Here is a 230,686-nt window from a genome sequence, read left to right on the forward strand (position 1 = left end):
GAAATTCCGTGGTGAGTTCGAAGAGCGTCTGCAAGCTGTATTAAATGAAATTAAAAAGAGTGAAGGACGCATTTTATTATTCATTGATGAACTTCATACAATAGTTGGAGCTGGTAAAACAGAAGGAGCCATGGATGCAGGAAATATGTTAAAACCGATGCTTGCGCGTGGTGAACTGCATTGTATCGGGGCGACGACGCTCGATGAATATCGCAAATATATTGAGAAAGATCCAGCGCTAGAAAGACGTTTCCAACAAGTATTAGCAGAAGAACCAACTGTTGAAGATACAATTTCAATTTTACGTGGATTAAAAGAACGCTTTGAAATTTATCACGGTGTAAATATTCATGACCGTGCGATTGTAGCAGCGTCAGTTTTATCAGATCGATATATTTCAGATCGATTCTTACCTGATAAAGCAATTGACCTTGTTGATGAAGCGTGTGCAACAATTCGTACAGAAATCGATTCTATGCCAACAGAATTAGATGAAGTAACGCGCCGCATTATGCAGCTGGAAATTGAAGAAGCGGCTCTTGGAAAAGAAACGGATCGTGGTAGCCAAGAGCGTCTAAAAACATTGCAACGTGAATTATCGGATTTAAAAGAAGTTGCAAGTGGTATGAGAGCAAAGTGGGAGAAAGAAAAAGAAGACATTCACAAAGTTCGTGACTTACGTGAACATTTAGAACGTCTGCGTCGTGAATTAGAAGAAGCAGAAGGTAATTACGATTTAAATAAAGCAGCCGAACTTCGTCACGGGAAAATTCCAGCAATTGAAAAAGAGTTAAAAGAAGCGGAAGAAATGGGCGCGCATAATAAACAAGAAAATCGTTTATTACGTGAGGAAGTAAGTGAAGAAGAAATTGCAGATATTGTTTCACGCTGGACGGGTATTCCTGTTGCGAAACTCGTGGAAGGTGAACGCGAGAAATTATTACGCTTAGAGCAAATCTTATCAGAGCGTGTCATCGGACAAGAGGAAGCAGTAAGCTTAGTGTCAGACGCAGTTCTTCGTGCTCGCGCTGGTATTAAAGATCCGAACCGCCCGATTGGTTCTTTCATCTTCTTAGGACCAACAGGTGTTGGTAAAACAGAACTTGCAAAAACGTTAGCGCAGTCTTTATTCGATAGTGAAGAGCAAATGATTCGCATTGACATGTCTGAGTATATGGAGAAACACGCAGTGTCACGCTTAATTGGTGCACCTCCTGGATATGTAGGATATGAGGAAGGTGGTCAATTAACAGAAGCGGTAAGACGTAAACCATATTCCGTTGTTTTATTAGATGAAATTGAAAAAGCACATCCAGAAGTATTCAACATTTTATTACAAATGTTAGATGATGGGCGCATTACAGATTCGCAAGGTCGTACAGTGGACTTTAAAAATACAGTTATTATTATGACTTCAAATATTGGATCTGCTCATTTACTAGATGGATTAGAAGAAGATGGTTCGATTAAAGAGGAATCAAGAGATCTTGTAATGGGACAATTAAGAGGACATTTCCGCCCTGAATTTTTAAACCGTGTTGATGAAATTATTTTATTCAAACCTCTTACAACGAATGAAATTAAAGGCATTGTTGATAAAATTGTAAAAGAACTACAAGGTCGTCTAGCTGACCGTCACATTACAGTAGAATTAACAGATGCAGCAAAAGAATTTGTTGTAGAAGCTGGTTTCGACCCAATGTACGGAGCTCGTCCATTAAAACGATACGTACAGCGTCAAGTGGAAACGAAATTAGCACGAGAATTAATTGCAGGAACAATTACTGACAATAGTCACGTAGTTGTTGATGTAGAAAATAACGAATTAGTCGTTCATGTGAAATAAAAATAAAAAAGAGTTCGGATAAAATCCGGACTCTTTTTTTAGTGTTGTTCTACTGGCTCGTTTGGAATTGCAGCTGAAATTGCTAGTACTAACACAGCAAGAACAACTGAGAAAATAGACGCTTGGTTAAAGTCGTATGTACCGCCAGTCATAGAGCCGATTACATAGCTCATCATATGTACAAGTAAGAACGACCAAATTAATGCCCAAATGAAACGCATATTTTACACCTCTATTCGTTCAATCTGTCCTTATTGTAACACAATTGAAAAAAGAATATAGAAAAATATTTGTAGATTTTTCAACGCAAATTTGCATTCCGTTCATACATTATAAAAGAGTACTTTTATATGTTTAGAAAATAAGGCGGGGGAAAAATGAGTATTACGGAACGTTTTTTTTACTTAGAAAAAGAACCATGTGTCATTTATTTACCGGAGAAGCCAAATGGATTTTCTGTTATGCTCCTCGGTGATTATAACTACTTTATTGAGAATGGTACAAGTTTATGGACACAACATGCGGGTAAATCTTATTTTTTACATGGTCTTATTGAACAAGGCTACACGGTCTTTTCCTCTAATTTATACGGAAGACATTGGGGAAACGATCAATCTGTTCGTCTGGCAAAACGTTTATATGATGTTGTTTTGAGAAAAGAGACGTTAAATGCGAAAATGCACATTATGGCAGATGGTATGGGAGCGCTTGTAGCACTTGAAATGATGAACAAATATCCTGAATGTATTCGTTCTGTTGTTATGCTAAATCCGTGTTTGGATTTACCAGAATATGTAAGTTTTGAGAAAGAGCATAAATTTTTTTACAAGAGACTCGTGAAGGAATTAAGTTTGGCGTATGATGCCAAAGAAGAAGAATTAGAATCAAAAATAAATAAGAAATCATTTACGCTTCTTCCATCTTGTGTACCTGTTAAAATTTTCGTATCAACACAAGAAAAAAGAGGAAGAAAACAGCAGTTGCGTAGATATGAGAAAATGAGGCAACTAAATCAATGTGATACTTCTGTCTTGTTCCATCTGCAAGATGTGAAATATAAAATGGTTAGGCAAACGACTGATTTCTTTAAAAAATATGAAGAAGAATTATGAAGCTCCCATATACATAAATGAGGAGCTATTTGTTTCAGAGGGAAAGGGTTGGTGGTATGGAACGCGTGCTGATAATAGGTGCACTTACGTTTGTAGGTTATCACCTTGTAAATAAAATGATTGCAGAAGAAGTGGAAGTCTATGGTCTTGATTTTGATGAATTCGATAGTATGACCAAAATTAATGAAGAGAAGTTATTATTAATTGGGCGAAATGCGTTATTTACGTATTATTCGATAAGAGATGAAGATGGATGGAGATCGGTTGAGGAAGAGAGATTCGATACTGTTTATTTTTGCTTATATGAGCCAAATCAGCAAAGTGGATTTCGGAATGAAAGAGTCATATTACAATATTTAAAGCGAATTATAAGAATGTGTGAAGAACAAAAAGTGAAGTTAAATTTAATTTCTTCTATTGAAGTAGGCAGTACAGATGAATCCGAAAATAAGCGCCTATTTTTGAAAGTAGAAGAAGGATTGAAAAAAGGGAATTTACAATATAGTGTATTTCGAGTTCCAACATTATATGGACCGTGGCAACCGTCCTTTATGATGTTTCATCAGCTTATTTTATCAGAATTAGTTGAAAAAGAGTGGCGTTGTACGATTGAGGAAAAGGGGAATGATTTACTTTACGTTGAAGATGTATGTGAATACTTATGGGAACATGGAACGAACGGGGCGCATCTTGGTATATACAATTTACTTAGTGGTAAACAGTCATTATGGGAAAAAGGTATGAATCTTTTACGCGCGGATGATAAAGTAAATAAAAATAATAGCGAAGTAAGAGATGAGGCTATCGAAGTAATTTCGATAAAAAGAAATACTCCGTTAGAATACGGTTTAAATAAGCAACTGGCACACATGAAAAAATATAAAGAGTTATACGAAGGGTAGTACGCGTGTTACACTATTGTATGTGAAAGTTTTAATGGAGAGGAAGAGTATAATATGAACGAAAAAAGCATGCAGTTTTTACAAATTGCAATGAAGCATTTACCGGAAGCAAAGGCAATTTTAGATGATAATGGAATTGCACTTGATATGGAGAAGGCACAGCCGGTGTTAGAGTTGTTAATGAAAGTTATGAACGAAGCTTACGAGCTTGGGAAAGCAGATAAAGAATAAAAAGCATCTTTTTAAGATGGAAGAGAGGCCCGAACCGTGGATAGAAGCGGTCAGGGCCTTTTTTATTCTCGCCTGGGGGAAAACCACATGCCCATCAACTTAAGAAAAGTAAATACCCCAAAAAGAAAAAATGAGTTGAATTCTCAAAATAACTAATTGTGGAGAAAGAGAATTTTCATTTAGTGTGTACTTCAAAACCTTAGCTTGATGGTGATGTGGTGCTACCCCTATTTGAGAAAGTTGGATTTTTTGGATATTAGGTCATAATAAGTTATTATTTGTACTGTTGATATATCCGCTTATTTTTCCAGTTTCGAAATTATATTCTAACGTTTTAGTTTCATATTCAAATTTCATTAATATTGAAGCTTTAGTGTTATCTTTCCATGAAATTTTATAAAGATCTGGATTATTAGCTATATTAAAATTAACTACCCTTACTTTTGTTTTCTCTACAAGTTTTTCTTTTTCTTTAAAGTAAATTTTTATGTATTTATCATCTGAGATATGTCCATATGCAATCCCTGTAATTTTTATTTGATTTACTTGGTTTGGTGACGTATCTTTTAAAAGAGGTCTTTCGATTTCTTGAAAAAAAATCCAATAAATAGGATATATAATAAATATAAAAATAAGACTCATACCTAACAAAAACTTTAATATGCAACCGCCAAAATAGTGATCTGCTCTTTTATTATTACTTAGCCATTGATTCATATTAGTTTCACCACTAAACTTTAGTATAATTAGATGGAAAATTTCAAAACGTTTTAAAGTCCCACCTCTTTTCAATTTTTTAATATGAACAGAATGTTAATTATATCTATAAAGTATTATATCAATTAGAGATTCATTTGGAAAATTTTGATTTGTATTTTTTGTATTACGTGGGGTAGCGTCACATCGCTATCAAGCTAAAATAATTTCATATCCATATAACGAAAAAAGCGTTATTCTTTTTGTGAAAATGTACAGAAAGGATGACATTTTTTATGAATCTTTCGATTCAAAACGAACTACAATTATTTGCTGAAGAATTATATGAACATCTTACTCCTTCATTTTTAGAAAATCTTGCTAGAGAACTAGGTTTTGTACAACGAAAACGTAAGTTTTCAGGTCATGATTTAGCTGCTATCTGTGTCTGGATTAGTCAACGGGTAGCGAGTGATTCTTTAGTGCGACTGTGTAGTCAACTTCATGCTGTTACAGGAACAATTATGAGTCCAGAAGGACTCAATAAGCGTTTCAATAAAAAAGCTGTTTGCTTTTTAAAATATATTTTCTCTTCGTTATTAAAAACTAAAATTTGTGAAACATCAGTGATTCCTAGTTCTTCAATCTCCTATTTTCAACGAATTCGTATTTTAGATGCAACGATTTTTCAGGTGCCAAAGCATTTAGCTAGTGTGTATCCTGGATTGGGAGGTTGTGCTCAAACAGCGGGTATAAAAATCCAGTTAGAATATGATTTACATAGTGGTCAATTTTTAAATTTCCAAGTGGAACCAGGGAAAAATAATGATAAAACCTTTGGAACAGAGTGTTTATCGACATTACACCCTGGTGACCTATGTATTCGGGATTTAGGCTATTATTCACTGGATGATTTAGATCAAATGGATCAACGTGGCGTGTATTATATATCGCGACTCAAATTAAACAATAGGGTATATGTCAAAAATGAATTTCCTGAATACTTTCGAAATGGGACAATAAAAAACAATCTCAATACATCAAAGTTGATTTAGAGCACATGATACCTTAAAACCAGGACAGTCCTATGAAATAAAAGAAGCTTATATTGGAAAGGATAAAAAACTATTCACTCGGGTAATTATGTATTGATTAACAGAAAAACAAATTCGTGAGCGTATGAAAAAACAAGTGTATACGGAAAGTAAAAAGGGTATTACGTATTCGGAAAAAAGCAAACGATTAACTGGCATGAACTTATATGTTACCAATACACCTTGGGAGATTATTCCGATGAAACAAATCCATGATTTTTACTCTCTCCGTTGGCAAATAGAGATTGTGTTTAAAACATGGAAATCCCTATTTCAAATTCATCATTGGCAAAATATTAAACAAGAGCGATTAGAATGTCATGTTTATGGAAAACTCATTGCCATTTTTTTATGTTCTTCTACTATGTTTAAAATGCGCCAATTAATTTTACAAAAGAAGAAACAAGAATTAAGTGAATATAAAGCCATTGGAATGATTCAAGATCATTTACACATTTTATATCAAGCCATACGGCAAAACACCCAAGAAATAACAAAGATCTTAGTCCGCCTGTTCAACCTCCTACAAAAAAATGGACGGAAATCTCACAGATATGAGAAAAAGACAGTCTTTGATATTTTAGGTGTTGTCTATGAGTATAATGGGTTAAAAAAACAAAAGAAAGCTGCATAATTTTTAAAAGTGATACCTATCTGAGTTTATTTGGTATGCACATTTTTAGGGATACAAAACATTTTAAGGGCATTTTTGTTTATATGAACGAAAGTTCATTGTATTTCCATACTTTAAGTTGATGGGCATGGGGGAAAACCAGAGATATGAAGAGGATAAAGGAAAGGTAGTGAGGAGAACTCTCTAGTTTAGAAGAAAAGCAGATAAAGAATAAAAAGCATCTTTTTAGATGGAAGAGAGGCTCGAACCGTGAACAGAAGCGGTTTGAGTCTTTTTATATTTGAGAGGTATGTTTCTGTTTCTTTTAATGAAAAATAAAGTGGATAATGCGTTAGCTTTCTGTTTTATGCGAAATATATTCTAGACAAAAATACATTTATGTTTTAAAATTAGTACCAAGTCATAATAATTGATATAAAACGGAGGGCTGCGATGTGAACGTGGGCATTTTAGGGATCGGAAGATATGTGCCAGAAAAAGTAGTCACAAATCACGATTTAGAAAAAATAATGGATACATCCGATGAATGGATTCGTACGAGAACGGGAATTGCAGAAAGACGCATTGCCGATGATACAATAGATACTTCATATATGGCCGTAGAGGCTGCAAAAAAAGCACTTGAAGATGCAGGGGTTAGCGGAGAAGATATCGATCTTATTTTAGTGGCGACAGTAACACCAGATCGTGCGTTTCCAGCAGTAGCTTGTGTCATTCAAGAAACGATTGGAGCGAAACATGCAGCTGCAATGGATGTAGGTGCAGCATGCGCTGGTTTTATGTACGGAATGATTACAGCGCAGCAATTTATTCAAACGGGGACTTATAAAAACGTATTAGTAGTTGGTAGTGATAAGCTATCTAAAATTGTAGACTGGAATGATCGAAATACAGCGGTATTATTTGGAGACGGAGCCGGTGCTATCGTAATGGGAGCAGTTTCAGAAGGAAGAGGCGTTCTATCTTTCGAATTAGGAGCAGACGGAAGCGGCGGTAAGCATCTATATCAAGACGAGTATGTTATGATGAATGGCAGAGAAGTCTTTAAATTTGCCGTTCGTCAACTTGGTGAATCTTGTCTTCGCGTGCTGGATAAGGCTGGTCTTACAAAAGAGGATGTGGATTTCTTAGTACCGCATCAAGCGAATATTCGTATTATGGAATCTGCAAGAGAGAGATTAAATTTACCACAAGAAAAAATGAGTATGACAATTGAAAAGTTTGGTAATACATCAGCTTCTTCAATTCCAATTGCAATGGTAGAGGAATTGCAAAATGGACGTATTCAAGATGGTGATTTAATTATACTTGTTGGTTTTGGTGGCGGATTAACATGGGGAGCAGTCGCTCTTCGTTGGGGTAAATAAGGACTGAGAGAAAAAAAGGAGTGTATTTTGTATGGAAAAAAAGAGGGTCGTAATTACAGGACTAGGAGCTGTTACACCGGTCGGAACAGATGTTGAAACAGCATGGGAAAACATTAAAAAGGGTGTATCTGGAATCGGACGACTTACAAGAATTGATCCGGAACTATTTCCAGCAAAAGTAGCAGCAGAAATTAACGACTTTGAAGTCGAGAAATATATTGATAAAAAAGAAGCGCGCCGTATGGACCGCTTTACACAATATGCAGTAGCAGCAGCGAAAATGGCAGTTGCAGATGCAAAGCTTGAAATTACAGAAGAAAACGGACCTCGAATTGGTGTATGGATTGGATCAGGTATTGGCGGTATGGAAACATACGAAGAACAATTTAAGATTTTTACTGAGAAAGGCCCACGCCGCGTGAGCCCATTCTTCGTACCGATGATGATTCCGGATATGGCAGCAGGTCAAGTATCAATCGCAACAGGAGCAAAAGGAATTAACACTTGTTCTGTAACGGCTTGTGCATCTGGTGCAAACTCAATTGGTGATGCATTTAAAGCAATTCAGCGTGGTGATGCTGATGCAATGATTACAGGCGGAGCAGAAGCACCGCTAACAAGTATGGCATTCGCAGGATTTAGCTCAGCGAAAGCATTAACATTTAATGAAGACCCAGCAACGGCTTGCCGTCCATTTGATAAAAACCGTAGCGGTTTTGTAATGGGTGAAGGCTCAGGTATTCTAATTCTTGAAGAATTAGAGCACGCATTAGCGCGTGGTGCTCACATTTACGCGGAAATTGCTGGTTATGGTGCAACTGGAGATGCGTTCCATATTACAATGCCTGCTCCTGGTGGTGAAGGCGGAGTGCGTGCAATGCGTCAAGCTTTAGCTGATGCAGGCCTACAGCCAGAAGATATTGATTACATTAATGCGCATGGTACAAGTACGGATGCGAATGAAAAATATGAAACGATGGCAATTAAAGAAACTTTCGGTGAGCACGCGTATAAAGTAGCGATTAGCTCAACGAAATCAATGACAGGTCACTTATTAGGAGCAGCTGGTGCTGTTGAAGCGATTTTCTCTATTAAATCAATTACAGACGGAGTAATTCCGCCAACAATTAACTATGAGACACCAGATCCAGAATGTGACTTAGATTACGTACCGAATCAAGCGAGACACCAAGAAGTAAATGCAGTATTAAGTAACTCATTAGGATTCGGTGGTCATAACGCAGTGTTAGTATTTAAATCGTATAAATAATAGATGAAATAAGGAGTTTTTTCGCAATATATTGCGAAAAAACTCCTTATTTATTTTTACGCCTTTTTCTCCTGTAGCATATACATAAGAAAAAGGAGGGATAAAGATGGGGATTGTTGAAACAGCTGAATGGCTACATTTATATTATGGGCGGCCAGAAAAACTTTGTGAGAAATTTACGAAGTATATTCCGTTGCCAAAAGAAAGGTTGTATCGCTTTTTAATTTCAAAAGGGATGTATCGCCCGATCATGCGCGGAGAAAAGGAAATTAAAGAATTAGAGGAAAAGGAAATTTGGAAAGAATTGAGCCTGGAGTATGATAAACTGAAAAACTGGTTAAAAGGTCCAGATGTCCCTGTCTTTATTTTATTATCAGATTCCTATAATCGAACTGTACAAGAAGAGTATAACGGTAGGGCTGGATTATCTATGCGTCATGTTATTTTCTTATTCGTATGTGGACGGAATTCGGTAGAAGAATTAAAAGTGTTATTAGCGCATGAATATCATCACATATGCAGGTTACATCAAATTGAGACGAAAGAAACAGAATATACATTACTTGATACGATGATTATGGAAGGGCTAGCTGAACAAGCAGTAACAGAAAGGTATACAGAAAAAAACAATGCACCGTGGACGGCGTATTTTTCAAAGGAAGAGGCTATTTATTATTGGAAAAATATTGTACATGAAAGAATAAGTATAAAACGAGGAACAAGGGAACATGACATCTTATTAAATGGCTTTCACTCTTATCCGAAGATGCTTGGCTATGCGCTTGGATTTCATATTGTCAAAGATTGTGTAACTTTGGAAGGAGAAGATACACTTTCTTTATTATCTATAGATGCAAAAGAAATATTGAATAAAGCAAGTACATTTCATATATAAAAAAACAGGAGTTCTATTTCCTGTTTTTTTAGTATTAATAGAAGAAAAAATAATAATTAGAATATATTTCCTCAAGTGGAATAAAGTTAAGCAAAAATGAACATAATGATTGGTACAAACAGTAGTGAAGTGAGGGGTAGTGAATGTTATATCTACATGATGTATGGGTAAATTGGTTTGAAGGTGAAGAAAATGGGTATAACGTTTGTCATTTTTACGAATGGCGGAAAGATGATACGATTGAGCTATTAGATCAAGTGCCATTATTAAAAGTAGATGCCACATTATATCATTACATCGAGAACGAATTGTTAGAGCTTCCGCAAAAAATGCTGGAAGACGTACATCATAAGGCTTATATTCGTAAAAATCATGAACGTTTGCAGCAAGAGTATTGCTTTGTTGTTACAGATGGAAAAGGAATTATTGCGATTGACACAATTGGTTACAATGTACCAATTCGCAAAAGCAGACTTATACCACGTCAAGAGCAGATGGTATATGAGATGGTAGAAAATGTACAAGCAGAAAAGTATGAGTTCCAAGTAGAAGAAACAGAAAAAGAACATCACATTTTATCACCATCGCCTTTCATTATGAATGGCTTGACTCGTAAAGAAAGACAGCTAAAACAATTATTATTTATGGCGTTAGATCAATTACATACAACGAAAAATACAGCAGAAATTCGCTATTGGTTCACAGAGTGGGATCCATCAGCATATGGAATGGTTCAACATATGGAATTTGAAGATATTTGGGTTAAGCTGTATGATGAAGCGAAAACAGGCTGGTCTGATAAGCATGAACAATTATGCGAGCGTCTCGTAAAAGGACAGCCATTTTTTGAAAAGTTATGGGAAATGGAAAATGAGCAAAAGGTAAATTAAAAAACCGCCAATTGGCGGTTTTTTAATTTTGTAGTAATCCAGCTCCAGCGGCAAGAATGTTCGGTGGCTTCGCGCCTTCCTGCGAGGCAAAAAGCGCCTCTACGTCAGGAGCTCCATCCCCCTCACATTCTGAACGAGCCGCTTCCGCTTTATATGTAATCCAGCTCCAGCGGCAAGAATGTTCGGTGGCTTCGCGCCTTCCTGCGAGGCAAAAAGCGCCTCGCAGGAAGGAGCTCCATCCCCCTCACATTCTGAACGAGCCGCTTCCGCTTTATATGTAATCCAGCTCCAGCGGCAAGAATGTTCGGTGGCTTCGCGCCTTCCTGCGAGGCAAAAAGCGCCTCTACGTCAGGAGCTCCATTCCCCTCACATTCTGAACGAGCCGCTTCCACTTTATATGTTACCTACGTTTTCTGCTTAGTCCCATTGCGTTTTCTACTTTGCGTAGTTGTTTGAATGCAACGCGGTTTGCTTTTTCTGCACCTTTGTCTAGAATTTCGTCTAGTTCTGGTGAGTTGATTAGTTCGTTATATTTGTCTTGGATTGGACGAATTGCTTCTACGACTACTTGCGCTAGGTCGCCTTTGAAGTCGCCGTATCCTTTTCCTTCGTACATTGCTTCAATTTCTTCAACTGTTTTTCCAGAGAATGAAGAGTAGATTGTTAATAAGTTAGAGATACCAGGTTTGTTTTCTTTATCAAATTTCACAATACCTTCAGAGTCAGTAACAGCACTCTTAATTTTCTTTTCAATTGTTTTTGGTTCATCAAGCATACTGATCATTGATTTTGGATTCGGATCAGATTTACTCATTTTCTTCGTAGGTTCTGTTAATGACATAACGCGAGCGCCTACTTTTGGAATACGAATTTCAGGAATTGTGAACACTTCACGGAAGCGTTTGTTGAAACGCTCTGCTAGGTCGCGTGTTAATTCCATATGTTGCTTTTGGTCATCACCAACAGGCACGATTTCAGTGTTGTAAAGTAAAATATCAGCAGCCATTAATGGTGGGTACGTTAGTAATCCAGCTGGAACTGAATCTCTACCTGATGCTTTATCTTTATATTGCGTCATACGTTCTAATTCTCCAACGTAAGCAACAGATTGCATGATCCATCCTAATTGAGCGTGTGCTGGTACTTCTGATTGTACAAATAAAGTAGCTTTTTCAGGATCGATGCCGCATGCTACATAAAGTGCAGCAAGACTGCGGATGTTTTTACGAAGTCCGACGGGATCTTGAGGTACTGTAATCGCATGTTGGTTTACAATACAGAAATAACAGTCGTGTTCATTTTGAAGCTCTGTAAACTGCTTCATTGCGCCTAAATAGTTTCCAAGTGTAATCGTTCCACTTGGCTGAATACCAGAAAAGATAACTGACATAAGTAATTCCTCCTAAAATTGAATGCGTGATGGGGGGAGAGAAGGCAAACAAAAAAGCCCATTCATCCCAAAAACTATAGGGACGAATGGACCGCGGTACCACCCTAATTATTTCACTACTGTGAAATCTCTCTAATCCATAATAACGTTAGGATATAACGCCAAAGCCTACTACTTTCGGTTCGGTTTGGTGCTCAAAAGCCCATTCCATACTGTACAATTACTTGTTCACACCAACCACAAGCTCTCTGAAATTGCCTCAATATGTACTCTTCTTTATCATCGCATACATATAAATTTATTTATTGTTACTTGAGCTCTTTTAATATGAAAGAACTAAAGTTTTATAACAAAATGTTTTGCTGATTATTATATCATATGGGATAGTGTTTGCAAACTACATCAAAATAGTAAAGCTAATGAGGGTCGAGAACAACCCAAGGAAGATACCTGTAATACAAATTGGATATGTCCATTTGAATGAATATGTTTTATAAATACGTTCTTTCTTATCTGTAGGTTCCTCGACTTCTTCAATTAAAGAGTCAATCTTTTTGTTCGTACCAAATACTCTTTGGAATGCGTAAATGGTTACATTGAAAAAACCATTTTGAAATATGTATAAAAAACCGCCGATAAGAATAAAAAACAGTGCAATATAAAACAAAATGTTGACAAAGTTCAACAAAAATTGAGATGAAATGAGGAATGCACCAATACTAGAAGCAATCATCGCTATAAAAATTAGTATACAAGTATGAAAAAAAACTTTATTCAAAATATTCCCCTCCGTCAAAATATTACTAGAATTATTATACTATAAAAGCTATAATAAGTACTAGGATTAATTTTTTGAAAATTATACGCAATTAAAGGTCTGATTTTAAGATGATGGTAGCAATGTTAATGTATCCCTTTACGAAAAATTAAAAATATAAATATTTTATTAAAAATTTTAACAAAAAAACAAAAAACTATATTCACAATTGTTATATTATATGTATAATGAAAATTGTAGAAACTTGGAGATTATTCTTTCAATTCTACTTTTTAACAAGTGAGGGTACAGGAAGTGCAATTAGGGGAGGCAACACAACATGAAGAAAAAGATACCGTTATTACTTGCATCAACTTTAACTGCAAGTATGTTGCTTAGCGCGTGTAGCTACCAAAAAGATGACGCAAAAGCAAAAGGGAAAGAGAACGCTACGAGTAGTAGTAACGGAAAACAGATTCTTAATTTAACAGAGTTATCTGAAATTCCGTCAATGGATGCATCATTAGCATCTGATTCTTCATCTTCTACAGCATTAAATAATACGATGGAAGGTTTATATCGTATTGGCAAAGATCAAAAGAGAATGCCTGGAGTTGCAGAAGATGTCGAAAAGCTAGATGATGGGAAGAAATACATATTTAAATTAAGAAGAGATGCGAAATGGTCGAATGGGGAACCTGTAACAGCTAAAGACTTTGTGTATTCATGGAAAAGAGCAGTAAATCCAGATACAAAAGCAACGTATTCATACATTATGTTCGATATTAAAAATGCAGAGAAAATTCATAAAAAAGAATTACCTGCTGACCAATTAGGTGTAAAAGCGATTGATGATTATACATTAGAAGTAGAATTAGACAATCCCGTTCCTTACTTTATCGATTTAACAGTTTATCCAGTATTTTACCCACTAAATGAAAACTTTGTAAAAGCACAAGGTGATAAATTTGGTTTAGAGGCAAATACAACATTATATAACGGTCCATTCGTTATGAGTGATTGGAAACATGAACAAAGTTTCCAATTCAAGAAGAATCCTTCATATTGGGATAATAAAACGGTTAAAATCGAAGAAATCAACTTTAATATTGTAAAAAATACAGCAACTGATGTAAATTTATATGAGACAAACGCGATTGATCGGGCGGCTTTAACGTCTGAATTTGTTGATAAGTTTAGAAAAAGCCCAGAGTTCCAAACAAGAAAAGAGGCAGGGGTTGCTTACTTAAGATTTAATCAAAGTAATCAGTACTTAAGTAATAAAAACTTAAGAAAAGCAATTTCAATGTCCTTTGACCGTGATAACATTGCAAAAGTTATTTTAAATAACGGCGCAATTGGAGCTTACGGATTTGTTGGAAAAGATTTCGCTGAAGGTCCAAATAAAAAAGATTTCCGAGCTGAAAATGGAAAGCTAGTTGAAACAAATCCAAAAGAAGCAAAAAAGCTTTGGGAAACAGCGAAGAAAGAGCTTGGAACTGATAAAATCGAACTAGAATTCTTAAACTTTGATAATGAAGATGCTAAAAAAGTTGGGGAATTCTTAAAAGGTGAGATGGAAAAGAACTTACCAGGTTTATCAATTAAAATTAAACAGCAACCATTCGCACAAAAAAATAAATTAGAAGATTCTCAGCAATATGATATTGCATTTGGTATTTGGGGACCAGATTTCCCAGATCCAATCTCATATTTAGATATGTTTGTTACGAATGGTTCTCAAAATAAAACAGGGTATTCTAATCAGAAATATGATGAGTTAATCCTAAAAGCTAAAACAGATACAAAAGATTTACAAGCTCGCTGGGACAACCTTCTAGAAGTAGAGAAGATGTTAATTAAAGAGGATGCAGTTATCACTCCAATCTTCCAAAAAGGTTCAGCGTATGTAGTAAAAGGTGCCGTAAAAGATATTATCCCAATTAACTATGGTGGTAAATTAACTTACAAATGGGCATCTGTTGAACAAAAATAATCTTTTTTTTCCATCGTTTACAAGGGTATATGCCTATGATGGGCATATGCTCTTATTTTAAAAAAATAAAAGTAAGAATATTTTAAACTATCTTATTGCTTTTGAGAAAAACGGGGAGGTGCTTGACTATGGGACGTTATGTATTAAAACGTTTCGTGTACATGGCTTTGACATTATTTTTAATTACTACAATGACTTTCTTTTTGATGAAATTACTTCCGGGTTCTCCGCTTAAAAACCAGGAGAAGCTATCACCGGCACAAAAAGAAATCATTCTTGAAAAATACGGATTGAATGATCCGGTACCAGTTCAATATGCACGTTACTTAGGTAACTTAGCAAAAGGTGATTTAGGGGTATCATTCCAATATGATAACCGCCCAGTAACAGACATGATTGTGGATCGTATTGGACCATCAGCCCAATTAGGTTTACAAGCGATTATATTAGGAACATTTATCGGTTTAATTTTAGGTATTGTTGCCGCACTTCGTAATAATACGTGGGTAGATTATAGTGCAACAGTTATTTCGGTACTCGGAATGTCGGTACCATCATTCGTATTCGCCGCATTACTGCAATATTTCGTAGGGGTAAAACTAGGCTGGTTCCCAGTAGCATTCTGGAAAGGACCAGAGTTTACTGTAATGCCTACAATTGCATTATCGATGGGAGTTATCGCGACAATCGCACGTTTCTCTCGTGCAGAATTAATTGAAGTTATGCAAGCCGATTACATTTTAACGGCGAAAGCGAAAGGAATTAGCCAAGGCGTTATCATTGTCAAACATGCACTTCGTAACGCGTTAATTCCAGTTGTAACAATTTTAGGACCAATGGTTGCGGCATTAATTACAGGAACACTTGTTATCGAGCAAATTTATGCTGTACCAGGACTTGGGGAACAATTCGTTAAATCGATTACTTTAAATGACTATACAGTTATTATGGGAACTACGATTTTCTATAGTGCGATCTTCATTTTAGTTATTTTCATTGTCGATATTTTATACGGAATTATTGATCCTCGTATTCGTTTAGCGGGAGGGAAAAAATGATGAAAGATGTACAAAAATTATCTCCAGATTTATTTCAACAAGCCAATCAAAATAATGTTGATAATGAAGTCATTGCCCGTCCAAGCTTAACGTTTTGGCAAGATGTAAGAAGACGTTTATTCCAACATAAAGGTGCGATGCTTGGCCTTGTATTGTTAGTTATCATTGCGCTATTAGCGATTTTTGGACCGATGGTAAGTAAACACTCGTATAAAGAGCAAGATTTAGGTCGTGCGAAATTACCACCAAAAATTCCAGTTATTGAAAATGTTCATTGGTTACCATTTGACGGTACAGATCAATATGGTGTTGACCAATATGAAAAACGTGATATTAAAGAGTACTTCTGGTTTGGTACAGATGACCTTGGCCGTGACTTATGGACAAGAACATGGGAAGGTACACGCGTATCATTATATATCGCTCTTTTAGCGGCAGCAATTGACTTAGTAATTGGGGTTGCATACGGAGGTATTTCAGCATTCTACGGCGGTAGAGTAGATAACATTATGCAACGTATTATGGAGATTATTAACGGTATTCCATACTTAATCATCGTTATTTTAATGGTAATCATTATGGGATCTGGTATTTGGTCAATTACACTTGCGATGGCGATTACAGGTTGGATAGGGATGTCGCGTATTGTTCGTGGACAAATCTTAAAGTTAAAAAACCAAGAATATGTATTAGCATCTCGTACATTAGGTGCAACAAATACACAATTAATTGTGAAACATTTAATTCCAAACGTAATGGGACCTATTATCGTAATGACGATGTTTACAATTCCATCAGCGGTGTTTGGTGAAGCGTTCTTAAGTTTCATCGGTTTAGGAATTCAGCCACCATTTGCGTCACTAGGTTCTCTTGTAAATGATGGTTATAAATCTATTCAAACGTATCCGCATATGATGTTCATCCCTGCGGTTGTCATCAGTATATTAATTTTAGCGTTTAACTTAATGGCAGACGGATTACGCGACGCGTTAGATCCAAAAATGCGTAAGTAAAAGAGGGGAGAGGCAAAGATGAAAACATTGTTAGAGGTAAAAGATTTACAAGTCTCCTTTGATACACATGCAGGTGAAGTACAAGCTGTACGCGGCGTTACTTTTGATTTGAAAAAAGGAGAAACATTGGCGATTGTAGGAGAATCTGGTTCAGGGAAATCAGTTACTTCTAAAGCGTTAATGGGATTAATTCCGAATCCTCCTGGACGCATTAAAAATGGTGAAATCGTATTTGAAGGTCGTGACTTAACAAAATTAACAGAAAAAGAAATGCAGCAAGTACGCGGTAAAGATATTGCGATGATTTTCCAAGATCCAATGACATCATTAAACCCAACGATGACAATTGGAAATCAAATTATGGAAGGTCTAATTAAACACCAAGGGATGAGTAAAGCAGATGCACGTAAAGTTGCTTTAGAGTTAATTGACCTTGTAGGTATTCCAAATCCAGAAGCTCGTTTAAAACAATATCCTCACCAATTCTCAGGTGGTATGAGACAGCGTGTAGTTATTGCGATGGCGTTAGCTTGTAACCCGAAATTATTAATTGCCGATGAGCCGACAACAGCGCTAGACGTTACGATTCAGGCGCAAATTTTAGAACTTATGAAAGACATTCAGCAAAAAACAGAAGCAGCAATCATTTTCATTACGCATGACTTAGGTGTAGTAGCAAACGTTGCGGACCGAGTGGCAGTTATGTACGCTGGTAAAGTTGTTGAAATTGGAACTGTAGATGAAATTTTCTACAATCCGAAACATCCATATACTTGGGGTTTAATCGCATCTATGCCAAGTTTAGATGGTTCAGAAGAAGAGTTATATGCAATCCCTGGAACGCCTCCAGATTTATTGAAGCCGCCAAAGGGAGATGCTTTTGCACCACGTAACCCACAGGCACTGAAAATTGATTTTGAAATGGACCCACCTTTATTTAAAGTAAGTGATACGCACTATGCGGCAACTTGGTTACTTCACGAGCAAGCTCCAGAAGTAAAACCGCCGGCAGTCGTTGAAAAACGCATTCTTCAAATGAAAGCAGGTGAACAACATGACTAAACAACGTGAGAAATTAATTGAAGTAAAAAATGTAAAGCAACACTTCGACGTGAGTGGTGGTGTTGTCAAAGCGGTTAATGATATTTCATTTGATATTTACCGCGGAGAAACATTTGGTCTTGTAGGAGAATCAGGTTGTGGTAAATCGACAACTGGAAGAACGATTATTCGTTTATATGATGCAACTGCTGGTGAAGTGTTATTCGATGGTGAAAATGTACATGGTAAAAAATCACGCGCAGAGCTGAAGAAATTCAACCGTAAAATGCAAATGATTTTCCAAGATCCATATGCATCATTAAACCCTCGTATGACAGTAGGGGATATTATTGCAGAAGGTATCGATATTCACGGACTAGCGAAAAGTAAAAAAGAGCGCATGGACCGTGTTCATGAACTATTAAACACAGTTGGTTTAAATAAAGAGCACGCAAACCGTTTCCCACACGAATTCTCAGGTGGACAACGTCAGCGTATCGGTATCGCTCGAGCGCTTGCTGTAGATCCAGAATTTATCATTGCCGATGAGCCGATCTCAGCACTTGACGTATCGATTCAGGCGCAAGTTGTAAACTTACTGAAAAAGCTACAAAAAGAAAAAGGTTTAACATACTTATTCATCGCCCATGATTTATCAATGGTAAAATACATTAGTGACCGTATTGGTGTAATGTACCGTGGCCAAATCGTTGAGTTAACAACAAGTGATGAATTATATGCGAATCCAATTCATCCATATACGAAATCACTATTATCAGCGATTCCACTTCCAGATCCAGATTATGAGCGCAATCGTAAACGTATCGTATATGATCCATCACAGCATAATTATGGTAGTGAAGCACCAACAATGCGTGAAATTCGCCCAGGACATTTCGTACTATGTTCGGAAGCGGAGTACAAGAAATATAAAGAGATTTATCAATAAGAAAAAGAGCCATTCTTCTGTTATGGAAGGATGGCTCTTTTTCTTATTGATAAAAGAATTGTATACATTTGTCGGTCAGTCGATATATTTAAAGAATCGCCGATATAAATCTCATGTATCATTAGTGATATCCATATGCAAAATTACTGAACTTGAACAGAAACATTCTCCTCTTGTTCTTCAGGTTTAACAAGTGCATAACGCTCCCATGCTCTACTTTTCCAGCGGAAGAACATAATAATGGCACGTGTCCATTCGTCGATGGCGATTGCTAGCCAAATACCAACGAGCCCCATATCTAAATGAAAGGCGAAAAAGTAACCTAGTGGTAAACTCATTAACACCATAGAGAATGCACCGATTAAAACAGGATATTTTGCATCACCAGCTGCACGAAGCGAATTAATGATGACGATGTTCATCGTACGTCCCGTTTCAAGTAGTACACTTAGTAAAAGAACACTTGCGCCTAACCCGATAATGTACGGATTATCTGTAAACAGTCCCATTAATTGTGTACGGAATGTAATAACGAGAGCGACCATACATAAAGTTACACCAATCGCCCATTTTACACTTTTCCACAAGCGTTCGTATGCTTCATCTTTTTCGCCACCACCAACGAGGCGGCCAATAATAATGGCTGTTCCCATACCAATTGCAATTGCAAATAAATAAGTGAACATGGAAATGTTAGTAGCGTATTGTCTAGCAGCTAATGATTCCGTTCCTAAGTACGTTGCGTAATAAAGGAAGACGATTTGACAAGCTTGATACATCACTTGTTCAAATGCAGATGGAATGCCAATTTTTAAAATTTTCCCAATGTATTCTTTGGATAAAGTGAAGTAATATTGTAATTTCACACGATATTCCATAACGCGGTATAGTAACCAGAAGAAAACAATAAGTGCGATCAATCGACTGATAGCGGAAGAAATTGCAGCCCCTTGTACACCGAGCTCAGGGAAACCAAATTTCCCGAAAATGAGTACGTAGTTTCCAGCGATATGAATCATATTCATTCCGAGTGAAATAAACATCGCTTGCTTTGTAAAACCGTGTACACGGATAATTGCGGCTAATGAGTTAATAATAGCTTGTAGGAAGATGGCTCCTCCGACGATAGATAAGTAGTTTTGCGCATACGTTAGTACATCGCCTTGTAAGTTCATTGCGAGCATCATATGTTTCGAAAATAAAAGAAAACCAGCGCTTATAACGAGCCCAACTATTAAATTTAATGTGACGGCTAATGCTGATATTTTAGATGCTTCCATAAAGCGTTTGGAACCGAGGTATTGAGATACAACGATAGCAGCGCCGTTCCCGATGACTTCTAATACCAAAATCGCAATATGAAGATATTGATTCGCTGCACCAACCCCAGATACAGCATCGTCTGATAATGCACTTAACATGAAAGTATCAGCGATCCCCATTAACATAAAAAGAAAAACTTCTAGAAAAATAGGCCATGTTAATAAGAATAAACTTAATTTCTCAGTAGGCCCGTTTTTTGCCTGAATTGCTGCCATGTCCGTCCCCTCTTTACCGATATCTATTTTTAGCAAAATGTATCGTAACATACTTTCTTAACCTTTGCACTCATTTTAGCCTACATATTTTTATTATGAAGAGAGTGCTATTTTATGATAAAAACAAAAGGATAATTATACATAAAATATTATGAGATATAAAATTCATTTTTCTCTGATAATTTAGAAAAGTATAAAAAATATTATTTTTAACACTTTAGTATGAATAATCAGCAATATGAAACGTTTACAAAGGTATATTTTTTAACGAAAAATTTTAATGAAATAGAAATATAAATATACAAAAAATATATTTGTGTGTATAATATGAATTATTAGAACATATATATATTTCTTTTTGTTTGAAAATGAAAGGGTTAACATTTTTTTTGGAGGGTGGAAGTATGAAAAAAAAGATACCAGTTTTTGTAGCATCAACAGTAGCGATGAGCATGATGTTAGGGGCATGTAGCTATCAAAAAGATGAATCGCAAGCAAACGCTAAAGGGGATAGCGGAAAAAGCGGCGCGAAGCAAGTTATTAACTTAATTGAAACACAAGAAATTCCAACGATGGATCCAGCGTTATCAGCTGATGCAGTTTCTTCAAGAGTAATGACTAATACGATGGAAGGCTTATACAGTTTAGGAAAAGATGATAAGCTAGTTCCTGGTGTAGCGAAGGAATTCAAAAAATCAGAAGATGGTAAAAAATATACATTTAAATTACGTGAAGACGCAAAATGGTCAAATGGTGAGCCTGTGACGGCAAAAGATTTCGTATATGCATGGCAAAGAGCGATTAACCCAGATACAGCTGCGAAATCAGCGTACATTATGTATGATATAAAAAATGCAGAGAAAATTAATAAAAAAGAGATGAGTCCGGATCAATTAGGGGTAAAGGCGATTGATGATTATACATTAGAAGTGGAATTAGATAATTCAATTCCATACCTTGTAGATTTAATGGTATATCCAATCTTCTATCCTGTGAATGAAAAGTTTGTGAAAGAGCAAGGTACGAAGTTTGGTTTGGAAGCGAATACAACGCTTTATAACGGGCCATTTACATTAAGTGATTGGCAACATGAACGTAGCTTTAAAATGACAAAGAGCGCGTCATATTGGGACAATAAAGAAGTGAAGATTGAAGAAGTAAACTTTAATATTGTAAAAGATACATCTACGCCAATTAACTTATATGAAACAAATGCAATTGATCGAGCGTCGTTATTAGCGGAGTTTATTGATAAATATAAAGGAAAACCAGATTTCCAAACAGTAGAAGATACATCTGTATTCTTCCTTCGTTTAAATCAAAAAGATCCAGCTTTAGCAAATAAAAATATTCGTAAAGCAATTTCACTTGCTTTTGACCGTAAGCCATTCGTGGATACATTATTAAATAACGGTTCTAAGCCAGCGACAGGATTAATTCCTGATAACTTCATTAAAGGACCAGATAAAAAAGATTTCCGTGCTGTAAACGGGGATATTGTAAAACCAAACGTGAAAGAAGCGAAGAAATATTGGGAAGCTGGTAAAAAAGAACTTGGTAAAAATGAAATCGAATTAGAATTATTAAATGAAGATGTAGAGTTATCAAAGAAAACTGGTGAATATTTAAAAGGTGAATTAGAAAAGAATTTACCAGGTTTAACAGTAAAAATTAAACAACAACCATTCGCACAAAAACTAAAATTAGAAGATGCGGGCGATTATGTCATGTCATTCTCTGGATGGAGTGCGGACTTCCCAGATCCAATTACATATCTTGATATGTTTGTAACAGATGGGTCACAAAATAAGATGAAGTACTCTAATCCAAAATACGATGAAATCATTATGAAGGCGAAAAAAGATGGAAGCGATGTAAATGCTCGTTGGAAGAACTTATTAGAAGCAGAAAAAATGTTACTTGATGATGCTGCGATCGTTCCAGTATATCAACGTGGTAGAGCATATTTACAAAGAGATTCAATTAAAAATATGTATAACCATAAATATGGCGGCGATTTAAGCTTTAAATGGGCGTCAGTAGAGAAATAAGAAAAAAAGCAGGTGATCACCTGCTTTTTTTAATACGTTCGTTTCTTATAAATGCCGTTTCCGCCAACTTGGTTCCAGCCAGATTGTACATCCAAACTTTTGTTAACAAACTTCATTTTTTCTTTTCCACCAAAGAGCTTTTCGCCGATGCTATTTGTAATGACACCAATCAATGCTGTTATTCCGATGATGAGGGCAGCAACCGTAATAAAATCAATAAAAAAAGCAATCATTTGAAAACTCCCCCTTTGCCTGTCTGTATGTTTATTGTATGAGATAAAAAATGAAAAAGAAAGAAATGTCAGAAAAATATTTAATTTACTTTAGAAATCATGTAGACAGGAGGGAGGATATTTGTTAAAATAAGAACAAATGTTCCTTTTTATTCTCATTTGTATAGTCTTACATTTCTTAATTGATTTATCAAGAAAAAGTAAGAAAACGTTCTCTTTTTCATAGGGAAGATTATAGATAAATAACTATATATTATATGAAAAATCTATGGGAAGTGAGTAGTAAAAGGGTTGAAAGTTATTGTTAAAGTACAGCTGAAATGAGCGTAATCATGTTACATAGCAGTGAAATACACGGGAGAGTTTTCTCAACTAGCAGGAAATTTACTGTATATTTCTTGCAAAATCTATTGTATAATGATTATAGAAGTTACTTATTAAAAGTAATTGTTGTTTATTATAAGTTGTTGCTTACATGAAATGTGATTTTTGTACTTTTCAATAAGACAAGTTATCACGAAAAATTGCTGAAGTTAGAAATTAAAACTGTATTTAGTACAGAATTTGTACTCTTTAAGGAGAGTGAGCTTTGTATGGTAACATTATATAGTTCTCCAAGCTGTACGTCTTGTAGAAAGGCGAAATTATGGCTAGAGGAAAATCATATTCCCTATACAGAACGTAATATTTTCTCAGATCCATTAACGATTGAGGAAATTAAAGAGATTTTACGTATGACAGAAAGCGGAACGGATGAGATTATTTCTACTCGTTCGAAAGTTTTCCAAGAATTGAATGTAAACTTAGAGTCTTTACCACTTCAAGATTTATATAAGATGATTCGTGACTATCCAGGGATTTTACGTCGTCCAATTATGATTGACGAGAAACGCCTTCAAGTTGGTTACAACGAAGACGAAATTCGTCGTTTCTTACCACGTACAGTAAGAACGTTCCAATTACGTGAAGCACAACGTCTTGTAAATTAATTATAATAATATGAAAACCTTCTACCTATTATATAGTAGAAGGTTTTTTTTAATGTTTCACATTGCGTAATCGAACTTGTTGTACAATAAAGCCGATGCATAAAATAGTGAAAATGAACAAATAAGGAATGCTTGCAGTGAAACTTGGATTGTTATGAAAAAAGGTTGCAAGTCTGTCTTCATGTGTAACCATTTTTCCTGCAGTATAGGCAAGAATCGCTGCACCGCAATAAATGAGGAATGGAAATCGTTCCATAAGTATTAAAATAAGTTTGCTGCCCCAAATAATAATCGGGATAGAAATGAGTAAGCCGATTATGACGAGTAAAAATCTCCCGTGAGCTGCACCTGCAATGGCAATAACATTATCAAACCCCATAACGAGATCCGCGAAAACAATTGTCCGCACAGCTTGAAATAAAGTTGTTTTTCCTTGAATAGAAGAAAGATCGTTGCTATTATCGGTTAATAAATTGACTGCAATTAATGTAAGTAAAACCCCGCCAATCAATTGTAGAAATGGAATGTCGAGTAAATAGACAGCTAGTATAGTAAGGACAATTCTTAGTACAATCGCTAAAAGAGTACCGATCAAAATAGCCTTATTTCGTTTCGATTCAGGTAAATTTCGGCTAGCTAGTGCGATGACGATTGCATTGTCACCACCTAATACAACATCGATACCGACAATCATTAGTACGGATGTTAAAAACTCTAAGTCCATTCGTCTGCCTCCATTTATGATGTTTTAATAAGCGAACTATATGTATGTGATGAAGAAAGTTGTTGTTAAATAATCTCTTCTAATAGAAGTTTCACTTTATTACAGTGTACGGGGGAATGTGGAAATGTATGTCCAAATTTTTTGTAAGTAAGAAATCGCTATAATAATATATTTATGTAGTTTATCGAGTAAAGATAGGCATATAACTATTTTTGTAAAATAAATCGATTTTATTTCCATTCTGGAGAATCTTATCATAAAATGAGAGTACAAGAATCTATTGATTTGTCATATGAGTGGGGAATCCCTTCATAACAATTCTAAGCAGGAAGGGAGAGTTGTATTTTGGATATTGAAAGAATTAATGATCATACGATGAAATTTTTTATTACGTACATTGATATAGAGGATAGAGGATTTAATCGTGAAGAGATTTGGTATGATCGCGAACGAAGTGAAGAGCTCTTTTGGGAGATGATGGACGAAGCTCGTGATCATGACGATTTCTTTATTGATGGGCCGTTATGGATTCAAGTGCAAGCAGTCGATAAAGGGATTGAAGTACTTGTCACGAAAGCAGAGCTTTCAAAGGACGGGCAAAAGCTGGAACTACCGATAGGGGTAGACAAAATTATAGATATTCCTCTAGATGAAGGCATCGAATCATTATTCCAGCAAGAATTAGTCGAAGAGGTAGAAGAACAAACAGGAACAAACTTTAATGAAGATGGTACGTTTGGCTTTTTAATTAAGTTTAATGATTTTGAAGATGTCATTTCATTAAGTCATCGTCTTATCTTTGAAGATATAAAAGATGAGCTGTATTCATTTGAGAACCGCTATTATGTATATGTGGAATTCGATGAAGTGCTACATGATGAAGAAGAAATCGATCGTATTTTAAGTATTATTTTAGAATATGGAGAAGAATCAACTTTAACAATTCATCGTGTAAGTGAGTATGGAAAACAAATTGTGAAAGAGCATGCGCTTGAAACGATTCGCAATAATTTTCCTGCTAAAACGTAGGCCGATTTCTGTAGTATGAAATCGGCTTTTTATATGAAGAATAGGAAAGCTTTCTTAGTTAGGAGGTAAGAGATGAAAAATACGTTAAAGCTGATTTTCTTTATACTGCTATTGTTCGCATTATTTGTTTCGTTACGCATGTTTATTGATGTAGCATTTTATTCAGATGTGATTGGGATAAAAGATGTTTCGGTTTTAGGTATTATTAGTATTTTATTTACAGTATCTGCGTTTTTAATTGGTTGCGTTATTTTCTTAGAGAACCGTCATCCGTCAAAAACACTTACATGGCTCATTGTGTTAGGTATTTTTCCGGTATTTGGATTCTTCGCTTATTTATTATTCGGACAGAACTTTCGGAGGAAGAGAATGTTCCAAAAGAAGGCGTTGCTCGATGAACAAGCGTTTTTACAATATAAGGGGCATGAAGATTACGAAGAACGGATTTTACGCAATCATAAGCATCAAGAGCTGTTATTTCGTTTAGCGGATCGCTTAGGCGCTTTAAATATTTCATTTCAAACTGAAACGAGAACATTAACAAATGGAGATGAAACGTTTCAGGCCATTTTAGATGGATTAAAACGAGCGAAACATCACATTCATATGGAATATTACATTGTGCGTGATGATAAGCTTGGAACGGAAATTAAAGATATTTTAATACAAAAATCAAAAGAGGGCGTAGTCGTTCGTTTTTTGTATGATGCGGTTGGAAGTTTTAAATTATCAAAATCGTATATTGAAGAATTAAACGATGCAGGAGTCGAAATGATTCCGTTCTTCCCTGTACGCTTTCCGATTTTAAACGATAAAATTAATTATCGAAATCATCGAAAAATCGTTATTATTGATGGAAATGAAGGCTTTGTAGGTGGATTAAATATTGGTGATGAATATTTAGGGAAGGATAAGTACTTCGGCTTTTGGCGAGACACACATTTATATTTGCGTGGTGAAGCTGTACAAAGTTTGCAGCTTATTTTCCTTCAAGATTGGTTTTATATGACTGGTGAGGCTGTGCTAGCCCCTGAATATTTACAAGCGAAAGCAGTTGAGGGGGAGCATTGGGGAGGCGTGCAGCTTGTTGCAGGTGGGCCTGATAATAAATGGGAAACGATTAAGCATTTATATTTTGCCATGATTGCTTCTGCTCGGAAATCCATTTGGATTGCAACGCCGTATTTTATTCCGGATGATGATATTTTATCCGCATTAAAGGTTGCTGCACTTGCTGGTATTGATGTTCGTTTATTAATGCCGAGTAAACCGGATAAGCGTACTGTCTTTTACGCATCGAGATCTTACTTCCCAGAGCTTTTAGATGCAGGTGTAAAGATATATGAATATGAAAAAGGTTTTCTTCATAGTAAAGTTGTCATCGTCGATTCTGATTTAGCTTCAATTGGGACAGCTAATATGGATATGAGAAGTTTTCATTTGAATTTTGAAGTAAATGCCTTTTTATATGATACAGATAGCATTCGAAAACTTGTTCAAGACTTTAAAGATGATTTAGAAGAATCAAGTGAAATTCATGTTGATCATTTTCATAAAAGACGTCTTCATAGACGAATTGTTGAATCAACATACCGCTTATTATCACCTTTATTATAAAAAGAGATGTCCGAAATTGGGACATCTCTTTTTTAAAAGGAATTTGTAACAAATTGTAGAATATAAGGAGCTGAAAGGGTGTGATTACGATATTTATCGCTAAAAGAGAAAACGGAGAGAAAATTCATTTACTCTATAATTGTAATGAAAAGCTTTTGCGCCGTATGCGTCAACAAGAACGATTCTTTTGTGTAGCTTGTGGAAAGGAAGTGCAAATGAAATTAGGGAAACAAAAAAGTTGGCATTTTGCTCATAAAAAAGTGAATTCATGTCTTGCCTTTTATGAAGCGGAATCAACGTATCATATGCACGGTAAAGAATTGTTATATAGATGGTTCAAGCGTCAAAACTTTCAGGTGGATATAGAGTACTACCTTCCAGAAATTAAGCAACGACCAGATGTTTTTGTAGAGAGGGCGGGCAGAAAAATTGCAATTGAATACCAATGTGCAAACCTCGCTATAGAGCAGCTGTACAAAAGAACATATTCGTATTGGCAAGCTGGTATACAGGTCATTTGGATCGTTGGTGGAAATCAATTGAAAAAGCAATCTGCATATTGGATGAAATTTTCCTCACTTATGGCTTTCTCCTTACAATCTTATCCTCAGCCACTTCTTATTTTCTTCTGTCCGAAACAAAAATCATTTATGAAATGTGCATTTGTCACTCCCTTTTCTACAAATGTCTTTTTCTCACATACTATATATTTACCAACTGATACGACTACTTTTGAAATGCTTTTTTCTCCCGTTCCTTTCGGGAAAGAAAGATTGGGTGAAGAGTGGAAGAAGAGAAAGAACTACTTCCGCAAAAATGCCCTGCCGATTTGGAATTATAATTATAAGTCATTATTACGCCTCTTATATCAATTTAAATGTACCCCAGCAAGCTTTCCTTCTGAAATTGGTGTTCCACTCCCTTCTGCATTTGCTTTACAAACAAACCCATTTATATGGCAAGCTTTCCTCTATATGAAGTGTATAGGGGAGCTTGCAGTGGGAGAGTGTATTTCTCTTCAATACGTGTGTAGTTATGTAAAAAGGTATACGAAAAGGCGGATACTTCCGTACTTTTCAAAGCACATATGGAAAGTGGCAGTTACTGAATATATGACATTCTTATGCTATATAGGTGTTTTGTGTAAAGTGGGAACTTATACGTACCGGAAAATAAGGGATGTCGTGATGTTAAAAACAGAGGAGGAAATTATGAAACATGATGAGATTTGCTTAATACATGCGCTATCTTTATTTGAGGCAAATTTTAACATGAGAGGAGGAAAAGGGGATATAATAAAGAATGATTGTGAAGGAATTACATAAGAAAAAACGAATTGTACTTAAGTAGAGATATTTAAAGGAGGGCTTAAAGAATGTCTGAACAAAACAAAGTGAAAGCATTACCAGATCGCAACGAGATTGAAGAAGCAAGTACGTGGCGATTAGAAGATATTTTCCAAACGGATGCAGAATGGGAAAAAGAATTCCAAGCTATTAAAGAGCTATTGCCGAAGTTAACTGAATTTAAAGGGAAACTTAGTGACTCTGCGGACAATTTACTTGAGGCATTGCAATATGAAGATGAAATTTCAATGCGATTAGGTAAGTTATATACATATGCTCATATGCGTTACGATCAAGATACAACAAACTCTGTATATCAAGCATTAAATGATCGCGCAACAAATTTATATTCACAAGTATCTAGTAGCACAGCGTATATTGTTCCTGAAATTTTATCGATTTCAGAAGATACACTGCAAACATTCTTGAAGGAAAATAGAGATTTAAGTGTATATGAACATGCATTAGAAGAAATTACACGTCAACGCCCGCACGTATTATCAGAAGCTGAGGAAGCTTTATTAGCGGAAGCATCTGAAGTAATGAGTTCATCAAGCAATACATTCGGTATGTTGAATAACGCGGATTTAAAATTCCCATCTATTAAAGGGGAAGACGGAGAAGAAATAGAAATTACACATGGCCGTTACATTCAGTTTTTAGAAAGTGATGATCCTCGTGTTCGCAAAGATGCATTTAAAGCTGTATATGAAACGTACGGAAAATTTAAAAACACATTCGCAAGTACGTTAAGTGGAGCAGTAAAACGTAATAATTTCAATGCGCGTGTTCGTAAATATGATTCTGCTCGCCAAGCTGCATTGAGCAATAATAATATTCCGGAAGCAGTATACGATCAACTCGTTGAAACAGTAAATGACAACTTACATTTATTACACCGTTACATCGATATTCGTAAGCGTGCACTAGGACTTGATGAGCTTCATATGTATGATTTATATACACCACTTGTACCAGAAGTGAAAATGAATGTGAAATACGAAGAAGCGCAAGACCTTTTATTAAAATCTTTAAACGTACTTGGTGATGAATATGTTGATATTTTGAAAGAGGCATATGAAAATCGCTGGGTAGATGTGTATGAGAATAAAGGAAAACGAAGCGGGGCATATTCATCTGGTGCATATGGAACAAATCCGTATATTTTAATGAACTGGCATGATAATGTAAATAATTTATTTACACTTGCTCATGAGTTTGGTCATTCGGTGCATAGTTACTATACAAGAAAAACACAACCGCACGTATATGGTGATTATTCCATCTTCGTAGCAGAAGTGGCATCTACTTGTAATGAAGCGCTTCTAAATGATTATTTATTAAAAACGACAGAAGATAAGAAAGAGCGTCTATATTTATTAAATCATTATTTAGAAGGGTTCCGTGGTACTGTATTCCGTCAAACGATGTTTGCAGAGTTTGAACATATTATTCATAAGAAAGTACAAGAAGGACATGCTGTCACGCCAGACATGCTAACGGAAATTTACTACGATTTAAATAAGAAATATTTCGGTGACGCTTTAGTAATCGACGAAGAGATTGGTTTAGAATGGTCTCGTATTCCACACTTCTACTACAACTATTACGTATATCAATACGCAACAGGATTTAGTGCAGCGACAGCTCTATCTAAACAGATTTTAGAAGAAGGACAACCAGCAGTAGAACGTTATATTAACGAGTTCTTAAAAGCAGGAAGCTCTGATTATCCAATTGAAGTGCTGAAAAAAGCAGGAGTAGATATGGCATCTCCTGAACCAGTAAAAGAGGCGCTACAAGTATTTGAAGAGAAATTAAATGAATTAGAAGCATTATTATTTGAAGAAAAGTAATGAAAAAAGACGAGGGATTGTATCCTCGTCTTTTTTGTTGAATAGATTTAATGTCGATATTTGTTGAAGAGAAAGGTGGATTTTTTTGTTTTTTCTAACTGAAAGGATAGCTTGACGGCTGATTTTTGAAATTAAAACCCTTTGAATCGTTTTTTATAATTGAAATAAGAGAGTGTGATAACGATGATTCCGAATAAAAGAGGTAAGGCAATAATTTTAGGAAAAGCTTGTAGTAGAGAGAGGATGTACAAGAAAAAAGAAACGATGACAGCTAGAAAGAGAAGAGCAATATAAGATTTTTTCATAAATAAACCCCCTAAATGACCTTTTTTATAGCTTATTCAAAAATGAAAACGTTTAGAATGTGACAAAAGTGTGAAATTCGACAAAAGGGGTTGTCATTTGACGTCGAATCTTGTAATATAATAAGCGTGAACGAATTCACATACAAACATATACCCCTTTGTTTGAACGTGAAAATTTCTCCCATCCCCTTTAATATTTTTATAAGCCGTAAAGAAGAAGACCTGGTGTTTACACCAGGTCTTTTTCTTTTGCTATCCATTTCCAATAACGTTCGCATTTTACTTCTATCATTTGTACTTTTCGTTTCAGTTGTAATTTTTTTAGTTCGCGTTCAATTTCTTGTTGCGGACAGTCATAAATAAATGCTACTTCTTTTGAAGATATAAATTGTGTTGCTTCTAGTAGCACTTCTAAAGGTGGTAATGGTTCTGGCTCAATTTCACATTTTACAAGTTCTTTCAATAATTGTACGTATACATCGTAGGAATAATTTCCAGCGATTTTAATACCTTCTTCATCTGAGTTTGCATGAAAAAAGACGAGGGAAGGTATTTCTGTAATATGCATTTCATTCGTGAATTTCAAGTCACATTGGAAAGCTTTTTTTGCACTAGCAGAATGTAGATCTTTTTTAAATTCTTCTACATCAATATTGCTATCTCTCGCACATGCAAGTAATAGTTCGCAATCAGGGTTTGATACATTTTCAAGGAAAATGTATTCTTGGAGTTTTCGCAAAAACTTCGAACCTGCTTTTCGGCCTTGCAACTCCGCTGCCTTAATTGCCATCGAAACTAAATATGGTGTTGACGATGCTTCTTGCATATGTACCTTTCCATCACATGAAAAACCTTGTAAACTGGTTGTCTTTTCCCACACAAATCGAATATTAGCAGGTTTATTCCATTTGTGTGAGGAAGCGTTCGTTCCATCCACTTTTCCTGTTACGATATGACGAATAGAGAAGTATTTCCCGTATTCAAGCCATAGTTTAATAATAAAAGGCTCAATTTCCCAGCAATCTTTACAAAGTGGATCAATAAATAAATATGCTTCTACAGACTTATGCTCGCATGCGGAAGGAGATGGCATATTTATATGCTTTGCTTCCTGCTTATCCATTACACTTCACCTGTTTCGTTTGGAGTATTAACCATGTGTTGAGCGGTTAATGCTAAACGTTCAAAAACAAACTCTCTTATATGACCATGCACTCCAGTATCATCCATTGCTTGCTCCATACATGATAGCCAAGCCTCTGCTCGTTTTGGGGTAATCTCAAACGGGAGATGGCGTGCTCTTAACATAGGATGACCATGTTCTTCAGTGTACAAATTAGGACCACCTAAATATTGTGTTAAAAATTGCTTCTGCTTCCTAGCGGTTTCTGTTAAATCTTCCGGGAAGATGGGAGATAAGTCAGGGTGTTTACTGACATAGGAATAAAATGTATCTACTAATATTGCAATGCATTGTTCACCGCCAATTGCTTCAAATGGTGTCATCGGTTGCTTGCTCATCCTTTATAAACTCCTTTTTCCATGAAATGTATATCTATTGTAGCAATGGAATGTTCGAGAGGGCAAATAAACAGCCTTCTCAAAGATTCTTTGCTTATTCTACGGGTGTAACCTTTTTTAGTGAGATGTATCCACTAGTGAAACATATTCACTAGTGGAATTTTCACTTTAGCGTGCTTTGTTTTGTTTGGCAAGGAAAAAGCGTTTTACTTTGTTATTTGTATGGCGAACAGGTATGTTATGTTGCGTTAATAAATCAATAAATGCAGCTTTTCCTGTTTCTTCATCTTGCACTTCAAATTCAATTTCATAATCATCGTGATTGTAATAGAAACTATGATCAAAGACAAGCGTTCCGCCTTTAAATAATGTTTCTGCTCTTTCTGTTGTTAAACTACCCATATATGTTAAAGCAGAAACAGGAATTTGTAATTTGTGTAATTGATCTACTACTGCTCCTTGAATGATTGTGTTTGTTTCCATCATCATTTTTGCTTCGTCTTCTGTTACGACTTGATGCGTTTCTAATAAACCGATTTCTGCAGGTTGTTTCAACGTTAACGTATAAGTTTCTCCTTTATGACGAATACGAAGTGCAGAGCCAGCTTCTTTTAACGAGAAGTCAGGTGTTTCAAAGTAGTGATTCACTTGTTTTGTAAATGCTTCAATAGAAAACGATTTACATAATGTATCGAATTCTTCTTTTGTAACGATATTTTTGAATTCAATTTCAATTTCTTGTGTCATTGTATAATCTCCTTTTGAAAAATAATTCTTTACACATTATCGCTTTTTCATAAATTTGGTTCAATGTTTTATTTGTTTGCGTCCATGTTATGATACAATAATACTGTTAAGTAAGACAGGAAGTTGAGATGGAGGAGTTAGAGCATGCAAAATAAAATCCAAGTTAAGAGCGTAGAAAAGAGAGAGAATGCTCTTATTTTTTGTGCGGAAAATAGTGAAATAGAGGTAAAGGAGTTAAGTGCGCGTAATCACGTACTTGTAGACTCAGACAATTTATCATTTTTATATATCTTAGAAAATGAATCATCTTTCATTTATGTAAGTATTCCGCACACATGCTGGGAAGCAATGCATGAAGCGATGAATAACGATGTGGTTATGTTCGTTCGCGTGAATGACATTGAAATGGAATTAGAAGGATTAAAAGAAGAAGTAGAATATTTAGTTGAAAATATTGAAGGTAATGCAAATTACGGAGAAGAACTAGTAACTGCTGTAGAAAAAGTATTTCTATAAGCAAATGGATTGATTTTGGTGGTGGTTGAAATGAATCGAAATTGGGAAGAATTTTTAGCACCTTACCACCAAGCGGTGGCAGAGCTGAAAGTGAAACTAAAAGGAATGCGTACTCAATTTGCAATGTTAACAGAGCATTCTCCAATTGAGTTTGTAACAGGAAGGGTAAAGTCGGTTGCAAGTATTATTGATAAAGCGGAGAAGAGAAATGTACCGCTAGACCGATTGAGAGAAGATATGCAGGATATTGCTGGGCTTAGAATGATGTGTCAATTTGTTGATGAGATTAAGCCTGTTGTAGAATATCTTCGAAAACGAAATGACTTTGAAATCGTGGAAGAACGTGATTATGTTACGCAAAAGAAAGATAGCGGTTATCGTTCTTATCATGTTGTCATTAGTTATCCTGTTCAAACGATTCAGGGTGAACAAAAAGTATTGGTAGAAATCCAAATACGCACGCTAGCAATGAACTTTTGGGCAACAATTGAGCATTCTTTAAATTATAAATATAGTGGACGTTTTCCTGAAGATATTAAAATAAGGTTGCAACGTGCAGCTGAAGCGGCGTTTTTATTAGATGAAGAAATGTCTTCTATTCGTCTTGAAATTCAAGAAGCGCAAAAGGCTTTTTCAAGAAAGCAAGAAACGAAAGATTCTGAATCATAAACTAAAGGGTGTTGGGCGATGAAATTTACAATTATGTCAAAGGGAGATCAATCATCAGATACACTGGCAAGCACGATGAAAGAGTACTTGCTAGATTTTGGATTTATAATGGATGAAAAGGAACCCGATATTGTAATTTCTGTTGGGGGAGATGGAACGCTTTTATATGCGTTTCATCGTTATTATAATCGATTGGATGAAACAGCATTTGTTGGTGTACATACAGGACATCTAGGTTTCTATGCAGATTGGTTACCGACAGAAGTAGAGAAATTAGTAATTGCAATTGCGAAAACACCATTCCAAGTGGTGGAATATCCGCTTTTAGAAGTTATTATTCGCTATGTGAATGGAAGTAAAGAGTCACAGTATTTAGCGATGAATGAGGCGACTGTAAAAAGTGCAGAAGGTACATTAGTAACAGAAGTAGAAATACGCGGAGAATATTTTGAAACATTCCGCGGAGACGGCCTTTGTATCTCTACTCCTTCAGGAAGTACCGCGTATAATAAAGCGCTTGGCGGAGCGATTATTCACCCATCTATTGAAGCGATACAAATTGCAGAAATGGCGTCCATTAACAATCGTGTATTTCGTACTGTAGGATCGCCGCTCGTATTGCCGAAGCATCATACATGTGTGTTAAAGCCAGCTGCAGGAATGAACTTACAAATTACAGTGGATCATTTAACGATGGTTCATCAAGATGTGAAATCAATCCAGTATCGCGTCGCAAACGAGAAAGTACGATTTGTTCGTTTCCGTCCATTCCCGTTCTGGAAACGAGTTCGTGACTCGTTTGTTGCAGATAAATAGAAAGGGTTATATATTTGAACAGATTTACATTGAAATGGGATATAGGTCCGGCTGAAGAGGGAACTTTAGTTAGGGAATTTTTGAAAACGAAATGTATTTCTAAAGCCGCTTTAACGGATATAAAGTTTCACGGCGGGGCAATTGAAGTAAATGGTCAACATGCGAGTGTTCGTCATCAGTTGCGTGCTGGTGAAGAATTACGTGTCTTTTTTCCAGTTGAGGAAAGAAGTGAAGGGATGATGGCAGAAGATATCCCTTTAAGCATTGTATATGAAGATGACGCGGTTCTTATCATTAATAAAGAGGCGAACATGTCAACGATTCCGTCTAGAGAACATCCGACAAGGAGTGTTGCCAATGCGCTTTTATCTCATTATGATAAGCAGCACCTTGCAAGTACAGTGCACATCGTAACACGTTTAGATCGTGATACTTCGGGGCTTATGCTTATTGCAAAAAATCGTTTCGTGCATCATCTTTTATCGAAGCAGCATCAACAAAAAGCTGTGAAACGAACGTATGAAGCAATTGTTCACGGAAAGATTGTAGAACGAGAAGGAATGATTGATGCACCAATTGGTCGAAAATCTGATAGCATTATTGAGCGAACGGTTTGTGAGGATGGACAAAGGGCAGTTACTCATTTTAAGGTAATTGATAGTACATATCATAAGACACATGTAGCGCTTGAGCTTGAGACAGGAAGAACGCATCAAATTCGTGTGCATATGGCTCATATAGGACATCCGTTACTTGGTGATAGCTTATATGGAGGGAGAAGGGATGAAATGAAACGGCAAGCACTTCATAGTAAATCTTTGAAGTTTTATCATCCTATTTTAGAGAAAGAGATGTCTTTCACTATAAAGCTTCCAAGCGATATGCAAGAAGTGTTGCGGCATACTTAAAAAGGGACCAAAATTCTTATATTATAAAGAATTTTGGTCCCTTTTTTCTTAGCGGAATAATATTAAAATTTGGTTTTCACCCGTACGCTTTATAACGAAAAATCCACTTTCGGCTTTTGTAGCAATGCCATTGTCATTTGGACGACAATATCCATGTGCTTCGCAAGTGCCGTCATCACGTACTAACATTTGTCCAATTAATCCGACAGGAAGCCACTCGGCGCGATCTTTTCTTGCTACATATTTGCAAGTTGGATCCCATTCTGTATTTAAAAGAGGTTGTATTTCTTCGGCTTCCGTCCATACATATTGGCGTTTTCCAAAGTTATCTGTTTTATAACGTTTTTGCCAACTTAAAGCCCCGCTATTTCCTATAAGGGCAGGGGTTGCACTAGATATTCCTAAAATGAACGAATCGCGTGAAGTAGCTATCCGAATTTTTTCTTCGTTACTAAATGTAACGAAATAACCGACATCAATAGGTTTATAACCTTCGGTTTCAAACATTTGTGCAAAATCCGTTCCGCTTGCATTGTAAGACGCGCCCTCAATGTACATTTCTCCATTATGGGCAAGCCATTTAGCCCCGATATTATGGTCGGTGTCGCTTACACCATTTGCAATAAACCAAGAATAAGCTTCTTCTGCAGTGCCGAAGCGCCCCATAATATGGCTACCTGCAAAATGAGCTGTTGATGTATGATGACCTTCCGCATGAGAAGAGGATCCGTTAGCGATAGTTGCGTTTCCTTCTGCGTGTGCTGCTTCGCCTAAAGCAATTGTCTGTTTACCCTCCGCATGAGAATAAGCCCCGCCTGCTGTCGTTTCACTTCCCTCACTATGCGAACTATGTCCAGTTGCTTTTGAGTTTGATCCTTCTGCATGAGAGAAAGAACCTTTTGCGTGTGTTAATAAGCCTTCCGCATGTGCTGCCATGCCCTCCGCATGAGAGTGAAGCCCTTCTGCATATGCATATCGGCCGCCCCTTTTAACTTTTGTATTTTCAGGTGTAGGTGTCTCAATTATGAGGGGTTTTTCAGTTTGTATATCATTCGATGAAGCCAATGCCTCTTTTATTTTTTTTACTTTGTTTATAATAGCAGCTGGAATTTCTGGTTCCACTTTTTTATTTATTGCTACAGAAATATTTTCTTCCGTCTTTTCTTCTGCTTGATTAGAATGTATTACCTGTTCATCTTGATTTGAGAGCTGTTTATTTTTTTGTTGCATCTTTATTTTTCTGCGATCGATTATGCGGCTCATCACAGCATTTTCTAAAGAGACATATGTTGGTTTTACTTTGCTTTTTTTTGATGACTCTTGTTCTTCCAGTTCTTCTATCGCTGCAGCCCGAATACTACACCAGTTGTTAATTCCGTACATGGGCAGATATAAAGGGGGAAATTTTCTTTTTTGTTTAGAAGATTTTTTCTTCATTCTGTCACCTCCTGCGACATTATATGTAGTGTAATTAAAAAAAGATGCACTTTATTGCATCTTTTTTTAATTACTTTACCTAGTTTTATATGAGATCTGCCTAAATAATGCTAAGTAAGGTAGTTATGAAATTGGACGGAATTTCTCAGCGACAAAAGGTAAAGAAGAAGGGACAGAGATAGTCTCCATTTCAGGATAACGTAATCCGGTTAATTTGCCACCAAATACAGCACCAGTATCAATATTGACTGTCTGATTGACGAATCGAGGTTCTGCTACTGGTGTATGTCCATATACAATCCAAGCTTGCCCCTTGTATTCTTGCGCCCAATCGCGACGGACAGGTGAGCCATCGGCATGCTTTTCTCCTGTAATATCGCCATATAATACAAAGGTTTGCACTTTTTTATCTCGTCTTCCTATGTAATCTTGCCGAATCCCAGCGTGACATACGATTACTCTTTTTTCATCTAGTATGTGGTAGAGCGGTGATTGTTCATAAAGAGTGATAAACTTTTCTTTTATAATGTTTTGCTTATTAGGAGGAAGTGCCTCATATTCAGCAACAGTTGTTTCAAGTCCGTGAGCGACTGTTACATTATGCCCAAGGAAAAATCGATATAGTTTATTACAGTGATTTCCAGGAGCGTAATAAGCTTCTTTTTTATGTATGACAAGTTCCCATACAATTTCAATCATACGTAATGAATGAGGACCACGGTCTGTAATATCGCCAACGAATGCAAGTTTACGTTGGTCAGGGTGAACCGGTAGACCGCTACTCCAGTTATATCCTAGCTTCTCTGTTAAATTTTGAAACTCTTGGAAGCATCCATGAATATCTCCTATAATGTCATATTTCATATTTAAACCTCCATCGTATTTTTCATTAGTATATCTAAAAAAGGATAGAGATAAAAATATAGCGTTTTTGTGTTGTTCATTTAAACATAAAGATTTTCGTTCTTGAGCGAACATTTAAAATGAATCCAATCGCAATCATGTATGTAAGCAGTGAACTTCCTCCGTAGCTCATAAGAGGTAATGTTATCCCTGTAATGGGAAGTAATCCGATTGTCATCCCGATATTTTGGAATACTTGGAAAGTAAACATTCCGATTGTACCAGCGCAAATGTAACTACCGAAAGGATCATTACTTTCTAAAGCAATATGAATCATTCGAAAAATGAGTAAGAAAAAAAGAGAAATAATGACACTTGCGCCTAGAAATCCAAATTGTTCAGCGACATTAGTGAAAATAAAATCTGTATGTGGTTCTGGAAAATATACTTGTCCATTTTCCCACCCTTTTCCTTGCATTTCTCCGGATCCAGTCGCTAAGAATGCTTGTCTTAATTGATAGCCTTGTGCATCATATTTGTAAGGTGCTAACCATCCGTAGAAGCGATTTAATTGATATTCTTTTAAAATGTGTGCTTTAAAGAAATCTGTGTGAGTAAAAAAAATATATATTAATGTAGTTCCAGCAACGAAAGTAGCTGAAACTAATCCGAAAATAAAACGCCATCGTATGCCAGAAACTAGTATCATTGCTGCAAGCATCGCTGAAATGACCATTGTATTTCCTAAATCTGGTTCCTTTGCGATGAGTAGTAGTGGTGGCAAACTTGTTGCAAATATTTTTCCAAGTAGTAAAAAATCGTCATGTATTGTTTGGGAAAAATATTTCTCATTATGGTTTGCTATAATTCGTCCAATGACGATAATTAAAAATAATTTCATAATTTCAGAAGGCTGAAAATTTCCGATGCCTGGGAGCCTGTACCAAGCGGTAGCGCCTTTAATTGTAACGGCACCTGGTACTTGAAGTTCTAGTCCAATAAGTAGTACCATTGCAAAGCTGTACAAATACCAAGCAATTTTTTGATAACGATCGAAGTCGATAATCATAATAACACCAATGGCTATAAATCCAATGAAATACCATTGGATTTGCTTTAGTACAAAATTGACGTTTTGTAAAAATGGCGGTAAAGAGGCTTGCGCACTTGCAATAGCACAACAACTAACAATCCCAATGGCAAATAAAATAAATAGTAATACGTAGTCTATTTGATATTGAGAATTTGGATCTTTCAATGTAGGTATTCCTTTCTACTGCTCTTTATAGTAATGGATTTTATCCCGCATTAATGGGCAGTAAGACCCCTACCTCAAAATTCAGCGAAAGCGAAGAAGTTAGGTGGGGGATCAACTGCCCGTAAAAGCCCGATTGGTGAGAGCTGATTAAAGTTTCACTTTATAGTATGAGAAAGAATGTATGAACTATACGAATGATTCACATATAGTCCATACACTTTTAATTTTGCAGAGTAGTTTAATTGTTTAACTCTTTAATAATTATATCCAAACAATGGGAAAGACGTACATGTGCGTCAGGAAAAATATCTAGTTGATGAAGATAGTATTTTAAGGAACTTTTACACCATTGGTAAGCACTAAGTAGAGCTGCTCTATAGTCTGTAGTATTTTGTAAAAAGCCATATTCTTTTGCTGTTATAACGAGGTGTGTGAAATCTTCACAACCTTGAAGGAGCTTATTGTGTATTTGTTGTCCAGCATGGTAGCGAAATTGACTTAAAGGCTCAGAAATGTATATTGCATTTCCTTTAGAAAGTAAAGAAATCCATGAGGCCATATCAACACTACAAGAATATTGTCGCTCTTTAAGGGTGCCAAAAGGTTCAGTGAGCAATTCCTTTCGGAACAAAGTAGTTGTAGGCTCACCGATAATGTTGTGTCCACCCTTTAACATCCAATTACCTAAAAATATCCCGTTTAATGGGGTGTCTTCACTATATAACCTTTGTGTTGGATGGGAATCACCTATTAGATTTCCATGATCATCAATGCGTACTCGATAAGAAGTAACAAGAGCAAGATTTTTATTGGGATCTTGCTCAAAATAGGTCATCATTTTTTGTATTTTATGCTTATAAAACACGTCATCGTCCATTAAAAAATTTATATACTCACCATTTGATTTTTCTATGAGCATAAGGTCATTGTGAAATTGTCCTAGAGTAGGGATATTTCGAATGTATGTTATATTTTTATAATTTGGTAAGTATTGTTCGCGTATTAAAGTTGCTGTTTCATCATTTGTACTATCATCTCCGATGATGATTTCAATATTAGAATAAGTTTGTGCCAATGCACTTTCTAGAGCAATTTTGAAATAATGAGGCCGATTATAAGTGGGAATAAGGATGGAAACGAGAGGTGGATTTTTTTCATTCATCATACATAACTTCCTTTCAGAAGCTTTTTTTTGTAAGAACAATATCTTGGTAACTTGTATATTCATGTCTGCCGCACCATAAACCGTAATGCGGATTATTGATTATTTCTAGGCCGTACTTATTCAATAGATTGCAAATATCTGTCTCAGGATAAGCAACTGCGAAATTCGGAATATCTTTATTTACAACGTAGCAATTTTCGATTCGATGATAAAAACCTAATGTACTTTGTCCTGCATTTAAATAATAGGACGATTCAGGATTTATAAGAAAGAATGTAATGAAACATCTCCCGTCTTTTTTTAATACACGTACAATTTCAGATACGTAATGTTCTAATTCTTTTGGGAGAAGATGCGTAAATACAGAAGTTAAAAAGATAAAATCGAATGTCCCGTCTTCATAGGGGAAACGATATTGAGAGGCATCTTCTTTTCCTTCTGGATTATAGAATTGATTGTATATGTCAACATGTTCAAAGTGAAAATTATTACGCATAGTTGAAATGTTATTTTGGCACCAAGTAATTCCATCTTTAAACAAATCAAATCCATAATACGCTCCATCATCATTTAAGTAATTCAATAATGGTACAGCCATTCGACCGACGCCGCAGCCTACATCTAATACTTTTTCATTTGGTTTTAAAGCGCCAATTTGAATAAAATGCTTTAGGAACTCTTTTCCAACTTTTTTGAAGTCGCCACCTACATATTGGACGAGTTCAGGAGGGGGGAGTAAAGTCATTTCTTTGTTAAGTTCACTCATGAGTATACCCCTTTCTTGTATGAGAAGATGCAGTAAATCTATTAATAAAATTTTCAATTTGTATTGAGAGAACACAGGAAAACAATTGTTATATGTAAGGAGATTCCGAAAAAGAATACTTAATTGGATTAGAAGTGAGAGAAGGATGAGTGAAAATGAAATCTCCTATAGATTAAATCTTTTTTATTCTTTTCTCCAATAAACGCCAAATACATCAATTTTAGTAATAGGGGCTTTTAAATTTCGTTGGTTTCTAAAGTCTGTCACAGCCTCAGCGCATGGCGGTAGCCCGTAGTCATCGATAATTATATAGCCACCTTTAGAAACTTTATCATATAAGTTCACGAGACCATCCATTGTGGATTCGTACATATCACCATCAAGCCGTGCAATTGCTATTTTTTCAATTGGTGCTGTTGGTAAAGTATCTTTAAACCAGCCTTTTAAAAATTTCACTTGATCATTTAGTAAATCATATTTTTTGAAATTCTCTTGTACTTGTTCTAAAGAGACGCGTAAATAATCGAATGTGTGCAAATAATCACCGTAATCTTTTGGATATTGTTCTAGATTCGGTGCTGGCAAACCTTCAAATGAATCAGCGACCCACACATTACGATTCGTAATGTTGTTTGCTTGTAAAAAACCATTCATAAAAATGCACGATCCTCCGCGCCATACACCTGTTTCAATAAAATCTCCCTCTATATTTTCACGAACAACGGTTTCCATTGCCTCTTGTAATTGGTTCATACGTTCTCGACCGATCATGCTATGTGCTGCTCTTGGCCAATCCATTCCATCATGGCGTTCACTTTTTGAAACATTTGGTTTTACAATTTTTAAGTTATGGTTTTCAGCATATTGCTTAATGAATAAAGGGAGGGGGACTGTAACTGGCTCGAATTCTAGTTCTTTTGAAATATGTAGAGATGCGGGTAAGTATGCCTCATATTCTAACCATATTTCAAATAAAATGGTCTTCTTTAGCAATTCGAGATAAAGCTGAACAGCAGATTTACTTTCCATATTTGTGCCTCCTGCAAAATGTCATACAACAATATGATTATGTAGATAGCGAATGTTTCATGATTGAATTTGAAATTGAAAAAGCAGTAAAACTGATATCAGTTTTACTGCTAAGTAAAAATTTAAGCGATTTTTTCAATAATAATAGATGCATTTGTACCAACAGCTAATGATAGCCCAAGCCCTGTAACGATTACTTCAATTAATGATGGAGTTGTCGTAATTTGCGTAATTGCTTGAACAACGATAGGTGCTCCAACTGAGATTAAAGTGGCCCCAGTACCTGGAACAGATACCCCATTTACTTGGATTGTAAGTCCTCCTAATAGACTTACTGCTGCAGTGTATACGATAACGGTAATTTTATAGAATCCAGTTTGACTAATTACGAAAGTATCAGGATCTAATTGAGAAATTGCTGTACCAAACTGAGATCCAACAGTATTAAATGGTACTGGAGCATTAAGTCCAATATCCAAAGAAATCCCAGCGGAGTTAAATGCATACAATCCTGCTGGAAGCCCTAGTCCAGATGGTCCAGTAGCTCCAGTCGGCCCCGTAGGTCCAGTAGCCCCAGTGTCACCAGTCGGCCCTGTAGGTCCAGTAGCCCCAGTGTCACCAGTCGGCCCCGTAGGTCCAGTAGTCCCAGTGCCACCAGTCGGCCCCGTAGGTCCAGTAGCCCCAGTGTCACCAGTCGGCCCCGTAGGTCCAGTAGTCCCAGTGCCACCAGTCGGCCCCGTAGGTCCAGTAGTCCCAGTGCCACCAGTCGGTCCAGTCGGTCCAGTCGGTCCAGTCGGTCCCGTAGGTCCAGTTGGCCCAGTCGGTCCAGTTGGCCCGGTAGGTACAGTCGGCCCCGTAGGTCCCGTAGGTCCAGTCGGCCCGGTCGGCCCAGTCGGAAGGGTAAACGGTGGTATCGGTGGTAATGTAGGTCCTACAAGATTAGGGTCAAATGCACTAGCTGATAAAGATTCATCGGGATTTAATCCATTTGAATAATTATTATTTGACATAAATTCACCTCCATAAAGCGTTCATTATATAGTAGATGCAAAACCGAAAGAAAATGACACGGACATTTGAATTATTGAAAAGAAATCTTAAACTACTTGAACAATTTAAAAAAATGGAAAGTTTAGTATATGTATAACATATGATTGATTTGGAAGAGGGTGATTATGTTGAACAAGCAAGGAATTACAATTAGTTTATGTATGATTGTTCGAGATGAGGAGGAGACAATAGCCCGTTGTTTAGAAACAGTTGAAAAAATTGTGGATGAAATTATAGTAGTTGATACAGGTTCCGTCGATCGAACGAAAGAAATCGTAGAGAAATACACTTCTAACATATATGATTTCCAGTGGATTGATGATTTTGCAGCAGCAAGAAATTTTTCTTTTTCAAAAGCGACGCAAGAGTATATATTGTGGCTAGATGCAGATGATGTCTTATTAGAAGATGCTCAAGAAGCATTGAAACTTTTAAAAAGAGAATTAGATCCTAAAATTGATGCTGTTTCGATGCCTTATCATCTTGCAATGGATTCTAACGGGAAACCTTTATATTGTACAAAAAGAAATCGACTTGTAAAGCGTGAAAAACAATTTCAATGGTTTGGAAAGGTTCATGAGTATTTAGCTATTTCTGGTGAGGTTTTTAGTAGTAATGTTGCTATTACACATAAAAAAGAAAAAAAAGTAACAAATCGTAATTTGAAAATTTTTCAAAATACTGTAGCGGCAGGTGAAGAATTAAGTCCGAGAGATTTATTTTATTACGCAAATGAATCTACGGATAACCAAAAATATGATGATGCAGTTCTTCTATATGAAACATTTCTTAATCAAGACGAAGGATGGTATGAAGAGAAAATTTATGCATGTGGTAAGTTAGGAGATTGCTATGCAAAGCTAGGAATGTGGGAGAAGGCAATCGAATCTTGTGTGAAGTCGTTTCGGTATGACGTCCCTAGAGGAGAGAATTGTACAAGAATAGGATATATATATATGGAACAAGAAAAATATAATGAAGCGATATTTTGGTTTAAACTTGCCACGGAAGTACCAATGGCAACGGAAAGTCCTTTCCATAGTCCAGCTAGCTACACATGGCTACCCTATTTACAAATGTGTATTTGTTATAGCAGGTTAGGGGAGCAGGATAAAGCGTATTATTACAATGAATTAGCAGCTTCTTATGTTCCGAATAATGCTGCAATTGAATATAACCGTAAATATTTTCGGGGAGTTTTTGATAAACCATATAAAGTGTAATAGGTTTCGTTTTTTAGAAATGATTTATCGCTATTCTAACTCTAATAGATTGGTTATATATTAGAGTATCAGTAACGTAACCAATATAAATAAAAGATTTTATACTGCTATTTGCGGGCTAATAATCATTGGGGGATGAACAAAATCTGCACTTTATAGAATTCATATGAGATTTATATTTCTAATTCAATTTGCATAAGGAGTGTGTGAAATGAATCGCGAAAAAAGTTCTTTATATGAAGAAAAATCCGAGCATTATTATAATGCAGCGAATCCGAATTTATTAAAGCATATAAAAAAGGAATGGAAAGAAGTTCTTGATATTGGTTGCTCGAGCGGTGCATTGGGAGCAGCTATTAAAGAAAACGGTACACGTGTATCAGGAATAGAGGCATTTCCAGAGGCGGCAGAAAAAGCGAAGGAAAGACTAGATCATGTTATTTTAGGGGATATAGAAAAAATAGATCTTCCTTATGAGGAGGGGCAATTTGATTGCGTCCTATTTGGGGATGTATTAGAGCATTTATTTGATCCGTGGGCTGTGATTGAAAAGGTTAAGCCATATATAAAGCAAAATGGTGTGATTTTAGCAAGTATACCAAACGTTGCTCATATTTCAGTATTAGCTCCCTTACTTGCTGGAAATTGGACGTATACAGAATATGGTTTATTAGATAAAACACATATTCGTTTCTTTACATTCAATGAAATGCTAAGAATGTTTTTAAAAGCAGGATATTCAATTAGTAAAGTAGATCGTGTATATGTTGATCATAAAATGTATGAGCCGCTTATTGAGGAGTTATATGGAATTTGTAAAAAATATCGTCTTGGAAGTGGCTTCATGGCTGAGACAGTTGTATTTCAGTATATTATTGAAGCTGAAAAATCACAATTATGAGTGCTGCAGACAAAACAATATTATTTGTTACATGCATAAATGATCGGAAATTGTATGCAAACTGCGTGCGACATATATTGCAATTGTTAGTACCGCCAGGGTATATTGTCCAATTTATGCCGATTCGAAATGCGAAAAGTATGACGAGTGGATACAATCAAGCCATTTCGCATCCAGCGAAGTATAAAGTGTATTTACATCAAGATGTTTTTATTATAAATAGGGCTTTTTTATACGGATTACTTCAATTATTTGAGGAACATGAAAACCTTGGGATGATTGGGATGGTTGGAGCGCAATATGTTCCTCCGACTGGCGTATGGAACGAAGGGCGTGGAATTGTAGGAAAAGTCATTGGTTATATGAATGATTTGTTTTATATGGCAAGTTTAGAACAACCGTATCATGAATCAAAAACATTTATTCCTGTAGAATGTATTGATGGTTTATTAATGGCGACACAATATGATGTTCCGTGGCGAGAAGACTTATTTGACGGATTTGATTTTTATGATGTATCTCAATCATTTGAATTTAAAAAAGCAGGATATACAGTCGGTGTACCTGTACAGCGCGATGCTTGGTGTATCCATTATCATTTTGATGTGAATATGACGAACTATGAAAAGTATCGGAAAATATTTGTGGAACACTATATGTCAGATGTAAATAAGGAAGAATAAAAGGGGGGACAAAAATGAAAGATCATACAATATTAGTCGTTGTTTGTGTAAATAATGAGGAGCTTTTCAAACAATGTGAGAGCCAAATAAGAAACATTTTTGTTCCCTCTGGTTATGTCGTGCAAATTTTTCCGATACGAGATGCGCAAAGTATGGCAAGTGCATACAACCGAGCCCTTTCATATCCAGCGAAATACAAAGTGTATATACATCAAGATACATATCTTATTAATCGAGACATGTTTTCTACACTTATATCTCTTTTTAAAGAAAATGAAAAGCTTGGTTTAATAGGAGTCGCTGGGGCTCAGTTTTTACCGAATAACGGGATATGGTGGGAAGGAAAAAATTTAGTAGGGAAAGTGATTGAGTATAGAAGACGGAATTATCAATTATTAAATTTAGATCAGGTTTTTTATGGTAATCAACCATTTTTGTCAGTTCAGGCAATTGATGGTTTATTCATGGCAACGCAGTATGATATTCCGTGGCGAGAAGATTTGTTTCAAGGGTTTCACTTTTATGATGTGTCACAGTCTTTAGAGTTTCAAAGGGCTGGTTATTTAATTGGTATCCCAAATCAAGCAAATTTATGGTGTATTCATTACAACGGGGATGAGTTTGATGCGGATACATATGAGAAGTACCGGAAAGTGTTTGTAGAACATTACAAAGATATATTATCTCCATCATAAAGGAGAGATGAAAAGTGAAAGGAATTATTTTAGCAGGTGGTACTGGATCGAGATTATATCCAATAACGAAAGTAACGAATAAACATTTACTTCCTGTTGGTCGGTATCCGATGATTTATCATGCGGTATATAAGCTAAAACAATGCGATATTACAGATATTATGATTATTACGGGTAAAGAGCATATGGGGGATGTTGTTAGCTTTTTAGGGAGTGGTCATGAATTTGGAGTGTCCTTTACGTATCGTGTGCAAGATAAAGCGGGCGGGATCGCACAGGCGTTAGGGCTTTGTGAAGATTTCGTCGGGAATGATCGTATGGTAGTTATATTAGGGGATAATATTTTTTCAGATGATATTCTTCCGTATGTTGAAGAGTTTGCAAATCAAAAAGAAGGTGCGAAAGTGCTATTGCAATCTGTAGAAGATCCCGAAAGATTTGGCGTAGCACATATTCAAAACCGAAAAATAGTTGAAATTGAAGAAAAGCCGAAAGAGCCGAAAAGTTCTTATGCGGTTACGGGAATTTATTTGTATGATTCGAAAGTCTTTTCTTATATTAAAGAATTAAAACCTTCTGCACGGGGAGAACTTGAAATTACAGATATAAATAATTGGTATTTAAAACGAGGGGTACTTACTTATAATGAAATGAGCGGCTGGTGGACTGATGCGGGAACTCATGCTTCGCTTCAAAAGGCGAATACGTTAGCGCGTGATATTAATTTTGGGAAACAGTTTAACGGAGAATAGGTGAGAATATGAAAGTTGTAGAAACAAATTTTACCGATGTAAAATTGTTAGAACCGAGGTTGTTTGGAGACGAGCGTGGCTTTTTTTCAGAGAGTTATAATAAGCAGGTGCTAGAAACATTAGGGATAACGTATTCATTTGTACAGGATAACGTATCTTATTCGGCTAAGGCAGGAACGATTCGGGGACTACACTTTCAAAAAAAACCGAAAGCACAAACGAAACTCATTCAAGTTATGCAAGGGGCAATTTATGATGTTATCGTTGATTTACGAAAAAAATCACCAACATTTAAACAATGGAAAGGATATATTTTAAGTGCAGATAACCATCGGCAATTACTAGTGCCAAAAGGGTTTGCGCATGGATTTTGCACGCTTGTTCCGCATACTATCGTTATGTATAAAGTAGATGAATATTATAGCGCAGAGCATGACTCAGGATTACTTTGGGAAGATAAAGATTTAGCAATTCCTTGGCCAGTAACCGATCCTATATTGTCCGATAAGGATCAGATATTACCATTATTAGAGGAATATGAAGATAGTTTTTAAGTAGGAGCGTTGTTTATGAATATATTAGTAACAGGTGGGGCTGGATTTATTGGAAGTAATTTCGTTCATTACATGCTACAAAGTTATGAAACATATAAAATTATTAATTACGATGCCTTAACATATAGCGGGAATTTAAATAACGTAAAATCTCTTCTGGATCACCCGAATTACTCTTTTGTAAAGGGAGAAATTCAAAATGGAGAGCTATTAGAATACGTTATAAAAGAGCGAAACGTACAAGTGATTGTAAATTTTGCAGCCGAATCACATGTGGACCGTAGTATTGAAAATCCGATTCCTTTTTATGATACAAATGTAATTGGGACGGTCACTTTATTAGAACTAGTTAAAAGATATTCGCATATAAAACTTGTGCAAGTATCAACGGATGAAGTGTATGGCTCTTTAGGAAAAACAGGGAAGTTCACAGAGAAAACGCCGTTAGCTCCAAATAGTCCATATTCTTCAAGTAAGGCGAGCGCGGACATGATAGCTCTATCTTACTATAAAACATATCAATTACCGGTTATAGTAACGCGTTGTTCTAACAATTATGGACCGTACCAGTATCCTGAAAAATTAATTCCATTAATGGTTACGAATGCACTAGAAGGAAAAAAACTACCGTTATATGGTGATGGTTTAAATGTAAGAGATTGGTTACATGTAACGGATCATTGCAGTGCGATTGATGTTGTTCTGCATAAGGGACGTGTAGGAGAAGTATATAATATAGGTGGAAATAATGAAAAAACAAATGTAGAAGTTGTGGAACAAATTATTACTCTTTTAGGAAAAACAAAAAAAGACATTGAATATGTTACAGATCGTTTAGGGCACGATCGTCGTTATGCGATTGATGCAGAGAAAATGAAGAATGAATTTGATTGGGAACCGAAATACACGTTTGAACAAGGATTACAAGAGACGGTGAAATGGTATGAAAAGAATAAGGAATGGTGGAAACCACTAAAAGATTAGTAAGGGGCATGTTAAATGAAAGAGAGGGTTATCATAACAGGAGCAAACGGTCAATTAGGAAAGCAACTATTTGAAGAGTTAGACTCTGAAGAATATGATATATATCCATTTGATAAAAAGTTATTAGATGTGACAAATATATCCCGAATACAACAAATGGTACAAGAAATAAAACCACATATAATTATTCATTGTGCTGCCTATACGAAAGTAGATCATGCGGAGAAAGAACAGGATTTTGCGTATAGAATAAATGCAATCGGAGCTCGAAATGTAGCGGTTGCTTCACAATTAGTAGGGGCGAAGCTAGTTTATATTAGTACTGATTATGTATTTCAAGGTGCCAGACCAGATGGATACGACGAATTTCATAGTCCAGCGCCGATAAATATATATGGGGCCTCTAAGTATGCGGGGGAGCAGTTCGTCAAAGAGTTACATAATAAATATTTTATCGTTCGCACATCGTGGCTATATGGTAAATATGGAAATAATTTCGTGAAAACGATGATGCGATTAGGAAAAGAAAGAGATGAAATATCCGTTGTAGCGGATCAAGTTGGCTCTCCTACGTATGTGGCGGATTTAAATATGGTTATTAATAAGCTCATTCATACTTCTTTATACGGTACATACCACGTATCAAACAGTGGTTCATGCTCTTGGTTTGAATTTGCACAAAAGATATTTTCATACGCCAATATGAAAGTGAATGTATTACCTGTTTCAACGGAAGAATTCGGGGCTGCAGCTGCGAGGCCCAAATATTCTATCTTTCAACATAACATGCTACGATTAAATGGTTTTTCACAAATGCCGTCTTGGGAAGAAGGATTAGAGCGGTTTTTTATAGAAACCAAAAGTCATTAACAAATTTCTGTTAATGACTTTTTTGTTTGCCTTTAAGCGGTTTTATGGTACTATAATTATAGTATCAGGTACTAATAACAAGTATAAGTATTTCTGGGAGGATATATCATGGAACTATTACAAGGGAAAACATTTGTTGTTATGGGCGTTGCGAACCAAAGAAGTATTGCATGGGGAATAGCTCGCTCTTTGCATAATGCAGGTGCAAAATTAATATTCACATATGCAGGAGAACGTTTAGAAAGAAACGTTCGTGAATTAGCGGACACATTAGAAGGACAAGAATCACTTGTATTACCTTGTGATGTAACGAATGATGAGGAACTTACAGCTTGCTTTGAAACAATTAAACAAGAAGTAGGTACTATTCACGGTCTAGCACATTGTATTGCTTTTGCAAATCGCGATGACTTAAAAGGTGAATTTGTAGATACTTCTCGCGATGGATTTTTACTTGCACAAAATATTAGCGCATTCTCTTTAACAGCTGTAGCAAGAGAAGCGAAGAAAGTAATGACAGAAGGTGGAAATATTTTAACATTAACATACCTTGGCGGCGAGCGCGTTGTGAAAAATTATAACGTTATGGGTGTTGCGAAAGCTTCATTAGAAGCGAGCGTGAAATATTTAGCGAACGATTTAGGTCAACACGGTATTCGTGTTAACGCTATTTCTGCAGGACCAATTCGTACGTTATCTGCAAAAGGTGTAGGCGATTTCAACTCAATCTTAAGAGAAATTGAGGAGCGCGCACCACTTCGTCGTACAACAACGCAAGAAGAAGTTGGGGATACAGCAGTATTCTTATTCAGTGATTTAGCACGCGGTGTAACAGGAGAAAACATTCATGTTGATTCAGGGTATCATATCCTAGGATAAATATAATATTAATTTTTAAAGGACAATCTCTAAATGCTGAGATTGTCCTTTTTATTTGTTCTTAGAAAGAACGATTTTTAACGAAAGTTCTTACCATGTGATGAATATAACTATAATAGTACACGATTTATTCAGCTACGTATGGAAGTGGGAGGGACGAGTGTGAAGAATAAAAATAAAAGTTCAACAGTTGGAAAACCGTTGTTATATATCACGCAAGTAAGTTTAGAACTTGCTGCACCGAAAATAAAAAGAATTATCCTGACAAACTTTGAAAATGAAGATCAAAAAGAGAAAAGTAATAGACAAGAAAATATTGTAAGAAGTGCTGTGGAAGAGGTAATAGAACAAGAACAACAAGAAGAGCAGCAAGTGGAAGAAAAAATAGAAGAAGAAAAAGAAGAACACATAGAACAAGAAGAGCAAGAACCAGAACCAGTAAGAACTGTCCCGTATAATAAATCATTTAAGGATATGAATAATGATGAAAAAATTCATTTTTTACTAAACCGCCCTCATTACATTCCGAAAGTAAGATGCAGAATAAAAACAGCTACAGTCTCATATGTTGGATCGATCATATCGTATCGTCATGGCATTGTATCTATTATGCCGCAAAATAGTATGAGAGATATTAGGTTGTCTATAGATGATATCCAATCGATTAGTATGGCCGGTTTTTAAATATGTAAAGGTGGTAGAAAGCTTCTACCACCCCAATAGTTTTTTAGTTTACTTTACGATAGAAACGTCGCGTAAGCATTGAATCGCACAGAAACAGCTTAAATCAACAGTAATGCAAGTAGTTGTAGATATTAATCTTGCATTTGGTACAGCTAAAAACGTACAAATTGGATCGTCACCAGGTGGTACCGGAGTACCGTCACCTAATACTACAGTTAATACACGTAGCACAGCACAGCTATCATCATCTACACTTTCCACACGGAAAATTGGAGATCGGCAGCTAGTAAGGCTTGAAGATGGTGCAAATGCTTCAAAAGGTTCTCCAGTTTTTGTGTATAAAATAAAAGGGCGTGTATTTGCTACTGATGCAGTATTGTGTGCACCTAAAAATGGGATTTCACAACCAGATCCACATGTTGTTGTAGAACAATCTTGTAATTCATTGATGAATTTTACAACGTCAACTACACAATGAGAAGAGCCATGGTGTTTATTTTCGTTACAACTCATTAATGTCACTCCTTATCTTCTTGTTTGTATTTACATTAATAAGATATTGGAGTCGAGGAGATTTGGTCACAATCTCAAGACCTTTTTTTTTAAATAGGCGAAAGAGGATAAGGGTAGGTGGAATTATGCTGTTTACAAGCTGGCTTTTATTTTTTATTTTTGCGTTAGCTGCTTTTAGGCTCACTCGTTTAATTGTTTATGATAAAATTACAGCCTTTTTGCGAAGACCATTTATTGATGAATTAGAGATTACGGAGCCGGATGGAAGTGTATCAACGTTTACAAAAGTGAAAGGTAATGGATTAAGAAAGTGGATTGGCGAATTATTAAGCTGTTATTGGTGTACAGGTGTATGGGTTAGTGCTTTTTTATTAGTCTTATATAATTGGATCCCTATCGTTGCGGAACCGTTACTTGCATTATTAGCTATTGCAGGAGCGGCAGCAATCATTGAAACAATTACAGGATATTTTATGGGAGAATAATATATTTTCATAATACGAGAAAAAGCGGAGTTTAAAAGAATGAGGGAACGGAAATAAAGAGTTGTTCATATAGTAAATAGACAGAATTGACAGTAGAGGAGATGTTTGCTGTGAGCAATAATCTAAGGCAGAATTCATATGACCTGCAGCAGTGGTATCATATACAGCAACAACACCAAGCACAACAACAGGCATATCAAGAACAATTACAACAACAAGGATTTGTGAAGAAAAAGGGATGCAATTGTGGGAAAAAGAAGAACACAATAAAACAATATGAAGAATGAAACACTCATGCTACTGTGAGTGTTTTTTATTATATATAAAAAGCGGTATTTCTGTATAAGAAATACCGCTTTTTACTAGCTAATTTGTGCAACTGTTAATGCTGCAGCACGAATGTCTACAGTTCCAATTAACTGAACTGGCACAATTTGAATTAAGTCACCAGGATTTAAGTTAATAAGAATAACACCGCTGGATACGTCTACTTCACCAGTACCAATAACGTTAGAACGAACTGCTGTACCTGATCCAGGAATAATGTTAGCTGGTGTATTTAATGATAAGAAGAAACGACCAGCTTCTGGTGCAGTAGGTACGTTATCAAGACTAATTGTTAATGTATAACTAATTTGATAAATACCAGCTCGTAGAATTCGAATGCCATCTCCGACACTTACTGTATCATTTATTACAGGAACAGTAATATTTGGGTTTGGACTTACGCTAGGTAATAATAGTGGTGTAAATAGTGAAGCAAACTGAGGTGCAGACGCGTTGAAAGCAAAACCAAAGGCAGGTAGTGTACTAGCTGGCTTCGCCTCACAATCGATTTTAGTAAATTCGCAATCAGAAGAGAACATGTTTTTCACTCCTTTATCTGTTTCTACTTTCAGTTAATGAAAAGGACAGGTTCTATGTTCTAGACAAGTTCCCAATTTTAAGAAATTTACATAAGAATACTCTTTAAGCATGGATTGGGTGGCAGAATACTCTGCCACCCAATCCATGCTTAACTCATTATTTAGTTTTAAATAGAAACATCACGTAAGCATTGAATAGCGCAGAAGCAACTTAAATCAACAGTAATGCAAGTGGAGGTTGATATTAGTCTTGCATTTGGTACAGCTAAAAACGTACAGATTGGGTCGTCACCAGGTGGTACAGCGGTACCATCACCTAAAACTACAGTTAATACACGCAATACAGCACAGTCATCATCATCTATACTTTCTACGCGGAAAATAGGAGATCGGCAGCTAGTAAGGCTTGAAGATGGTGCAAATGCTTCAAAAGGTTCTCCAGTTTTTGTGTATAAAATAAAAGGACGTGTATTCGCTACTGATGCATTGTTATGTGCACCTAAAAATGGAACTTCGCAACCAGATCCACATGTTGTCGTTGCACATTCTTGTAGTTCATGTATAAAACGAACAACATTCGATACACAGTTGAAATCACACTCATGTTGATGATCTTCATTACAATTGCAGCTCATTATGTTCACTCCTTCTCGTGAGTTCTGACATACACTATTACAATATGAGTGGGATATGGCTGATATTACGTTAATTCTCACGATAAAAACAAGGAATTTATATAGGAGGGATGTACATAACGTGATATAAAAAAAGACATCCTTATTTAGTGGATGTCTTTTCAGGTAAATCTTTTCGCACAGTATATAAAAAACGAGATATATCTAATTTCTTTCCTCTGAAAAATTGCGGAGAAGAAATGTAAAGTTCTTCTTTCGCACGTGTAATGGCAACATAAAGTAATCGGCGTTCTTCTTCTAACGCTTCAGAAGTTTCCGTAACACGATCATTTGCATCTTTTAAAGAAGAAGTATGAGGCAGGATTCCATCACTCGCTCCAAGTAAAAAGACACATGGAAATTCAAGGCCTTTTGCGTTATGAATTGACATAAGTGAAACGGCATCTTTTTGCGGCATTGTTTTTAATGCTTCCATTTCTTTTTGACCTTGAATCGCCTCGTCGATAAATTGTAAATAAGCTGGAATATCGGTGAAACGAGTTGCAGACTCCATTAATTCTTCCAACATTTCTTCTTGTATGTCTTTATGCATTGTAAAGGAAGAACGATCGTTACTTTGTAAGTACTCTAAATATTTTCCTTTACCATGAATGATTTCTTTTAATGCTTTTTTCGGTTCTAATTCTTTAATAAACTTAATAAAATCGATGCGCTCATTTACCTTTTTCACTTGAAAAGGTTTTAAGCTTGGATTTAATAGTAAGAAATGAAGAAGAGAAGGGAAGCGCCCCTCACCATATTTCCATTGTTCACGTTCAATAAATGAAATACAATCATCACGTCCGATATACATCGTCGGCAATATGTTTGAAAGTGATTCTAGTCGAAACGGCTCAATCACGAGTCTTAAATGATCTAATACAGGCTTAATTAAAGAATGTTCATAAAATGATTGGCTCGCTCCGTGTTTAATAAACGGGATTTTATGAATGGTAAGCTGATCAAGTAACGAACGACTTACAGAATGTGTGCGATACAGTAAACAAAAATCTTTAAAGTTACGTTCACCACTCTCTACTTTTTCTTGAATAAGCTGCAAAATTTGATTTGCTTCATCAAGAGTCGTAGCAGGTCTTGCATAAAAAGGTTGTACACCTTCCTCACGAACAGAGTATAACTCTTTATCAAAACGTTCTTGATTTAATTTTATAACTTCATTTCCAAGCCCGACGATAAAGGGATTGGATCGATAATTCGTATTTAGTGCAATGATTGTTGTGTTATCAAATTCTTTTGGAAAAGATAAAATAATTTGGTGACTTGCTCCTCGCCAGCCGTATATCGCCTGGTCGTCATCACCTGCGATAAATAAATTATTTCTTGGCGTGGCTAACAATTTTACGATTTCATATTGTGCATACGATGTATCTTGAAACTCATCTACTTCAATGTAGTGAAAACGTTGTTGTAATTGAGTTAGTAAAGGAGCATTATTTTCTAACATATAATATGTTTCCAATAAGATGTCATCGAAATCAATATAATTGTATCTTTGTTTTACCTCTTCAAAACGTTCGTATACTTCTTTAAATTCTTGTTCGACTGGTGTTTTCGCTTTTACATCTTTCGGACGATTTAATTTGTTTTTCTCAAGTGAAATCATCGCGAGCATCGTTTCAGCATCATAATCGTCTTTTAAACGCAATTCTTTTAAGATTTTCTTTATCATAATTTGTTTATGTTTTTCATTTGCTAAAATTTGCTGATTATAACCTTGACTACGAAGTAATTTTAAGAAAACAGAGTGGAATGTACCAGCAACTACGTAGCTACTTGCTGCATGATTCATACCTGGTAACTTCGCAACACGACTTCGTATTTCTTCAGCTGCTTTTTGTGTAAATGTAAGTAATAAAATATTTCGTGGATGAACTTGTTTTACATTTACTAAATAACCAACGCGAGTTGTTAAAACAGATGTTTTCCCGCTTCCGGCACCAGCTAGTGTAAGAACAGGACCTTCTGTTGTGCGCACGGCTTCTAATTGTTTTTCGTTTAAAAAAACATTTTGTTGTTCAAGAGCGCGGAAATAAGCCGCATCTACATCTTCTTCCATAATTAAATGGGTAGATGTTTTCGGAATATGATATGTCGCACGCGGAATATCAGCGTGTGTTAACGATTTTTGTGAAAATTTTTCTTGTGTCATATGTTCACCTTCAAAACTATAGCATCAACATTTAACTTTAGCGGAAGAAAAAGAAAATAGCAATGTAAAAAAACAGGAGGGATCACCTCCTGCTTTCAAATTACAATTCTTTTATCATTACGACGTGCGGGATATTCGCTTCCATAAATACATCAGAACTTGTTACATATCCAAGTTTTTTATAGAAATCTTCGGCATGTGTTTGAGCGTGAAGTTTCAATTTCGGTAGCGAATTTTCTTTTGCATACGCTTCAAGAGAATCCATAACAATTTTTCCAATCCCTTTTTTGCGATGGGAATTTAGCACGCAAATGCGTTCCATTTTTCCTATACCATCAAGGGTGCGAAAACGTCCAGCACCAACTGGAACATCATTGTCATATATAACAACGTGTGTTGAAGTTTCTTCAAACTCATCGTACTCTTCTTCAGCAGAGACACGTTGTTCATTTACAAACACTTGTTTACGTACAGAGAATGCATCTCTTAGTTGTTCGTCCGTTTGTACAATCTGTGCGTGCAAATTAGTTGTTCCCCTTTCCAAGACGGAATGTTTCGTGTACAGTCCATGTTCCATTTTCTAATTGATATAGAAGATGGAAACGATCAATTGGTTGTTCGTAATAGAAATCTTTCATACGTAATCGGCCCAACACATCAGCATGCTCTGCATCTGATAAGCCTTGTCCGATTGTTAAATGAGGTACGAAAGCATATTCGCGTTCTTGCGTGAATAACCCGCTATGCATTTCTTCATTTAAGAAAGTAAGTTCAGGTGTTTTTTCTACTTTAAAGTAAAGGACGTTATTAACAGGTGCGAATGAACCAACTTTCCCAACATGAAGGGTGAAAGGGTTCGTTTTACTTGCGATTGTATGTAACTCGTTTACAATCGACTCTAATTGTTCATCTTGCGCCTCAAAGGGTGTTTTCAATGTAATATGTGGCGGAACTAATGCGTAGTGCGGGTCATAACGTTTACGCAATCCGTTCGCTTTATCTTGAATCATTTTAGATGGAAAAATTACAATGCCTAATTTCATGTTCCAATTCCTCCCTTTGTAAGTCTAGTTAGATTTTGAGATAAATAAATCTCTTTATCTATTATATCAAATTATTCTGAATACTGCTCTCTATTATTTCATTGATAGAATATGAGAGAAGGCTTTCGGTAAATCAGTCTGCCAATATTTCCAAGTATGATTACCTTCAAATTCCTCATAATGCGTGATGAAGTTTCTATCTGTAAGAAGCGTATTTAACTCACGGTTCGGCCCTACGAAATCAGATACTTGTCCATCAGTACGCTTTACAGCCGTTTCTTCTGTACCGATGACGTGATACAGTTCTAACGCCTGTGGATCTTTGAATTCTTTTGCTAAGTTCATCACTGTCTCATCCACAAATGGTGATTGCATAACGACTTTACCGAATGTATGCGGATACATAAGTGCAGTCATAAAGGAAACTGTTCCGCCAAGAGAATCACCAATTAAAACACGACCTTTTCCCATTTGGTACGTTGGATAATTTTCATCAATATATGGTGCAAGTTCATGAGCAAGGAAACGAATATATGCAGCATTTTTTACTTCATTTGGGAAATATTTTTCTTTACGATCATGTACATTTTTATATGGAATACCGACAATAATTGTACGGTCAATTTCTTCGGTTTCACGAAGGCGCTCAATTACACGGTGCGCTTTACCAAGCTGAAAATAATCTCTACCATCTTGTGCAATTACAACTGTATGTTTGTGCAGTGGTGTGTAATTTACTGGTAAATAAACGAGAAGTGTAACATCTTCTTGAAGTGATGCGCTATAAAATGAAATTTCTTCAATTCTCCCTATTGTTTGACTCATGTAGATCCCCCTAAATAAAAATTTACTGTAACGATTGTAAGAGCGACTCTTGTAGTGAAAAGGAAAGAAATATTCACTAATTGGTGCCTTAATTTCTATTTTACCATAATGGTACGAAGAATCTAAAAAATTAGTATTTAAGTTGCGAAAGAAAACGGATATAATGAAGTGGGATTTTTGACAGGTGAGAGGGGAGACAGGATTTGAAACAAGAAAAATCAATCGCACTACCATTAGCAATTTCTATAATTGCCATTTCCTTTGCAGCAGTTTTTGTAAAGATGTCCTCAGCACCATCTTCAATATTAAGTATGTACCGCTTATGGATTATCGTACTTATTATGCTGCCTATCGTATGGAAAAAAAGAGAGGAATTTAATAGGATTCAAATGAAAGATTGGGGCTTTTTAATTGGATCTGGTTTCTTTTTAGCACTGCATTTTCTTTTATGGTTTGAATCTTTAAAGCATACAACAGTTGCTAGTTCAACAATTATTTTGGCACTTCAACCAATCGTATCTTTAGTTGGAGGTTTTTTTCTATTTAAAGAAAGAACAACATATTCAGCCATTGCAACGATGGGAATCGCTATTTTAGGAGTAATGTGCATTGGTTGGGGAGATTTAGGTTTAAGTGAGCAAGCAATTTATGGTGACATATTATCCTTTCTAAGTGTAATAGCGGTTGTCGGTTATTTATTTATCGGGCAAACGACAGTGAAGAAAGTATCGCACTGGATTTATAGCTTTACAGTCTTTGCGTTCGCAGGTCTTTTTATGGGGATTTATAATGTTATATTACAAGTACCCTTTACAGGTTATACGAAGTGGGATTGGACTGTTTTTCTTTTACTTGCGGTTGTGCCGACAGTGTCACATGTAATTAATAACTGGCTATTAAATTATGTAAATGCAACGACAATTTCAATGAGTATTTTAGGAGAACCTGTTGGAGCATCTATACTTGCGTTCTTCTTACTTGGAGAAAAATTAAATGCAATGCAAATAATCGGTAGCATGCTCGTATTGTTTGGTGTATCTGTTTTCTTAATGCAGCAACAAAAGCGAACAGCAAAAAATGTCGTAAACGAGCCAGTGTATACACAGGAATTATAGTGTTAGGGGAGAAAAGAGAAGTTATGATACTTCTCTTTTTGTTTTATAGAAATGCGGGCGTAGAAGGGGGAGGAAAATGGAAGAGATATTAAAGAAGTATATGAATAGATTTACAACACTAAGTGAAGAAGAGCAGCAAATGATCCTCAGGGAATTACAAATTGAAGAATATAAAAAAGGAACAGTGCTCCTAAGACAAGGAAATGTTCCGTTAAAATGTTATTTTGTATTAAAAGGATGCGTTAGGCAACATAGTATAGATGAAGCAGGGAAAGAAGTTACATCAAATTTTTATACAGAAGAACAGGCAATTTCGAATTTCAACCATCATAAACAAGATAAATCTTCATCATATACGTTAACGTGTTTAGAAGATTGTACTGTAGTTGTTGGTGATCTACATAGTGAAAAGGACATGTATAATAAGTATTCACAATTAGAAGAAATGACGCGTAAAATGATCGAGTACAATTTCGGTGAAGTACAAGATGAACTTGCTGTATTTATCTCATCGACACCAGAAGAGCGATATAAAACATTGTTACGAAAACGCCCGTATTTAATTCATCGCGTTCCACAATATCAGCTAGCAAGCTATCTTGGCATGACACCAGAATCATTAAGTAGAATTAAGAAACGGCTTAATTAGAGTGTTTACCACCTTTCAATAGTAGCCATATCGCAAGTCCTAATTCACCTGCAATCATAGGTAATTGGAATAGTGATTGTATGAGTGAAATCATTGTATCGTATTGTGTAAACATTGTATTCATGACGTGAATTAGCATATAACCGGTAGCAGCAATGAACAGCAGTATACTAATAAACTTTGGTATCTGTTTAGAGAGAAAAGCTACATAGCCTAAAACGAAAAGATGCAATCCAAAAATGATCAATCCTACAGACCAAATGTATTCGAATGCACTGAGAAACAACATTGTATATGTTTCTGGATTTGCAATTGTATTTTTTGAAAGCAATAATGCCAATATTAGATTGAATATAGCAATCCCAAGTATAGCTGTATACATAAGACGAAGCAAAGCGGCTAGTAATGAGAGGCTAGTATGAATTGGTTTTAGAAAGAAATAAAGAGCCCACGCAGCGACAATATCAGTGATAAAAATGATAATCCACCCAAAAACTTCCGCTTTGAAAAGTGAATTTGAAGTTTGGATATTATGGAATGTTGTACTCGCATCTCCTTGTATAACGAGGTTTCCATGAACAAAACCGTAAGAGAAAAATGCAATGAATGCCATAACAAGAAGAGATGTGCTAGCAAATAAGGCGTACTTTCGTTCAGTCATAATATGTCCTCCTTTTCTAATATTGTTTTCATTGTAATAGGGAAGAGAAGGAGATTCATTGACTTAAATCAAGACGGGGAAAGTTTAGTAGAATTTCCATCAAAAAAAATGTATGGTTATATCCAATTTTTTATTAACCTTGTAAAAAGTAAAAACTCAAATATTGAAATCAAGTAAAAGAGTGGCTACGAAGCCACTCTTTTACTTTGGATTTGTCATATAAGGTTGTACATGAATGACACATAGGTCACGAAATTTGCCTTCAGCAGTTGTGACAATTACGACTGCTTTACCTGCACTTTTTCCAGTAATCGTCACGGTGTCACCTTTTGGATATATGGTGATGATATCAGAATTCATATTTGACCAAATAAGCTCTTTATTCGTTGCTTGTATTGGTAAAATAGAAGCTGATAACACAATGTTTTGTCCCGTTTTTATTTTTAATTTATGTTTTTCCATATGAACACCGATGACTGAAATAACAGAAGGAGCAATTGAAATTTTAGGCGGGTTAGGTTGCATGTTTAAACAAGACGCAGAAGTATTTGTGATAGGTGAAAATTTTCGTGTTTGTTGTTGCTGGAAAGCTGCTAACATGTTGGAGTCCCCTTTCTGTATAAGTGCTGATACTCATACTATAAAGGAGTAGTGTTATGTTAAATTTAACGAAACATAAAGAATTTGTTAAATTTGATAAAAAGATTGTCGAACTGTAAAAAATCTCTGCTGTTATGATAACAGCAGAGATTTTTTTATAAATTATGACGATGTTGTTTTTCGAAATCCTCAAATTGCTCTTTAACTTCTTTTGAAGGTTGTGTTAGTAAACTAACAATTACGATGGCTAGTAAACTAATAGCGAAACCTGGAATCATTTCATATAAGAAATCTTTTAAGAATTTGAATTGAGTCCATATAATAACAGTAGCGGCACCAGAAATCATACCGGCAAGTGCGCCCCACTTCGTCATACGTTTCCAATATAAGCTTAATAAAATAGCAGGTCCGAATGAAGAACCAAATCCAGCCCAAGCGTATCCAACAAGAGCTAAAATCGTATCATTTTGTTTAAACGCTAATGCGCACCCAACTAATGCAATAACAAGTACAGCCATACGACCGACAAATACAAGTTCTTTATCAGATGCAGAACGTTTGAAGAATGTACGATATAAATCTTCAGTTACAGCACTAGAAGTAACGAGTAGCTGTGATGAAATTGTACTCATAATCGCTGCTAGAATGGCTGCTAATAAAAATCCAGTAATAAGTGGATGGAATAAAATTTTCCCAAGTTCAAGGAAAATTGTCTCTGGATTAGATAATGTCAACTCTTGTTGTGAATAGTAAGCAATACCAATAAGACCAGTAAACATAGCTCCAACAACAGAGAAAATCATCCAGCTCATACCAATTCTTCGTGCACTTTTAAGTTCTTTTACAGAAGAAATTGCCATAAAGCGTACGATAATATGAGGTTGTCCGACATAACCAAGGCCCCATGCGAATAGAGAAATCATTCCTAAAGTAGAGGCACCTTTAAAAATATCTAGACGTGTTGGATCTACAGATCGAATTGTATCAAATGCAGGTCCAAGTCCGTTCGAATTCATAATTGTTACGATAGGAACAAGAATAAGAGCGACCACCATAATGATTCCTTGTACGAAGTCTGTCCAACTTACTGCTAAGAAACCACCAAATAATGTGTAAGCGACAACAACGCCTGCAACAATGAATAATCCAACATGATAGTTCATGCCAAATGAATTTTCAAATAATACAGCGCCTGAAACTAATCCTGAAGCTACATAAAAAGTAAAGAAAATCATAATAACAAGTCCGGATACTAAGCGTAGCATATGAGATTTGTCGTGGAAACGGTGTTCCAAAAATTCTGGAATAGTAATAGAGTTATTTGCAATTTCTGAGTAGGTACGTAAGCGAGGAGCGACATAAAGCCAGTTTGCGTATGCGCCTAGTGTTAGGCCGATCGCAATCCAACTACTACTTAATCCAACGCTAAACATTGCACCGGGTAATCCCATTAAAAGCCAACCACTCATATCGGATGCTCCAGCACTTAATGCTGTTACTGCGGGGCCTAGTGTACGCCCGCCAAGCATATAATCTGTTAAGTTGGACGTTCGTTTGTAGGCGAAATAGCCGATTACTAACATCCCGAGCATGTAAATAGAGATAGAAGTTAAAGTTAACATCTGCGTACTCATGTAGTTCCCCTTTCTTTTGTCAGGTCTTTTGATGCGTTATGCATATTTATCCCGCATTAACGGGCAGCAAAACTCCCACCTTAAAATTGGCTGGGCAAGGAAGTTAGGTGGGAGATCAACTGTCCGTTAATGCCCGATTGATTCAACTAATAATCAGTGGGGATGAACACCCTCTACTGATTAAAGTTTCACTTTATAATCTATCATGATTATTCTGAAAAATCCATATAGAAATACGAATTTTCAGAAATGTAAGCGTTTTTTGATGTCATTTTACTTTTTTAATATATAATATTCATACAAAAAACCTTATTTTTAATAGAGTATTTATTATATTTACATAAAAAGAGGTTGTTTTGTCAATATAATATTGAAAGGAAAGAAAAATAAATTTTTTAAAAAAGTATTGACTTGTGAAAAAAGTCAGGTCTATAATGAGTGCAACTTAAAAAAATGCAAGCGTTGATGAAGAAGAGTACACATGATGAACATGTCAGAGAGCTGATGGTTGGTGCGAATCAGTATGGAATTGATGTGGAATGGGCTTCGGAGCTTCCAAACCGAAACGAAAGAAGTAGGCTTTGGCGACATGATCTCATCGATACAAGAGACACGTATTGTTTTTGATACGGTAAAGTGCGTTACATTTGTAACGAATTAAGGTGGCACCACGGGAGTACCCGTCCTTTCTATAGGATGAGTACTCCCTTTTTGTGTATAAAAAATTAAATAAATGAAATCGTTTAAGTAAGAAGAGTACGTATATTGGAGACGTTACAGAGAGCCGGGAATAGGTGGGAGCCCGGTACGGTGCCATATACGGAATGGGCTTACGAGAGGTATGCTGAACAATTATTTTTAGTAGGCAACCCGGGTTCCGCCGTTACAAGGATAAGGTATAAAATTTGTACCTGAACAAAGCGGGATGCTTTTGCATCCAACACGAGGTGGTACCGCGGTATATTTATCGTCCTCTACATATTTTCGATATGTAGGGGACTTTTTTATTTTTCAGGGTGAGGTGAAGGACATGATGACGAAAGAAGAATTTATAAAACAAAAAAGAGAGAGAAAGACATTTTTAGTAATCACTGAAGAAGAAGGAGATAGCATTACGCCAATTTCTTTATATAGACGTATGAAAGGGAAGAAGAAATTCTTATTAGAAAGTTCACAGCTTCATCAAGATAAAGGGCGTTATTCTTACTTAGGATGTAATCCTTATGGAGAAGTGAAAAGCGTTGGTACGGAAGTGGAACGAACGATTTTCGGCCGGGCAGAAAAGTTACAAGGTAACGTACTGCAAGTGTTAGAAGAAGTAATCGTACCATCACAAGTAGACAGTCCATTTCCATTTTGCGGAGGAGCAGTTGGTTATATTGGATATGATGTCATTCGGCAGTATGAAAACATTGGAGCGGATTTACACGACCCATTAAATATTCCAGAAGTACACCTTTTACTATATCGTGAGTTTATCGTTTACGATCATTTACGCCAAAAGTTGTCGTTTGTATATGTATGCAGGGAAGATGATTCAACAGATTATGAGGAAGTATACGAAAGGCTACGAGTATACAAAGAGGAAGTGCTACAAGGAGAAGAAGCTGAAGTAAATGCAATACAATCCCCATTATCATTCACTTCTTCTATAACGGAAAAAGAGTTTTGTGAGATGGTAGAAATTGCGAAAGAATATATAAGAGCGGGAGACATATTCCAAGTCGTACTATCACAGCGTTTACAAAGTGAATGTATTGGGGATCCATTCGGGTTATACCGAAAACTTCGAATTGCAAATCCATCACCATATATGTTCTATATCGATTTTCAAGATTATGTTGTACTCGGTTCTTCGCCGGAAAGTTTACTATCAGTAAGGGAGGATAAAGTGATGACGAATCCAATTGCTGGTACAAGGCCGAGGGGGAAAACGAAGAGGGAAGACGAGGAAATCGCAAAAGAACTGTTAGGCAATGAGAAAGAGCGAGCAGAGCATATGATGCTTGTAGATCTTGGGCGAAACGATATTGGTAGAGTGAGCGAAATCGGCTCGGTTACGATAGATAAATATATGAAAGTAGAAAAATATTCTCACGTTATGCACATTGTATCTGAAGTTTACGGAACATTGCGAAAACAAATGGGTGGATTTGATGCGTTAGCGTATTGCTTACCAGCAGGGACGGTTTCTGGAGCTCCGAAAATTAGAGCGATGGAAATTATAAATGAACTAGAGAATGAAAAAAGAAATGTATACGCTGGTGCAGTTGGATACGTTAGTTTTTCAGGAAATCTTGATATGGCGCTCGCTATTCGAACGATGGTCGTAAAGGATGAAAAAGCATACGTTCAGGCAGGAGCAGGGGTCGTTTACGATTCAGATCCAGTAGCTGAATATGAAGAAACATTAAATAAAGCGAGAGCGCTTTTGGAGGTAATGAAATGATTGTACTTATTGATAATTACGATTCGTTCACATATAACTTGTATCAACTGTTAGGCGAACATGAAGAAGAAATTGTAGTTGTAAGAAATGATGAAATAACGATAGAACAGTTAGAAGAGATGAATCCAAGAGGAATTGTACTTTCACCAGGACCAGGAAAACCAGAGGATGCTGGCATTTGTATCGACGTCATCCGTCATTTTTATAAGAACGTTCCCATATTAGGGATTTGTCTTGGCCACCAAGCGATCATATCTGCATTTGGAGGAGACATTGTTAGAGCAGAGCGTATTAAACACGGAAAAACATCGCGTGTGAAACATAACGGAACGTCAATCTTTTCATATGTTACACAGCCCCTAACGGCGATGCGCTATCATTCCCTTGTTGCAGAGCAAACGAGCTTGCCAAAGTGCTTTGACATATTAGCGACAGCGATGGACGACGGAGAAATAATGGCAGTCCGTCACAATTATTATCCGCTCTTCGGATTACAGTTTCATCCGGAATCAATCGCAACAGAAGAAGGCGGAAAGTTAATCCGTGCCTTTTTAACAGAAGTAAAAGAGGAGGAAAGAGTATGAACAACTATCTTCGTAAATTAGTGGAGGGTCAACATTTAACAGAAGAGGAAATGTATAAAGCAGGACTACTTTTATTAAGTGAAAACATATTAGAAAGTGAAATTGCAGCTTTCTTAGTCTTACTGAAAGCGAAAGGTGAAACTGCAGAAGAAATATACGGTCTCGTTCGAGCTCTTCGCGAAAAGGCATTGCCGTTTTCGAACCATATACAAGGAGCAATGGACAATTGCGGGACGGGTGGTGATGGTGCTCAAACGTTTAATATTAGCACAACATCAGCATTCGTACTGGCAGGAGCAGGTGTAAAGGTTGCAAAACATGGTAATCGTGCTGTTTCTAGTAAAACAGGAAGTGCAGACTTATTAGAAGAACTAGGTGTAAATATTAGTAGTACGCCAAACGAAATTGATTATTTACTAGAGCATGTAGGTATTGCATTTTTATTTGCACCAGCGATGCATCCAGCACTAAGGCGCATTATGAAAATAAGAAAAGAGTTAAACGTGCCGACGATCTTTAACTTAATTGGCCCTTTAACAAATCCAGTGAATTTAGAAACACAATTTGTCGGTATTTATAAACGAGATATGTTATTACCAGTTGCACAAGTATTACAAAAGTTAGGCCGGAAACAAGCGCTTGTCGTAAATGGAAGTGGTTTTTTAGATGAAGCGTCATTACAAGGGGAAAATCACGTAGTCCTTTTAAAAGATAATGAAATAGTAGAAAAGAGTATTAATCCAGAAAAGTATGGTTTTTCAAGAGTGAAAAATGAAGAAATTAGAGGGGGGAATTCAAAAGAAAATGCAAAGATTACGCTTGAAGTATTGAGCGGAGAAAAGAGTGTTTATCGTGATACAGTTTTATTAAATGCAGGTCTAGCTCTTTTCGCAAATGGAAAAACGGAAACGATTGAAGAAGGAATTAAACTCGCGGCACATAGCATTGACTCTGGAAAAGCATTAGCCAAATTAAACTTATTAATTGTAGCAAGCAACGAAAAATTAGAAAGGGTGAACTAAAGTGGGGACGATTTTAGATAAAATTGTAGAACAGAAGAAAAAGGAAGTTGCGGAGTTATATGAAATATATACACCAGTAAAAACAAAAAGAAAGACACATTCACTTGTAGAAGCGTTACAGCAGTTTACTGTCATTGCAGAAGTAAAGCGAGCATCACCATCAAAAGGAGATATCAATTTACACGTTGACGTACGAAAACAAGTGGGAACATATGAGAAATGTGGTGCAGGAGCAGTATCTGTTTTAACAGATGGTCAATTTTTTAAAGGATCGTTTCACGATTTACAAACAGCAAGAGAAGAAAGTAACATTCCGCTTTTATGTAAAGATTTCATAATCGATAAGATTCAAATCGATAGAGCGTATGAAGCGGGAGCAGATATTATTTTACTAATTGTAGCAGCGTTAACGAAAGAGAAGTTAAAAGAGTTGTATAGCTACGTGTTAGAAAAAGGATTGGAAGCGATTGTTGAAGTTCATGATGAACAGGAATTAGAAACTGCGATTGTATTAAATCCGCACGTTATTGGCATTAATAATCGTAATTTAAAAACGTTCGAAGTAGATTTAAGCCAAACTGAAAAGCTTGGAAAAAGATTGAATGAGGAGAAACTACTTTGGATTAGTGAAAGCGGGATTCATTTAAAAGAGGATATTATTCGTGTTAAAAAAGCAGGAGCAAAAGGTGTATTAATTGGAGAGGCACTTATGACATCATCTTCTATTAGTAACTTTTTTGAAGACTGTAAGGTGAATATATGAAAGTGAAAATTTGCGGCATCACTGATATGGAAACAGCAAAACGTGCTTGCGAATACGGCGCAGATGCACTCGGATTTGTTTTTGCAGAAAGTAAGCGGAAAATCACTCCAAAGAGAGCGGAAGAAATCATTCAGGAGCTTCCAGCCAACGTGTTAAAAATCGGTGTTTTCGTAAATGAATCAGTAGAAGTGATCCAGAAAATTGCAGATGAGTGCGGGTTAACACATGTACAACTACATGGAGATGAAGATAATTATCAAATCAGAAGATTGAATATTCCGTCTATAAAATCACTAGGAGTAACTTCAGAAAGTGATATGAAAAACGCTCAAGGGTATGAAACGGATTATATATTATTTGATAGCCCGAAAGAAAAGTTTCATGGAGGAAATGGAAAGACATTTTCATGGGAACTACTTGGGCATATGCCAAAAGAATTGCGAAAGAAAACGATATTAGCTGGTGGATTAAACGCTCTTAATATAGAAGAAGCAATTCGAACTGTTCGGCCTTATATGGTCGATGTGAGCAGCGGAGTAGAGACAGAAGGAAAGAAAGATGTAGAGAAAATAAAACAATTTATTATAAAAGCGAAGGAGTGTTCCAAATGAACTACGCATATCCAGATGAAAAAGGACATTACGGTATATACGGAGGACGATACGTTCCAGAAACGTTAATGCAATCTGTACTAGAACTAGAAGAAGCATATAAAGAAGCGATGCAAGATGAGGCATTTCAAAAGGAATTAAATCATTATTTAAAAACGTACGTCGGAAGAGAAACACCGCTTTATTTCGCTGAAAATCTGACGAAGTATTGCGGAGGTGCAAAGATTTATTTAAAACGTGAAGATTTGAATCATACAGGAGCTCATAAAATTAACAATACAATCGGTCAGGCACTACTTGCAGTGCGAATGGGCAAGAAAAAAGTTGTCGCTGAAACAGGAGCTGGACAACACGGAGTGGCAACAGCTACTGTATGTGCTCTTCTCGGATTAGAATGCGTCATTTTTATGGGAGAAGAAGATGTAAGACGTCAAAAATTAAATGTGTTCCGAATGGAATTACTCGGAGCGAAAGTAGAAAGTGTAGCGGCAGGTAGTGGTACATTAAAAGATGCGGTAAACGAGGCGCTTCGTTACTGGGTTTCACATGTGCATGATACGCACTACATTATGGGATCTGTTCTCGGACCACATCCATTCCCGCAAATTGTACGTGATTTCCAAAGTGTAATTGGAAATGAAACGAAAAAACAATATGAGGCGTTAGAAGGAAAGTTACCAGAAGCAGTCGTTGCTTGTATTGGAGGTGGTAGTAATGCAATGGGGATGTTTTATCCGTTCGTACACGATGAAGAAGTTGCTCTTTACGGCGTAGAAGCAGCTGGAAAAGGCGTTCATACAGAAAAACATGCAGCAACTTTAACGAAAGGAAGCGTTGGGGTTTTACACGGATCAATGATGTATCTTCTGCAAAACGAAGAAGGACAAATTCAAGAAGCACACTCTATTTCAGCAGGACTTGATTATCCAGGTGTTGGTCCAGAACATAGCTTGCTAAAAGATATTGGCCGCGTTTCTTATCATTCGATAACAGACGAAGAAGCATTAGAAGCATTTCAATTATTAACGAAAAAAGAAGGCATTATCCCGGCGCTAGAAAGTTCACATGCTGTCGCATATGCATTAAAATTAGCTCCGAAAATGAAGGAAGATGAAGGACTTGTTATTTGTTTATCTGGCCGTGGTGATAAAGATGTAGAGAGTATAAAACGTTATATGGAAGAGGTGTAAAAAATGGGAGTAGAAAAAATTAAAGCAGCGTTTGAAAATGGTAAGAAAGCATTTATTCCGTATGTAATGGGCGGAGATGGTGGTCTTGAAAAATTAAAAGAAAGAATTCGTTTTTTAGATGAAGCAGGAGCGAGCATCGTTGAAATCGGCATTCCTTTTTCGGATCCAGTCGCAGACGGTCCAACGATTCAAAGAGCAGGGAAACGAGCGCTAGATAGCGGTGTAACAGTAAAAGGTATTTTTCAAGCATTAATAGAGGTAAGGAAAGAAGTGCAAATTCCGTTTGTACTCATGACATATTTAAATCCAGTACTTGCATTCGGAAAAGAACGATTTGTAGAGAAGTGCTTAGAGGCCGGTGTGGATGGTATTATCGTTCCAGACTTACCGTATGAAGAACAAAATATTATTGCGCCGTTACTTCGAGAGGCAAACATTGCGCTCATTCCACTCGTTACCGTAACGAGTCCTATTGAAAGAATTGAAAAAATTACGAGTGAATCAGAAGGGTTCGTTTATGCTGTTACAGTAGCGGGCGTAACGGGAGTACGTCAAAACTTTAAAGAGGAGATTCATAGTTACTTAGAAAAAGTAAAATCACACGTCAACTTACCAGTAGTCGCTGGATTTGGCATCTCAACAAAAGAACATGTAGAAGAAATGGTTACAATATGCGACGGAGTTGTCGTTGGAAGTAAGATCATTGAGCTTTTAGAAAATGAAAAGCAAGAAGAAATATGTGAATTAATATATGCAACAAAACAAAAAGAAGAGGCGTAGTCTCTTCTTTTTGTTTTGCGTAATAAATGTTAAAATATACAGAAAATACATATAATTTAGAGGGTGAGAAGGCATGCTAAGACGTAAACTACTATATCTATTCTTAACTGTACCGCTATACGCTTGGCTCATTAGCATGACGAAAATAGAGTTAATGGCTCTATTTTTAGGGTATGTATTCATCTTTTCCAACTTAAATCGCATTCAAGAACAGTCTATTTTAGAAATATGTCTATTTTCGATTAGTATAGAATTATTTAGTATCGTTTCGATTGTATTATTAAACGAATTATTTCTACGGATTCATTCATTTACATTAATGAAATTTTGGAATATTATATTGCAAGCAATATGTACTTACATTGTGTTTGTTGTGTTGAAAGAAATAGTCGGAAAGCAGACAGTTTTTCAGGATAATAGAAAATGGGAGTGAATGAAAAGGAGCCGTTTGGTTCCTTTTTTGAATCTGTTGTAAAAACAATTGAAAATTATAGTATCTGTTATATAATAGTTAAAAATTGTATTTTAAACGAAATGAGATGATAACATGGCCATATTGTTGGCACTTATCCCAATTATGATGATTTTCATTTGTTTATTTTTATTTAAACAAACGTCATTAAGGTCCTCGTTAATTTCTTATGCTGTGTCTGTTGGAATCGTTTTACTCTCGCCAATGTTTCAATTAGGGATAAGTGAAACTGTGCACGCAACGATTAAAGGATGGTTAATTTGTTTTATTGTCGGGTACGTTTTATTTTTCGGTATTTTTTTATTTCACCTCATGAACAAAATGGGGTACATCGATCAAGTAGCACGTTTTCTAGAAGCAGTTACTCAGGATCGCTTATTACAAATGCTGCTTATGTGTTTTGGCATTTGCCCGCTTATTGAATCAGTAAGTGGATTCGGTATTGGCTTCATGGTTGCAGCACCTATTTTTCTTTCACTAGGATATAAACCATTTCAAGCTGTACTACTCTCATTCATCGGCTTACTAGCTAGTTCATGGGGCGCAATGGCAACTGGTACGATTATCGGTTCGCAGCTAATAAATATGCCTCTTACAACACTTGGCACAAATACAGCGCTATTAAGTATTCCGATGTTTGCTTACTTCGTTATTCTTTCTTTACACGTTGTTGGCGGCTGGCAAGCGGTTATAGAAAAGTGGAAAGAAGGAGTAGGGTTCTTTCTATTATTTTCTCTCGGAATCTATCTTTCTAATGCGTACGTAAGTGTTGAACTAGCCGGGATATTAAGTTCTATCGTTACGATTACCTTTGGCTTTTTTATCATTAAATTAAAAGGAAAAAGTGGGCAAAATCTTATAACAGAACATGCGGCTGCAACGGAGAGAGAAGTATCCATTATAAAAATTATTAGCCCTTATATATTTCTAACAGTTTGTATTTTACTTTCTCGCCTCGTTCCAGCATTACATGATTTGTTCAGATCATATGCAGTCCTTGATTTAAAATCATACTCTTACAAATTAGAAATGCTGTATTCACCAGGATTTTGGCTCGGTATGACTTGCTTATTTACTATTATTTTCTTCCGGATACCATCTCATATTATTAAACAATCACTCTCGCAAACGATAAAACAATGGATTCCGTTTGCGATTACGACGACAATGTTTATCGCCATTTCAGAACTAATGGGTGCATCTGGTATGCATTTATTACTTGCAAAAACCGCTGGTGAAACGTTTGGAAATTTTTTCGTTTTCGTTGCCCCGTTTATTGGCGCTATTGGTGGATTTTTAACAGGTAGTAACGCAGGATCAAATGCAATGTTTATAAAACTACAAATGCAAACCGCACAAAACGTAGCACTCCCGTGGCAATATGTCACAACACTTCAAAACACCGCATCATCAGTAGCGACAATTGCTTGTCCATCACGGATTACACTAGGTGCTTACTTATGTAATATCCCTTACCGTGAAAATGAACTATTAAAGAAGACGACGTTAATGATCTTTGGTGCGGTTTTGCTTGTAGTGGTAGAAGTTATTGTTTGGTATATGTTGAGAAATTAAAAATCCTCCTAACATAGGAGGATTTTTTTTATGAGTGGATAATGATTTAAATATGAATAGCTTCTACTAAATGAATAGGAGATGAAATGTATGCCCCTAAAAAACTACGGTGTGTTAAAAGGTACAGTTATACAATCAAAGATTGGAAAAGGGAAAACACCTCATTATCAAGTTCATTTACAGGGCGAGACAGGAGTAAATTATCGTATTGCAATTAACGTAAAATCGCAAAGCTATCCGTCAGAAGTTTTATATTTTGCGAGTAACAATATTAAGTCAGAGGCGATTCATATTTTACCGACATTACCATTCGGTTTTACAGAAATAAAAAACAATGAACCGAAAGTAGCTTTAGATTATGTAAGAGGAAATCTATTTGACTCAAATCAAATGATTCCTTTGCCTCCCGAAAAAGCAGGAGCAGATAATGATTTAAATGAAAAAATAGAACGTTATATAAAACGAGCAATAGAAGAAAAAGCAATTATTTACGCGTTTGGTGAAAGATGGGGACCAGAAGAAAATACACCAGATTCCTATTTTCATTTCAAACCAGGAAACGGTATACATGATATTCATATGAATCAAGGGAATGTAGAAAAATGGCAAGGTGATGATGGCATATGGCAAGACGGAGGAATACTCATTCACTTCGAAAAGGAAGAAGAATGGATTGGTATCTTTCTTGCATTCCAATCACAGTCATGGTGTACCGATGAAGAAGGGCATGCTCGTGTTCCGGTTGAGCATTGTGATTATAAGGGGAATAATTAATAAGAAGAGGGCGTTCAAAAAGAACGCCCTCTTCTTATTTTATAAAACGAAAAACTAACGAGTGTAGAAAGACAAGAGAACAGCAGTGCCACACTAGAAAACGCAATGAGATACATATTATATTTCATAACCTGTCCAATTAGCTGATTACTGTCGTATTGAAACAGTCCTGCTATTATGTTGAATAAAAATAACACGATAAACATGACGATAACACCGTCTATTGATCCTTTAATATCTGGTTTACTTAAAGCGATATGTGCGGAAATGCAAATGGCGATAAATAAAAATAACCAAAAGGAAGGATTCAATAAATTGCCGATTGTAAATAAGCTTTTCAATAATACAAACGTCGACAAGAGCATGTTTTGAATCATTTCTACATTAATAGAAGTAGAAGCAATCGTTTTTTCGAGAGTTGTATTAAATAAAAAATATGATTCTGGTACGAAATAGCGCATTAAAAGGATTAATGCAGTAATACCAGAAATAATAGGCCCAATGCCGATGAAGAAATTCCCAATCCGTTGATACACACTTTTTTGATTGTATTGATGTTGTACGTAACCTAAAGCCCCTTGACTTGTATCTGTCGGGAAGAACTGCGTTGCTACAATCTTATGACGGAACAGCACGCACATAATGGCATGTCCAAGTTCGTGAATAGGAACACCGATCCAAGCCGTTAATAGGAATCCTTTTCGTCCAAAAGCTCTCGACCAATACATCCGTGTGAGAGATTCTAAATAGCCTAATAGAAATCCAATTACAATGATAACGCCAATTAAAGATAATAATTGGATTACGCTTGTAAGGAGTATTTGAAAAATTGAGTTTACCAATTCCATTGCCAGTCATCCAATCTGTTAAAAATATTATTTATTCTGTTTCATAATAGCATTTTTTTTCAAGATTACTAGCACATATATTTTCTTTCGGAAGAAGGATTTCAGAATCTTTTTCTTGTAGTCATGTTTTATGTACAAATTCATATATTGAATTTGTAACACCCTATACGGTATATCCTTAAGGAGGGATAAGAGAATGAAATGTCCGTCATGTCATACAGAAAATGCAGCGGAGGCAAAATTTTGCGGGAATTGTGGACATTCGTTAACGGAAGAAGTAGTGGCAAGTAGTGGCCAAGAAGAAGGGCCGGAACAAGCACGTGCGGCACAAGCAAAGGAAGCTCGGCAAAATGAAACGGTAGAGCAAGCGAAGCGGTTTGCGAGCGGCTATTTTCAATTTTTTAAACATGCATTACAAGCACCGACAGCGATTATGCAAAGCGGCGCTATTGAAGTACGAAATGGAATTGTAAGTCTTGTTCTTATTTGTTTTTTAGGAGCATGTATTTTTTATAGAATGATGAGTGCAGCATCAGCAGTTACGAGAACATTTGCACCAGATATATCTACTCCCACGTTTTTTGTAGAATCTATAACGGTCTTTTTCTTTTTATTAATTTTAACTTTATTTGTCGGATTTATTATTTTTGTAAGTGGTAAGATGATGAAATCATCTTTTTCGTTTCTTGAAGTATTCGGTATATGGGGAACGATAGCGACGCCGGCTATTGTCATATTAGTCCTTTCTTTTCTTTTTAGTTTCTTATTAATCTTTTTCTTACCGATATTATTATCCGTAGCTGCAACTTATATAGGGATTAGTATAACTGTAGCCGTATTAAAGCTAGACAATGGCGGATTAGATCTCGTTTACACACTTATTATTGCAAATGTTTTAATTGGAATTGCAACATTCATTGTACTTTGGTCTTACATTAGCACGATAATTCAAGCCTTAACACAGGGAATAACTGGCTTCTAATGAAAAGGTGGTTGACTGGATGAATGTATGTACAAAGTGCGGAGTTCAGTTTGAAGATGGTGTGCAGTTTTGTCAAAACTGCGGGACGAAGAGGGGACGTTCTGTAGTAAAGAAGAACATGAGCGGTGGTGTAAAAGTTGGCATTACACTGTTAGCGCTATTTGTTATAGCGATTATTGGATTGTATTTGTACGGATTGTCGTATTATACGCAGGTGGCACAAGTAGACCGGATGATTACGATTTTACAAGAGAGGGACGGAGAGAAATTAGCTGAGATCGTTACGGCAGATGATCCATCGGTTATGATAACGAGAGAGAGCGTAACGCCTCTATTTTCATATATAAAAGAAAATCCATCTTACGTGAATGAATTAAAAGAATATTTGAGACAAGGTGAAAAACAACGGGACGGAATAGAAAGAGCTGATTTTTCATTAACGAAAGACGGAAAGTATTTCTTTATATTTGATCGATATAAATTGAAAGCGAAGACGTACTATGCAACTTTGCTTTCAAATGAAAAAGACGTATCGTTAAAAATGAACGGAAAAGAAATTGATAAGACAGATGACAAAAAGTTTGAGAAGCAATATGGGCCATTTCTTCCGGGAAATCAAGTGTTTCAATCAGAATATAAAAATGACTACGTAAAACTATCGCGTGAGGAAAAGGTTGTACTTATGAAACAAAGCCAAAATAACGTAACGGTAGATTTAACGTTGCAAGGTCAATATATTACAGTTCAAACGAACGCGCCTGGTGCAACATTGTACGTAAATCAAAAACCAGTTACAGCGCTCGCAGGAGAAGAAATTACATGGGGGCCTGTAGCGACTGATGGAAGCGCGAAAATTTATTTAGAACGAAATGGAGAAAATGGACGGGAAACGACAAAAGTAGAGACGGTAACGGCACTTTCGTCTTATAATCTTCCATTCCAAACGAAAAGTGCAGAAAAAACAGTTGTTTATAATGTTACTCCAACGCCCGCGACTGGGTATGTATATAATGGTTTCATCTTTCCTGATAGTGATATTCGAAAATTAACGAGCACAGATTTAACATATTTATCGAAAGAACAGTTGAAAATTGCTAGAAATGAAATATATGCAAGGCATGGACATATTTTTCAAACGAAAGATATGCAAGCGTATTTTGCAAAACAGTCTTGGTATAGAGAAAATCCTTATTTTACAGGAAAGTTAACAGATATCGAAACTTATAATATTGAACTAATTAAATCAAGAGAATAGAGCGCGGGAAAAAGGTACAGTGTATATTACTGTACCTTTTCTATCGTTATTTGGCTGGACCAGGTTCCCTAGAGAAAAAGATATGAAAGAGAAATGTGACTTTACTTGCCCCTCCTGATGTACTGGCTTGCACATCAGATAAAGAACTAGACGTTAAAGCAGCTTCAGAATGAGGAGGGACGATTATTTTAAGAGCATCATCTGATTCTGAGGATGCAGTAACTGTTATTGTATCGTCAGAAAAATTTATAATTTTAACAGTACCGACTGGAAAGATGGCCTTGCGAGCGTGTGATGAAGAAGCGAAGCGGGTAGCTTTCCAGATAGTTTGTGAGAAAGTGTCATTGTCAGATAACCAAGCACGAGCACTGTATAAAGTTACACTAACGGTAAACTCCTGTTCAAGCGGGAGGGCGGGTTTCGGTTCTATCGGTTCCTCTGGAAGCTGGACGAGAAGGCCGGCGCACATGTATGTTTCACCTACTTTCAACTGGTTACTGTTATAGGATATTAAACATGTTGTTTATAAGACACGACAGTTACCTATTCAGGCATAAGTTTGTGCACAAAATTTGAAGATGAAATTCTCTTTCTTTACAATGGAAGTAGGTGTTATTTCTATAAAATATGGAAAACGTAAAGAGTATGTAAAAAAGAAGGAGTGGTAAAGTGAACTATGTCATTATTGGCGGAGATGCAGCTGGTATGAGTGCAGCGATGCAAATTGTTAGAAACGATGAAGATGCAAATGTTGTAACTTTAGAAAAAGGTGAAATTTATTCGTACGCGCAGTGTGGGTTACCGTATGTCATTAGTGGTGCTATCGCTTCAACGGAAAAGTTAATCGCGCGTAATGTAAAGACGTTTCGTGAGAAATATGGAATTGATGCGAAAGTGCGTCATGAAGTAACGAAAGTAGATACGGAAAAGAAAATGGTGTACGCAGAGCATACAAAGACGAAAGATGTCTTTGAATTTCCGTACGATCGATTATTAATTGCGACCGGGGTACGTCCTGTTATGCCGGAATGGGAAGGACGGGAATTACAAGGCGTTCATCTTTTAAAAACAATTCCAGATGCTGAGCGCATATTAAAAACGCTAGAAACGAATAAAGTTGAAGATGTAATCATTATTGGTGGTGGTGCAATCGGACTGGAAATGGCAGAAACATTCGTCGAACTTGGTAAGAAAGTAAGAATGATTGAGCGAAATGATCATATCGGTACGATTTACGATGCAGATATGGCAGAGTACATACATAAAGAAGCAGATAAGCATCATATTGAAATTTTAACGAATGAAAATGTAAAAGCGTTTAAAGGGAATGAACGAGTAGAAGCAGTCGAAACGGATAAAGGTACGTATAAAGCAGATCTTGTTTTAGTATCGGTTGGAGTGAAACCAAATACTGATTTTCTTGAAGGAACAAATATACGTAAGAATCATAAAGGAGCAATCGAAGTAAATGCATATATGCAAACGAATGTGCAAGACGTATATGCAGCCGGTGATTGCGCAACACATTACCACGTTATAAAGGAAATTCATGATCATATCCCGCTCGGAACGACAGCCAATAAGCAAGGGCGACTTGCTGGACTGAATATGCTTGATAAACGAAGAGTTTTTAAAGGTACGTTAGGCACAGGCATTATTAAATTTATGGATTTGACACTCGCAAGAACAGGCTTAAATGAAAAAGAAGCGAAAGGGCTACACATTCCGTATAAAACGGTCAAAGTAGATTCTACAAATATGGCGGGCTATTATCCAAATGCAAAACCACTTTACTTGAAATTACTATATCGCTCCGATACGAAACAATTATTGGGCGGGCAAGTAATTGGAGAAGAAGGCGTAGATAAACGTATTGATGTGATTGCGATGGCGCTTTTCAATAAAATGAGCATTCATGATTTAGAAGACGTCGACTTAAGTTATGCACCACCATATAACAGCGTGTGGGACCCAATTCAACAAGCGGCAAGGAGAGCGGAATAGCACTTTTTAAAGTGCTATTTTTTTTACAATGAGGGAGTAAATAAAGTTTCACTTTATTTTGAATATACCGTTCCCCCTTGAAAACATATTACGTATCGCTTATATTTTCATATAGTATTTATTTTTTAAACGAAGCAATGAACGAACCAGGGGGCGCAGTATGGCAATTAACATGAAAACAATCGAAGAATGGATTGCTGAATCAAATGCAAGACATGAAGAAGACTTTGGACACGTTGTGGAAGAAATGAAAGAAGTATGTGTCGGACTTGATAACGCGACATTAATTTATACGAAAAATGTATTTTGTTTCGGTAAAAAAGTAGAAGTCTTTTTCTTCTTCCAAGACCATGTCGTGATTGGACAAGAAAAAGACGAATATATTGAGATTGAAAAATTAAAGTATGATGACATTACAAATAGTAACTTAAAAACAAATGACAAAAATACTACGTTAGAATTAAAGTTTGCTAACGGACAATCTATCAATTTAGATAGTTTAAATGATAACTACGGTACGAAAAATTGGTTATTTGCTAGACAAATTAAGAGTATTTTTAAGTTAATCTAGTAAAAAAGCACGCCGTCCATCGGCGTGCTTTTAACTATGCAAAGCCCCTTTTAACCAATTCCGCGCCCGATATGCCCCAACTGGAACTTGAATAAGAGATGTTTCATTCCCAGCATCTATTCCGTACAATTGATCACATGCATTTGTATCAAAACTAAGTAAAGGATGCCCGCCCATCCCCATAGCAGTTGCAGCAAAAACGAGTTTATGAACGAGTATACCTGCTTCCATTTGGTGAATACGGTATCCTCTATAGCCTAATGCACGTGTATAGTAATCTTTCTGTCCGACTACATGTAAGCAAAGTGGTACTTGAAAAAGGTTTACGTTATCCATCGTCATACTAGACTGAAGTGGGTAGCGAAGGTCTCCATATCGAATTGGTTGTATGGAATGTGTTTTACTGTTATAAGCGTAAGCTCCGTTTTCAATATTTTTCACGCTATAAAAACATCCGTATAAGGAGACGCGTGTATTTTCATTTGTATACTTACCGTCAAGGTCGTTGTAATAGGGGAAGGAAAGGCTCGCTTCTTGTAGTAAAGTAGCGAGCTCAGCTGCATCCCATTTCGTTAAAATAAAATCCGCATCAGGAGAATATCGTTTTTTACAAAGTTGTAGGAAATCATACGATAACCGTTCTACTTTCGGTAGCTGTACAGCGTACGCATTATGTTGATAGTGCTCTTCATGATGTAGCGTTTGGAAGTGTGCTGTCGATTCGATCATAGAAGCTTCATTTATTTTTGTTATCATCGGATATTCATCTACATGTTTTGAGCGAACGAAATGTTCATGTGCGAGCGGCGGAATTTGTTGCAACAACTCATGAGAAGTAACTATTTTATTTTCACGGTAATTATTGTGAAACCAATTAGTTTCTGGTTCTGTACTTAAAGGAATAACGGCATACACACTTTCTTCACCTTCTGACAATCCGAGTAAATGGTTCAGTGCACGGTCTAGAAATTGAAAGTATACGCCGTTCGTATAACCGAACTGTTTTGCACACTCTAGCAATTGTCCAATGAGAACCCCGCTATCTAATCCTTGAAGTCGATATGAAAAGTTATTGTATTTAAAGAAGTTTTTCCAAAACATAGTGGATACGAATGCAGCACCGAAACAATCATGTATATTACAGCGATTACCGAGTGCGTCTGCCAAATAAGAATCGAAATTTCCTTCGCGAAGTAAAATAAGTCGGTGATGCGCGGCGTCATAATGGTAAATGCCGTCTGGATAATCGTCAATCTTTAAATAGATATACAATTCATTCGGGTATAAGGCACCGCCTGAAGGAATGGATCTACGTAATACATTTCTCTCGCTATTTAGCTGACATAATTGTGTTACACCAAATGAATACCAAAGGTAGTGACCAATCTCATCTAAAGTAGGTGTAGTAGAAGAGTTCGATAAAGATAATGGGATTTCTAAGGAGAGCGGGATGGTAGGAACATTTCGATATAATTTATAAGGAAGCGGTGCGTCTTTCCAGTCCACCTCATGATTCGGCATAATTTCGTCAATAGAGAAATGGAGATGATGTAAAAAAGTATCTAGCTGCATGAAATCCCTCCTTTACTATGGAAACGGATGTGGATGTGGATTTAATCTTTCATTCGTTAAAGGTTCGTCTGTATATCCAAGTGTCATCGGTACGGTATATACTCGGTCCAGTCCTGTAACTCGAGTAAGATGGTGACCAAACGTCATCGGTAGCATGCCTGGAATAATAACTTTTACACAATGTAATCCATTCTTTTCTATGAGGGGAACGGTTTGATCTACAACGATTATTTCAAGATTAGATTGATGCAAACGATTTAAAAGTTGGTGGAGATCGGATGTTAAATCCATATCAAATGACTGTGATACATTCATTTCTTGGAACGTTTGCACCGGTGCATCTTCTCGTAAAAGGAAGTAAAGACGTTCTTCCGTTTCTTTCAATCCGTACAGCATACTATGGTCTTCCATTTTATTAACGAAATAAGGATCTTGTAAGCACTTTTCGTAGTATTCTCTTTTGTGCTCGAGCTCATCGTCTGTTATAAGTAACATGCCTGCTATTTCTTGAATGGCGCTTTTTAAGGCTCGAATAGGATCTAAATGAGCGCCTCCTGCACAAACAACGTTCATTCCATTTTCACGCGTATTTTTTGCAATTACCCATAAGCTAGGAATGCCGTGTTCCATCGTCGCGTTAAAAGCGTGTAATTCATATCCGGTAATCGTACGTAACCGCTGAATCATTAATTGTAATTCTGTATCATTTGCTGAATTAAGATCCAGGCGGGGAAGAGGTAATTCGGCATACCAAGTGAGTAAGAAGGCATCACGCTCTACAATTTCTAAAATGCCGTGAAAAATCGCTTCTTCTAAACTACCGCCAATTGCACATCCATTTGATGTTTCATACACGAAAGCATCTCGATGACCGAGGCTATAATAAGCAATTGATTCAGGAACTAAAAGCGGTCTGTTTTGTGATAAAGAATATCCCCATACCCAGTTTTGCTCATAATCAGGATCAAACGGCTTGAATGGAAAGTTATCACGATTGTAATGTTCATTTGTATGGACACCGAGTGTGAGGGGATTTAGTGCATGTTCCTCTAAATCATGAAAACTACCATGCACATTTGTCTTTTTCCCTCGAGGCGACATACCGCAATATCGTTCTAAACCTTCTAAAATAGCAGTTGCTTCACTCACTGCAAATGAATGAGTTCGTCCCGCAACACCTTCATTTCCGAACATTAATGGCATGTTTATAATGACGTCAGCGAATGGTAATACAGAATGCTGCATTTTTCCGTTCAACATACCGACCCGATAATCTAAATAGTCTCTCGTTAAAAATGTGTTTAGCTCATGAATGGAACGGCAGCGATACGTTTCGGTACTTACTTTTAAACTCGGTTGTAAAGAAACTTCCGCCGCATCCGCAGTATCATCAGGTAAATTACTACATACAGGACAGAGAGGATCTGGAAGAAAAGAATGCCGCGTACATTGTAATGTTTGTAAGTTTAGTAAAATAAGTTCATTTTCTAAAGAAGAATGGTTATGAGTTAATATTTTTCCTGTTTCTGCGCAAATAAGATGGCACATTTGCAACATTCCATTTTGGGTGGCACGTACGTCACGTCTCGTTACATTATCTGCTTTAAAGGCATATTTCCGCTGTAGTTCCCACATTTCTTTTTGATCAAAGCCAGCGATAAAACGGCGTCCATCAGAACAATGGGAACATCCAGGCGTAAGAGGATGAATGTAAGGACCGATAATACCTTCGCCAAATGAAGTAAAACCACGAAGCCATGGAATATGATTTGAGCGAAAAATAAGTTCGGCATCATGATGAATAGTAGAAGGAGATCCATCATGTAATACGAGAGCGAGATGAATATTTTCAGGAAGTTCTTCTGTAAGGGTATGTTGACGAATGATGGAATATTGTTCGCATAATTGATCATGTACATAGTCTGCAAGAAGGCCATCTCCTATAAGCAATATATTTTGAATCATAAACCGTCCTCCTTTGCAATTAATACCCCATACACACCGTCTAGGTTTTCTTTCAAAAATGGTTCGATTGCTAAATCGAACACGAAGGGATAAAAATTATGTTCTTCTAAATGCTGTAAGGCAAGCTGTAAAGATTGCACACTTGGAATTTCTTCTTCCGCTTGTATTTCCACTCTAAAAGAATCCGTGTCATATAAAATAATAGAGGATTCAGGCAAGATATTAGCTCTGTAAGGAATTTCTTCATTTTGAACGTGAAAGAGTGATAGTTGTAGTGCGTTTCGTAACGCTAACGTCATATTAATATTAGATGCACCGTACCATCTATCATTTATACCAACCCAAACGACTGGAAAACTGAGAATCTCTTCACTCATTGCGATTTTAGGTGTTTCATGGATTGTAGAGAGAGCATCGTAATAAAATCTACAATGTTTATCTTGAATATCAATTAAATCAACAGTTGTAAGTTCCTCTAGCATATGTGACTGCCGCTCATACAGTTTATTGTTTAAATGTTGTTGTAGTGCCCGGTAAAATCCTTCTGTCATCGTTTCTCCAGCACCGATACCGATATTGTTATGTTCAGGAATAAGGCGGTGAATGATTTCTGCTACATATGTTTCAATTCCTGTTAAACCAGCTTCTCGGCGTGCTTCATTATGAGTCAATCCACTACGAGTCATAAGAGGCAGAAGGGGAGCTGGGCCATCTGATAGTGGAGTAGCTACTTGAATATAGCATTGTGATAATGGTAATTGATATGAATCTTGTTCATCCCATACATGGAATATACCGGCTTCTTTAGAAGTTAATGAATCGAAAAAGCGGAATACATCAGTTGAAGTATGTTGGCCATACCGATGCTCAAGTTTTTCAGAAATATTTTCTATCGTATCAATTGTAAAACTTTCATCAGTTGCAAGAGGGTGTTTTATAAAAGGATGCCACGTTCCTTCAAGTGTTTCATAGTTTAATAAAAAGAATTGTGATTCTTTTTCACGATATGAATCATCCGCGACATGTTTAAACAATTCAAAAACGATTACATTTGCTAACATGGCAGATGTAATTGGTGAGAAGGAATCCGATGAATTTTCATTTTGTAAAGTCGTTTCATGTAGCCGATGCCATGCGGATTCCCAGCATTCATCACGATTTTCTGTTACGACAGGTCCAGCTATACCGAGTGTTGATAAACAAATAGCTGGTATGAAATTCTTTTTCGTTTCTCTACAAATAGTGTGAACTGTTTTTAAACCGTCAATGTCTCCGTTTTGAGAAACATATAAAATCCAATCAAAAGGTTCGAATACTTCACGCAAGGGACGGTCAATTGTAGTATCGATTTCTTGAAGGAGTACACTGTTATCAACTTCATATGCACGTTCTATTAGCTCATGTATTCTGTCATAGTTTGTTTCATCCCGATCTGTAACGAGGTAATGAAATGTAGGTAAACCAGATTCTAATAAAGAAGAGACTAAGGAAGTGAGCATATCCCCAGAACCAAGTACAAGGACATTTGCTCCGCGGTATGTTTCAAACTTTAAAGCACCTGAATGAGAATCAGCTTCTAAAAATTCAATTTGTGAAGCATATCTGTCGAGTAGTGTACTGTTTAATTCATGAGGTGCATCTTGATTTGCATCGCGAACGAAACCATTTTCATATAAAATCTCTCCAATTTCAAATACACGGTTTTGATAGGGGAGAGGGAGGCCATCGGTTATTTCGGCTAAAGAATAATTCCCGTTAAACATTGGCATTAATTTTTCAATCCAATCATAAATTCCATCACCGTCCATACGAAATGAACTGGCGTTATTTCGAAAATAGACACCCCCGTTTGAATCGGGGAGGAAGAAAGTATCCTTATTTACTTTAAGTTTTGCATGAATTGGAAGGTTATTCATTTTAATCCTCCTTACGTTTAGGCATACATTATTACCTTATGTCATGAAATTTGTCCCGTATGAACACAATAAAAAAAGGCTGTAGAATGATTCATTCTACAGCCTTTAATAGATTTTTAATCTATCAACCTTCTAATAATAATGACTTTGGATCTTCAAGCATATCTTTAACAGCAACAAGGAAGCTAACTGCTTCTTTACCATCAACAATACGGTGATCGTAAGATAAAGCAATGTACATCATTGGGCGGTTTTCCATACGCTCGTTATCAATTGCAACTGGGCGTACTTGGATTTTATGCATTCCTAAAATACCAACTTGTGGGCTATTTAGGATCGGTGTTGACATTAGAGAACCGAACACACCACCGTTTGTAATTGTAAATGTACCACCTTGTAGTTCTTTTAATGAAAGTTTGTTGTCACGTGCTTTTTTACCTAATTCACGAATTTCACTTTCAATTTCAGCGAAATTTAATTGGTTGGCATCGCGTACAACTGGAACAACTAATCCATCTGGAGCTGCTACTGCAATACCGATATCATAGAATTTTTTAATGATAAGCTCGTCACCTTGAATTTCAGCATTTAATAATGGGAATTGTTTTAATGCTGCAACAACTGCTTTTGTGAAGAATGACATGAAGCCAAGACGTACATCATGTTTTTTCTCGAAAGCATCTTTGCGTTCTTTACGTAATTCCATGATCGCACTCATATCAACTTCGTTAAATGTTGTTAACATTGCAGATGTTTGTTGAACTTCTACAAGGCGTTTTGCAATTGTTTGACGGCGGCGGGACATTTTCACGCGCTCAACTGGTTTTTCGAATTCAGTTTTTGCAACTGGAGCAGGAGCTGGACTCTTTGGAGCAGCTGGTGCTTCTTTTGGTGCTGCAGCATGAGCTTGTACATCATGTGGTCTCACGCGTCCAAGTGGGTCTGTGCTACGTACGTCGTTTAAGTCGATTCCTAATTCACGAGCCATTTTTCTAGCAGCTGGTGATGCGATAGGACGGTTTGTATTTGGTAACCCTTGTAGTGTTGCAGTTTGCTCAGCATTTGGTGCCGCAGCTTTCGGTGCTTCAGTCGTTTCTTGTTTTGGTTGCTCAGCCACTGGTGCAGGTGTACTTACTGCAACTGGTGCTCCATTAGCATCTAAAATTGCGATAGTTGCACCAACTTCAACTGTATCCCCAGGTTCGCCTAGTAACTTCGATACAATACCTGAATCTTCTGCAATGATTTCTACATTGACTTTATCAGTTTCAAGCTCAACAACGCTGCCACCTTTCTCAACTTTGTCGCCTACGTTGATAAGCCATTGTGAAATAGTTCCTTCAGTAATAGATTCTGCAAGCTCAGGTACTTTAATTTCGATCATTTTAAATGTCCTCCCCTTATTTGCCTAACGGTGTGTTTTTTCTTCTTTTGTCTTCGGTAATCTCCATTTGTTAGCCTGGCCTTGGGCAGAATATCTGCCCAAGGAACAAGCTAGAAACCTTCATTGTTACTTTTTAGTTGCTGTAAACTTCAATTTCTTGTTTATCTTGACGGAAGTTATACTTCACATCTAAAGCATGTGCAACAATTAGTTCTTGCTCAGCTTTGTGAGCGAATGGATCGCCGCCAGATGGACTAGAGCGATCAGGACGTCCAATGTAGCCTGTTTTCACTTTATCTCCAGCAAGTTCGAACAGAATTGGAGCCATGTAATGCCATGCGCCCATATTACGAGGTTCTTCTTGAACCCAAATGATTTCTTCTAAATTTTTAAAGCGTTTAATAATAGATTGAACTTTTTCAGCAGGGAATGGGTACAATTGCTCAATACGAACGACATGAACTTCGTCTAAGTTGTACTCATGTTTACCAGACTCGATTTCTGCTGCTAAGTCAATCGCCATTTTACCTGTGCTTAAAACAAGACGTTTTACTTTATTTGGTTTCATGCCAAGGTTTTCTTGTTCTAAAGCAGGTTGGAAACGTCCTTCGCTTAACTGACTAGCAGTTGAAAGCGTAAGTGGGTGACGTAATAAACTCTTCGGCGTCATCAATACTAATGGTCGAACAGCTTCTGTTCCTAAGATAGATGCTTGACGACGCAGGATATGGAAGTATTGAGCCGCGCTCGTTAAGTTTGCAACTGTCCAGTTATTCTCAGCAGCTAACTGTAAGAAACGCTCTGGACGTGCACTAGAGTGCTCTGGTCCTTGACCTTCATAACCGTGTGGTAATAGAAGAACTAAGCCAGATTTTTGACCCCATTTTGCTCTTCCAGCTGAAACATATTGATCAAATAATGCTTGCGCAGTATTTGAGAAGTCACCATATTGCGCTTCCCACATAACAAGAGTTTCTGGAGCGAATACGTTATAACCATATTCGTAACCAACAACAGCAGCCTCTGATAACGGACTGTTATGAACAGAGAATGAAGCATTAATGTTTGGTAAGCGATGTAATGGTGAATATGTTTCATTTGTATCAGTATCGTGTAATACGATATGACGGTGTGCGAATGTACCACGCTGTGAATCTTGACCAGTTAAACGAATTGGCGTACCTTCTTGTAAAATAGAAGCGAATGCTAATGATTCAGCAAGTGCCCATTCAATTTTGCCGTTCTCTTCAAGAGCATCTTTACGGCGCTCAAGAATTTTCTTCACTTTCGGATATACGTTAAAGCCTTCTGGCCAAGATAGTAGACCTTCATTAATTGCACGAAGTGAGTCAATCTCAACGCCAGTATCAATTGACTGAATACCTTTTGCAACAACATCTGGCACTTTAACGTGAATTGTTGCATCACTCGTATCAGCTGGTGGTACTTGTGCATAGTCGGATTTTAATTGCTCTTGTATAAACTGTGTAATTGTTTCAACCTCATCTGCATTTAGAACACCAGCAGCTTGTAATTGATCTGCATAAATTGCTCTTACAGTTGGATGGTTTTTAATTTTTTTGTACACTTGTGGTTGCGTAACTGCCGGGTCATCCATTTCGTTATGACCGTAGCGGCGGTAACCAATTAAATCGATTAAGAAGTCTTTTTTGAACAACATGCGATATTGAATCGCAAGGTTAGCAGCTGCAAGACAAGCTTCCGGATCATCAGCATTCACGTGAACAATCGGAATATCGAAACCTTTTGCAAGGTCACTTGAATATTTCGTAGAACGAGAATCATAGCTATCAGTCGTAAAACCAACTGCATTGTTTGCGATAACATGAATCGTTCCGCCTGTTTGATACGCGTTCAATCTGCTTAAGTTGAGTGTCTCAGATACAATACCTTGACCAGGGAATGCAGCATCACCATGAACTAAAATTACGAATGATTTTGAAGTATCTTGATCTGGAAGACCAGATTTTTTACGATTCTCTTGAGCCGCACGTGCGAAACCTTCTACTACAGGATTCACGAACTCAAGATGACTCGGGTTATTTGCTAATGTAACGCGAGTACTAACTTCTTCGTTACTAACGACTTGTTCTCTACCTAAATGGTATTTCACGTCGCCAGTCCAGCCAGAATTAGCCACTGCGCCTTCTATTTTTGCATGTTTGAACTCAGCAAACATGTGGCTATATGGTTTTTCTAATACGTGAGCAAGTACGCTTAGGCGACCGCGGTGAGCCATACCAATCATGACATCCTCTACGCCGTTCTTAGCACCTTCTAGAACAATTTCATCTAAAACAGGTACAAGCATATCAACGCCCTCGATAGAGAAACGTTTTTGCCCAACGAATGTTTTATGCAAGAATTGCTCGAAACCTTCAACAGCTGTTAAACGTTTTAAAAGAGCAGTTCGTTTTTTATTTGATAGTGGTTGACGCAATGAATTTGATTCCACCATTTGATGCAACCACGCGCGTTCTTCACTATCTTGTATATGAGAAAATTCATAAGCTAAAGATTTTGTATAAACGTCTTTTAATCTATGAATTACATCAAGTGCAGTGTGAATACCTTCTGGTGCATCTTGCCATACCGTTTCCGCTGGAATCGCTTTCAAGTCAGCGTCGCTCAGTTCGTTCATTGCTTTCTCAAGAAGAGATTGTCCATTTGCAGCATCTTCCATCGGGTTGATGTGAGCCAACGTGTGCCCGAAAGAACGAATCTGCTCAACAAGTTGAACGACTTTAAGAATTTTTTCAATGTTACCTGTGTTTTGAGGAGAAAAATGTGTTGCTGTGTTGTCCCCTGTTACGACATCATCTTGAAACGAAGGAGCTCCAAAAATTTCAAAAAGCTCTTGTAATTCCGGATCAACAGAACCTGCTCCAGTTACGTAAAGATCATACTGCTCAATAACATAACCAAGGTTCGGACCGTGGAACTTGGCCCAAGGGTTTGTCGTTGTATTCTTCCTCGTCATTTGTTTAAACCTCCCAATGCATATAATCCTTTTCCATACAAAGGTGCATTTTGCTCTTTTTCAATAAGTAATGAATCAATAATCAATGTAAATGTTTTTCTTTACTCTTATGTTATTACAATAATTTACATAATACCAAACACTATTACTTATCTGTTTTGTAAAAAAACATTCACAATAACTTATCACCCAAGTTAATCTTTCATGTTATAAAGTAATTTTACAGAAAAATGGGGTGGATATATTTGGTATGCCTATACTAATAGCTATAATTGTTGTATTTAAATATAGGTATAATAGTTAGAATGTTTCGATAAAAACAGTTTGAATTATGTATATTGAAATAATAAGCGCTTTCATAGATATTATACAACAATATAACGGAATATAGTATAAAAAATAAAAAATTATGAATTTATCGTAAACTTTATTTAGATAGTGTTAAATATTGAAAGGAAAGTGAAGGATTTCTACAAAAAAAGTTGCTAAACATAAAAAATGCTCCATAAACAGTTAGTTTCTATAAATATGACGAAAAACACCGTAAAACAAATAACGCATTTCGTGAAATAAAGAAATAAATGAAATATTTTAAAAGGATAAAACAAATATGGAGATATTAAATTTTAAAAAAAGAAGTGAGGAGATATAGTAACATTTATTTACAGTGTTCCGTGTTTCGCTTCAAAATAGACGTGCTGAAATTTAAAAAAGTTTCTTCTATATAAATAGCGTGAATAATAATTAAAATATATGTAAAGGGAACTTGACGTAAAGTTTCCTTTACATATATACTTGGTATATGGAAGGAGGGAGAAATTTCCTTGGAAAATAAAATGGTCGAATACCGAAAAAAATTTGGACTATCTCAAGAAAAGTTGGCTGAGAAACTTGGAGTTTCCAGACAAACCATTATCTCAATTGAAAAAGGGAAATACGATCCATCACTTCCGCTAGCATTTGAAATAGCGAAAACATTTCAGACAACAATAGAACATGTATTTATTTATGAAGGAAAAGAAGAGGGGGAATAGGGATGAATTATTCACAAAAGTACTTTGTAATTATGGGGATTATTTTTCTATTTATGAGTGGATTTATGATATTAACAGGTATAATGACGCATTCTGCACCGCCAGCCATAACGTATCCATTGCTAGGGATGATGATTATGTGTTTCTGTCTAAGCTACTTGCATCCGCAATTTAAAGAAAAAGACGAGCGAATGAAACTGATTCGTTATAAAGGAATGTTTGTAACCTTTTTTGCATTAACGGCATATTATCTTCTTTTCTCTATCGGCTTAAACTTAAAAATACTTACACTATCAGCTACTGAATTATTGAATATACTTATGGCACTTACAATGAGTACCGTCTTTATCTCATTTGTTGTTTTAGCAAAAAGATATTAAGATGGAGGAGAGAAAGGAAGATTAACATATGCAAATGATGTATGCTTTTGGCATTGGGCTTGTATTATTTTTAGCCGTATTCTTATTTATTCGTAAAGACGTTCAAGGCGGGACGTTAACGAAGCGAGGATTTTATAAATTAATCGGCTGTTTAGTTGTTATGCTTATAGCAATTATTGTAATGATCGTATTAATTAATCAGTCACTATAGAATGTAAAAACGGAACCTTACTTCGGTAAGGTTTTTCTTTATTGTTCAACCTAAAAATTACCACCAAATCCATTTACCGTAAATAATTTGTGTTATATAATCCAATGAAATGATAGATAAGGAGTGTAGTATATGAATAAAAGAACTATCTTCTATTTATTAACTTGTATACTACTGGTAGCTAGTACTACTTATATAATATGTAACAAAAGAAAACAAGTGCCACCTATATTAGTATGGGACGAACAAGAATACTATGTTACGAATGAACCTGCCAAAGTAGAAGAAGTTGGGCAAAAACTTGGCGAAGTAACAAAGAAAATTAAAACAAGTAAAAAACCTACTAAAAATAGAGAATCTAATACATTACAAGAGAAAACAGAAGTATTCACAATGATTGAGGAAGAAAAAAGTGATTACCAGCCTTTAATCATAAAGGAAGCTTATAGTGATAAATATAGGGTAGTGAGGCCGATGTTGAAAGTACTATGAAGTGAAAAGGAGAAAATGGATTGTTTTTTTGTTAATTAAGTATAAATATGTTATATTTTGTAATATAGTGGTAAATTTAGATTGTATTTGTTTGTATACAGTTGAAGTGAGGGAGTGGAAGTATGGATTGTATCAGTGATAGAGTTATAGATATTTTCTTAAAAGTCACAGATGATGAAGATAAGAGTGCTTATGAGATTGTCGAAGAGCATATTAAGATAACTAATAAAAATCCTTTAAATTACACTTGGTGGGGGAATAACCAAAATTTCAGTCCGAATAAACTAGCTGAATTCAAGAAGAATGGACATGATCCTAAAGCGTTAATTGTTATTCCAGAAAACTCAGGTGGAAGTGGTGATATAGAATTTGTAGCTGACATTATAGACGCTATCAAGTTTGAGGGAAATGGCGTATTAGCTGACGAGTGGCGACCTAAATATTATTTTAATAATCCTCGTAAGGTGTTTTTAAAACTTGCTAATTTTAAAAAAGTAAAAGGAGATACTGAATATGATGTGAGAAATTACTATATCCACTCCAATGATAAGAGGTTAGTAGATACAATAAATACACGGTATGCTTGTGGATATGTTTATAGGGTGCAAGAGTTTGTTGAAGGAAACGATAAAGAAAAAGAATATGAGGCTACTCAGCCAGTAAATAGTATGGGGGAATTTAATGACGAATACTCTAATAAACTTGCTGAAGAAGTAGATAACTCAGAAAAATATACAGAAGGGGTTGCTAAACGAGTATATGTTAATGTTTATGAACGTAACCCTGTAGCTAGAAGGAAATGTATAGAACACTATGGATGTAGTTGTGTAATATGTAAATTTAATTTTGAAAAAATATATGGTGAGTTAGGTAAGAATTTTATACATGTTCATCATCTTAAAGAATTACATACTATTGGTGAAGAATATGAAGTTGATCCTATTGCTGATTTAAGACCGGTATGCCCGAATTGTCATGCTATGTTACATAGAAGAAAGCAAGCGTATACTATCAACGAGTTAAAACATTTTTTAACTCGTTGATAGTAATCTATCATAACATTAGTGAGTAACTGAACAAAAAGGTAGAGATATATTATTCCCCTGTCAAGTAGACAGGGGAATAATAGAAATATCCCCTCTACTTGGAAGTTTAGAATAGAGGGATGACAAGGAAGTTAAAATATGGTGACGGAAGTTTACTTAATGTTAAAGGAGTATAATAAATGAATAATAAGATAAGAAAAGATAGGACGCCTAGGCTAGTAATAATGCTTACAATATTTGGTGGTAGCCTATTTGGTATTAAAATTATTTTTCAAGCTTGGTGGCAGACCTTTTCCAATAGTGCGTATACGAAAACTTTATATAATATACAGCATCTTTTAATTGGTTTTTTTGCGTTTGTAACGGCTTTTATTTTATTACGTATAGTATATTATTTTTATTTTGAATTGAAGACATTAGGCTATTATAAAAATTATGATGAGCAAAATGAAGCTATTAATAAGGCTGATGAGAATTATCGTGCTATTTTTCAGACAATTAAAAAGGCATGTTGGTGGTCAATTTTACCGTTTGGATTAGTTATAGTATTTGAAATTTTTAACCAAGAGCAGCCTATAGTTCTTATCGTAATTGGAATAATAATTGGCTGTTCTGCCCTTTTTGCAGGATATATATTGAAAAAAAGTAGAATATTAGGACGCATTAATTTTGCAAAAAAACAAAAGTATATACCTAAAATAAAAAAGCACTCTAAATCTTTTGTCTTTGTTATTTATTTTCTTTTTTTATGGACGATTATAAGTATTTCAGTTAGCAGATTGGCAGTTGGTGGGAATAAATATGTGGAAATAAATTTGAATGAAACTAAAGGTATCCCAATTACATTAATTACACAAAATATTGATAAGTTAGATATACAGATGAGGATCAACAATGAAGCTACTATAGGTTCTAAGAATTTTAAGATCACCAAAAGTGTGACCGAAGTATTTGAAAATAGAAGAGAATTATCGAAAGAATTTATAGATATAAATGAATTTTCTGAAGAAGTTAATAATAATAACTATGGAGTAAGCTTAGATAAAACAAAGTATAAAAATGAATATCAAATGGATTTGAGAGACTATATGAAAGAAGGAATAAATAAAGTTGAAATACTAGTAACATTTAAAAATGACGAGATTAATAAATATTTAAGTTTTGCTACTAATATTTATGTAGAAAATGATAAAGTTAAAATCACTGAAAAGAACGTAAAAGTTAAAGGGTAAGAATTGCAATATGGGTAAGCGGAATAAATATTAAATTTAAATAGCGTATATTTAGATGATGAATATGAATTTTAGATTGTTAGTCGTTTAGCAGTTGAAGAATGAATTAACTTAATCCTTGAGTTTGCAGTTAAATATGTTACAGTGAATTGTAACATAAGTAAGGCATATTTATTATTTTTGGAGCATCAAAGTACAATTAAATTTCTTTGATGCTTCTTTCATTTGGTGAATTTTCTTCATTAACGGTTGTTATATGAAATAAACTCTTTTGCTTTTCAGGAGCGACTTGATACAGTTTTTTACAAAAGTGTTTAATACATTCTGGAACTTCTCTAAGGCTAAGTGGAATTAAAAAAATTACAAGTGTTTCAAAGGATACTCTTGTAGAGTAATAAAAAGAAAGTATATTGATAAAAACACACCAGTTTATTTTTAAGGGAAAATCTAATTGGTGACCAAAAGAAACAGTTATTGACCAAATATTGACCAGTAAGTAAAAAAATTAGTTTTAACAATCAGCATTTATTTGTTACATAAAGAAAACCCCTTGATTATCAAGGGGTTTCTCATATGATCCCGACTGGCCTCGAACCAGCGACCTCCACCCTGTCAAGGTTTGACAGTGAATATAGGGTATCATTATATGTATAATTGTTGATAAATCGACTTTTCCGATAACTCTATTAACACAATTATACATATTTGATTGACACCCTACAAGGGATTTTAACAACAATATTTAAGAAGAAACTAGAAAAATAATGCCCATCATCTACTAAGACAAAGGGCATATAGAAAGAAGAATTTTTTATTTATATTCAAAGGCAATTTCTTCTAGATATTCCGGCATTGTTTCACCTAAATCATCACAAATGTTTTTATGTCCTTCCCAAAGACCTTTATCCGACTTATATAAAGATTTTAAACTTTCTTTTAAATGTCTAGGAGGGTATGAAGTAGAAATAGCACTATTCAAAGTACTTACTATAGTATTATCGAATCCAAAATAAATAATATAATATAGCACTAATTCTTTATTTCTATTTCCAAACTTAAAGTCGTAAACAATGTTATCACATACAAATGCACTATGATAAAATGCATCAAAAAATCCTTTAGCTTTTAAAATCATTATATCAACGTCGCTTATTTTTCTTTCAAAAGGATTTTGGCTAAATATTTCTGTCGAAATATTGTCAAACATATGTTTAAATAATTCTTCTAATTGTGTTTCTGGTATTAAATTATTTCTAATCATGTCTATAAATATTTGATAGTCCGTAGAATTTGAAAATTCTTCTTTCCATAAAACTCTCAAAAACTCTGATTCTCCATCGAAATATTTTATAACGGTAGGATCTCTTCTCAAAAGCATCATTGTAAAATCACGGTTCTCTTTTAAAAACTCAATAAGAATTTTAGTTCTATCCGTTGGTAAAGTAAACAGCCCTGACCAAATCAAAGCCAAATTCGCATCTAATGGCATAAAAAGAAATGGGCCTCTTTTAGTATTAGTTATTTTTAATAATTCTCCTAAAAATTCCTTGTAATCAATTAATTCTATAGCAAATGGGATTTGCTTTTTAATTGGTTCAATATCTGCCCCTACTGGAGTAATAGATGGATTTAGATAATTTGTAATTTGTTCAATGATATGTGCTTGTCCACCATTAACCACAAATTTTGACAAATTAGATTCTGTGAATAACCAAAAACTCTCCACATGTGGATAATCTATAGCATTTCCTTTGGCATGAGCACAGTCATTTCTTCGATTCTTCCAATAAAAATATTGTTCGTATAAATCTTCAGATAACTTAAATACAGGCTTTTTCTTATCTTTTATGATTTCTATTATTTTCTTTTCCCAACTATCATCATTTTGTAATTGTTTTTGAATGTAATTCCACTCAGAATCTTTATATTTCTCTGGTGCCTTTGATAATAACATGCGATGTTTAATTACAGTTTGAAAACCCAAATATGAAAAGAGAAGAGCAGCACGATACGCTGATGCTTTATAGCATTTTACACTTTCAGCGAATAAATCTTTTGCTTCATCTTCCATTTCTTGATTATCTAACCAATCTGAAAATCTCAATTTCATTTTTAACACTCATTTCTTTTTTATATGCAAATATCCTCACTTATTATTCTATTACATATCTCATGTCATTTTCACCCATAATATTTCTTTATATGTAAATTAAATACACAACAATACAGAACGTATATTCCACAAAATGTGATATAATAGAATAAATTAGAAAAGGGGTGTTTGTAATGTTAATCAAGTTTTTTAGACCAGAACACGTTCAAACGTTTTTAGATGGAAATTTATATTTTTGCAACACAGGTTATTTTATTGATCTGGAAAGTGAGCATGGTGATAAAGGAATTGGCGATAAACATGAAGGGTCTTTTTTCAGACATTTTGACCCAGCCACACAGGAAATTCGTATCGGTCTCCCAGGTGGGCAAATGCACAAAATAGATGTTACAAGAGCATTCTTTACTGAAAGATATGAAGCAGCTCGTCAATTTCAATTAACTTGTTTTACTGGTATTGTTGAAGAAGAAGACATGGAGCAAGTTGATGAAAATACCAAAAAAATAAAAGATGAAGTAATAGCACATTTGGAAAAAGAATTTCCTGGTAGAGTACCAGTATTGATAGCGAATGAAAATGAATTTTTTGATAGGTTAGACAATGTTCTGAAAGAAAAAGATATTCATGCTTGTCATGGTTTTGTTAATTATTTTGATGAACATGCAGAATCACCTTTAAAAGAAGAAGTTTATCAAAAAGATATTACAAGAGCATTCTTTTATAAACGAAACTTTTTTAAACCACAAAAAGAGTATCGCGTTATAACTTCACACCCTGTAGAAGGTGAATCAATGACAGTAAACCTTGGTGATTTAAATGAATGTGTTGTTAGTTTAGGAAGCATTGATAATTTAAAACTCCTTACGTTACAAAAGGTAGAAAAAGAAGAAGTAGGGTCATAAACACATATGCACCATTAGGCGATTATCTAAGCAAACATGAAGGAAATCATATCAGATTACGTTTTGAAGAAATTGAAACGATAATATCCGACAAACTACCGAAATCGGCATCTACGCATAAAGCATGGTGGTCAGATGATAAAACACATGTACAAGCGAATGCTTGGTTAGATGCTCAATGGAAAGTAGATAATGTGGCATTAGGTGAATACGTGGAATTTGTAAAATAGGTAGGAACATTTCGTTCCTACCTATTTATTTTGAATATTAATATTCAATTATTTAACGATTACAGTAATAACCATTTTCGCTGTTCCGAATTTATCAAGAAACACATGTGTGTCCATTGAAATCAATTCTTTGTGTGCAATGGCACTGTTGACTGCCATTTCTAATTTGCCTTTAGCAGACAAATCGTCTTCGAAAATCTTTGTTTTGGGTTGTACGACTGACATGTTATCACCTCCTTACATTTATCAATCTGGGAAGTAGTCATCATCAAAAATATTATGTTTAAATTCTATATGATTGCATTCTGAATTGGGACAAGCATAAATGACATCAGCTTCCCATTCGTTAATCGGTGTGAATTTTTTAATATCTAAATCATGTTGCGAACAGTTGGCACATTTACGACCACGAATATGTTTTAACGCCAACATATAAAGATTTTTATGTTCCATGTTATCACCTTCCAACTTACATACTTCGACAAATAATGGTAAATCCCTGCAAATGTAGTAGAAATAACATATACCGTATTATTGTTACAGTGTTCAATTGGGTATACGGTGTTTTACCGAGTACCTGTTAGGTACCCTCCGTTTTAGAGCGTACCTACAATTAGGTGTGCCTTGTTTTAAGGAGTACCTAATATGTCAGCAGGTACTGAACGAATCGTTCATGACCTTGTATCAACAGTAATGATACAAGGGTGTCGTGAAACACGACCTCCTTCAAAGTAAATACTGTTTACGTTGACTAGGGTTTTCAAATCCCTAGTTGGACGCAATATTGCGGTGTATAATTTGGCGGCACAAAATTGTTCCGTCAAAACGGAATTTACCGCTTTGAAGGTTCATACAGAAGTTACGAGCCTTGAAATAACAAAAGGATGTACATGGCATGTACATCCTTCTACTCCATATTCTTCAACCATTCTTCACGTTGAATCCGTCTTTCTTCCCGTTCTTGTTCTTGTCGTATCGTCTCATCACTTTTGGCAAATAAATTATTCCATACATTATAAATAAATAACATCATCATTATTACAACTGACAGAAATAACAAGATCGTCTTTGTTCTTTCCGATATTAATATTTTCCTATTCCGTTTCATTATCTTTTGGGTATCCGTTGTAACTCTGATTATTTATTCGAGCAATGCTTTTTTGCAATTCAGGTGAGTCATTAAATGCGTAACACTGATATTTTTTATTCTTCCTATTGCGTGTTGTATATTCCAAATCATGACCAGCTTTTATTAAATCCATAGCAAGCGTCTTTTTGTAAATCATTTTAATTCCCATATTATAAACCTCCTATTGGTAATTGGTTATTTATAAATGTCAAACCTTTATTTCGACAAACTTTTAAAATGCCTGTTCCGAATAATAATCGGAGCAGGTTATCTGTAGGTTAACCGAGCGTTTTAAATTATCTGAGTGAATTAGTGACTCATGCAGGTCACTATATACATTACATATAGTGAATCAATCATTCGTATAACCGTATTGCTTGCGTTTCCTGATGAGTTCTTCTCTCTTATTCATAATGTCATCACGTAAAAACAGATTCACGCCTATTGTCCGTTTAATCGGTTCTAGTTGACCTTTTTTCAATAGCATATTCATACGTGAACGACTGATGCCCAGTATCTGAATTGCTTCTGAAGTCACCAAAATTTCTGTACGAGCAAATTCTCGTTTATCAAATTTTTGTAATATGTATACATCGTTCATGGTATCTCTCCTTATATAAATAGAATTAACCTCGAAAAAATCGAGGTCAAAGCGTATTTTTCCGTTATGATTCAAACATCTAACGACCATTCAATTTGATATGGTTGTTCGTAATCAATTTCATCATATGATTCTTCCTCATTGCATAATTCTTCAAGGAAATCAGCCACCTCACTATAATGATGTGAAATCAATTCTATGAGAAATGTAGCATTACGTTCCTTCAATATTTGAGCGGTCATTTCCAAATCTTCTATAAGATTGTATTGTTCGTTTGGGTCAAGGTACCACTTTAGATACGCATGTATCATTGATGTATCGTTAGTCGAATAATACGCCATTAACTTATTAATCATCGCTTTAATGGTTCGCCTGTTTATATCAAACACCACGTAGAATGTCCTCTATCTTTTCACTCGCTTTCATATCGAACAGCTTTATTACATGCAATAAATCAATGCTTCTCGTTTGTTCGAATATCTCCGCCAACAATTCCTTATCATTCAATAGCCCGTTTTCAATGTAAAACTCTAGCGTTTTAATCCCCAATTCTTTGTCCTTATGTCCATAGAATATAGTTGTTAGAGCGGAAATTGCAGAATGTACATTTTGTCGTTTCATTCGTCTCACCTTCCATTTACCATATATTGGTATTTTGTTAACTTCATTATATGACTCTAGAAATCTACTGACAAGAAGAAATAATCCTGTATGCAAATTGATTACACAACAAAAAACGAACCACTGATATGGTTCGCCTTCTTTTATATTTTGTATTCCGCCCAATCTTTCAACAGTTCTCGCATACGCTCAGATGGTATGTAACAATTCATCGGTTGACCTTTACGAATACAACCACGGAATAGGAATTGAATCAAATCACTTACCGCTAACAAATCTTCATCTACATCAACATTTCTTGTTGTGAAGAATTGCTTGTCATTAGGATTCATAAACCGATTGTACATGTATACCATTGATTCACAATCCGCATAATCATTGGTCGCTCGAGCATTGAATGATACGAAATTATCTTTCGAACGGTCATCTTTTTTATTGAATTTGCATTTTGGATTTTTTAATATTGGAGCGTATTTTTTTATGGTCGTCCAAAAGATTTTGTTATTATCCGTTGGGCAAATGTTACGCAAATAATTGTTTGCATTGTTCTTTAATTTTTTTAAATCATCTTCCGAGGCATTCTTAAACCAAGTAGATGATAATTGATTGCGTTTTTGTCTACTTGTTAATTTTTCTCGAGAATCATAATTGGTGTTCATTTTACTGATAGATTTACCATTTTGATAATCTTCATATACATTTAATAAATCATACATTTCTTGCCTTGGTTCTTTCATTTTGTCATAAGGCACAATTGAATATCTATTTTCAATTTTACTTACGCTAAATTTTTCATATTTAACATTGTGCATGTCATAATAATTTCGCTGATCTTGTCCATCGAATAAATACGTCAAAATGTAAACTTCATCAAACGATTCAAATGCTTTTATATTCATTGTCCAATAGAATGCTTTTTCTTGTAGAATGAATAAATTTTCATTTTCCGCAATGATTTTAATATCACGGAATCTATCATCTTTATCCTGTCCATATTCATCATCTAACCAAGTGACTTTCCCGAGCTCATCTACTTCAATAACATTCCATTTCAATAAGTATTCAATATCTTTGTGACTGATATTGATTGCTTCAAGTACATTCGCAACCTCGTCCATAATCAACGTGTAACCTTCTTGTTCAATTTCTTCTAAAGTTTCTACATCTAATCGTTTGAACAATTCATGAGTAGTAACAATAGATTTTCCCAGTTCCACAAGCATTTTGAAGTGTTCGATTTTTGAACCTTTACCCTGTTGTGCATTCGGTTGGAAGAAATCCGCTTTAGTCGAATTGCTAACACGTTCAACTTCATTAAGGAATGGTGTTACATAAATGTATTTTTTATCGGAAGTTTCACCGAATCCATTTACCTTTTCAGAGTCGTTTATCATTTGAATTGCCCATGATGTTTTACCAGCACCACAGATGGCATCTATTACTTTGATTTTTGTTTCATCATTATTCATTGTCTCTGATTCCTCCCAAAAGTTGATAATAGTATTATATTGACTATTTGAAATTTGTAAGGAAAGATCGGGCAGAAACTTTAAATATTTTACGTTAGCACAAAATCATGGCAAAAGTGTGAGAACGTTGACCAAAGAACCATTAATACCAACGGTTTGCTGAGTTTTCCTTATAAGAGAATATAGTATATTTGTGAGAACGAAAAACAACAAAAAAAGCATTACCTGAACACGGAGTGTGAAGGTGATGATGAAGGCACAGCCTGAATCATCGTTTTTTCGTAGTAGTTGTAAGTTACATTGCTACTCAAAAACGATGGTAAAAGCATACGCTTTTCCCATCATCTTCGTACTTCGTACTCAGATAATGCTTTTCTTTTTTGGTTCTTTTGAATCTATATAATGAAGAGTTAAATAATTTCAACAAAGTATCAATTGGTGCCTTACAATTTCAAACTTCTCAATATAATAGTATTACCTTCAGAACACATCGAAAAAATTTCAAAAGAAAATGTCGAAACGCCTTTCGTTAAGCGTTTGGTATGTACATATATATTAGGAGGTCACGAAACGTAACCTTTTGAAACACTGAAGAAATTGAATATTAATATTCAAAAGAAAGGAAAAATGGACATGGGACAAACAATCAACAAACAAGCGGTTGAAAGTGTATTACGACCTATCGAATCAAAACTTCTTGAGGATGCAACATCTGAACAATTAGAAGATTATTTAATGCGAAAGATGACTCATCATTTTATGCGTTGGGAAATGGGCACTGAAGAGGATTGCTTTATTTGGATAAATCATCACCGCAAAAGATTAGGCCTTGAAGTTTGGCAAGATGATAAATTGATGTTGAAACTATTGAAACAGGACTTTTTCGACATTTGCGTTAGGGATTTTACTTTAGACAAATGGTTTGAATTAAAACGACAATATGGAGGAAATGAATCATGACAAATTATGTTGAGGACATTGTAAGTGAAAATAAATTTTGGAACATAAAAGAAGTGAAGGTATCGCCCAATGAAACAAGCACTTATGAAAACATGGAATATATCACCGTAAGCACGGATATGAAATACAATGAACAATTAAGAGAAAAGTTCCCATATGAATTACCACAAAGTACTCACGATATGTTGTGTGGAAGAATAACACTCTACAAAACACCAAAAACAAATGAAGATTGGCACCAACATTATATGAAAAAAGCAGAAATTGCTAGTGATGTTGCTGAAGAATATCATGCAAAAGCACATTATTACAAAAAACAAGCGAAACAAGTATTGAAAGGTTGAGTCACTTCGGTGGCTCTTTTTTATTTTTATTAAAAGGAGAAGTTACCATGAATGAACAATGGAAACAGTTTGGTCAAAGTGCTAAACGAAAGTATTATATATCACCACAAGGCAATGTTAAGTCAATAAACACTGTTACTGGTGTTGAGCAACAAATGAAATTATCTTTCGATAAAGATGGCTATCATTATTTCACCATCAACAACAAAGCATATCGGATTAATAGAGTGGTTGCACAAGCATATATACCAAACGTGGATAATAAACCATTTGTTAATCATATTGATTTAAACAGAATTAATAATAATGTAGATAATCTTGAATGGGTAACACATAGCGAAAATATGAAACATTCATATAAACATAGGAAATTAAAGCAACTACAAAATTAGTTGTTTTCTAAATACCCCCGTTATGTTTTAGAAAGAAAAACTAAGAAGAGCAGAGGACCAGTTGTACCCTCGTTCACACGACGACTCACATTTCCCAAAATTGTTTTTCTTGAAATTAATGTAAAAGGAGCAGATAAAAATGCAAGACCCGAGAACAACCGCACGTAATGAACGAACACCATTAAAATTAGCAGCACTGATGGATGAGACTATGGATTTCAATGATACATTTGAACCAATTAAAATAAATCCACCAAAGCATTTAAATAAACATGCAAAGAAATACTACAAGATAATCGTAGAAGAACTACAAAAACTTGGTACATCAAATACATTCGATGAAGCACATTTAACCAATCTAGCATTTGCATTAGGGACTATTAAGGAATGCCAGTTGGAAATTGATGAACATGGAACATTTGTTGATGGTTTACACGGTAGGAAAGAAAATCCAGCGTATAAATTATGGGCAACCACAACACAAAAATCTATCGAACTAATGAAAGAATTGAACCTCTCAGCATCGACAAGACGTATGCTCCAAGAGTCAACGAATAATGAAGAGTTGGATTTATCATGACACCACAAGACGAAAAGATTCTAAAACAGTTGAAACCGTATTTGACCGAAGAATTTCTCAAAACGTATGATTACCATGAATTAAAAATTGATAATTTCATTAAAACGATATTTTTCTCAAAAGTTTATGAACCACTGAAATATTTACTGGATTATGAACCACATACAGGTGTGTCTTACGAAAGGTATTTATATGTTAAAGCGATGTTTTGTAAATTGAAAAAAGATACAAACGCTTTGGGGAAAATCCAAGAATATTGGGATGTATTTGTTCAAGAATAAATATAAAAAACCTTTCGTTTTTTTGCGTTTTGCTCTTTATATTCTACCGATTAGCATATATATGTATTAAGAGGGTTACTGAGTATGACCTTCACATTTTTCTTTTGACATTTTGATTTTTTCGTCCCGTCTTTATCGCACGAAGACGGGATATTTTTTATAAAGGAGTTGTACACATGGCAATATTAGATAAGTCATTAATTGGTCTCATTGGCGAAAAAGAATATTTTAAACTATTACGCAAATGGGAACTGACAGAAGCAAAATTATTTAGGTATTACGATAACAAAGGCAATGAACACAAATTAAAACAAAAAGAAGTGCTAAAGAGAATTAACCGACGATTGCGAAAGCAAAATCAACCGTCAATTTCATTATCGTGGGTTAAAAAATATTGGAATGAATTTGAATGATTTCCGTTGTAGCAATTATCATCGTCGCACTTTATCGTAATCCCATGCGACATTCTCCTCGGCGGTGATAATTAGTGCAACGGAAATTGCACTATCGAGAAGTGGTAACATTCCATTTTTGTTACTACTTTTCGGATTCAATATAATATTTTCTTTTCGATAGCTCTTAGTGTCAACAATTTTACCGTTTTGTTGGCACGATAAAGCAATTGAATTTTTAACGTAGGCGTAACTCAGTGTTGCGTCTTTTTTATTTTACATGAAAGGATATGACATCATGGCATTTTTAAACTTATTTGAAAAACGTAATACTGAAGAGAAACTAACTATCGGTGGCGTTGAAATCACACCGAACAGTTCATTTGGTGGAATGGTCGTTAATGAAAAAACAGTAACACAAATTCCAACCGCTTCAGCGTGTTTAAATTTAACCGTAAAAACGGTTTCTGGTTTACCGATTAATTTACACAAAGAAAATGCGGACGGATCAATTGAAAAAGTTTTAGAAGATAAACGTGTATTTCTGTTAAATGATGAAAATGAAACGTTTATGAAAGGTTTGGTTAAGGATTATTTGTTATACGGACAAGCATTCTTATACAAGCGTTATGACGTAAAAACAGTTCTTGGTGAACCGATGAAATCGCTAAAAGAATTGAATTATTTATCAGCAAAAGATGTAGCGATTGTAAACAAATATCACGACGGCATCAAATACACAAATGCGGAATACCAATTGACCACTTTTACAGGTCAACATGTTGGGACAAATGAACGCAAAATATTTCATCCTGATGAACTATTACGTGTAATAAACATTCCAGTTAACGATTTTGAAGGCGAAGGTCTTCTGAAACATGGAGATAAATTGTTCAAGCAAGCACTTGCTGAAATCGAATATACAAATGGCATTTATGAACGTGGAGCTTTACCACTTGGTATTTTAAAAACAACTGCTCGTTTATCTCAAGCGGGAATTGATAGTTTAAGAAATGCTTGGGCTAAGTTATATGGCGGTGTTAAGAATTCTGCCAAAACAGTTGTTTTAGAAGAAGGTATGTCTTTTGACAAAATTTCAATGAATCCTAATGAAATTCAAATGAATGAAACGATGAGTAGAACTGATTCAAAAATTTGTACTCTATTCGGTGTTCCAGAATCGCTGATTAGTACAAAGGCTAATAAATACAACACTGTAGGACAAAACAGTTTGCACTTCTTAAAACATACGATTGCTCCCATTTTAGTTGATATTGAAAAAGTACTTAATAAGGAACTATTAACGGAAAAAGAAAAATTACAAGGTTATTATTTCCGTTTTGACACGAGCGAATTGTTACGTGCTACCGAAAAGGAACGCACAGAATCAATTGCTTTAGGATTAGAAAAAGGATTATTAACAATCAATGAAGCCCGTGCAAAATTGGATTTACCAAAAATTAAAAACGATTCATTTGTGTTTGGATTACAACATGCTTTATATAATCCCGAAACAAATGAATGGAAAGTTCCAAATATGGACGGTGGCACATTGAATCAAGAGAAAGGAACTGATGTAGCACATGAATGAAAAAATTGAACAACGAAGTTTCAGCCTGTCAGAGGTTAACGAATCATCTGATGGGTTATTTGTGCGTGGTCTGGTCAATAAAAGCGGTGCTTGGTCACAAACGTTATACGACAAACACGGTAAACCATTTATCGAACGTGTAATGCCAAACGTATTTGCTCGTGCGTTACAACGTGCTAAAGATGTAAAACTCTTAAACGAGCATGACAAAAACATGTTATTGGCTCGTACAAAAGATGAGACTTTGAAACTTAAAGAGACATCAAGAGGTTTAGAAATGGAAGCCAATCTTGTTCCTAGTAAACTTTCGGAACATATTCACGCTTCTATCAAACGAGGGACTTTGAGCAATATGTCCTTTGGAATGATAGTTCTCGATGATGTATGGACGAAAGAAAAAGGAATCAATCAACGTTCCATCACCGACTTAGCATTGTACGAATGCTCAATCGTTTCCGACCCAGCGTATGAAGATAGCACAATCGAAGCACGGTCAAATGATATTCGTCAGGATGTTGAAGTGCCTTATCTCGAAGAAAGGAATCAGAAAATTATGAACTTAGAAAATATGAATCTTAAACAACTCAAAGAACGCAAGCAAGAATTGCTTTTCGAAGCGAACGAAATCGAGCAATCAAAAACAACTGAACAACGTTCATTCACTCCTTCTGAGCAATTACGCCAAGAAGCGATTTTAAATGAAGTTCAAAAAATTAAAGAGCAGATCGAATCTGTTGAATCAAGAAACTTATCACAAAGAAAAGAGGAAACTATTATGACAAATCAATTAAATGCTTTTGAAAAAGAAAAACGAGGACTTGAACAATTTTTACGTCGTGAAGATGGCGAAGAAGTTCGTTCAATAACAACTGGAGCAACTCCTGGTTCTTTAACAATTCCATCAACAATTTCAGATTACATTGTAGAAAAATTAGGTGAATTTGCTCCATTATTCGGTCGCACACAAAATTTTTCACCTGTTTCAGGGAAATTAGAAGTTTTACGTGAAAAATCAATTGGTACAGCAGGTTGGTTCGGTGAAGGTCAAAATATCAATTTATCTGATTACACAATGGATAAAATCACACTTGAACAAAAACGTGTTGGTACTGCAATTGAATTATCTCAACAATTAATCAATGATTCTGGTATTGATGTTGTTGGATATTCTACAAAATTATTAACTCGTCGTTTAGGTTTAACAGTTGACGCAGCAATTTTAATTGGTGACAAAACAAAAGGCGAATTTGAAGGCATCTTAAATGATGTAACAGTTCCAGATATCACTACTGTTTCGTCTACTGGTATCACACTTGACGAATTATTAACATTAAACAACTCAATTCACCCTGATTATGTTAAAGGTGCAGTATTCATTGTAAACCGTCAAGTATTCAACGAAATCGCAAAAATGAAAGACAACAACGGTCATTATCATTTGGTTAAGGACGTCGCTGAAACTGGTGTAACTTACCGATTATTTGGACAACCTGTTTTAATCAGTGAAGTAATGCCAGCGATGGCTACTGGTAATCGTGCGGTAGTATTTGCGAACCTTGGTGAAGGTTATGCTACAATGACTAAAAAAGGTCAAACATTAAAATACATTGATAACGATACTGCAAATGCTTTACGTGGTACAAATACAATCGTATTAGACGCATATATGGATGGAAAAGTATTAAATAAAGATGCTATCGTATGCTTAAAAATGAAGTAATATATTAGGAGTCGATTTCTCGGCTCCTATTTTTTTTATGAGTAAAATCAGCATTTTATTAGATTTTCAAAGGTCAATTTTGTTTCACAATGCTATTGTAGTGTAAACATCTGAATTGTAAAGCAAACATATGAAAAAAGTTCTATCTTTTTTTATGTGGCTTCCTTACAAACCCGATCCATTCCCTATAATAGTATTATAAGTTGCATTTGTTTGCCTTCCCAAACAGTGCAATTCATATCGGTATTCCAAACTGGTTAGATTCGCAGTAATTGTTTGACGAAATCCAAAGTTGATTTCGCTACAACCACTCATCATTTATTTGGTGAGTGGTCATTTTTTTTTTTGGTTATGTATGTTATCGTTCATATATTATTTTGGATTTACGCTTTAATGCGTTGCTAACGGTTAAAAAATAGGCACGTTTCGATGTGTTCCATTTCTTCAATGACATAAATGCTTCCCAATTCAATTCATATATCGCTTTAAGAATCATATCTTTTTCAAACAACACAATGACAACGTACTCGAATAATTGTTCTTGTGGCATATTAGAGTCAGGGTCATTCAATCCATTGAATACACTCGTCATATTGGTACGTGTGGCTTTTATACTATAACGTTCATCGGTATCACTAATGGCATCTATGTTCTTTGCTCCTATTTCCATTAAACGTAAATTAGGCAATTCATCAGCATTATTGTAATGTTCAATTGTCACCGATTCTCCAATGTCTCCTATAAAATTATTTGTCCTCGTAGCACCACGCTTTTTAAACATCTTCATGAGTTTACTATATTCTTTCAAACCATCAGCAATTGTCATATTTTCATATTCTTCATCAGATGGCATACATATCACCCCTTATATGGCATACATCATTTTTACCACATACAGGAAATACCGTCATTCAAACGACTGTTCGTTGAATATTAATATTCAATAAAATATCCTTAAATATCGTTAGATATGGTCAAAAATGAGCGTATATCATTCTTGCAGCCATTCATAAAAAAATTGATTCATGGGATTGTCATATGTTTTTTCTCCACGACGGAATGAAATATGATGTATTACATTATTGATTGCTCCACGGATATAAGCCCGCAAACTATTGATTCCACGTTTGTTTTTAATTCCATCAATCACCTTTAAGAACAATTTCCTACTGATTCCATTTTTACGTGCATACACATATTCATCATGTATTATATCGTTTTGTATAACGTCCTCTTGTTTAACAATACTAGTATCTATAACTTTATTATGATTAGAAGAATAAACTATGGAATGATTAGAAAAACAACTAGAAGATGATTCAGCAATATCATGGCATTCCATATCATCATTGCGTTGCTCCGTTTGTTCACCGTTTGACATATCCGTTTGACATTCATCATTTAACTGTGAATTTTCTTCACGAGTAACTTGTGGAATCAGCGTAAATACTAGTGAAGCGAATTGTTCCGTTACATTACGATTTTGTTCGATTTGAATTAAATCAGCACATTTGTCCTTAATCTTCTTTAGGTTGCGTGAAATAGTAGAAGCGGTCACATCACATTTAATTGCAAGTGTAGAATTTTTTTGTGACACTACGAATGAGCCTTTTGCGTACGCTTGTTGTGAAATTGCCTCGATAATAGTAAACAAGGTGGATCGGTTTTTTACGTTCAATCGTTCAAGCAAACGTTTCTGAATGTAATTAATATCGCTTTTAATACACATGAGTATTCTCCTTTTCATGGAGAAGAAACTTTGCTACAATTAAATAAGCAAGTCCTTCTCGGATTTGTGCTGAACCGTTTAATCCCAAACTTTGGTCGGTGGGGGAGTAGACGGTTTTATTTTTATTTCCTTCTATTATTTCGTTTACGATTGATTACATTTTCACTTCCAAAAAATCCATGAATAGCATGTTTTTCTTGAACAGTGGTATCTGCTAAATGACTATATATGAGCACTGTTCGTAAGTCAGCATGTCCAAGGATTTTCCGCAATGATTCAACGTCACCAGAAGATGATAAATAATGAGTAGCCGCTGAATGACGTATCAAATGTAAATAGAAGCGTTTTTTTATTTTTGCTTCAATGGCGTACTTCCGCATATCACGTAACACATTGTTTTTACTTAGCATACGACCGCTCAATGATAAAAAAATTAAATCATCAACATCATCTTCAAACGCTTCATTTTCTTCTAGCAATTGCATCAGTAGGCGATAGGTTTTATTTGATAATGGTACAGTACGGGTTTTGCGTGATTTGGCATTATTGGATTGAATAATTACCGCTCGATTTGTATGGTCAATATCTGATGGCGATAACAACAACGCTTCGGTTATACGAAACATGCCATCAACGAGAAGGTGTAACAATACGTAATCACGAAAATGTTTGAAACTTTTATTGGAGTACGATTTCGCCACTTTCAGTAAGTTGTTCAATTCATCAACTGAGAGAATATCAATTTGCGTGTTATCTTTACGGAATCCTTCGAATTTATTAAATGGATTTTTGCTGATAATTTCTTGACGTAAACACCAATTGATGAATGTTTTCAAACGCTTGATTCTACTGGAAATTGTTTCGTCCGCTAATCCAATAGTTTGAGCACTTTCAGGCACGTAAGCATGACCATCAAAACGTACATATTCATTTTTTAACCAGTAGACCCAGTCGGAAATGAAGTTTGTTGTAATGTCGGTCATATAAAATGTTTGAGCATTTTGTGTTTCATGAAATGCTTTTATACTATTAAACATAAGAAGGAATTGATTCAATGATTTGGGGCGTAAATTCTGTTTTACTTTGCTATCAACAAATCTTTCAAATACACGTTCAACAGAATCTTCTTTTGAAATTTTGCTAGTTTTTCGTTTGTGGGGTTGTCGTTTTTTTACGATTTCTTTTTCAGTGAAGTATGTTAAAGACATAAAAAAACCTCCTTCATTCTCATTTAGAGTTAAAGGAGGAGTTTCAATCAAAACTTGAGCGGTACTCACCGTTAGTTTTGGTCAAAATATGAAATTATCAACAGTTGATACAAAAGGATATGACCCCGGAGAGGCTCGAACTCACGACCTCCACCCTGTCAAGGTGGCGCTCTCCCTGCTGAGCTACGGGATCCCAACTATAAATGTTACCATCAGCAATGTGTTTTCATTTCATTCGTGTAGTTGGAGGATTTGTATAATCTGTTGAATATTGTAACATTTGATGTATTCCTATAATAGCAACAAACTTTAATAGTGTAAAGATTTAATTTTCTGACTATTATTATTCCAATTTGTATATAAAAAAATAAGCCCCGAAGAGCTTATTTTAATAATAATATCACCGCAATTATCAATGAAATCATCAAAAATACAAGTATAAATAATGGAGCTCGTTCATGAGCTATCTGCCTGTAAGTGTCATTGAAGCTGTATAAATTGTATCTACAGAACCGTCAGCATTTGTAATTTTAACTTTGTAACGATATTCCCCGTTTTCTGAAAGTTGTCCACCCCAACCAGTTGTATTGTAAAATTCTTCGTTTGTTCCAGCTGGTAATTCGGAGCCGAAATTGAAGTCAGTTTCATAGTAACCCCAGCCACTTGCCCATTTCTTTTCAATAGTTACACGATAGCGCACATCTTCAGCTCTATCATTTGTGATTTTTGCAATCATATTTTGGCCGTAGCTGTACTCTGTAGCGTGTAATTGAATTGTGAAGCCATTCAACGTTTCGCTAGGACCACAAATATAACGACAGAACTCGCTTGCTCCGTCAGCATGTGCCTTCGGTGTTTCAATGTTCATAACCGTTAAACCGCCTAAAGCTAATGCGCCAGTTAATAATACTTTACCAAATGTTTTCACTTGAAATTCCCCCTAAGTATACTCTCAATTCGTTCGATAGATATCACATTAATCTAATGGAACGTTTTTTCCTTAAGTGTATTCGCTATGAATCTTTCATCTTGTAGTAATCTAATCACTACATAAAATTTCATAGTTTTGATTCCATATATGTATCATGATTTACATAGAACAAATCTGTTAATACGCTTTGGTTATTTACTTATTCCACTACTTCTTATTACCTTTTATTGGTAAAACGTTGGTTTTATTATATAACATTATTATCTATTTACAAGAGAAAATAATACTGTATGCAAAAATGCATAATAAAAAACACTGCTTGTATTCTAGATTACAGATTAAATGGAGTGTTGGGTTTCAATTAATATTTGAGTGGAACTTAATGCTAATTTTTTATGCTTAACAGTATGCATATATCATCGTTTATTAAAGTCATAATTGATAAACCTTGTTCAGGGGACGCTCTTCCTGCTGAGCTACAGAATCTTCAAAAGGGAAAGTATAAGCGATTATGCTAGTAATGTATGAAGGAATAATGATGAGAAGCGAATTCAGTAGAAAGTAGTCTTTGGATGTAGTGGTTATATTATTTACGATACCAATCCAAAGGACCTTCAGCACTCAAATCAACAAGAAAAGGGAGTAAGAAATGTAAAGGTAAGCTTATAAGTTCTGGCATAGCGTTCACCGTTTTCTTTGATAGATATTGTCTCATAAAACAATACGGACAATCCTTTTCAAATGTCACGAGTATTGCCCATACATCTTTTATTGTCCACTTCGTTTTACAATACGTACAACGCGTCATGAGGTTCCTCCTCATTTTAAGTTTTCTTCTAGTATACTCCATTCCATTGTAAGAAAGTCATTTGTATTTGGTGTGGTAAAATGTAAGTTGTTTTATTTTTATGTGAATCTATTTAGTCATTTATGAACAATTACATATCATTTGATATTTTTGCAGAATGATAGATTTTCAGTTTCCATATGCCAATTGGCCAATATATCCTTTTTACAATTTACTGAAAATCATGTATAACAGAGATACATGATTATTTTATCTCGCTATTTGCGGGCAGTAAGATCCCTTACCTCGAAATTCAGCAAAAGTAAAGAAGTTAGGTTCGGGTCGGAATGCCCGTAAAAGTCCGATTCGTGAGGGTTGATGAAAGTGTCACTTTATAAATATTCAGAAGTAGAGGGAGAAAAGTTGTAATGGTAAGAAAAACGTTCAAGATGCGCGTGTCTAAAAATAGAACGATTTCGATTAATGGATCGATTCTTGATGTGGATGTTACACATGATGAATTTTTACAAGAGTTTGTTGAGTGGGTTGATTCTAAAGGTTGGTCGTTTATGGGAATAACAGATGAGATTACGCCCGAGGAAGCTAGTCAAAAGTTAATAGATTCGTTGATTGATGAGAAGGATAAGAAAGAGTAATTCCTTCTTATTTTTATTGTATATTTATGTTCTTTATCGTAAAAGTATGATATAGTAAAAAATAGTGAAAATTCTTCCAATATAATACAAATTACATATGATTGGTAGATTTATTATTTTGTTAAGGAGTAAATGGAAAAGGGAGAGTCATATGGTAAATTTTAAGAAAATTTTGGTTTTTATTACAGTTATTTGTTCGTTTTTTTTGACGCCCATAACATTGCGTGCTGAGACGAATATTGGAGTAAATCCAGAACAAGTTGCACCACCACCTGCGGAAGGACCGAATGTTTTTAGTCAGTTTGCAACGACAATTGATGCAAAAACAGGAGATGTTTTGTATGATAAAAACGCATATCACCGAGCATATCCTGCTAGTACGACGAAGGTGTTAACAGCGATTTTACTCATGGAGCATACAAAGCCAGAGGATCAATTTACATTTTCACAATTAGCATTAGATCAAGAGAAGAGTAATTATCAAATTGAGTTTCAACCTGGAGAGACAATTAATAGAAATACTGCGCTTATGATTTTAATGGTGCTGAGTGCGAATGATGTGTCGTATGCGATTGCGGAGCGGATTGGCGGGAGTGTTGAGAATTTCGCTAATATGATGAATGAGAAAGCGAAGCAATTAGGGGCGAAAGATAGCCACTTTGTAACACCGAATGGATTGCATGATCCGAACCATTATACGACGCCGTATGATATGGCTATGATTACGAAGGGTGTGCAAAAGTATCCTGAAATTTTACAAGCGATGAATACGAAAAGAACGACAGTTACGACGTCTAGGCAGACGGTGTCTATTTTTAATAAATCTAATTTTTTTGAAAATCCATATAGCATTGGCGGTAAGACAGGGTTTACGAATGAAGCACGTAATACACTTGTTTTATTAAATGAGAAAGATGGAAATCGTATTATAAGCGTAGTAATGGCTTCTCAAAGACCTGAAATTTATGAAGATTTGAAGCAGATGGCGGAATATTCTTTCGGTCAATTTACGAAGCAAATGGTGCTTGATAAACATAATTGGCATCAAAAAACAACATATTTAAATAAAGATGTTAATTCTGAGTTGGAACAAAGTGCGGAGCTTATGCTTAAGAAAGATGAAGGGAAAAATGTGAAAACTATTTTCCGGGCGGCTTCATTAGATAAAGAATCTTTATATCATAAAGGAATACATCGTGGTGAGGTAGTTGGTGCAGTTGATATTACGAAAAATAATCAAACAATTGCGACGGTAAATGTTCTTTCAACAGAAGATGTCACTTTTACGATGCCTAAAAAAGATACAACTATGCCTGAAGTAAAAGACTCAAATGTGAAAGTAATAAGTGTTGGGATAGGTGCGATTATATTATTTGGAGCAATTTTATATGTAGTGTTGCGCCGAAATACAAAAGGAATGAAATCAGAAGGTAAATAAATTACTAATAAAAAGACTGTGTAAAATTTTGGCACAGTCTTTTTTCTGTATTTCAAATAACTAATAATTGTAAATTTTCTTATTGCAATAACTTAAAGTTCGTTATATCATTTACTTGTGTTCTTGTTAAAGAACAAAGTGGATATTGGATACTTCAAATAATATAAAACAACGGAGAGGGAGAGAGACGATGAAATTAATATGGAAGATAATTAGCAACGCGATCTCATTTGTTTTATTTGCATTGATGGTTTTTTTAGCTTTTGTAGTTATTTCTTCAAAAGCAAGCGGTGGTGATCCGACAGTGATGGGATATCAATTTAAGAGCGTTCTTTCAGGATCAATGGAGCCGACGTTTTTAACAGGATCAATCATTGCAATAGAACCAAACAAAGATGGTTCTAAATATCAAAAAGGTGATGTTATTACCTTTAAAGAGAAAGATCAAAAAATTATCACTCACCGTATTATCGGTGTGAAAGATACAAATGGAAAAGTAATGTATGAAACAAAAGGGGATAACAACAACGGACCAGATTTAGAGCCAGTACTTGCAGAAAATGTAGTTGGAAAGTATGCAGATATTACAGTTCCGTATGTTGGTTATTTACTGAATTATGCGAATTCAAAAGCGGGAGCAGCATTGCTTCTTATTATTCCAGGAGTCTTTTTACTTGGGTATTCCGCGATTTCTATTTTTGGTGCTATTCGTAGCATTGACGGAGAAAAGAAAGATAAAAAAGTAGAACAATCCGTCTAGTTCGTTTGGTTATACTTTCCGTTTAGGAAGTTAACAAATATATATTAAGGGGATATGGACATGACTTTAAAGAAAAAATTAGGAATGGGTATTACATCAGCAGTATTAGGAGCAGCTTTAGTTGGTGGAGGAACATTTGCATTTTTCAGTGATAAAGAAGTGTCAAATAATACATTTGCGGCTGGAACACTGGATTTAGCATTAAATCCATCAACAGTTGTTAACGTATCGAATTTAAAACCTGGGGATACAATTGAAAAAGAATTTAAACTAGAAAATAAAGGCTCTTTAAATATTAAAAAGGTTCTACTGAAAACAGATTATAATGTAGAAGATGTAAAGAAAGACAATAAAGATGATTTTGGTAAACATATTAAAGTAACATTCTTAAAAAATGTAGATAAGCATGAGACAATTGTGAAACAAACTACTTTAGATAAATTAAAAGGTGACACACTTACAGCTGTAGATAATGATTTATCGGCTTGGTTCTGGGATGAAAAAGGTATTTCAGCAGGTAAATCTGATAAATTCAAAGTGAAATTTGAGTTCGTTGATAATGGAAAAGATCAAAATCAATTCCAAGGCGATAAGTTACAATTAAATTGGACGTTTGATGCACAACAAACAGCAGGTGAAGAAAGATAATAAGAAAAAGGGCTATCACATGGATAGCCCTTTTTCTATTTTTCTAGTATTTGTCTATCAATTTTAATAGTTCTTTACTATAATATAGATAATGTTCTGTATAAAGAACGTAATGTTCGATGGGAGAGATTAAGATGCTGAAAAGACCGCGTAATTTTAAAAAGATGCTTATATTGCCGTGTATGTGTTCTATTACGTTTTATTTAGGATCTCAAATTATGACGCATACAGAAGCGGCGTTCATTCATGAAACGAAAGTAGAAGCGACGCTTTCTACAGCAATTATATTTCCGAAAACAGTTAATACGTTAAAAGAGCAATCTGAGAAACATAAACAGCTTATTGAGCGTGAGTATGGAACGATGAAGGGAAAATCGAAAGCAACTTCTATTGAAGAAATAAAACAGGCGATTTCTGTATGGCAACAAGGGCGTGAGAAAATTGTTGCTGAGAAGGAAGCCCTGCAAAATGTATATACTGAAATAGAAGCTCCTTACAATCAAATACAAGAAGAATTAAAGGTAAATAAAGATGAGTCGATGCAGCAAGTGTCCATATATGTAAATGAAGGCTTCCGCAGTATCAAAGAGAAGCGTGACTATATTGAGAAAGAAATTAGCTTGAAAGCTATTGATGAGCAAATTCAGGCTCTTCAGCAACAATTAAACGTTGCAATTGAAGCGGAAGGACAAAAGAAAGCCGAAGAACAGAAGAAAGTAGAAGAACAGAAGAAAGCCGAAGAACAGAAGAAAGTAGAAGAACAGAAGAAAGCCGAAGAACAGAAGAAAGTAGAAGAACAGAAGAAAGTAGAAGAACAGAAGAAAGCAGAGGAACAGAAGAAAGTAGAAGAACAGAAGAAAGCCGAAGAACAGAAGAAAGTAGAAGAACAGAAGAAAGCCGAAGAACAGAAAAAGCTAGAAGAGCAAAAGAAAGCGGAGTAACTGCTTTAGTGAAACAGCCGGAAAACAAGAATGTGGTGTAAGAGAGAGTGAACGAATAAGCAAGACTAGTAATATTTATACGAGTGTGAGGGAACGTTAGCCCTCACCTCTTTGTTTTTCTTTTTTCTTATAGTATTAAATGATTTGAGTGTGAAAAAAGTTATAAATTATCATTGTTTTTTTCTGAAAAGTCTAAATGATATTGAGAAATAAAAATAACTGAAAATATTAATAAATATGTGTTGTGTTTATATAGGGTTGTTCGTTATAATGAACATAAGGTTTTTAAAAAAGAACGCATATTAGCTAAGCTAATATAGTTTTCTTTACATCTCTTATTGAAAAATAAGTGATAAAAATATAAAAAAAAGCTAGGGGGAATTGATTGTGAGTCTGAAAAAGAAATTAGGTATGGGAGTTGCATCAGCAGCATTGGGGTTAGCTTTAATTGGTGGAGGAACATTTGCATTCTTTAGCGATAAAGAAGTATCAAACAATACATTTGCAGCTGGGACGTTAGACCTTACATTAAACCCTAAGACGCTTGTAGATATTAAAGATTTAAAACCAGGGGATTCTGTTAAGAAAGAGTTCTTATTACAAAACAGCGGTTCGTTAACTATTAAAGACGTTAAATTAGCAACAAAGTATACTGTTAAAGATGCAAAAGGTGATAATGCTGGTGAAGACTTTGGTAAGCACGTTAAAGTAAAATTCCTTTGGAACTGGGATAAACAAAGTGAGCCTGTATACGAAACAACTTTAGCAGACTTACAAAAAGTTGATCCAGATCTTTTAGCTAAAGATATCTTTGCTCCTGAGTGGGGAGAAAAGGGTGGATTAGCAGCTGGTACAGAGGATTATCTATGGGTACAATTTGAATTTGTAGATGATGGAAAAGACCAAAATATCTTCCAAGGTGATACATTGAATTTAGAATGGACATTCAATGCTAACCAAGAAGCTGGGGAAGAAAAATAATAAAAAAAGCGGGTATTCCCGCTTTTTTTTTATAAAGAAAAAGAAGTGCTGGTTGTAAGCACTTCTTTCTATTATTATTTTTGATTTTGCTTCCACTTTGTAAATTCAAGAAATTCACGAAATTGTTCTTTGGAGACACCAGAGTTCATTGCATCTTTAACGAGTTGTGTCCATTCGGAGTCTAGGTTAGTTTCCTTTGTTGTTTCATCATGAAGTAAAGTATCAACTGGAATTTGTAGAACTGCTGCGATCTTTTCAAGAAACTGAATGGAAGGGTTTTTTTGTAAATTTCGTTCTATAGAACTAATGTAAGATTTAGCAACGCCAGCTTTTTCGGCAAGTTCAGTTAATGAAATCCCTTTTTGTAAACGAAGGCGTTTTATACGTTCTCCAATCATATTTGCGCACCTTTCTATCAATATGTAGTTGTCTTATGATGTCATTATTATAACATAAACTTCGTTAAAAAGAACAAACCTATTGAGCCTGACTGGATGGCTTCATACGTTGGAAAAATTGCTCGATGTCTTGCATGGCGATACCAGCATCTAGAGCTTCAAGTATTAAATCAATCCATTCTTGATCCAGTGCGTCTGTCTTATCTTTGTACAAATGTAATTCCTCCCTAATTATCGGTCATAATTGCTGCTACAGAATACATGATAATGAAATCCGATTTTGTGTTTTATATAGTGAATTATCAAATATTGTGTAGATGAAACAAAGATAAAATCCCCATTAAACTCCCTCTATGGAAATTATAAATTGTTCGATAAAAACTTTCAATATTTTCAGAAAACATTGTTGAATTGTGATATATTCGTATGCTAACTATGAAATTTTTACAAATATATTAAAAACATTACATAATATGACTAAATATTGAAAAAATATTGAATTTTTAATAAAATTTAATTTGTAATACATATTATTTATTAGGGGAGGAAATAAGGGATGAACAAGAAACCGTTCAAAGTTTTGTCATCAATCGCATTGACAGCTGTATTAGGCCTTTCATTCGGAGCTGGCACTCAATCTGCATATGCTGAAACGCCTGTGAATAAAACAGCTACGAGCCCAGTGGATGATCATTTAATTCCGGAAGAACGTTTAGCAGATGCATTAAAAAAACGTGGGGTAATTGATTCGAAGGCTTCAGAGACAGAAACAAAGAAAGCAGTCGAAAAGTATGTAGAGAACAAAAAGGGTGAAAATCCTGGGAAAGAAGCAGCGAATGGGGACCAACTTACGAAAGATGCATCCGACTTTTTAAAGAAAGTGAAAGATGCGAAAGCAGACACGAAAGAAAAATTAAATCAACCAGCAACAGGCACACCTGCAGCGACAGGCCCAGTTAAAGGCGGTCTAAATGGTAAAGTACCAACTTCTCCAGCGAAACAAAAAGACTATAACGGTGAAGTTCGTAAAGACAAAGTACTCGTTTTACTTGTAGAGTACGCTGACTTTAAACATAATAATATCGACAAAGAGCCTGGATATATGTATTCTAACGATTTTAATAAAGAACATTATGAAAAAATGTTATTCGGCAACGAGCCATTCACATTAGATGATGGAAGTAAAATTGAAACGTTTAAACAATATTACGAAGAGCAATCTGGTGGTAGTTACACAGTGGACGGAACAGTTACAAAATGGTTAACAGTTCCTGGTAAGGCGGCTGATTACGGTGCAGATGCTGCTAGCGGCGGCCATGATAATAAAGGACCAAAAGGGCCACGTGATTTAGTAAAAGATGCATTAAAAGCAGCTGTAGATAGTGGTATTGATTTATCAGAGTTCGACCAATTTGATCAATACGATGTAAATGGTGATGGAAATAAAAATCAACCAGACGGTTTAATCGATCACTTAATGATTATTCATGCGGGTGTTGGACAAGAAGCAGGCGGTGGTAAATTAGGCGATGATGCAATTTGGTCGCACCGTTGGACAGTTGGACCAAAGCCATTCCCAATTGAAGGTACACAAGCGAAAGTACCATATTGGGGTGGAAAGATGGCAGCATTCGACTACACAATTGAACCAGAAGATGGAGCAGTTGGTGTATTCGCACATGAATATGGTCACGATTTAGGTCTTCCAGATGAGTATGATACACAATATAGTGGTCAAGGTGAGCCGATTGAAGCTTGGTCTATTATGAGTGGCGGAAGCTGGGCTGGTAAAATCGCTGGAACGACGCCAACGAGTTTCTCACCACAAAATAAAGAGTTTTTCCAAAAAACAATCGGTGGTAACTGGGCAAATATCGTAGAAGTAGATTACGAGAAATTAAATAAAGGTATCGGTCTAGCGACATATTTGGATCAAAGTGTTACGAAATCAGCAAGACCAGGTATGATCCGTGTTAACTTACCAGATAAAGATGTTAAAACAATTGAGCCAGCATTTGGTAAACAATATTATTACAGCACAAAAGGTGACGATCTTCATACGAAGATGGAAACACCGTTGTTCGATTTAACAAATGCAACGAATGCAAAATTTGATTTCAAGTCATTATATGAGATTGAAGCAGGTTATGATTTCCTTGAAGTACACGCTGTAACAGAAGATGGTAAACAAACGTTAATTGAAAGACTTGGTGAGAAAGCAAATAGTGGAAATGCAGATTCGACAAATGGAAAATGGATTGACAAATCATATGATTTAAGTCAATTCAAAGGCAAGAAAGTAAAATTAACATTTGATTACATTACTGATGGTGGTTTAGCATTAAATGGATTCGCTCTTGATAATGCTTCATTAACAGTAGATGGTAAAGTAGTATTCTCTGATGACGCAGAAGGTACACCACAATTAAAATTAGATGGCTTCGTTGTATCTAACGGAACAGAGAAGAAAAAACATAACTACTATGTTGAGTGGAGAAACTATGCTGGGGCAGATAACGCGTTGAAATTTGCTCGCGGTCCAGTATTTAACACTGGTATGGTTGTATGGTATGCAGATTCAGCTTATACAGATAACTGGGTTGGTGTGCATCCAGGACACGGTTTCCTTGGTGTAGTTGATTCTCATCCAGAAGCAATTGTTGGTACTTTAAATGGTAAACCGACAGTTAAGAGTAGTACACGATTCCAAATCGCTGATGCAGCGTTCTCATTCGACAAAACGCCAGCTTGGAAAGTCGTATCTCCAACGCGTGGAACATTTACGTATGATGGCTTAGCAGGCGTACCGAAGTTTGATGATTCTAAAACGTATATTAATCAACAGATTCCAGATGCAGGACGTATTTTACCGAAGCTTGGTTTGAAATTTGAAGTAGTAGGACAAGCTGATGATAATTCTGCAGGTGCTGTTCGTTTATATCGTTAATACTGTAAAACTACCGAGAGATTTTCTTTCGGTAGTTTTTTTGTGAGCAATGAATTTTATATAGCTGAAAAAGTCATATATAATGTAACCTTAAGAATAGAAATTTGTTATATATGAAGTTTATATAAATAATGAAAGAATTGGATAAAAATAGTGGGAGAAGGTGAGTGAATGAGTATTTCCTCTATTGTAAGTAGGCAAAAGGAATATTTTTTAAAAGGGCATACGAGAAGCATCGAAATGAGAAAGAATAATTTGAAGAAGCTTTATGAAGGCATTCAGCGTTTTGAAGAAGAAATATTTCAGGCATTGAAATTAGATTTAAATAAGTCAGTTCACGAGTCGTTTACAACGGAAGTTGGATATGTATTAAAAGAAATTTCCTTTCAATTGAAACATATGTCATCGTGGAGTAAACCGAAACGAGTTCGAACAGCACTTACTCATTTTGGATCAAAAGGAAAAGTAGTGCCAGAACCGTATGGTGTGACGCTTATTATTGCACCGTGGAACTATCCTTTTCAATTAGCAATTGCACCACTTGTAGGAGCACTGGCAGCTGGAAATACAATCGTTTTAAAGCCGTCAGAGTTAACGCCAAGCGTTTCAAAAGTGCTTAAGAGAATGTTAGATGAATTATTCCCAGAAGAGCTTGTAGCGGTAGTAGAAGGTGGCGTTGAAGAGAGTACATCTTTGCTGAAGGAACCGTTTGATTATATTTTCTTTACTGGTAGTGTTGGCGTTGGAAAAGTTGTAATGGAAGCAGCAGCGAAACAGTTGACGCCGCTCACTTTAGAACTTGGCGGGAAAAGTCCTTGTATTGTACATAAAGATGCAAAGATAGAGATGACAGCAAGAAGAATTGTTTGGGGTAAGTTTTTAAATGCAGGGCAGACGTGTGTAGCGCCTGATTATATGTACGTGCATTCTTCCGTGAAAGAAAAGCTAATTGAGGCACTGCGACATGAAATTACAGAGCAGTATAGTAAAGAACCTTTACAAAATGAAAATTACGTGCGTATTGTAAGTGAGCGTCATTTTGAACGATTATGTGGATTCTTACAAGATGGTCAAGTCGTAATTGGTGGAAACTATGAGAAAGATACTTTACATATTGAACCGACAGTACTAGCGGATATTACATGGCAAGATGCTGTTATGGAAGATGAAATTTTTGGTCCGATTTTACCAATCATAGAGTACGACAATATAGAAAATGTAATTGGCACAATCCAGCAACATCCGAAGCCGTTAGCGTTATATGTATTTTCTGAAGATAAAGAAGTACAAAAGAAAGTGACGAGTAATATTTCATATGGTGGAGGCTGTATTAATGATGTTGTCTATCACCTTGCTACGCCATATTTACCTTTTGGGGGTGTTGGAAGTAGTGGATTAGGGGGTTATCATGGGAAAGAAAGTTTTCGGACTTTTTCACATTATAAAAGCATTTTAGCCCAATCTACAGCATTCGACATGAAAATTCGTTACTCTTCTACAAAAAGTGCTTTAAAATTCATACGAAAGTTGTTAAAATGATGATGGTGTTTATCAGTAGGCGTAGCCGTATGATAATAGCCCCTTCGCAATGGAAGGGGTTTTTCTGTTCGACGTTATGTATCAGGCGAAAATGAATCAAACATACTACATAAAGAATAGAAACGAACGCTTGCTAAATAACCATTTTTGTTTGGATCGAAACAAAAAATAGTCTATAGAACATAAATATTTATTCATGAATATAAAAATTTAAAATTTAAGGTAGATAGGACGGGAAAATGAAAAAGATTATTAAAGTTGAAGCAGTTGAAAAACATTTTGGAAATCAAGTGATTATCCCACCTCTTTCTTTAGATATTAAAGAGGGAGAGTTTTTAACAATTTTAGGGCCGAGTGGCTGCGGGAAAACGACGTTACTTCGTATGATCGCAGGATTTGAAACTCCAACTAAAGGGAATCTTTTATTAGATGATGAAAGAATTAACGATTTGCCGCCATATAAGCGTCATATGAACCTAGTGTTCCAACATTACGCACTATTCCCACATATGACAGTAGAGAAGAATATTTGTTTTGGTATGAAAATGCAGAAAGTATCAGCAGCAGAGCAGAAAGAGCGTGCTGAAGAGGCAATGCGTTTAACGCAGTTACTTGAGTTCCGTAATCGTAAACCTGCGAAGCTTTCTGGTGGACAACAGCAGCGTGTTGCAATTGCAAGAGCGATTGTAAATAATCCGCGTGTATTACTATTAGATGAGCCACTTGGAGCGCTTGACTTTAAGTTACGAAAAGACTTGCAACGTGAATTGAAAAACTTACAACGTAATTTAGGAATTACGTTCATATACGTAACGCACGATCAAGAAGAAGCAATGAGCATGAGCGATCGTATTGTAGTTATGAATAAAGGACATATCGAACAAATCGGAACACCGAAAGAAATTTACAATAAGCCGAAAACATTGTTCGTTGCGACATTCATCGGTGAAAATAATATTGTGAAAAACGGGGAAGGCTATGTAGCAATTCGCCCTGAAAATGTAAAAGTACGTTCGGTTGAAGAGTCAATTTTAAAAGAATACCATCTTGGACATATTGAAGATATCGAGTTTGTCGGAAATATGGAGAAGCTTTATGTACGTGATGAGAAAACATCAGAATTACTAATGGCATATCAAACTGCTGAAGAGGCAGTACAGTGGAGCATTGGAGATAATGTATATGTAGGCTGGGAGCAAGAGGACGAGGTGACCTTAAATTGAAAAAAGGGAAATTACTCGCACTACCTACAGTCGCGTGGCTGTTAATTTTCTTCCTAATCCCGCTCGTATTCGTATTAGGATTCGCCTTCATGCAGCGCGGAGCTTACGGGACAGTAGAAATGCAATTTACGCTGGAGAATATATCCCGTGTGTTTGATCCATTATACTTAGGAACGTTATGGGAAACTGTTAAAATTGCAGTTATTACAACAGTAATATGTTTATTAATTGGTTATCCGTTTGCGTATACAATTACAATTGTTGACCGCAAATACCGCTCTATTCTTTTATTATTGGCAACGATCCCGTTTTGGATTAACTTTCTTGTTCGTTCATACGCATGGATTGTTATTTTACGTTCACAAGGTCTTGTGAATACGTTGTTATTAAAGCTTGGCATTATTAGTGAACCGTTAAATTTATTATATAATACTCCTTCTGTAATACTCGGAATGGTCTATTCTTTATTACCATTTATGATTTTACCAGTGTATGCAGCAATTGAGCAGCTGGATAAGCGTAAGCTAGAAGCGGCTTATGATTTAGGAGCAACACCAATAAAGGCATTTTGGAATATAACAGTGCCGATGACGATGTCAGGAATTGCGACTGGTTCTATTTTAGTATTCGTTTCTTCTATCGGAATGTTTGTTGTATCAGACGTGATGGGCGGATCGAAAGTAGCATTAATCGGAAACGTTATTCAAAATCAATTCTTAGGTGCACGTGACTGGCCGTTTGGATCTGCGTTATCGATTATCGTTGTTCTATTCTCTGTTCTGTTAATTTACTTATATTATCGTGCAACGAAAGTATATAAATATAATGAGAACGGAGGGGAATAGGCAAAGATGAAGAAGTTTTTAGTTTCTTATTCTTGGTTAATTTTGTTATTCTTGTATTTTCCAATGATGGTTTTAATGGTCTATTCTTTCAACGACTCTCGCATTAATGCGGAGTGGGAAGGTTTTACATTCCATTGGTATACAGATTTATTTCAAAAACAAGATGTTATTGATGCATTTGTAAATAGTATTACGATTGCAGTTATAACAACGATTGTGACAACGGTACTTGGTGTATTCTTTGCAATTGCTTTACATCGTTATAAATATCGTTTCGAAGGGGCTATTAATGGCCTTGTATATTTACCAATTTTAATTCCTGATATTTTAATGGGATTATCTTTACTAATTCTTTTCAGTCAGTTAGGAATGGAACTTGGACAAACAACGATTATTATTGCACATATTACATTTAGTATTTCGTTTGTTGTTGTTATTTTAGCTGCGCGTCTTTCAAGTATGGGACGTGACTTAGAAGAAGCTGCAAATGATCTAGGAGCAACGCCTTGGCAAACGTTTCGTTATGTAACGTTCCCAGCAATTGCACCGGGAGTTATTTCGGCAGCATTATTAACATTCACATTATCAATTGATGATTTTGTAATTAGTTTCTTCGTATCAGGACCAGGATCAACAACATTGCCACTATACATTTACAGTATGGTTAAGCGCGGAGTATCACCAGAAATTAATGCTCTTTCTACAATTTTAATTGTTGCTATCGTAGGATTAATGGTTCTATCTGAAATCTTCCGGAACAAAGGTGCAGATGGTGAAGAAAACTCTGGAGGACACCTTCCTTTATAATACGAACGATATAGAAAGTACAAGGGGGTAATAAACCGATGAAATTAATGAAAAGAATAGCTGGCGCAGCAATTGGCTTTAGCCTTGTTGCTGGTGTGCTTGCTGGTTGTGGTGAAAAGAAAGAAGAATTAAATATTTATAGCTGGGCTGACAATTTTGATGAGCAAGTGCTAAAAGATTTTGAAAAGAAATATAATGTGAAAATTAACTATGACAAGTACGCAAGTAATGAAGAAATGCTTGCGAAATTACAAGCTGGTGGCGCAAAGTATGACTTAATCCAGCCGTCTGATTACATGGTTAAAACAATGGCGAAAATGGACTTATTAGCGCCGTTAGATAAAAAGAATATCCCGAATATCGAAAATATGGTTTCTAATTTCAAAACACCTGCGTTTGATCCAGAGAATAAATATTCTTTAGTGTACACTTGGGGTGTAACAGGGATTGCATACAATAAAAAGTATGTGAAAGAAGCACCTACAAGCTGGGCGGACTTATGGAATGAGAAATATAAAGGACATGTAACGTTACTGAACGATTCTCGTGAAGTATTAGGAGTGGGTCTTAAGAAGCACGGGTTCTCAAACAGTACGAAAGACGATGCACAATTAAAGACAGCAGCAGATGATTTAAAGAAGCTGCTTCCAAACTTATTAGCATTTGATACAGATAACATTAAACAAAAATTCATTACAGAAGATGCTTGGATCGGAACAGTTTGGTCTGGAGATGCAGCATTTATCGCAAAAGATAATAAAGATGTAGAATATGTTGTACCGAAAGAAGGCGGCACAATTTGGGCTGATACGTTAGCAATTCCAAAAGGTGCAAAACATAAAGAGCTTGCTGAGAAATTTATGAACTACTTACTAGATGAAAAAGTAAGTGTGAAAAACTACGAGTCAATTGGTTACAGTAATCCAAATGAAAAAGCTCATCCTCTTCATAGTAAAGAATACCGTGATAATCACATGATTTTCTTAACGAAAGAAGAGTTAGATCGTACAGAATGGCTTGTTGATGTAGACGATAAGTTAAAAGACTATGATCGTTACTGGACAGAGCTAAAAACAAAAGGTAAATAAGTAAGGAAATGCGGTTTCTAAAGTAGAAATCGCATTTTTTCATAGTAGGAGGAAATCGTTTGAAGAAGAAGTTACATCAGTATGAGGTAATGTGTATCGGTTTGTTATTTGCTGTATTTGGTATTGTTGCTTGGCGCGTACATGCAGGTGGCGTTACAGTGATGGATACATTTGTCCGTGGATTAGTAAGAGGGCTACAAACGGAAAGTTCTCTTATATTTTTCTCGTACTTTACAAAATTGGGATCAGCAATTGGGATAGTCACTACGCTCGTTATAAGTTTGCTTGTTTTTTGGAAGAAGCGTTATTATGCTGCGATGATTGTATATCCAATGGGGATTTTAATAACACATCTTGTGAATAAAGGGATAAAAGAGATTGTAAAGAGAGAACGTCCGTCATTAAATGAAGCGCTAGATGCACTTGGATATAGTTTTCCTAGTGGACATGCAATGCTATCGATTATGACATTTGGATTTCTTACTTATATCATTGCTGCTAATTTGAAAAGCGTAGCTGGGAAATGTGTCACAACGATTTTGATGGGTATAGTAATTCTATCGATTGGATTAAGTAGAGTCATTTTAAATGTACATTACCCAACTGATATTTTAGCTGGTTACTGCGTAGGTGGTATTTTGTTAATTATCGCGATTTACTACCATCGTTTACTTACTGAGAGATTAGGGCTTAATAAAGAGAGATAGAAAAACGTCTGGAAAAACTATTATTATAGTTTTTCCAGACGTTTTTTGTTTATATCAAGATGTGATACAGTATAAGTGACAATTGAATTATTTAAAGTAGGTGAAAATGTGTGAAGACAAACGTACATAAAGTTGATAAGTGGGGGAAGTTAGGAGCCTTTTTGTATCAGTTTCGTTATACAGTAATTGTAGCGTTACTGTTGCTCGCAATCGCACTTGGGATTTTTGCTCCAAGGCTACCGGGAGTATTAGGTGGTGACGGTTTCCAAACGGAAGGCGACTATCAAAAAACAAAAGAAATTTTAGATCAAGATTTTAAGAAGTCTCAAGATACGCTTCTGCTCGTTTTTGAGAAAAATAAAGATGCTTCGCATGAGGAATTTAAAAAGCGAATAGATGAAATTGTAAAGAATGTTCAAGAGAAAGAGAGCTATGAATCTTTCCATCACCCAATCCAAAATAAAGAAATGCTACAAGATGACATCGGTTATGCGACAATTTTATTTTCCGGGAAAACAAATAAAGAAAGAATGGAAAAGACATTACAATTTGCTGATGAGATTGAGAAAGAAAGTAATGTAGCATTAAAAGTAACACCTACAGGATTTCCGAAAATTAATCAAGAGATTAATGAAAGAACGCAAAATGATTTAAAAGTAGCAGAAATGATTGGATTACCAATTGCGTTTCTTGTATTACTATTTTCGTTTGGTAGTCTTTTGGCATCAATTTTACCGATTTTGAATGGGGCGCTTAGTGTTATTAGTACGATGGGGATATTGTATTTCATCGGTGTTGATAAAGAACTATCTATTTTCGTGTTAAACGTTGCACCGATGATTGGACTTGCATTATCTATTGATTTTGCGCTATTATTTGTGAACCGTTTTCGAGAGGAAGTTGCTAAACGAACGGTAAAAGAAGCGATAGCAATTACATATCAAACGGCAGGACGTGCGATTGTATTTTCAGGATTATGCGTATTTGTTGGGTTATCCGGTTTGTTTTTCTTTAAGATAGATTATATTCAATCTGTCGCGATTAGCGGAATGATTGTTGTCATTATGAGCATTTTATTCTCACTCACACTTCTTCCAGCACTATTATCGTTAATAGGTAAAAGAATATTAAAAAAGAATCAAGTAGCACATACGCCGGCAAAAGCATGGCGTAAATTTGCACAATTTGTGATGAAACATCCAATTGCAATGATTATTGTTGTTACAACATTTATTGTTATTTGCTTATTACCGTTACGTACAGCTAATTTGCAGTTCCCTGGTGTTGAAGCTTTACCCGAAAAGAGTGATACAAGGATTGCATATGAAAAGTATGAAGAAGCATTTAATGAAACTGTCAAAACACACGCTGATGTTACGTTAGTTGTAGAGACGAAAAAAGATATGAAAGAAAAAGAAAGTCTACAAAAGATAGAAGAAGTCGTTCGAAAGTTAAAAGATGATAAGAAAGTACATGAAGTAAGAAGTTTATACGACGGGTTAACTGGAATGAAAGCAGATCAAGTTGTTGGAATATTGCAGTCGCCAGAATCAGCGAAACTAACTCCTGTATTTGAAGCATACACGCAAGAGAATAAGACGACGATAGAAATCTTTTTGAAAACAAAACCACGTACAGAGACTGCAAAACAGTGGGTACGTGACTTTAAAAAGAACTATAAAGAAACGGATGTTACGTATTATCTAGGCGGAATGACGACGTTTCAACAAGAATTAGAAGATGAAATTAAAGATAAAGTTGTAATTGGTATGTCTGTTATATTTGGATCGACCTTTGTTATATTATTATTTGCATTCCGATCTATACTCATTCCAATTAAGGCAATTGTTATGAATATACTTAGTTTAAGTGCAACCATTGGAATTGTTGTTTGGTTATTTGAAGGTGGTCATTTCGGTTTAGAAGCAAGTCCGGTTCTGTTTGTCTTACCAATCTTCATTTTTGGCCTCGTATTTGGGCTTAGTATGGATTATGAAGTATTTCTTATTTCACGTATTCATGAGCTCTATGAAGAAACAGGAGATAACGATCAAGCAACGTTAGAAGGGCTCGTTTCAACAAGTAGAATCATTACATCAGCTGCTTTAATAATGATTGTTGTAACTGGTGCATTCGCATTTACTGATATTTTACCAGTAAAGCAGATGGGTCTTGGCGTTGCATTAGCAATATTTCTTGATGCAACAATTATTCGTCTTATGCTCGTACCAAGCTTAATGAAGTTATTTGGAGACTGGAACTGGTGGTTACCATTTCGAAAAAAACGAGAAAAAGCATCGTAAAAAATGCTCATCAATATGATGAGCATTTTTTATGAATAGCAAAGCCTACATTTTGCAAATAGTATGTGATAAGAACATTACATAATAAGTAGGTGAAGGCAATGTTTCGTTATTTTAAGTTTAAGTTAAATGATACAGTACAGTTTGCCGAGAACGATGGGCATATGTATCGCATTGTCGGTTATCGGTTAGAAAAAGGATTTTATCCAAAAGATGAATGGACTCATATCATTTATGAACTACTTAGAGAATTTGACGGGTATACGATGGATGCAGAAGAGGAAGAACTTGTAAAGGTCGTTCAAGTAGAGGATGAGTATTACAAAATACAAGAAGTATCAGGTTATCGCTATCCAGTAAAAATGAAACAAAAACAACAAGTGATGAAAATAGAAAAGATGGACGATTTATTAGATGCTTACAATGATTATAAAAGGTTGGCGGATTTCTTTAAAGATTTATCGTATGAACAAAAAGCTGAAGAAGTATTATTAGAAATGAAAAGACTTAGAGCTTGAGGGGCAGTCTATTATAAGACTGTCCTCTATTTTTGACAGTGCATCAAAGTGTGTTTTCCGTTACAATGAGAGAATCAATAGAAATAAGGTGATAAACAGTATGGAAACAAAGAAAAAGGGCGAATGGTGTGAAATTATCGTTCCAGCTAAATGGAATGGTATAAGTATTGAATCGGTATTAAAAGTAGAATGGGAAATACCGAAAAGGCTATTACATCAGCTTCGTATGGAAAAAGGTGTTACGGTTAACGGGGAACAAAGAAGATGGAATGAGCTTTTAAAAGAGAACGATAAGTTACAAGTCCATATGTTTGCGGAGGAAGAGTACGGTGTAGATCCAGAATATGGTGAATTACATGTAGTATACGAAGATGATCACGTACTTATCGTAAATAAACCAGAGCAAATGGACACACACCCTGCTGAAAGAGGTGGAACCGGGACGCTTGCAAATCTTGTTGCTTTTCATTTTCAAATGCAAGGTTTAGAGACGAAGGTGCGTCATATTCATCGTTTAGATAAAGATACGACAGGTGGTGTCGTGTTTGCTAAGCATAGAATTGCTGGTGCAATTATGGATCGTCTATTAATGGAAAGAAAAATTAAAAGAACGTACGCAGCGCTCGTTGAAGGGAAAGTAAAGAAGAAACAAGGAAAGATTGATGCTGCTATCGGAAGGGATCGCCATCATGCTACAAGGCGTCGTATTTCTCCAAAAGGTGACCAAGCTATCACATATTATAAAGTAGAAAAGTATTTTAAGAAGCAAAACACGACTTTCGTAACGTTACAATTAGAAACGGGTAGAACACATCAAATTCGTGTTCATATGAGTCATAATGGTAATCCACTAGTTGGGGATGTATTATATGGTGGACAAACAAAATATATGTCCAGTCAAGCATTGCATGCGATGAAGATAAATTTCTTGCATCCAATTACGAAAGAAGCAATTGAAGTTGATGTGCCGTTTCCTACAAAGTTAAATAAAAAAATAAAAGAATTTCAAAAAGAAAATGCATAAAGTATAAGTTTTAACTTGAAAAAAGTAGATTTTTGCAGGGATTTCTCTAAAAGAAGCGAAGCCGTTAAGAGAAAAGAGAGGTGAGAATCACTTGATCAAATATAAGTATGTACTTGGAATATTTTTCGCTTGTCTTTTACTTACTCTATTTCTCTATCCCTATTTACCAAATCGTATGGCAGTACATTGGAATGTAAATGGTGAGCCAAACGAGTTTATGAGTAAACAAGTTGTTGTAGCATTTATTCCCTGTTTTATTATTTTTTCATATGGATTTTTGTATATTATTTCACATAATATATTTAAGTTTAATGAAAGAGGGCATGGTATTATAGGCGGCTTTATAAAGAAAATTACGTTATTTATGTTGTTTATTCATATGCTTATCCTCTTTATTAATTTTAGGAAGGTGATATCCTTTCAAACAGGATTAACGATTGGGATTAGTATGTTTCTTTTTATGCTGAGTAAAGAATTTAAGAAAATAAAAGGCAAAGAAAAAGATCCAATTAAATTACAAAAAATTCGTTTAGTGAGTAGACGAATTTTTCAAGTGATGGCATGGGGCATATTGTTTTCATTGTTTTTGAACTTAGAGTGGGGATTTTATGTATTGCTTAGTATAATAAGCTGTGGATCTATGTTGTTTATGTTATATATTTTCTATTCATACATAATAGAAAGCTATGAAACTTAAAAAAGAGTCTTCTCATTATGAGAAGACTCTTTTAATCTATTTACTTCGTAATAAATTGTTGTGTCCAGTAGTTGCCGCTTTCTACATAACCAACACCGATGTGAGTGAAGCCGTTATTTAAAATGTTTGCACGGTGTCCAGCGCTGTTCATCCAAGCTTGTACTACTTCTTCAGGTGTACGTTGGCCTTGAGCGATGTTTTCACCTGCAGATGTATAAGAAATACCAAATTTCTTCATCATATCAAACGGAGATCCGTATGTAGGGCTGTTATGATCAAAGTAGTTGTTTTTTTGCATATCTTCAGACTTAATACGTGCTACTTTGCTTAATTCAGTATCGATTTTTAGTGCTGGTAAGCCTTGTTTTGCACGCTCAGCGTTTGTTAATTCAACAACACGTTGTTCGAACTCACTTAAAGATTTTGCTTCTTCAGCAGGCTTTTGCTCAGCAGGTTTTTGTTCAGCAGGTTTTTGAGTATTGTTGTTTTCAGCAGGCTTTTGAGCTTCTGGTTTTTGAACTTCTTCAGCAGGCTTTTGCTCGGCTGGTTTTTGTTCAACTGGCTTTTGAGTTTCTGGCTTAGCTGTTGGTTGCTCAGTTACAACATTTTCAGTAGGTTGTTGACCAGGAATGAAGCAGTTTGGTTGGAAGTTTCCTTGTTGCCATTGTGCTAATGATTCAACTCCCATAGATTGTAAGAATGCTTGTAATTCTTGTTGGCTCATTTGTTTCATCATCACTTTTGAATGCTGAATATTTTGAACCTTTACGTTAGATGGTTGTACTGTTGCAGCTTGTGCATCTAGAGAAGATACTCCTAAAGTAAGAGCTGTTGCAGCAGCTACAGATAATAAAACACGTTTTTTCATGATGTGTGTCCCCCTATATAAAGTTTTAATTTGTTTTCACACGATTTGTTTTTGACAGCCTGTCTGACTGACAAATTCATCGTAGCATACAATTTGCGAGAAAAAAGATGGAAAAAAATTCATAGACTTTAAAATTACCTAATTTATCCTAAGAGAAGGAGGGAGCAAAAATAAGAGAAATATAGAGTATAAAAGGAATTTATAGTGTTTTTATACTTGGTTTTAAGAGGGGGTTTTTGGATAAAGTTACCTAAATAGAAAATGAAGAATCCTATTGTATCAATGGTTTGAGCGATTTTTTGAGGAATATAATGGATTGATTTTTACAAAACTGTAATGTTTCTGTTGTTCTTTTTTATAATAAAGTAACATATTTTTAATGTTGTAGCAGACAAAAAAGCGGCTATCTCTTTACATAGACGAAGGAGATAGCCGTTTTCCTATTATTACGTATGTTACGAGTTATTACGAGTTAGTTTCAATTGCTTCTAATAATAAATCCACAATGTGAATTCCTCTTATCTTATGAGAAAGCCCTTCTCGCTCAATACCCAATTTCATTTGTAATAAACAACCTGGATTTGCAGTAACAATGGTTGCTGCTTCTGTTTCATGCACGCGGTCCATTTTGTAATCTAGAAATTCCATTGATAACTCTGAATGAACAATATTGTAAATACCAGCAGAGCCACAGCAACGATCGGCATCTTTCATTTCTCGATATGTTGCACCTTGGATAGCCTCTAGTAACATACGAGGTTCAGAAGATGTGCGCATAACATTGCGTAAATGACAAGAGTCTTGATACGTAATAACTTGCGGCGTGAGTCGTAAGTCAGTTCGCTTATGGAAGTCTAGTTCTACTAGTATAGCAGTAATATCTTTAATCTTAGAAACAAACTGCTTAGCACGTTCAGCCCAATCCGAATCATCCTTTAAAAGATAATCATAGTCTACGAGGTAAGCTCCGCAACCACCTGCATTCGTAATAATATAGTCGATGTTTAAGTCTTCGAATGCTTTTATATTGCGCATTGCTAATTCTTTTGCTCCACTCTTTTCACCAGCATGTCCATGCAATGCACCGCAGCAACTTTGTGTTTTCGGAATAACGATATCACAACCAGCTAATTGAAGAAGTTTCATCGTTGCGTTATTTGTTTCTAAAAACATCGTATCCATTAAGCAGCCTGTGAAGAATGCAACTTGTTTTTTCTTTGTACTTTCTGCAGGTAAAAATGAAGGACGATCTTTCATCGCTTTCATTTTAGGGACTTTTGGTAAAACGAGATCCATCGTTGCAAGTGTTTCGGGGAATAACTTCATAATCCCTGTTTTATGTGTTAGCGTTTGTAAACCAGAACGTTGATAAAATCCGATTAGTCCAGTTAATGTTCTCATTCGATTTTGATGGGGGAATAATCCTTCAAAAACGACTTTTCGAACAGCTTTCACTGGCACCGAGAATTTTTTATTTTGATTAATAATATCACGAGCTTCTTCTAATAAATGCCCATAATTTACACCAGATGGACAAACAGGCTCACAAGCACGGCAACCAAGACAAACGTTTAATGTATTCTCAACATCTTCATCTGGTTCGATTAAACCATCAACGACAGCTTTCATTAATGCGATACGTCCGCGCGGTGAATGTGACTCTTTATATCCGGATTGAATGTAGGTAGGACAAGTAGGTAAACAAAAACCGCATCGCATACAGTTTAGTAATTCATCTTCACTTAATCGTTCTTTAAATTCTTTTTGAATATTTTCTTTATTTAATGTGGTCATCGCTCAACCACCACTCTTTTTCGGGTGTCTTTCGCGAACATTTTTCCAGGATTCATAATGTTATTTGGATCGAAAGCTTGCTTTATTCCTTGCATAGCTGCAATACCTTCCTTACCTAATTTCATTTCTAAATATGGAGCTTTCATCGCACCAACACCATGTTCACCAGTAATTGTGCCACCAAGTTCAATTGCTTTCGCAAATATTTCAGCAAAAGCTTGTTCAGCTCGGTGCATTTCTTCTGCATTACGAGCGTCTGTCATACAAGTTGGATGTAAGTTACCATCACCAGCGTGTCCAAACGTACAAATAGGAATATTATATTTTTTTGCAATGGTATTAATAGCTTCAACCATTGGAGCTATTTGTGAACGTGGTACAGTTGCATCTTCTAATATTGTAGTAGGTTTTAATCTTGCAAGCGCTGATAGGGCACTACGACGAGCGGTACGAAGCGCATCTGCTTCTGTTTCATCTTTTGCAACACGAACATCAACCGCATTCATAGAGTGACAAACGTTAGCCATTTTTTCAATATCTCGATTGACTACTTCGGGCGGACCGTCTTGTTCGATTAATAAAATTGCTTTTACATCTGTAGGTAAACCGATTTGTGCAAACTCTTCTACTACTTCAATTGTCGGTTGGTCTAAAAACTCCAGTGTTGCTGGAATGATTTTATTTGCAATAATAGAAGAAACAGCACGTGCAGCTTCATTAATATCTTCATATAATGCAAGCATTGTTTTCTTTGTTTCAGGCATAGGAACAAGTTTTAATATGGCTTCTGTTACCACGCCAAGTGTTCCTTCAGAACCGATAAATAAACGAGTTAAATCGTAACCAGCTACATCTTTTGCTAATTTACCACCAGTGCGAATAATATCACCATTTGGTAAGACAAGTTCAAGCCCCATTACATAATCACGTGTTACGCCATATTTCAAACCGCGTAATCCACCTGAGTTTTCATTAATATTACCGCCGATTGTAGAAATTTTCATCGAGCTTGGATCTGGTGGATAAAATAAACCTTTTTCTTCTACCGCTTTAATAATATCAAGTGTAATGACACCAGCTTGTACAGTAATTGTTAAGTTTTCTTCATCAATTTCTAAAATATTGTTCATATGGCGGAAAATAAGGACGATACCGCCTTCAAGTGGACATGTTCCTGCGCAAAGATTTGTTCCAGACCCGCGTACATACACAGGAATTTTGTGAGTGTTACATACTTTTAACACTTCAGCTACTTCATTTGTATTACGAGGAGCAATGACTGCATCAGGCATTGCTTGGAAGTTTGGAGTGGCATCATAACTATAAGTTAAACGCCCCATATTGGATGTATCTACATTATCTTCGCCAACAATAGATACGAATGAATGAATAATTTGTTTTTCTAACATTGGAAATCCCCCTCAAACTGTTAACGTGTTTAGTTATAATAAACAACGTGGTAACAGTGCTTTCATTATAATGATAAAAAAGTCGAGGGATTCTTTCTATGTATAATCATCTAAAGATTAATCTGTTTTATCGTTCTTTTTTGTATGATTATCTAATAGGAGGAGTGCGAAGTATAAAACGTTTAAGTCTTTGAATTGTTTTGGATCAAGTCCTGTATGTTCTTCAATCTTTTTTAGCCTATAATGTAAGGTGTTAATGTGTATATGTAATTGTTTAGCTGTCTGTTTATAAGATTGGTTATAATCGATAAATAAGCGTAAAGTGTGCATAAGCTCAGGAGATGATAGTAAGCTTTCGATGGTACGCTCTAGAAATTGTTCACGCGTTTCGGCAGAAATATCTTGTAAACACATTTCTAAACGTAAATCTTCATTAAATACAATTTTTTTCGTTTCCAATGATACAGAAAGAGCACGTAATGCTTGTTCGTAACATATGTTCATATTGTTTGGGGTAACTGTTTGCCCAATCCCGATATATAAAGGAATAGAAAATAAAGCTTCGCAGTCTTGTTTTAACCGTTTTAAAAACTGATAAGTTTGTTCTTTGGAGCTCATCGCTGTAAATAAAATAAAACGATCATTTCCCCAGCGAACAAATAGATGCTCTTTTGTTAAAATATTTCGTACATGTTGCCATATTTTACGCTGGAGCATTGTGTCATTTTTGCCAATAGAAAACAAAACAAGTTGTTTTTTCTTATATAAATCAATGCCAAGTGTTTTGGCACGATCAAGAAAACTCGGGGACCACTCTGTATTTTGAAGCCAATCAAAGACAAAAGCTTCATAAGAACGGTGCTCAAGTTCTAATTGCTCTAAAAAGTAGTTTTCATGAATTAATAATTCGGTCATCTTACGCAATATTTCTCCGTAGCGTGAAATATTTTCAGGTTCTCCGGTAATCCCAATGACACCAATTACTTCATCATGAAATAATAAAGGAAGATTCATCCCAGCCTTTACACCTTGCAATCGCCTTTCATCTTCTTTTGTAATGATGACGGTTTTCTTTTGTTTAGCGCAGCGGAGTGCACCTTCATGAAATTGGCCAATTCTTTCTGTATCTGTACTTGCGATAATAACGCCTTCTATATTAATGATAATTATATTTTCTGTAATTAGTCTGCGTACTTCTCGTACAATTTTATTCGCTAAATCAGGAAATAGCATAATTGACACACCTCAAATTCTATTTGTTGTACATTATATATGTAAATTGAGTAAGAAAGGGGAATTTCACACTTTCCACACATTTATTTGTTATTTTACAATTATAACGAAATCATCTGAAGATGGAGGGAATCTTTTGAGAAAGTATGTTTTTCTTCTCTGTTTTTTATTTCTATTAGTAGGGTGTCAAGGAAGTTCATATACACCAATTGCTAAAGATAAAAATGTTATTATAACTACGAATATAAAAGAAGGCAGTATTAGTTTTATTGATAAAAAAGATAAAAAGTTAATTACGACATGGGAACTAAATGAGCCAATGGCCGGAATCACACTGCTTCCAAATGGCGATGAAATACTTGTATACGGTAAGCAATTAGAATATATGTATGTATATTCACTAGCGGAAGGAAGGCAAGTGGAAAAATATAAAACTGGAAAGGGCATTGTAAATGTGGTCGTATCAGCAGATAAAAAACAATTATTTGCTGCTGATCAAAATGTTCAAAAGGTAAGGTTCTTTACGATAAATGGGAAAGAGACAGGAAATGTTTCAACAGGAAAAGGGCCTATAACGATGGTAGAGTATCAGAATCGGTTATCTGTACTAAACTTTTATGATACGAAACTAACGACAATTGATACGAAGAAAAAAGAAGTTGTTCAATCCTTTATGATTCCGCCAGCATCAACAGGAGCGACGATTAGTCCTGATGGGAAAGAAATATGGATTGGCGGGCATGGTGATGGAAATCAAGTGAATGAGAAAGTATTAGTGTATTCTTTACAGAGCGGTGAAATGGTACGTTCTTTACACGCTCCATTTATGCCTGTGAACATAACGAAAGATAATAAGTACGTATATGCATTAAGCCACGGTTCGAATATGCTTAGAAAATTTGATATTAGTACGTATAAAGAGGTAGCTTCCGTTGAAATAGGCTCAAATCCATTTGCATTTTTGAAAAGCGGAGCAGAAGGATATGTAGCAAGTTATGATAGTGATGAAGTGTGCATCATGGATATGAAGAGTATGAAAATAAAACAAACAATTAAAGTCGGAAAAGGACCGTTTCAACTCATAGAGAGGGAAGGGAAGGACAATGAATAAATATAGAGTGCTAGTTGTAGATGATGAAAGTGATATGAGGCAGCTTGTTGGAATGTATTTGGATAACTTTGGATATGAGTGGGGAGAAGCTGAAAACGGAAAAGAGGCTCTTAAAAAACTAGAAACGGATCATTATGATTTCGTTGTATTAGATATAATGATGCCAGAAATGGATGGACTTTCAGTTTGTAAAGAAATTAGAAAAACGTCAGATGTGCCGATTATATTTTTAACCGCAAAAGGTGAAGAGTGGAATAGGGTGAATGGCTTACGTATGGGAGCAGATGATTATATTGTAAAACCGTTTAGTCCTGGTGAATTGGTTGCCCGTATGGAAGCTGTACTAAGAAGATATACAAAGCAAGAACAGCAAGAAGAGATTCAATTTGGACCAATTCTTATCAATGAAAAAAGCAGACGAATTGAGGCGAATGGTGAGTCGATTTCTCTTACTGTAAAAGAGTTTGATTTACTATATTTTCTTTGTCAGCATACAGGACAAGTATTTAGCCGGGAGCAATTACTTGAAAAGGTATGGGGATATGATTATGCCGGAAGTACAAGAACAGTAGATACGCACGTGAAAACGATGCGCTTGAAGCTTGGAGAAAGTGGAAACTACATTCAAACTGTTTGGGGTGTAGGCTATAAATTTGAGGTGTAACATATGTTTACGATGGTACAAAAACTTTGGCTTACAGTAGTATGTGCAGTATGTGTAACAGTGTCCTTTCTTTATTTCGTATCTTTATACTCGTATGAAAAGTTATACGTTGATAATTTAAAAACTTCGTTAGTAATGGAAGGGAAAAGTCTTGCTGCTCAATATGATAAGCGTGAAGGAATATCAACTTTTGAAGAGAAAGTAAGATCGTTTGATCAAATATCTAGTTCAGACGTTATTTTCGTATCTAATCCGCGTGATTTAAGCGCATGTTTGCCTTTTGATGTGCATCATCATTCTCTTATAAGTGAAGGAGATAGGCAAACGCTATTAGATGGGAAAACTGTGACAAAAATAGGATATGAAGAACATTTTGACCGTAATATTATGGGGGTTGTCATTCCTGTATTGGAAAATAAAAAATTAGTCGGAATTGTCTATTCGTATATTCCTTTAAAAAGTATAAAAGATTTAATCTATGATATGGGTCTTATTTTAGCACCGCTAGCAATTGCTATGATTTTAATTACGATATGGGTTGGAAGAAAAATTATAATTGCAATTACGAAGCCACTTTCGCAAATGGAGCGGGTTGCAAATCATTTGGCTACGGGAGATTTTTCGGAGCGGATTACAGTTTCTTCAGAGGATGAAATTGGACGATTAGGAAAAGCATTTAATAAAATGGCAAATTCATTAGAAACAGAAGATGTAAAGCGTAAGGAATTTTTAGCAAATGTTTCGCATGAACTTAGAACACCACTTAGTTATATAAAAGGGTATAGCGAGGCTATTTTAGATGGTGTTGCAAAGGGAGCTCAGCAGGAAAAAGTAACTCAGCTAATTCATAAAGAAGCAGGTCGTATGCAGCGTCTCGTTCATGACTTGTTAGACTTAGCACAATTAGAAGGTGAGCACTTTCCGTTAAAGAAGCAACCTATCGTTTTTTCACAGCTGATTGAAGACGTATTAGATACGTATGAGATTAAGTTTATAGAAAAGGAAATTCATATTTCAACCAATTTAAATCCAGAGGTCATTGTCATGATTGATGAGGATCGTATGCAACAAGTGCTTCATAATGTGTTAGATAATGCGATACGATATACAAATCAAAAAGGAAATATCGTTATAACTTTAGAGCAAATCGATGATTACTGTGAATTAAAAATAAAAGATACAGGAATTGGCATTGATATAGAGCATTTGGAGAATCTTGGGGAACGCTTTTACCGAGTTGATAAAGCGAGAAGTCGTCAACATGGTGGAACAGGTTTAGGCCTTGCTATTGTGAAACAAATTGTTCATATACATGGTGGACAGTGGAAAATTGAAAGTGAAAAAGATAAGGGAACAACGGTTATTATTAAACTGAATGTACAGGATGAGGGGGGCATGTTCTAATTTTTAGGGCATGTTCTTTATATTGAAGAAAATATTTATCCCGCTATTCGCCGGTCAGTAAGACCCTCACCTCAAAATTCAGCAGAAGCAAAGAAGTTAGGTGGAGGCACTGCTGCCCGTAAAAGCCCGATTGGTGAGGGCTAATAATCAGTGGGGGATGAACAAAACCCTCACTGATTAAAGTTTCACTTTATACGTAAAAATATAAATTAATATGTAATAAATATCGAAAATTTGACTATTTTATGAACAAAACATTTGTACTTCTTATCAATTCGGTCTAAAATAGTTATGATGCAAAGTTCTTATAAATCGTTTCAATTGTTGTTTGGAAGATACTGAGGTGATTTAACTGGAGTACAAATCTATTAAACCGAAAAAAATTTACGAAGAAGTATCTGAAGCTATTTTAACAATGATTAAAAATGGTACGTTAAAACCTGGTGACAAACTACTTCCTGTGCATCAATTAGCTGAGCAGTTTCAAGTTGGCAGATCTGCTGTTCGTGAAGCGCTAAGTGCGCTAAGAGCGATGGGCTTAATTGAGATGAAACAAGGAGAAGGTACATATGTGAAGAACTTCGATTCTTCTTCATTAACGAAATCATTAAACAATAGATTATTAATGAAGAAAGAAGATATTTTGAATTTATTAGAAGTACGAAAGGTGCTTGAAGTGGGGGCAGTTCGAGTAGCGGCGGCAAAACGTACGGAAGATAATTTACAAAATATGAAACATTGGTTAGATGAAATGGCAAAGAGCATTGGAGATGAAAAGGCTGGCGAAAAAGCCGATTTTCAATTTCATATGGGAATTGCAGAGTCTTCGCATAATAGCATTTTGCTTGAACTCATGAATCATGTTTCAGAGATGATTGCTGAAACGATTGGTGAATCAAGACGCATTATTTTATATGGTGAACAAACGACATCAGAACGACTTATAGAAGAGCATCAAGTTATATATGATGCGGTGTTAAAACAAGATGTAGAATTAGCGCAGCAAGCAATGCTAGATCACTTAACAAATGTAGAACATATTGTCACAGGTAAAAACGATATAAATTCGTAATTTAATCTTTTAAAAATTTAATTTTCTGATAAAATAGAGAAAGATTAAGTAAGCGTTTTCTTTAGAAGAGGGAGAGGATAGGCCATGGTTGAGCCTATTTCTTCTCTACTAAGTCATCTGATGACCATATGTTTGTTGGTGAAGTTGTAAAAAGGGGGAGTAATAGTTATGAAAGTTACTTTATTTGTTACTTGTTTAGTCGATATGTTTGAAACAAATGTCGGTAAAGCAACGGTTGAAGTGTTGGAGCGTTTAGGTTGTGAAATTGAATTTCCAGAAGCGCAAGTTTGTTGTGGTCAGCCTGCTTATAATAGCGGCCATGTAGAAGCAGCAAAAGAAGCAATGAAACATATGATTGAAACTTTCGAAGATGCAGAATATATTGTTACGCCATCTGGTTCTTGTGCGACAATGTTTCATGAGTATCCACATGTTTTCAAAGATGATCCAAAGTGGGCTAAACGTGCACAAAAAGTTGCTGATAAAACTTATGAATTTACACAGTTTATTGTGGATGTTTTAAAGGTTACTGATGTTGGTGCAAGTTTACCAGGGGTCGCTACTATTCATAAATCATGTCATATGACACGTATGCTTGGAATAAAAGAAGCACCAGGAATTTTATTATCAAATGTAAAAGGATTAACTGTGAGAGATTTGCCAAACGTGCAAAATTGTTGCGGGTTTGGGGGAACGTTTTCAGTTAAGATGACTCCAATTTCTGAGCAAATGGTAGACGAAAAAGTAGATAGTGTAATGGAAACAGGTGCAGATTATTTAATTGGTGCAGATTGTGGGTGTTTGTTAAACATTGGCGGACGTATTGAGCGTTTAGGAAAAGAAGTAAAAGTAATGCATATTGCTGAGGTACTGAATAGTCGCTCATGAAGGGGGAACATAAGCTATGTCTATGAAAATCAGTGAGAAAAAATTTAATGATCGCGTTGGTGATGGAATTCAAGATTCGTTTATGCGCGGAGCAGTATCTTCTGCACAAACGCGTTTATATACGAATCGCTTAAAAGCCGCAGATGAACTAGGAAACTGGGAAGAGTGGCGTGAACTAGGTGAACAAATTCGTCAACATACGTTAGAAAATCTTGATTATTACTTAATGCAGTTAAGTGAAAATGTATCAAAAAGAGGCGGACACGTGTACTTTGCGAAAACGAAAGAGGAAGCAGCAAAGTATATTCAAGACGTTGCAAAAAAGAAGCAGGCAAAAAAGGTAGTAAAATCAAAGTCGATGGTAACAGAAGAAATTAGTATGAACCATGCGCTTGAAGAGATTGGCTGTGAAGTGTTAGAGAGTGACTTAGGAGAGTATATCTTGCAAGTAGATAACGATCCACCTTCACATATTATTGCACCTGCACTTCATAAAAATAGAACGCAAATTCGCGACGTATTTAAAGAAAAGCTAGGCTATGAAAATTCTGATGACCCGTATGAAATGACAAAGTTTGTTCGTAAACAACTTCGTGAGAAATTTATGGATGCAGAAATTGGTGTAACTGGTTGTAACTTTGCTGTTGCAAATACTGGCTCTCTTTGTTTAGTAACGAATGAAGGTAATGCAGATCTTGTTATGTCAATTCCTAAAACACAAATAGCGGTAATGGGTATGGAACGTATGGTTCCGACAATGGAAGAATTAGATGTTTTAGTTGGTTTACTATGTCGTAGTGCAGTAGGTCAAAAATTAACAAGTTATGTAACAGTAGCGGGGCCAATTCAAGAAGAGGAAGTTGATGGACCTGAAGAATTTCATTTAGTTGTTGTTGATAATGGTCGCTCTCAAATTCTTGGATCTGAATTCCGTTCAGTATTACAATGTATTCGTTGCGCTGCTTGTGTTAATGTATGTCCTGTATATCGTCACGTTGGTGGACATTCATATGGATCGATTTACTCAGGACCAATCGGTGCGGTATTAACACCGCTTCTAGGTGGATATGATGATTACAAAGAGCTTCCTTATGCATCTAGTTTATGCGGAGCATGTACAGAAGCTTGTCCAGTAAAAATTCCATTGCATGATTTATTATTAAAACATCGTCAAGTCATCGTTGAGCAAGAAGGTCGTGCACCACTTGCAGAAAAACTGGCTATGAAAATGTTTAGTATGGGTGCTTCTTCAGCTGCTTTATATAAAATGGGTTCAAAAATGGCACCAGCGGCAATGAGTCCATTTACATCTGGTAATCGTGTATCAAAAGGTGTTGGACCACTTAAAAACTGGACGGATATTCGTGAATTCCCAGCTCCAAGTAAAGAACGATTCCGTGATTGGTATAAAGATCATAAGAAAGGCGGGGATAAATAATGACAGGATTAATTCAAAACCGTGATGCCTTTCTAGATAACATTGCAAAAGAACTTGGGCGCGCGCGTAAAACAGAAGGTGTAGAGCGTCCAGTATGGAAAAGTAATGTGAATATAGAAACGTTAAAAGATTATTCACAAGAAGAATTACTAGAAGTGTTTAAAGAGCAATGTACAAACATTCATACAACTGTAGTAGAAACGACAAACGACCGTTTAGGTGAAGACCTTCAAAAAGTAATCATGGAAAACGGCGGGGGACCTATTTTATTATCAGCAGATGCGCGTTTTGATGCATATGGTTTAACATCTTTATTTAAAGAAGAACTTCCAAAACGAGATGTTGAAGTAAATGCATGGGATCCAGAGAGAAAAGACGAAAATATGCGTTTAGCTGAAAAAGCGAATATTGGTATTGCATTTAGTGATTATACATTAGCTGAATCTGGTACAATTGTTGTACAAAGTCATAAAGGTCAAGGGCGTTCTTTACACTTTTTACCGACTGTATATTTTGCTATTATTCCACGTGAAACACTTGTGCCTCGTATTACACAAGCAGTTCAGGATATGAACTCACGCGTAGAAAATGGGGAGACAGCGGCATCTTGTATTAACTTTATTACAGGGCCAAGTAACTCGGCTGACATCGAGATGAATCTTGTTGTCGGAGTACATGGACCATTAAAAGCAGTTTATTTCATCGTATAAAAGAGGGGAAAGCAGGCCAGGAAATGGCCTGCTTTTTAGTAGAATAAAGGATAATATGAAGTAGAAGTTCTCTCCTTTTTTTGCTATGTTTTTTGGGAAAGGAGAGGAAGGGATGTTCACTTATTTATATGCACTGTTAGCAGGGATGGTGTTTGGTTCTTTTTTTATGCTAGTTGCGATGAGGGTTCCATTAGGTGCTTCTATTATTACCCCGCGTTCACATTGTGATTATTGCAAATATGTGCTAAGGACAAAAGAACTAATCCCCATCATTTCATTTTATATACAAAGAGGCTGTTGTACGAATTGTAAGAGGAAAATTCCAATTATGTATGTAGCATTTGAATGTATAACAGGAGGTATATTTCTTCTTACAGTGTATATGATTGGAATAGAACGAGAGCTTATTATTATTTTATCCCTTTTTTCGCTACTTCTTATTATTTCAGTTACAGATTACTTATATATGTTAATTCCTGATTGTATTTTAATTTCGTTTGCCTTTTTACTCATTCTCGAAAGTGTTTTTGTACAATTAGTTACTTGGACAGATAGTATAGCTGGTAGTGGTGTTATATTTATTTTGTTATATTGCATGCAAAAGATATATCCAGAAGGGCTTGGCGGAGGAGATATAAAACTACTTTCGTTACTTGGATTTATAGTAGGAGTGAAAGGAGTTTTTATCGTTTTATTTTTAGCATCTTGTTTTAGTCTTTGTTTTTTCGGGATTGGTATCGGATTAAAACGTATAGAAGTACGAAAGCCAATTCCATTTGGTCCTTTTATTAGTCTCGGGGCAATATGTTATGTATTGGCCGCATATTCAAATTAGAGAGGGAATCGAAAATGAACGTATATATGGATGATCAAAGAAGTTGCCCGTTCGGGTATGTGCCCGCAACTACAGTAGAATGTGCTTTGCAAATGGTTCGGGATTATGATGTGAATATTCTTTCTCTTGATTTTAATATGGGAGGGGGAGCGAAAAATGGACTAGATTTTGTAGAAGCTTTTTGTACAGAGGGGTTATATGTAAATGAAATTCACTTTCATACGAATGATGTCATCGGTATGCACAAGATGAAACAGAGAATGGATAAGGGAAAGGAAGAAGGAGAAATTACTCCTCACCTTGTTATTAAATACGTGGGAAGCTAAAAACTCCAAAGTAAAACTTTGGAGTTTTTAATGTTTCATATGGGCTTGTAAAGGAATAATCTCTTCTTGTTGAGCTGTTGCGATTTCAGTTTCTTCCTGTTGAACTTCAGGCGTTTTCTTTGTTAAGTAGTGGTATACCATACCGACAAATACTGATCCGCCAATAATGTTACCAATTGTAACAGGAATTAAGTTATGAATAGCACCTGAAAAAGAAATTGTCTCAGGATGCGGTGAAACTAAAGATAAAGCAAAGAGTGATAAGTTTGCAATACTATGTTCGTAACCAGATAAGAAGAATGTGAAAACAAGTAGCATCATGACCATTATTTTTGCTGTGTCACCTTTAACCTGAGAAGGTAAGAAGCAAGCAAGACATACGAGCCAGTTACATAAAATGGCTTTAAAGAATAACTGCATCGTAGGTGTATTCATCTTTCCTTCAACGACTTTACTCATTAAGTGACCGTGATCAATTGCTTCAAAAATTCCAGTTGCGTAAAATAGTAAGGCAAAGAATAATGCGCCGGCTAAGTTACCTGCATAACAAGCAACCCAGTTACGAAGTGTATCAGAAATCGTTGTTTCTTTTCTTAAAGTTGCGACAGTAAAGTACATTGTGTTCCCAGTAAACAATTCAGCACCGCCATATATAATAAGTACGAGAGCAATCCCGAAAAACATAGAAGCGGCTAAATAAGTTGCTGGTGAATCTGCAATGTGAAAAAAGTTACCTAATTTAAAACATAGTACAATAATAAAACCGATATAAATACCAGCAAGTGCAGCACGAATGAAATATTGCATTGGGTTTGTATCTAGTATTTTCTTTTTGCTTTTAGCCAGTTTGACAACATAATCTAGTCCTTGTTCTAGCATGAGTAATACGCTCCTTTAGTAAATCTTCTAAAAATACTCCTTATATGAATAAAGTACATGGAATTGTTCTTACTTTCAATAAGTTTGTGCAATGTTTCACAAAAAGGACATACATACATTAAGAAAACGTTTACAAAAGGTAGTATAATGGAATTTTTTCTGGACATTGCGAGGAAGAAAGGAAAAAGAAAAAGCGCTGTAATTACAGCGCTTTTTCGTCTAAATTCTTTTCCACTTTTACTTCTACTTCTTTTGAGAAGAACCAACCACCAACTGCGATTCCGACTAATACAATCCAGAATGTAAGCTTCCACGGAGTGGATTCTGGGAATGAATGTGGAATTACATTTAATGCAGGATGTGCTAATGTATAAACTGCTAGCTTCACACCAACCCAACCTACAATTAAGAATGCTGCAGTTTCAAGCCCTGGTTTACGTTTTAAGATTTGTACGAAAGCAGTTGCTGCAAATCGCATAATGATTAATCCGATAAGTCCACCTACAAAGATAACAACGAATTGCCCAGTATCAAGACTACCAATTGTACCTAGTCCTGTTTTTGGTAAAGTCATTGCTAGTGCAACAGCAGCTAAAATTGAATCAACTGCGAAGGCGATATCAGCAACCTCAACTTTAAATACAGTCCACCAAAAGTTCTCTTGTTTTTTCTTTGCTTCTTTTTCTTCAGTTTCTTCATCTGTATTCTTTTTAACATATGTTTTAAATAAGTGATTACCAGCGATAAACATAAGGTAGATGGCACCGATTGCTTGCACTTGCCATACATCGACTAAGAACGAAATCATAAATAACGATCCAAATCGGAAAACGAATGCCCCCGCTAATCCGTAAAATAGTGCTTTCTTTCGTTTTTCTTCTGGTAAATGTTTTACCATAATTGCAAGAACAAGAGCGTTATCAGCCGCTAAAATCCCTTCAAGTGCAATTAGGATGAGTAATACCCAACCATACTCCAATAATAATGATACATCCATGTACATTCTCCTCTCATCTCTATAACTTCTAAATAAGTGAAGAATTTCCCCACTATTTAGTTTCCCCATACTCCTGCCTATTAACTTTGGGAGAATCTGGAAATGAATGCAAAAAAGACCTCTGCCGTTAATAGGCAAAGGTCTTGCTAGACATATGTAATAAAAATGCCAACAAAGCCGGAAGAACTAAGTTCTACGTAATGACGACTTTGTTTCCAAGATATATTCTTGGACGCTACTCCCCTTTGGAGATATGTTATTGTATTCTCATTATATGGATAATTTATACGGTTGTCAACCTGTTAAAATATCTTCATTCGGATATTTTATTTTTCGGTTCTTTTTACGAGCAAATGAAAATGCCAATGTTAAAGGACCCATTTTCCCAAAAAACATCATAAAAATAATAATCGCTTTTCCAATTATAGTTAAGTGGGGTGTTAAGTTCATACTGAGGCCAACAGTCCCAAATGCTGAAAATACTTCGAAAGCACTCATCAATAGAGGAACTCGTTCAGTAATACTCAAAATTAAAATAGCAAAAAAGATAAATGAAATAGAAATAATAGTAATGGTTAATGATTTGACAATGAGAGTATCTTTAATGGATTTTTTAAATACGACAATATCTTCTTGTTGTTGTAAAAATTTAAATACGCCAAAAAATATGATTAAAAATGTTGTTAACTTAATCCCCCCACCCGTTGAAGCACTACCAGCACCAATAAACATAAGTAGCATCATTAATAGCAGGGAAGGTTTTGACAATGTAGAAATATCAACTGTATTAAAACCGGCAGTTCGCGTTGAAATTGCTTGGAAATAAGAGGCCATTCCTTCTTCAAATGGGGTAAACCCTCTCATAGAAAGGGAGTTATGGAACTCGAATATAAAAATAAAAAGGGTAGCAATAATGTTGATGATTAGAGTAGAAGAGAGCATAAGTTTTGAATGTAGTGTAAGGTTTTTAAAGTTTTTCTTTCTTTTTATGTCTACGATCACTGTAAAACCAATTCCACCTAAAATGATGAGAGAGGAAATGACGAAATTGACAATAATACTATGAGAATGGGACATTAAATTATCGCTCCACACAGAAAAACCAGCATTGTTAAAGGCTGAGATTGAATGGAAAAAACTATAATAGATCCCTTTGGTAACCCCGTATTTTGGTACCCACTCAAAAGAAAGAATTAAAGTAGCGATACATTCGACTGTAAAAGAGAATAAAAATAATGCTTTGGCAAGACGGATGACGCCGCCTATATTTGTTTGATTTAATGCTTGTTGTAATAAAATACGGTTTTGAAGACCGATTTTTCTGCCGAGCATAATCGCAATTAAGACAGCAAAGCTCATAATACCAAGCCCGCCAACTTGTATAAGCGTTAAAATGATACATTGTCCAAACAAAGTAAATACTTTTCCAGTGTCCACAACACCAAGCCCTGTAACCGTACAAGCAGAAACTGTTGTAAATAAAGCATCGAGCCATGAAATAGACGTTGTTGTAGCAATTGGAAGCTTTAATAAGCATGTACCTATAATTGATAACATGATAAAAGACAAAGTAAGAACGCGGGGAGGACTCATACGAATGTTAATCCGTTTCATGTTATATATCGTTCCTTTCTGTTTGCTCTTACTAGTATGTGAAAAAGTCCGATTATGTATGTGAAAAATAGAAAGAGGCAGAGAATATCTGCCTCTAAGCCATATGTTATATTATTATCCACGTAATTGTTGTTGAGCTAAAGAAACAAGACGTTTTGTTACTTCACCGCCAACTGATCCGTTAGAACGAGATGCTGTATTAGACCCTAAGCTTACGCCGAATTCTTGTGCAATTTCATATTTAAATTGATCAAGTGCTTGTTCAGCACCTGGAACTAGTAATTTGTTTGTTTTTGCCATGATGATACACATCCTTATGAGTAATCCAGTCCAGATAAGTACTTATCTGAATTGGTACTGTTATTTTATGTGGAACCGGCGTGCTCATACGCGGAAGTAATCGGTGTGATTAGAAGTTATTGGATAGAAAAAAGAGTAGCAAATTTGCTACTCTTTTTTTAGTATTGTCGCTGTACCTTCCACGACAATATTATCCGATTGATTATATATATTTGTTTGCAACGTAATGATTTTTTTATCGTCACGCTTCTTAATAACCTCTGCCACAACGCGAAGTGTATCACCGATTTTGACAGGGGCACGGAATGAAACATTTTGGGATAAATAAATTGTATTTTTGCCTGGGAGTTTCGTTCCAAGGATGGTAGAAATAAAACTCGAAACGAGCATACCATGGGCAATACGTTCTTTAAACATTGTCGTTTTCGCAAAAGAATCTAAAATGTGAATAGGATTCACATCTCCAGTCAATTTTGCAAAATTGATAACATCTTCATCTGTAATTGTTTTTGTAAGGGATGCTTGATCACCGACTTGAATCTCATCATAGCGAAGCTCCGGAACAGTTTGTGCTTCTTGAAATGGATTCATTTTGTCCTCCTTCTTTTCCATATCGAAAAATGTTAGCCATCTTGATGTAGTAGGAGGAAGAAAGAGTTTTGTTTGTGCTGCGGTTAGCTCCCACATTTTTCTTACTTGATGGAAGTAAATAGATTTTTTGAGTTTTCCTCGAACTTTTTTGCGAGTTCCAACTGTTTTGACTTGAACTCTTCCAAAAAACCCTCTAACTGTTTTTGAGCCTCTTCACGTTGTAATTGTTGTTGTTCAATAAATTGTTTTGTTGTTTCTTCAAATTGACCGCTTGTTTGTGTAAGAATTGACAAAGATGTTTTTGTAGGAGAAACAGTAAGTTGATGCATATGAGCAGAAAGTTCCTTCCATTTGTCCTGCCACTCGTTAATTTGATCATTTAAGGAGTTTCCAGTTAATTGTTTCACGTAATCTGTATATTGGTTGTTGAACTGAGCAGTGAGTTGTTGTAGTTCTTTTTCTAGTTCATCTACTCCTGATGTTAATTTATGCAAAGCGTCTTGTTGTTGTTTTAATGTTTCTAAAGTAAGCTGCTCTAATTGTTTCCCAGCTGAAGAGAAAAGGGAAAGTGATTGAGACCAGTTTTTCCAAAATGCATCGACTAATTCGTATGGTTTAGTTTCCATTGTTTGACCCCCAAATGTTTTTTTGCATATTGTGAACGCAGATTACTCTGCTGTACCACCAGGTGAAGATGAAGAATCCTTTTCATCCTTTTCTGGAGAAGTAGAAAATGGAAAGAATGCATTGGTGTATAACGTGAAAAACGTTCGCAACATATTTTGATAATGTTCAAAAGAAGTCGCACATGTTGTTAAATATTGCTCTCCATATTCAGTTAAAGAATAAATTCTTTTTGCCGGCCCTCCATCGCTTGTATCCCAAGTAGAAGAAATAAGGTTTTCTTTTTCTAATTTGCGTAGTGTTCTATAAACATTACCTTGGTCAACAGAAGAAAAGCCGATATCCATTAGCATTTGAATAAGTTTGTAACCATGAAGACTCCAGTCTTTTAGACAGAGAAGTAAGAAGGGAACTAAGAAGTTTTTTGGCATGGAGTTTGGTTGCTTCGCTTGGTTGCTCTCCAAACTTTCGCGTTGTTCTGGTTCATTTTGTAGCATGATTGTGCATCACCTCATGAATCAGTTAGATGGAATTTTTTGCTTATAAGTGCAATTTACACCTATCTGTTTTTAAAGTCAACACATTTGTTAGAAAATAGAAAAAAATAAAATATAGACTTGAAGTTTTATTCAGAATATTAGAAAATAGTGAATAGGTTGAATTGTTTCAAAAACGAAAAAGGGAGTGTAGGTAAAGTGATTGATCAAAAATTCGATCCACTACAAGCATGGAAAAATGCTTATGAACAAACCGAAACATTTTGGGGAAAAGCGCTCAATGAAACAATTAAAACAGAAGAATATTCTGCTTGGATGGGCAGCGTTCTAGATTTGAATTTGTTTTATCAAAAAGCATTAAATGATACGACAAAAAACTATTTAGAACAAGTAAATGTGCCGACGAAAGAGGATATCGCAAGAGTAGCTACGCTAGTTATTAACTTAGAAAATAAAGTAGATAACATTGAGGAGTTTCTAGAGGAGAAAGTCGATTCTTTAGGACAAGCTCCTACATTAAAGCGTGATGTGACGAAAGTGAAACAAGATATTCGTACGCTTGAAACAAAAGTAGATCAAATTTTAGAATTGCTAGAAAAGCAAAATGCAGTACTAGCTAAACTACAAGTACCTGTAAAAGAAGAGGTAAAGCCTGCGAATAAGCCAGAAAATAAAAAATGATAAAAGCGCTTGTTTATAACAGATAAAAGAGAGAGGGAGAATCTCTTTTCACGTATAAACAGCGAAACATAATTATATATGGACTCTATAGTATGAGTACCAAAATGATTCATAACAATCGTTCACAAATTCATTTAAGGGGGAAAAGAAATGGTTCAATTAAATGGAAAAGTAGCAATCGTAACAGGTGGAGCAAAAGGAATTGGAAAAGCAATTACAGTAGCATTAGCACAAGAGGGAGCAAAAGTAGTTATTAACTATAATAGCAGTAAAGAAGCAGCTGAAAATTTAGTGAATGAATTAGGAAAAGACGGACATGATGTTTATGCAGTGCAAGCGGATGTTTCTAAGGTAGAAGATGCAAACCGACTTGTAGAAGAAGCTGTGAATCATTTTGGTAAAGTTGATATTCTTGTTAATAATGCTGGTATTACAAGAGATCGTACATTCAAAAAGTTAAATCGTGAAGATTGGGAGCGCGTAATTGACGTGAATTTAAGTAGCGTATTTAATACGACAAGCGCTGTTCTTCCATACATAACAGAAGCGGAAGAAGGAAGAATTATTAGCATTTCTTCTATTATTGGTCAAGCAGGTGGATTTGGCCAAACAAACTACTCAGCAGCAAAAGCAGGTATGTTAGGATTTACAAAATCATTAGCGTTAGAACTTGCAAAAACAAATGTCACTGTAAACGCTATTTGCCCAGGATTTATTGATACTGAAATGGTAGCAGAAGTACCAGAAGAAGTACGTCAAAAAATCGTTGCAAAAATCCCGAAAAAACGTTTTGGTCAAGCCGATGAAATTGCAAAAGGTGTAGTATACCTATGCCGTGACGGTGCGTATATCACAGGTCAACAATTAAACATTAACGGCGGATTATATATGTAATGAAGTAAGAAAAAAGTGCATATCCATAGCAGGAATGCACTTCTTTTTTTAAGAAGGAAATCGACCAAAAAGGAGATAAAAAAATGACTACATTCGCAACAGAATGGGAAAAGCAATTAGAGCTATACCCAGAAGAGTACCGAAAAGCATACCGCCGAGTGAAAAGGGCGAGTGAAATTTTATTACGTGAACCAGAGCCGCAAGTAGGGTTAACGCCGAAAGAGGTTATTTGGACGAAGAATAAGACGAAGCTTTATCGCTACATTCCAAAACAAGAAAAAACACAAAGAGTTCCAATTCTGTTAATATATGCTCTTATTAATAAACCATATATTATGGATTTAACTCCTGGAAATAGTTTAGTGGAATATCTAGTGGATCGTGGTTTTGATGTGTATATGCTTGATTGGGGCACATTTGGTTTAGAAGATAGTCATTTGAAATTTGATGATTTTGTGTTTGATTATATTGCAAAAGCAGTAAAAAAAGTAATGCGAACTGCAAAATCGGACGAGATTTCTTTACTTGGTTATTGCATGGGTGGAACGCTAACTTCTATTTATGCAGCACTTCATCCGCACATGCCAATTCGTAATTTAATTTTCATGACAAGTCCTTTTGATTTCTCTGAAACAGGATTGTATGGCCCTTTATTAGATGAGAAATACTTCAATTTAGATAAAGCGGTTGATACATTTGGAAATATTCCGCCAGAAATGATTGATTTCGGAAACAAAATGTTAAAGCCAATTACGAACTTTGTTGGTCCATATGTTGCTTTAGTAGATCGTTCAGAGAATGAGCGCTTCGTCGAAAGCTGGAGATTGGTTCAAAAGTGGGTTGGTGATGGTATTCCGTTCCCAGGTGAATCATACAGACAGTGGATTCGTGATTTTTATCAAAATAATAAGTTGGTTAAGGGTGAACTCGTTATTCGCGGACAAAAGGTAGACCTTGCAAATATTAAGGCGAATGTCTTAAATATTTCCGGGAAACGTGATCATATCGCTTTGCCATGTCAAGTAGAAGCATTACTAGACCATATTTCTAGCACAGATAAACAATATGTATGTTTACCAACAGGGCATATGTCTATCGTTTACGGTGGAACAGCTGTAAAACAAACATATCCGACGATTGGAAATTGGCTTGAAGAGCGTTCTAATTAAAAATAAAAAAATCCAACTAGCTTATGTTAGTTGGATTTTTTTATGAAAAATAACAAAACATAGAAAGGAGAAATTTATATTTTAGGAGTATAATTATGAAACTTATGATGGGTAAGTTGTTTTGGAATACAGGAGTTTCTGTACCTTGTTATCCACTGTTAGAAAATGATATGATATGTGATGTGCTCGTAGTTGGAAGCGGCGAAGCCGGTGCTCATATAGCGCATTCGTTAGCGAAAATTGGCATGAGTGTTACACTTATTGAAAAAAGAGCAATTGCGTGTGGTAGCACAGCTGCTAATACAGGTTTACTACAATTTCTTCATGATAAATCGTTAACCTCTCTTATCCATACATTTGGTAAAGAAAAAGGGGTACGAGCATATAAGCTTTGTTATGAAGCGCTAAGAACAATGGAAGAGGTTATACCGACTCTTGATATTAATCCCCATTTTATTCCGCGAAATAGTTTATATTATGCAAGTAAAAGTGAGGATGTCTCATTTTTACAAGAGGAATATAATACGTTACAGAATTATGGATTTCCAGTTGAATATTTTACAGAAGCTGATATTAAGAAACGTTATTCTTTTGCAAAACAAGCAGCGTTATATACGCAAGGTGATGCTGAGGTGAATCCGTATTTACTAGCGTATAGTTTTTTGCATAAAGCAAACCAAATGGGAGCTAATATATATGAACATACAGAGGCAATACATATAAAAAAACGCAAAAATGATTTAATTTGTTACACGAAAACAGGAAATCAAATTGTAGCAAAGAATATTATTATGGCGACAGGTTATGAGGCGCTTTTTGGAAAGAAAGAAAAAAATACAACAGTAGACACCTCTTATGCAATTGTAACAAATGAAATAGATCAATTTGAAGGCTGGCATGAGCGATCGTTAATTTGGGAAACGGCACGGCCCTACTTATATTTTCGAACGTATCGAAACCGCATTATTGTAGGCGGATTAGATGAAGCGCTACAAATTCAAACAATTGGTGATACGAAATTATTGCATAAGCGTGATATCCTTATTAATATTGTAAAAGAGATGTTCCCGCAGTATAAAAATATACAGGCAGACTACTATTGGGCAGCCGCATTTGGTGGTACTCATGATGGTCTCCCCATTTTAAAAGAAGACGAAAAGATACATAATTTGTTTTATGCATTGCCGTATGGAGGTAATGGAACTGTATATGGAATGGTCTTTGCCAAATTATTTGAGCAGTTATTTACAAATAAAGAAAGTAAAGATTTTTCTTTATTTAATCGATAGAAAAAAGGTAGCGAAGTGATGGAATGAGAGATATAAAAAAGTTTTTACAAAAATTACGTCCTGTACAACTCATCGTTTTGTTTTATTTATTAGCGGTAGTTGTATCGGTGATATTGCTTAGTTTACCGTTTGTTACGAAGCCTGGTGTGAAATGGACATTTATAGATGCGCTTTTTACATCGGTTAGTGCGGTAAGTGTTACGGGACTGTCTGTTATTACGATTTCAGATACGTTTACTACAGCAGGAATTATTGTTTTAGCTCTTATTTTACAATTAGGCGGCTTAGGAATTATGGCGCTTGGGACATTTGTTTGGATCATTACGGGGAAAAAGATTGGTTTGCAAAGAAGAAGATTAATTATGGCAGACCATAATCAAGGAAATTTATCGGGTCTCGTAGAATTGATGCGTTCTATTTTAATTGTAATTATTTCAATAGAACTTATTGGAGCAATCTTATTGGGGACAAGATTTTTACTTTACTTTCCGACTTGGCAAGAAGCTTATTTTCACGGTTTCTTTGCAGCTGTTAGTGCGACTACGAACGGCGGATTTGATTTAACAGGACAATCATTAATTCCGTATAAAAAAGATTATATTGTTCAAATGATTCATATGTTACTAATTATTTTAGGAGCGATTGGTTTCCCTGTGCTAATGGAAGTGAAACAATTCCTTAGTAAAAGGAGACAACAATTATTCCGTTTTTCATTATTTACAAAATTGACGACAACAACATTTTTTGCACTCGTTGTTGTTGGTACAATTATGATTTTTTTACTGGAGAGAAATCATTTTTTAGTAGGAAAGTCATGGCATGAAACTGTATTTTATACATTATTCCAATCTGTGACGACGCGAAGTGGTGGACTTGCAACAATGGATATACGTGAATTATCACAACCGACGCTTTTATTTATGAGTATATTAATGTTTATAGGGGCATCTCCAAGTTCGGTTGGGGGCGGAATACGTACAACTACATTTGCTGTTAGTATATTGTCACTATACACCTTTGCAAGGGGCGGTAGAACAGTTAGAGTCTTCAAACGTCAGCTACATGAAGAGGATGTACTGAAAGCATCTGTCGTTATGACGATGGGGATTTTGTTATGTGCTACTGCGCTATTCATTTTATCTATTACGGAAAATGTACCGCTTATGAGCTTAATTGTTGAAGTTTGTTCTGCTTTCGGAACGACGGGACTATCAACAGGTGTTACGCCTGATTTAACAACTGTTGGGAAACTTGTACTTATTGTGCTTATGTTTATCGGACGCGTTGGTATTTTAACATTTATTTTAGCTAGTGGTGGAAGGGAACAACCACCTCGCTATAAATACCCGAAAGAGCGGATTATTATTGGATAGTATGAAACCATTCTACCTACGTTAGGTAGAATGGTTTTTTAGTCGTTAATGCCAAATTGTGGATGCATAAAAGCTTCATTTTTATTATCCACTTCGTTTTTTAGCAACTCTTGATTTTCTTCTGAAATCCACCCAATATCATTTGTCGGATGGATCCACTCATCGCCAGCCATAATGGCAGGATCTACTTCATCACTCCAATTGTTAAGCGGACTGTTCTCGGAATTATATTTACTGTCTCCAATTACAACATTATATTGATTCACAAAAGGTTGTTGCATCGTTTTCCCTGTTCCTTTAAAAGATGGAAAATTCATTTGATGCGGGAGCGTTTCGTCTAAAATGGGTGATTGAATCTTTTCTTTTTTCTTCAAAATTATCGCTCCTTTTTATAATGATTTCTTCATATGTAGTATTTCCATCTAACGCCTCTTATGTACTTGTTAACACTTGCCAGTAATAATTATTTTAAGTTGTTTCAAACTAGAGTAGAAAGTGATTTCTTGAGAGCAGGTGAATGTATTGGTAAAAAGAAAAGTGAAACAAAATGCGGCAATCAATAATAATAAAACTCCGAAAGAAAGCTTACCAGATGCAGAATTTGCATTAGAGTATGAAGGAGAAAATAGCGCAAAGTATGCGAATCGTAATTCAAAAAAAGGGAAACAAAAATGAGGCGTTTTTTACAAACGCCTCATTTTTTTGTGGGATTATAAAGGTTTTTTAATTATTTGTAAATTTAGTGTTTTCTATTAGCAGAAAAATGCGAAAAAACATAGAAGTAGCAACGTATTACACAAAAACAAACAACAAACAAAAGATTAATGTTGGTTTAATACTGCTTTTACACTAGTTGTTTATATTTGAGTTGTACATAAGATTTGTAAAAGGAGAGAGAAACAGTGAAAAAAACAATCTTTAAAGCTGTAGCGACTGGAATGGTATTTTCGTTATTAATGGGGTGTGGTGCAAAGAAGGAAGAAAGTGCTGGAGCGAAAGTGAAAGATGACAAATTATCTGGATCATTAACTGTTTACACAGCAATTGAAGAAGAGCTTGTACCAATTTATCTTGATTCCTTTAAAAAGAAATATCCTGATGTGAAATTGAACATTGTACGTGATTCAACAGGAGTTATTACTGCGAAATTACTAGCTGAAGGGAAAAATACACAAGCCGATGTTGTATGGGGAACTGCGGCATCAAGTCTATTAGCTTTAGATAAAAAAGATATGTTAAAAGGATACTCTCCAAAAGGAGCAGATCGTGTTCTTCCACAATTTAAAGATGATAAGCAACCTGAAAAATGGGTAGGAAATACTGCATTTATGACGGGGATTGCTGTAAATAAAGAAGAGTTAAAGAAGAAAAATTTACCGATGCCAGAATCATATGAAGATTTAACGAAACCAGAGTATAAAGGAACACTTGTTATGCCACATCCAGCATCATCTGGAACAGGATTTTTAACAGTTTCTGCATGGCTACAAATCATGGGTGAAGATAAAGGCTGGGATTACATGAAGAAACTTCATGATAATATGGCAAGTTATACGCATTCAGGATCAAAACCAGCGAAATTAGCAGGAGCGGGTGAATATCCAGTTGGCGTATCAATGGTTTATAGTGCTTTGAAAGAGAAACAAAAAGGTGCACCAGTTGAAGTTGTATTGCCGAAAGAAGGATTAGGTTGGGAAGTAGAAGCGAACGCACTTATTAAAAAAGATAATGCAAAAAATGAAAAATTAGCGCAAGCATTTTTAGATTGGGCGATTACTGATGATGTAATGAAGTTATACTTCGAGAAAAATGGATTTGCGACAATTAAAAATGATTATAAACTTCCAGATGGATTCCCTAAAGATGTAACAGAAAAGTTATACAAAAAGAATGACTTTAAGTGGGCAGCAGAAAATCGTGACAAAATTTTAGAAAAATGGGAAAAAGAGTTTGGCCAAAAAGCAGAACCGAAAAAGTAAGTGAGTGGGAGAGAGAAAAAATGAGCGAATATTTATCAATTCAACACATTCAAAAACAGTTTGATGCATTTACAGCGTTAAAAGATATTTCTTTTACTGTGAACAAAAATGAGTTTGTATGTTTATTAGGCCCAAGTGGTTGTGGGAAAACGACATTGCTTCGAATTTTAGCAGGTCTAGAAGAGGCAACAACAGGTAGTATAGCTGTGAATGGAAAAGATATTACAGCATTACCTCCTGGAAAGAGAAACTTCGGAATGGTGTTTCAATCGTATGCATTATTTCCGAATTTAACAGCACTTGAAAATATTGAATACGGCTTAAAGACAAAAAAATATGGAAAAGCAGAAGTAAAAGAGAAAGCGCTAGAGGCGTTAAAACTTGTAGATTTACTGAATGTAAAAGATAAATATCCTGCTCAAATGTCTGGTGGACAACAGCAGCGAGTGGCACTTGCACGTGCGCTCGCTCTGTCTCCAGATATTTTGTTACTCGATGAGCCGTTATCTGCTTTAGATGCAAAAGTACGTGAAAAGTTACGTAGAGAAATGCGTGATTTGCAAGAGAAAGTAGGAGTAACAACTATTATGGTCACGCATGATCAAGAAGAGGCATTAACGATGGCTGATAAAATTGTTGTAATGAATCATGCGGAAATTATGCAGATTGGAACACCAGAGGAGATTTATCAAAGACCGGCCAATCCGTTTGTGGCAGATTTTATTGGTTCTATTAATTTCTTTTCGAAAAATAACGAAGAGCATGCAATTCGTCCTGAACATGTAACAATTGTACAAAAGGACGGTATTAAAACAGTTGTGGAAAGTATGGAATTTCGTGGATCTGTATATCGAACGGAAGTGCGAGTCGTAGAAGAAAACACACACCTTTATAATGAGAAAATTGTAGTGGATATATTAGCATCAGAAGTAGAAGTAGCTGATATTAGAAAAGGAAAGCCGATTCAAATCTCTTTCTCAGAAAATCATATGTTGTCATATGGAAAGAAGGTCATTGTATAGATGGAGATGTTAGAAAACTACAAGGTAGAAAGTGCGAAAAAAAAGATTAAGAGAAGTATAGGGAAAGAGGAATGGATCCAAAGGCTTGTAATTATCGGTATGATTCTTTCCTTCCTTGTCATACTTGTATTACCACTATTACAACTATTTACACAAGCTTTTTATAATAAAGATGGAGTTTTCATTGGTTTAGCGAATTTCAGTAAATATTTTACAACACCAACTTTAGTTCAGTCTTTACAAAATACGGTATGGATTTCGGGCGCAACAACAATTATTTCAGTTTCAATTGCATTCGTTTACGCATATGCAATTGCCCGTACGAATGTTTTTGGAAAGCGTGTATTTCAGTATGTAGCGTTATTACCATTGTTTGCACCAACGATGATGCACGGTATAGCACTTACATATTTATTTGGTAATCAAGGGCTAGTAACGAAAGGAATGTTTGGGTTATTTGAAGGTATACAAATCCCTTTATATGGACCAGTAGGAATTGTAATAGCTGAAGTTATGTATACATTTCCGCAAGCCTTTCTCATATTACTAATTGCCTTTCAAGGATCCGATTATCGTTTATATGAAGCTTCTAATATGCTAGGGGCGAGTAAAACAAAACAATTTTTCACGGTTACTTTACCTAGTGTAAAGTACGGATTAATTAGTGCAATGTTTGTTGTGTTTACACTTAGTTTCACTGATTTTGGGGCACCAAAAATTGTTGGTGGACAATATAATGTGCTTGCTACTGACGTATACAAACAAGTAATTGGACAGCAAAATATGTCGATGGGTGCAACAGTTGGAATGATTTTATTAATCCCAGCTATATTCGCATTTGCAGTTGATCGTATTACGCAAAGAAAGCAGGCGAATTTCTTATCTTCAAAAGCAGTACCATACAGAATAATAGCTAATAAGAAAAGAGATGTCATCTCATTCATATACTGTAGTGTGATTACATTTATGATCATTCTGTTATTTGTGGCAGTTGGTATTGCTGCAAGTGTGAAAGTATGGCCATATAATATGAGTTTTACATTTGAGCATTTTAATTTTTCGAGTTTAACAGGAGATGGACTTGAAGCATTTAAAAATAGCGTAATTGTTTCAGCAGTTACAGCAGTTATTGGGGCGATTTTAACATTTGTATTTGCATATGCAATTGAGAAAATAGACCAGCTACAATTCTTCCGAAAAACAGGTTACTTTTTCTCTATCGTTCCTTTAGCCATACCAGGTTTAGTACTCGGATTAGGATATGTCTTTTTCTTTAGTCAACCAACGATTCAAATTTTGGGACTATCAGTAACGAACCCGTTTCATTCTTTATACGGAACAATCGCTGTGTTAGTACTAGTAAATATCATTCATTTTTATTCTGTAACATTTGTCACGGCAACGACTGCTTTAAAGAAATTAGATCGAGAGTTTGAGCTTGTTTCGCAGTCGATGGGTATTCCATTTTATAAAACATTCTTTAGAGTAACGGTACCAATGTGTTTACCAGCAATTTTAGAAATGGTAATGTACTACTTCGTAAATTCAATGGTAACTGTATCGGCAGTTGTATTCCTATATGCAGCTGATTTTAAACTAGCTGCCGTATCAATCGTAAATATGGATGATGCAGGAAATGTGGCGCCAGCAGCTGCAATGAGTGTGCTTATTGTTGTTACAAATATTGTAGTAAGAGTTGTATATGAATGGGGAACGAAAGCACTTCGTAACCGAACTTCACAATGGCAAAAAAGATAAGTAAGAAAGGTGATGGACAGAATGAAAATTGAAGCAGTTATTTTTGATTGGGCAGGGACAACAGTTGATTACGGATGTTTTGCACCACTAGAAGTATTCATGGAGATTTTTCAAAAACGCGGCGTTGAAATTACAGCAGAAGAAGCTCGTAAGCCAATGGGGTTATTAAAAATAGATCATGTAAGGGCACTTACTGAGATGCCTCGTATTGCGAGTGAGTGGAATCGTGTTTTCCAACAATTACCAACAGAAGCAGACATTCAGGAGATGTATGAAGAATTTGAAGAGATTCTCTTCGCTATTTTACCACGCTATGCTTCGCCGATTAATGGAGTAAAAGAAGTGATTGCTTCTTTACGTGAAAGAGGAATTAAAATTGGTTCAACGACTGGTTATACGAGAGAAATGATGGATATTGTAGCAAAGGAAGCAGCGTTACAAGGATATAAACCTGATTTTCTTGTTACGCCAGATGATGTTCCAGCAGGCCGTCCATATCCATGGATGTGCTATAAAAATGCAATGGAACTTGGTGTGTATCCGATGAACCATATGATAAAAGTTGGGGACACAGTATCAGATATGAAAGAAGGTAGAAATGCTGGAATGTGGACAGTTGGTGTAATTCTTGGCAGTAGCGAGCTCGGTTTAACGGAAGAGGAAGTGGAGAATATGGATTCGGTAGAACTTCGTGAAAAAATAGAAGTAGTTCGCAATCGTTTCGTTGAAAATGGGGCGCACTTTACGATAGAAACGATGCAGGAACTCGAAAGCGTAATGGAACATATCGAGAAACAAGAACTTATTATTTCATAAAAGGGGAATAGGATCATGACTGAAAATCACTACTTATTATTAACACCAGGACCATTAACGACAACAAAATCAGTAAAAGAAGTTATGCTATACGATTGGTGTACGTGGGATGATGAATATAATACGATGGTGCAAGAAGTAAGAGCTAAACTTGTATCGTTAGCGACGAAGGAAGAAGAGAAATATACAACAGTGTTAATGCAAGGAAGCGGTACGTTTTCAGTTGAAGCAGTAATTGGTTCTGTTATTCCGGCAAATGGGAAGATTCTCGTTTGTACAAATGGTGCGTACGGTAAGCGCATTGTGCAAATGGCAGAGATGTTACAGATTGATGTAGTGGTCAGTCAAACAGAAGAGTGGGAACCTACTAATATTGTAGAAGTAGAGAAGTTATTGCAAGAAGATAAAGAGATTACGCATATTGCAGTTGTTCATTGCGAAACGACGACAGGCATTATAAATCCAATTGTAGATGTATGTAAATTAGGAAAACAGTATGGAAAGGTTACAATTGTTGATGCGATGAGTAGTTTCGGCGGGATTGAAATAGACATTGCTGATTTACAAATTGATTTTTTAATTAGTAGTGCGAATAAGTGTATTCAAGGGGTTCCTGGATTCGGATTTGTAATCGCAAAACGTGATGAATTATTGAAGTGTAAAGGGCAAGGACGCTCTTTATCTCTTGATTTATATGATCAATGGGAAACGATGGAAAAACAAAATGGGAAATGGCGTTTTACTTCACCTACACATGTTGTACATGCTTTTTATCAAGCACTACTTGAACTAGAAAAAGAGGGAGGAGTAAGAGCGCGTTACAATCGATATTACAACAATCAAAAACTACTAGTAAATAGAATGGGAGAAATCGGATTTAAGCCACTAGTAGATGAGGAATACCAATCTCCTATTATTACATCTTTCATTTATCCAAAAGAGGGATTCGAGTTTCAACAGTTATATAAAGAATTAAAGCGTTATGGATTTGTTATTTACCCTGGGAAAATTTCGAAAGTAGATACGTTCCGCATTGGAAATATCGGTGATGTACATGAACAAGATATTAATCGCTTAGTTGATAGTATTGCTAAAGGAGCTGTTATTGGGTGAAAGTGTTTTGCTTAGGTGGAGCAGGTAAAATTTGTCGCGAAGCTATTTTGGATTTAGTTCAATTTTCATCTTTTGAGACAATTACAGTAGCTGATTTTAACGAGGTAGAGGGCCGTAAAGTAGTAGAATGGCTCAACGACCCTCGTGTTGATTTTGTAAAAGTAGATGTAACGGATCACGAGGATACGGTTGCAAAAATGATTGGTTATGACATTGTAATGGACGGTACGACGATAAAGTTAAACAGATTGTCGACCCGCTGTATTGCAGAAGCAGGATGTCACGGTGTGAACTTAAATGGATTTGGTGAAGAAAATGAATCGCATGCTATATTTGTTGAAAATGAAAAGATATGTTTACCTGGATTTGGCATGACGCCGGGTGTAACGCAAATGATGGCAATGCATGCAGCAAATCAATTGGATACTGTAGAGTCTGTCCGTGTAAGTCACGGTTCGTATCGTCCGATTGCTTTTTCTGCATCAATTACAGAGACAACGACATATGAATATGATCCATATTTACCATCGCGTACAGTGTATGAAGATGGTGAATTTAAGCAAGTACCTCCGTTTGCGCGTCCGAGAGAAATAGAATTGCCAGAGCCTTATGGTAAGGCAACGCAGTATATCATTCCGCATTCTGAAACGATTACGCTAGCAAAGGCATTAGAAAATAAAGGTGTCAAACTGATAGAGACGAGAGGAACTTGGCCACAGCAAAATATGCAACTTGTACGTGCTTTATATGATTACGGCATATTGCGTAATGATCAGATTGAAATAAACGGGAAAGAAATAGGCATTATGGATTGTATTTCACAGTATTTATTGCAATCGAAAGAAGGGCAAGAAACAGAGCTTTATGGTTATGCACTTCATGTAGAAGTAATAGGTATGAAAAATAATGAGAAGCAAAGACATGTGTTATATCATACACATCCGTTATCTGATGGTTCTGTTGTAGGATGGGAAAAATTAAGAGCGTATACGAGAAACGTCGGTATTCCATTTGGGATTGCTGCAGAGTTAATTGCAAATGGAAATGTAAATAGGGTGGGTGTTGTTACGCCTGAAGAAGCCTTTGAAAATCCACAATTGATTTTTGATGAGCTAGCAAAGCGCGGTATTCATATTCATGAAGAAGTTTCTACTTATAAAGAAAATTATAGCTTTGTATAAGTAAGGACGTTTATAAGGGAGATATAAATGAGGTGAAGCTATGTCTGTAGTAGGAGAAGAAAGAAAGCGAACCATTCTTGAAAAGGTAGAATTTAAAGGGAAAGTAAAGGTTTCAGAATTAGCGAGAGAATTTGCTGTATCAACAGAAACGATTCGTCGATATTTAGAAGAATTAGATCGTGAAAAGAAGCTGAAAAAAGTGTATGGTGGAGCAGTTCAACTTCCAGGCGCTGGAGTAGAGGCACCAATGTTAGAAAGAGAAATGCTACATATAGAAGAGAAGAAAAGAATTGGTTATAAAGCAGCGACATTTGTAGAAGACGGTGATGTCATTGCAATTGATGATGGAAGTACACCGCTTCAAATGGTTCCATACCTTGTTCATCGTAAAAACTTAACGATTGTAACAAGTTCATTTCCAGTCGCAACACAATTAATTTCTTCTATTAATAAAAAGATGTTTCACGGTGAAGTTTTGTTTATAGGTGGAAAAGTATCTCCAAAGCATTCGCGTGTATCAGGGTCTATTTCTCAGCAAGTCATACAGCAATTTCATTTTCATAAAGCGTTCGTTTCGATTGATGGGTTATTACCTAGTTTTGGAGTTTCCAGCTTTGAATTAGAGAAAGCGAAATTGTCAGAGGCGATGATGAAATTAGCTGAGAAAACATATATTTTATGTGATCATACGAAGGTAGGCGTGAAAGGGAATTATCGTATAGCAGCAATTTCGCGTATTCAACACGTAATTTGTGATAAAAAAATGCCATATAGCTTTGAAGAAGAACTTAAGAAGCATAATATTCAGTGGACAGTTTGTTAAATACAGTGAAAGCACATAAACTCCCGCCTAATTTTTAGGAGGGAGTTTTATTATCTGTAAATCGTAAAATAAAAGATTTGCAGTTATGCAAAAAGTGGACACATTTTCTCACCTCTTTCATATAATTTACCAATACAAAAAAAGTTGGTCGAAGGAAAGAAGGGAGAACATGTCAGGACGAATATATAATAAACTTGTATTGTACGCGAATATTTTGCAAAAAATCGGTGTCATCAATGAGAAGGAAAAAAGTGAAATTCTTCATACGATAGGTAAAAAAGCCCTTTGAATAAAGGGCTTTTTTATTTTTTATCTTTAAAAATATAAATTTAATGCAATATTCTCATTGACAATGATAATGATATTCATTATCATTTATTTGTAGATAATTGATAATGAATATCAATTGTAAAGATTATATATGATAGGAGATATTATTTTGAAAAAAAATTACATGAAGGCGCTAGTAGTAGCGACAACATTAGCAATTCCATTTGCTACGTACTCTACTCCAGCATTAGCGGCATTAAAAGTTGAAGCAAATCAATCGGTAGCAGCAGCGAGTGATCGCACGTATGATACTGAGATTAAAATATATAAGGACCAAAAAGATGAGCCATCTATGGTTTCTCAATATATAAAAGATCCTAAAGTAACGATTGCAGCTGGCAAAAAAATTGTCACTGTAACAATGCAAGATAGTGATTATTTTCAATATCTTAGAATAGAAGATAGAAACCAGCCTGGTGTATTTCATGATGTGAAGGTTTTGTCAGAAGATAAGAGGAAGAATGGAACGAAAGTAGTTCAATTTGAAATTGGTGAGTTTGAGAAGAAGCACAATATGCAAATGCATATACTTATTCCAGCTATTGGATATGATCACAAATATCAAGTTCAATTTGAAATTAAAGATCCAACTGTAGGTAACAAAGAAACAGAGAAACCAGATGATAACTCTAATTCAGGCAATACGGAAACGGATAATCCAGTTGATAATCAAAATATGATAACAGATAACAAATTAAGAGAACTTGTGAATAAAAAAGTATTTAATAGAAAAGATTTAAATACACCAATTACGAAAGAAGAGTTATTACAAGTAAAGGATTTGTTTTTAAATACGAATGAGATACTTGATTATAGTGCATTAAAATATATGCCAAATTTAAAATCTTTAACAGTTGCGAATGCGAAGATAAAAGATCCGTCGTTCTTTGCGAACTTAAAGCAATTAAGTCATTTAGCTTTGCGTGGTAATGAATTTTCAGATGTAACGCCACTTGTTAAGATGGATAATTTAGAATCTCTTGATTTAAGTAATAATAAAATTACAAACGTTGCACCACTAACTGAAATGAAAAATGTAAAAAGTTTATTTCTATCAGGCAACCAAATAGAAGATGTAACAGCATTAGCGAAAATGGAACAACTAGATTACTTGAATTTAGCAAATAATAAAATTACGAACGTTGCTCCATTAAGCGCTTTGAAAAATGTAACATACTTAACTTTAGCAGGTAATCAAATTGAAGATATTAAAGCGTTATATTCATTACCTTTAACAGACTTAGTATTAACACGTAATAAAGTTAAAGATTTATCCGGCATTGAGCAAATGAAGCAATTAGAAGAATTGTGGATCGGGAAAAATGAAATAAAAGATGTTACTCCTCTAAGTAAGATGACACAGTTAAAACAATTACACTTACCTAACAATGAGTTAAAGGATATTACGCCATTATCAAGTTTAGTAAACTTACAAAAGCTTGATTTAGAAGCGAATTATATTTCAGACTTATCACCAGTTAGTAATTTGAAAAAATTAGTATTTCTAAGTTTTGTTGCAAATGAAATCCGTGATGTCCGACCAGTTATAGAACTAAGTAAGACGGCTTATATTAATGTCCAAAATCAAAAAGTATTTTTAGAGGAAACAGAAGTAAATAAAGAAGTAAAAGTACCTATATATGAAAAAGATGGTGAGGTTTCTACGAAAATCCGTCTGAAGAGCGATAACGGTACGTATAGTAATGGTGTAGTGAAATGGAGTACACCAGGTGAGAAAATATATGAATTTGGTGTGAAAGATCCATTCGCGGATACAGGAATTTTCTTTACAGGGTCTGTTATTCAAAATGTAGTAGAAAGTAAAGACGGTAATACGTCTAAAGAAGATGAGAAAACAGAAGTGGTAGAATTTAAAGATGTACCAAAGGGACATTGGTCAGAAGAAGCAATTAATTATTTAGCGAAAGAAAAATTATTTATAGGCTATGGAAATGGTGAATTTGGATTTGGTGATAACATTACTCGTGGACAAGTAGCTCTTCTAATACAAAGGTATTTAAAATTAGAAAATAATCTAGTACCAAAAACGGCATTTACAGATACGAAAGGAAATATGTATGAAACGGCTATTGATGCAGTGGTTCAAGCTGGAATTATGACAGGCTATGGAAATGGTATGTTCCGTCCAGATGGAGTATTAACTCGATATGAAATGTCAGTAGTATTACAAAGAGTATTTCAGTTAAAAGAAAATGAAAATAGTGCAGAGAATTTTAAAGATATACCAAATGACCATTGGGCGAAAGGATATGTGAAAGCTTTAGTGGATAATAAAATATCAAAAGGCGATGGGGAAGGGAATTTTTTAGGAGATAATTTCGTAACACGTGAACAATATGCACAGTTTTTATATAATGCAATAAAGAAATAAAGTGAAACTTTAATCAGTGGGGGTTTTGTTCATTCCCCACTGATTATTAGCCCTCACTAATCGGGCTGCCCGTTAATGCGGAATAAAAAATGAGGAAAATACGCTATTCTTTAATTAAAGAGTAGCGTATTTTTATGTACAAAATGAAATAGGAAATAGATAGGAGTATAGACATATGAATAGCCTATTTTAAAGAAGAACCACGAAACTATATTGACAAAAAAGCGTTCTCATGTGATAATTCAATTAATTTTTAGAATAATCAAAAAATATTCCTTTTACATAGAAAGGATTCGAACCTTATATGAATATTATGCCGGGGGTGACGAAATGTTATTTTTTCTGAAGAAATGGAATGAATTAAAAGATGTGAAATCTGAATTGGCACTTCGTGATTGGTTTTATGGTACCAAAATTAGCTTATCGCTATGTACGTCAAAAGAGCCGTTAACATTCTTAGTAAATGTTGAAGGAAGAGATAAAGGGCTATTTTCGGAAGAAGATTTTATTGTCGTAAATTGCATGTGCGAGTCAGTATTTGAAAATGAAGAAAAACCAGCTGCAGAGTCATTTATGCATGCGGATATTTATAAAAAAAGTAGTGCAGGATGTATTTTACAAGTGCAGACTGTAGATAGTCATTTAATATCAGAGTTATATGGGGAAGAAGGAGAAGTAACGTTCGATAAACGCAGTGTGGAGCGTGTTTTCGGAAAAGAAGGTATAACAGAAATGACAATTCCAATTGTAGAAGATGAAAAAAAATTCGCTGATTTATTAGAAAGGAATGTTCCGAATTTCATTGAAGGTGGAGGAGTAGTTCTTGTTCATAATTACGGCATGATTGTGTGGGGAAAAACGCCAGAAGAGGCGAAAAAATGGCTAGAGGGTATAGAATATTTAATGAACTATCATGTAAAGTTATTAATGATTAAGGGGGCAAGGAGCTCTGTTATATAAAAATGGATGTGATATAGCTACAAGTTAATAAATAAATGAAAGCGTTTTAAAAATAATTTCACTCATAAAATATAGGTCTCCTTATTATATATAGATTACATGTTGACATGTAAGGAGGAACATATTTTGCGAGTTAAATATCATTTTCTGCCAAAGCAGCAAGTAACATTTTGCAAAATAAATGATTCTGGTGAAGAGGCACTGCAAATGATGAACGAAACGGGATTTCGAGCCATCCCGGTATTAGCAGAAGATGAGAAGAAATTCACGGGGATTATTTATAAAGTAGATTTATTAGAAAAAAAATGCAATAGCGGATTAGAGCATGTAAGTGCAGGGGATATGCTCGACGATTCCAATGCATTTATTTTTGAAAAGGATTCCTTCTTCAGAGCCTTTTATGTAATTCGTCGGCTTCCGTTTTTAGCCGTGCTAAATGATTATAATGAATTTGTCGGTATGTTAACGCATTCGAATATATTTGATGTTATTGAAGATTCATTTGGTATGCGAACAGGTGGTTATATATTAACCATTGCAACACAAGATTGTAAGGGAACGATTAAAGAGCTTGGGACATTGTTAAAAGCATATAATATCGGTGGCCTATTTACGCTAGATAACGGTGATCAATATATCCGCCGCGTTATTGTAAATATATCAGATGAGTTAGATGAAACAAAATTAAAGCAATTAATCGGAAAAATAGAGAAAAAAGGATTCAGAGTGAGTCACGTAGATTATATTTAAGTTAAAAAGAAAAGTACCTATCTGTTATATATAGATAGGTACTTTTTTGTCCCACTATTTGTGGGTAGTAAAATCCACGCCTCAAAATTTGGTGAAAGCAAAGAAGTTAGGTGGGCGGGTGTTACCTGTAAAAGCCCAATTGGTGAGGGCTGATTATATGTGAGTAATGAACTTTATTTTGAAACAGGAGGCGGGGATAATGCTAGATCAGATAAGAAAATAAAGTCTGCATGCTCACGAATTTTAGGGATAGAAGTTTCAATAACGCGTGATGTAATTTCACCTGGGGGGCCCACATGCCCGATAGCTACCATAATAGGTTTTTCTTGAATTTTTTTGATGAGTAATTGGGCTTGTTTTGAAATATGTCCTGCTGTATACACATCATCAAAAAATAGTTGGTTTTCAATAATAGGAACTCCTAATTCTTTTCCGATTTTTGGGACGACACTATTAGGATTCGTTTTACTATCTAAGTAAAATAAACCGTGTTTTTTACAAGCAGCAAGTATAAGGCGAACAATTCTTTCATCCGCTGTTACTTTTGACCCCATATGATTGTTCATTCCAATTGCATGCGGTACTTCTTGAATGGCTTGTTCAAGTCGGTTGTTTATTTCTTCATCGCTTAAATCAGTTGTAATTGCTTTCGGCCCAAGCCATTCTTTTTTACCTTTTATAGGTTCCATTGGCATATGTATAATAACTTCATGGCCTTTCTTATGGGCAGCTATTGCGTCTTCTTTTGTGGAAGGAAGAAAAGGCATAACAGCAACAGTGAGTGGAATGGGAAGTGATAACATTTGATTAGTCCCCTTCATATTATTACCGAAATCATCAATGACAATAGCAACTTTATTCGTATGAGCATTTGCTTGAATAGGAAATAAGAAAGACGGTAAAAACAAAACAATGATGAATAATGCAATCGTATATTTTCGCATATAAATATTTCCTTTCTATTGTTATCCTGCTATTTGTGGGTAGTAAGACTCCCACCTCAACATTGGGCTGGATAGGTGGGAGATTCACTGCCTACCCGATTGGTGAATGCTAATTATCAGTGGGGCTGAACAAAAAAACACTGATTAAAGTTTCACTTTATCAATCATCATTATGTTTTGCTTTTTTATATAAATTAAACAAAAAATGTCGAAGAAAAGTAGGTGGAAAATTAAGAATCCCCGGTTTACGTAGAATTTATAAAAAAAGAAGATGAAAAAAATGTCTATTATTGCGAATGTATTTACAAAGATAGAATAATTTGTAATAATTCTCAAAGTGAGGGTAAAGATTTGTAAATTACAGGGAGAAAATGTTAAATTTTCTGATTCTTCAAATTTGCATATGATTAAGTAGTTAAAAAAAGTCAATGGAGAAGTGAAGTTAAGAGCATGGAAGTATAATAAGGGGGATATGGATGTTTACTGTAAAAAGGAAGTACACATTAGAAAAGCTTTCACGTGATATTCATATGAAACGTGAAGAAATGATTCAACTAGGATTAACAAGTGGGCTAAATAGTAGGGAGACAATTCAAGTTAGTCAAGAATTGGACAAGCTTATTTTACAATATCAATGTTATAAAGAAAAACAAACACCGAAATGGTTTTCAATTATAAAAATACCTATTTTCCAAATCGGGTATGAAGGAAAATCAAATAATTTTTGGCGAATGCTTGTGGCTGGTTTTATGAAATAAGTATAATTACCCTTATAGGATAAGGATAATTATACTATGTGTAACGGAATTTCGATATGAACTGTCGTTCCTTCATTTTCTGTACTGTCGATAAAAATATGCCCATTATACATCTCTACAATTCGTTTACATATGACAAGTCCAAGACCTGTTCCAGTATCTTTATTAGTAAAGAACGGATGAAAGAGGTGTTTTTGAATATGTTGCGGAATCCCTTTTCCAGTATCTGTAATATGCAGTTGTGCGTGTGTTTCATTGTTTTTTACTACAATGGTTAGTGTATCATTAGAAGTCATGGCCTCAATTGCATTTTTGGTAATGTTTAAAACCACTTGTTTCATATGGTCTTTCGAACAACGGATATGAACAGGATGGTCTGGCAAATGTAAATGGAATACAATGTTATGTAAATTCGCCTCAGATTGAATAATTAATGCTACCTCATTTAGAATTGTTCTTACATCATATGTTTGTTCGATGATGGCGGTTGGCTTTCCTAGAATAAGAAATTCACTTACAATTTCATTGATTCGCTCTATTTCTTGTTCAATTACGGAAAAGTAGAACTGATCTTGTTCATCTTTATATTTCTCTTTTAATAGAGCGACGAGTCCTTTAATTCCAGTAAGAGGATTACGGATTTCGTGTGCTGTACTCGCTGCAAAAGTTCCAACTAATTCAATTTTCTGTAGTTCATTTTGTTGTCTTTCAAGTTTTGTTTGACGTTTTAACAACATATATTGAGCAAGCAAAAATAAAATAGACATTAAAAATAAAGTAGCTATACACTCTATTGCAACCCACTGGTATAAGGTTTTTTGATGAATGGGTAATGGAGAAACAGAGACCTTCCAATTTAATCTTTGGAGTGGGGTAGTAAGCATATTAGAATGCGTATCACTTGTGTCGTTATTATCATCGGTTAGAAAAACTACATCATGTTTATCAGTTACCTCAAAATGGTATTGTGGTTTAATGGCATTTAAAGAAGAGGAAATGTAATCAAAGCGTAAACTAGCTAATAATAATCCTGAGAGCTCCTTCTGTTTATTAAATATGGGGGCAGCAATCATAATAGCTTTATGTCCAAGAACGCGATCAGTAATGACTGATGATACAGTGGTTTTTTTAGTTTGGAGCGCGTCTTGAATATATTTACGGTCTGAAACATCTATAGGCTTTGATTCATCTTCAGATGCGATTGTAATGACTCCTTCTGGTGTAGCGTAATATAGACCAGAAAAGCGTGCATCGTTTCCATCTGTATCATGTACAATTTGTTTAATGCCATTTATATTACCAGTCTCGGTGCCTACAACTTTTGCAAGCATGTCTAAAGCAGAAATTGCTTCACCAAGATGATGATCCAAATAATCTCTATATAAAAAGAGAACTGTATGAGCAGATAATTTGTTTTCCTGTTTCATTTTATATGTATGATACGAATAAAATGTAGCACCAATCCCTATTGTCGGTAGGATAACAAGCAATATATATATAATTATGCTTTGGAATTTGACTTTCAAATGTGGTACTCCTTCTTTTTTTATTATCATTATATATAAACTATGTTAAAATTGTCATGTTTTTATTCAAGAATGATTTTTAATATATTAGGGGAGAGGAAATGGATGAGTGAATGCTCATTCGGAATTCACATGAAGTATGAAGTGGTATTTTCTTTTTATTGCTGAGAATTTAAGTGAAGGGTTGAAAGTTGTATGACATCAAATAATGAACGAGAAGATATTTCTCAATCTTTAAAAGTATTTATTGCATTATCTCGTGTACATCGTTCTGTTATGGATACTACAAATAAATCTATACAAAGTAACGGGTTAAATCCAACTGAATTTGCTGTATTAGAACTGCTATATCATAAAGGCGGTCAACCACTCCAGCAAATTGGTGAGCGCATTTTAATAGCTAGTGGCAGCATTACATATGTTGTAGATAAGTTGGAGAAAAAGGGATTAGTAAAGAGAATCCCATGTCCGAATGACAGACGTGTTATTTACGCGCAATTAACTGAGTCTGGCGAGAACTTTATTGCTTCTATTTTTCCGGGGCATGAGAAAGTTATACATCAGTCTTTTGAAATGTTAACGAAAGATGAAAAAGATGAATTACTTGATTTATTAAAAAAAATTGGGAAGTATGAAAAATAATATGTTCCAAAGGAGCTTTGGATAAATAAATCCAAGGCTTTTTTATTTGTAATGAACTCATGGCAGTCACTGCCGAAATTTGTTGAAAATTAAGAGGGGATTCGAGAATACGTATTGAATTATAATAAAGGTATGTAATGGAGAGGAGGCTCGTTCATGTCATTTAAAGACTATGAATATAAACGCCCAAATATTGAAGAGTTAAAAGAGAAATTTACTGTTGCTTTAGAGAAGTTTGATAACGCAAAAACTGTAGAAGAACAAAAACAAGTCATTCATTCAATTAATGAGATTCGCAACGATTTTGGTACAATGGGAAACCTTTGTTACATTCGTCATTCTGTTGATACGACGGATACTTTTTATAAGGAGGAGCAGGATTTCTTTGATGAATTCTCTCCAGTTGTACAAGGATATGGTACAAAATATTATAAGGCACTCATTAATTCTCCATTTCGTGAAGAATTAGAGGCGTATTATGGAAAACAATTATTTGCTCTAGCAGAATGTGATTTAAAAACATATTCAGATGAAGTCGTGAAAGATTTACAATTAGAAAATAAATTATCATCGCAATATACACAGTTATTAGCATCTGCAAAAATTGACTTTGCTGGAGAAGAAAGAACGTTATCGCAACTGATTCCGTTTATGCAAGGAAAAGAAAGAAGCGAACGTAAAGCAGCAAGTGAAGCATACTACGGATTTTTAGCTGGAAATGAGGAAGAACTAGATCGTATTTATGATGAGCTTGTTAAAGTGAGAACGAAAATCGCAAAATCTTTAGGTTTCAAAAACTTTGTTGAACTTGGATATGCAAGAATGTACCGTACAGATTATAATGCGGAGATGGTGGCTAATTACCGTCAGCAAGTGCTAGATTATATCGTTCCCGTTACAACGGAATTAAGAAAGCGACAACAAGCACGTATCGGTGTAGAGAAGTTAGCTTATTACGACGAAAACTTTGAGTTTGCTACAGGTAACCCAACTCCAAAAGGAGATGCGGATTGGATTGTTGATCATGGAAAGACAATGTATAAAGAGTTATCGATTGAAACAGATGAATTTTTCAATTTCATGCTAGATAATGATTTATTAGATTTAGTTGCGAAAAAAGGAAAAGCTGGTGGCGGATATTGTACATATATTGAGAATTATAAAGCACCATTTATTTTCTCAAACTTCAATGGAACATCTGGTGACATTGATGTATTAACACATGAAGCAGGTCATGCTTTCCAAGTATATGAAAGTCGTAAATTTGAAATTCCAGAATATAATTGGCCAACATATGAGGCATGTGAAATCCACTCTATGAGTATGGAATTCTTTACATGGCCATGGATGAAGCTATTCTTTGAAGAAGATGCAGATAAATATTACTTCTCTCACTTAAGTTCAGCACTTCTGTTTTTACCTTATGGTGTATCTGTTGATGAATATCAACATTATGTATATGAAAATCCTGAAGCATCACCTGAAGAGCGTAAGACAGCATGGCGTAACATAGAGAAGAAATATTTACCACATCGTGATTATGAGGATAATGATTATTTAGAGCGCGGTGGTTTTTGGCAACGTCAAGGGCATATTTATAGCTCACCGTTCTATTATATTGATTACACGCTTGCTCAAATTTGTGCGCTACAATTTTGGAAACGTGCAAGAGATAATAGACAAGAGGCTTGGGAAGATTATGTGAATCTGTGCCAACAAGGTGGAAGTAAATCGTTCTTAGAATTAGTAGAAGTTGCAAATTTAACATCACCATTTGCTGAAGGCTGTGTGAAAAGTGTTATTACAGAAATTGAAGCATGGTTACATGCGATTGACGACACAAAATTGTAAAAAACATGCGCTTTTTTTCACATGTTTAACATCGACATAATGGGAAAATGATGAGATAATAAAAGAAAATTCAGAATACTAAAGAGGTGTTTCTAATAAGGAGCACCTCTTTTCACAAACAAAAGGGGGGAACAAGTATGCTTCAATCTAATATGGATGTAAGTTTAGAAAGTTTAGTAAACTCATTACAGTCTACTCGAAGCACGCTATTATCAGAAATTGAAATGTTAAATGACACAGAAGTGAATGTAAAGCCACGCCGTGATAAATGGAGCATTATTCAAATTTTACACCACTTGCATTTAGTTGAACAATCTGTCACGTCTGCCCTTGTATATGCTTTACAAAAAAAGGAAAGAAACATGACTCCATTTAAAGACCTCCAACTTACGCTTGATCGCACACATAAACGAGAAGCTCCTCAGCAAATGCAACCAACAGAAACTTTAATGAAAAAACAGCAAGGAATTCAATTGCTAGAACATTCACGCCAAGAACTATTACACGCGCTTCATAGTGTTATAGATGAAAAAGATTTATTTGAAAATGGATTAAAGCATCCTGTTTTTAATGATCTGAATTTGTATCAATGGGTTCAATTTCTTGATTTGCATGAACAAAGACATCTTACGCAGTTAAAAGAGGCGAAACATGCAATTTTGCAACGCTAAAGTGGAAGAAGTGGGAAACCACTTCTTTTTTGATACGTGCATAGTTTTCTTTCTTATTTTGGAATACTACATGGAGAAAGAAAAGAAGGAGTTGAAAAAACATGTCTAAGAAGAAGCGAGAAGAAGAGCGCGCCTGGAAAGCACGTAAAGAAAATCAACAACCGCACGGAAAAGTGAAAGCTTTTGCTGAATTAGTTGAAGGAACAGAAAAAACGTGATGAGTATTTCATCACGTTTTTTGTATGAGTGGAAAAGTTAATAAAAAGGTTGTACCGATTCCTTTTTCACTTATAATATCAATTTTTCCATTCATAGCTTGAACAACACTGAATACGACCATCATTCCAAGTCCAGTACCTTTTTCTTTCGTTGAATAAAAAGGAGAGCCAAGACGTTTTACTTGTTCTGAATCCATACCGACTCCTGTATCTTTTATATATAACTGAATATGCTTATGATCAGGAACTAATGTGAAATAAAGATCACCGCCTTTTGGCATAGCCTCAATGCAATTTTTTAAAATATTTAATAAACATTGATTTAGTTTTTGCTTTTCACCAGCGATAAAAAAAGAAGTGCTTTGCTTTATATAATGAGTACGTACATTTGTTAAATTAGTAAGCGGTGTAATTAACGACAATGCATGTAGTAATTCTTCTTCTAACTGTAATGTTTGTTCTTTTTCAATGCTTGGTTTAGCAAAGGTTAAATAATCTGTAAGAACATGATTTGCTTGTTCGATGCCGTTAATGGCAATGTCGATATACAATTTTCGTTCCTGCTCAGTACATGTATCTGATTGTAACAGTTGTAAAAAACCTTTCGTTGAAGTTAATGGATTGCGAATTTCATGAGAGATAGACGCTGCCATTTCACCAATTAAATGAAACTTTTCAGCATTTATAAGTTCGTTTTGGAGACGAACTTGAGTTTGTAATATGTGCAGTAAATATAAAATTAGAATTGTACCAAGCATTGAACATAACTCATACACAATAATATGCAGTATATAATCAGTCTTATTTGTAACCTTTGAAAGGAAGAAGGGTATCCAACTAAATCCGTATGTGAGACTGTAGATAATAGCAAGTGTTATTTTTATACGATTAGAAGTTTGATTAAAAAATTTATATGTTAATAGTAGAACAATAAATAGAAGAACAGAACCGATAAGAGATGGGAAAACACCTACCCCACCTAATAATAAGCGATATATGTTTAATACAACTAAGATAGAACCACCAGCAATAGGCCCTCCCGTTAATGTACCGACAATTAATACAATATGGCGCATATCAAATTGAAAACCATTATTTGTTTTTGCTGCAAATGTAATACAGAGTACGGTAGCAAGGCAACAGAGTACAATGAATATAGCTGAATTTAATTTAGGAGAGCGTTTCCCTTTTTGATTCCAAAATAAATGATATACGAGCATTGTAATCAGGATGAATAATATATTTAAAAAGAGATAAATAATAAAGGATTTCAGTGGGATGCCTCCTCTCTTCTTAGATTAAATTAATCATACTATAAAATGAAAGAAATGAAATAATAAATAGCGGAAAAATCAGAAATTTTTACGCTAGTATACAATATGTTACAATAAGCTGTGTCAATGAAAGAAGAAATTCCGTGCATCGCGCGGGAGAGGTTCGCGAACTCCCTCTATAAAAAACTATGGAAACAACAATATCCTTAGGTATTGTTTTGTTTTTTTATTGTGACAGTTCAAGAACGTTCTTTCTTCTTATTTATAGTAGAGAAGGAGAATGAGTGAAATGAAAAAAGAAAAAGCAGTTGTTGTTTTTAGTGGAGGACAAGATAGTACGACATGTTTATTTTGGGCAATAGAGCAGTTTGCAGAGGTAGAAGCTGTAACGTTTAATTACAATCAACGTCATAAGCTAGAAATTGATTGTGCAGCGGAAATTGCAAAAGAACTAGGAATAAAGCATACGGTACTAGATATGAGTCTATTAAATCAACTTGCTCCAAATGCGTTAACCAGAACGGATATGGAGATTACACATGAAGAAGGTGAATTGCCATCGACATTTGTAGATGGACGAAATTTACTCTTCTTATCATTTGCTGCTGTATTAGCAAAACAAGTTGGAGCACGTCATATTGTAACGGGTGTATGTGAAACTGATTTCAGTGGTTATCCAGACTGCCGTGACGTGTTTGTGAAATCGTTAAATGTTACTTTAAATTTATCTATGGATTACCCGTTTGTCATTCACACGCCACTTATGTGGATTGATAAGGCTGAAACATGGAAATTATCAGATGAACTTGGAGCATTTGAGTTTGTTCGAGAAAAAACATTAACATGTTATAACGGAATCATTGGTGATGGTTGCGGTGAATGTCCAGCATGTCAACTTCGTAAAACAGGATTAGATACGTACCTACAAGAACGCGAAGGAGCGAATAACTAATGGATAACTTTTTTGGATTTCGCATCGTAGAGAATTTGCAAAAAATGGACAAGGATATTCAGCGTAAACAACTCAAATACCATAATAAAAGAGTAATGGTCAGCAAGGAATTTACATTTGATGCAGCACACCATTTACACTGTTATGAAGGGAAATGTAAAAACTTACACGGTCACACATATAAAGTTGTATTTGGAATTAGTGGATATGTAAATGAAATAGGTCTTGCAATTGACTTTGGAGATATAAAAGAAATTTGGAAAAATGAAATCGAAATTTATCTAGATCATCGTTATTTAAACGAAACGTTACCTGCAATGAATACGACTGCTGAAAATATGGTCGTTTGGATTTATGAAAAGATGGCAGAAGCACTAACAAAAGAGAATCGAGTGAACGAATATAAAGGAGCTCGCGTTGAATTTGTTCGTCTATTTGAGACGCCGACTAGTTATGCGGAAGTAAGACGGGAGTGGATGCTTGATGAGTAAAATCCCTGTCTTAGAAATATTCGGTCCGACTATTCAAGGTGAAGGAATGGTTGTAGGGCAAAAAACAATGTTTATTCGTACAGCTGGTTGTGATTATAGCTGTGCTTGGTGTGATTCTGCTTTTACGTGGGATGGATCAGCTAAAGATCAAATTAGACAGATGACACCAGAAGATATTTGGGATGAGCTTGTTGCAATTGGAGGAGAAAATTTTTCTCATGTTACGATTTCAGGTGGAAATCCGGCATTACTGAAAAATATTGAGTTTCTTCTTTCTATATTAAAAGAAAATGGAATGCGAACGGCAATTGAAACGCAAGGGAGTAAATGGCAAGATTGGTTACTTCAAATTGATGAGGTAACAATTTCTCCAAAACCACCAAGTTCAACGATGAAAACAGATTTTCATAAGTTAGATGCTATTATTCAGAAACTAGCAGGAAAAGATATTAGTTTAAAAGTAGTAGTATTCGATGATCATGATTTTGAATATGCAGTTAAGATGCACGAACGTTATCCAAAGGTACCATTTTTCTTACAAGTAGGAAACGATGATACAAAAACAGTGGATGATGCGATGCTTATAAAAAATTTATTAGATAAGTATGAATGGCTGATTGATAAAGCTGTAAATTGTAAAGAGATGAATGATGCAAAAGTATTGCCTCAGCTTCATGCGTTAGTATGGGGAAATAAGCGCGGCGTATAACGAGAAGGGATGTTTAAAATGACAGGAAGATTAGATGAAGATTTAAAAGATGTAACATTACTAGGGAATCAAAATACAAAATATTTATTTGAATATAGCCCAGAAATATTAGAGGTGTTTGATAATAATCATCCAAACCGTGATTATTTTGTAAAATTCAATTGTCCTGAATTTACAAGTTTATGCCCGAAAACAGGACAACCAGATTTTGCAACAATTTATATTAGCTATATTCCAGAGCAAAAAATGGTAGAGAGTAAATCTTTAAAGTTGTATTTATTTAGTTTCCGCAATCATGGTGATTTCCACGAAGATTGCATGAACGTTATTATGAACGATTTAATTAAATTAATGGATCCGCGTTATATTGAGGTATGGGGGAAATTCACACCACGTGGTGGCATTTCAATTGATCCATACTGCAACTACGGGCGCCCAGGTACGAAGTATGAACAAATGGCTGACTACCGCATGATGAACCACGATCTATATCCGGAAACAATTGATAATCGTTAATAGAAAGAAAGGGCCTGTATAGTATACAGGCCCTTTCTTTCTATTATATTATGCATTTTGATTAATGACAGTATAGTTTTTATGACTTACAACTGTAAGAGGTTCCATATCTAGTTCTCTAAAATTCTTCATAATTGTTATATCAACAATAACAGAGTTTTGATTTACTTTTTGAACACGGCCTTGCATTCCACCTTTAAATTCGATGATATCTCCAGTTTCTGCGATCTGCATAAGCAACTCTCCTTGTTACAGTTTTCCCAAAAAAAGAATAAATTTGGGTTTTTTTATTTCCTCCTATTTTGAACCATATTTCCTACTTTGTAAATGTTTCCAAAGTAAAAATTCGAAAAATATTCACTTTTTGTAAGAAAATATGTAGAAAATCCATGTTTTTTAGAAAAAATAGCAAAAATGCGAGAATCTTTATATCGAGGTATAATGAAAAAGTAGAATAACCTGCTGAAGTGGGAGAAATTAGAGGCGGTAAAATGATGTTTGAATTTGTGGGGAGTGTTATAGCTTTAATTTTATTTTTATTTTCTTATATGCATTTAAAAAAGATTCGTCAATATGATACGAGTACATATTTTGATGGGATGGATGGTATCCATGCTTCGATAACACATGATAGTGGTGGAGAGATGTAAAGGGATATAACTTTATTTTCTTGCGTGGTATGATGTTTAGAACTAGTGCATAATAGAGTTCATAAGTGATGAATGGAGAGTGAAAAGAATGAAGATTTCTTTTATTCGTCATGGTTGTTTAAGTCGTATAAGAGAACCGATGACAATTAATTCATTTCACGAATGGATGAAACAGTATGATTCCGAGTCAATGATACAAAAAGCTAAAATGCCGATAGAAACAATAGAGGCAATTGAAGCAGCGAAATTTGTCTTAACAAGTGATCAAAGGCGTGCTGTACAATCAGCAGCTGAATTGACGGATTCTTTATCTTTTATGCAAAATTCTCTTTTTAGAGAAGCTGAAGTTCCTTCATGCTTTTTTGCTCCGAAGTGGTTGAAATGCACAATTAAGGTATGGATGTTCATTGGACGAACATTATGGATACTTGGCTACCATAAAGATGTTGAGTCTTATAAGGAAGTAAGAGAGAGGGTAAGGCAAGCGGCTTACCTGTTACATCGTTATGCTCTCGTACATGGAAGTATAGCTCTTGTAGGTCATAATTATGTGAATGTAATAATTGGTGCCGAACTGAGAGCGATGGTCTGGTCTGGTTCTCCTATTTTGCACAGAGAGCCATGGGGATGTACAACATATACGTTTCACGAGGCGATGGATGGAAATATATTAAATACAAATTTAACATAAAAGCACACGATTTATATAAATCGTGTGCTTTCTTTTTAAGATATAGAAATTTTGACGTTTAATGGTTTTACGAGATGAGCATAAGGTTCCCCTACTAGCATAACAATTTCATCTTTTTTATAACCTAACTTTTCGTATAGTGAATAGGCGCGTTTGTTTTCTAAATTAACAAGTAAAGCGATTTTTTTATGCCCTTTTTCAGTTGCATAGATTTCGGCAGCTTCAATTAATTTAGAACCTATCCCTTTTCCGCCGTGTGCACTTGAAACTGATAATGTATCAATGTAATACTCATCAAGCTCAGCTTCTTTTTCTAACGTAATTGATTCATCTTTATGTAATGCTCTTAAGTGATGTACAATTGGTGCGTCAAGCTGTGTTGCTTCACTACCGTGATAAGCGACAATAATTCCAACTGCACTCTCGTCTTGTTCATAGACAAAACAGTTTTCGTAGCTCAGACGGTTATTTTCTTTTGAGAACCATGTCTCAAGTCCTAGTAATACTTCTGCTTCAACTGTGCTACCTGTGATTTTTTCAGCAATTTCATGCAGAGCATTATACAATAAAGGAGCTATTGCCATTGCATCTGTCTTTTTTGCTTTCCGAATCATAGTATCCCTCCTAGTTCTATTTGTATATTGTAGCATAGTGGTATGGAACTTTGCATAATTGAATGCCGAAATGTTTGATATAGAGAAGTAGCTATGTTAGTATATGATATTTAGTGGACATATAGTAAAACAATATTGTTTGCGAAATAACGAAAATAAAATCATGGCATAACAACGAGATAAAGTGAAACGTTAATCAGTAAGATTTTTTGTTCATTCTACGACTGATTAGTAGTCAACACCAATCGGACTACCTGCAAATAGCGGGATAAATTTACAGTTGTTGACCTATAGAATATAAGATAAAATAAAATATTGCAGAGAGGTGAAATACATGGATAAAGAATTAGCAAATACAATTTTAGATCAGCTAAAAAATGGTGAAATAAAGGAGTATGTTGTTACGAAAGATGTATTTTATACGTTCAGAGAAGTTGTTGTAAATAGAGAAGACTTTAAGCATTTCATTGGTAACGCACAGCGAGGCGGGCAAGTGATTTATACATATTCAGAAACGCCACGTTCATAAAGGAGAATTTTGATCAGTAGGGCATCTCTCACTGATTAGTAGCCTTCACCAAACGGACGTTTCATGCGGGATAAATAAAAGATAAAGGAGAGGGGAATTATGGGCGATTTTAAACAAGGCATTTTACCACATTGGGATTATATGTGGAAAGATAGAGCCGGCAATCGATTTATGGGAATGGTTATGTATCCAGAGAAACGAAAATGTTCAGCAAAAATGCTTCAGAAAATAAAAAGAGCATATGAAGAAGCAATAGAAATTAAAGTAACTGTACAAGTTCAACATACATATCAGTACGTAGAAGGACTGATTGTATACTTTGATGAAGAGGCTCCTGTATGTACAATGCTTGATAAAGATGAAAATCCACATCATATATTTGTAAAAGATATTTTGCGCATTGAGTACTCTGAATAAACTTTTCATAAATAAATTGAAGTTCCATAATAATAATCTTTTTCTATAATAGTTATCTTTTAGTATGTAACGAAAAACGAAAGTATATGTATAATATATTTAATAAGGTAAATTTGATAAATGTAATCGTTTTTTAGAGCAGATTATAGTTTCATATCTGTTCTTTTTTGCGTGATGCTGGAGAAATATATTTCTTCAGCATCTACCGTTTTATGACAAAATATATTGTTAACTTTTTTAAAAATAAGGTTAAATTCGTTGACAACTTTTTTGAAAAGCACTTTATTGACATGAGTTTTAGAATGTTGTTTCATAGTCATTGTATTGAAAAAAAACGGCTATCATGTCGAAAAGTAAAAGTTAAAAAAAGAAAGAATTTATACATATATCTTGTGTCTTATTTTGAAACGTAATACAATATATAGAGAAATCAAGAACAACATATAGAGAATATAGATTTGAGAGGGAGGGTCGGAAATGTTAGTTGCATATGATTCTATGACAGGAAACGTGAAGCGTTTCATTCACAAATTAAATATGCCGGCCGTTCAAATTGATGAAGATCTAGTAATAGATGAAGACTTTATTCTTATTACGTATACAACAGGTTTTGGAAATGTACCAGAACGTGTTTTAGACTTTTTAGAGCGCAATAATGAAAAATTAAAAGGCGTATCTGCAAGCGGCAATCGTAACTGGGGAGACATGTTCGGTGCAAGTGCTGACAAGATTTCTACTAAATATGAAGTGCCTATTGTATCAAAATTTGAGTTATCTGGAACAAATAACGATGTAGAATATTTTAAGGAAAGGGTGCGGGAGATTGCGACACATTGAACTGAATAATGAAATCACGCAAATGCAGGACGGTTTTTATCAGCTTCATAAAGATAAAGAGGCATTAGAAGTCTTTATGGAAGAAGCTAGAGAGAATACCGTTCCTTTTAATAGCGTGGCAGAGCGAATGGAGTATATGAAAGAACATGATTACTATTACAACGTTCTGGACGAGTATAGCTTGGAGGAAGTAGAGGAAGTATATAACATCGCTTATGGTGAAAACTTCGAGTTCCAATCTTATATGGCAGCATCTAAGTTCTACAAAGATTATGCGTTAAAAACGAATGATCAAAAACAATACTTAGAAAGCTATGAAGATCGTGTAGCAATTGTTTCATTATACTTAGGACGCGGTGATGTTTCGAAAGCAAGACAATTCGCAAGCATGATTGTAAAACAAAACTACCAACCAGCGACACCAACCTTTTTAAATGCGGGAAGAAGCAGAAGAGGAGAAATGGTGTCTTGTTTCTTGTTAGAGATGGATGATAGCTTAAATTCAATTGGCTTTAACATTAATACTGCGATGCAATTATCAAAAATCGGCGGGGGAGTAGCTTTAAACTTATCTAAGCTACGTGCACGTGGTGAGCAAATTAAAGGTATCGACAACGCTGCAAGTGGCGTAGTACCTGTTATGAAATTGCTTGAAGATTCGTTTTCATATGCGAATCAGCTTGGCCAACGAAAAGGTGCCGGTGCAGTATATTTAAACATTTTCCATTGGGATATTATTGAATTCCTTGATACAAAAAAAATAAATGCCGATGAGAAGAGCCGTATTCAGTCTCTATCAATCGGAATTATCGTTCCAAGTAAGTTCTTTGAGCTTGCTGAGAAAAACGAACCTTTCCATGTTTTCGCGCCTTATACGGTTTATAAAGAATATGGCAAGCATTTAGATGATATTGACATTGATGAAATGTACGATGAATTAATGAGCAATCCGAAAGTGAAGAAGAAGCCACTAGATATTAGTGCACGTGATATGCTTATTAAAATCGCTATGATTCAGCTTGAGTCTGGTTACCCATACTTAATGTTTAAATCAAATGCAAATAATCAACATCCATTGAAGGATATTGGAACTGTGAAGATGTCGAACTTATGTACAGAAATCTTCCAGCTTCAAGAAACTTCAGAAATAAATGATTACGGTACAGATGACATTATCCGTCGTGATATTAACTGTAACTTAGGATCGTTAAATATCGTAAACGTAATGGAAAATAAAGAAATTCGTGAAGCAGTTCATGCGGGAATGGAAGCTTTAACAGCTGTTTCTGATATGACGATTATTCCGAATGCACCAACTGTGAAAAAAGCAAATGACGAGCTTCATTCAGTTGGACTTGGAGCAATGAACTTACACGGATATTTAGCAAAAAATAAAATCGCTTATGAAAGTGCAGAAGCGAAAGAATTCGCTCGTACATTCTTTATGATGTTAAATTACTATTCTATTGAGAAAAGTATGGAAATCGCTACAGAAAAAGGCGAGACATTTAAAGACTTCGATAAATCTGATTATGCGAATGGCACATACTTCGAAAAGTATGAAACGACAGATTACAGTCCTGTAACTGAAAAAGTTCAGCAATTATTTGAAGGAATTCATATTCCAACAAAAGAAGATTGGACAAGTTTAAAAGAGCAAGTGCAGAAGAATGGTTTATACAACTCATATCGTCTCGCAATTGCTCCAACACAATCGATCAGTTACGTTCAAAATGCAACTTCAAGCGTAATGCCAATCGTAAGTCAAATCGAATCAAGAACATATGCAAATGCGACAACATATTATCCAATGCCGTATTTATCAAAAGATACGTTCTGGTACTATAAATCTTCTTACGATATGAATCAGTTTAAATTAATTGATTTAATCGCAGAAATTCAAGAACATATTGACCAAGGAATTAGTACAATTCTTTACGTTAATAGTGATATTTCAACACGTGAATTAGCACGTTACTACATCTATGCACATAAAAAAGGCTTAAAGAGTCTGTATTATACGAGAACGCGTAAATTAAGCGTGGAAGAGTGTGTGGCTTGTACTGTTTAATATAAAAAGCGAGACATGATGAGCAGGGTTTTCTGAACCCTGCTCATGCTCAGTTATCAATTTTTCATGTTTATTTAGAGAAGGGGCGATTGAATGCGTGCGGTAAACTGGAACAAAAAAGAAGATGATTTTAGTTTAATGTTTTGGAAGCAAAACATCGCTCAGTTTTGGACAGAAGAAGAAATCGCGGTGTCTTCTGACAAAAATACTTGGGTGCAATTATCGAAAGAAGAGCAAATTGCTTATAAGCGTGTATTAGGTGGTTTAACACTTTTAGATACGAAACAAGGCGGCGAAGGGATGCCACTTGTACTTGTTCATCTTGAAAATTTACAAGCGAAAAGTGTATTAGCTTTCATGGGTGCTATGGAAGAAGTACATGCCAAGAGTTACAGTCATATCTTTACAACATTAGCTACTGAAGAAGAAATCGATGAGATTTTTGAATGGGTAGATACTCATCCGTTACTTGAGAAAAAGGCTGGTATTATTACAAGTTACTATCGTCGTTTATTAAAACCTGAAGTAACGAAAAAAGAGTTATACATGGCAATGGTAGCAAGTGTGTTCTTAGAAAGTTACTTATTCTATAGTGGATTCTTCTATCCACTTTACTTAGCTGGTCAAGGAAAACTGACGGCGAGTGGTGAGATTATTAACTTAATAATTCGTGATGAGTCAATTCACGGCGTATTCGTCGGTATTTTAGCACAACAAATCTTCGCGGAACTTTCTGCAGAAGATCAACAAGAAGTGCAAAAAGAAACGCAAGAGTTATTAATGGAACTATATGAAATCGAAATGGCATACACAGAAGAAATTTACACTTCTATCGGTCTTGTAGAAGATGTAAATCGTTTTGTTCGTTACAATGCGAATAAAGGACTTATGAACTTAGGACTTGAGCCGAAGTTTGAAGAAGAAGAAATTAACCCAATCGTTTTAAATGGTTTACGTACAGATACGAAAAACCATGATTTCTTCTCTGTAAAAGGAAATGGTTACGTAAAAGCAACGAATGTTGAAAAGTTATCTGATGATGACTTCGTGTTTAATTTTTAATATATGATCATAAAGAAAAGCTGTCTTATTCATTGATAAGACAGCTTTTCTTTATGGTTTTGTTTACATAACACTATTATTTTCATATAACAATTTCTGTTTGAAAAATTCTATCCAGCTAACGGATAGAATTTTTTTGTAAGTAAATGGGTATTTACAATCCTTTTGTATCAGTGTATTATTTAACTAGTACACCGGTACAAGAGGAGGGAAGAAATGAAAATAGAGTTTTCTCCAAATACACCAATTTACATTCAGGTAATGGAATACATAAAAAAAGAAATTGTAACAGGACATTTATTGCCTGGTGATAAAATTCCTTCTGTACGTGAATTAGCGAGTGAATTACAAGTAAATCCAAATACGATTCAACGTACATTTCAAGAGCTAGAACGAGATGGAGTTGTTGTAACGCGCAGAGGAATGGGACGATATGTAACGAATGAAGGGGAGAAAATTATGGAGCTGCGAAAAGAGATGGCGAAAGAATTACTTCACTCTTTTATAGATGGAATGGACAATTTAGGTTTTTCAGAAGAAGAAATTCTTACAATTCTTCGTTCTTCATTACATGAGAAAAGGGAGGAGAGCGAATGACAGAGTTATTAAAAATAGAAAACTTATGGAAGAGATACGGGTTAAAAGCAGTGATCCGTGAATTAAACATAGAGATTACGGAAGGGAAAATTATAGGACTCGTTGGAGATAACGGGAGCGGGAAAACGACGTTATTGAAAATGATTGCGGGTCTGCAGCATCCTTCCGAAGGGAGTATTACAATCGCTGGTAAAAAGGTCGGATTGGAAACGAAAGAAATTGTTTCTTTTATGTCGGATAAACCAGTATTTGATGATTGGATGACGGTAAAAGATTCTTTATTTTTCTATCGAGATTTTTATAAAGACTTTGATATGCAAAAAGCAGTAGATACGATTGCGGAGTTTAAAATACCGTTAGAAGAAAAAATTACAGCTTTATCAAAAGGTATGGTTGAAAAGCTACAAATTATTTTAACGTTTTCTCGGAAAGCGAAGTTATACGTACTAGATGAACCGCTTGGCGGAATTGATCTTGTTTCTAGAGAACATGTATTAGAACTTATTTTACAGTTTTATCGCGAAGATTGTACGATCTTAATTGCAACACATTTAATTGGAGAAGTGGAAAACATTTTTGATGAAGTAATCTTTTTAAAAGATGGTGAAAGTATACTTCATGAAAATGTAGAGGAGTTACGCTTCCAACGAGGAAAAGCTGTTACGGATTTGTTTAAGGAGGTGTTTAGTAGATGAAGGCCAGTTTAATATATATGTACAATGCGAATAAAAAACAAATTTTTATTTCGTTATTGTCATTCATATTTATTGTAGCTGTCGCTTTTGTAAGTATGGGGAATTATATTAAACAAGAATCGGGAGAAGTAAGGCAAATGATTATTATTGCTGTAGTATTCTTAGTTTATATGATTTTTGCAGTATTAGTATTTCTGCAGGCAATGAATGCATTTGGGAAAATGACCGAAAGTACATTATTTCGATTAACACCGATATCGGGTAAAAAAATTGTTTTAGCAATATTGTCATATGCGGCAATTAGCTTCATGTGTTTTGAAGTAATAGGTACTATGTTTGTCTATAGTATTTCGATGAAAGTAATAAAAGGTACAGAACTCTATGGAATGTTATTTACGGAAAGTACAATTGAGCTAGATATAGTAAAACAATTATTTAGTAGTGTGTTATATGTATTTAATTTATCAAGTATATTGTTAGTTTTACTTTTTACAGTAGCTGGTGTGAAAGTGTTTTCTTTGAAAAAGAAAAAAATGGAGTATGTAATTATTTTCTTCCTATTTTTACTAGTAACGAAAGTAATCAATCTAATATATGAAATGCTGGGCCGACTTGCGCCTACACCTACTTTTATTAAAAAATCATTTTATATAGATGAATCAGTGGATATAAATCTCATACTATATCCAGAAAGTCTTATGAATTTATATAGTATTACTTTTTCAATCAGTATATTTGTTTTACTTGTTTATATAACAGGTCGCATAATCGATAAAAAATTAGAAGTCTAAAGGAGGAATCGGCATTGGGAAACGTAGTAGTAAAGTTAGAGAATGTTCGAAAAAAAATTGGTGGAACGGAAATTATCCGCGGTTTATCATTTGAAGTTCGTGAAGGGGAAGTATACGGGTTCCTTGGACCAAACGGTAGCGGTAAGACAACGACGATCCGTATGATGACAGGTCTTATTTCAATGACAGAGGGCGATATTACAATTTGTGGTCATAGTATTCGTACGGAGCGTGAAAAGGCGCTAGAGCAAATTGGAGCGATTGTAGAAAATCCTGAACTATATGATTATATGACAGGAATGCAAAACTTACAGCATTTTGCGAACATGGCAATTATACCAATTAGTAAAGAGCGCATTGCTGAAATTGTAAAACTGGTTGAATTAGAGCATGCGATTCATAAAAAGGTAAAAACATATTCACTTGGTATGAAACAACGTTTAGGAATTGCACAGGCATTACTTCATCAGCCGAAAATTTTAATTTTAGATGAACCGACAAATGGATTAGATCCAGCTGGTATTCGCCAAATTCGTGATTATTTGCAGCGTTTAGCGAAAGAAGAGAATATTGCCGTAATCGTATCAAGTCACTTATTAAGTGAAATTGAACTCATGTGTGATCGCGTCGTTATTATTAAGCAAGGGGAGTTTGTACAAGAGTACAACTTACATGAACAAGCGAAACATGATGAGACAGTCGTTGTAGCATTTGAAGTAGATGAAGTTCAGAAAGCAAATGAAATCATTACAGGTAAGGCGCAAGGAAATGTCATTGTAGTATCTATAACGAAAGAAGAAATTCCACAACTTGTAAAGAAATTAGTAAATGACGATGTGCTTGTATACGGAGTTACTGTTCAAAATAAAACGTTAGAGGATGAGTTCTTAGCAATTACAGGGGGAGTGAAAGCATAATGTTTAAATTAATTCAAAATGAATTTTTAAAGTTGCATGCGAAAAAAGGTATGTATATTTTAATTGGTGTCATTGCGGTATTGGAGATTTTGGGAGTTTTAGTGATGCTGAAATGGGGAGACGGAAGTGAATTTAAAGGTTCATATTTAGATTTTGTAAGTTCAGAGATTGGTTTAATTACTTTATTTGCAACGATATTTGGAATTACGATTGCTTCTCGTATGATTACGGATGAGTTCCAAAAAGGTACAATTAAGCAATTATTAATCCGTCCAAGAAAACGAATGACAGTTTTATTCTCTAAATATATTACAGTGTTACTTACTATAGTATTTATCATATTTGCTAGCACGATCATTTCAATGATGATTGGCGGAATTGTAATGGATGGTAGTAAAACAGAATTAACAGTAGGAATCGTAATGAAATCTATGTTATATCAAGTACTTTCACCGTTCTTCTTTGCGACGCTTGCATTTTTCTTAGCAAACATATTTAGAAAATCTGTATTACCATTAATTATCACGATGTTCTTCTTCTTTTTACAAGGAGCAATTAATATGGCACTAATGATGTTTGCAAAAGGTGTAGCGAAGTTTGTAGTATTCTTCCATTTGGATTTAAGAGCTTACGATAGTAATAAATTAATTAGTGGCGGAGCAGAACCTACATTTACAGAATTTACGTTTACAACTTCATTATTACTTGTAGCTGCATACTTTGTTGTATTACTTGTAGCATCAAGTGCATTATTCCAAAAACGTGACGTATTATAATAAAAGAAATCCCCGCTTGTAAAAACGGGGATTTTTATTACATAACTTTCTCCTATCTTTCAGCTTAAAGGAAAGCGATACGGTATATTAAATAAAATGATTACTATATATTTTAAGAGATAAGCTGTTTGAAAGTATATGAGAGAAATAGGAAGATTTTCAACTATATTCATATTATAATTTAGCTATCCAACCAGTTATTTTTATTATCTTTGGGGGTGTTCTATATGCACTATGCATTTTCACGTATAAGACTACGTAGCTTTTTTGGATGGATGATTATAGGGTTGTTCCTTACGATGATCCCATTAGGTCTATCAAATGTTTCTAAGAATACGATGGAGGTTATTTCACAAATAACTGTGTTTTTTGTATTTCCATTATTTTGGTTATACGTAAAAACCAATAAAAATAATGTTGTATTTAATAGTTTTTTTGATAAGCCAGGACGTTTACCGTGGGTATTAATTGTATTAGCAACGATAATGGGAATGATTTTTTCAGTCGGTATATCTCATATTCAATTTTACATATTAGCACATACGTTACCGAATTTCTTAGTTACTATGTTAGAAGACGGAAATGTTATTAATACGAGTAACATATATATGACGATATTTACTTTCATTTCAGCATGTGTATTAGCACCAATTATGGAAGAGGTTATTTTTAGGGGCTTCTTTTTACAGCGAATGGCTTATAAATGGGGGATTAAAAAAGCTGTCATTATATCTTCCATTATTTTTGGCTTAGGACATTTTGATGTTATTGGTGCGTTCATGTTTGGTGTTGTTATGTGTCTTTTATACATAAAGACACATAACATATGGACGAATATCGCTGTACACGCTCTAAATAATTTCATTGCAACAAGTATGCAATTTTTCGGTGGAGAAGAAAGTGGTACAATCTCAATTACTGAATTACAAGCGCAAAGTAATTTATGGATTGGTATTGGTCTTACAGTTGTTGGATTACTTTGGTTAATTCCTTATGTTTGGAAACAATGGCGTACAGTAAAAGAAGTTGGCGTGCCACGAGTACGTTTTATAAATGAGCAAAAAGTAGTGAGTTCATCACAAGAAAATGAAGTGTATAGTCAAGTGATCGTAACCGATAGATTGATGGCCATAGAGTTACCAGATGAGGCTGTAAATAAGCTTCGGTTAGAAGAAAATGATTATGTAACAGTATCTGTAGAAGAAGATAAAATCGTTATAAAGAAAGCACATAATAGATAATTAAAAAGTAGCTCCTTAGGAGCTACTTTTTAATTTGTAATAATTTCTACACGAAAATTATTACCGTTCTTTACATATTTAATATCTGTAACAGTGCGGACCGTCTTTAAAATCTCCACTTTTTCACCAATTCGTGGGATGGTTGGAACATTGTCCCAAATACCAAGCAAGTCATCTAATTGTGCCGTTTTTTCATAAAACCAGATTTTCAATGTAAAGCCCCTTTCTCGAACTTTATGTATTTTAATACATAATATATTATTTTTATTCTTATTGTAAGGGGTTTTTATATATTTTATGAATAAAAATTAATTAATCTTCTGGAAAGATATGTTCAATATCAGGAGTAAGAGATATTTCTGATAATACGATATGAGAAACAGTCGTTGCATATGAAGAAACATCATTGATAAATTCTTCAAGTTCAACGAGTGAAGGAACAGAAATTTTTACAATGTAGCATAAGCTTCCTGTTACGCGGTAACAAAAACTTGCAGATGGATAGGACTGAATAAACTGTTGCATACGTGTTGTATCACCATTTTTTAAAGTGATTTCTAAAATACAGTCTAAAACAAGTCCTGCTTTTTTATAATCGATATCGATTGTGTATTTTTGGATAACGCCTTCACTTTCGAGTTTACGAACACGTTCTGCAGTAGACGGAGCAGATAAGTTTACTCGTTTCGCCAATTCACGCATCGAAAGGCGACTATCATTATATAATTCATTTAAAATTTTTCGATCAACACGGTCTAATTGCATTTGTAAATATACCTCCAGTAAAATAATGATTTTTGTAAAGGGAAAATATAAATTAAGATTCATATGAAATGTAAAGTGAACGTTATTTATTTTACAATAAAACAGAAGGAAATAGGAGGGGAAATGATGGAGAGAATTTCATTATCAAATGTAGGAGATACAAAGTTTCAAAAGTTATTAGGGCATAATTCGGATATATTACATTCGTGGAGTACGTTAGAAGATACACTGTACAATAAAGGAACTCTTTCAGCAGAGTTGAAGGAGCAAGTGAGAAGAACATTAGCGTATGGGAATGAATGTCCGTACTGTATGGCAAAAGGAAGACCTGATGATATGCAAAAGGCAGAGGAGATTGGTGTAGCCGTTACTTTTGCGCATACATTTGTTCATGACCGAAAAGCAATAGATGATACTATGTTTCACGTATTAAAACAATATTGGACAGAAAAAGAAATTGTAGAGCTTTGCGCCTATGTTTGCTTTATTACTGCGTCACAACAACTTGGTTTTCTATTTCAATTACAGCCAAATTAAGGGGGAAATGATGACAAATCAAATAGCACTTATCATAATCGATGTACAAAAGGCATTTCAATTACCAGATTGGGGCGAGAGAAATAATATTTTTGCTGAAGAAAACATGAGAATTTTATTAGAAGAATGGAGAAAAAGGGAACGACCAGTTTTTCATATTCAGCATGTAAATAAAGAAAATGCTCAGTCAATGTTTTATGAGAGAGCGGAAACGGTAAACTTTAAAGAAGAAGTGCAACCACTACTTGGTGAAGTGGTTATTCAGAAATTCGTTAACAGCGCGTTCATTGGGACAAATTTAGAAGAGCAATTAAGAAAGAACAAATGTAATGCAGTAGTGGTTGTAGGATTAACGACAAATCATTGCGTGGAAACTACAACACGAATGGCAGGGAATTTAGGATTTACAACATATTTAGTGAGTGATGCAACGGCTACTTTTAACCGTAAAGGTTTAGATGGTAAGGAGTATAGTGCAGAAGATATTCACAATATGACACTTGTAAATTTACATGAAGAGTTTGCTACGATTGTGACGACAAAAGAAGTATTAAAATTATTTTAAGAAAATAATTGTAAATTATGTAGAAAAAAATAAGAATATTTCGTATAATCTAAGTACAATCATTTTGAAAATAGGGGTGGCATCATATGGAGCAAATTTCAGTAAAGAAATTAGAAGAGGTACTTGTTGTAGCAGGGGATGATAAACAGAAGCAAAAGGAATTTTATGAATTGCTCTTATCTACTGAGTTTTATGTTGCTGGTTCACTAGAAGCAGAGGACGGGGCAACAGAGGGAATACTTCGTTTGCGTCATTTCCAAGGAGAAGGTAGATGGATCGTTCCGTTCTTTACACAAATGGAATTTGTAAAAGATGTGTTGCCAGAAGGAACGCCCCTTATTACGATACGTGGGAAAGAGTTATTTGGTAGCATTGAGAAAGATGCTACAGCTGTATTAAATGTTGGTACTGATATAAGTAAAACATTTATTCCAGAAGAAATTGCAGATATCTCATCTGGACGAATTTTTAATTATTATAAGTAAAAGGAAAAGCGTAATCGCTTTTCCTTTTTAATTTGAATATGGAGTGGCTATACCGGAAGAAATAGAGACTGTTTTATTATTCGTGTTTATTGTCGCTGTAGCTCCAAGTGGAATACCGATGTTTGGACTTATATGTCCAATTGGTAAACCGAATAGGACCGGTATATGATATGGTGCGAAATATTCATATAATATTGCTTGCAATGATTGAGATGGCTTTGAAGGAGTGCAGTCGTGACAACTTGTGAAAATAACGCCCCTACATTCATTAAACTTTCCAGATAAAAGTAGCTGATTTAACATACGGTCAATGCGGTACGGTTCTTCACCAATGTCTTCAAGTAATAAAAGTGTATTGTCCGTATTTATCTCGTAGGGCGAGCCAATTATACTTGTTAACACAGCTAAATTTCCTCCAACTAACGTACCTGTAACTGTACTGTGAGAGCTAGATACGATACATTCTGATGCAGATAAAATGGTTGAATACGGATGGAATAGCTGATTGAAAGAGGATAAAGATAGGGAATCAATACCTTTTCCTAGTTCTTCAATCATCGGACCATGAAATGTTATAAGCTTTGCATAACGTGAAACAGCAGTATGTAAAGCTGTAATATCGCTATATCCCCAAAAGATTTTAGGGTTTTGCCGAATGATTTCATATTGAATGTGAGGGAGGAGACGAGCACTTCCGTAACCACCTCGTGCACAGAAAATGGCCTTCACTTCATTATTTGTAAATGCTTCATGTATATCGTCAAGCCGAACTTGATCACTTCCGGCTAAAAATCCATATTTCTCGTAAACGCTCTTCCCGATTATTACGGATAACCCCATCTCTTGTAATACATTCACACCTTGTAATACATTTTCGATTGTAGGTGGACCAGATGGTGCAATGATCATTACTGTATCACCTTGTTTTAATGCATTTGGATAAATCATTAAGCTCAGCCTCCTTCTCTTTCAATATATTCGCTTCATATGAAGTTCAACCCTTGCAAAAGCAGGGGAAAGCTTATCAAATAAAGAAGATATAAAGGAAATAGGAGGGGAAATGATGTTTACAAGTCGAGTAACAGACATATTAAAAATTGAGTATCCCGTTGTTCAAGCCGGTATGGCAGGCGCGATTACGACGCCAGAACTTGTTGCAGCAGTAAGTAATAGCGGAGGATTAGGGACGCTTGGAGCGGGCTATATGAGCCCAGAACAAATTCGTGAAGCGATTTATAGAATAAGAGAACTAACAGATAAGCCGTTCGGTGTTAATTTACTTGTAACGAAAGAGATAGAAATAGAAGAAGAGAAGGTAAATGAGGCGAAAGTATTACTAAGCGGAGTAAATAGAGAATTAGGTATAGAAGTAGAAGGAACGTTAAAGCTTCCAAAAAGCTATAAGGAACAATTACAAGTGCTATTAGATGAAAAAGTACCGGTCGTTAGTTTTGCATTTCAAACGTTAGAAAAAGAAGAAATAAATGATTTAAAAAGAAGTGGAATAAAAGTTATCGGAACAGCTACCCATGTGAAGGAAGCGAAAGTACTTGCCGAGTTAGGAGTAGATATTATTGTCGGGCAAGGAAGCGAAGCCGGAGGGCATAGAGGAACGTTTATTGGGAAAGAACGAGATGCTATGATCGGTACTTTTGCGTTAATACCTCAGTTAGTAGGGGCTATTCCGCATATCCCAATTGTCGCAGCAGGTGGTGTAATGAACGGACAAGGGCTTGTTGCGGCATTGGTACTAGGAGCAGAAGGTGTTCAAATGGGATCGGCCTTTTTAACAAGTGAAGAGAGTATTACGCACGATGTGTATAAAGAAGCGGTTTTACATAGTACAGATACGAGCACAACTGTAACTCGTGCGTTTTCCGGGAAATATGCACGGGGTATTCGGAATGAATTTATAGAGAGACATGAAGGAAAAGAAGAAGGGCTTCCGATGTATCCAGTGCAAAACGTATTAACTTCTAAAATACGCAAAGAGGCAGCGAAGCAAAATAAGGAAGAATATATGTCGCTTTGGGCAGGACAGGCAGCATCATTAGCTCGAATCGAATCAGCTCAGTATGTAGTGGAGCGAGTTATGAAAGAAGCAGAGAATGCAATCGAACAATTACAAAATATATACAAAAAGACCACTTGAGTAATTCAAGCGGTCTTTTCACTAGTTTGCTTTATAAAATTGTTGGATGGCTTCGTCGATGTAAACCCAGCCTTTCCAACCTAAGTGCATATGATCTTTTAAGAAGTATTTATCATATTCATGATTTGAGAAGTCGGCAATTGGATAACCAGCTTTTTCAATTTGCTCATGAACTTTCTTATAGTATGCTTCGCGGCGTTCTTTCGGGAAGCCAGCGTAGTCGTACCAAGGACCTTTGACAGGAACAGAAATGAAGAGTGGTTTTGCACCAGATTGTTTTAATAAATCAAGTACAATTTGTAAATCTTCATATTCTGGCGATTGGTCGTAAGCATCATTTTTTAAGTAACCTTCACGTTGCTTTAATTTTTTCTTAATTTTGCTATTGAAGTAACCATCTTCGATACCATATTCATTAGATCCAGATTCTGCTGCACCTGTTTGATCTGCATGTTTACGAGCTTCATCCCAGTTCATTTGTTTTAATGAAGGGTCAAGCTTTTCTTTATGCGGTTTAATATTAAACATAGTTGTAAATAAATCTTTACGATCTAAAATGTTACGGTAAATATAAGCGAAAGGTTTAGCAGCAAGTGCTTTTACTTTATACTTCGTATCATCATAAGCGATGCCTTCAAGCGAGATTTTTAATAAAGTTTCTTTTTTTACAATCTCAAAGTTTAATAAACGCTTTGCAATTTGTTTTTTCATTTCAGGTTTTAAATCATTGTTGAAAATGAAGTGGTAACCTTGTTGTTTTGAAAAGTTAGGTGCAAAGTGCGTTTCATCAATACCTTGTGGTACAAACCATTGCGGAGAAAGAACGAATACCATTTTCTTATCTTTCAATTGATCCATTGTAGATGCGAAGTTTAACACATGTACAAGGTCTTGTGTTCCGCCGCGTCCAAGAAGGAATGGCGTAAATCCTTCAGGCTTTACTTTAAAATAATTAGATGGATGGAAAGCATCCATACGTGCGAATTCCGATGAACCGTACATCGGAAGATATTTTGGATCTGCTAACATCTTTTGCTGTAAAATCATACTTTGAATTTTTTCTTCTTTTAAAGAAGTAGCAGCTTGTTCTACTTTTTCATCACTTAAAAGTGGAAGTAGGAAGCGCGTTGGAATAAGTAAGAATACAGCAAAAAGGGCCAATGCTAAAAGCATCGGACCAAATTTTGCTTTGTTCATCGGATTTCTTCCAACTTTTTAATAACCATGTTTGGTGTAGCCCACTCGTCACGGTCAAAATCAGAAATAGAAACTTCAATATCTAAACGCTCTTGGAATTCAACTAATAAAGATACTACAGCAAAAGAATCAAGAATACCTTCTTCAAATAATTGAACATCTAAGTTTTCTTTCACAATATCGTTTTCACATACTTCTTCTAAAATATCTAATACTTGCTCTTTGAATTCTGCCATTTTTAAAATCTCCTTTATATCCGAAATATATTATATGTGCAACTTCTTAATGGAATAAGAAGGGTGCATTAAAAGTATCTGTTAAGGTGTCCAGAGAAGATTAGGAAACCGAAACATACAATGTGGAACGTAATTACAATCGCAAGGATGCGTGTGAATTTATTGTTTGGCCAAAATTTATGCTTCTTGTTTTTTCGTTCGAAAATATCGAATAAAATAAACAGTGCGGCATGATATAGACCATAAATAATATACTGCGCAACAGCGCTTCCTTGGATATGCCAAATTCCCATAATGAAGAAGTTTAAAAATGCACCGATATACGAAATTGTGTAACGGTTCTTAATTAACTTTTTCTTCGTTGCAAAAAATACGAAACGCATGTAGATGAAGTCACGGAACCAGAATGATAAACTCATGTGCCAGCGGTTCCAGAAGTCTTTAATATTACGACTAAGGAATGGCTTATTAAAGTTTTCTGGCGTTTTAATTCCCATCATATAACTTACACCAATTACAAAAGAGCTATAACCAGCAAAATCAAAGAATAGATATAAGCTATAGCTATACATGTAAATCATATTTGAAAAGATTGTATCGTGTTGAGCGAATGCTGGATCCATACAATATTGCTTTATTAAGTAAGCAATAATAAATTTATACAAGAAACCTTGGAAAATACGATTTAGTCCTGTATATAGTAAATTTTGATATTCTTCAGCGCTAGGTGGCTTTTGAATATCTTTTTGGAATCTACGGTAACGATCGATAGGTCCTGTTGAAATCGCAGGGAAAAATAAAACGAATTCCCAGAAGTTAAAGAAAGAAAGCTCTTTAATTAAACCATCACGAACTTCAAATACCATTTGAACTGCTCTGAATGTTACGTAAGATATACCTAGAAAAACAACAAGTTTTAACTCAGGTAGTAACGATGCAAATGGTGCGATTTTTGCCAAAATAAGAGGCAAAATCGATAAAATAACAGCTATGCAAAATGTGAATGTACTATTATTTTTTTTTCTTAAAATTAAATAGCCTTTAATTAGGGCATATTGCCAAATAATAAATGCGGCTAACATCATTGCTTGCTTTGGTTTATCTGAGAAGATAATAGCAAGCATGACTAATGTTAAAACGGCATTATATTTACGCAACATTTTACCTTTTAATCCAGCTATGATAGTAGGTATTAATAAAATGCCCACTATAGCGAAAAAATAAAATGATCCATATGCGGTCATGCTGTAACCTCACTCAATAATTTTTTGCGATCTACCTTTCCATTTGGTGTCATTGGAATAGAAGATTGATACATGAATTTACGTGGAATCATGTAGTTTGGTAATCGCTCATTGAGTTCTTTTTTGATTGCAGATGTTAATTTGAATTCTTTTTCAAACGAATGCTCCCCAGGAACAACAACCGCTAATAAATAATCGTATTTCTCACCTTTTTTAATTGGAACGATAACTGCTCCTTCTACGTAAGAACACGCACGAAGGTGATGCTCAATTTCTTCTAATTCCATTCGATAACCATGCAACTTAATTTGGAAATCAAGACGACCATTATAGAATAGAAGACCATTTTCAACATAGCCAGCATCGCCTGTTTTATAGGCGCGCTCACCGTCAATCATAGTAAATGCTTTTTCTGTTAATTCAGGGCTTCCTAAATATCCAACGCTTACGCTTGGACCGACAATTACGATTTCACCTTTTTCACCATCAGGTGCAATCGTGCCATCTTCTTTCATAATAAGAAGGCGACAGTCTGATTTACAATAGCCAACTGGAAGTGATTTGTATTGATTAAGCACTTCTTCTGTAACGTGAATACCTGTTACAGCGACAGTAGCTTCTGTTGGACCGTAAGTATTCATAATTGTTGCTTTTGGGAAACGCTCAATTAATTTTCTAGCCACTTCATTTGGTAACACTTCACCGCAGAATAAGAATGTTTTCATGTTCGGTAGCATACTTTCAGAGAAGGATGCTTCCATTAAACACATTTCAGCGAAAGAAGGTGTCGAAGTCCATACTTGAATATCCGATTGCTCTAAAGAAGCAAACAAGTCTTTTGGACGCGCAATCATATCTTTATCGATTGCCCAAAGTGTACCACCTGTTACTAATGATGGGTAAATATCCATTACAGATAAATCGAATGAGAAAGGTGCTTGATTTAAGAATACTTGCCCTGTTTGTAAGTTGAAATCTTCTACAGCCCATTTTGTAAAGCTAACAAGGCAGTTATAAGTAATCTGAACCCCTTTCGGATTACCTGTGCTTCCTGATGTGTAAATAATGTAGAAGTTCTCATCACCTTTTACCGCATGTTCAGGATTTGGAGTGTTCCCTTTATGAGTAAAGAAAATATCTTTTAAGTTGTCTTCACTTACGATGCGAACTGGTAAATCAGTTACAGTTACTGCTGTTGCCGATAAAAGTAATTTCGCACCAGAATTTTCAGCAATACGTTGTACACGATCAGCTGGGATAGATAAATCTACAGGAATGTAAGCATGTCCAGCTTTTACACATCCTAAAAAGTTAACAATCATTTCAGGTTGCATATGGCCATACACCATAATTGGTGAACGATCGTCTGGATACTCAGAAGAAATCCAATGTGCTAACGCATCAGAATCTTCCTTTAATTGTTTGTACGTAATTTTCGCATCTCGCCAAACAAAAGCGGTTTGATCAGGCGTTTCTGCAGCCCACTTTTCAATTTGTTCTAATAACTTCATAACGTTCCCACCCTAGAATTCATTGTAAATAAATGTACTTGTGTTTGTATCATGGAATCCATACAACCAAAGTAATGCAAATAAAATTGCAAGATAATAAACCGTCTTTGCAACCCATTGTGTGAGTGGTCGAGACCATATCTCTTTTAATCTTTCCATGTCTTTCCCTCTCTTAATGAAATAATAGCTCTTTGTAGGTATCATGTCCTACATTATTGTGAAAAAAACAAAATCCCACATTTTAGGTAAAAATAAGTCAAAAGGCTCTTTTTTGATATTAGCACTAAATACTAAAAAAGAAAATCCCTAACTTAGCAATTATATTACATTCAGTATGAATTTGTAATGGGTTTGACATGTAAATAGAAAGTGGATTGTGTGAATACATAAAAGTGGACTATAAGAATACGTAAAAATACAGTATTTGTTTTTATTAATCATTCAAGACGGAGTAAACTTTTAAATTTCTAGTTCTTTTGAAAAGGAGGAAATTATCATGAATAGAGTGTGGAAGAATCTAATTTCGGAAGAAAATATCGTGAAATGGAGAAGGCACTTCCATAAGTATCCGGAATTATCATTTCATGAAAAAGAAACTTCGCAATTTATATATGATACATTATGCTCATTTTCTTCTTTTGAAGTAACGAGACCGACGAAGTATAGTGTACTAGCAATTAAAAGAGGTGTGAAGCAAGGGAAAGTAATTGCGATTCGAGCTGATATAGATGCTTTGCCAATTCAAGAGGAGACAAGTAAATCTTATACATCTGTGAATAAAGGAATGATGCATGCATGTGGGCACGATGCTCACGCAGCTATTTTATTAAGCACAGCAGAGGTGCTATCAAATATAAAGGAAGATTTTGCAGGTGAGATTCGTCTATTCTTTCAGCACGCAGAAGAGGTGTATCCTGGCGGGGGACAAGAAATGGTTGAGGCAGGTGTAATGGACGGTGTTGATTATGTAATAGGTTTACATGTTATGTCTGGATTGGAAAGCGGAAAGGTAGGAATTGCGTATGGGCCGATGATGGCGGCACCAGACGTATTTACAGTTGAAATTCAAGGCAAAGGAGGACATGCGGCGCGGCCAGAAGAAACGATAGACCCTATTGCTATCGGAGCACAGATTATTACAAATTTACAACATATCGTATCAAGAAATACGAGTGCTTTTATGCAAAGGGTTATTTCAGTTACACAATTTCATGGGGGAACGGCTGACAATATTATTCCTAGTACAGCAACTTTAATGGGAACCGTTCGTTCATTTAATCAAGCATTGAGGGTGGAAGCAGAAGGGAAAATCGAGAAAATTGTGAAAGGAATTACAGAAGCACATGGAGGATCGTATACATATACGTATCGATATGGATATGATCCGGTTATTAATGATGAATATATTACGAAAATAGTAGAAGAAAGTGCACTACATTTGTTTGGGAATGAGCGTGTTGTGAAGCTTGAACCTTCTATGGGTGGGGAAGATTTTTCAGCATATTTAAGAAAAGCACCCGGTTGTTTCATTAAATTAGGAACAGGTAATGAAAATATATATACTTGTTATCCACATCATCATCCGAAATTTGACGTGGATGAATCAGCATTAATTTGTGGAGTGGAGCTATTTTTAGAGACGACTATAAGATTACTAAAATCATAGAAAAACAAAAAAAGGCAACTGCACTCTATTGCAGTTGCTTTTATTTCTTTCCGTCAGAGAGGGCTGAGAAAGAACTATGCTCATTCATAGTATATGAATAGCTAACGGACAAGCTTGTACATTTTAATCATTTTTTTAAAAATAATTGTTGACATTGATAATCAATGTCAATTAATCTAAAAGTAGTTGAAATTGATAATTATTATCAATAGGATGGATGCGACATGTTAATGAGAAAAAATTTTCACCTTCTGCGGAGGGGATTAAAAGATAAAAATAAAGATAAAGATAAAGATGTTGATCAGCATATGGAATGGCAAAGAAATGTAATTCGGTCTGAATATGTAGATGAGAAGAAGAGCATTCAAACAGAAAAAGAGATACAAAGTAAAGGGAGAGGTTCAGTTGAGTAAGTTAGTAATGATTTTTGCAAGTATGAGTGGAAATACAGAGGAAATGGCTGACCACATTGCCGGCGTAATTCGTGAAACAGAAAATGAAATTGAAGTTATTGATATTATGGATTCACCAGAAGCTTCTATATTAGAACAGTATGATGGAATTATTTTAGGTGCATATACTTGGGGAGATGGTGATCTTCCTGATGATTTCTTAGATTTTTATGATGCAATGGATTCTATTGATTTAACTGGGAAAAAAGCGGCAGTATTCGGATCGTGTGATTCGGCTTATCCGAAATACGGAGTGGCAGTTGACATTTTAATAGAAAAGCTACAAGAGCGCGGGGCAGCAGTTGTGTTAGAAGGACTAAAAGTAGAATTAACGCCAGAAGATGAAGATGTAGAAAAATGTTTACAGTTTGGAGCTGAATTTGTAAAACACCTTTCTTAATGGCAGAAGGGAGATGAAGAGCAAGTGCATGAGAAAATCTCAATCAAAACGATGACAGATTATCATTTGTATGATTTTATGCGTTGTCCGCATAAATTTTATTTTCGTCATATAAAAAGAAGAGAACCTTCTTCATTTGAATGGCAACAAATAGCACAAATGATTGTCAATCAAATTATTAACGAGTATTACACGCTACCTGCGGGTCAACAAACGAAAATTGTACTTTTAATATTAATAGAAAAGTATTGGAAAAAAGTAAGGATTAATATGTTTGCTTCGAAGACGGAGTACTATATTGTATTAGCTAAGCTAACGGATCACTTATTACAGTTTGTTGAAAAGGATGATAGTCAGACACCACCATTGTTTTTATACGAGAAGTTTCAAACATATATGGAAGAGTTAGGTGTCCACATGTCATTGACATTTGAAGTTGGTGAGTGGAGTGCTGGGTCGTTTGTAATTAAAAAGTATGTCGTCGATGCGGATGAGGAAATGCTTGCTCTTTGTCAGAAGCTAATGACAGTATTCAGTTATAAAGCTTTCGGCGTTCTTCCAGGAAAGATTGAAGTTATTAATTTAATAGAAGGAACTAAGTATGAGTACATTCCAAAACAGGAAGATATTATAACTGGAATGGCTGATTTATCTAGAATGAAAGAAATGTTGCAACAACCTGAGCATTATACAGAGCGTCATTTTCGTTCTGAGTGTATAAGTTGTGCATTTCGTAGTGAATGCCAAGGGGAAGAAGTAAAGAAAGAAGCGGAGCAGAAGAAAAATATCGTACATTAAAGGATGCAACTTTGCATCCTTTTTTGTTGTTGACATGAAAAGCTTTTCATCATTTACCGTATATTTATAGCAGATTTTAATAAAGGGAGGAATAATCAATGAAAGATGAAACAAAAGTATTTCAATGGTTAAAAGAACAAAATGCTCCTTTTGGAATTCAACTGCAAATTTTACAAGCATTTCAACTGTATAAAGTCATTGTTGAAATGGATAAAAAGTTAATGTTGTATGAGGAGAGAGAGCAGAGGGAGAGAATGTAATCTCATCCCTGCAGTATTATTTTCAGTTGTTCTATACCCGATATGAATTCAAGTTCCTCGTTTCTAAGTTAAGTTATTCCACTTTATGATATCAGAATTTTCTTTCTATATGTTAAAATATAGCTATCATTATGAAGAAGGGCGGGAGCATTACGAAAAAAAGACTGTTAATCAGTTCTCTATGTATCGCTTTTATATTGTTTTGGTCATATAAAGAGGAGGTTTTTGCTACCTTTAAACCGATTGATCAGTACGAGTTAAATAAGGAGTTAAAGAACAAAAGTATAGAAAATTTAACTCATAATGAAATGAAAAAGGTAGGAGAGCATTTTGTGACCGAGCAACTATCAGTGTTTGGGTCTACTAATAAAGAAGATGTGAAACGAAAAGGTGAAGAACTATTTTTAAATAGAGGGTATGAACAATTAATGGGAAATTATTATCCAAATCGTTTTCGAGATTTAGAGTATAAATTTACAAACGAGGAGATACGTGAAGAGACCGATGAGAGTTTTCTTTATCAAGCTGTAGCGTACGTTGCGGGTACTGAAAATGGTAAGAGAAGCGAAATGAAATTGAATTATGAAGTGAAAATTGTAAAGGTTAATAATATATTTATGGTGCTAGAACAAAAGCAGCGCGTACAATAAAGGAAATTCATTGCTCAATAGAACATTTTGGGGTGTGTACTACTTAATGCGGAATAAAAAGGCCCTCAAGGAATAAAGGGCCTTTAAAGATTTTCATTTTGTTGACCAAGTTCTTTTTGAGCAATATATAAATTTCCTTGCTCGACTTGTTTAAGGGTATGAACAGAATCTCCTGCATATCCTTTTTGTGTTTTAACAGTTCTTTTTGAACGATTGGAATCTTGTTTCTTCATAATAATAGGCCACCTTTCATCAAAAATAAACGAAAATGATAAGTATGAGTAATACAGCAGCGAAAATGGTAATGCCCATTAAAAACGAAGTGTTTTTATATTTAGGTGGCTTATGTACATCTTGCCGATATCCAGGTGAAATTTCAGGGGCAAATTCTTCATCGAATGATTGCTTTTTTTCTTTGTCGTCCATATGTACCCACCTTTCTTTTTCATTATATTATACGTTACAAGAAAAAATATGCATAAAGAAAACAGCCGCTTTATTATTAGCGGCTGTTTTGTGTTGTATATTTTCGTTGTACTTGAAAGAGACGGATAAGTAGGAAGGCAGCGCCAAATGCTAGACCGATAATAAGACCGATCCAATAGCCTTTTGCGGCCCATTCTGTATACGTTGCTAATATATAACCTAGTGGTAGACCTATTATCCAATAAGCAATTAAAGTCATAATTAGAGCGACATTTACATCTTTATAACCACGCAGAGCTCCTTGTACAGGGGTTGCAATTGCATCTGAAATTTGAAATAAAATCGCAAAGATAAGAAATTCTTTTGCTAAATGATGAACTTTTGCATCTGTCGTATAAATAGAAGCAATTTGATCATCAAAGAAGTAGAGAAGAATCGAATATAATAAAGCAAAGGCAAGGGCTAATCCAATTCCAATCAGTCCGTATTGTTTTGCATTATCGAAACGTTTTGCACCAACTTCGAATCCGACCGCAATAGTCATTGCCATTGCTAAACTTAGCGGAGTCATATATAACAAGGAAGCAAAGTTCATAGCTGCTTGGTGAGCTGCAATAGTTGTCGTACTAAAATTACTCATCATAAGCGTTACCGCAGCGAAAATACTCGTTTCAAAAAAGATAGCAAATCCGATAGGGACGCCAAGCTTTAAGAATGCTGTCCAACTCGAAAGAGAAGGGCGGTATAATTGTTTGAAAATGTTGAAAGAGGCAAAAGGCTCTTTCGTCTGAATAATAATGACTGTAATAATTAAAATGCACCAATATGTTGCAGTGGAAGCAATTGCCGCTCCAACACCACCAAGTTTTGGGAAACCGAAGTTACCAAAGATTAATAAGTAATTTAATATTACGTTAATTGGTAATGATAGTAATGTAATAATCATCGTTGTTCGAGTTTTTCCTAATGCATCAATAAATCCACGTAAAACCGTGTAAGTGAATAAAGGTATAATTCCTATTGCGATAATACTTAAAAATTGAGCTGCAATACGTTCCACAGGTTCTTCTAAGCGCATGCCGTTTAAAATAGGTGAAACGACGAAGAAACCGATGAGGATAACAACGAAACTAGCACAAATTGCTAAATAAACTGCTTGTATGACAACGTGGGGAACGTCCTCTTTTTTCTTGGATCCAACGAGCTGTGCAACAATGGGAGTCGTGGCCATTAAAATTCCTGTTAACCCAGTACTAACTGGAATCCATATACTTGTTCCAATTGCGACACCTGCTAAATCAGTTGGGCTTGCATGTCCTGACATTGTTGTATCGAAAAAGCTCATCGCAAATAATGACATTTGCGTTACGAAAATCGGAAAAAATAGTAATACAAATTGCTTTAACTTTTGTGAGAATGAAGTAGTTTCTTTCATAAAATCCCCTTTCCGTATAAAAAAACAAACTCTTACTATCATACAATTTAATCAAAGATTAGAAAAGAAATACGCGCCTACAACATATGAAGCCAATAAAAAAAGGATGCACTTTGAAAAGGGATAAGGTATTATGATAAGGTGTGAAAAAATTACATATTATTTGTTATTAAGGAGGCACTACTTGTGGCTGATTGGTTAATTGGTTTAATCATGGGTGCTGTTGAAGGGTTAACAGAGTTTCTACCAGTATCATCAACAGGACATATGATTTTAACAGGACATTTAATTGGATTTGACGATGAGAGAGCGAAAGTTTTTGAAGTTGTAATCCAATTGGGATCGATTTTAGCGGTTGTAGTTGTATTTTGGAAACGATTATGGTCGTTAGTTGGAATTGGGAAAGTAAAAGAAGGGCCATCGTTAAATTTATTACATATTATTATTGGGATGATTCCTGCCGGGGTACTCGGTGTATTATTCCATAGTGCAATTAAAAAGGTTTTATTTGGTCCAGGACCAGTTGTCATTAGTTTAGTAGCTGGTGGTATTTTAATGATTGTTGCTGAGAAGTTTTCAAAACCAAGTACAGCAAGAACGTTAGATGAAATCACATATAAGCAAGCATTTACAATTGGAATGTTCCAATGTTTAGCACTTTGGCCAGGATTTTCTCGTTCTGGTTCTACAATAAGTGGTGGTTTATTAGCTCGCGTGTCGCATACAGCGGCAGCTGAATATACGTTCATTTTAGCAGTACCGATGATGGTAGCTGCAACTGGATTAGATTTAATTAAAAGCTGGGATGTATTAAGCTCGGCAGATGTAACGCTATTTGCAACAGGATTTGTAACTGCATTCGTTGTTGCGATGCTTGCAATTGTCTCATTCTTAAAATTATTAGCTCGTGTAAAACTAACACCGTTCGCTTATTATCGTTTCATTTTAGCTGCGGTATTCTATTTCTTCATTATGTAAAATAAAAACCTGCCGAGCTCGGCAGGTTTTTATTTTACTAATTTTTCTATCATGTTTTCCATTACATGTTCCCAAAGAGAAGTATCATCAGCTAATGTAGCACGGAAATTAGCATACATTTCTTTTTGTTTTTCTTCAAATGTTGGATCTTCTTTTTCAGGTAATGTAGCGCGCATTGAAGTTACTAATTCTTGTACTTTTGGAGCGCGTGGTCCAAAGACGGCTTGTTCATTTCCATCTTTATCAATGAAAATAAAGATTGGAATCGCACGTGCTGTTCCATTTGTTAAATATTGATCCATTAATTCTAAGTTTTCATCGCGAATTAATAAACGCATATCAATATTTGCAACTTCAGAAATTCGTTTCATAACAGGTACGCATAAAAGAGCATCGCCACACCAATCAGCAGTTAATACGATAACACGCCAGCCATCATTTTGACGTTCTTCTAATACAGGAAGTAATTCATTTGGAATTAAAAAATTATTGTAAATGTGTAGTAGCTCGTATTGGTTTACTTGCATTTCATTCACATATGTATCAAAGGACATACCTTTATCAGCCCATTGTTGTAAGTTCATAATTAACACCTCTTTAGTAAGATTTGCTTTCATTGTACCAATTTTTATATAGAAAAGCTTGTATTCTTACTCTTTCTTGTCACTTAATAATTTATTTAATAGAAAAAAGAATAGTACGACACATAATTCAGTTAAGTTGGACATTTGTACGCTTTCTATCCAATCATCAGCAGTATGAATGACGAACCAATCTAGTGTAATTTCAATGAATGAGAAAAGAGTGAGAGAAATCCAATTTGGCATGTTTTGAGTCAATGGATATAGCAGCGCTTTGAAGAAACTGAAAATAAATAATGTAATACCATCTAAGAAAGTGATTAATAAAAAAAAGAGAAGTAAAGCAGTACGTGAACTATACGCTATACCTGTAATTTGAAAGATTCCTACATATACAAAAAATATAAATGTAAAAACTATAATGAGAAAAAGAGCAATAATACTAATGATAATTGTTTTATCTTTTAGGCTGAGATTTGAGAACCTCTCCTCCTCACGCATTAAAATCCCCCTTTTTCTGGAAGTTGACTTCATTTTATCATGAAATACATATTAAAAAACTACGAATTATGGGAAAATAAGATGACAAAAAGTAAGATTTCATGTAAAATTATTAATAAGGTTTTTATTTAACTAAATGAAATAAAAGGAGCTGTCAATGTTGTCTCAAAATCGAGAGCAATTAATGGAAGAACTATCGACAAATGTGTTTGCTATGTTTCGCACATTGCGTAATGATATCGGAAAAATATTCGGTGGTTACATACCGTGGAATGAATTCATCGTTCTGAGAATATTAAATCGTACGAATAAAGAAATGGTATCGCGTGTAGCAAATGAATTAAATGTGTCGAATAGTCATATTACAGCTGTTACAGAAAAATTAATTAATAAAGGTTTTGTAACTCGTTCACGTTCTACATCAGATCGCCGAGTTGTGTATTTAGAGATTACAGAACAAGGGAAAGATTTAGTTGCGAAAATGGAAGATGCGAAAAAACAATATTTACAAGAAAGATTCTCTGCACTTTCAGAAGATGAAATGAATGTAATGATTTCAATTTCCAAAAAACTTATTTAAGTGATTATAAACAAGAAAACGCTTACGTGATAAAATAGAAGGTCTTCCTTATAGATGGGAGATCTTCTTTCGTGTGTAATAGATGTTAATAAATAAAATGTGTATGAAAAAAGATAGAGCGCCATACTACTAATACAAGGAAGGAGGGAGAAATATGACGAATCGTAACGGTAGTAAAGGGAGCGGTAATCAAGGATCACCAAAGTCCGGCCAGTTTAATCAGGAATTTAGCACTGAATTTGAAACTGGTAATGATAATAAAGGGAAAGAATATCGTTCTAAAAAAGGGAGTAAATCAAAAAAGGAGTGAATTAATTCACTCCTTTTTTGATTTACGATGCTGCCGATTGATCCGTATTATATTTTTCTTCTGATTTTGCGACAATCATTGCGCAAATTGCATCGCCAGAAATGTTTACAGCTGTTCTAGACATATCTAGAATACGGTCAATACCGATAATTAAAGCGATACCTTCTACTGGTAGATTTACTTGATTTAAAACCATTGTAAGCATTACAAGTCCAACACCAGGTACACCAGCAGTACCGATACTAGCTAGTACAGCAGTTAATACGACCATAGCTAATTGCGGTAATGTAAGTTCAACTCCGTATACTTGAGCGATAAATACAGTGGCTACTCCTTGCATAATGGCAGTACCATCCATATTAATAGTTGCCCCTAGTGGTTGTACAAATGAGCTTATCGCTTTTGGAACGCCAAGCTTATCTTGTGCTGTTTTCATTGCAAATGGAAGCGATGCATTAGAGCTAGATGTACTAAATCCAATTGCCATTACTGGCCCGAAATGTTTAAAGAAACGAACAATACTTTCTTTTGCTAATATCTTTAATAAGCCACCATATACAAAGACCCCGTGAATAATGAGTACTAACATAACGACAATCATATACTTGAACATCGCAGCGACGCCTGCAAGCCCCATTTTACCAACGGATGAAGCGAGCAAACCGAATGTTCCAATTGGGGCTAATTTCATAACGAGATTAACAAGATACATCATTAATTCGTTGCCCTGTTCAAGTAATGAATGGATACCTTGAACTCGTTTTCCTAAAATAGCTATACCGAGTCCAATCAATACGGCAAAGGCAATGATTTGTAACATGTTTCCGTCAGCCATCGCTTTTGCTGGGTTATCTGGTACGATATTTAGCAATGTGTCAACGAAAGATGTTTCAGTTTTTGCACCTTCATACTTAAGACCTTCTGTTTTAAAATTACCGCCAGCTCCTGGTTTTATAATAAGTGCAAATGTAACCGCTATAGAGATGGCAACCGCAGTTGTTACGAGAAAGAATGAAATTGATTTTAAACCGATTCTTCCAAGTTGTTTCGGATCTCCAAGGCCGGCAGCACCAAGTACGATAGAAATGAACACAACAGGAACAACTAGCATTTTAATAAGTCGAATAAACAATTGACCAATTGGGTTGAACACATATTGATTTAGTGGCTCAAAGATAGATGGAGCAGCTAAATTTAGAGTGAGTCCAACAACTAGACCTAGAAATAATGCGATTAAGATTGCTTTTGTTTGTTTCAATAAAATCCCCCCTTTTGTTTTTGTGAAATTTCTTTCTAAAGTAATTATACCGAAAAAATCCCTAATTTAACAATATTTTCTGAATTTTTTGGTTTTTAGGTGTAGATAGACTGATTTTGTGTTTGGAAAATAAAATAGACCATCACATAGGATGGTCTAGGGAAGGGGACAATTTATGTCAATTTAATTAGGGATGGAAGTTGCTTTAAGACACTGGGGAATGTCTTATAAATTAGGGAGGAACAACTTCAATACATATACTATAAAAGGTAGGTATGACTCTCATGTGAACATAGGGTGAAAGAGAGAGGGAGTTTTAAATAAAAGGTAGAAAGACAAAAAAATAAGACCATCATTTATAAGATGGTCAAGGAAGGGGACAATTTATGTCAATTTAATTAGGGATGGAAGCTGTTCAAAGACACTGGGGAATGTCTTATAAATTAGGGAGGAACAACTTCGATACATATACTATAAAAGGTAGATGTGACCTCTGTGTGAACATAGAGTGAAAGAGAGAGGGAGTTTTAAATAAAAGATAGAAAGACAAAAAAATAAGACCATCATTTATAAGATGGTCAAGGAAGGGGACAATTTATGTCAATTTAATTAGGGATGGAAGTTGCTTTAAGACACTGGGGAATGTCTTATAAATTAGGGAGGAACAACTTCGATACATATACTATAAAAGATAGATGTGACCTCTGTGTGAATATAGAGTGAAAGAGAGAGGGAGTTTTAAATAAAATGAAAATTTAATGAGTGTTTTTTGTTCATCCCCTGTTGATTATTAGCCTTAACCAATCGGGCGTTTATTGCCCACAAATAGCGGAATAAAAGATAAAGCAAACAAAAAATAAGACCATCATTTATAAGATGGTCAATGGAAGGGGACAATTTATGTCAATTTAATTAGGGATGGAAGCTATTCAAAGACACTGGGGAATGTCTTATAAATTAGGGAGGAACAGCTTCGATACATATACTATAAAAGGTGGATGTGACCTCTATGTGAACATAGAGTGAAAGATATGGGGATTTGAAAGATAGTACATATGAAATTGTTATTGCTAGCAATATAGAATTAGGATATAGAGTTTTCCAGCATAAAACGAAAAGGAATCTGAATATAAATAAAAGTTGTAATCTATGAAAAAAAAGATTATGCTCAACTATATTATGAGAATATAAGGTTTGTCCCAATTATTTAAGGGCTTTTAAAAAGCTTTTTATTGTATGAGGGGAAGCTTCACTTTAATAAGGGAGTTAGTGATATGGACGTAACAAAAAAACAAGGGCTGTATAATCGTCTTATACGATTAAACCCACCACAAATATTAGCATTAGGCTTTTTCTGCTTAATTGTGGTTGGCGGTTTGTTATTAAAATTACCATTCGCAACGAAAGTACATATTAGTTGGGTAGATGCTTTCTTTACAGCAACGTCAGCAGCGACCGTAACTGGTTTGGGAGTAGTGGATACAGCAAGTACATTTACGATGTTTGGCGAAATTGTTATTATGTTTTTAATTCAAACAGGTGGTCTAGGCCTTATGACAATTGCCATTTTAATTGTTTGGGTACTAGGTAAAAAAATCGGATTACGCCATCGTTTATTAATTGGAGAAGCATTTAATCAAACAAATATAGGTGGTCTTGTAAAATTAGTAAAGCGTGTCTTTATATTTTCGATTTGTATTGAACTTATTGGGGTCATCTTTTTATCGTTTCGCTTTATTCCAGAGTTTGGTTTTGGAAAAGGTTTATACTATAGTATTTTTCATGTAATTGCATCTTATAATAATGCAGGATTTGCTTTATGGCCAGATAATTTAACAAGATATGTAGGGGATCCCATTATTAATATTGGGATTTGCTCTTTAATTGTAATCGGAGGACTCGGTTTTACCGTATTAATTGATATATGGTATAGTCGCAGTTTTCGAAAATTATCACTTCACTCAAAAATAATGATTATTGGAACAGTAGTACTAAATGTTATAGCAATGATTGTGATTTTTGTATTGGAATATAATAATGTGAAGACGTTAGGGAATTTATCTTTAAATGAAAAACTATGGGCTTCCTTCTTTCAAGGTATTACTCCGCGGACAGCTGGATTTAATACGGTTGACTATGGAGGTATGGAAGAATCATCTATATTATTTACGATGATTTTAATGTTTATTGGTGCAGGAAGTGTATCGACAGGTGGAGGAATTAAATTAACGACGTTTGTTATCTTAATTACATCTGTCCTTTCTTTCTTTAGAAAAAAGGAGGAAATTGTTTTATTTCAGCGTACAATTAAAATGTCGACAGTAACGAGGGCCTTAGCGATTGCTGTTGCCAGTCAAATACTTATTTTAGCAGCGGTATTCATATTAATGCTTACAGAAAACTTCAGCTTTATTCAATTATTATTTGAGACAATATCAGCGTTTGGCACAGTCGGATTAACGATGGGAATTACTGCAAAGCTATCGGCATTCGGAAAATGTATTATTATGTTTGTTATGTTCTGCGGATTAATTGGACCATTAACACTTGTGTTCTCTTTAGCGCGACCAGCAAAACAAAAAATAAAATATCCATCGGAAGATGTGTTTACAGGGTAAGGTATCCCGCGTTAAGCGAGATACCTTTTTCTTTTTTAGAACAGGGAGAACAATAGACCAATAAGTGCTACTCGGAATAAAATTGCGATAAGTGCAGCAATTCCACCGACAACTGCAGCGATACCGCCAGTTACAGTAGCTCCGCGATTATAAGCGTAAATACCGAGTAAAACAGAAACAAGACCAAATAGTGTTGGAAATGTAAATAGCGATAAGATAGATAGCGCAAGAGCGATAAAACCAGCAGTTGATCCAGCAGCGGACGATTTTACAACATCTTTATCGTCTTTATCATCGTAATCATAATCAATGCGTTGTGGTGCAACCTCAGCGGCGTACTCTTCTTTATAGTCACTATAATCACTATCTATTCTATCTCTTTTTTTATAATCATCAAATTTCTCAGTCAAAGTCATGACTCCTTTCATAACAAGGTTCAATAGTAGTATGTATCTCTTTTTCTTTTTTATCCCGCTATTTGTGGGAGTCGAGCTACGTACACATCCCACTGATTAAAGTTTCACTATACCGGAGCATGTACAGGGAGTAGTATCTTTTAAAAGAAGGAAAATGTTTTTTTGAAATAGGAAAAGTTAGTATGACTTCCTCTATTTTGGAAAATATAAAAAGGAATAATGAGGAAAGGGTGCAATACATAATGGAACATCCAATTGAAAATTTAATGAAAACGGCAATGACAAATTTAAAAGAGATGGTAGATGTAAATACAATTGTTGGGAGCCCGGTTTCAACAGCTGACGGAAATGTAGTATTAACAGTATCTCAAGTGGCTTTTGGTTTTGGAGCTGGTGGAAGTGATTTTAAAGGGGATTTCATCACTGAAAAACATAACGGTGGGCAAAATCAGCATAAAGAGAACAAACAAGGGCATCCATTTGGAGGAGGAAGCGGGGCTGGGGTTTCCATTAGTCCAGTAGCTTTTTTAGTAGTTGGTTCTAATGGGGTGCAAGTATTACATCTCAACAGCAGTACACATTTAATTGAAAAGGCTTTAAATACTGTACCAAGCACTGTAGATAAATTTGTGAATGGTCGTCAAAAGTGAACTTGCATTTTTTAGGAATTATGATATATTAGAAAAAGTGCGCTTTAGGATGATCGGAATAATTGAAATGTAAATATATATGATGTGTGGAATAAGGGAGAGGAATTTATGATTAATATCAAAAACTTAGTAGTTGGCTTATTTATGTTAGTAAGCGGCTTTGTTGTATATGTAATAAAAGAAAAAGCTCCATTCTAAAACAGACAAACCGTTAATGTCTGTTTTTAATTTGCGGAAAAAAGTTGACAAGTTATTGTATTGGTGTTAAAATTTTAATTCGTGTCTCGGTTACAGCTAGTGTAAAGTAAATATCTCTTATGAATGCAATACGAAAAGTTTGCGAAAGATCGGGTAATTTTATCAACAACTTTTGTGAACAAACCCTATAAATTGTATTTATAAGCTATATATGTATACTAGTGAATCAAGGAGCGGTCAGTGGAACCGTAATGATGAGAGAGAGGTAGGGCTTTCATCCAGTATATGTTACTTTCCCGTTAGGTGAATATAAAAAAGAGGACTCCTTTTAAAAGGGGTCCTCTTTCATTTTTTAAGTGCGACTTTCAACTTGTTGACAAATTTCATCCGTTGTTAAACCGTGAGCTGTAATGACTGATCCTTTAATTGATGTATCTGCAATGCCCATCACATTAGAATCTTGCCCAGTTACAACGCAACAATCACACCCTTGTGCATCCTGTTCTGAGTTAAGTGTAACAACTTCATGACCTTGTTGTTGAAGAGCTTGTTGAACGTCTGTTAATGAGTTTTCAACGCCAATTCTAGCCATAATTATCACCTCCTACCATCTAATTGCTAGTATGCTCAAGTTCACTGCATATATTTATGAAAAGACGGTAGGAAGTAAATCTTTGTTTAGTCGTTATATACGCCAGTAAGCATTTGGCTAACGAATTGATCGTTTAATGTATCTTGTGCTGAAGAAGTATTTGAATGGATGTCGATTGAAGCAATAAAATGATTATGTTCTTTCGTATTTGGTTCTACCTCTACGTAATTATCGAATTTACAAAAACCTTTCGTATCCATTAGATCAAATAATTGCAGCATTTCTACTACCTCTTGTCTCGTTCCTTTAATTTGTACACACGCCATATTTATTTCCTCCTTTATTTTGACAAATTGTTTTTTAAAAATAGGATTATGATTACGAAATGAAAAATATGAATGTTATTTTTAGACAGCGCTATTTTTGTTATTTTCCCCCTTTTTCAGCAAAAGTCATTATATATCCCCGGATTTATAAAATCGGACGTCCGTTTATTGAATACAATAGATTCGTATCAATTGATGAAAATCCTTCTTTTAAACAAATATTTTTTTAGTGGAAATTGGCGAAAAAAATTTTTTGACTTTTTGTAAACGTTAACAATGTTGTTAAATCAGTATAAGCAAAGAAGTACGTATGATTAAAAATTATAAATTTTCTAAAAATTCACTTGATTTATTTAGAAAGGAGAGTAAACTAGGAAACAATAAAAAATTCATAGAACATAGGAGGCGCTTCTAGTGAATGAGCAATGGATTTTCTTAAATGGAGAATTTGTTCCAAAAGATGAGGCAAAAGTTTCAGTATATGATCATGGCTATTTATATGGCGATGGAGTGTTTGAAGGAATTAGAGTTTATAGCGGTAATGTTTTCCGTTTGAGAGAGCATCTTGTCCGGCTGTATGAATCAGCAAAATCAATCCTTTTAGAAATTCCATATTCATTAGATGAAGTAACAAATATTGTTGTTGAGACGATTCGACAAAATAAATTATCTAATGGATACATTCGCCTTGTTGTATCAAGAGGAGCAGGAAATCTTGGATTGGATCCCGATTCATGTAAGAAGCCGAATGTAGTAGTAATTGCAGAACAATTATCTTTATTCCCACAAGAATATTATGAGAAAGGGATTCCAGTTGTAACAGTTGCAACGCGCCGAAATCGTCCCGATGTTTTATCCCCTCAAGTAAAATCTTTAAATTACTTAAACAATATTTTAGTTCGTATTGAAGCGAAATTAGCTGGAGTACAAGAAGCACTTATGTTAAATGATCAAGGATATGTAGCTGAAGGATCAGGAGATAACGTGTTTATTGTTAAAGGAAATAAATTAATTACACCACCAAGTTCTGCTGGAGCGTTAGAAGGTATTACACGAAACGCCATTTTAGAAATCGGCGAAAAACTTGGGTATGACGTAAGAGAAGAGTTATTTACAAGACATGATGTATATGTAGCTGATGAAGTGTTTTTAACAGGAACAGCTGCTGAAGTGATTGCTGTTACGACAGTAGATGGTAGAACGATTGGCTTAGGGCAAACAGGTCCACATACGAACCGTTTATTAAAAGAGTTTCGTAAGTTAGTTGTAGAAGATGGAGAGAAAATTTACGAAGAAAATAAAGTTGGATAACAACTTTTTTAACATAAGAAAGCGTTGATAGGGAGGAGTAGTTGATTGTGAAGCCTCACAGAGAGTCGGTGGTTGCTGAAAACCGATGGTTCACGTCGACGAACATCGCCCTTGAGTGCTAAGCTAAAGCATTTGTCTAGGCTTAGACGGTAGCTCCGTTATTAGCTAGATCCATTTATGGATCACTGAGGCAAGAGTATTCTTGCGAAGAAGGGTGGTACCGCGAAATCTTTCGTCCCTTCAGCACATAGCTGGAGTGTGGACGTAGGATTTTTTTATTGTATAAAAGTTTGAAAAAGGGGGCTTATAAGAACAATGTCTTCAAAAACGGAAGAGAAACTGGCAACTGGTGCACAGCTATTGTTAGAAGCGCTAGAAAAGGAAGGCGTAGAAGTGATTTTCGGTTATCCGGGTGGTGCCGTTTTACCTCTCTATGATGCATTGTATGATTGTGAAATTCCGCATATTTTAACAAGGCATGAGCAAGGGGCAATTCACGCTGCTGAAGGGTATGCCAGAATTACAGGGCATCCAGGGGTTGTAATTGCAACGAGTGGGCCAGGTGCTACAAATGTAATTACGGGTCTAGCTGATGCGATGATTGATTCATTGCCACTTGTAGTATTTACAGGCCAAGTAGCAACAACGTTAATTGGGAGCGATGCTTTTCAAGAGGCAGATATTATGGGACTTACGATGCCAGTGACAAAACATAACTATCAAGTGCGAAAGGCCTCAGATTTACCTCGAATTATTAAAGAAGCATTTCATATTGCTAAAACTGGAAGACCAGGACCAGTCGTTATTGACCTTCCGAAAGATATGGTAGTCGAGAAAGGTGAGCAATGTAGCAATGTACAAATGGATTTACCGGGATATAACCCTAATTATGAACCGAATCTACTTCAAATAAACAAATTACTCAAAGTAATTGAAACCGCAAAAAAACCGTTAATTTTAGCTGGAGCGGGTATATTGCATGCGAAAGCTTCGAAAGAATTGACAAATTTTGCTCGTAAATATGAAATCCCTGTTGTGCATACATTACTTGGTCTTGGTGGTTTTCCACCAGATGATGAACTATTTCTAGGGATGGGAGGAATGCATGGTTCTTATACAGCAAATATGGCGTTATATGAATGTGACTTACTCATTAATATAGGCGCGAGATTTGATGATCGGCTTACAGGGAATTTAGCTTATTTTGCTAAAGGGGCTACTGTTGCGCATATCGATATCGATCCAGCAGAAATCGGGAAAAATGTGCCAACTGAAATTCCTATTGTTGCAAGTGCTAAGCGGGCATTGGAAGTATTACTTGAACCAGAAGGGGGAAAAGAAAATCATCATGAATGGATCACTTTATTAAAGGGGAGAAAAGAACAATATCCATTCTCTTATAAAAGAAATTCTGAAAGTATTAAGCCCCAATACGCAATTGATATGTTATATGAAATTACGAAGGGAGAAGCGATTGTAACAACAGACGTTGGGCAACACCAAATGTGGGCAGCCCAATATTATCCGCTGAAAAATCCAGATAAATGGGTAACTTCTGGTGGATTAGGAACGATGGGGTTTGGATTTCCAGCAGCAATCGGTGCGCAAATTGCAAAGCCTGAAGAATTAGTTATTGCAATTGTTGGTGATGCTGGGTTTCAAATGACTCTACAAGAATTAAGTGTATTAAAAGAACACGCTTTACCCGTTAAAGTATTTATTTTAAATAATGAAGCTTTAGGAATGGTAAGACAGTGGCAAGATGAATTTTACAATCAAAGATATTCACATTCTTTATTACCATGCCAACCAGATTTCGTCGCTCTTGCGAATGCATATGGCATAAAAGGTGTTCGTATTGACGATCCACTTCTTGCAAAGAAGCAAATCCAGCATGCTATTGAATTACAAGAGCCAGTCGTAATTGATTGTCGTGTACTTCAATCAGAGAAGGTTATGCCGATGGTTGCGCCAGGAAAAGGTGTTCACCAAATGGAGGGAGTGGAAAAAGGGTGAAGAGAATTGTTACAGCGACAGTTCGAAATCAAAGTGGTGTTTTAAACCGAATTACAGGGGTTATGACACGAAGACATTTTAATATTGAAAGTATTTCAGTAGGTCATACAGAATCATCAGATATATCGCGAATGACGATTGTTGTACACGTTGAAAGTGAACAGCAAGTGGAGCAGTTAATTAAACAACTGCATAAACAAATTGACGTACTGAAAGTATCAGATATTACAGAAGAAGCGATGATTGCTAGAGAGCTTGCTCTTATTAAAGTAGCAACTTCTGTAGCGAGGGCAGAATTATATAGTTTAATTGAACCGTTTCGAGCCGCTGTAATAGATGTTGGGAAGGATTCCATAGTTGTGCAAGTAACAGGTACGCAAGACAAAGTAGAAGCGTTAATTGAATTACTTCGTCCATACGGTTTGAAAGAAATTGCTAGAACAGGTGTAACAGCATTTACACGTAGTATGAAAAAACAAGATAAGCAAGTTATGTTAATTCAATAATCATTTAAATATAGGGGGAAATGAAAATGGCAAAAGTTTATTATGAGAAAGATGTAACAGTAAATGTATTAAAGGAAAAGAAAGTAGCAATCATCGGATATGGCTCGCAAGGTCATGCACATGCGCAAAATTTACGTGATAACGGATTTGATGTAGTAGTAGGTTTAAGAAAAGGTAAGTCTTGGAATAAAGCGAATGAAGATGGATTTTCTGTATATACAGTAGCAGAAGCAGCGGAAAAAGCTGATGTAGTAATGATTCTACTGCCTGATGAATTACAACCAGAAGTATATGAAGCTGAAATTGCACCAAATTTACAGGCTGGAAACTCCCTCGTGTTCGCACATGGATTTAATGTTCACTTTGATCAAGTAAAACCACCAGCTAATGTAGATGTATTTCTAGTAGCGCCAAAAGGACCGGGGCATCTCGTACGCCGTACGTTCGCCGAGGGCGGGGCTGTTCCTGCATTATTTGCAGTATATCAAGATGCAACAGGAGTTGCGACTGAAAAAGCACTTTCTTATGCTGACGGAATTGGAGCAACGAGAGCTGGTGTACTAGAAACGACGTTTAAAGAAGAAACAGAAACAGATTTATTTGGAGAGCAAGCTGTACTCTGCGGCGGAGTGACTGCACTTGTAAAAGCAGGGTTTGAAACGTTAGTTGATGCAGGATATCAGCCTGAACTTGCATATTTTGAATGTTTACATGAACTGAAGCTAATCGTTGACCTTATGTACGAAGGTGGACTTGAAAATATGAGATATTCAGTTTCAGATACAGCGCAGTGGGGAGACTTCGTATCAGGACCACGCGTTGTTACTGAAGATACGAAGAAAGCGATGGGGGCAGTATTAGCAGAAATTCAAGATGGTACATTTGCAAGAGGCTGGATTGCAGAGCATAAAGCAGGAAGACCAAATTTCCATGCGACAAATGAGAAAGAGAATAAACATGAAATCGAAGTAGTTGGACGTAAATTACGTGAAATGATGCCTTTCGTACAGCCGCGAGTAAAGGTAGGGGTTAAATAATATGAAGCAGGTTTTGTTCATGGATACAACGCTTCGTGATGGCGAACAATCACCAGGAGTAAATTTAAATGAACAAGAGAAATTACAAATTGCTAGGCAATTAGAGAGGCTTGGTATTCATGTAATGGAAGCTGGATTCGCGGCAGCTTCCGAAGGTGACTTTCAATCGGTAAAACGTATTGCGAATACAATTCAAAATGCTACGGTTATGAGTTTAGCTAGAGCGAAAGAAAGTGACATTCGAAGAGCATATGAAGCTGTGAAAGGTGCTGTATCTCCTCGTCTACACGTATTTTTAGCTACGAGTGATATTCATATGAAATATAAACTTTGTATGTCAAAAGAAGATGTGTTAAATAGTATTCATCGCTCGGTTACGCTTGGAAAATCATTATTTCCGACAGTACAATTTTCTGCAGAAGATGCGACAAGAACATCGAGAGCATTTTTAGCTGAAGCAGTAGAAATTGCAATTCGAGCAGGAGCGAATGTAATTAATATTCCGGATACAGTTGGATATACGAATCCAGAAGAGTATTATTCTCTTTTTAAATACTTACAAGAATCCGTTCCATCATATGAAAAAGCGATTTTTTCTTGTCATTGTCACGATGATCTTGGTATGGCAGTAGCAAATTCGTTAGCTGCGGTTGAAGGAGGAGCATTGCAAGTAGAAGGAACGATTAATGGCATTGGAGAAAGAGCAGGGAATGCAGCGTTAGAAGAAGTTGCGGTAGCTCTTCATATTAGAAAAGATTTTTATAAAGCAGAGCCTTCAATGACTTTAAAAGAAATTAAGGCGACGAGTATATTAGTAAGCAGGTTAACGGGTATGGTTGTACCGAAAAATAAAGCAATCGTTGGAGCGAATGCATTTGCTCATGAATCGGGCATTCACCAAGACGGGGTTTTAAAAGAAGTAACAACTTATGAAATTATCGAACCAGCGCTTATAGGAGAATCTCAAAATCTCTTTGTACTTGGGAAACATTCTGGCCGTCATGCGTTTACGGAAAAAATGAAAGAGCTTGGTTATGAATTTACAAATGAAGAGCGAGATGCGGCATTCGAAGCATTTAAAAAGTTGGCTGATCGTAAAAAGGAAATTACTGAAGAAGATTTACGCGCACTTATGCTTGGTGAAGCAGCATTTGCAGCTCAGCAATATAACATTACGCAATTACAAGTGCATTTCGTATCAAATAGTACACAATGCGCAACAGTTGTGCTGAAGGATGAGGAAGGAAATGTATATGAAGATGCAGCCACTGGTTCTGGTAGTATTGAAGCGATATACAATGCGATTCAAAGAATTTTAGGATTAGAATGTGAATTGGCAGATTATCGCATACAATCTATTACACAAGGTCAAGATGCACTTGCTCACGTTCATGTTGAATTAAAAGAAGGTAGTCACCAAATATCAGGTTTCGGAGTTGCGCAAGACGTATTGGAAGCGTCGGCGAGAGCTTATGTCCATGCAGCAGGGAAATTAAAATCTCTTATAGCGCTTGTGAAATAAATATTTGATAGGTGAGAGAAGCTTTCCTCACCTATCAAATTAAAGTTCTGAAAATTCAGTTAAAAGGAGTGTTAAAAATGGAAAAACGTATCGTTTGTTTAGCTGGTGATGGTGTTGGTCCAGAAGTAATGGAAAGTGCGAAGGAAGTATTGCATATGGTAGAAAGGCTATATGGACATCATTTTCATTTGCAAGATGAGTACTTTGGTGGTGTTGCTATCGATTTAACTGGGCAACCATTACCACAGCGAACACTTGCCGCCTGTTTAGCGAGTGATGCGGTTTTACTTGGAGCAGTAGGTGGACCAAGGTGGGATAGTGCGAAAGAAAGGCCTGAGAAAGGATTATTAGCATTAAGAAAAGGACTCGGTGTATTTGCGAATGTTCGCCCTGTAACGGTAGAAAGTGCAACTGCACATTTATCACCATTAAAAAACGCTGATGAAATTGATTTCGTTGTCGTTCGTGAATTAACAGGTGGAATTTATTTTTCTTATCCGAAAGAGCGAACGGAAGAAGTGGCGACAGATACACTTACGTATCATCGCCATGAAATTGAACGTATCGTTTCGTATGCTTTTCAATTAGCGAATAAGCGGAAGAAAAAAGTAACATCTATTGATAAAGCGAATGTTTTAGAGTCTAGTAAATTATGGAGAACTGTGACAGAAGAAGTAGCACTTCGCTACCCAAATGTGGAAGTAGAACACATTTTAGTAGATGCAGCAGCTATGGAATTAATTCGGAATCCAGGAAGATTTGACGTTATTGTAACGGAAAATTTATTTGGTGATATTTTAAGTGATGAGGCTTCAGTATTAGCTGGATCATTAGGAATGCTTCCATCAGCAAGTCACGCTGAAAAGGGGCCTTCATTATACGAGCCTATTCACGGATCAGCACCGGATATTGCGGGGAAAAATAAGGCGAATCCAATTGCGATGATGCGTTCTGTTGCAATGATGCTTGGGCAATCGTTCGGATTAACGAGAGAAGGATATGCAATTGAAGAAGCAGTTTCTGCAGTCCTTAAATCAGGAAAATGTACAGCAGATATCGGGGGGACTGAAACGACAACTTCATTTACAAAGGCAGTTATTCAAGAAATGGAAGAGCAAGCGTTAGTAGGGAGAGGAAGATAATGGGGAAAAGGTTACTAGATAAGCTTTGGGAAAGACATGTAGTTGCGACTAATGAAAATGGATTGGATTTATTATATATCGATCTACATCTTGTTCATGAAGTAACGTCACCGCAAGCCTTTGAAGGCTTGCGGCTTACAAATCGAATAGTCCGCAGACCAGATTTAACATTTGCAACGATGGATCATAATATTCCAACGAAAGATGTTTGGAATATTACCGACCGCATTGCGAAGCAGCAACTAGATACACTTCGGGAAAACTGTAAACAATTTCAGGTGCCATTAGCGGATATCGGAGATGAAGAGCAAGGGATCGTTCATGTAATAGGACCAGAACTTGGACTCACACAGCCAGGGAAAACGATTGTTTGTGGTGATAGTCATACAGCAACACACGGTGCTTTTGGCGCACTAGCGTTTGGTATTGGTACGAGTGAAGTGGAACATGTATTGGCGACGCAAACGTTATGGCAACGAAAGCCGAAAGCAATGGGCATTGAGTTAAAAGGAAAGTTACCGCAAGGTGTTTATGCGAAAGATATTATTTTACACCTTCTTTCAAAGTACGGAGTAGCAGTTGGAACAGGTTACGTAATGGAATTTTACGGAGAGGCCATTCATGCTATGGATATGGAAGAGAGGATGACGCTTTGCAATATGGCAATTGAAGGGGGAGCAAAGGCTGGCATTATTGCACCAGATGAAAAAACGGTTGCTTACGTAAAAGGGCGTAAATATGCACCGAAAGACTATGAATCTATTAAGAAAAAATGGTCAGAACTTTATACAGATTTAGATGCAGTTTATGATTTACATATTCTAGTAGATGTTACGGATCTAGCGCCGTACGTTACGTGGGGAACAAATCCTAGTATGGGTGTTCGGATCGATGAGAAATTGCCAGAAAAGCATGATGCAAATGACGAAAGAGCGTTTTCTTATATGGGGTTGAGTCCCGGACAAAGTACGTATGACATTCCAGTTCAACATGTTTTCATTGGATCTTGTACAAATTCTAGGCTTTCTGATTTAGAAATTGCTGCATCTGTCGTGAAAGGTAAAAAAGTAAAAGAAGGTGTGCGAGCACTTGTTGTACCTGGATCTCAAAGGGTAAGAGAAGCAGCGATGCATAAAGGATTACATCGCATATTTGAAGAAGCTGGATTTGAATGGAGAGAGCCCGGATGCTCAATGTGTCTAGGTATGAATCCAGATCAAGTGCCTGAAGGGGAACATTGTGCCTCTACGTCAAATCGCAATTTTGAAGGAAGACAAGGAAAGGGAGCACGAACGCATTTAGTTAGCCCGGCAATGGCGGCAGCGGCTGCGTTATATGGTCATTTTGTTGATATTAGAAAGGAGAGTTATGATGGAGCCATTTCGTATTCATAAAGGTACTGCCGCAGTACTGATGAATGATAACATTGATACAGATCAAATTATTCCGAAGCAATATTTAAAGAGAATTGAAAGAACTGGGTTTGGGAAGTTTTTATTTGATGAGTGGCGATATGATAATAATCGCCAAGAAAACCCTAATTTCCCGCTTAATGCACAAGAAAGAAAAGGAGCCAGTATATTAATCACAGGCGATAATTTTGGATGTGGCTCGTCAAGAGAACATGCTCCATGGGCACTTGCTGATTATGGTTTCCGCGTTATTATCGCTGGAGGATTTGCCGATATCTTTTATATGAATTGTATGAAAAATGGCATGTTACCGATTGTAATGGATAAAGATATGCGTGAACAACTTGCTAAAACAGATGCGAGAGAACAAATCACAGTTGATTTAGAAAATGAAATAATGACAACGAATACGCATAGATTCCATTTTACAATCGAGAAAATGTGGAAAGAGAAGTTATTAAATGGTTTAGATGAAATTAGTATTACAATGCAATATGAACAAGAAATAAAAGAGTATGAAAGAAAAGTGGCTTTATATTAAAAAAAATGACGGAATATTAAAAATGTATTTACATTCAAAATTAACTGTTATATACTATGTGAAAATCAGAGGAGAAAGGGAGTAAGTATTATGAATATCGTGCAATCTATTACAATGCTTACACAACTACATCATCATACATGAAACCCTTGAACCTAGCGTGAAAACGTGTAGGTACAAGGGTTATTCCCGTTGTACCTACACTCTACTGAAGAGCCTTGTAGGTATTTTGTCTACAAGGCTCTTTTTATTTTCGGCTTAGGGGAATGAAATAGGCATACATTAGAAGGGGAAAGGTGTGAAAATTTAGATGACAAAATGGAAACGGGCAAATCCAAATGGAACGAGAGATTATTTATTCGAAGAATGTACGTTAATTGAAGAAGTAGAACAAAAATTAAGGCTTACTTTTTTAGAGAGAGGTTATGAAGAAATAAGAACACCTACAATTGAATTTTATGACGTTTTTGCATTTCAAAATAGACCGATAGATGAAGAGAAGATGTATAAATTTTTTGATGAAAAGGGAAGGATTATCGTTTTACGTCCAGATATGACAATTCCTTTAGCGAGAGTTATTGGAACACAGAGATGGGATACGCCACTTAAAGTGACGTATAGCGGGAATGTATTTCGAGCGAATGAATCCCATTCTGGAAAATATAATGAAATCGTACAAAGTGGTATTGAAGTTATCGGGATTGATAATGTAAGAGCTGAAATTGAATGTGTAATAAGTGTCATTCAAGCACTTCAAAAGTTGAAGGTGCAATCTTTTACAATTGAGATTGGGCAAGTACAGTTATATAAATGTATTGTAAAAAAACTCTCCATCCATGATGAAGAAGAAAGGGTACTTAGAACGTATATAGAAAGTAAAAATTATGCAGCCCTCTCAAATTTTATCGGAGAAAAGAAATTAAATCGATGCGATGAGACAGTAAGGTTACTTGAGAAATTGCCAAGGCTATTTGGAAATTTAGAAGTTATTGAGGAAGCAGAAAAGCTTGCTTCAAGTAATGAAATGAAAATGGCAATTGCAAGAATAAAAGAAATGTATGAAACAATTGAAACGTTAGGATATGGTTCTTACATATCAATTGATTTGGGCATGATTCAACACTTAGATTACTATACGGGTGTTATTTTCAAAGGATATATATATGAAATTGGAGAAGAAATCGTTAGTGGCGGAAGATACGATGAGCTAATTGGCAATTTTGGAGAAATGCTGCCAGCTGTTGGACTCGCGGTACAAGTAAATCAAATTGTGAAGGCGCTGCAAGAGCAGCAAGAACCATATGAACGAAATCAAATTGATATTGTGATTCATTATGAGTTAAATAGATTAGCGGAAGCAGAAAGGTTACGAAATTTACTTCGAAAGGATGGGAAGAATGCTTGGTTATCTCTATTCTCTAATTTAAGCGATACCTTTCAATTTGCAAGAAAAAATAAAATAGGAACGGTTGTTGAGGCAAAGAATGAATATTTAGTGGAATATGTATGGAATGAGAAATGGGTAGTCCAGAAAGAAGGAGAGGCTTCATGCGTAACATTCAAATTGCGTTAACGAAAGGAAGATTAGAAAAACATGTCATTCCACTTTTTGAGCAGATTGGAATTGATTGTTCCGAGCTCAAAAATAAAGGTCGGAAGCTTGTATTTCAAAGTAAAAATACAAATGTTTCATTTATTTTAGTAAAAGCGGTTGATGTTGCTACTTATGTAGAACATGGGGTAGCTGATATTGGCATCGTTGGAAAAGATATTTTAATGGAAAACGAGAAAGATATTTATGAAATGCTGGATTTAGGAGTGGGGATTTGTAAGTTTTGTGTTGCTTCTATTCCTACGTATAATCCGAAGAGTTACCGAAAAAAAAGAATTGCTACGAAATACCCGCATATTACTTCTACTTATTTTCATGATAAGGGAGAGGATGTAGAAATTATTAAAATAGAAGGTTCTGTAGAAATCGCTCCTCTTCTTGGATTGGCAGATGCGATTGTAGATATTGTTGAAACAGGAAAAACATTACAAGAGAATGGACTCATTGTATTTGAGGAAATGTACTTTATATCGGCTCGGATGATTGTAAATAAGGCAGCCTTAAAAACTAAAAAAGACGAAATATTCAGCATTATAAATATGATGGAGCAAGAAATCTTATCAGGGAAATAGGAGGATTTAAAATGGAAATCATTTATGAAGACTTTAAGGAGGCATTATCTAAAATAAAAGTGCTAAGAGAAAACGCTAATATAATAGAAGAAACTGTTCAAAGAAGTGTAAGAGAAATCATTAGACATGTAAGGGAAGGGAATGATGAGGCTTTATCTTTCTATACAAAAAAGTTTGATGGTGTAGAGATGAAAGATTTTCGTGTAAGTGAAGAAGAAATACAGCAAGCGAGTATGTTTGTAGAGAATTCATTTTTAGAAGCTTTAAAAGAGGCGAAGAAAAACATTGTTTCGTATCACGAAAAGCAAAAGAAGTATTCAATCTTCGATTGTGAAAGTAAAGGCATAATTAGAGGGCAGCTCATTCGGCCATTAGAAAATGTAGGTGTATATGTACCAGGTGGGACAGCCTCATATCCTTCTTCAGTATTAATGAATGTATTGCCGGCGAAACTTGCAGGTGTGAAAAAGATTGTAATGGTAACACCACCGAGGAAAGGGGGAATTGATCCTCATATATTAGTTGCTGCAGATCTTGCGGGAGTAGATGAAATTTATACGATAGGTGGCGCACAAGCAATTGCTGCTTTAGCATACGGGACGGAATCGATTCCGAAAGTGGATAAAATAGTTGGACCGGGAAATTTGTACGTCGCTCTAGCGAAACGAGAAGTATACGGGATAGTAAATATCGATATGATTGCTGGTCCATCAGAAATTGTAGTTGTCGCGGATGAAACAGGTAATGCAAAATATATCGCAGCGGATTTATTATCGCAAGCAGAGCATGATGAGAGAGCAACGGCGATTTGTATTACAACGAATATGGAACTAGCTAAAGAAGTAGAAAAAGAGGTAGAAAGACAGTTAGAAACGTTACCAAGAAGTGAAATTGCACGTGAATCAATAAATAGAAATGGAGCCATCTTTATCGTTGCTTCTTTAGAGGAGGCACTAAAGTTATCAAATAAAATTGCTCCAGAACATTTAGAGTTACATATAAAAGAACCGATGAATGCTCTAGATTATGTGAAACATGCAGGCTCTATTTTCCTTGGGCCATATGCACCTGAACCGCTCGGGGATTATTTGGCGGGACCGAATCATGTATTACCAACTAGCGGAACGGCAAGATTTTTTTCTCCGTTATCAGTCGATGATTTCGTGAAAAAATCAAGTTTTATTTCTTATACAGAGGAAGCATTAAAAAATGTACAGCATCATATTGTAGAGCTTGCAAATAAAGAAGGGTTACATGCACATGCGAGAGCAATCCAAATAAGGTTTGAGGAGGAAAAATAATGCGTCAGTCCAGTCAAGCACGTGAGACGACAGAAACAAAAATTAAATTAAGTTTGCAGCTTGATGAAAGTACGAGTGTATCTATTCAAACGGGGGTTGGTTTTTTCGATCATATGCTGACTTTATTTGCTAGACATGGAAGATTTGGATTGCAAGTTGAGGCAGAAGGTGATGTATTTGTCGATGCACATCACACCGTTGAAGATGTTGGAATTGTACTCGGAAATTGCTTGAAAGAAGCTTTGCAAAATAAAGAAGGAATTAATCGTTACGGTTCTGCGTATGTACCGATGGATGAATCTTTAGGATTTGTCGCAATTGATATAAGTGGACGCTCATATTGTGTATTTCAAGGGGAATTAACAAATCCGAAGCTTGGGGATTTTGATACAGAATTGACGGAAGAATTTTTTAGAGCAGTTGCACATGCTGCCAATATTACATTACATGCGCGCGTTCTATACGGAAGTAATACACATCACAAAATTGAAGCATTATTTAAAGCTTTTGGTAGAGCGCTTAGAGAAGCGGTCGAAAAAAATGCCAACATTACTGGTGTAAATTCAACGAAAGGGATGTTGTAATTGATTGCCATTATAGATTATGGAATGGGGAATATTCGCAGTGTAGAGCAAGCATTAAAATATATTGAGGCAGAGTACATTGTAACGAGTGATAAAGAAGAGATATTGAGAAGCGATGGTGTGATTTTACCGGGAGTAGGTGCATTTCCGAAAGCGATGGACGTATTAGAAGAAAGAGATTTAGTGTGTGTACTAAAAGAAGTTTGTGACATAGGAAAACCACTCCTTGGTATATGTTTGGGCATGCAACTTTTATTTGAACGAAGTGAGGAACTAAAAGATTGTAGCGGGTTAGGTTTACTACCAGGGGAAATTCGTAAGTTAAAAGTTTCGTATAAAATTCCTCATATGGGATGGAATGAATTAAGGAAGGAAAGAGAATTTCCGCTTTGGAATGGATTAGTGGATGGTTCTTTCGTGTATTATGTTCACTCATATTACGCGGATTGTCCAGATGAAATTGTATGCGGAGTAAGTGATTATGGAATGCAAATACCAGGGTTTGTCGCGAAAGGAAATGTATTTGGTGCACAGTTTCATCCAGAAAAAAGTGGCGAAATTGGCATGCAAATATTAAAAAATTTTCAAGGAGTGGTAGAAGCATGGAAATCTTCCCAGCTATCGATTTAAAAGAAGGGCGATGCGTTAGACTTTATCAAGGAGAGTTTAGTAAAGAAACGGTGATGAATGAAGATCCGGTAGCGCAGGCAATCATATTTGAAAAGCTTGGAGCGGAAATACTACACATTGTTGATTTAGACGGTGCAATTGCTGGCGAGTCGTTAAATTTGCCCGTCATTGAAAAAATTTGCAAGGCGGTACGTATTCCTGTGCAAGTGGGAGGAGGAATTCGTTCACTTGTAACGGTGGAGAAGTTATTATCAGCAGGTGTAGAAAAAGTGATTTTAGGAACAGCAGCTCTTTATGATAAGTCATTTTTAGAGGAAGCAGTTCGTCTATATAAAGAGAAAATCATTGTTGGAATTGATGCGAAAAATGGTTTCGTAGCAACGAGAGGTTGGCTTGATCTGTCTGAAATTTCTTACGTTAGTTTAGCGAAACAAATGGAAAGTTTAGGTGTTCAAACGATTGTGTTTACAGACATTTCGAAAGACGGGACGCTTGCAGGTCCAAATTTTGAACAATTAGCGATACTTCAAAAAAGTGTGGGCATTCGTCTCATCGCCTCTGGAGGAGTGGCATCTATTCAAGATGTGAAAAAGTTAAATGATATGAATATATATGGTGTCATAATTGGAAAGGCGCTTTACGAGAAAACGATTGATTTAGAAGAAGTGTTACAGGTAACGAAGTTATGTTAGCGAAACGAATCATTCCATGTCTAGATGTGAAAGAAGGGCGAGTCGTAAAGGGTGTAAATTTTATAGGATTACAAGATGTTGGTGATCCGGTTGAAATAGCTGAAGCATATAACGAGGCAGGGGCAGATGAAATCGTATTTTTAGATATTACAGCGACTCATGAAGGAAGAAAAACGATTATAGATGTTGTAGAAAAAACAGCAGCTAAAGTATTTATTCCTCTTACGGTTGGCGGGGGGATTTCAAGTGTGAAAGATATGTACAATTTACTAAGAGCTGGAGCAGACAAAGTTTCAATAAACTCAGCGGCAGTGCGAAACCCGAAGCTTATAGAAGAAGGGACAGAACACTTTGGATCACAATGTATTGTCGTGGCAATTGATGCTAGAAAAGTAGCAGAAGGTAAATGGAACGTATACGTCAACGGCGGAAGAGTTGACACAGGAATGGATGCCATAGAATGGGCGAAGCGTGTTGTTAAACTTGGGGCAGGTGAAATTTTGTTAACGAGTATGGATGCAGATGGAACGAAAAGCGGATATGACCTTCGTTTAACAGAAGAAATTTCAAAAAGTGTTTCCATTCCAGTCATCGCATCAGGGGGCTGTGGTCATACGGATCACATTATAGAAGTTTTTCAAAAGACAACAGTTGATGCAGCGTTAGCGGCATCCATCTTTCATTATGGTGAGGCGACAGTGCAGAGTGTAAAGCGAAAATTAAGAGATGCAAATGTTGAGGTGCGGTTATGAAACCTAATTTTTCAAAAGGATTAATACCAGCAATTGTCATCGAAGAAGGTACGAAAGAAGTTTTAATGCTAGCTTATATGAATGAAGAAGCATATGAAAAAACGTTAGAGACGAAAAGAACATGGTTTTATTCTCGTTCTAGGCAGTCGTTATGGAATAAGGGGGAAACATCAGGGAATCTTCAATATGTGCAATCTTTATATTTAGATTGTGATCAAGATTCAATTGTTGTGAATGTGAAACAAGTAGGACCTGCTTGTCATACGGGAGAGAAGACATGTTTTCACTATCAAATTATATAGGGGGATACATATGGAAAATGCCTTTAAGTTGCTGTATAAAACAATTGAAGAACGAAAGGAAAGCCCACTTCCTGAATCGTATACAAATTATTTATTTTCAAAAGGAGAAGATAAAA

At 35.5% G+C, this 230,686-nt stretch carries 249 protein-coding genes, 1 tRNA gene, 1 pseudogene, 2 riboswitches and 4 other annotated features (2 of these 257 running past the window's edge); of the genes and pseudogenes, 165 read left to right on the plus strand and 86 right to left on the minus strand.

The features are described 5' to 3' along the window. On the plus strand, positions 1-1,846 hold the 3' portion of the coding sequence (clpB, locus tag BHV55_RS06240) for an ATP-dependent chaperone ClpB (protein WP_000365401.1). Its footprint begins 755 nt before the window's first position; 1,846 of the gene's 2,601 nt are visible here — the last part of the coding sequence; the start codon falls outside the window, past its left edge; the stop codon is at positions 1,844-1,846. A gap of 38 nt (positions 1,847-1,884) precedes the next feature. Here clpB and BHV55_RS06245 read toward each other — a convergent pair whose 3' ends face one another. Continuing rightward, positions 1,885-2,067 carry a YjzD family protein gene (locus tag BHV55_RS06245; RefSeq protein WP_001211116.1) on the minus strand — a complete coding sequence of 61 codons (183 nt, stop codon included), beginning with the start codon at positions 2,065-2,067 and terminating at the stop codon, positions 1,885-1,887. A 156-nt stretch (positions 2,068-2,223) separates the two neighbouring features. Here BHV55_RS06245 and BHV55_RS06250 point away from each other — a divergent pair, with 156 nt between their 5' ends. From BHV55_RS06250 to BHV55_RS06260, 3 genes are read left to right on the plus strand one after another with little or no spacing between them, the layout of a single operon-like run. Then, the gene (locus tag BHV55_RS06250) at positions 2,224-2,958 is read left to right on the plus strand and encodes a lipase family protein (protein ID WP_000028691.1); all 735 of its coding nucleotides are present in this window, start codon (positions 2,224-2,226) and stop codon (positions 2,956-2,958) included. A 29-nt stretch (positions 2,959-2,987) separates the two neighbouring features. Continuing rightward, complete coding sequence (locus BHV55_RS06255; RefSeq protein WP_016109546.1) at positions 2,988-3,860, plus strand: NAD-dependent epimerase/dehydratase family protein; 873 nt, start codon at positions 2,988-2,990, stop codon at positions 3,858-3,860. 54 nt (positions 3,861-3,914) lie between these two features. Then, complete coding sequence (locus BHV55_RS06260) at positions 3,915-4,091, plus strand: ComZ family protein (protein ID WP_001986215.1); 177 nt, start codon at positions 3,915-3,917, stop codon at positions 4,089-4,091. A gap of 261 nt (positions 4,092-4,352) precedes the next feature. Here BHV55_RS06260 and BHV55_RS06265 read toward each other — a convergent pair whose 3' ends face one another. Then, the gene (locus BHV55_RS06265; protein ID WP_070757211.1) at positions 4,353-4,808 is read right to left on the minus strand and encodes a hypothetical protein; all 456 of its coding nucleotides are present in this window, start codon (positions 4,806-4,808) and stop codon (positions 4,353-4,355) included. A 275-nt stretch (positions 4,809-5,083) separates the two neighbouring features. Between BHV55_RS06265 and BHV55_RS06270 the strand changes: the two are divergent. The 5 genes and pseudogenes from BHV55_RS06270 to BHV55_RS06290 all read left to right on the plus strand — a co-directional run bounded on the left by BHV55_RS06270 (position 5,084) and on the right by BHV55_RS06290 (position 10,937). Then, positions 5,084-6,515: pseudogene (locus BHV55_RS06270) on the plus strand (IS4 family transposase). A 434-nt stretch (positions 6,516-6,949) separates the two neighbouring features. Then, complete coding sequence (fabH, locus tag BHV55_RS06275; protein WP_070757210.1) at positions 6,950-7,882, plus strand: beta-ketoacyl-ACP synthase III; 933 nt, start codon at positions 6,950-6,952, stop codon at positions 7,880-7,882. Positions 7,883-7,913: 31 nt separating this feature from the next. After that, positions 7,914-9,152 (plus strand): beta-ketoacyl-ACP synthase II, encoded by a 1,239-nt coding sequence (fabF, locus tag BHV55_RS06280; protein WP_000412656.1) that lies wholly within the window; start codon positions 7,914-7,916, stop codon positions 9,150-9,152. A 106-nt stretch (positions 9,153-9,258) separates the two neighbouring features. Then, positions 9,259-10,047, plus strand: a complete 789-nt coding sequence (locus BHV55_RS06285) for a DUF2268 domain-containing putative Zn-dependent protease (RefSeq protein WP_070757209.1) — start codon at positions 9,259-9,261, stop codon at positions 10,045-10,047. Positions 10,048-10,190: 143 nt separating this feature from the next. Beyond that, entirely contained in the window at positions 10,191-10,937 is a 747-nt protein-coding gene (locus BHV55_RS06290) for a YjbA family protein (RefSeq protein WP_000966128.1), read from the plus strand. Positions 10,938-11,337: 400 nt separating this feature from the next. On the opposite strand, the gene trpS is transcribed toward BHV55_RS06290, so the two are convergent. Together trpS and BHV55_RS06300 are read right to left on the minus strand one after the other, a co-directional pair. Further along, the gene (gene trpS, locus BHV55_RS06295) at positions 11,338-12,327 is read right to left on the minus strand and encodes a tryptophan--tRNA ligase (protein ID WP_000110985.1); all 990 of its coding nucleotides are present in this window, start codon (positions 12,325-12,327) and stop codon (positions 11,338-11,340) included. 75 nt (positions 12,328-12,402) lie between these two features. Then, positions 12,403-12,619: a binding site (T-box leader), on the minus strand. Between the two features lie 105 nt (positions 12,620-12,724). After that, entirely contained in the window at positions 12,725-13,105 is a 381-nt protein-coding gene (locus BHV55_RS06300; RefSeq protein WP_001044997.1) for a DUF3899 domain-containing protein, read from the minus strand. A 319-nt stretch (positions 13,106-13,424) separates the two neighbouring features. Here BHV55_RS06300 and BHV55_RS06305 point away from each other — a divergent pair, with 319 nt between their 5' ends. The 5 genes from BHV55_RS06305 (at position 13,425) to BHV55_RS06325 (ending at position 19,141) form a co-directional block, all read left to right on the plus strand. Next, a complete protein-coding gene (locus tag BHV55_RS06305; RefSeq protein ID WP_000727219.1) occupies positions 13,425-15,080 on the plus strand; it encodes a peptide ABC transporter substrate-binding protein in 1,656 nt (551 codons plus the stop codon). A 128-nt stretch (positions 15,081-15,208) separates the two neighbouring features. After that, complete coding sequence (opp3b, locus tag BHV55_RS06310; protein ID WP_000534172.1) at positions 15,209-16,138, plus strand: oligopeptide ABC transporter permease; 930 nt, start codon at positions 15,209-15,211, stop codon at positions 16,136-16,138. Continuing rightward, complete coding sequence (opp3C, locus tag BHV55_RS06315) at positions 16,135-17,151, plus strand: oligopeptide ABC transporter permease (RefSeq protein ID WP_000974106.1); 1,017 nt, start codon at positions 16,135-16,137, stop codon at positions 17,149-17,151. The genes opp3b and opp3C overlap by 4 nt, the downstream gene beginning before the upstream one ends. Before the next feature lie 18 nt (positions 17,152-17,169). Next, positions 17,170-18,213, plus strand: a complete 1,044-nt coding sequence (locus tag BHV55_RS06320) for an ABC transporter ATP-binding protein (protein WP_000854346.1) — start codon at positions 17,170-17,172, stop codon at positions 18,211-18,213. Beyond that, positions 18,206-19,141 (plus strand): ABC transporter ATP-binding protein, encoded by a 936-nt coding sequence (locus BHV55_RS06325; RefSeq protein ID WP_000166348.1) that lies wholly within the window; start codon positions 18,206-18,208, stop codon positions 19,139-19,141. Before BHV55_RS06320 ends, BHV55_RS06325 begins: the two co-directional genes overlap by 8 nt. Before the next feature lie 143 nt (positions 19,142-19,284). On the opposite strand, the gene BHV55_RS06330 is transcribed toward BHV55_RS06325, so the two are convergent. After that, positions 19,285-20,730, minus strand: coding sequence for an MATE family efflux transporter (locus BHV55_RS06330; RefSeq protein ID WP_048568763.1), 1,446 nt, complete (start codon positions 20,728-20,730; stop codon positions 19,285-19,287). A 353-nt stretch (positions 20,731-21,083) separates the two neighbouring features. Between BHV55_RS06330 and BHV55_RS06335 the strand changes: the two genes are divergently transcribed. Beyond that, the gene (locus BHV55_RS06335; RefSeq protein ID WP_000727250.1) at positions 21,084-22,730 is read left to right on the plus strand and encodes a peptide ABC transporter substrate-binding protein; all 1,647 of its coding nucleotides are present in this window, start codon (positions 21,084-21,086) and stop codon (positions 22,728-22,730) included. A gap of 29 nt (positions 22,731-22,759) precedes the next feature. On the opposite strand, the gene BHV55_RS06340 is transcribed toward BHV55_RS06335, so the two are convergent. Next, the gene (locus BHV55_RS06340) at positions 22,760-22,963 is read right to left on the minus strand and encodes a hypothetical protein (protein ID WP_070757207.1); all 204 of its coding nucleotides are present in this window, start codon (positions 22,961-22,963) and stop codon (positions 22,760-22,762) included. A gap of 593 nt (positions 22,964-23,556) precedes the next feature. Here BHV55_RS06340 and spx point away from each other — a divergent pair. Further along, a complete protein-coding gene (spx, locus tag BHV55_RS06345) occupies positions 23,557-23,952 on the plus strand; it encodes a transcriptional regulator Spx (protein WP_000258267.1) in 396 nt (131 codons plus the stop codon). 49 nt (positions 23,953-24,001) lie between these two features. On the opposite strand, the gene BHV55_RS06350 is transcribed toward spx, so the two are convergent. Then, positions 24,002-24,676 carry a TerC family protein gene (locus BHV55_RS06350; RefSeq protein ID WP_000362615.1) on the minus strand — a complete coding sequence of 225 codons (675 nt, stop codon included), beginning with the start codon at positions 24,674-24,676 and terminating at the stop codon, positions 24,002-24,004. A gap of 345 nt (positions 24,677-25,021) precedes the next feature. Here BHV55_RS06350 and mecA point away from each other — a divergent pair, with 345 nt between their 5' ends. From mecA to pepF, 4 genes are all read left to right on the plus strand, one after another. Then, entirely contained in the window at positions 25,022-25,705 is a 684-nt protein-coding gene (mecA, locus tag BHV55_RS06355; protein WP_000350716.1) for an adaptor protein MecA, read from the plus strand. Positions 25,706-25,777: 72 nt separating this feature from the next. Beyond that, on the plus strand, positions 25,778-27,322 hold the full coding sequence (locus BHV55_RS06360; RefSeq protein ID WP_000799198.1) for a cardiolipin synthase: 1,545 nt from the start codon (positions 25,778-25,780) through the stop codon (positions 27,320-27,322). An 80-nt stretch (positions 27,323-27,402) separates the two neighbouring features. Next, the gene (locus BHV55_RS06365; protein WP_000628332.1) at positions 27,403-28,647 is read left to right on the plus strand and encodes a competence protein CoiA; all 1,245 of its coding nucleotides are present in this window, start codon (positions 27,403-27,405) and stop codon (positions 28,645-28,647) included. Positions 28,648-28,697: 50 nt separating this feature from the next. Next, positions 28,698-30,524 (plus strand): oligoendopeptidase F, encoded by a 1,827-nt coding sequence (pepF, locus tag BHV55_RS06370; RefSeq protein WP_000003366.1) that lies wholly within the window; start codon positions 28,698-28,700, stop codon positions 30,522-30,524. Between the two features lie 131 nt (positions 30,525-30,655). On the opposite strand, the gene BHV55_RS06375 is transcribed toward pepF, so the two are convergent. From BHV55_RS06375 to BHV55_RS06390, 4 genes are all read right to left on the minus strand, one after another. Then, positions 30,656-30,829: a hypothetical protein gene (locus BHV55_RS06375; protein WP_000750355.1), complete on the minus strand. Its 174-nt coding sequence runs from the start codon at positions 30,827-30,829 to the stop codon at positions 30,656-30,658. Positions 30,830-31,058: 229 nt separating this feature from the next. Then, on the minus strand, positions 31,059-31,952 hold the full coding sequence (locus BHV55_RS06380; RefSeq protein ID WP_000360656.1) for a ClpXP adapter SpxH family protein: 894 nt from the start codon (positions 31,950-31,952) through the stop codon (positions 31,059-31,061). After that, positions 31,952-32,350 carry a globin domain-containing protein gene (locus BHV55_RS06385; protein WP_000043386.1) on the minus strand — a complete coding sequence of 133 codons (399 nt, stop codon included), beginning with the start codon at positions 32,348-32,350 and terminating at the stop codon, positions 31,952-31,954. Before BHV55_RS06385 ends, BHV55_RS06380 begins: the two co-directional genes overlap by 1 nt. 168 nt (positions 32,351-32,518) lie before the next feature. Continuing rightward, positions 32,519-33,097, minus strand: coding sequence for a CYTH domain-containing protein (locus BHV55_RS06390; RefSeq protein ID WP_000191120.1), 579 nt, complete (start codon positions 33,095-33,097; stop codon positions 32,519-32,521). Positions 33,098-33,241: 144 nt separating this feature from the next. Between BHV55_RS06390 and BHV55_RS06395 the strand changes: the two genes are divergently transcribed. The 4 genes from BHV55_RS06395 to BHV55_RS06410 are packed head-to-tail and all read left to right on the plus strand — an operon-like array spanning position 33,242 to position 36,006. Beyond that, a complete protein-coding gene (locus BHV55_RS06395) occupies positions 33,242-33,613 on the plus strand; it encodes a UPF0738 family protein (protein WP_001180003.1) in 372 nt (123 codons plus the stop codon). Between the two features lie 30 nt (positions 33,614-33,643). Then, the gene (yjbM, locus tag BHV55_RS06400; RefSeq protein ID WP_001081482.1) at positions 33,644-34,282 is read left to right on the plus strand and encodes a GTP diphosphokinase; all 639 of its coding nucleotides are present in this window, start codon (positions 33,644-33,646) and stop codon (positions 34,280-34,282) included. Between the two features lie 18 nt (positions 34,283-34,300). Next, on the plus strand, positions 34,301-35,098 hold the full coding sequence (locus tag BHV55_RS06405) for an NAD kinase (protein ID WP_000673190.1): 798 nt from the start codon (positions 34,301-34,303) through the stop codon (positions 35,096-35,098). Positions 35,099-35,112: 14 nt separating this feature from the next. After that, complete coding sequence (locus BHV55_RS06410) at positions 35,113-36,006, plus strand: RluA family pseudouridine synthase (RefSeq protein ID WP_070757206.1); 894 nt, start codon at positions 35,113-35,115, stop codon at positions 36,004-36,006. Positions 36,007-36,054: 48 nt separating this feature from the next. Here the strand turns inward: BHV55_RS06410 and BHV55_RS06415 are convergent, their stop codons facing one another. From BHV55_RS06415 to BHV55_RS06445, 7 genes are all read right to left on the minus strand, one after another. Beyond that, a complete protein-coding gene (locus tag BHV55_RS06415) occupies positions 36,055-37,443 on the minus strand; it encodes a peptidase G2 autoproteolytic cleavage domain-containing protein (protein WP_016109550.1) in 1,389 nt (462 codons plus the stop codon). Between the two features lie 123 nt (positions 37,444-37,566). Next, the gene (gene prpE / locus BHV55_RS06420) at positions 37,567-38,307 is read right to left on the minus strand and encodes a bis(5'-nucleosyl)-tetraphosphatase PrpE (RefSeq protein WP_070757205.1); all 741 of its coding nucleotides are present in this window, start codon (positions 38,305-38,307) and stop codon (positions 37,567-37,569) included. Positions 38,308-38,383: 76 nt separating this feature from the next. Beyond that, the gene (locus BHV55_RS06425) at positions 38,384-39,544 is read right to left on the minus strand and encodes an FtsW/RodA/SpoVE family cell cycle protein (protein ID WP_000654700.1); all 1,161 of its coding nucleotides are present in this window, start codon (positions 39,542-39,544) and stop codon (positions 38,384-38,386) included. Positions 39,545-39,782: 238 nt separating this feature from the next. Continuing rightward, the gene (locus BHV55_RS06430) at positions 39,783-40,709 is read right to left on the minus strand and encodes a glycosyltransferase family 2 protein (protein WP_002004643.1); all 927 of its coding nucleotides are present in this window, start codon (positions 40,707-40,709) and stop codon (positions 39,783-39,785) included. A gap of 13 nt (positions 40,710-40,722) precedes the next feature. Continuing rightward, positions 40,723-41,475 carry a class I SAM-dependent methyltransferase gene (locus BHV55_RS06435; protein WP_048568768.1) on the minus strand — a complete coding sequence of 251 codons (753 nt, stop codon included), beginning with the start codon at positions 41,473-41,475 and terminating at the stop codon, positions 40,723-40,725. 183 nt (positions 41,476-41,658) lie between these two features. Next, a complete protein-coding gene (locus BHV55_RS06440) occupies positions 41,659-42,504 on the minus strand; it encodes a TylF/MycF family methyltransferase (protein ID WP_000444386.1) in 846 nt (281 codons plus the stop codon). A 122-nt stretch (positions 42,505-42,626) separates the two neighbouring features. Beyond that, positions 42,627-43,514 (minus strand): BclA C-terminal domain-containing protein, encoded by an 888-nt coding sequence (locus BHV55_RS06445; RefSeq protein ID WP_070757204.1) that lies wholly within the window; start codon positions 43,512-43,514, stop codon positions 42,627-42,629. 165 nt (positions 43,515-43,679) lie between these two features. On the opposite strand from BHV55_RS06445, the gene BHV55_RS06450 reads away from it, so the two are divergent. The 10 genes from BHV55_RS06450 (at position 43,680) to BHV55_RS06495 (ending at position 51,779) form a co-directional block, all read left to right on the plus strand. Then, a complete protein-coding gene (locus BHV55_RS06450) occupies positions 43,680-44,777 on the plus strand; it encodes a glycosyltransferase (protein ID WP_000932913.1) in 1,098 nt (365 codons plus the stop codon). A gap of 211 nt (positions 44,778-44,988) precedes the next feature. Continuing rightward, positions 44,989-45,678: a class I SAM-dependent methyltransferase gene (locus BHV55_RS06455; RefSeq protein WP_001078432.1), complete on the plus strand. Its 690-nt coding sequence runs from the start codon at positions 44,989-44,991 to the stop codon at positions 45,676-45,678. Next, positions 45,675-46,361, plus strand: a complete 687-nt coding sequence (locus tag BHV55_RS06460; protein WP_001271187.1) for a glycosyltransferase family protein — start codon at positions 45,675-45,677, stop codon at positions 46,359-46,361. Before BHV55_RS06455 ends, BHV55_RS06460 begins: the two co-directional genes overlap by 4 nt. A 14-nt stretch (positions 46,362-46,375) precedes the next feature. Beyond that, complete coding sequence (locus tag BHV55_RS06465) at positions 46,376-47,056, plus strand: glycosyltransferase family protein (RefSeq protein ID WP_000651529.1); 681 nt, start codon at positions 46,376-46,378, stop codon at positions 47,054-47,056. 14 nt (positions 47,057-47,070) lie between these two features. After that, a complete protein-coding gene (locus BHV55_RS06470; protein WP_000676160.1) occupies positions 47,071-47,808 on the plus strand; it encodes a sugar phosphate nucleotidyltransferase in 738 nt (245 codons plus the stop codon). An 8-nt stretch (positions 47,809-47,816) separates the two neighbouring features. Beyond that, positions 47,817-48,362: a dTDP-4-dehydrorhamnose 3,5-epimerase gene (gene rfbC / locus BHV55_RS06475; RefSeq protein WP_000869431.1), complete on the plus strand. Its 546-nt coding sequence runs from the start codon at positions 47,817-47,819 to the stop codon at positions 48,360-48,362. A gap of 15 nt (positions 48,363-48,377) precedes the next feature. After that, positions 48,378-49,346, plus strand: a complete 969-nt coding sequence (gene rfbB / locus BHV55_RS06480) for a dTDP-glucose 4,6-dehydratase (RefSeq protein ID WP_048568770.1) — start codon at positions 48,378-48,380, stop codon at positions 49,344-49,346. A gap of 15 nt (positions 49,347-49,361) precedes the next feature. Further along, a complete protein-coding gene (gene rfbD, locus BHV55_RS06485; protein WP_070757203.1) occupies positions 49,362-50,216 on the plus strand; it encodes a dTDP-4-dehydrorhamnose reductase in 855 nt (284 codons plus the stop codon). A 108-nt stretch (positions 50,217-50,324) separates the two neighbouring features. Then, complete coding sequence (gene fabI, locus BHV55_RS06490) at positions 50,325-51,095, plus strand: enoyl-ACP reductase FabI (protein WP_070757202.1); 771 nt, start codon at positions 50,325-50,327, stop codon at positions 51,093-51,095. Between the two features lie 141 nt (positions 51,096-51,236). Then, positions 51,237-51,779, plus strand: a complete 543-nt coding sequence (locus BHV55_RS06495) for a spore coat CotO family protein (protein ID WP_002196304.1) — start codon at positions 51,237-51,239, stop codon at positions 51,777-51,779. A gap of 48 nt (positions 51,780-51,827) precedes the next feature. On the opposite strand, the gene exsY is transcribed toward BHV55_RS06495, so the two are convergent. Next, entirely contained in the window at positions 51,828-52,292 is a 465-nt protein-coding gene (exsY, locus tag BHV55_RS06500) for an exosporium assembly protein ExsY (RefSeq protein WP_001277743.1), read from the minus strand. Between the two features lie 125 nt (positions 52,293-52,417). On the opposite strand from exsY, the gene BHV55_RS06505 reads away from it, so the two are divergent. Both BHV55_RS06505 and BHV55_RS06510 read left to right on the plus strand, forming a co-directional pair. Continuing rightward, positions 52,418-52,777, plus strand: a complete 360-nt coding sequence (locus BHV55_RS06505) for a DUF1360 domain-containing protein (protein WP_000899664.1) — start codon at positions 52,418-52,420, stop codon at positions 52,775-52,777. Positions 52,778-52,878: 101 nt separating this feature from the next. Beyond that, the gene (locus tag BHV55_RS06510) at positions 52,879-53,064 is read left to right on the plus strand and encodes a hypothetical protein (protein ID WP_021727509.1); all 186 of its coding nucleotides are present in this window, start codon (positions 52,879-52,881) and stop codon (positions 53,062-53,064) included. 75 nt (positions 53,065-53,139) lie between these two features. Here BHV55_RS06510 and exsF read toward each other — a convergent pair whose 3' ends face one another. From exsF to BHV55_RS06540, 6 genes are all read right to left on the minus strand, one after another. After that, positions 53,140-53,643, minus strand: a complete 504-nt coding sequence (exsF, locus tag BHV55_RS06515) for an exosporium protein ExsF (RefSeq protein ID WP_000492943.1) — start codon at positions 53,641-53,643, stop codon at positions 53,140-53,142. A gap of 167 nt (positions 53,644-53,810) precedes the next feature. Beyond that, positions 53,811-54,278: a spore coat protein CotY gene (gene cotY, locus BHV55_RS06520; RefSeq protein WP_001277719.1), complete on the minus strand. Its 468-nt coding sequence runs from the start codon at positions 54,276-54,278 to the stop codon at positions 53,811-53,813. Between the two features lie 142 nt (positions 54,279-54,420). Next, positions 54,421-56,487, minus strand: coding sequence for an ATP-dependent helicase (locus tag BHV55_RS06525; RefSeq protein ID WP_000191204.1), 2,067 nt, complete (start codon positions 56,485-56,487; stop codon positions 54,421-54,423). Positions 56,488-56,587: 100 nt separating this feature from the next. Beyond that, positions 56,588-57,010 (minus strand): GNAT family N-acetyltransferase, encoded by a 423-nt coding sequence (locus BHV55_RS06530; RefSeq protein WP_000543307.1) that lies wholly within the window; start codon positions 57,008-57,010, stop codon positions 56,588-56,590. 1 nt (position 57,011) lies between these two features. Beyond that, on the minus strand, positions 57,012-57,530 hold the full coding sequence (locus tag BHV55_RS06535; protein ID WP_000765863.1) for a YjcG family protein: 519 nt from the start codon (positions 57,528-57,530) through the stop codon (positions 57,012-57,014). Positions 57,531-57,623: 93 nt separating this feature from the next. Then, positions 57,624-58,355, minus strand: a complete 732-nt coding sequence (locus BHV55_RS06540; protein WP_000084013.1) for an alpha/beta hydrolase — start codon at positions 58,353-58,355, stop codon at positions 57,624-57,626. A gap of 203 nt (positions 58,356-58,558) precedes the next feature. Between BHV55_RS06540 and BHV55_RS06545 the strand changes: the two genes are divergently transcribed. Both BHV55_RS06545 and BHV55_RS06550 read left to right on the plus strand, forming a co-directional pair. Beyond that, positions 58,559-59,470, plus strand: a complete 912-nt coding sequence (locus BHV55_RS06545) for a DMT family transporter (protein ID WP_070757201.1) — start codon at positions 58,559-58,561, stop codon at positions 59,468-59,470. 76 nt (positions 59,471-59,546) lie between these two features. Further along, complete coding sequence (locus BHV55_RS06550; protein WP_070757200.1) at positions 59,547-60,119, plus strand: Crp/Fnr family transcriptional regulator; 573 nt, start codon at positions 59,547-59,549, stop codon at positions 60,117-60,119. Here the strand turns inward: BHV55_RS06550 and BHV55_RS06555 are convergent. From BHV55_RS06555 to putP, 3 genes are all read right to left on the minus strand, one after another. Then, on the minus strand, positions 60,112-60,780 hold the full coding sequence (locus BHV55_RS06555) for a DUF4386 domain-containing protein (protein ID WP_000140099.1): 669 nt from the start codon (positions 60,778-60,780) through the stop codon (positions 60,112-60,114). The two genes, BHV55_RS06550 and BHV55_RS06555, sit on opposite strands and share 8 nt — an antisense overlap. A gap of 201 nt (positions 60,781-60,981) precedes the next feature. Further along, on the minus strand, positions 60,982-61,380 hold the full coding sequence (locus BHV55_RS06560; protein ID WP_000878734.1) for an Ig-like domain-containing protein: 399 nt from the start codon (positions 61,378-61,380) through the stop codon (positions 60,982-60,984). Positions 61,381-61,535: 155 nt separating this feature from the next. Next, entirely contained in the window at positions 61,536-63,014 is a 1,479-nt protein-coding gene (putP, locus tag BHV55_RS06565; RefSeq protein ID WP_000107211.1) for a sodium/proline symporter PutP, read from the minus strand. A 453-nt stretch (positions 63,015-63,467) separates the two neighbouring features. After that, positions 63,468-63,705: a binding site (T-box leader), on the plus strand. A gap of 42 nt (positions 63,706-63,747) precedes the next feature. Continuing rightward, positions 63,748-63,992, plus strand: a binding site (T-box leader). 52 nt (positions 63,993-64,044) lie between these two features. Here putP and trpE point away from each other — a divergent pair. The 10 genes from trpE to BHV55_RS06615 all read left to right on the plus strand — a co-directional run bounded on the left by trpE (position 64,045) and on the right by BHV55_RS06615 (position 73,234). After that, positions 64,045-65,463 carry an anthranilate synthase component I gene (trpE, locus tag BHV55_RS06570; RefSeq protein WP_070757199.1) on the plus strand — a complete coding sequence of 473 codons (1,419 nt, stop codon included), beginning with the start codon at positions 64,045-64,047 and terminating at the stop codon, positions 65,461-65,463. Beyond that, on the plus strand, positions 65,460-66,047 hold the full coding sequence (locus BHV55_RS06575; protein ID WP_000636321.1) for an aminodeoxychorismate/anthranilate synthase component II: 588 nt from the start codon (positions 65,460-65,462) through the stop codon (positions 66,045-66,047). The genes trpE and BHV55_RS06575 overlap by 4 nt, the downstream gene beginning before the upstream one ends. After that, on the plus strand, positions 66,044-67,069 hold the full coding sequence (gene trpD, locus BHV55_RS06580; RefSeq protein ID WP_001067361.1) for an anthranilate phosphoribosyltransferase: 1,026 nt from the start codon (positions 66,044-66,046) through the stop codon (positions 67,067-67,069). Before BHV55_RS06575 ends, trpD begins: the two co-directional genes overlap by 4 nt. A 1-nt stretch (position 67,070) precedes the next feature. Beyond that, positions 67,071-67,832 carry an indole-3-glycerol phosphate synthase TrpC gene (gene trpC, locus BHV55_RS06585; protein ID WP_000536698.1) on the plus strand — a complete coding sequence of 254 codons (762 nt, stop codon included), beginning with the start codon at positions 67,071-67,073 and terminating at the stop codon, positions 67,830-67,832. After that, positions 67,829-68,443: an N-(5'phosphoribosyl)anthranilate isomerase gene (gene trpF, locus BHV55_RS06590; RefSeq protein ID WP_000865118.1), complete on the plus strand. Its 615-nt coding sequence runs from the start codon at positions 67,829-67,831 to the stop codon at positions 68,441-68,443. Before trpC ends, trpF begins: the two co-directional genes overlap by 4 nt. Further along, entirely contained in the window at positions 68,440-69,633 is a 1,194-nt protein-coding gene (gene trpB, locus BHV55_RS06595) for a tryptophan synthase subunit beta (protein WP_001105015.1), read from the plus strand. Before trpF ends, trpB begins: the two co-directional genes overlap by 4 nt. Positions 69,634-69,636: 3 nt before the next feature. Further along, positions 69,637-70,413, plus strand: coding sequence for a tryptophan synthase subunit alpha (trpA, locus tag BHV55_RS06600; RefSeq protein ID WP_048568776.1), 777 nt, complete (start codon positions 69,637-69,639; stop codon positions 70,411-70,413). 73 nt (positions 70,414-70,486) lie between these two features. Further along, positions 70,487-70,846, plus strand: a complete 360-nt coding sequence (locus tag BHV55_RS06605) for a DUF4029 domain-containing protein (RefSeq protein WP_000946131.1) — start codon at positions 70,487-70,489, stop codon at positions 70,844-70,846. A 114-nt stretch (positions 70,847-70,960) separates the two neighbouring features. After that, entirely contained in the window at positions 70,961-72,460 is a 1,500-nt protein-coding gene (locus BHV55_RS06610) for an L-lactate permease (RefSeq protein WP_044584232.1), read from the plus strand. Positions 72,461-72,550: 90 nt separating this feature from the next. Beyond that, positions 72,551-73,234: a DUF2278 family protein gene (locus BHV55_RS06615; protein WP_001128613.1), complete on the plus strand. Its 684-nt coding sequence runs from the start codon at positions 72,551-72,553 to the stop codon at positions 73,232-73,234. 14 nt (positions 73,235-73,248) lie between these two features. Here the strand turns inward: BHV55_RS06615 and BHV55_RS06620 are convergent, their stop codons facing one another. Continuing rightward, positions 73,249-74,082 (minus strand): hypothetical protein, encoded by an 834-nt coding sequence (locus tag BHV55_RS06620; protein ID WP_000424530.1) that lies wholly within the window; start codon positions 74,080-74,082, stop codon positions 73,249-73,251. A 196-nt stretch (positions 74,083-74,278) separates the two neighbouring features. Between BHV55_RS06620 and BHV55_RS06625 the strand changes: the two genes are divergently transcribed. Then, entirely contained in the window at positions 74,279-75,064 is a 786-nt protein-coding gene (locus tag BHV55_RS06625; protein ID WP_000650090.1) for a zinc ribbon domain-containing protein, read from the plus strand. Between the two features lie 19 nt (positions 75,065-75,083). Continuing rightward, complete coding sequence (locus BHV55_RS06630; protein WP_001099940.1) at positions 75,084-76,319, plus strand: TcaA 3rd/4th domain-containing protein; 1,236 nt, start codon at positions 75,084-75,086, stop codon at positions 76,317-76,319. 46 nt (positions 76,320-76,365) lie between these two features. Here the strand turns inward: BHV55_RS06630 and BHV55_RS06635 are convergent, their stop codons facing one another. Beyond that, complete coding sequence (locus BHV55_RS06635) at positions 76,366-76,788, minus strand: hypothetical protein (RefSeq protein WP_048568778.1); 423 nt, start codon at positions 76,786-76,788, stop codon at positions 76,366-76,368. A gap of 200 nt (positions 76,789-76,988) precedes the next feature. Between BHV55_RS06635 and BHV55_RS06640 the strand changes: the two genes are divergently transcribed. Both BHV55_RS06640 and BHV55_RS06645 read left to right on the plus strand, forming a co-directional pair. Then, a complete protein-coding gene (locus BHV55_RS06640; protein ID WP_070757198.1) occupies positions 76,989-78,323 on the plus strand; it encodes a CoA-disulfide reductase in 1,335 nt (444 codons plus the stop codon). A 160-nt stretch (positions 78,324-78,483) separates the two neighbouring features. Further along, positions 78,484-78,894 carry a DUF3908 family protein gene (locus BHV55_RS06645; RefSeq protein WP_000996781.1) on the plus strand — a complete coding sequence of 137 codons (411 nt, stop codon included), beginning with the start codon at positions 78,484-78,486 and terminating at the stop codon, positions 78,892-78,894. A 30-nt stretch (positions 78,895-78,924) separates the two neighbouring features. Here BHV55_RS06645 and BHV55_RS06650 read toward each other — a convergent pair whose 3' ends face one another. From BHV55_RS06650 to odhA, 5 genes are all read right to left on the minus strand, one after another. Next, positions 78,925-80,466, minus strand: coding sequence for a SagB family peptide dehydrogenase (locus tag BHV55_RS06650; RefSeq protein WP_070757197.1), 1,542 nt, complete (start codon positions 80,464-80,466; stop codon positions 78,925-78,927). A gap of 15 nt (positions 80,467-80,481) precedes the next feature. After that, a complete protein-coding gene (locus BHV55_RS06655; RefSeq protein ID WP_070757196.1) occupies positions 80,482-82,431 on the minus strand; it encodes a TOMM precursor leader peptide-binding protein in 1,950 nt (649 codons plus the stop codon). Continuing rightward, on the minus strand, positions 82,428-84,347 hold the full coding sequence (locus BHV55_RS06660; protein ID WP_048568782.1) for a putative thiazole-containing bacteriocin maturation protein: 1,920 nt from the start codon (positions 84,345-84,347) through the stop codon (positions 82,428-82,430). The genes BHV55_RS06655 and BHV55_RS06660 overlap by 4 nt, the downstream gene beginning before the upstream one ends. A 124-nt stretch (positions 84,348-84,471) precedes the next feature. After that, a complete protein-coding gene (gene odhB, locus BHV55_RS06665; protein ID WP_000569926.1) occupies positions 84,472-85,731 on the minus strand; it encodes a 2-oxoglutarate dehydrogenase complex dihydrolipoyllysine-residue succinyltransferase in 1,260 nt (419 codons plus the stop codon). Positions 85,732-85,864: 133 nt separating this feature from the next. Next, positions 85,865-88,732, minus strand: coding sequence for a 2-oxoglutarate dehydrogenase E1 component (gene odhA, locus BHV55_RS06670; RefSeq protein WP_070757195.1), 2,868 nt, complete (start codon positions 88,730-88,732; stop codon positions 85,865-85,867). An 824-nt stretch (positions 88,733-89,556) separates the two neighbouring features. On the opposite strand from odhA, the gene BHV55_RS06675 reads away from it, so the two are divergent. From BHV55_RS06675 to BHV55_RS06700, 6 genes are all read left to right on the plus strand, one after another. Then, positions 89,557-89,766 (plus strand): helix-turn-helix transcriptional regulator, encoded by a 210-nt coding sequence (locus tag BHV55_RS06675; RefSeq protein WP_000428506.1) that lies wholly within the window; start codon positions 89,557-89,559, stop codon positions 89,764-89,766. A 2-nt stretch (positions 89,767-89,768) separates the two neighbouring features. Then, positions 89,769-90,146, plus strand: coding sequence for a hypothetical protein (locus BHV55_RS06680; protein ID WP_001109895.1), 378 nt, complete (start codon positions 89,769-89,771; stop codon positions 90,144-90,146). Between the two features lie 28 nt (positions 90,147-90,174). After that, positions 90,175-90,357 (plus strand): DUF3976 domain-containing protein, encoded by a 183-nt coding sequence (locus BHV55_RS06685; RefSeq protein WP_001178294.1) that lies wholly within the window; start codon positions 90,175-90,177, stop codon positions 90,355-90,357. 132 nt (positions 90,358-90,489) lie between these two features. Then, positions 90,490-90,849: a hypothetical protein gene (locus BHV55_RS06690; protein ID WP_070757194.1), complete on the plus strand. Its 360-nt coding sequence runs from the start codon at positions 90,490-90,492 to the stop codon at positions 90,847-90,849. A 122-nt stretch (positions 90,850-90,971) separates the two neighbouring features. Further along, positions 90,972-91,892 carry an HNH endonuclease gene (locus BHV55_RS06695; RefSeq protein ID WP_083320159.1) on the plus strand — a complete coding sequence of 307 codons (921 nt, stop codon included), beginning with the start codon at positions 90,972-90,974 and terminating at the stop codon, positions 91,890-91,892. Between the two features lie 182 nt (positions 91,893-92,074). Further along, positions 92,075-93,127, plus strand: a complete 1,053-nt coding sequence (locus tag BHV55_RS06700) for a hypothetical protein (protein ID WP_070757193.1) — start codon at positions 92,075-92,077, stop codon at positions 93,125-93,127. A gap of 811 nt (positions 93,128-93,938) precedes the next feature. On the opposite strand, the gene BHV55_RS06705 is transcribed toward BHV55_RS06700, so the two are convergent. Beyond that, positions 93,939-95,237, minus strand: a complete 1,299-nt coding sequence (locus BHV55_RS06705) for a hypothetical protein (RefSeq protein ID WP_070757192.1) — start codon at positions 95,235-95,237, stop codon at positions 93,939-93,941. A 176-nt stretch (positions 95,238-95,413) separates the two neighbouring features. On the opposite strand from BHV55_RS06705, the gene BHV55_RS06710 reads away from it, so the two are divergent. After that, the gene (locus BHV55_RS06710; protein ID WP_070757191.1) at positions 95,414-96,142 is read left to right on the plus strand and encodes a hypothetical protein; all 729 of its coding nucleotides are present in this window, start codon (positions 95,414-95,416) and stop codon (positions 96,140-96,142) included. Next, entirely contained in the window at positions 96,139-96,372 is a 234-nt protein-coding gene (locus BHV55_RS27865; RefSeq protein ID WP_481748196.1) for a DUF7662 domain-containing protein, read from the plus strand. The genes BHV55_RS06710 and BHV55_RS27865 overlap by 4 nt, the downstream gene beginning before the upstream one ends. 48 nt (positions 96,373-96,420) lie before the next feature. On the opposite strand, the gene BHV55_RS06715 is transcribed toward BHV55_RS27865, so the two are convergent. The 8 genes from BHV55_RS06715 to BHV55_RS06745 all read right to left on the minus strand — a co-directional run bounded on the left by BHV55_RS06715 (position 96,421) and on the right by BHV55_RS06745 (position 100,192). Further along, on the minus strand, positions 96,421-96,597 hold the full coding sequence (locus BHV55_RS06715) for a hypothetical protein (RefSeq protein ID WP_168369335.1): 177 nt from the start codon (positions 96,595-96,597) through the stop codon (positions 96,421-96,423). A gap of 21 nt (positions 96,598-96,618) precedes the next feature. Continuing rightward, on the minus strand, positions 96,619-96,825 hold the full coding sequence (locus BHV55_RS06720) for a hypothetical protein (protein ID WP_070757190.1): 207 nt from the start codon (positions 96,823-96,825) through the stop codon (positions 96,619-96,621). 454 nt (positions 96,826-97,279) lie between these two features. Then, entirely contained in the window at positions 97,280-97,405 is a 126-nt protein-coding gene (locus BHV55_RS27655) for a hypothetical protein (protein WP_277998029.1), read from the minus strand. A gap of 61 nt (positions 97,406-97,466) precedes the next feature. Further along, the gene (locus BHV55_RS06725; protein ID WP_070757189.1) at positions 97,467-97,670 is read right to left on the minus strand and encodes a hypothetical protein; all 204 of its coding nucleotides are present in this window, start codon (positions 97,668-97,670) and stop codon (positions 97,467-97,469) included. Between the two features lie 183 nt (positions 97,671-97,853). Further along, positions 97,854-98,102: a hypothetical protein gene (locus tag BHV55_RS06730; RefSeq protein WP_070757188.1), complete on the minus strand. Its 249-nt coding sequence runs from the start codon at positions 98,100-98,102 to the stop codon at positions 97,854-97,856. 71 nt (positions 98,103-98,173) lie between these two features. Continuing rightward, the gene (locus tag BHV55_RS06735; protein WP_168369336.1) at positions 98,174-98,344 is read right to left on the minus strand and encodes a hypothetical protein; all 171 of its coding nucleotides are present in this window, start codon (positions 98,342-98,344) and stop codon (positions 98,174-98,176) included. A gap of 139 nt (positions 98,345-98,483) precedes the next feature. Further along, positions 98,484-98,723: a hypothetical protein gene (locus BHV55_RS06740; protein WP_070757375.1), complete on the minus strand. Its 240-nt coding sequence runs from the start codon at positions 98,721-98,723 to the stop codon at positions 98,484-98,486. A gap of 143 nt (positions 98,724-98,866) precedes the next feature. Beyond that, the gene (locus tag BHV55_RS06745) at positions 98,867-100,192 is read right to left on the minus strand and encodes a hypothetical protein (RefSeq protein WP_070757186.1); all 1,326 of its coding nucleotides are present in this window, start codon (positions 100,190-100,192) and stop codon (positions 98,867-98,869) included. Between the two features lie 633 nt (positions 100,193-100,825). Here BHV55_RS06745 and BHV55_RS06750 point away from each other — a divergent pair. From BHV55_RS06750 to BHV55_RS06785, 8 genes are all read left to right on the plus strand, one after another. Then, the gene (locus BHV55_RS06750; RefSeq protein WP_139147410.1) at positions 100,826-101,152 is read left to right on the plus strand and encodes a hypothetical protein; all 327 of its coding nucleotides are present in this window, start codon (positions 100,826-100,828) and stop codon (positions 101,150-101,152) included. After that, complete coding sequence (locus BHV55_RS06755; protein WP_070757184.1) at positions 101,149-101,496, plus strand: hypothetical protein; 348 nt, start codon at positions 101,149-101,151, stop codon at positions 101,494-101,496. Before BHV55_RS06750 ends, BHV55_RS06755 begins: the two co-directional genes overlap by 4 nt. Positions 101,497-101,543: 47 nt before the next feature. Continuing rightward, complete coding sequence (locus tag BHV55_RS06760; RefSeq protein ID WP_070757183.1) at positions 101,544-101,888, plus strand: HNH endonuclease; 345 nt, start codon at positions 101,544-101,546, stop codon at positions 101,886-101,888. A 139-nt stretch (positions 101,889-102,027) separates the two neighbouring features. Beyond that, positions 102,028-102,468 (plus strand): phage terminase small subunit P27 family, encoded by a 441-nt coding sequence (locus tag BHV55_RS06765; protein WP_070757182.1) that lies wholly within the window; start codon positions 102,028-102,030, stop codon positions 102,466-102,468. Next, complete coding sequence (locus tag BHV55_RS06770) at positions 102,465-102,749, plus strand: hypothetical protein (RefSeq protein WP_070757181.1); 285 nt, start codon at positions 102,465-102,467, stop codon at positions 102,747-102,749. The genes BHV55_RS06765 and BHV55_RS06770 overlap by 4 nt, the downstream gene beginning before the upstream one ends. Positions 102,750-102,925: 176 nt before the next feature. Next, entirely contained in the window at positions 102,926-103,162 is a 237-nt protein-coding gene (locus tag BHV55_RS06775; protein ID WP_070757180.1) for a hypothetical protein, read from the plus strand. A gap of 277 nt (positions 103,163-103,439) precedes the next feature. Continuing rightward, positions 103,440-104,732, plus strand: a complete 1,293-nt coding sequence (locus BHV55_RS06780) for a phage portal protein (RefSeq protein ID WP_070757179.1) — start codon at positions 103,440-103,442, stop codon at positions 104,730-104,732. Next, positions 104,725-106,452: a phage major capsid protein gene (locus BHV55_RS06785; RefSeq protein WP_083320158.1), complete on the plus strand. Its 1,728-nt coding sequence runs from the start codon at positions 104,725-104,727 to the stop codon at positions 106,450-106,452. Before BHV55_RS06780 ends, BHV55_RS06785 begins: the two co-directional genes overlap by 8 nt. 358 nt (positions 106,453-106,810) lie before the next feature. On the opposite strand, the gene BHV55_RS06790 is transcribed toward BHV55_RS06785, so the two are convergent. The 6 genes from BHV55_RS06790 to BHV55_RS06815 form a co-directional block, all read right to left on the minus strand. Then, positions 106,811-107,305 (minus strand): DUF6998 domain-containing protein, encoded by a 495-nt coding sequence (locus BHV55_RS06790; protein ID WP_070757178.1) that lies wholly within the window; start codon positions 107,303-107,305, stop codon positions 106,811-106,813. Between the two features lie 138 nt (positions 107,306-107,443). Continuing rightward, positions 107,444-108,181 carry a hypothetical protein gene (locus tag BHV55_RS06795; RefSeq protein WP_246874073.1) on the minus strand — a complete coding sequence of 246 codons (738 nt, stop codon included), beginning with the start codon at positions 108,179-108,181 and terminating at the stop codon, positions 107,444-107,446. 122 nt (positions 108,182-108,303) lie between these two features. Further along, positions 108,304-109,389 (minus strand): tyrosine-type recombinase/integrase, encoded by a 1,086-nt coding sequence (locus BHV55_RS06800; protein WP_246874074.1) that lies wholly within the window; start codon positions 109,387-109,389, stop codon positions 108,304-108,306. A gap of 120 nt (positions 109,390-109,509) precedes the next feature. Continuing rightward, positions 109,510-109,582 (minus strand) — tRNA-Val (locus tag BHV55_RS06805). A gap of 270 nt (positions 109,583-109,852) precedes the next feature. After that, complete coding sequence (locus BHV55_RS06810; RefSeq protein WP_048568803.1) at positions 109,853-110,317, minus strand: hypothetical protein; 465 nt, start codon at positions 110,315-110,317, stop codon at positions 109,853-109,855. A gap of 589 nt (positions 110,318-110,906) precedes the next feature. Beyond that, positions 110,907-111,128: a hypothetical protein gene (locus tag BHV55_RS06815; protein ID WP_000196288.1), complete on the minus strand. Its 222-nt coding sequence runs from the start codon at positions 111,126-111,128 to the stop codon at positions 110,907-110,909. A 407-nt stretch (positions 111,129-111,535) separates the two neighbouring features. Between BHV55_RS06815 and BHV55_RS06820 the strand changes: the two genes are divergently transcribed. The 6 genes from BHV55_RS06820 (at position 111,536) to calY (ending at position 116,531) form a co-directional block, all read left to right on the plus strand. Continuing rightward, on the plus strand, positions 111,536-111,763 hold the full coding sequence (locus BHV55_RS06820; RefSeq protein WP_000251856.1) for a hypothetical protein: 228 nt from the start codon (positions 111,536-111,538) through the stop codon (positions 111,761-111,763). 151 nt (positions 111,764-111,914) lie between these two features. Next, positions 111,915-113,201 (plus strand): D-alanyl-D-alanine carboxypeptidase family protein, encoded by a 1,287-nt coding sequence (locus tag BHV55_RS06825; RefSeq protein ID WP_000247031.1) that lies wholly within the window; start codon positions 111,915-111,917, stop codon positions 113,199-113,201. Positions 113,202-113,391: 190 nt separating this feature from the next. After that, entirely contained in the window at positions 113,392-113,961 is a 570-nt protein-coding gene (gene sipW, locus BHV55_RS06830) for a signal peptidase I SipW (RefSeq protein WP_000767792.1), read from the plus strand. A 60-nt stretch (positions 113,962-114,021) separates the two neighbouring features. Next, positions 114,022-114,609, plus strand: a complete 588-nt coding sequence (locus BHV55_RS06835; protein WP_000172854.1) for a CalY family protein — start codon at positions 114,022-114,024, stop codon at positions 114,607-114,609. A 134-nt stretch (positions 114,610-114,743) separates the two neighbouring features. Beyond that, positions 114,744-115,550 carry a DUF4047 domain-containing protein gene (locus tag BHV55_RS06840; RefSeq protein WP_070757175.1) on the plus strand — a complete coding sequence of 269 codons (807 nt, stop codon included), beginning with the start codon at positions 114,744-114,746 and terminating at the stop codon, positions 115,548-115,550. Between the two features lie 387 nt (positions 115,551-115,937). Continuing rightward, positions 115,938-116,531: a biofilm matrix protein CalY gene (gene calY / locus BHV55_RS06845; RefSeq protein WP_000053713.1), complete on the plus strand. Its 594-nt coding sequence runs from the start codon at positions 115,938-115,940 to the stop codon at positions 116,529-116,531. 74 nt (positions 116,532-116,605) lie between these two features. Here the strand turns inward: calY and BHV55_RS06850 are convergent, their stop codons facing one another. Beyond that, the gene (locus BHV55_RS06850; protein ID WP_000578885.1) at positions 116,606-116,929 is read right to left on the minus strand and encodes a helix-turn-helix domain-containing protein; all 324 of its coding nucleotides are present in this window, start codon (positions 116,927-116,929) and stop codon (positions 116,606-116,608) included. 79 nt (positions 116,930-117,008) lie between these two features. Further along, complete coding sequence (locus BHV55_RS06855) at positions 117,009-117,143, minus strand: anti-repressor SinI family protein (protein WP_000276219.1); 135 nt, start codon at positions 117,141-117,143, stop codon at positions 117,009-117,011. Between the two features lie 342 nt (positions 117,144-117,485). Here BHV55_RS06855 and inhA1 point away from each other — a divergent pair, with 342 nt between their 5' ends. The 11 genes from inhA1 (at position 117,486) to BHV55_RS06910 (ending at position 130,627) form a co-directional block, all read left to right on the plus strand. Then, on the plus strand, positions 117,486-119,876 hold the full coding sequence (inhA1, locus tag BHV55_RS06860; RefSeq protein ID WP_001035943.1) for a M6 family metalloprotease immune inhibitor InhA1: 2,391 nt from the start codon (positions 117,486-117,488) through the stop codon (positions 119,874-119,876). A gap of 171 nt (positions 119,877-120,047) precedes the next feature. After that, positions 120,048-121,415: an aldehyde dehydrogenase gene (locus BHV55_RS06865; protein ID WP_000028382.1), complete on the plus strand. Its 1,368-nt coding sequence runs from the start codon at positions 120,048-120,050 to the stop codon at positions 121,413-121,415. A 239-nt stretch (positions 121,416-121,654) separates the two neighbouring features. Further along, on the plus strand, positions 121,655-122,638 hold the full coding sequence (gene potA / locus BHV55_RS06870; protein WP_070757174.1) for a spermidine/putrescine ABC transporter ATP-binding protein PotA: 984 nt from the start codon (positions 121,655-121,657) through the stop codon (positions 122,636-122,638). Next, positions 122,635-123,483 carry a spermidine/putrescine ABC transporter permease PotB gene (potB, locus tag BHV55_RS06875; RefSeq protein WP_000715500.1) on the plus strand — a complete coding sequence of 283 codons (849 nt, stop codon included), beginning with the start codon at positions 122,635-122,637 and terminating at the stop codon, positions 123,481-123,483. The genes potA and potB overlap by 4 nt, the downstream gene beginning before the upstream one ends. Positions 123,484-123,489: 6 nt before the next feature. Next, on the plus strand, positions 123,490-124,290 hold the full coding sequence (gene potC / locus BHV55_RS06880) for a spermidine/putrescine ABC transporter permease PotC (protein ID WP_000714192.1): 801 nt from the start codon (positions 123,490-123,492) through the stop codon (positions 124,288-124,290). A 38-nt stretch (positions 124,291-124,328) separates the two neighbouring features. Continuing rightward, the gene (gene potD, locus BHV55_RS06885) at positions 124,329-125,378 is read left to right on the plus strand and encodes a spermidine/putrescine ABC transporter substrate-binding protein PotD (protein ID WP_048568807.1); all 1,050 of its coding nucleotides are present in this window, start codon (positions 124,329-124,331) and stop codon (positions 125,376-125,378) included. Positions 125,379-125,437: 59 nt separating this feature from the next. After that, entirely contained in the window at positions 125,438-126,085 is a 648-nt protein-coding gene (locus BHV55_RS06890) for a phosphatase PAP2 family protein (RefSeq protein WP_070757173.1), read from the plus strand. A 110-nt stretch (positions 126,086-126,195) separates the two neighbouring features. Next, a complete protein-coding gene (locus BHV55_RS06895; RefSeq protein ID WP_000856423.1) occupies positions 126,196-128,388 on the plus strand; it encodes an MMPL family transporter in 2,193 nt (730 codons plus the stop codon). A gap of 101 nt (positions 128,389-128,489) precedes the next feature. Further along, positions 128,490-128,906 (plus strand): hypothetical protein, encoded by a 417-nt coding sequence (locus BHV55_RS06900; protein WP_000490301.1) that lies wholly within the window; start codon positions 128,490-128,492, stop codon positions 128,904-128,906. A 100-nt stretch (positions 128,907-129,006) separates the two neighbouring features. Further along, positions 129,007-129,930 carry an RluA family pseudouridine synthase gene (locus tag BHV55_RS06905; RefSeq protein ID WP_070757172.1) on the plus strand — a complete coding sequence of 308 codons (924 nt, stop codon included), beginning with the start codon at positions 129,007-129,009 and terminating at the stop codon, positions 129,928-129,930. Positions 129,931-130,021: 91 nt separating this feature from the next. Next, positions 130,022-130,627 (plus strand): DUF1648 domain-containing protein, encoded by a 606-nt coding sequence (locus BHV55_RS06910; protein ID WP_000598997.1) that lies wholly within the window; start codon positions 130,022-130,024, stop codon positions 130,625-130,627. Between the two features lie 40 nt (positions 130,628-130,667). Here the strand turns inward: BHV55_RS06910 and BHV55_RS06915 are convergent, their stop codons facing one another. The 4 genes from BHV55_RS06915 to BHV55_RS06930 form a co-directional block, all read right to left on the minus strand. After that, positions 130,668-131,495 (minus strand): CAP domain-containing protein, encoded by an 828-nt coding sequence (locus BHV55_RS06915; RefSeq protein WP_000747596.1) that lies wholly within the window; start codon positions 131,493-131,495, stop codon positions 130,668-130,670. Between the two features lie 465 nt (positions 131,496-131,960). Beyond that, entirely contained in the window at positions 131,961-133,289 is a 1,329-nt protein-coding gene (locus BHV55_RS06920) for a (Fe-S)-binding protein (RefSeq protein WP_070757171.1), read from the minus strand. Then, positions 133,286-134,698, minus strand: coding sequence for a glycolate oxidase subunit GlcD (gene glcD, locus BHV55_RS06925; RefSeq protein ID WP_000890754.1), 1,413 nt, complete (start codon positions 134,696-134,698; stop codon positions 133,286-133,288). The genes BHV55_RS06920 and glcD overlap by 4 nt, the downstream gene beginning before the upstream one ends. A 117-nt stretch (positions 134,699-134,815) precedes the next feature. Beyond that, the gene (locus BHV55_RS06930) at positions 134,816-135,940 is read right to left on the minus strand and encodes a CdaR family transcriptional regulator (protein WP_001999325.1); all 1,125 of its coding nucleotides are present in this window, start codon (positions 135,938-135,940) and stop codon (positions 134,816-134,818) included. Positions 135,941-136,067: 127 nt separating this feature from the next. Here BHV55_RS06930 and BHV55_RS06935 point away from each other — a divergent pair, with 127 nt between their 5' ends. The 9 genes from BHV55_RS06935 to BHV55_RS06975 all read left to right on the plus strand — a co-directional run bounded on the left by BHV55_RS06935 (position 136,068) and on the right by BHV55_RS06975 (position 144,379). Then, positions 136,068-137,042, plus strand: coding sequence for a YncE family protein (locus tag BHV55_RS06935; protein WP_070757170.1), 975 nt, complete (start codon positions 136,068-136,070; stop codon positions 137,040-137,042). Then, complete coding sequence (locus BHV55_RS06940; RefSeq protein WP_001046400.1) at positions 137,035-137,706, plus strand: response regulator transcription factor; 672 nt, start codon at positions 137,035-137,037, stop codon at positions 137,704-137,706. The genes BHV55_RS06935 and BHV55_RS06940 overlap by 8 nt, the downstream gene beginning before the upstream one ends. Positions 137,707-137,709: 3 nt before the next feature. Further along, on the plus strand, positions 137,710-139,110 hold the full coding sequence (locus BHV55_RS06945) for a sensor histidine kinase (protein WP_000494818.1): 1,401 nt from the start codon (positions 137,710-137,712) through the stop codon (positions 139,108-139,110). Positions 139,111-139,492: 382 nt separating this feature from the next. Continuing rightward, entirely contained in the window at positions 139,493-140,182 is a 690-nt protein-coding gene (locus BHV55_RS06950; protein WP_254904472.1) for a FadR/GntR family transcriptional regulator, read from the plus strand. Between the two features lie 168 nt (positions 140,183-140,350). Next, on the plus strand, positions 140,351-141,070 hold the full coding sequence (locus BHV55_RS06955) for a (Fe-S)-binding protein (RefSeq protein WP_000869150.1): 720 nt from the start codon (positions 140,351-140,353) through the stop codon (positions 141,068-141,070). Positions 141,071-141,086: 16 nt separating this feature from the next. Beyond that, the gene (locus tag BHV55_RS06960) at positions 141,087-142,508 is read left to right on the plus strand and encodes a LutB/LldF family L-lactate oxidation iron-sulfur protein (RefSeq protein ID WP_000061930.1); all 1,422 of its coding nucleotides are present in this window, start codon (positions 141,087-141,089) and stop codon (positions 142,506-142,508) included. Further along, positions 142,508-143,218 carry a LutC/YkgG family protein gene (locus BHV55_RS06965; RefSeq protein WP_070757169.1) on the plus strand — a complete coding sequence of 237 codons (711 nt, stop codon included), beginning with the start codon at positions 142,508-142,510 and terminating at the stop codon, positions 143,216-143,218. The genes BHV55_RS06960 and BHV55_RS06965 overlap by 1 nt, the downstream gene beginning before the upstream one ends. Before the next feature lie 112 nt (positions 143,219-143,330). After that, entirely contained in the window at positions 143,331-144,053 is a 723-nt protein-coding gene (locus BHV55_RS06970) for a prepilin peptidase (protein WP_000495716.1), read from the plus strand. A gap of 14 nt (positions 144,054-144,067) precedes the next feature. Then, positions 144,068-144,379 (plus strand): cyclic-phosphate processing receiver domain-containing protein, encoded by a 312-nt coding sequence (locus BHV55_RS06975; protein WP_070757168.1) that lies wholly within the window; start codon positions 144,068-144,070, stop codon positions 144,377-144,379. Between the two features lie 27 nt (positions 144,380-144,406). Here the strand turns inward: BHV55_RS06975 and BHV55_RS06980 are convergent, their stop codons facing one another. The 7 genes from BHV55_RS06980 to phaQ all read right to left on the minus strand — a co-directional run bounded on the left by BHV55_RS06980 (position 144,407) and on the right by phaQ (position 149,881). After that, a complete protein-coding gene (locus BHV55_RS06980; protein ID WP_000893027.1) occupies positions 144,407-145,258 on the minus strand; it encodes a formate/nitrite transporter family protein in 852 nt (283 codons plus the stop codon). Positions 145,259-145,460: 202 nt separating this feature from the next. Then, positions 145,461-146,255 (minus strand): TerC family protein, encoded by a 795-nt coding sequence (locus tag BHV55_RS06985; RefSeq protein ID WP_000383326.1) that lies wholly within the window; start codon positions 146,253-146,255, stop codon positions 145,461-145,463. Between the two features lie 82 nt (positions 146,256-146,337). Continuing rightward, positions 146,338-146,511, minus strand: a riboswitch (yybP-ykoY riboswitch). A 38-nt stretch (positions 146,512-146,549) separates the two neighbouring features. Beyond that, positions 146,550-147,869, minus strand: a complete 1,320-nt coding sequence (locus BHV55_RS06990; RefSeq protein ID WP_000822330.1) for a TrkH family potassium uptake protein — start codon at positions 147,867-147,869, stop codon at positions 146,550-146,552. 114 nt (positions 147,870-147,983) lie between these two features. Further along, a complete protein-coding gene (locus BHV55_RS06995; RefSeq protein ID WP_001140707.1) occupies positions 147,984-148,169 on the minus strand; it encodes an alpha/beta-type small acid-soluble spore protein in 186 nt (61 codons plus the stop codon). A 147-nt stretch (positions 148,170-148,316) separates the two neighbouring features. Then, positions 148,317-148,760 carry a MaoC family dehydratase gene (locus tag BHV55_RS07000; protein ID WP_070757167.1) on the minus strand — a complete coding sequence of 148 codons (444 nt, stop codon included), beginning with the start codon at positions 148,758-148,760 and terminating at the stop codon, positions 148,317-148,319. A gap of 101 nt (positions 148,761-148,861) precedes the next feature. Further along, positions 148,862-149,386, minus strand: a complete 525-nt coding sequence (gene phaP, locus BHV55_RS07005; RefSeq protein ID WP_000448594.1) for a polyhydroxyalkanoic acid inclusion protein PhaP — start codon at positions 149,384-149,386, stop codon at positions 148,862-148,864. A 42-nt stretch (positions 149,387-149,428) separates the two neighbouring features. Further along, a complete protein-coding gene (phaQ, locus tag BHV55_RS07010) occupies positions 149,429-149,881 on the minus strand; it encodes a poly-beta-hydroxybutyrate-responsive repressor (protein ID WP_000939955.1) in 453 nt (150 codons plus the stop codon). 198 nt (positions 149,882-150,079) lie between these two features. On the opposite strand from phaQ, the gene phaR reads away from it, so the two are divergent. From phaR to BHV55_RS07035, 5 genes are all read left to right on the plus strand, one after another. Then, entirely contained in the window at positions 150,080-150,562 is a 483-nt protein-coding gene (phaR, locus tag BHV55_RS07015; RefSeq protein WP_000566942.1) for a polyhydroxyalkanoic acid synthase subunit PhaR, read from the plus strand. Between the two features lie 150 nt (positions 150,563-150,712). Next, positions 150,713-151,456, plus strand: coding sequence for an acetoacetyl-CoA reductase (locus BHV55_RS07020; protein ID WP_000250407.1), 744 nt, complete (start codon positions 150,713-150,715; stop codon positions 151,454-151,456). Between the two features lie 83 nt (positions 151,457-151,539). Continuing rightward, positions 151,540-152,625: a class III poly(R)-hydroxyalkanoic acid synthase subunit PhaC gene (phaC, locus tag BHV55_RS07025; RefSeq protein WP_000206336.1), complete on the plus strand. Its 1,086-nt coding sequence runs from the start codon at positions 151,540-151,542 to the stop codon at positions 152,623-152,625. Positions 152,626-152,720: 95 nt separating this feature from the next. Further along, positions 152,721-153,914 carry an NAD(P)/FAD-dependent oxidoreductase gene (locus BHV55_RS07030; RefSeq protein ID WP_000772518.1) on the plus strand — a complete coding sequence of 398 codons (1,194 nt, stop codon included), beginning with the start codon at positions 152,721-152,723 and terminating at the stop codon, positions 153,912-153,914. Positions 153,915-153,937: 23 nt separating this feature from the next. Continuing rightward, complete coding sequence (locus BHV55_RS07035; RefSeq protein WP_001204707.1) at positions 153,938-155,287, plus strand: TrkH family potassium uptake protein; 1,350 nt, start codon at positions 153,938-153,940, stop codon at positions 155,285-155,287. 38 nt (positions 155,288-155,325) lie between these two features. Here the strand turns inward: BHV55_RS07035 and BHV55_RS07040 are convergent, their stop codons facing one another. Then, on the minus strand, positions 155,326-155,661 hold the full coding sequence (locus BHV55_RS07040; protein ID WP_000726028.1) for a DUF3905 domain-containing protein: 336 nt from the start codon (positions 155,659-155,661) through the stop codon (positions 155,326-155,328). A 148-nt stretch (positions 155,662-155,809) separates the two neighbouring features. Here BHV55_RS07040 and BHV55_RS07045 point away from each other — a divergent pair, with 148 nt between their 5' ends. From BHV55_RS07045 to cbpA, 11 genes are all read left to right on the plus strand, one after another. Next, positions 155,810-155,962: a hypothetical protein gene (locus tag BHV55_RS07045; RefSeq protein WP_000240799.1), complete on the plus strand. Its 153-nt coding sequence runs from the start codon at positions 155,810-155,812 to the stop codon at positions 155,960-155,962. Between the two features lie 227 nt (positions 155,963-156,189). Further along, complete coding sequence (locus tag BHV55_RS07050) at positions 156,190-157,266, plus strand: putative 2-aminoethylphosphonate ABC transporter substrate-binding protein (RefSeq protein WP_000750895.1); 1,077 nt, start codon at positions 156,190-156,192, stop codon at positions 157,264-157,266. Positions 157,267-157,286: 20 nt separating this feature from the next. Then, on the plus strand, positions 157,287-158,288 hold the full coding sequence (locus tag BHV55_RS07055; RefSeq protein ID WP_000006190.1) for a putative 2-aminoethylphosphonate ABC transporter ATP-binding protein: 1,002 nt from the start codon (positions 157,287-157,289) through the stop codon (positions 158,286-158,288). After that, complete coding sequence (locus BHV55_RS07060; protein WP_000425518.1) at positions 158,289-160,046, plus strand: putative 2-aminoethylphosphonate ABC transporter permease subunit; 1,758 nt, start codon at positions 158,289-158,291, stop codon at positions 160,044-160,046. A gap of 21 nt (positions 160,047-160,067) precedes the next feature. After that, positions 160,068-160,862: a phosphonoacetaldehyde hydrolase gene (gene phnX, locus BHV55_RS07065; protein ID WP_048568820.1), complete on the plus strand. Its 795-nt coding sequence runs from the start codon at positions 160,068-160,070 to the stop codon at positions 160,860-160,862. A 15-nt stretch (positions 160,863-160,877) separates the two neighbouring features. Next, positions 160,878-161,975, plus strand: coding sequence for a 2-aminoethylphosphonate--pyruvate transaminase (gene phnW, locus BHV55_RS07070; RefSeq protein WP_048568821.1), 1,098 nt, complete (start codon positions 160,878-160,880; stop codon positions 161,973-161,975). Continuing rightward, on the plus strand, positions 161,972-163,156 hold the full coding sequence (locus BHV55_RS07075; protein ID WP_000862174.1) for a saccharopine dehydrogenase family protein: 1,185 nt from the start codon (positions 161,972-161,974) through the stop codon (positions 163,154-163,156). The genes phnW and BHV55_RS07075 overlap by 4 nt, the downstream gene beginning before the upstream one ends. 40 nt (positions 163,157-163,196) lie before the next feature. Next, complete coding sequence (locus BHV55_RS07080; RefSeq protein ID WP_000117667.1) at positions 163,197-163,979, plus strand: DeoR/GlpR family DNA-binding transcription regulator; 783 nt, start codon at positions 163,197-163,199, stop codon at positions 163,977-163,979. A gap of 421 nt (positions 163,980-164,400) precedes the next feature. Next, entirely contained in the window at positions 164,401-166,701 is a 2,301-nt protein-coding gene (locus BHV55_RS07085) for an NEAT domain-containing leucine-rich repeat protein (RefSeq protein ID WP_002060989.1), read from the plus strand. 330 nt (positions 166,702-167,031) lie between these two features. Further along, on the plus strand, positions 167,032-167,661 hold the full coding sequence (locus BHV55_RS07090) for a class II aldolase/adducin family protein (RefSeq protein WP_000896005.1): 630 nt from the start codon (positions 167,032-167,034) through the stop codon (positions 167,659-167,661). Positions 167,662-167,787: 126 nt separating this feature from the next. After that, a complete protein-coding gene (cbpA, locus tag BHV55_RS07095; protein WP_001264207.1) occupies positions 167,788-168,411 on the plus strand; it encodes a cyclic di-AMP binding protein CbpA in 624 nt (207 codons plus the stop codon). Positions 168,412-168,584: 173 nt separating this feature from the next. On the opposite strand, the gene BHV55_RS07100 is transcribed toward cbpA, so the two are convergent. Further along, the gene (locus BHV55_RS07100; protein ID WP_001234107.1) at positions 168,585-169,355 is read right to left on the minus strand and encodes a divergent polysaccharide deacetylase family protein; all 771 of its coding nucleotides are present in this window, start codon (positions 169,353-169,355) and stop codon (positions 168,585-168,587) included. 476 nt (positions 169,356-169,831) lie between these two features. On the opposite strand from BHV55_RS07100, the gene BHV55_RS07105 reads away from it, so the two are divergent. After that, positions 169,832-170,113, plus strand: a complete 282-nt coding sequence (locus tag BHV55_RS07105; RefSeq protein WP_000495536.1) for an aspartyl-phosphate phosphatase Spo0E family protein — start codon at positions 169,832-169,834, stop codon at positions 170,111-170,113. A 29-nt stretch (positions 170,114-170,142) separates the two neighbouring features. Here BHV55_RS07105 and BHV55_RS07110 read toward each other — a convergent pair whose 3' ends face one another. After that, the gene (locus BHV55_RS07110) at positions 170,143-171,639 is read right to left on the minus strand and encodes a DUF3149 domain-containing protein (protein ID WP_000865053.1); all 1,497 of its coding nucleotides are present in this window, start codon (positions 171,637-171,639) and stop codon (positions 170,143-170,145) included. A 195-nt stretch (positions 171,640-171,834) separates the two neighbouring features. Between BHV55_RS07110 and BHV55_RS07115 the strand changes: the two genes are divergently transcribed. From BHV55_RS07115 to BHV55_RS27420, 4 genes are all read left to right on the plus strand, one after another. Beyond that, the gene (locus BHV55_RS07115) at positions 171,835-172,281 is read left to right on the plus strand and encodes a MarR family winged helix-turn-helix transcriptional regulator (RefSeq protein ID WP_000203336.1); all 447 of its coding nucleotides are present in this window, start codon (positions 171,835-171,837) and stop codon (positions 172,279-172,281) included. 156 nt (positions 172,282-172,437) lie between these two features. Further along, positions 172,438-174,132: a M3 family oligoendopeptidase gene (locus BHV55_RS07120; protein ID WP_048568823.1), complete on the plus strand. Its 1,695-nt coding sequence runs from the start codon at positions 172,438-172,440 to the stop codon at positions 174,130-174,132. 137 nt (positions 174,133-174,269) lie between these two features. After that, the gene (locus BHV55_RS07125; RefSeq protein WP_000941970.1) at positions 174,270-174,803 is read left to right on the plus strand and encodes a DinB family protein; all 534 of its coding nucleotides are present in this window, start codon (positions 174,270-174,272) and stop codon (positions 174,801-174,803) included. 101 nt (positions 174,804-174,904) lie between these two features. Beyond that, complete coding sequence (locus BHV55_RS27420) at positions 174,905-175,021, plus strand: DUF6254 family protein (RefSeq protein WP_000038355.1); 117 nt, start codon at positions 174,905-174,907, stop codon at positions 175,019-175,021. An 11-nt stretch (positions 175,022-175,032) separates the two neighbouring features. Here the strand turns inward: BHV55_RS27420 and kinB are convergent, their stop codons facing one another. After that, the gene (gene kinB, locus BHV55_RS07130; RefSeq protein ID WP_000964152.1) at positions 175,033-176,241 is read right to left on the minus strand and encodes a sporulation sensor histidine kinase KinB; all 1,209 of its coding nucleotides are present in this window, start codon (positions 176,239-176,241) and stop codon (positions 175,033-175,035) included. A gap of 206 nt (positions 176,242-176,447) precedes the next feature. Then, positions 176,448-176,491: riboswitch (PreQ1 riboswitch) on the plus strand. 93 nt (positions 176,492-176,584) lie between these two features. Between kinB and queC the strand changes: the two genes are divergently transcribed. Genes queC through queF form a run of 4 tightly spaced genes read left to right on the plus strand, consistent with a single transcriptional unit; the run spans position 176,585 to position 178,963 of the window. Then, entirely contained in the window at positions 176,585-177,247 is a 663-nt protein-coding gene (gene queC, locus BHV55_RS07135; protein WP_070757165.1) for a 7-cyano-7-deazaguanine synthase QueC, read from the plus strand. Continuing rightward, positions 177,247-177,738 (plus strand): 6-carboxytetrahydropterin synthase QueD, encoded by a 492-nt coding sequence (queD, locus tag BHV55_RS07140; RefSeq protein WP_000368414.1) that lies wholly within the window; start codon positions 177,247-177,249, stop codon positions 177,736-177,738. Before queC ends, queD begins: the two co-directional genes overlap by 1 nt. Further along, a complete protein-coding gene (queE, locus tag BHV55_RS07145) occupies positions 177,731-178,447 on the plus strand; it encodes a 7-carboxy-7-deazaguanine synthase QueE (protein WP_000036298.1) in 717 nt (238 codons plus the stop codon). The genes queD and queE overlap by 8 nt, the downstream gene beginning before the upstream one ends. 18 nt (positions 178,448-178,465) lie before the next feature. Continuing rightward, a complete protein-coding gene (gene queF, locus BHV55_RS07150) occupies positions 178,466-178,963 on the plus strand; it encodes a preQ(1) synthase (RefSeq protein WP_001986050.1) in 498 nt (165 codons plus the stop codon). A 48-nt stretch (positions 178,964-179,011) separates the two neighbouring features. Here the strand turns inward: queF and BHV55_RS07155 are convergent, their stop codons facing one another. Beyond that, on the minus strand, positions 179,012-179,197 hold the full coding sequence (locus BHV55_RS07155) for a YkvS family protein (RefSeq protein WP_001165082.1): 186 nt from the start codon (positions 179,195-179,197) through the stop codon (positions 179,012-179,014). 257 nt (positions 179,198-179,454) lie between these two features. Here BHV55_RS07155 and BHV55_RS07160 point away from each other — a divergent pair, with 257 nt between their 5' ends. Both BHV55_RS07160 and BHV55_RS07165 read left to right on the plus strand, forming a co-directional pair. Next, the gene (locus tag BHV55_RS07160; protein ID WP_000971063.1) at positions 179,455-179,613 is read left to right on the plus strand and encodes a hypothetical protein; all 159 of its coding nucleotides are present in this window, start codon (positions 179,455-179,457) and stop codon (positions 179,611-179,613) included. An 88-nt stretch (positions 179,614-179,701) separates the two neighbouring features. After that, a complete protein-coding gene (locus BHV55_RS07165) occupies positions 179,702-180,304 on the plus strand; it encodes a histidine phosphatase family protein (protein WP_070757164.1) in 603 nt (200 codons plus the stop codon). A 35-nt stretch (positions 180,305-180,339) separates the two neighbouring features. Here BHV55_RS07165 and BHV55_RS07170 read toward each other — a convergent pair whose 3' ends face one another. Further along, on the minus strand, positions 180,340-180,918 hold the full coding sequence (locus tag BHV55_RS07170) for a GNAT family N-acetyltransferase (RefSeq protein WP_000619548.1): 579 nt from the start codon (positions 180,916-180,918) through the stop codon (positions 180,340-180,342). A gap of 334 nt (positions 180,919-181,252) precedes the next feature. Between BHV55_RS07170 and BHV55_RS07175 the strand changes: the two genes are divergently transcribed. The 11 genes from BHV55_RS07175 (at position 181,253) to BHV55_RS07225 (ending at position 190,851) form a co-directional block, all read left to right on the plus strand. Then, positions 181,253-181,447 carry a hypothetical protein gene (locus BHV55_RS07175; RefSeq protein WP_000356684.1) on the plus strand — a complete coding sequence of 65 codons (195 nt, stop codon included), beginning with the start codon at positions 181,253-181,255 and terminating at the stop codon, positions 181,445-181,447. 99 nt (positions 181,448-181,546) lie between these two features. Beyond that, positions 181,547-181,864, plus strand: coding sequence for a hypothetical protein (locus BHV55_RS07180; RefSeq protein WP_000502197.1), 318 nt, complete (start codon positions 181,547-181,549; stop codon positions 181,862-181,864). Positions 181,865-182,341: 477 nt separating this feature from the next. Next, the gene (gene nrdI / locus BHV55_RS07185) at positions 182,342-182,701 is read left to right on the plus strand and encodes a class Ib ribonucleoside-diphosphate reductase assembly flavoprotein NrdI (RefSeq protein ID WP_000959447.1); all 360 of its coding nucleotides are present in this window, start codon (positions 182,342-182,344) and stop codon (positions 182,699-182,701) included. Next, positions 182,688-184,772 (plus strand): class 1b ribonucleoside-diphosphate reductase subunit alpha, encoded by a 2,085-nt coding sequence (gene nrdE / locus BHV55_RS07190; RefSeq protein ID WP_001215839.1) that lies wholly within the window; start codon positions 182,688-182,690, stop codon positions 184,770-184,772. The genes nrdI and nrdE overlap by 14 nt, the downstream gene beginning before the upstream one ends. A gap of 93 nt (positions 184,773-184,865) precedes the next feature. After that, on the plus strand, positions 184,866-185,834 hold the full coding sequence (gene nrdF / locus BHV55_RS07195; protein ID WP_070757163.1) for a class 1b ribonucleoside-diphosphate reductase subunit beta: 969 nt from the start codon (positions 184,866-184,868) through the stop codon (positions 185,832-185,834). A gap of 216 nt (positions 185,835-186,050) precedes the next feature. After that, positions 186,051-186,431, plus strand: a complete 381-nt coding sequence (locus BHV55_RS07200) for a GntR family transcriptional regulator (protein ID WP_000687513.1) — start codon at positions 186,051-186,053, stop codon at positions 186,429-186,431. Then, the gene (locus BHV55_RS07205) at positions 186,428-187,126 is read left to right on the plus strand and encodes an ABC transporter ATP-binding protein (RefSeq protein WP_070757162.1); all 699 of its coding nucleotides are present in this window, start codon (positions 186,428-186,430) and stop codon (positions 187,124-187,126) included. Before BHV55_RS07200 ends, BHV55_RS07205 begins: the two co-directional genes overlap by 4 nt. After that, positions 187,123-187,917, plus strand: a complete 795-nt coding sequence (locus tag BHV55_RS07210; RefSeq protein WP_070757161.1) for an ABC transporter permease — start codon at positions 187,123-187,125, stop codon at positions 187,915-187,917. The genes BHV55_RS07205 and BHV55_RS07210 overlap by 4 nt, the downstream gene beginning before the upstream one ends. Positions 187,918-187,931: 14 nt before the next feature. Next, entirely contained in the window at positions 187,932-188,834 is a 903-nt protein-coding gene (locus tag BHV55_RS07215) for an ABC transporter ATP-binding protein (RefSeq protein WP_070757160.1), read from the plus strand. Then, on the plus strand, positions 188,834-189,610 hold the full coding sequence (locus BHV55_RS07220) for an ABC transporter permease (RefSeq protein ID WP_070757159.1): 777 nt from the start codon (positions 188,834-188,836) through the stop codon (positions 189,608-189,610). The genes BHV55_RS07215 and BHV55_RS07220 overlap by 1 nt, the downstream gene beginning before the upstream one ends. Before the next feature lie 227 nt (positions 189,611-189,837). After that, on the plus strand, positions 189,838-190,851 hold the full coding sequence (locus BHV55_RS07225) for a CPBP family intramembrane glutamic endopeptidase (protein ID WP_070757158.1): 1,014 nt from the start codon (positions 189,838-189,840) through the stop codon (positions 190,849-190,851). A 29-nt stretch (positions 190,852-190,880) separates the two neighbouring features. On the opposite strand, the gene BHV55_RS07230 is transcribed toward BHV55_RS07225, so the two are convergent. Both BHV55_RS07230 and BHV55_RS07235 read right to left on the minus strand, forming a co-directional pair. Further along, positions 190,881-191,063 (minus strand): DUF3913 family protein, encoded by a 183-nt coding sequence (locus BHV55_RS07230; protein WP_000707107.1) that lies wholly within the window; start codon positions 191,061-191,063, stop codon positions 190,881-190,883. 100 nt (positions 191,064-191,163) lie between these two features. Further along, on the minus strand, positions 191,164-191,616 hold the full coding sequence (locus BHV55_RS07235) for an Lrp/AsnC family transcriptional regulator (protein WP_001175495.1): 453 nt from the start codon (positions 191,614-191,616) through the stop codon (positions 191,164-191,166). Between the two features lie 126 nt (positions 191,617-191,742). Here BHV55_RS07235 and BHV55_RS07240 point away from each other — a divergent pair, with 126 nt between their 5' ends. The 3 genes from BHV55_RS07240 (at position 191,743) to BHV55_RS07250 (ending at position 193,203) form a co-directional block, all read left to right on the plus strand. Next, a complete protein-coding gene (locus tag BHV55_RS07240; protein ID WP_000439753.1) occupies positions 191,743-192,153 on the plus strand; it encodes a carboxymuconolactone decarboxylase family protein in 411 nt (136 codons plus the stop codon). A 10-nt stretch (positions 192,154-192,163) separates the two neighbouring features. Further along, entirely contained in the window at positions 192,164-192,718 is a 555-nt protein-coding gene (locus tag BHV55_RS07245) for a cysteine hydrolase family protein (protein ID WP_000184430.1), read from the plus strand. Positions 192,719-192,804: 86 nt separating this feature from the next. Then, the gene (locus BHV55_RS07250; RefSeq protein WP_000435266.1) at positions 192,805-193,203 is read left to right on the plus strand and encodes an SseB family protein; all 399 of its coding nucleotides are present in this window, start codon (positions 192,805-192,807) and stop codon (positions 193,201-193,203) included. A 27-nt stretch (positions 193,204-193,230) separates the two neighbouring features. On the opposite strand, the gene BHV55_RS07255 is transcribed toward BHV55_RS07250, so the two are convergent. Then, on the minus strand, positions 193,231-194,151 hold the full coding sequence (locus tag BHV55_RS07255; protein ID WP_070757157.1) for a S66 peptidase family protein: 921 nt from the start codon (positions 194,149-194,151) through the stop codon (positions 193,231-193,233). A gap of 115 nt (positions 194,152-194,266) precedes the next feature. On the opposite strand from BHV55_RS07255, the gene BHV55_RS07260 reads away from it, so the two are divergent. Continuing rightward, complete coding sequence (locus BHV55_RS07260) at positions 194,267-195,355, plus strand: NAD(P)H-dependent flavin oxidoreductase (protein WP_070757156.1); 1,089 nt, start codon at positions 194,267-194,269, stop codon at positions 195,353-195,355. 21 nt (positions 195,356-195,376) lie between these two features. Here BHV55_RS07260 and dltD read toward each other — a convergent pair whose 3' ends face one another. From dltD to BHV55_RS07285, 5 genes are all read right to left on the minus strand, one after another. Then, complete coding sequence (gene dltD, locus BHV55_RS07265) at positions 195,377-196,552, minus strand: D-alanyl-lipoteichoic acid biosynthesis protein DltD (protein WP_070757155.1); 1,176 nt, start codon at positions 196,550-196,552, stop codon at positions 195,377-195,379. Then, a complete protein-coding gene (gene dltC / locus BHV55_RS07270) occupies positions 196,549-196,788 on the minus strand; it encodes a D-alanine--poly(phosphoribitol) ligase subunit DltC (protein ID WP_000807310.1) in 240 nt (79 codons plus the stop codon). The genes dltD and dltC overlap by 4 nt, the downstream gene beginning before the upstream one ends. Positions 196,789-196,856: 68 nt before the next feature. Continuing rightward, a complete protein-coding gene (dltB, locus tag BHV55_RS07275) occupies positions 196,857-198,032 on the minus strand; it encodes a D-alanyl-lipoteichoic acid biosynthesis protein DltB (RefSeq protein WP_058840295.1) in 1,176 nt (391 codons plus the stop codon). After that, entirely contained in the window at positions 198,029-199,543 is a 1,515-nt protein-coding gene (dltA, locus tag BHV55_RS07280; protein ID WP_000770512.1) for a D-alanine--poly(phosphoribitol) ligase subunit DltA, read from the minus strand. Before dltA ends, dltB begins: the two co-directional genes overlap by 4 nt. 12 nt (positions 199,544-199,555) lie before the next feature. Then, positions 199,556-199,702 (minus strand): teichoic acid D-Ala incorporation-associated protein DltX, encoded by a 147-nt coding sequence (locus tag BHV55_RS07285; RefSeq protein ID WP_000440293.1) that lies wholly within the window; start codon positions 199,700-199,702, stop codon positions 199,556-199,558. A gap of 337 nt (positions 199,703-200,039) precedes the next feature. On the opposite strand from BHV55_RS07285, the gene amaA reads away from it, so the two are divergent. The 6 genes from amaA to BHV55_RS07315 all read left to right on the plus strand — a co-directional run bounded on the left by amaA (position 200,040) and on the right by BHV55_RS07315 (position 203,769). Next, the gene (amaA, locus tag BHV55_RS07290; protein WP_001082785.1) at positions 200,040-201,209 is read left to right on the plus strand and encodes an N-acyl-aliphatic-L-amino acid amidohydrolase; all 1,170 of its coding nucleotides are present in this window, start codon (positions 200,040-200,042) and stop codon (positions 201,207-201,209) included. 224 nt (positions 201,210-201,433) lie between these two features. Next, positions 201,434-201,622, plus strand: a complete 189-nt coding sequence (locus tag BHV55_RS07295; protein ID WP_000929019.1) for a hypothetical protein — start codon at positions 201,434-201,436, stop codon at positions 201,620-201,622. After that, positions 201,615-202,061, plus strand: a complete 447-nt coding sequence (locus tag BHV55_RS07300; protein WP_000041153.1) for a flavodoxin — start codon at positions 201,615-201,617, stop codon at positions 202,059-202,061. Before BHV55_RS07295 ends, BHV55_RS07300 begins: the two co-directional genes overlap by 8 nt. Positions 202,062-202,085: 24 nt before the next feature. After that, complete coding sequence (locus tag BHV55_RS07305) at positions 202,086-202,859, plus strand: hypothetical protein (RefSeq protein ID WP_000544577.1); 774 nt, start codon at positions 202,086-202,088, stop codon at positions 202,857-202,859. Positions 202,860-202,957: 98 nt separating this feature from the next. Further along, on the plus strand, positions 202,958-203,119 hold the full coding sequence (locus tag BHV55_RS07310; RefSeq protein ID WP_000651088.1) for a hypothetical protein: 162 nt from the start codon (positions 202,958-202,960) through the stop codon (positions 203,117-203,119). A gap of 131 nt (positions 203,120-203,250) precedes the next feature. Next, the gene (locus BHV55_RS07315; protein WP_000715261.1) at positions 203,251-203,769 is read left to right on the plus strand and encodes a hypothetical protein; all 519 of its coding nucleotides are present in this window, start codon (positions 203,251-203,253) and stop codon (positions 203,767-203,769) included. An 83-nt stretch (positions 203,770-203,852) separates the two neighbouring features. Here the strand turns inward: BHV55_RS07315 and BHV55_RS07320 are convergent, their stop codons facing one another. The 3 genes from BHV55_RS07320 to BHV55_RS07330 all read right to left on the minus strand — a co-directional run bounded on the left by BHV55_RS07320 (position 203,853) and on the right by BHV55_RS07330 (position 205,630). Beyond that, the gene (locus BHV55_RS07320) at positions 203,853-204,002 is read right to left on the minus strand and encodes a hypothetical protein (protein ID WP_000743742.1); all 150 of its coding nucleotides are present in this window, start codon (positions 204,000-204,002) and stop codon (positions 203,853-203,855) included. A 19-nt stretch (positions 204,003-204,021) separates the two neighbouring features. Next, positions 204,022-204,195 (minus strand): hypothetical protein, encoded by a 174-nt coding sequence (locus BHV55_RS07325; RefSeq protein ID WP_000341062.1) that lies wholly within the window; start codon positions 204,193-204,195, stop codon positions 204,022-204,024. Positions 204,196-204,271: 76 nt separating this feature from the next. Beyond that, on the minus strand, positions 204,272-205,630 hold the full coding sequence (locus BHV55_RS07330) for an MATE family efflux transporter (RefSeq protein WP_000665550.1): 1,359 nt from the start codon (positions 205,628-205,630) through the stop codon (positions 204,272-204,274). Between the two features lie 186 nt (positions 205,631-205,816). Between BHV55_RS07330 and uppP the strand changes: the two genes are divergently transcribed. Then, positions 205,817-206,608: a bacitracin resistance undecaprenyl-diphosphatase gene (gene uppP, locus BHV55_RS07335; RefSeq protein WP_016109649.1), complete on the plus strand. Its 792-nt coding sequence runs from the start codon at positions 205,817-205,819 to the stop codon at positions 206,606-206,608. Positions 206,609-206,637: 29 nt separating this feature from the next. Here the strand turns inward: uppP and BHV55_RS07340 are convergent, their stop codons facing one another. Beyond that, on the minus strand, positions 206,638-207,225 hold the full coding sequence (locus BHV55_RS07340) for a thioredoxin family protein (protein WP_001999429.1): 588 nt from the start codon (positions 207,223-207,225) through the stop codon (positions 206,638-206,640). 33 nt (positions 207,226-207,258) lie between these two features. After that, complete coding sequence (locus BHV55_RS07345) at positions 207,259-207,690, minus strand: regulatory YrvL family protein (RefSeq protein WP_070757154.1); 432 nt, start codon at positions 207,688-207,690, stop codon at positions 207,259-207,261. A 160-nt stretch (positions 207,691-207,850) separates the two neighbouring features. Between BHV55_RS07345 and BHV55_RS07350 the strand changes: the two genes are divergently transcribed. Next, the gene (locus tag BHV55_RS07350; RefSeq protein WP_000081432.1) at positions 207,851-208,270 is read left to right on the plus strand and encodes a MarR family winged helix-turn-helix transcriptional regulator; all 420 of its coding nucleotides are present in this window, start codon (positions 207,851-207,853) and stop codon (positions 208,268-208,270) included. A 154-nt stretch (positions 208,271-208,424) separates the two neighbouring features. Further along, positions 208,425-208,580: a hypothetical protein gene (locus BHV55_RS07355; protein ID WP_000184928.1), complete on the plus strand. Its 156-nt coding sequence runs from the start codon at positions 208,425-208,427 to the stop codon at positions 208,578-208,580. A gap of 22 nt (positions 208,581-208,602) precedes the next feature. Here the strand turns inward: BHV55_RS07355 and BHV55_RS07360 are convergent, their stop codons facing one another. Then, a complete protein-coding gene (locus tag BHV55_RS07360) occupies positions 208,603-209,838 on the minus strand; it encodes a dicarboxylate/amino acid:cation symporter (RefSeq protein ID WP_000814807.1) in 1,236 nt (411 codons plus the stop codon). 1,274 nt (positions 209,839-211,112) lie between these two features. Between BHV55_RS07360 and BHV55_RS07365 the strand changes: the two genes are divergently transcribed. Further along, a complete protein-coding gene (locus BHV55_RS07365) occupies positions 211,113-212,456 on the plus strand; it encodes a TrkH family potassium uptake protein (protein WP_000383526.1) in 1,344 nt (447 codons plus the stop codon). A 35-nt stretch (positions 212,457-212,491) separates the two neighbouring features. Here BHV55_RS07365 and BHV55_RS07370 read toward each other — a convergent pair whose 3' ends face one another. After that, the gene (locus BHV55_RS07370; protein ID WP_000136535.1) at positions 212,492-212,866 is read right to left on the minus strand and encodes a hypothetical protein; all 375 of its coding nucleotides are present in this window, start codon (positions 212,864-212,866) and stop codon (positions 212,492-212,494) included. Between the two features lie 188 nt (positions 212,867-213,054). Here BHV55_RS07370 and ytfJ point away from each other — a divergent pair, with 188 nt between their 5' ends. Continuing rightward, positions 213,055-213,522, plus strand: a complete 468-nt coding sequence (ytfJ, locus tag BHV55_RS07375) for a GerW family sporulation protein (protein ID WP_000204234.1) — start codon at positions 213,055-213,057, stop codon at positions 213,520-213,522. 108 nt (positions 213,523-213,630) lie between these two features. After that, a complete protein-coding gene (locus tag BHV55_RS07380; RefSeq protein ID WP_000608227.1) occupies positions 213,631-213,720 on the plus strand; it encodes a hypothetical protein in 90 nt (29 codons plus the stop codon). 352 nt (positions 213,721-214,072) lie between these two features. Here BHV55_RS07380 and BHV55_RS07385 read toward each other — a convergent pair whose 3' ends face one another. Next, entirely contained in the window at positions 214,073-214,312 is a 240-nt protein-coding gene (locus BHV55_RS07385) for a YkuS family protein (protein ID WP_000101022.1), read from the minus strand. A gap of 86 nt (positions 214,313-214,398) precedes the next feature. Next, positions 214,399-214,638 carry a DUF3911 family protein gene (locus tag BHV55_RS07390; protein WP_000752512.1) on the minus strand — a complete coding sequence of 80 codons (240 nt, stop codon included), beginning with the start codon at positions 214,636-214,638 and terminating at the stop codon, positions 214,399-214,401. A gap of 414 nt (positions 214,639-215,052) precedes the next feature. On the opposite strand from BHV55_RS07390, the gene ilvE reads away from it, so the two are divergent. From ilvE to hisE, 17 genes are all read left to right on the plus strand, one after another. Beyond that, on the plus strand, positions 215,053-215,949 hold the full coding sequence (ilvE, locus tag BHV55_RS07395; protein ID WP_001005487.1) for a branched-chain-amino-acid transaminase: 897 nt from the start codon (positions 215,053-215,055) through the stop codon (positions 215,947-215,949). Between the two features lie 15 nt (positions 215,950-215,964). Further along, positions 215,965-216,192: a binding site (T-box leader), on the plus strand. Positions 216,193-216,264: 72 nt separating this feature from the next. Continuing rightward, a complete protein-coding gene (ilvB, locus tag BHV55_RS07400) occupies positions 216,265-217,965 on the plus strand; it encodes an acetolactate synthase large subunit (RefSeq protein WP_000095832.1) in 1,701 nt (566 codons plus the stop codon). Next, positions 217,962-218,471 (plus strand): acetolactate synthase small subunit, encoded by a 510-nt coding sequence (ilvN, locus tag BHV55_RS07405; RefSeq protein WP_000822952.1) that lies wholly within the window; start codon positions 217,962-217,964, stop codon positions 218,469-218,471. Before ilvB ends, ilvN begins: the two co-directional genes overlap by 4 nt. Before the next feature lie 26 nt (positions 218,472-218,497). Beyond that, the gene (gene ilvC / locus BHV55_RS07410) at positions 218,498-219,508 is read left to right on the plus strand and encodes a ketol-acid reductoisomerase (RefSeq protein WP_001151747.1); all 1,011 of its coding nucleotides are present in this window, start codon (positions 218,498-218,500) and stop codon (positions 219,506-219,508) included. Position 219,509: 1 nt separating this feature from the next. Beyond that, positions 219,510-221,030: a 2-isopropylmalate synthase gene (leuA, locus tag BHV55_RS07415; protein ID WP_000815753.1), complete on the plus strand. Its 1,521-nt coding sequence runs from the start codon at positions 219,510-219,512 to the stop codon at positions 221,028-221,030. A gap of 77 nt (positions 221,031-221,107) precedes the next feature. Beyond that, positions 221,108-222,172: a 3-isopropylmalate dehydrogenase gene (gene leuB, locus BHV55_RS07420; RefSeq protein WP_000415384.1), complete on the plus strand. Its 1,065-nt coding sequence runs from the start codon at positions 221,108-221,110 to the stop codon at positions 222,170-222,172. Next, complete coding sequence (leuC, locus tag BHV55_RS07425; protein ID WP_070757152.1) at positions 222,172-223,566, plus strand: 3-isopropylmalate dehydratase large subunit; 1,395 nt, start codon at positions 222,172-222,174, stop codon at positions 223,564-223,566. Before leuB ends, leuC begins: the two co-directional genes overlap by 1 nt. Next, positions 223,544-224,125, plus strand: a complete 582-nt coding sequence (leuD, locus tag BHV55_RS07430) for a 3-isopropylmalate dehydratase small subunit (RefSeq protein WP_070757151.1) — start codon at positions 223,544-223,546, stop codon at positions 224,123-224,125. Before leuC ends, leuD begins: the two co-directional genes overlap by 23 nt. Before the next feature lie 310 nt (positions 224,126-224,435). Beyond that, complete coding sequence (locus BHV55_RS07435; RefSeq protein WP_000170293.1) at positions 224,436-225,698, plus strand: ATP phosphoribosyltransferase regulatory subunit; 1,263 nt, start codon at positions 224,436-224,438, stop codon at positions 225,696-225,698. Continuing rightward, entirely contained in the window at positions 225,674-226,309 is a 636-nt protein-coding gene (gene hisG, locus BHV55_RS07440; RefSeq protein WP_001244493.1) for an ATP phosphoribosyltransferase, read from the plus strand. Before BHV55_RS07435 ends, hisG begins: the two co-directional genes overlap by 25 nt. A gap of 11 nt (positions 226,310-226,320) precedes the next feature. Beyond that, the gene (gene hisD, locus BHV55_RS07445; protein ID WP_070757150.1) at positions 226,321-227,610 is read left to right on the plus strand and encodes a histidinol dehydrogenase; all 1,290 of its coding nucleotides are present in this window, start codon (positions 226,321-226,323) and stop codon (positions 227,608-227,610) included. Then, complete coding sequence (gene hisB, locus BHV55_RS07450; protein WP_001249951.1) at positions 227,610-228,194, plus strand: imidazoleglycerol-phosphate dehydratase HisB; 585 nt, start codon at positions 227,610-227,612, stop codon at positions 228,192-228,194. Before hisD ends, hisB begins: the two co-directional genes overlap by 1 nt. Beyond that, positions 228,195-228,824, plus strand: coding sequence for an imidazole glycerol phosphate synthase subunit HisH (hisH, locus tag BHV55_RS07455; RefSeq protein ID WP_070757149.1), 630 nt, complete (start codon positions 228,195-228,197; stop codon positions 228,822-228,824). Then, positions 228,797-229,516, plus strand: a complete 720-nt coding sequence (gene hisA / locus BHV55_RS07460; protein ID WP_000402298.1) for a 1-(5-phosphoribosyl)-5-[(5-phosphoribosylamino)methylideneamino]imidazole-4-carboxamide isomerase — start codon at positions 228,797-228,799, stop codon at positions 229,514-229,516. Before hisH ends, hisA begins: the two co-directional genes overlap by 28 nt. Next, on the plus strand, positions 229,510-230,268 hold the full coding sequence (hisF, locus tag BHV55_RS07465; protein WP_000880110.1) for an imidazoleglycerol phosphate synthase cyclase subunit: 759 nt from the start codon (positions 229,510-229,512) through the stop codon (positions 230,266-230,268). The genes hisA and hisF overlap by 7 nt, the downstream gene beginning before the upstream one ends. Next, positions 230,265-230,570, plus strand: coding sequence for a phosphoribosyl-AMP cyclohydrolase (hisI, locus tag BHV55_RS07470; protein ID WP_000803961.1), 306 nt, complete (start codon positions 230,265-230,267; stop codon positions 230,568-230,570). Before hisF ends, hisI begins: the two co-directional genes overlap by 4 nt. A gap of 10 nt (positions 230,571-230,580) precedes the next feature. Continuing rightward, positions 230,581-230,686, plus strand: the 5' portion of a protein-coding gene (gene hisE / locus BHV55_RS07475) for a phosphoribosyl-ATP diphosphatase (protein WP_000426357.1). 218 nt of this gene lie beyond the right edge of the window; only the first 106 of its 324 coding nucleotides appear in the window; it begins with the start codon at positions 230,581-230,583; the stop codon falls past the right edge of the window.

Origin of the sequence: Bacillus sp. RZ2MS9 (assembly GCF_001816185.2) — a bacterium.
GTDB classification, from domain to species: domain Bacteria; phylum Bacillota; class Bacilli; order Bacillales; family Bacillaceae_G; genus Bacillus_A; species Bacillus_A cereus.

What these genes read in the sequence shown, in the direction of transcription:
- BHV55_RS06655 (WP_070757196.1), bottom strand. Translation starts at nt 82,431, where the DNA reads ATGATTCAAAATATATTGCTTATAGGAGATGGCCTTCTTGCAGACTAT.
- BHV55_RS06635 (WP_048568778.1), bottom strand. Translation starts at nt 76,788, where the DNA reads ATGTGCGCCGGCCTTCTCGTCCAGCTTCCAGAGGAACCGATAGAACCG.
- BHV55_RS07315 (WP_000715261.1), top strand. Translation starts at nt 203,251, where the DNA reads ATGAAGAAGGGCGGGAGCATTACGAAAAAAAGACTGTTAATCAGTTCT.
- odhA (WP_070757195.1), bottom strand. Translation starts at nt 88,732, where the DNA reads ATGACGAGGAAGAATACAACGACAAACCCTTGGGCCAAGTTCCACGGT.
- BHV55_RS06615 (WP_001128613.1), top strand. Translation starts at nt 72,551, where the DNA reads ATGCCCCTAAAAAACTACGGTGTGTTAAAAGGTACAGTTATACAATCA.
- BHV55_RS06775 (WP_070757180.1), top strand. Translation starts at nt 102,926, where the DNA reads ATGGCAATATTAGATAAGTCATTAATTGGTCTCATTGGCGAAAAAGAA.
- amaA (WP_001082785.1), top strand. Translation starts at nt 200,040, where the DNA reads ATGAATAGAGTGTGGAAGAATCTAATTTCGGAAGAAAATATCGTGAAA.
- BHV55_RS06955 (WP_000869150.1), top strand. Translation starts at nt 140,351, where the DNA reads ATGAAAGTTACTTTATTTGTTACTTGTTTAGTCGATATGTTTGAAACA.
- BHV55_RS06440 (WP_000444386.1), bottom strand. Translation starts at nt 42,504, where the DNA reads ATGGAAAGTAAATCTGCTGTTCAGCTTTATCTCGAATTGCTAAAGAAG.
- BHV55_RS06820 (WP_000251856.1), top strand. Translation starts at nt 111,536, where the DNA reads ATGGTAAGAAAAACGTTCAAGATGCGCGTGTCTAAAAATAGAACGATT.
- BHV55_RS07160 (WP_000971063.1), top strand. Translation starts at nt 179,455, where the DNA reads ATGATGTTTGAATTTGTGGGGAGTGTTATAGCTTTAATTTTATTTTTA.
- hisI (WP_000803961.1), top strand. Translation starts at nt 230,265, where the DNA reads ATGAAACCTAATTTTTCAAAAGGATTAATACCAGCAATTGTCATCGAA.
- BHV55_RS06575 (WP_000636321.1), top strand. Translation starts at nt 65,460, where the DNA reads ATGATTGTACTTATTGATAATTACGATTCGTTCACATATAACTTGTAT.
- BHV55_RS07320 (WP_000743742.1), bottom strand. Translation starts at nt 204,002, where the DNA reads ATGAAGAAACAAGATTCCAATCGTTCAAAAAGAACTGTTAAAACACAA.
- BHV55_RS07240 (WP_000439753.1), top strand. Translation starts at nt 191,743, where the DNA reads ATGGAGAGAATTTCATTATCAAATGTAGGAGATACAAAGTTTCAAAAG.
- BHV55_RS06505 (WP_000899664.1), top strand. Translation starts at nt 52,418, where the DNA reads ATGCTGTTTACAAGCTGGCTTTTATTTTTTATTTTTGCGTTAGCTGCT.
- trpE (WP_070757199.1), top strand. Translation starts at nt 64,045, where the DNA reads ATGATGACGAAAGAAGAATTTATAAAACAAAAAAGAGAGAGAAAGACA.
- BHV55_RS06795 (WP_246874073.1), bottom strand. Translation starts at nt 108,181, where the DNA reads ATGTGTATTAAAAGCGATATTAATTACATTCAGAAACGTTTGCTTGAA.
- BHV55_RS06560 (WP_000878734.1), bottom strand. Translation starts at nt 61,380, where the DNA reads ATGTTAGCAGCTTTCCAGCAACAACAAACACGAAAATTTTCACCTATC.
- dltC (WP_000807310.1), bottom strand. Translation starts at nt 196,788, where the DNA reads ATGGCAGAATTCAAAGAGCAAGTATTAGATATTTTAGAAGAAGTATGT.
- BHV55_RS06970 (WP_000495716.1), top strand. Translation starts at nt 143,331, where the DNA reads ATGTTCACTTATTTATATGCACTGTTAGCAGGGATGGTGTTTGGTTCT.
- BHV55_RS06320 (WP_000854346.1), top strand. Translation starts at nt 17,170, where the DNA reads ATGAAAACATTGTTAGAGGTAAAAGATTTACAAGTCTCCTTTGATACA.
- BHV55_RS06760 (WP_070757183.1), top strand. Translation starts at nt 101,544, where the DNA reads ATGAATGAACAATGGAAACAGTTTGGTCAAAGTGCTAAACGAAAGTAT.
- odhB (WP_000569926.1), bottom strand. Translation starts at nt 85,731, where the DNA reads ATGATCGAAATTAAAGTACCTGAGCTTGCAGAATCTATTACTGAAGGA.
- BHV55_RS07245 (WP_000184430.1), top strand. Translation starts at nt 192,164, where the DNA reads ATGACAAATCAAATAGCACTTATCATAATCGATGTACAAAAGGCATTT.
- BHV55_RS07170 (WP_000619548.1), bottom strand. Translation starts at nt 180,918, where the DNA reads ATGATTCGGAAAGCAAAAAAGACAGATGCAATGGCAATAGCTCCTTTA.
- trpA (WP_048568776.1), top strand. Translation starts at nt 69,637, where the DNA reads ATGGGAGTAGAAAAAATTAAAGCAGCGTTTGAAAATGGTAAGAAAGCA.
- BHV55_RS07330 (WP_000665550.1), bottom strand. Translation starts at nt 205,630, where the DNA reads ATGAAAGAAACTACTTCATTCTCACAAAAGTTAAAGCAATTTGTATTA.
- BHV55_RS06825 (WP_000247031.1), top strand. Translation starts at nt 111,915, where the DNA reads ATGGTAAATTTTAAGAAAATTTTGGTTTTTATTACAGTTATTTGTTCG.
- BHV55_RS06260 (WP_001986215.1), top strand. Translation starts at nt 3,915, where the DNA reads ATGAACGAAAAAAGCATGCAGTTTTTACAAATTGCAATGAAGCATTTA.
- BHV55_RS06680 (WP_001109895.1), top strand. Translation starts at nt 89,769, where the DNA reads ATGAATTATTCACAAAAGTACTTTGTAATTATGGGGATTATTTTTCTA.
- fabF (WP_000412656.1), top strand. Translation starts at nt 7,914, where the DNA reads ATGGAAAAAAAGAGGGTCGTAATTACAGGACTAGGAGCTGTTACACCG.
- BHV55_RS06800 (WP_246874074.1), bottom strand. Translation starts at nt 109,389, where the DNA reads ATGTCTTTAACATACTTCACTGAAAAAGAAATCGTAAAAAAACGACAA.
- BHV55_RS06980 (WP_000893027.1), bottom strand. Translation starts at nt 145,258, where the DNA reads ATGCTAGAACAAGGACTAGATTATGTTGTCAAACTGGCTAAAAGCAAA.
- BHV55_RS07210 (WP_070757161.1), top strand. Translation starts at nt 187,123, where the DNA reads ATGAAGGCCAGTTTAATATATATGTACAATGCGAATAAAAAACAAATT.
- BHV55_RS06525 (WP_000191204.1), bottom strand. Translation starts at nt 56,487, where the DNA reads ATGACACAAGAAAAATTTTCACAAAAATCGTTAACACACGCTGATATT.
- BHV55_RS06835 (WP_000172854.1), top strand. Translation starts at nt 114,022, where the DNA reads ATGACTTTAAAGAAAAAATTAGGAATGGGTATTACATCAGCAGTATTA.
- putP (WP_000107211.1), bottom strand. Translation starts at nt 63,014, where the DNA reads ATGAGTACGCAGATGTTAACTTTAACTTCTATCTCTATTTACATGCTC.
- BHV55_RS06465 (WP_000651529.1), top strand. Translation starts at nt 46,376, where the DNA reads ATGAAAGATCATACAATATTAGTCGTTGTTTGTGTAAATAATGAGGAG.
- BHV55_RS06450 (WP_000932913.1), top strand. Translation starts at nt 43,680, where the DNA reads ATGTTGAACAAGCAAGGAATTACAATTAGTTTATGTATGATTGTTCGA.
- hisD (WP_070757150.1), top strand. Translation starts at nt 226,321, where the DNA reads ATGGAAATCATTTATGAAGACTTTAAGGAGGCATTATCTAAAATAAAA.
- glcD (WP_000890754.1), bottom strand. Translation starts at nt 134,698, where the DNA reads ATGTTAGAAAAACAAATTATTCATTCATTCGTATCTATTGTTGGCGAA.
- pepF (WP_000003366.1), top strand. Translation starts at nt 28,698, where the DNA reads ATGTCTGAACAAAACAAAGTGAAAGCATTACCAGATCGCAACGAGATT.
- BHV55_RS06755 (WP_070757184.1), top strand. Translation starts at nt 101,149, where the DNA reads ATGACAAATTATGTTGAGGACATTGTAAGTGAAAATAAATTTTGGAAC.
- BHV55_RS06380 (WP_000360656.1), bottom strand. Translation starts at nt 31,952, where the DNA reads ATGGATAAGCAGGAAGCAAAGCATATAAATATGCCATCTCCTTCCGCA.
- BHV55_RS07255 (WP_070757157.1), bottom strand. Translation starts at nt 194,151, where the DNA reads ATGATTTATCCAAATGCATTAAAACAAGGTGATACAGTAATGATCATT.
- BHV55_RS07090 (WP_000896005.1), top strand. Translation starts at nt 167,032, where the DNA reads ATGTTATTTTTTCTGAAGAAATGGAATGAATTAAAAGATGTGAAATCT.
- BHV55_RS06390 (WP_000191120.1), bottom strand. Translation starts at nt 33,097, where the DNA reads ATGACACAAGAAATTGAAATTGAATTCAAAAATATCGTTACAAAAGAA.
- BHV55_RS06535 (WP_000765863.1), bottom strand. Translation starts at nt 57,530, where the DNA reads ATGAAATTAGGCATTGTAATTTTTCCATCTAAAATGATTCAAGATAAA.
- BHV55_RS06750 (WP_139147410.1), top strand. Translation starts at nt 100,826, where the DNA reads ATGGGACAAACAATCAACAAACAAGCGGTTGAAAGTGTATTACGACCT.
- BHV55_RS06960 (WP_000061930.1), top strand. Translation starts at nt 141,087, where the DNA reads ATGTCTATGAAAATCAGTGAGAAAAAATTTAATGATCGCGTTGGTGAT.
- hisF (WP_000880110.1), top strand. Translation starts at nt 229,510, where the DNA reads ATGTTAGCGAAACGAATCATTCCATGTCTAGATGTGAAAGAAGGGCGA.
- nrdF (WP_070757163.1), top strand. Translation starts at nt 184,866, where the DNA reads ATGCGTGCGGTAAACTGGAACAAAAAAGAAGATGATTTTAGTTTAATG.
- trpB (WP_001105015.1), top strand. Translation starts at nt 68,440, where the DNA reads ATGAACTACGCATATCCAGATGAAAAAGGACATTACGGTATATACGGA.
- BHV55_RS07435 (WP_000170293.1), top strand. Translation starts at nt 224,436, where the DNA reads ATGACAAAATGGAAACGGGCAAATCCAAATGGAACGAGAGATTATTTA.
- BHV55_RS06920 (WP_070757171.1), bottom strand. Translation starts at nt 133,289, where the DNA reads ATGACCACATTAAATAAAGAAAATATTCAAAAAGAATTTAAAGAACGA.
- BHV55_RS06715 (WP_168369335.1), bottom strand. Translation starts at nt 96,597, where the DNA reads ATGTCAGTCGTACAACCCAAAACAAAGATTTTCGAAGACGATTTGTCT.
- rfbD (WP_070757203.1), top strand. Translation starts at nt 49,362, where the DNA reads ATGAAAGAGAGGGTTATCATAACAGGAGCAAACGGTCAATTAGGAAAG.
- trpS (WP_000110985.1), bottom strand. Translation starts at nt 12,327, where the DNA reads ATGTCAGTTATCTTTTCTGGTATTCAGCCAAGTGGAACGATTACACTT.
- BHV55_RS06815 (WP_000196288.1), bottom strand. Translation starts at nt 111,128, where the DNA reads ATGACGCGTTGTACGTATTGTAAAACGAAGTGGACAATAAAAGATGTA.
- BHV55_RS06840 (WP_070757175.1), top strand. Translation starts at nt 114,744, where the DNA reads ATGCTGAAAAGACCGCGTAATTTTAAAAAGATGCTTATATTGCCGTGT.
- BHV55_RS06730 (WP_070757188.1), bottom strand. Translation starts at nt 98,102, where the DNA reads ATGAACGATGTATACATATTACAAAAATTTGATAAACGAGAATTTGCT.
- BHV55_RS07020 (WP_000250407.1), top strand. Translation starts at nt 150,713, where the DNA reads ATGGTTCAATTAAATGGAAAAGTAGCAATCGTAACAGGTGGAGCAAAA.
- BHV55_RS07035 (WP_001204707.1), top strand. Translation starts at nt 153,938, where the DNA reads ATGAGAGATATAAAAAAGTTTTTACAAAAATTACGTCCTGTACAACTC.
- BHV55_RS06460 (WP_001271187.1), top strand. Translation starts at nt 45,675, where the DNA reads ATGAGTGCTGCAGACAAAACAATATTATTTGTTACATGCATAAATGAT.
- BHV55_RS06510 (WP_021727509.1), top strand. Translation starts at nt 52,879, where the DNA reads ATGTTTGCTGTGAGCAATAATCTAAGGCAGAATTCATATGACCTGCAG.
- BHV55_RS07340 (WP_001999429.1), bottom strand. Translation starts at nt 207,225, where the DNA reads ATGAAAGCAAATCTTACTAAAGAGGTGTTAATTATGAACTTACAACAA.
- trpF (WP_000865118.1), top strand. Translation starts at nt 67,829, where the DNA reads ATGAAAGTGAAAATTTGCGGCATCACTGATATGGAAACAGCAAAACGT.
- phaC (WP_000206336.1), top strand. Translation starts at nt 151,540, where the DNA reads ATGACTACATTCGCAACAGAATGGGAAAAGCAATTAGAGCTATACCCA.
- BHV55_RS06555 (WP_000140099.1), bottom strand. Translation starts at nt 60,780, where the DNA reads ATGACTGAACGAAAGTACGCCTTATTTGCTAGCACATCTCTTCTTGTT.
- BHV55_RS07060 (WP_000425518.1), top strand. Translation starts at nt 158,289, where the DNA reads ATGGAGATGTTAGAAAACTACAAGGTAGAAAGTGCGAAAAAAAAGATT.
- BHV55_RS07080 (WP_000117667.1), top strand. Translation starts at nt 163,197, where the DNA reads ATGTCTGTAGTAGGAGAAGAAAGAAAGCGAACCATTCTTGAAAAGGTA.
- BHV55_RS07000 (WP_070757167.1), bottom strand. Translation starts at nt 148,760, where the DNA reads ATGAATCCATTTCAAGAAGCACAAACTGTTCCGGAGCTTCGCTATGAT.
- BHV55_RS07355 (WP_000184928.1), top strand. Translation starts at nt 208,425, where the DNA reads ATGACGAATCGTAACGGTAGTAAAGGGAGCGGTAATCAAGGATCACCA.
- yjbM (WP_001081482.1), top strand. Translation starts at nt 33,644, where the DNA reads ATGAATCGAAATTGGGAAGAATTTTTAGCACCTTACCACCAAGCGGTG.
- cotY (WP_001277719.1), bottom strand. Translation starts at nt 54,278, where the DNA reads ATGAGCTGCAATTGTAATGAAGATCATCAACATGAGTGTGATTTCAAC.
- BHV55_RS06740 (WP_070757375.1), bottom strand. Translation starts at nt 98,723, where the DNA reads ATGAAACGACAAAATGTACATTCTGCAATTTCCGCTCTAACAACTATA.
- BHV55_RS07250 (WP_000435266.1), top strand. Translation starts at nt 192,805, where the DNA reads ATGGAGCAAATTTCAGTAAAGAAATTAGAAGAGGTACTTGTTGTAGCA.
- BHV55_RS06620 (WP_000424530.1), bottom strand. Translation starts at nt 74,082, where the DNA reads ATGGAATTGGTAAACTCAATTTTTCAAATACTCCTTACAAGCGTAATC.
- BHV55_RS06495 (WP_002196304.1), top strand. Translation starts at nt 51,237, where the DNA reads ATGGAAGTGGGAGGGACGAGTGTGAAGAATAAAAATAAAAGTTCAACA.
- BHV55_RS06695 (WP_083320159.1), top strand. Translation starts at nt 90,972, where the DNA reads ATGGATTGTATCAGTGATAGAGTTATAGATATTTTCTTAAAAGTCACA.
- BHV55_RS06540 (WP_000084013.1), bottom strand. Translation starts at nt 58,355, where the DNA reads ATGAGTCAAACAATAGGGAGAATTGAAGAAATTTCATTTTATAGCGCA.
- BHV55_RS27420 (WP_000038355.1), top strand. Translation starts at nt 174,905, where the DNA reads ATGTCTAAGAAGAAGCGAGAAGAAGAGCGCGCCTGGAAAGCACGTAAA.
- opp3C (WP_000974106.1), top strand. Translation starts at nt 16,135, where the DNA reads ATGATGAAAGATGTACAAAAATTATCTCCAGATTTATTTCAACAAGCC.
- BHV55_RS06995 (WP_001140707.1), bottom strand. Translation starts at nt 148,169, where the DNA reads ATGGCAAAAACAAACAAATTACTAGTTCCAGGTGCTGAACAAGCACTT.
- queD (WP_000368414.1), top strand. Translation starts at nt 177,247, where the DNA reads ATGGATAACTTTTTTGGATTTCGCATCGTAGAGAATTTGCAAAAAATG.
- ilvC (WP_001151747.1), top strand. Translation starts at nt 218,498, where the DNA reads ATGGCAAAAGTTTATTATGAGAAAGATGTAACAGTAAATGTATTAAAG.
- BHV55_RS06335 (WP_000727250.1), top strand. Translation starts at nt 21,084, where the DNA reads ATGAAAAAAAAGATACCAGTTTTTGTAGCATCAACAGTAGCGATGAGC.
- BHV55_RS06250 (WP_000028691.1), top strand. Translation starts at nt 2,224, where the DNA reads ATGAGTATTACGGAACGTTTTTTTTACTTAGAAAAAGAACCATGTGTC.
- BHV55_RS06690 (WP_070757194.1), top strand. Translation starts at nt 90,490, where the DNA reads ATGAATAAAAGAACTATCTTCTATTTATTAACTTGTATACTACTGGTA.
- BHV55_RS06405 (WP_000673190.1), top strand. Translation starts at nt 34,301, where the DNA reads ATGAAATTTACAATTATGTCAAAGGGAGATCAATCATCAGATACACTG.
- BHV55_RS07285 (WP_000440293.1), bottom strand. Translation starts at nt 199,702, where the DNA reads ATGGAAAGATTAAAAGAGATATGGTCTCGACCACTCACACAATGGGTT.
- BHV55_RS07165 (WP_070757164.1), top strand. Translation starts at nt 179,702, where the DNA reads ATGAAGATTTCTTTTATTCGTCATGGTTGTTTAAGTCGTATAAGAGAA.
- BHV55_RS06415 (WP_016109550.1), bottom strand. Translation starts at nt 37,443, where the DNA reads ATGAAGAAAAAATCTTCTAAACAAAAAAGAAAATTTCCCCCTTTATAT.
- BHV55_RS06975 (WP_070757168.1), top strand. Translation starts at nt 144,068, where the DNA reads ATGAACGTATATATGGATGATCAAAGAAGTTGCCCGTTCGGGTATGTG.
- BHV55_RS06630 (WP_001099940.1), top strand. Translation starts at nt 75,084, where the DNA reads ATGAATGTATGTACAAAGTGCGGAGTTCAGTTTGAAGATGGTGTGCAG.
- BHV55_RS06445 (WP_070757204.1), bottom strand. Translation starts at nt 43,514, where the DNA reads ATGTCAAATAATAATTATTCAAATGGATTAAATCCCGATGAATCTTTA.
- nrdI (WP_000959447.1), top strand. Translation starts at nt 182,342, where the DNA reads ATGTTAGTTGCATATGATTCTATGACAGGAAACGTGAAGCGTTTCATT.
- hisB (WP_001249951.1), top strand. Translation starts at nt 227,610, where the DNA reads ATGCGTCAGTCCAGTCAAGCACGTGAGACGACAGAAACAAAAATTAAA.
- BHV55_RS07155 (WP_001165082.1), bottom strand. Translation starts at nt 179,197, where the DNA reads ATGCAGATCGCAGAAACTGGAGATATCATCGAATTTAAAGGTGGAATG.
- leuA (WP_000815753.1), top strand. Translation starts at nt 219,510, where the DNA reads ATGAAGCAGGTTTTGTTCATGGATACAACGCTTCGTGATGGCGAACAA.
- BHV55_RS06650 (WP_070757197.1), bottom strand. Translation starts at nt 80,466, where the DNA reads ATGCAGCTAGATACTTTTTTACATCATCTCCATTTCTCTATTGACGAA.
- BHV55_RS06700 (WP_070757193.1), top strand. Translation starts at nt 92,075, where the DNA reads ATGAATAATAAGATAAGAAAAGATAGGACGCCTAGGCTAGTAATAATG.
- BHV55_RS07225 (WP_070757158.1), top strand. Translation starts at nt 189,838, where the DNA reads ATGCACTATGCATTTTCACGTATAAGACTACGTAGCTTTTTTGGATGG.
- BHV55_RS06685 (WP_001178294.1), top strand. Translation starts at nt 90,175, where the DNA reads ATGCAAATGATGTATGCTTTTGGCATTGGGCTTGTATTATTTTTAGCC.
- BHV55_RS06625 (WP_000650090.1), top strand. Translation starts at nt 74,279, where the DNA reads ATGAAATGTCCGTCATGTCATACAGAAAATGCAGCGGAGGCAAAATTT.
- hisA (WP_000402298.1), top strand. Translation starts at nt 228,797, where the DNA reads ATGGAAATCTTCCCAGCTATCGATTTAAAAGAAGGGCGATGCGTTAGA.
- potC (WP_000714192.1), top strand. Translation starts at nt 123,490, where the DNA reads ATGAAGAAGTTTTTAGTTTCTTATTCTTGGTTAATTTTGTTATTCTTG.
- queF (WP_001986050.1), top strand. Translation starts at nt 178,466, where the DNA reads ATGACAGGAAGATTAGATGAAGATTTAAAAGATGTAACATTACTAGGG.
- BHV55_RS07125 (WP_000941970.1), top strand. Translation starts at nt 174,270, where the DNA reads ATGCTTCAATCTAATATGGATGTAAGTTTAGAAAGTTTAGTAAACTCA.
- BHV55_RS06915 (WP_000747596.1), bottom strand. Translation starts at nt 131,495, where the DNA reads ATGAAAAAACGTGTTTTATTATCTGTAGCTGCTGCAACAGCTCTTACT.
- BHV55_RS07055 (WP_000006190.1), top strand. Translation starts at nt 157,287, where the DNA reads ATGAGCGAATATTTATCAATTCAACACATTCAAAAACAGTTTGATGCA.
- BHV55_RS06985 (WP_000383326.1), bottom strand. Translation starts at nt 146,255, where the DNA reads ATGGATGTATCATTATTATTGGAGTATGGTTGGGTATTACTCATCCTA.
- BHV55_RS06770 (WP_070757181.1), top strand. Translation starts at nt 102,465, where the DNA reads ATGACACCACAAGACGAAAAGATTCTAAAACAGTTGAAACCGTATTTG.
- dltB (WP_058840295.1), bottom strand. Translation starts at nt 198,032, where the DNA reads ATGACCGCATATGGATCATTTTATTTTTTCGCTATAGTGGGCATTTTA.
- kinB (WP_000964152.1), bottom strand. Translation starts at nt 176,241, where the DNA reads ATGCTCGTATATCATTTATTTTGGAATCAAAAAGGGAAACGCTCTCCT.
- exsY (WP_001277743.1), bottom strand. Translation starts at nt 52,292, where the DNA reads ATGAGTTGTAACGAAAATAAACACCATGGCTCTTCTCATTGTGTAGTT.
- BHV55_RS06865 (WP_000028382.1), top strand. Translation starts at nt 120,048, where the DNA reads ATGAGTATTTCCTCTATTGTAAGTAGGCAAAAGGAATATTTTTTAAAA.
- BHV55_RS06610 (WP_044584232.1), top strand. Translation starts at nt 70,961, where the DNA reads ATGGCCATATTGTTGGCACTTATCCCAATTATGATGATTTTCATTTGT.
- BHV55_RS07390 (WP_000752512.1), bottom strand. Translation starts at nt 214,638, where the DNA reads ATGGCGTGTGTACAAATTAAAGGAACGAGACAAGAGGTAGTAGAAATG.
- BHV55_RS06790 (WP_070757178.1), bottom strand. Translation starts at nt 107,305, where the DNA reads ATGCCATCTGATGAAGAATATGAAAATATGACAATTGCTGATGGTTTG.
- BHV55_RS07385 (WP_000101022.1), bottom strand. Translation starts at nt 214,312, where the DNA reads ATGGCTAGAATTGGCGTTGAAAACTCATTAACAGACGTTCAACAAGCT.
- BHV55_RS06745 (WP_070757186.1), bottom strand. Translation starts at nt 100,192, where the DNA reads ATGAATAATGATGAAACAAAAATCAAAGTAATAGATGCCATCTGTGGT.
- BHV55_RS06325 (WP_000166348.1), top strand. Translation starts at nt 18,206, where the DNA reads ATGACTAAACAACGTGAGAAATTAATTGAAGTAAAAAATGTAAAGCAA.
- sipW (WP_000767792.1), top strand. Translation starts at nt 113,392, where the DNA reads ATGAAATTAATATGGAAGATAATTAGCAACGCGATCTCATTTGTTTTA.
- phnX (WP_048568820.1), top strand. Translation starts at nt 160,068, where the DNA reads ATGAAAATTGAAGCAGTTATTTTTGATTGGGCAGGGACAACAGTTGAT.
- BHV55_RS07345 (WP_070757154.1), bottom strand. Translation starts at nt 207,690, where the DNA reads ATGCGTGAGGAGGAGAGGTTCTCAAATCTCAGCCTAAAAGATAAAACA.
- BHV55_RS07295 (WP_000929019.1), top strand. Translation starts at nt 201,434, where the DNA reads ATGTTAATGAGAAAAAATTTTCACCTTCTGCGGAGGGGATTAAAAGAT.
- spx (WP_000258267.1), top strand. Translation starts at nt 23,557, where the DNA reads ATGGTAACATTATATAGTTCTCCAAGCTGTACGTCTTGTAGAAAGGCG.
- BHV55_RS07310 (WP_000651088.1), top strand. Translation starts at nt 202,958, where the DNA reads ATGAAAGATGAAACAAAAGTATTTCAATGGTTAAAAGAACAAAATGCT.
- BHV55_RS06285 (WP_070757209.1), top strand. Translation starts at nt 9,259, where the DNA reads ATGGGGATTGTTGAAACAGCTGAATGGCTACATTTATATTATGGGCGG.
- trpD (WP_001067361.1), top strand. Translation starts at nt 66,044, where the DNA reads ATGAACAACTATCTTCGTAAATTAGTGGAGGGTCAACATTTAACAGAA.
- BHV55_RS06290 (WP_000966128.1), top strand. Translation starts at nt 10,191, where the DNA reads ATGTTATATCTACATGATGTATGGGTAAATTGGTTTGAAGGTGAAGAA.
- BHV55_RS07120 (WP_048568823.1), top strand. Translation starts at nt 172,438, where the DNA reads ATGTCATTTAAAGACTATGAATATAAACGCCCAAATATTGAAGAGTTA.
- BHV55_RS06645 (WP_000996781.1), top strand. Translation starts at nt 78,484, where the DNA reads ATGGCAATTAACATGAAAACAATCGAAGAATGGATTGCTGAATCAAAT.
- dltD (WP_070757155.1), bottom strand. Translation starts at nt 196,552, where the DNA reads ATGAACAAAGCAAAATTTGGTCCGATGCTTTTAGCATTGGCCCTTTTT.
- queE (WP_000036298.1), top strand. Translation starts at nt 177,731, where the DNA reads ATGAGTAAAATCCCTGTCTTAGAAATATTCGGTCCGACTATTCAAGGT.
- BHV55_RS06265 (WP_070757211.1), bottom strand. Translation starts at nt 4,808, where the DNA reads ATGAATCAATGGCTAAGTAATAATAAAAGAGCAGATCACTATTTTGGC.
- BHV55_RS06395 (WP_001180003.1), top strand. Translation starts at nt 33,242, where the DNA reads ATGCAAAATAAAATCCAAGTTAAGAGCGTAGAAAAGAGAGAGAATGCT.
- potA (WP_070757174.1), top strand. Translation starts at nt 121,655, where the DNA reads ATGAAAAAGATTATTAAAGTTGAAGCAGTTGAAAAACATTTTGGAAAT.
- BHV55_RS06765 (WP_070757182.1), top strand. Translation starts at nt 102,028, where the DNA reads ATGCAAGACCCGAGAACAACCGCACGTAATGAACGAACACCATTAAAA.
- BHV55_RS06455 (WP_001078432.1), top strand. Translation starts at nt 44,989, where the DNA reads ATGAATCGCGAAAAAAGTTCTTTATATGAAGAAAAATCCGAGCATTAT.
- BHV55_RS07365 (WP_000383526.1), top strand. Translation starts at nt 211,113, where the DNA reads ATGGACGTAACAAAAAAACAAGGGCTGTATAATCGTCTTATACGATTA.
- phaP (WP_000448594.1), bottom strand. Translation starts at nt 149,386, where the DNA reads ATGGAAACTAAACCATACGAATTAGTCGATGCATTTTGGAAAAACTGG.
- BHV55_RS06900 (WP_000490301.1), top strand. Translation starts at nt 128,490, where the DNA reads ATGTTTCGTTATTTTAAGTTTAAGTTAAATGATACAGTACAGTTTGCC.
- BHV55_RS07175 (WP_000356684.1), top strand. Translation starts at nt 181,253, where the DNA reads ATGGATAAAGAATTAGCAAATACAATTTTAGATCAGCTAAAAAATGGT.
- BHV55_RS06780 (WP_070757179.1), top strand. Translation starts at nt 103,440, where the DNA reads ATGGCATTTTTAAACTTATTTGAAAAACGTAATACTGAAGAGAAACTA.
- ilvB (WP_000095832.1), top strand. Translation starts at nt 216,265, where the DNA reads ATGTCTTCAAAAACGGAAGAGAAACTGGCAACTGGTGCACAGCTATTG.
- queC (WP_070757165.1), top strand. Translation starts at nt 176,585, where the DNA reads ATGAAAAAAGAAAAAGCAGTTGTTGTTTTTAGTGGAGGACAAGATAGT.
- BHV55_RS06710 (WP_070757191.1), top strand. Translation starts at nt 95,414, where the DNA reads ATGTTAATCAAGTTTTTTAGACCAGAACACGTTCAAACGTTTTTAGAT.
- BHV55_RS07115 (WP_000203336.1), top strand. Translation starts at nt 171,835, where the DNA reads ATGACATCAAATAATGAACGAGAAGATATTTCTCAATCTTTAAAAGTA.
- exsF (WP_000492943.1), bottom strand. Translation starts at nt 53,643, where the DNA reads ATGTTCTCTTCTGATTGCGAATTTACTAAAATCGATTGTGAGGCGAAG.
- BHV55_RS06720 (WP_070757190.1), bottom strand. Translation starts at nt 96,825, where the DNA reads ATGGAACATAAAAATCTTTATATGTTGGCGTTAAAACATATTCGTGGT.
- BHV55_RS06705 (WP_070757192.1), bottom strand. Translation starts at nt 95,237, where the DNA reads ATGAAATTGAGATTTTCAGATTGGTTAGATAATCAAGAAATGGAAGAT.
- BHV55_RS06725 (WP_070757189.1), bottom strand. Translation starts at nt 97,670, where the DNA reads ATGGGAATTAAAATGATTTACAAAAAGACGCTTGCTATGGATTTAATA.
- prpE (WP_070757205.1), bottom strand. Translation starts at nt 38,307, where the DNA reads ATGAAATATGACATTATAGGAGATATTCATGGATGCTTCCAAGAGTTT.
- BHV55_RS07380 (WP_000608227.1), top strand. Translation starts at nt 213,631, where the DNA reads ATGATTAATATCAAAAACTTAGTAGTTGGCTTATTTATGTTAGTAAGC.
- BHV55_RS06340 (WP_070757207.1), bottom strand. Translation starts at nt 22,963, where the DNA reads ATGATTGCTTTTTTTATTGATTTTATTACGGTTGCTGCCCTCATCATC.
- BHV55_RS06245 (WP_001211116.1), bottom strand. Translation starts at nt 2,067, where the DNA reads ATGCGTTTCATTTGGGCATTAATTTGGTCGTTCTTACTTGTACATATG.
- BHV55_RS06990 (WP_000822330.1), bottom strand. Translation starts at nt 147,869, where the DNA reads ATGAAACGGATTAACATTCGTATGAGTCCTCCCCGCGTTCTTACTTTG.
- BHV55_RS07200 (WP_000687513.1), top strand. Translation starts at nt 186,051, where the DNA reads ATGAAAATAGAGTTTTCTCCAAATACACCAATTTACATTCAGGTAATG.
- ytfJ (WP_000204234.1), top strand. Translation starts at nt 213,055, where the DNA reads ATGACTTCCTCTATTTTGGAAAATATAAAAAGGAATAATGAGGAAAGG.
- BHV55_RS07205 (WP_070757162.1), top strand. Translation starts at nt 186,428, where the DNA reads ATGACAGAGTTATTAAAAATAGAAAACTTATGGAAGAGATACGGGTTA.
- phnW (WP_048568821.1), top strand. Translation starts at nt 160,878, where the DNA reads ATGACTGAAAATCACTACTTATTATTAACACCAGGACCATTAACGACA.
- rfbB (WP_048568770.1), top strand. Translation starts at nt 48,378, where the DNA reads ATGAATATATTAGTAACAGGTGGGGCTGGATTTATTGGAAGTAATTTC.
- BHV55_RS06945 (WP_000494818.1), top strand. Translation starts at nt 137,710, where the DNA reads ATGTTTACGATGGTACAAAAACTTTGGCTTACAGTAGTATGTGCAGTA.
- dltA (WP_000770512.1), bottom strand. Translation starts at nt 199,543, where the DNA reads ATGAAGTTATTAGAACAAATTGAAAAGTGGGCTGCAGAAACGCCTGAT.
- phaQ (WP_000939955.1), bottom strand. Translation starts at nt 149,881, where the DNA reads ATGCTACAAAATGAACCAGAACAACGCGAAAGTTTGGAGAGCAACCAA.
- opp3b (WP_000534172.1), top strand. Translation starts at nt 15,209, where the DNA reads ATGGGACGTTATGTATTAAAACGTTTCGTGTACATGGCTTTGACATTA.
- BHV55_RS07100 (WP_001234107.1), bottom strand. Translation starts at nt 169,355, where the DNA reads ATGCGAAAATATACGATTGCATTATTCATCATTGTTTTGTTTTTACCG.
- BHV55_RS07085 (WP_002060989.1), top strand. Translation starts at nt 164,401, where the DNA reads ATGATAGGAGATATTATTTTGAAAAAAAATTACATGAAGGCGCTAGTA.
- BHV55_RS06965 (WP_070757169.1), top strand. Translation starts at nt 142,508, where the DNA reads ATGACAGGATTAATTCAAAACCGTGATGCCTTTCTAGATAACATTGCA.
- BHV55_RS07325 (WP_000341062.1), bottom strand. Translation starts at nt 204,195, where the DNA reads ATGGACGACAAAGAAAAAAAGCAATCATTCGATGAAGAATTTGCCCCT.
- BHV55_RS06850 (WP_000578885.1), bottom strand. Translation starts at nt 116,929, where the DNA reads ATGATTGGAGAACGTATAAAACGCCTTCGTTTACAAAAAGGGATTTCA.
- BHV55_RS06605 (WP_000946131.1), top strand. Translation starts at nt 70,487, where the DNA reads ATGCTAAGACGTAAACTACTATATCTATTCTTAACTGTACCGCTATAC.
- BHV55_RS07105 (WP_000495536.1), top strand. Translation starts at nt 169,832, where the DNA reads ATGTTTACTGTAAAAAGGAAGTACACATTAGAAAAGCTTTCACGTGAT.
- BHV55_RS06360 (WP_000799198.1), top strand. Translation starts at nt 25,778, where the DNA reads ATGAAAAATACGTTAAAGCTGATTTTCTTTATACTGCTATTGTTCGCA.
- BHV55_RS07260 (WP_070757156.1), top strand. Translation starts at nt 194,267, where the DNA reads ATGTTTACAAGTCGAGTAACAGACATATTAAAAATTGAGTATCCCGTT.
- BHV55_RS06735 (WP_168369336.1), bottom strand. Translation starts at nt 98,344, where the DNA reads ATGACCGCTCAAATATTGAAGGAACGTAATGCTACATTTCTCATAGAA.
- BHV55_RS06660 (WP_048568782.1), bottom strand. Translation starts at nt 84,347, where the DNA reads ATGAATAACCTTCCAATTCATGCAAAACTTAAAGTAAATAAGGATACT.
- BHV55_RS06350 (WP_000362615.1), bottom strand. Translation starts at nt 24,676, where the DNA reads ATGGACTTAGAGTTTTTAACATCCGTACTAATGATTGTCGGTATCGAT.
- leuB (WP_000415384.1), top strand. Translation starts at nt 221,108, where the DNA reads ATGGAAAAACGTATCGTTTGTTTAGCTGGTGATGGTGTTGGTCCAGAA.
- BHV55_RS06375 (WP_000750355.1), bottom strand. Translation starts at nt 30,829, where the DNA reads ATGAAAAAATCTTATATTGCTCTTCTCTTTCTAGCTGTCATCGTTTCT.
- potD (WP_048568807.1), top strand. Translation starts at nt 124,329, where the DNA reads ATGAAATTAATGAAAAGAATAGCTGGCGCAGCAATTGGCTTTAGCCTT.
- BHV55_RS06905 (WP_070757172.1), top strand. Translation starts at nt 129,007, where the DNA reads ATGGAAACAAAGAAAAAGGGCGAATGGTGTGAAATTATCGTTCCAGCT.
- BHV55_RS07180 (WP_000502197.1), top strand. Translation starts at nt 181,547, where the DNA reads ATGGGCGATTTTAAACAAGGCATTTTACCACATTGGGATTATATGTGG.
- BHV55_RS06940 (WP_001046400.1), top strand. Translation starts at nt 137,035, where the DNA reads ATGAATAAATATAGAGTGCTAGTTGTAGATGATGAAAGTGATATGAGG.
- BHV55_RS07235 (WP_001175495.1), bottom strand. Translation starts at nt 191,616, where the DNA reads ATGCAATTAGACCGTGTTGATCGAAAAATTTTAAATGAATTATATAAT.
- BHV55_RS06330 (WP_048568763.1), bottom strand. Translation starts at nt 20,730, where the DNA reads ATGTTACGATACATTTTGCTAAAAATAGATATCGGTAAAGAGGGGACG.
- BHV55_RS06385 (WP_000043386.1), bottom strand. Translation starts at nt 32,350, where the DNA reads ATGAGCAAGCAACCGATGACACCATTTGAAGCAATTGGCGGTGAACAA.
- hisG (WP_001244493.1), top strand. Translation starts at nt 225,674, where the DNA reads ATGCGTAACATTCAAATTGCGTTAACGAAAGGAAGATTAGAAAAACAT.
- BHV55_RS27655 (WP_277998029.1), bottom strand. Translation starts at nt 97,405, where the DNA reads ATGATGTTATTTATTTATAATGTATGGAATAATTTATTTGCCAAAAGT.
- inhA1 (WP_001035943.1), top strand. Translation starts at nt 117,486, where the DNA reads ATGAACAAGAAACCGTTCAAAGTTTTGTCATCAATCGCATTGACAGCT.
- fabI (WP_070757202.1), top strand. Translation starts at nt 50,325, where the DNA reads ATGGAACTATTACAAGGGAAAACATTTGTTGTTATGGGCGTTGCGAAC.
- BHV55_RS06550 (WP_070757200.1), top strand. Translation starts at nt 59,547, where the DNA reads ATGGAAGAGATATTAAAGAAGTATATGAATAGATTTACAACACTAAGT.
- rfbC (WP_000869431.1), top strand. Translation starts at nt 47,817, where the DNA reads ATGAAAGTTGTAGAAACAAATTTTACCGATGTAAAATTGTTAGAACCG.
- BHV55_RS06430 (WP_002004643.1), bottom strand. Translation starts at nt 40,709, where the DNA reads ATGATGAATGAAAAAAATCCACCTCTCGTTTCCATCCTTATTCCCACT.
- BHV55_RS06305 (WP_000727219.1), top strand. Translation starts at nt 13,425, where the DNA reads ATGAAGAAAAAGATACCGTTATTACTTGCATCAACTTTAACTGCAAGT.
- BHV55_RS06435 (WP_048568768.1), bottom strand. Translation starts at nt 41,475, where the DNA reads ATGAGTGAACTTAACAAAGAAATGACTTTACTCCCCCCTCCTGAACTC.
- leuD (WP_070757151.1), top strand. Translation starts at nt 223,544, where the DNA reads ATGGAGCCATTTCGTATTCATAAAGGTACTGCCGCAGTACTGATGAAT.
- leuC (WP_070757152.1), top strand. Translation starts at nt 222,172, where the DNA reads ATGGGGAAAAGGTTACTAGATAAGCTTTGGGAAAGACATGTAGTTGCG.
- BHV55_RS07030 (WP_000772518.1), top strand. Translation starts at nt 152,721, where the DNA reads ATGAAACTTATGATGGGTAAGTTGTTTTGGAATACAGGAGTTTCTGTA.
- BHV55_RS07220 (WP_070757159.1), top strand. Translation starts at nt 188,834, where the DNA reads ATGTTTAAATTAATTCAAAATGAATTTTTAAAGTTGCATGCGAAAAAA.
- BHV55_RS06785 (WP_083320158.1), top strand. Translation starts at nt 104,725, where the DNA reads ATGAATGAAAAAATTGAACAACGAAGTTTCAGCCTGTCAGAGGTTAAC.